The sequence below is a fragment of the Methanosarcina soligelidi genome (genome assembly GCF_000744315.1).
GTDB classification, from domain to species: Archaea; Halobacteriota; Methanosarcinia; order Methanosarcinales; family Methanosarcinaceae; genus Methanosarcina; species Methanosarcina mazei.
Genome location: NZ_JQLR01000001.1, coordinates 2,017,763 through 2,248,448, shown reverse-complemented (window position 1 = coordinate 2,248,448; position 230,686 = coordinate 2,017,763). Strand labels below are relative to the sequence as shown.

General features: G+C 40.9%; 196 protein-coding genes, 3 tRNA genes and 5 pseudogenes (2 of these 204 cut by a window edge). 80 read left to right on the top strand and 124 right to left on the bottom strand.

Features of this window, described 5'->3' with window-relative positions; all coding sequences use genetic code 11:
• Positions 1–69: the 3' portion of a PKD domain-containing protein gene (locus M886_RS09875; protein WP_048038213.1), read on the top strand. 4,953 nt of this gene lie to the left of the window's left edge; 69 of the gene's 5,022 nt are visible here — the last part of the coding sequence; its start codon lies off the left edge, out of view; the stop codon is at positions 67–69.
• A 236-nt stretch (positions 70–305) separates the two neighbouring features.
• Positions 306–1,790 (top strand): WD40 repeat domain-containing protein, encoded by a 1,485-nt coding sequence (locus tag M886_RS09870; RefSeq protein ID WP_048051099.1) that lies wholly within the window; start codon positions 306–308, stop codon positions 1,788–1,790.
• Positions 1,791–1,979: 189 nt separating this feature from the next.
• On the opposite strand, the gene M886_RS09860 is transcribed toward M886_RS09870, so the two are convergent.
• Positions 1,980–2,633, bottom strand: a complete 654-nt coding sequence (locus M886_RS09860) for a TatD family nuclease-associated radical SAM protein (RefSeq protein WP_011034386.1) — start codon at positions 2,631–2,633, stop codon at positions 1,980–1,982.
• A 310-nt stretch (positions 2,634–2,943) separates the two neighbouring features.
• On the opposite strand from M886_RS09860, the gene rpl7ae reads away from it, so the two are divergent.
• The 6 genes from rpl7ae to M886_RS09830 all read left to right on the top strand — a co-directional run bounded on the left by rpl7ae (position 2,944) and on the right by M886_RS09830 (position 6,748).
• The gene (gene rpl7ae, locus M886_RS09855; RefSeq protein ID WP_011034385.1) at positions 2,944–3,306 is read left to right on the top strand and encodes a 50S ribosomal protein L7Ae; all 363 of its coding nucleotides are present in this window, start codon (positions 2,944–2,946) and stop codon (positions 3,304–3,306) included.
• 24 nt (positions 3,307–3,330) lie between these two features.
• Positions 3,331–3,552: a 30S ribosomal protein S28e gene (locus M886_RS09850; RefSeq protein ID WP_011034384.1), complete on the top strand. Its 222-nt coding sequence runs from the start codon at positions 3,331–3,333 to the stop codon at positions 3,550–3,552.
• Positions 3,553–3,571: 19 nt separating this feature from the next.
• Entirely contained in the window at positions 3,572–3,760 is a 189-nt protein-coding gene (locus tag M886_RS09845; protein ID WP_011034383.1) for a 50S ribosomal protein L24e, read from the top strand.
• 33 nt (positions 3,761–3,793) lie between these two features.
• Positions 3,794–4,243 (top strand): nucleoside-diphosphate kinase, encoded by a 450-nt coding sequence (gene ndk / locus M886_RS09840; protein ID WP_200880720.1) that lies wholly within the window; start codon positions 3,794–3,796, stop codon positions 4,241–4,243.
• A 155-nt stretch (positions 4,244–4,398) separates the two neighbouring features.
• Positions 4,399–6,174 (top strand): translation initiation factor IF-2, encoded by a 1,776-nt coding sequence (gene infB, locus M886_RS09835; protein ID WP_048045020.1) that lies wholly within the window; start codon positions 4,399–4,401, stop codon positions 6,172–6,174.
• A gap of 163 nt (positions 6,175–6,337) precedes the next feature.
• Positions 6,338–6,748, top strand: a complete 411-nt coding sequence (locus M886_RS09830) for a 30S ribosomal protein S6e (protein ID WP_048045019.1) — start codon at positions 6,338–6,340, stop codon at positions 6,746–6,748.
• 262 nt (positions 6,749–7,010) lie between these two features.
• On the opposite strand, the gene M886_RS19580 is transcribed toward M886_RS09830, so the two are convergent.
• The 40 genes and pseudogenes from M886_RS19580 to M886_RS09615 all read right to left on the bottom strand — a co-directional run bounded on the left by M886_RS19580 (position 7,011) and on the right by M886_RS09615 (position 49,869).
• The gene (locus M886_RS19580; RefSeq protein WP_052727585.1) at positions 7,011–7,787 is read right to left on the bottom strand and encodes a LolA family protein; all 777 of its coding nucleotides are present in this window, start codon (positions 7,785–7,787) and stop codon (positions 7,011–7,013) included.
• Positions 7,788–7,879: 92 nt separating this feature from the next.
• Positions 7,880–8,203 carry a hypothetical protein gene (locus M886_RS09820; RefSeq protein ID WP_048038203.1) on the bottom strand — a complete coding sequence of 108 codons (324 nt, stop codon included), beginning with the start codon at positions 8,201–8,203 and terminating at the stop codon, positions 7,880–7,882.
• A 57-nt stretch (positions 8,204–8,260) separates the two neighbouring features.
• Entirely contained in the window at positions 8,261–8,920 is a 660-nt protein-coding gene (locus M886_RS09815; protein ID WP_048038200.1) for a YIP1 family protein, read from the bottom strand.
• A 113-nt stretch (positions 8,921–9,033) separates the two neighbouring features.
• Positions 9,034–9,897, bottom strand: a complete 864-nt coding sequence (locus M886_RS09810) for a cytochrome c biogenesis CcdA family protein (RefSeq protein ID WP_235203921.1) — start codon at positions 9,895–9,897, stop codon at positions 9,034–9,036.
• Between the two features lie 266 nt (positions 9,898–10,163).
• Positions 10,164–10,379, bottom strand: a complete 216-nt coding sequence (locus tag M886_RS19145; protein WP_048051706.1) for a hypothetical protein — start codon at positions 10,377–10,379, stop codon at positions 10,164–10,166.
• Between the two features lie 321 nt (positions 10,380–10,700).
• Positions 10,701–11,885, bottom strand: coding sequence for a hypothetical protein (locus M886_RS09800; RefSeq protein WP_152558017.1), 1,185 nt, complete (start codon positions 11,883–11,885; stop codon positions 10,701–10,703).
• A 367-nt stretch (positions 11,886–12,252) separates the two neighbouring features.
• Positions 12,253–12,852: a hypothetical protein gene (locus tag M886_RS09795; RefSeq protein ID WP_152558016.1), complete on the bottom strand. Its 600-nt coding sequence runs from the start codon at positions 12,850–12,852 to the stop codon at positions 12,253–12,255.
• Positions 12,853–13,675: 823 nt separating this feature from the next.
• Complete coding sequence (locus M886_RS19135) at positions 13,676–13,972, bottom strand: hypothetical protein (RefSeq protein WP_235203919.1); 297 nt, start codon at positions 13,970–13,972, stop codon at positions 13,676–13,678.
• Positions 13,973–14,077: 105 nt separating this feature from the next.
• Positions 14,078–14,728, bottom strand: coding sequence for a hypothetical protein (locus M886_RS09785; protein WP_048051095.1), 651 nt, complete (start codon positions 14,726–14,728; stop codon positions 14,078–14,080).
• 245 nt (positions 14,729–14,973) lie between these two features.
• The gene (locus tag M886_RS09780) at positions 14,974–15,972 is read right to left on the bottom strand and encodes an outer membrane lipoprotein-sorting protein (RefSeq protein ID WP_048051094.1); all 999 of its coding nucleotides are present in this window, start codon (positions 15,970–15,972) and stop codon (positions 14,974–14,976) included.
• 837 nt (positions 15,973–16,809) lie between these two features.
• Positions 16,810–17,019, bottom strand: coding sequence for a hypothetical protein (locus M886_RS09770; RefSeq protein WP_048051092.1), 210 nt, complete (start codon positions 17,017–17,019; stop codon positions 16,810–16,812).
• Positions 17,020–17,463: 444 nt separating this feature from the next.
• Complete coding sequence (locus tag M886_RS09765) at positions 17,464–18,948, bottom strand: IS1182 family transposase (protein WP_015411731.1); 1,485 nt, start codon at positions 18,946–18,948, stop codon at positions 17,464–17,466.
• 224 nt (positions 18,949–19,172) lie between these two features.
• Complete coding sequence (locus tag M886_RS09760; RefSeq protein WP_235203918.1) at positions 19,173–19,628, bottom strand: winged helix-turn-helix transcriptional regulator; 456 nt, start codon at positions 19,626–19,628, stop codon at positions 19,173–19,175.
• Between the two features lie 10 nt (positions 19,629–19,638).
• Positions 19,639–20,735 (bottom strand): annotated as a pseudogene (locus M886_RS17795) (IS630 family transposase).
• A gap of 35 nt (positions 20,736–20,770) precedes the next feature.
• Entirely contained in the window at positions 20,771–21,028 is a 258-nt protein-coding gene (locus tag M886_RS17500) for a hypothetical protein (protein ID WP_235203917.1), read from the bottom strand.
• A 46-nt stretch (positions 21,029–21,074) separates the two neighbouring features.
• A complete protein-coding gene (locus M886_RS09740; RefSeq protein ID WP_052716897.1) occupies positions 21,075–21,575 on the bottom strand; it encodes a pre-peptidase C-terminal domain-containing protein in 501 nt (166 codons plus the stop codon).
• 239 nt (positions 21,576–21,814) lie between these two features.
• A pseudogene (locus M886_RS09735) lies at positions 21,815–22,221 on the bottom strand (pyridoxamine 5'-phosphate oxidase family protein).
• Positions 22,222–22,717: 496 nt separating this feature from the next.
• Complete coding sequence (locus M886_RS09730; RefSeq protein ID WP_230625025.1) at positions 22,718–23,503, bottom strand: hypothetical protein; 786 nt, start codon at positions 23,501–23,503, stop codon at positions 22,718–22,720.
• 736 nt (positions 23,504–24,239) lie between these two features.
• Positions 24,240–24,899, bottom strand: coding sequence for a YIP1 family protein (locus tag M886_RS09725; RefSeq protein WP_011034371.1), 660 nt, complete (start codon positions 24,897–24,899; stop codon positions 24,240–24,242).
• A gap of 114 nt (positions 24,900–25,013) precedes the next feature.
• Positions 25,014–26,051 (bottom strand): cytochrome c biogenesis CcdA family protein, encoded by a 1,038-nt coding sequence (locus M886_RS09720; RefSeq protein WP_048051091.1) that lies wholly within the window; start codon positions 26,049–26,051, stop codon positions 25,014–25,016.
• A 282-nt stretch (positions 26,052–26,333) separates the two neighbouring features.
• Positions 26,334–26,888 (bottom strand): halocin C8-like domain-containing protein, encoded by a 555-nt coding sequence (locus tag M886_RS09715; protein ID WP_152558015.1) that lies wholly within the window; start codon positions 26,886–26,888, stop codon positions 26,334–26,336.
• 78 nt (positions 26,889–26,966) lie between these two features.
• Positions 26,967–27,410, bottom strand: a complete 444-nt coding sequence (locus M886_RS17790) for a transposase (RefSeq protein ID WP_235204024.1) — start codon at positions 27,408–27,410, stop codon at positions 26,967–26,969.
• 2 nt (positions 27,411–27,412) lie between these two features.
• The gene (locus M886_RS17785) at positions 27,413–27,781 is read right to left on the bottom strand and encodes a transposase (protein ID WP_048051089.1); all 369 of its coding nucleotides are present in this window, start codon (positions 27,779–27,781) and stop codon (positions 27,413–27,415) included.
• A gap of 93 nt (positions 27,782–27,874) precedes the next feature.
• A complete protein-coding gene (locus M886_RS18305) occupies positions 27,875–28,255 on the bottom strand; it encodes a hypothetical protein (protein ID WP_152558013.1) in 381 nt (126 codons plus the stop codon).
• A gap of 43 nt (positions 28,256–28,298) precedes the next feature.
• The gene (locus M886_RS09700; protein WP_235203916.1) at positions 28,299–28,913 is read right to left on the bottom strand and encodes a hypothetical protein; all 615 of its coding nucleotides are present in this window, start codon (positions 28,911–28,913) and stop codon (positions 28,299–28,301) included.
• A gap of 687 nt (positions 28,914–29,600) precedes the next feature.
• On the bottom strand, positions 29,601–30,158 hold the full coding sequence (locus tag M886_RS09695) for a winged helix-turn-helix transcriptional regulator (protein ID WP_230625023.1): 558 nt from the start codon (positions 30,156–30,158) through the stop codon (positions 29,601–29,603).
• Positions 30,159–30,717: 559 nt separating this feature from the next.
• Positions 30,718–31,581, bottom strand: a complete 864-nt coding sequence (locus M886_RS09690) for a cytochrome c biogenesis CcdA family protein (protein ID WP_011034364.1) — start codon at positions 31,579–31,581, stop codon at positions 30,718–30,720.
• A 234-nt stretch (positions 31,582–31,815) separates the two neighbouring features.
• The gene (locus M886_RS09685; protein WP_048041120.1) at positions 31,816–32,466 is read right to left on the bottom strand and encodes a hypothetical protein; all 651 of its coding nucleotides are present in this window, start codon (positions 32,464–32,466) and stop codon (positions 31,816–31,818) included.
• On the bottom strand, positions 32,463–33,131 hold the full coding sequence (locus M886_RS09680) for a LolA family protein (RefSeq protein ID WP_011034362.1): 669 nt from the start codon (positions 33,129–33,131) through the stop codon (positions 32,463–32,465). Before M886_RS09680 ends, M886_RS09685 begins: the two co-directional genes overlap by 4 nt.
• 368 nt (positions 33,132–33,499) lie before the next feature.
• Positions 33,500–34,276, bottom strand: a complete 777-nt coding sequence (locus M886_RS09675; RefSeq protein WP_152558012.1) for a hypothetical protein — start codon at positions 34,274–34,276, stop codon at positions 33,500–33,502.
• Positions 34,277–34,969: 693 nt separating this feature from the next.
• Positions 34,970–35,734, bottom strand: a complete 765-nt coding sequence (locus M886_RS09670; protein WP_011034360.1) for a winged helix-turn-helix transcriptional regulator — start codon at positions 35,732–35,734, stop codon at positions 34,970–34,972.
• Positions 35,694–36,158, bottom strand: a complete 465-nt coding sequence (locus M886_RS09665; protein ID WP_011034359.1) for a hypothetical protein — start codon at positions 36,156–36,158, stop codon at positions 35,694–35,696. The genes M886_RS09670 and M886_RS09665 overlap by 41 nt, the downstream gene beginning before the upstream one ends.
• Before the next feature lie 215 nt (positions 36,159–36,373).
• Positions 36,374–36,838 (bottom strand): IS200/IS605-like element ISMma21 family transposase, encoded by a 465-nt coding sequence (gene tnpA, locus M886_RS09660; protein ID WP_011032309.1) that lies wholly within the window; start codon positions 36,836–36,838, stop codon positions 36,374–36,376.
• A gap of 333 nt (positions 36,839–37,171) precedes the next feature.
• Positions 37,172–37,579, bottom strand: coding sequence for a pyridoxamine 5'-phosphate oxidase family protein (locus tag M886_RS09655; RefSeq protein ID WP_011034358.1), 408 nt, complete (start codon positions 37,577–37,579; stop codon positions 37,172–37,174).
• 1,400 nt (positions 37,580–38,979) lie between these two features.
• Entirely contained in the window at positions 38,980–41,778 is a 2,799-nt protein-coding gene (locus M886_RS09650; protein WP_052273705.1) for a PAS domain-containing sensor histidine kinase, read from the bottom strand.
• Positions 41,779–44,343: 2,565 nt separating this feature from the next.
• Positions 44,344–44,943 (bottom strand): pyridoxal 5'-phosphate synthase glutaminase subunit PdxT, encoded by a 600-nt coding sequence (gene pdxT / locus M886_RS09640; protein ID WP_011034355.1) that lies wholly within the window; start codon positions 44,941–44,943, stop codon positions 44,344–44,346.
• A gap of 313 nt (positions 44,944–45,256) precedes the next feature.
• A complete protein-coding gene (gene pdxS / locus M886_RS09635) occupies positions 45,257–46,153 on the bottom strand; it encodes a pyridoxal 5'-phosphate synthase lyase subunit PdxS (RefSeq protein WP_048038723.1) in 897 nt (298 codons plus the stop codon).
• Positions 46,154–46,551: 398 nt separating this feature from the next.
• Positions 46,552–47,580 carry a phosphatase PAP2 family protein gene (locus M886_RS09625; protein ID WP_235203915.1) on the bottom strand — a complete coding sequence of 343 codons (1,029 nt, stop codon included), beginning with the start codon at positions 47,578–47,580 and terminating at the stop codon, positions 46,552–46,554.
• A gap of 361 nt (positions 47,581–47,941) precedes the next feature.
• Positions 47,942–48,769, bottom strand: a complete 828-nt coding sequence (locus M886_RS09620; RefSeq protein WP_048041112.1) for a methylthiol--CoM methyltransferase — start codon at positions 48,767–48,769, stop codon at positions 47,942–47,944.
• Positions 48,766–49,869, bottom strand: a complete 1,104-nt coding sequence (locus M886_RS09615) for a methylcobamide--CoM methyltransferase (protein WP_048051086.1) — start codon at positions 49,867–49,869, stop codon at positions 48,766–48,768. Before M886_RS09615 ends, M886_RS09620 begins: the two co-directional genes overlap by 4 nt.
• An 808-nt stretch (positions 49,870–50,677) precedes the next feature.
• On the opposite strand from M886_RS09615, the gene M886_RS09610 reads away from it, so the two are divergent.
• From M886_RS09610 to M886_RS09600, 3 genes are all read left to right on the top strand, one after another.
• Entirely contained in the window at positions 50,678–51,598 is a 921-nt protein-coding gene (locus M886_RS09610) for a dienelactone hydrolase family protein (RefSeq protein ID WP_048051085.1), read from the top strand.
• 487 nt (positions 51,599–52,085) lie between these two features.
• Positions 52,086–53,138 (top strand): metal-dependent hydrolase, encoded by a 1,053-nt coding sequence (locus M886_RS09605; RefSeq protein ID WP_048051084.1) that lies wholly within the window; start codon positions 52,086–52,088, stop codon positions 53,136–53,138.
• Between the two features lie 313 nt (positions 53,139–53,451).
• The gene (locus M886_RS09600; RefSeq protein WP_048045296.1) at positions 53,452–54,609 is read left to right on the top strand and encodes a metal-dependent hydrolase; all 1,158 of its coding nucleotides are present in this window, start codon (positions 53,452–53,454) and stop codon (positions 54,607–54,609) included.
• A gap of 297 nt (positions 54,610–54,906) precedes the next feature.
• Here the strand turns inward: M886_RS09600 and M886_RS09595 are convergent, their stop codons facing one another.
• Positions 54,907–55,530, bottom strand: a complete 624-nt coding sequence (locus M886_RS09595) for a superoxide dismutase (protein WP_048051083.1) — start codon at positions 55,528–55,530, stop codon at positions 54,907–54,909.
• A gap of 15 nt (positions 55,531–55,545) precedes the next feature.
• The gene (locus M886_RS19330) at positions 55,546–55,671 is read right to left on the bottom strand and encodes a hypothetical protein (protein ID WP_259637153.1); all 126 of its coding nucleotides are present in this window, start codon (positions 55,669–55,671) and stop codon (positions 55,546–55,548) included.
• Between the two features lie 515 nt (positions 55,672–56,186).
• Between M886_RS19330 and M886_RS09590 the strand changes: the two genes are divergently transcribed.
• Both M886_RS09590 and M886_RS09585 read left to right on the top strand, forming a co-directional pair.
• Complete coding sequence (locus M886_RS09590) at positions 56,187–57,245, top strand: metal-dependent hydrolase (RefSeq protein WP_048045292.1); 1,059 nt, start codon at positions 56,187–56,189, stop codon at positions 57,243–57,245.
• Positions 57,246–57,382: 137 nt separating this feature from the next.
• Complete coding sequence (locus M886_RS09585; RefSeq protein ID WP_048051082.1) at positions 57,383–61,018, top strand: hypothetical protein; 3,636 nt, start codon at positions 57,383–57,385, stop codon at positions 61,016–61,018.
• 613 nt (positions 61,019–61,631) lie between these two features.
• On the opposite strand, the gene gyrA is transcribed toward M886_RS09585, so the two are convergent.
• The 5 genes from gyrA to M886_RS09560 form a co-directional block, all read right to left on the bottom strand.
• Positions 61,632–64,634: a DNA gyrase subunit A gene (gene gyrA, locus M886_RS09580; protein WP_053228883.1), complete on the bottom strand. Its 3,003-nt coding sequence runs from the start codon at positions 64,632–64,634 to the stop codon at positions 61,632–61,634.
• Positions 64,635–64,645: 11 nt separating this feature from the next.
• A complete protein-coding gene (gyrB, locus tag M886_RS09575) occupies positions 64,646–66,550 on the bottom strand; it encodes a DNA topoisomerase (ATP-hydrolyzing) subunit B (RefSeq protein WP_015412533.1) in 1,905 nt (634 codons plus the stop codon).
• A gap of 960 nt (positions 66,551–67,510) precedes the next feature.
• Positions 67,511–68,620, bottom strand: a complete 1,110-nt coding sequence (locus M886_RS09570; RefSeq protein ID WP_048038739.1) for a DNA topoisomerase IV subunit A — start codon at positions 68,618–68,620, stop codon at positions 67,511–67,513.
• 1 nt (position 68,621) lies between these two features.
• Positions 68,622–70,487 carry a DNA topoisomerase VI subunit B gene (locus tag M886_RS09565; RefSeq protein WP_048051081.1) on the bottom strand — a complete coding sequence of 622 codons (1,866 nt, stop codon included), beginning with the start codon at positions 70,485–70,487 and terminating at the stop codon, positions 68,622–68,624.
• A gap of 499 nt (positions 70,488–70,986) precedes the next feature.
• Positions 70,987–71,199 carry an Lrp/AsnC ligand binding domain-containing protein gene (locus M886_RS09560; RefSeq protein ID WP_011034340.1) on the bottom strand — a complete coding sequence of 71 codons (213 nt, stop codon included), beginning with the start codon at positions 71,197–71,199 and terminating at the stop codon, positions 70,987–70,989.
• Positions 71,200–71,511: 312 nt separating this feature from the next.
• Here M886_RS09560 and M886_RS09555 point away from each other — a divergent pair, with 312 nt between their 5' ends.
• Complete coding sequence (locus M886_RS09555; protein WP_048039798.1) at positions 71,512–71,757, top strand: hypothetical protein; 246 nt, start codon at positions 71,512–71,514, stop codon at positions 71,755–71,757.
• A gap of 1,215 nt (positions 71,758–72,972) precedes the next feature.
• On the opposite strand, the gene M886_RS09550 is transcribed toward M886_RS09555, so the two are convergent.
• From M886_RS09550 to M886_RS19115, 7 genes and pseudogenes are all read right to left on the bottom strand, one after another.
• Complete coding sequence (locus M886_RS09550; RefSeq protein ID WP_048039800.1) at positions 72,973–73,569, bottom strand: hypothetical protein; 597 nt, start codon at positions 73,567–73,569, stop codon at positions 72,973–72,975.
• Positions 73,570–73,586: 17 nt separating this feature from the next.
• A complete protein-coding gene (locus tag M886_RS19130; RefSeq protein ID WP_226987595.1) occupies positions 73,587–73,844 on the bottom strand; it encodes a hypothetical protein in 258 nt (85 codons plus the stop codon).
• A 193-nt stretch (positions 73,845–74,037) separates the two neighbouring features.
• Complete coding sequence (locus M886_RS19125) at positions 74,038–74,688, bottom strand: hypothetical protein (protein ID WP_052718775.1); 651 nt, start codon at positions 74,686–74,688, stop codon at positions 74,038–74,040.
• Between the two features lie 762 nt (positions 74,689–75,450).
• Positions 75,451–75,704 (bottom strand): annotated as a pseudogene (locus tag M886_RS17780) (IS1 family transposase); the annotation flags it as partial.
• A 248-nt stretch (positions 75,705–75,952) separates the two neighbouring features.
• The gene (locus M886_RS09535; protein ID WP_015412525.1) at positions 75,953–76,291 is read right to left on the bottom strand and encodes a DUF948 domain-containing protein; all 339 of its coding nucleotides are present in this window, start codon (positions 76,289–76,291) and stop codon (positions 75,953–75,955) included.
• A gap of 62 nt (positions 76,292–76,353) precedes the next feature.
• Positions 76,354–76,842 (bottom strand): zinc-dependent metalloprotease, encoded by a 489-nt coding sequence (locus M886_RS19120; RefSeq protein WP_235204021.1) that lies wholly within the window; start codon positions 76,840–76,842, stop codon positions 76,354–76,356.
• Positions 76,843–77,027: 185 nt separating this feature from the next.
• Positions 77,028–77,252 carry a hypothetical protein gene (locus M886_RS19115; protein ID WP_235203914.1) on the bottom strand — a complete coding sequence of 75 codons (225 nt, stop codon included), beginning with the start codon at positions 77,250–77,252 and terminating at the stop codon, positions 77,028–77,030.
• Between the two features lie 610 nt (positions 77,253–77,862).
• On the opposite strand from M886_RS19115, the gene M886_RS09525 reads away from it, so the two are divergent.
• From M886_RS09525 to M886_RS09450, 16 genes are all read left to right on the top strand, one after another.
• The gene (locus M886_RS09525) at positions 77,863–78,489 is read left to right on the top strand and encodes a magnesium transporter (RefSeq protein ID WP_048041102.1); all 627 of its coding nucleotides are present in this window, start codon (positions 77,863–77,865) and stop codon (positions 78,487–78,489) included.
• A gap of 62 nt (positions 78,490–78,551) precedes the next feature.
• On the top strand, positions 78,552–79,064 hold the full coding sequence (locus M886_RS09520) for a magnesium transporter (RefSeq protein WP_048041100.1): 513 nt from the start codon (positions 78,552–78,554) through the stop codon (positions 79,062–79,064).
• Positions 79,065–79,215: 151 nt separating this feature from the next.
• Positions 79,216–80,415: a potassium channel family protein gene (locus M886_RS09515; protein WP_048051080.1), complete on the top strand. Its 1,200-nt coding sequence runs from the start codon at positions 79,216–79,218 to the stop codon at positions 80,413–80,415.
• A gap of 517 nt (positions 80,416–80,932) precedes the next feature.
• A complete protein-coding gene (locus M886_RS09510; RefSeq protein WP_011034326.1) occupies positions 80,933–81,811 on the top strand; it encodes a DUF362 domain-containing protein in 879 nt (292 codons plus the stop codon).
• 136 nt (positions 81,812–81,947) lie between these two features.
• The gene (locus tag M886_RS09505; protein ID WP_011034325.1) at positions 81,948–82,154 is read left to right on the top strand and encodes a hypothetical protein; all 207 of its coding nucleotides are present in this window, start codon (positions 81,948–81,950) and stop codon (positions 82,152–82,154) included.
• A 374-nt stretch (positions 82,155–82,528) separates the two neighbouring features.
• On the top strand, positions 82,529–83,113 hold the full coding sequence (locus M886_RS09500; protein WP_048051079.1) for a YbhB/YbcL family Raf kinase inhibitor-like protein: 585 nt from the start codon (positions 82,529–82,531) through the stop codon (positions 83,111–83,113).
• A gap of 165 nt (positions 83,114–83,278) precedes the next feature.
• Positions 83,279–83,845 (top strand): peptide-methionine (S)-S-oxide reductase MsrA, encoded by a 567-nt coding sequence (gene msrA, locus M886_RS09495; protein WP_084685068.1) that lies wholly within the window; start codon positions 83,279–83,281, stop codon positions 83,843–83,845.
• Positions 83,846–84,014: 169 nt separating this feature from the next.
• Entirely contained in the window at positions 84,015–84,728 is a 714-nt protein-coding gene (locus tag M886_RS09490) for an ABC transporter ATP-binding protein (protein ID WP_048051078.1), read from the top strand.
• Between the two features lie 94 nt (positions 84,729–84,822).
• Positions 84,823–85,503, top strand: a complete 681-nt coding sequence (locus tag M886_RS09485) for a heme exporter protein CcmB (protein ID WP_048051077.1) — start codon at positions 84,823–84,825, stop codon at positions 85,501–85,503.
• 473 nt (positions 85,504–85,976) lie between these two features.
• Positions 85,977–86,690 (top strand): cytochrome c biogenesis protein, encoded by a 714-nt coding sequence (locus tag M886_RS09480; protein WP_048051700.1) that lies wholly within the window; start codon positions 85,977–85,979, stop codon positions 86,688–86,690.
• A 144-nt stretch (positions 86,691–86,834) separates the two neighbouring features.
• Entirely contained in the window at positions 86,835–87,932 is a 1,098-nt protein-coding gene (locus M886_RS09475) for an NADH:flavin oxidoreductase (protein WP_048051076.1), read from the top strand.
• A 385-nt stretch (positions 87,933–88,317) separates the two neighbouring features.
• Positions 88,318–88,896, top strand: coding sequence for a helix-turn-helix domain-containing protein (locus M886_RS09470; protein WP_011034318.1), 579 nt, complete (start codon positions 88,318–88,320; stop codon positions 88,894–88,896).
• 110 nt (positions 88,897–89,006) lie between these two features.
• Complete coding sequence (locus M886_RS09465; protein WP_011034317.1) at positions 89,007–89,462, top strand: acyl-CoA thioesterase; 456 nt, start codon at positions 89,007–89,009, stop codon at positions 89,460–89,462.
• A 96-nt stretch (positions 89,463–89,558) separates the two neighbouring features.
• Positions 89,559–91,196, top strand: a complete 1,638-nt coding sequence (locus M886_RS09460) for an AMP-binding protein (RefSeq protein WP_048046582.1) — start codon at positions 89,559–89,561, stop codon at positions 91,194–91,196.
• 1,072 nt (positions 91,197–92,268) lie between these two features.
• The gene (locus M886_RS09455) at positions 92,269–92,673 is read left to right on the top strand and encodes a DUF2769 domain-containing protein (RefSeq protein ID WP_048046583.1); all 405 of its coding nucleotides are present in this window, start codon (positions 92,269–92,271) and stop codon (positions 92,671–92,673) included.
• Positions 92,674–93,032: 359 nt separating this feature from the next.
• Positions 93,033–95,678, top strand: a complete 2,646-nt coding sequence (locus tag M886_RS09450; RefSeq protein ID WP_048051075.1) for a PGF-pre-PGF domain-containing protein — start codon at positions 93,033–93,035, stop codon at positions 95,676–95,678.
• A 162-nt stretch (positions 95,679–95,840) separates the two neighbouring features.
• Here M886_RS09450 and M886_RS09445 read toward each other — a convergent pair whose 3' ends face one another.
• Genes M886_RS09445 through M886_RS09435 form a run of 3 tightly spaced genes read right to left on the bottom strand, consistent with a single transcriptional unit; the run spans position 95,841 to position 98,650 of the window.
• Complete coding sequence (locus M886_RS09445; RefSeq protein WP_048051074.1) at positions 95,841–96,629, bottom strand: energy-coupling factor transporter transmembrane component T family protein; 789 nt, start codon at positions 96,627–96,629, stop codon at positions 95,841–95,843.
• Positions 96,626–98,122 (bottom strand): ABC transporter ATP-binding protein, encoded by a 1,497-nt coding sequence (locus M886_RS09440; protein WP_048051073.1) that lies wholly within the window; start codon positions 98,120–98,122, stop codon positions 96,626–96,628. Before M886_RS09440 ends, M886_RS09445 begins: the two co-directional genes overlap by 4 nt.
• Before the next feature lie 3 nt (positions 98,123–98,125).
• Positions 98,126–98,650 carry a tryptophan transporter gene (locus M886_RS09435; protein WP_011034310.1) on the bottom strand — a complete coding sequence of 175 codons (525 nt, stop codon included), beginning with the start codon at positions 98,648–98,650 and terminating at the stop codon, positions 98,126–98,128.
• 356 nt (positions 98,651–99,006) lie between these two features.
• Here M886_RS09435 and M886_RS09430 point away from each other — a divergent pair, with 356 nt between their 5' ends.
• Complete coding sequence (locus M886_RS09430; RefSeq protein ID WP_048051072.1) at positions 99,007–99,963, top strand: hypothetical protein; 957 nt, start codon at positions 99,007–99,009, stop codon at positions 99,961–99,963.
• A 224-nt stretch (positions 99,964–100,187) separates the two neighbouring features.
• Here the strand turns inward: M886_RS09430 and M886_RS09425 are convergent.
• From M886_RS09425 to M886_RS09385, 8 genes are all read right to left on the bottom strand, one after another.
• Positions 100,188–100,265: transfer RNA gene (locus M886_RS09425), tRNA-Glu, on the bottom strand.
• Between the two features lie 529 nt (positions 100,266–100,794).
• Positions 100,795–100,872: transfer RNA gene (locus M886_RS09420), tRNA-Glu, on the bottom strand.
• Between the two features lie 211 nt (positions 100,873–101,083).
• Complete coding sequence (locus M886_RS09415) at positions 101,084–101,497, bottom strand: helix-turn-helix transcriptional regulator (RefSeq protein ID WP_200880719.1); 414 nt, start codon at positions 101,495–101,497, stop codon at positions 101,084–101,086.
• Between the two features lie 41 nt (positions 101,498–101,538).
• Positions 101,539–101,763, bottom strand: a complete 225-nt coding sequence (locus M886_RS09410; RefSeq protein ID WP_011034307.1) for an LSM domain-containing protein — start codon at positions 101,761–101,763, stop codon at positions 101,539–101,541.
• Between the two features lie 473 nt (positions 101,764–102,236).
• Positions 102,237–102,638, bottom strand: coding sequence for a DUF3467 domain-containing protein (locus M886_RS09400; RefSeq protein ID WP_011034305.1), 402 nt, complete (start codon positions 102,636–102,638; stop codon positions 102,237–102,239).
• A gap of 176 nt (positions 102,639–102,814) precedes the next feature.
• A complete protein-coding gene (locus M886_RS09395; RefSeq protein WP_048051069.1) occupies positions 102,815–105,295 on the bottom strand; it encodes a DUF5814 domain-containing protein in 2,481 nt (826 codons plus the stop codon).
• A gap of 659 nt (positions 105,296–105,954) precedes the next feature.
• On the bottom strand, positions 105,955–106,731 hold the full coding sequence (mtnP, locus tag M886_RS09390; protein ID WP_048051068.1) for an S-methyl-5'-thioadenosine phosphorylase: 777 nt from the start codon (positions 106,729–106,731) through the stop codon (positions 105,955–105,957).
• 64 nt (positions 106,732–106,795) lie between these two features.
• Positions 106,796–107,932: a DUF373 family protein gene (locus M886_RS09385; RefSeq protein WP_048051067.1), complete on the bottom strand. Its 1,137-nt coding sequence runs from the start codon at positions 107,930–107,932 to the stop codon at positions 106,796–106,798.
• A gap of 947 nt (positions 107,933–108,879) precedes the next feature.
• Here M886_RS09385 and M886_RS09380 point away from each other — a divergent pair.
• Together M886_RS09380 and M886_RS09375 are read left to right on the top strand one after the other, a co-directional pair.
• Positions 108,880–109,272 carry an RDD family protein gene (locus M886_RS09380; protein WP_015412501.1) on the top strand — a complete coding sequence of 131 codons (393 nt, stop codon included), beginning with the start codon at positions 108,880–108,882 and terminating at the stop codon, positions 109,270–109,272.
• Between the two features lie 223 nt (positions 109,273–109,495).
• Positions 109,496–110,239 (top strand): hypothetical protein, encoded by a 744-nt coding sequence (locus M886_RS09375; protein ID WP_048051066.1) that lies wholly within the window; start codon positions 109,496–109,498, stop codon positions 110,237–110,239.
• A gap of 853 nt (positions 110,240–111,092) precedes the next feature.
• Here the strand turns inward: M886_RS09375 and M886_RS09370 are convergent.
• Positions 111,093–111,596: an ACT domain-containing protein gene (locus tag M886_RS09370; protein ID WP_011034299.1), complete on the bottom strand. Its 504-nt coding sequence runs from the start codon at positions 111,594–111,596 to the stop codon at positions 111,093–111,095.
• A gap of 217 nt (positions 111,597–111,813) precedes the next feature.
• Between M886_RS09370 and M886_RS09365 the strand changes: the two genes are divergently transcribed.
• From M886_RS09365 to hisE, 3 genes are all read left to right on the top strand, one after another.
• Positions 111,814–112,632 (top strand): YkgJ family cysteine cluster protein, encoded by an 819-nt coding sequence (locus M886_RS09365; RefSeq protein WP_048051065.1) that lies wholly within the window; start codon positions 111,814–111,816, stop codon positions 112,630–112,632.
• Positions 112,633–112,820: 188 nt separating this feature from the next.
• Positions 112,821–114,083, top strand: a complete 1,263-nt coding sequence (locus tag M886_RS09360; protein WP_048036678.1) for a 3-isopropylmalate dehydratase large subunit — start codon at positions 112,821–112,823, stop codon at positions 114,081–114,083.
• A gap of 80 nt (positions 114,084–114,163) precedes the next feature.
• A complete protein-coding gene (hisE, locus tag M886_RS09355; RefSeq protein WP_015412496.1) occupies positions 114,164–114,478 on the top strand; it encodes a phosphoribosyl-ATP diphosphatase in 315 nt (104 codons plus the stop codon).
• Between the two features lie 218 nt (positions 114,479–114,696).
• Here the strand turns inward: hisE and M886_RS09350 are convergent, their stop codons facing one another.
• The gene (locus M886_RS09350) at positions 114,697–115,572 is read right to left on the bottom strand and encodes a CBS domain-containing protein (RefSeq protein WP_011034295.1); all 876 of its coding nucleotides are present in this window, start codon (positions 115,570–115,572) and stop codon (positions 114,697–114,699) included.
• 500 nt (positions 115,573–116,072) lie between these two features.
• On the opposite strand from M886_RS09350, the gene M886_RS09345 reads away from it, so the two are divergent.
• On the top strand, positions 116,073–117,089 hold the full coding sequence (locus tag M886_RS09345; RefSeq protein ID WP_011034294.1) for an NOG1 family protein: 1,017 nt from the start codon (positions 116,073–116,075) through the stop codon (positions 117,087–117,089).
• A gap of 109 nt (positions 117,090–117,198) precedes the next feature.
• Here the strand turns inward: M886_RS09345 and M886_RS09340 are convergent, their stop codons facing one another.
• From M886_RS09340 to M886_RS09310, 8 genes are all read right to left on the bottom strand, one after another.
• On the bottom strand, positions 117,199–118,134 hold the full coding sequence (locus M886_RS09340; RefSeq protein WP_226987593.1) for a cytochrome c biogenesis CcdA family protein: 936 nt from the start codon (positions 118,132–118,134) through the stop codon (positions 117,199–117,201).
• Positions 118,135–118,480: 346 nt separating this feature from the next.
• Positions 118,481–119,593 (bottom strand): pyridoxal phosphate-dependent aminotransferase, encoded by a 1,113-nt coding sequence (locus M886_RS09335; protein ID WP_048038594.1) that lies wholly within the window; start codon positions 119,591–119,593, stop codon positions 118,481–118,483.
• Positions 119,594–119,732: 139 nt separating this feature from the next.
• Positions 119,733–120,356, bottom strand: coding sequence for a 6-phospho-3-hexuloisomerase (gene hxlB, locus M886_RS09330; RefSeq protein WP_015412494.1), 624 nt, complete (start codon positions 120,354–120,356; stop codon positions 119,733–119,735).
• A 286-nt stretch (positions 120,357–120,642) separates the two neighbouring features.
• Complete coding sequence (locus M886_RS09325; RefSeq protein WP_011034290.1) at positions 120,643–121,155, bottom strand: hypothetical protein; 513 nt, start codon at positions 121,153–121,155, stop codon at positions 120,643–120,645.
• A gap of 13 nt (positions 121,156–121,168) precedes the next feature.
• Positions 121,169–121,528 carry a DUF2073 domain-containing protein gene (locus M886_RS09320; protein ID WP_011034289.1) on the bottom strand — a complete coding sequence of 120 codons (360 nt, stop codon included), beginning with the start codon at positions 121,526–121,528 and terminating at the stop codon, positions 121,169–121,171.
• A 5-nt stretch (positions 121,529–121,533) separates the two neighbouring features.
• Positions 121,534–122,175 carry an Era-like GTP-binding protein gene (locus tag M886_RS09315; RefSeq protein WP_015412493.1) on the bottom strand — a complete coding sequence of 214 codons (642 nt, stop codon included), beginning with the start codon at positions 122,173–122,175 and terminating at the stop codon, positions 121,534–121,536.
• A gap of 411 nt (positions 122,176–122,586) precedes the next feature.
• Positions 122,587–122,733: a hypothetical protein gene (locus tag M886_RS18655; RefSeq protein WP_015412492.1), complete on the bottom strand. Its 147-nt coding sequence runs from the start codon at positions 122,731–122,733 to the stop codon at positions 122,587–122,589.
• Positions 122,734–123,181: 448 nt separating this feature from the next.
• The gene (locus M886_RS09310) at positions 123,182–124,177 is read right to left on the bottom strand and encodes a phosphate uptake regulator PhoU (RefSeq protein ID WP_084685066.1); all 996 of its coding nucleotides are present in this window, start codon (positions 124,175–124,177) and stop codon (positions 123,182–123,184) included.
• A 247-nt stretch (positions 124,178–124,424) separates the two neighbouring features.
• Here M886_RS09310 and M886_RS09305 point away from each other — a divergent pair, with 247 nt between their 5' ends.
• From M886_RS09305 to M886_RS09295, 3 genes are read left to right on the top strand one after another with little or no spacing between them, the layout of a single operon-like run.
• Positions 124,425–125,306 carry a shikimate kinase gene (locus tag M886_RS09305; protein ID WP_015412491.1) on the top strand — a complete coding sequence of 294 codons (882 nt, stop codon included), beginning with the start codon at positions 124,425–124,427 and terminating at the stop codon, positions 125,304–125,306.
• On the top strand, positions 125,303–125,590 hold the full coding sequence (locus M886_RS09300) for a chorismate mutase (protein WP_015412490.1): 288 nt from the start codon (positions 125,303–125,305) through the stop codon (positions 125,588–125,590). The genes M886_RS09305 and M886_RS09300 overlap by 4 nt, the downstream gene beginning before the upstream one ends.
• A 21-nt stretch (positions 125,591–125,611) precedes the next feature.
• A complete protein-coding gene (locus M886_RS09295; protein WP_011034284.1) occupies positions 125,612–126,007 on the top strand; it encodes a 5-(carboxyamino)imidazole ribonucleotide mutase in 396 nt (131 codons plus the stop codon).
• 467 nt (positions 126,008–126,474) lie between these two features.
• On the opposite strand, the gene M886_RS09290 is transcribed toward M886_RS09295, so the two are convergent.
• The 5 genes from M886_RS09290 to dph5 form a co-directional block, all read right to left on the bottom strand.
• Positions 126,475–127,146, bottom strand: coding sequence for a diphthine--ammonia ligase (locus tag M886_RS09290; RefSeq protein ID WP_015412489.1), 672 nt, complete (start codon positions 127,144–127,146; stop codon positions 126,475–126,477).
• Between the two features lie 132 nt (positions 127,147–127,278).
• Positions 127,279–128,178 carry a carbohydrate kinase family protein gene (locus M886_RS09285; RefSeq protein WP_011034282.1) on the bottom strand — a complete coding sequence of 300 codons (900 nt, stop codon included), beginning with the start codon at positions 128,176–128,178 and terminating at the stop codon, positions 127,279–127,281.
• 266 nt (positions 128,179–128,444) lie between these two features.
• Positions 128,445–128,834, bottom strand: coding sequence for a DUF555 domain-containing protein (locus M886_RS09275; protein WP_011034281.1), 390 nt, complete (start codon positions 128,832–128,834; stop codon positions 128,445–128,447).
• Between the two features lie 241 nt (positions 128,835–129,075).
• Positions 129,076–129,357, bottom strand: coding sequence for a DUF357 domain-containing protein (locus M886_RS09270; protein ID WP_011034280.1), 282 nt, complete (start codon positions 129,355–129,357; stop codon positions 129,076–129,078).
• Positions 129,358–129,421: 64 nt separating this feature from the next.
• Entirely contained in the window at positions 129,422–130,222 is an 801-nt protein-coding gene (gene dph5, locus M886_RS09265) for a diphthine synthase (RefSeq protein ID WP_011034279.1), read from the bottom strand.
• A 67-nt stretch (positions 130,223–130,289) separates the two neighbouring features.
• Between dph5 and M886_RS09260 the strand changes: the two genes are divergently transcribed.
• Positions 130,290–130,628 carry a glutaredoxin family protein gene (locus tag M886_RS09260; protein WP_011034278.1) on the top strand — a complete coding sequence of 113 codons (339 nt, stop codon included), beginning with the start codon at positions 130,290–130,292 and terminating at the stop codon, positions 130,626–130,628.
• 53 nt (positions 130,629–130,681) lie between these two features.
• A complete protein-coding gene (gene trxB, locus M886_RS09255) occupies positions 130,682–131,599 on the top strand; it encodes a thioredoxin-disulfide reductase (RefSeq protein ID WP_048051063.1) in 918 nt (305 codons plus the stop codon).
• A gap of 415 nt (positions 131,600–132,014) precedes the next feature.
• On the opposite strand, the gene M886_RS09250 is transcribed toward trxB, so the two are convergent.
• Positions 132,015–132,296 (bottom strand): MarR family transcriptional regulator, encoded by a 282-nt coding sequence (locus tag M886_RS09250; protein WP_011034276.1) that lies wholly within the window; start codon positions 132,294–132,296, stop codon positions 132,015–132,017.
• Positions 132,297–132,542: 246 nt separating this feature from the next.
• On the opposite strand from M886_RS09250, the gene M886_RS09245 reads away from it, so the two are divergent.
• The 3 genes from M886_RS09245 (at position 132,543) to M886_RS09240 (ending at position 134,903) form a co-directional block, all read left to right on the top strand.
• Positions 132,543–133,055 carry a response regulator gene (locus M886_RS09245; RefSeq protein WP_048051062.1) on the top strand — a complete coding sequence of 171 codons (513 nt, stop codon included), beginning with the start codon at positions 132,543–132,545 and terminating at the stop codon, positions 133,053–133,055.
• A 482-nt stretch (positions 133,056–133,537) separates the two neighbouring features.
• The gene (locus tag M886_RS18650; RefSeq protein WP_160173163.1) at positions 133,538–133,699 is read left to right on the top strand and encodes a hypothetical protein; all 162 of its coding nucleotides are present in this window, start codon (positions 133,538–133,540) and stop codon (positions 133,697–133,699) included.
• A 325-nt stretch (positions 133,700–134,024) separates the two neighbouring features.
• On the top strand, positions 134,025–134,903 hold the full coding sequence (locus M886_RS09240; protein WP_011034274.1) for a tetratricopeptide repeat protein: 879 nt from the start codon (positions 134,025–134,027) through the stop codon (positions 134,901–134,903).
• A gap of 317 nt (positions 134,904–135,220) precedes the next feature.
• Here the strand turns inward: M886_RS09240 and M886_RS09235 are convergent, their stop codons facing one another.
• Positions 135,221–136,027: an HAD family hydrolase gene (locus tag M886_RS09235; RefSeq protein WP_230670570.1), complete on the bottom strand. Its 807-nt coding sequence runs from the start codon at positions 136,025–136,027 to the stop codon at positions 135,221–135,223.
• A gap of 238 nt (positions 136,028–136,265) precedes the next feature.
• On the opposite strand from M886_RS09235, the gene M886_RS09230 reads away from it, so the two are divergent.
• On the top strand, positions 136,266–137,462 hold the full coding sequence (locus M886_RS09230) for a tetratricopeptide repeat protein (protein ID WP_015412484.1): 1,197 nt from the start codon (positions 136,266–136,268) through the stop codon (positions 137,460–137,462).
• A 362-nt stretch (positions 137,463–137,824) separates the two neighbouring features.
• The gene (locus M886_RS09225) at positions 137,825–138,730 is read left to right on the top strand and encodes an ATP-grasp domain-containing protein (RefSeq protein ID WP_011034271.1); all 906 of its coding nucleotides are present in this window, start codon (positions 137,825–137,827) and stop codon (positions 138,728–138,730) included.
• 124 nt (positions 138,731–138,854) lie between these two features.
• Here M886_RS09225 and M886_RS09220 read toward each other — a convergent pair whose 3' ends face one another.
• From M886_RS09220 to M886_RS09205, 4 genes are all read right to left on the bottom strand, one after another.
• Positions 138,855–139,694 (bottom strand): class I SAM-dependent methyltransferase, encoded by an 840-nt coding sequence (locus tag M886_RS09220; RefSeq protein ID WP_048051061.1) that lies wholly within the window; start codon positions 139,692–139,694, stop codon positions 138,855–138,857.
• A gap of 311 nt (positions 139,695–140,005) precedes the next feature.
• Complete coding sequence (locus M886_RS09215) at positions 140,006–140,509, bottom strand: cupredoxin domain-containing protein (protein WP_048051060.1); 504 nt, start codon at positions 140,507–140,509, stop codon at positions 140,006–140,008.
• Positions 140,510–140,645: 136 nt separating this feature from the next.
• Positions 140,646–141,101, bottom strand: a complete 456-nt coding sequence (locus tag M886_RS09210) for a cupredoxin domain-containing protein (RefSeq protein ID WP_048051059.1) — start codon at positions 141,099–141,101, stop codon at positions 140,646–140,648.
• A gap of 668 nt (positions 141,102–141,769) precedes the next feature.
• Positions 141,770–142,216: a hypothetical protein gene (locus M886_RS09205; protein WP_048051058.1), complete on the bottom strand. Its 447-nt coding sequence runs from the start codon at positions 142,214–142,216 to the stop codon at positions 141,770–141,772.
• A 251-nt stretch (positions 142,217–142,467) separates the two neighbouring features.
• Here M886_RS09205 and M886_RS09200 point away from each other — a divergent pair, with 251 nt between their 5' ends.
• Both M886_RS09200 and M886_RS09195 read left to right on the top strand, forming a co-directional pair.
• Positions 142,468–143,832, top strand: coding sequence for an NAD-dependent succinate-semialdehyde dehydrogenase (locus M886_RS09200; RefSeq protein WP_048051057.1), 1,365 nt, complete (start codon positions 142,468–142,470; stop codon positions 143,830–143,832).
• 170 nt (positions 143,833–144,002) lie between these two features.
• A complete protein-coding gene (locus M886_RS09195) occupies positions 144,003–145,637 on the top strand; it encodes an acetolactate synthase large subunit (protein WP_011034264.1) in 1,635 nt (544 codons plus the stop codon).
• A gap of 34 nt (positions 145,638–145,671) precedes the next feature.
• Here M886_RS09195 and eif1A (M886_RS17775) read toward each other — a convergent pair whose 3' ends face one another.
• From eif1A (M886_RS17775) to M886_RS09165, 6 genes are all read right to left on the bottom strand, one after another.
• Positions 145,672–146,022, bottom strand: a complete 351-nt coding sequence (eif1A, locus tag M886_RS17775) for a translation initiation factor eIF-1A (RefSeq protein WP_080503062.1) — start codon at positions 146,020–146,022, stop codon at positions 145,672–145,674.
• Between the two features lie 437 nt (positions 146,023–146,459).
• The gene (locus M886_RS09185) at positions 146,460–146,660 is read right to left on the bottom strand and encodes a CxxC-x17-CxxC domain-containing protein (protein ID WP_011034262.1); all 201 of its coding nucleotides are present in this window, start codon (positions 146,658–146,660) and stop codon (positions 146,460–146,462) included.
• Positions 146,661–147,044: 384 nt separating this feature from the next.
• Positions 147,045–147,248 (bottom strand): CxxC-x17-CxxC domain-containing protein, encoded by a 204-nt coding sequence (locus M886_RS09180; RefSeq protein WP_015412477.1) that lies wholly within the window; start codon positions 147,246–147,248, stop codon positions 147,045–147,047.
• Positions 147,249–147,668: 420 nt separating this feature from the next.
• Positions 147,669–147,989, bottom strand: coding sequence for a translation initiation factor eIF-1A (gene eif1A / locus M886_RS09175; protein ID WP_011034260.1), 321 nt, complete (start codon positions 147,987–147,989; stop codon positions 147,669–147,671).
• Between the two features lie 652 nt (positions 147,990–148,641).
• Positions 148,642–148,860: a CxxC-x17-CxxC domain-containing protein gene (locus M886_RS09170; RefSeq protein ID WP_015412475.1), complete on the bottom strand. Its 219-nt coding sequence runs from the start codon at positions 148,858–148,860 to the stop codon at positions 148,642–148,644.
• A gap of 319 nt (positions 148,861–149,179) precedes the next feature.
• Positions 149,180–149,422, bottom strand: coding sequence for a CxxC-x17-CxxC domain-containing protein (locus M886_RS09165; RefSeq protein WP_048036948.1), 243 nt, complete (start codon positions 149,420–149,422; stop codon positions 149,180–149,182).
• Positions 149,423–149,899: 477 nt separating this feature from the next.
• On the opposite strand from M886_RS09165, the gene M886_RS09160 reads away from it, so the two are divergent.
• A complete protein-coding gene (locus M886_RS09160) occupies positions 149,900–150,226 on the top strand; it encodes a DMT family transporter (RefSeq protein ID WP_048038214.1) in 327 nt (108 codons plus the stop codon).
• A gap of 145 nt (positions 150,227–150,371) precedes the next feature.
• Here the strand turns inward: M886_RS09160 and M886_RS09155 are convergent, their stop codons facing one another.
• Positions 150,372–151,055, bottom strand: a complete 684-nt coding sequence (locus M886_RS09155) for a class I SAM-dependent methyltransferase (RefSeq protein ID WP_048051056.1) — start codon at positions 151,053–151,055, stop codon at positions 150,372–150,374.
• Between the two features lie 493 nt (positions 151,056–151,548).
• On the opposite strand from M886_RS09155, the gene M886_RS09150 reads away from it, so the two are divergent.
• Together M886_RS09150 and M886_RS09145 are read left to right on the top strand one after the other, a co-directional pair.
• Complete coding sequence (locus M886_RS09150; RefSeq protein ID WP_054869418.1) at positions 151,549–151,779, top strand: hypothetical protein; 231 nt, start codon at positions 151,549–151,551, stop codon at positions 151,777–151,779.
• A gap of 486 nt (positions 151,780–152,265) precedes the next feature.
• Positions 152,266–153,612, top strand: a complete 1,347-nt coding sequence (locus tag M886_RS09145) for an MFS transporter (protein WP_048038210.1) — start codon at positions 152,266–152,268, stop codon at positions 153,610–153,612.
• 69 nt (positions 153,613–153,681) lie between these two features.
• Here M886_RS09145 and M886_RS09140 read toward each other — a convergent pair whose 3' ends face one another.
• From M886_RS09140 to M886_RS09065, 16 genes are all read right to left on the bottom strand, one after another.
• Positions 153,682–153,876 (bottom strand): YwbE family protein, encoded by a 195-nt coding sequence (locus M886_RS09140; protein ID WP_011034254.1) that lies wholly within the window; start codon positions 153,874–153,876, stop codon positions 153,682–153,684.
• Between the two features lie 80 nt (positions 153,877–153,956).
• Positions 153,957–154,217 carry a hypothetical protein gene (locus M886_RS09135; protein ID WP_048051055.1) on the bottom strand — a complete coding sequence of 87 codons (261 nt, stop codon included), beginning with the start codon at positions 154,215–154,217 and terminating at the stop codon, positions 153,957–153,959.
• Between the two features lie 44 nt (positions 154,218–154,261).
• Positions 154,262–157,150, bottom strand: coding sequence for a heavy metal translocating P-type ATPase (locus M886_RS09130; RefSeq protein ID WP_048051054.1), 2,889 nt, complete (start codon positions 157,148–157,150; stop codon positions 154,262–154,264).
• A gap of 41 nt (positions 157,151–157,191) precedes the next feature.
• Positions 157,192–157,398: a heavy-metal-associated domain-containing protein gene (locus M886_RS09125; protein ID WP_084685065.1), complete on the bottom strand. Its 207-nt coding sequence runs from the start codon at positions 157,396–157,398 to the stop codon at positions 157,192–157,194.
• Positions 157,399–157,567: 169 nt separating this feature from the next.
• Complete coding sequence (locus M886_RS09120) at positions 157,568–157,759, bottom strand: heavy-metal-associated domain-containing protein (RefSeq protein WP_327036900.1); 192 nt, start codon at positions 157,757–157,759, stop codon at positions 157,568–157,570.
• Positions 157,760–158,521: 762 nt separating this feature from the next.
• The gene (locus M886_RS09115; RefSeq protein ID WP_048036956.1) at positions 158,522–158,893 is read right to left on the bottom strand and encodes a 4Fe-4S dicluster domain-containing protein; all 372 of its coding nucleotides are present in this window, start codon (positions 158,891–158,893) and stop codon (positions 158,522–158,524) included.
• 18 nt (positions 158,894–158,911) lie between these two features.
• Complete coding sequence (locus M886_RS09110; RefSeq protein WP_015412464.1) at positions 158,912–159,988, bottom strand: hydrogenase large subunit; 1,077 nt, start codon at positions 159,986–159,988, stop codon at positions 158,912–158,914.
• 22 nt (positions 159,989–160,010) lie between these two features.
• Positions 160,011–160,361 (bottom strand): NADH-quinone oxidoreductase subunit C, encoded by a 351-nt coding sequence (locus tag M886_RS09105; protein WP_048036959.1) that lies wholly within the window; start codon positions 160,359–160,361, stop codon positions 160,011–160,013.
• Positions 160,354–160,824: an NADH-quinone oxidoreductase subunit B family protein gene (locus tag M886_RS09100; protein ID WP_011034246.1), complete on the bottom strand. Its 471-nt coding sequence runs from the start codon at positions 160,822–160,824 to the stop codon at positions 160,354–160,356. The genes M886_RS09105 and M886_RS09100 overlap by 8 nt, the downstream gene beginning before the upstream one ends.
• Before the next feature lie 13 nt (positions 160,825–160,837).
• Positions 160,838–161,710: a respiratory chain complex I subunit 1 family protein gene (locus M886_RS09095; protein WP_011034245.1), complete on the bottom strand. Its 873-nt coding sequence runs from the start codon at positions 161,708–161,710 to the stop codon at positions 160,838–160,840.
• Positions 161,710–163,626: an NADH-quinone oxidoreductase subunit 5 family protein gene (locus M886_RS09090; protein ID WP_048043890.1), complete on the bottom strand. Its 1,917-nt coding sequence runs from the start codon at positions 163,624–163,626 to the stop codon at positions 161,710–161,712. Before M886_RS09090 ends, M886_RS09095 begins: the two co-directional genes overlap by 1 nt.
• A 1,627-nt stretch (positions 163,627–165,253) precedes the next feature.
• On the bottom strand, positions 165,254–166,300 hold the full coding sequence (gene hypE, locus M886_RS09085) for a hydrogenase expression/formation protein HypE (protein ID WP_048051053.1): 1,047 nt from the start codon (positions 166,298–166,300) through the stop codon (positions 165,254–165,256).
• Positions 166,301–166,336: 36 nt separating this feature from the next.
• A complete protein-coding gene (gene hypB / locus M886_RS09080) occupies positions 166,337–166,996 on the bottom strand; it encodes a hydrogenase nickel incorporation protein HypB (RefSeq protein WP_048047666.1) in 660 nt (219 codons plus the stop codon).
• 34 nt (positions 166,997–167,030) lie between these two features.
• Positions 167,031–167,444: a hydrogenase maturation nickel metallochaperone HypA gene (gene hypA, locus M886_RS09075; protein ID WP_011034241.1), complete on the bottom strand. Its 414-nt coding sequence runs from the start codon at positions 167,442–167,444 to the stop codon at positions 167,031–167,033.
• Positions 167,437–168,573: a hydrogenase formation protein HypD gene (gene hypD / locus M886_RS09070; RefSeq protein WP_235203913.1), complete on the bottom strand. Its 1,137-nt coding sequence runs from the start codon at positions 168,571–168,573 to the stop codon at positions 167,437–167,439. Before hypD ends, hypA begins: the two co-directional genes overlap by 8 nt.
• A gap of 2 nt (positions 168,574–168,575) precedes the next feature.
• Positions 168,576–168,836, bottom strand: coding sequence for a HypC/HybG/HupF family hydrogenase formation chaperone (locus M886_RS09065; protein ID WP_048037570.1), 261 nt, complete (start codon positions 168,834–168,836; stop codon positions 168,576–168,578).
• A gap of 1,119 nt (positions 168,837–169,955) precedes the next feature.
• Here M886_RS09065 and M886_RS09060 point away from each other — a divergent pair.
• From M886_RS09060 to M886_RS09050, 3 genes are read left to right on the top strand one after another with little or no spacing between them, the layout of a single operon-like run.
• Positions 169,956–171,107 (top strand): hydrogenase small subunit, encoded by a 1,152-nt coding sequence (locus M886_RS09060; RefSeq protein WP_235203912.1) that lies wholly within the window; start codon positions 169,956–169,958, stop codon positions 171,105–171,107.
• Positions 171,108–171,114: 7 nt separating this feature from the next.
• The gene (locus tag M886_RS09055; RefSeq protein ID WP_015412353.1) at positions 171,115–172,890 is read left to right on the top strand and encodes a nickel-dependent hydrogenase large subunit; all 1,776 of its coding nucleotides are present in this window, start codon (positions 171,115–171,117) and stop codon (positions 172,888–172,890) included.
• A gap of 25 nt (positions 172,891–172,915) precedes the next feature.
• Positions 172,916–173,731: a cytochrome b gene (locus tag M886_RS09050; protein WP_048040740.1), complete on the top strand. Its 816-nt coding sequence runs from the start codon at positions 172,916–172,918 to the stop codon at positions 173,729–173,731.
• Between the two features lie 334 nt (positions 173,732–174,065).
• Here the strand turns inward: M886_RS09050 and M886_RS18295 are convergent, their stop codons facing one another.
• The 3 genes from M886_RS18295 to M886_RS09040 form a co-directional block, all read right to left on the bottom strand.
• Positions 174,066–174,260: a hypothetical protein gene (locus M886_RS18295; RefSeq protein ID WP_152558011.1), complete on the bottom strand. Its 195-nt coding sequence runs from the start codon at positions 174,258–174,260 to the stop codon at positions 174,066–174,068.
• A gap of 35 nt (positions 174,261–174,295) precedes the next feature.
• On the bottom strand, positions 174,296–174,526 hold the full coding sequence (locus M886_RS17485; RefSeq protein ID WP_052734143.1) for a heavy-metal-associated domain-containing protein: 231 nt from the start codon (positions 174,524–174,526) through the stop codon (positions 174,296–174,298).
• 148 nt (positions 174,527–174,674) lie between these two features.
• Positions 174,675–176,348: an ABC1 kinase family protein gene (locus M886_RS09040; RefSeq protein ID WP_230625017.1), complete on the bottom strand. Its 1,674-nt coding sequence runs from the start codon at positions 176,346–176,348 to the stop codon at positions 174,675–174,677.
• A 165-nt stretch (positions 176,349–176,513) separates the two neighbouring features.
• Here M886_RS09040 and M886_RS09035 point away from each other — a divergent pair, with 165 nt between their 5' ends.
• Positions 176,514–177,449 (top strand): nucleoside recognition domain-containing protein, encoded by a 936-nt coding sequence (locus M886_RS09035; RefSeq protein WP_011034233.1) that lies wholly within the window; start codon positions 176,514–176,516, stop codon positions 177,447–177,449.
• A 72-nt stretch (positions 177,450–177,521) separates the two neighbouring features.
• Here the strand turns inward: M886_RS09035 and M886_RS09030 are convergent, their stop codons facing one another.
• The gene (locus M886_RS09030; RefSeq protein WP_048040741.1) at positions 177,522–178,121 is read right to left on the bottom strand and encodes a class I SAM-dependent methyltransferase; all 600 of its coding nucleotides are present in this window, start codon (positions 178,119–178,121) and stop codon (positions 177,522–177,524) included.
• A gap of 225 nt (positions 178,122–178,346) precedes the next feature.
• Here M886_RS09030 and argH point away from each other — a divergent pair, with 225 nt between their 5' ends.
• The 4 genes from argH to M886_RS09015 all read left to right on the top strand — a co-directional run bounded on the left by argH (position 178,347) and on the right by M886_RS09015 (position 183,868).
• A complete protein-coding gene (gene argH, locus M886_RS09025) occupies positions 178,347–179,822 on the top strand; it encodes an argininosuccinate lyase (protein WP_048040743.1) in 1,476 nt (491 codons plus the stop codon).
• Between the two features lie 316 nt (positions 179,823–180,138).
• On the top strand, positions 180,139–181,416 hold the full coding sequence (gene gatD, locus M886_RS09020) for a Glu-tRNA(Gln) amidotransferase subunit GatD (RefSeq protein WP_011034230.1): 1,278 nt from the start codon (positions 180,139–180,141) through the stop codon (positions 181,414–181,416).
• 527 nt (positions 181,417–181,943) lie between these two features.
• Positions 181,944–182,105 (top strand): symporter small accessory protein, encoded by a 162-nt coding sequence (locus M886_RS18890; RefSeq protein WP_162829137.1) that lies wholly within the window; start codon positions 181,944–181,946, stop codon positions 182,103–182,105.
• A 107-nt stretch (positions 182,106–182,212) separates the two neighbouring features.
• Entirely contained in the window at positions 182,213–183,868 is a 1,656-nt protein-coding gene (locus M886_RS09015; RefSeq protein WP_048051051.1) for a sodium:solute symporter family protein, read from the top strand.
• Between the two features lie 342 nt (positions 183,869–184,210).
• Here the strand turns inward: M886_RS09015 and larA (M886_RS09010) are convergent, their stop codons facing one another.
• Both larA (M886_RS09010) and larA (M886_RS09005) read right to left on the bottom strand, forming a co-directional pair.
• On the bottom strand, positions 184,211–185,470 hold the full coding sequence (gene larA, locus M886_RS09010) for a nickel-dependent lactate racemase (protein WP_048051050.1): 1,260 nt from the start codon (positions 185,468–185,470) through the stop codon (positions 184,211–184,213).
• Positions 185,471–185,644: 174 nt separating this feature from the next.
• Positions 185,645–186,907 (bottom strand): nickel-dependent lactate racemase, encoded by a 1,263-nt coding sequence (gene larA, locus M886_RS09005; RefSeq protein ID WP_048051049.1) that lies wholly within the window; start codon positions 186,905–186,907, stop codon positions 185,645–185,647.
• A 533-nt stretch (positions 186,908–187,440) separates the two neighbouring features.
• Here larA (M886_RS09005) and cooS point away from each other — a divergent pair.
• Positions 187,441–189,345, top strand: coding sequence for an anaerobic carbon-monoxide dehydrogenase catalytic subunit (gene cooS / locus M886_RS09000; protein WP_011034226.1), 1,905 nt, complete (start codon positions 187,441–187,443; stop codon positions 189,343–189,345).
• 397 nt (positions 189,346–189,742) lie between these two features.
• Here cooS and M886_RS08995 read toward each other — a convergent pair whose 3' ends face one another.
• Entirely contained in the window at positions 189,743–190,435 is a 693-nt protein-coding gene (locus M886_RS08995; RefSeq protein ID WP_011034225.1) for a metal-dependent hydrolase, read from the bottom strand.
• A 203-nt stretch (positions 190,436–190,638) separates the two neighbouring features.
• Here M886_RS08995 and M886_RS08990 point away from each other — a divergent pair, with 203 nt between their 5' ends.
• The 3 genes from M886_RS08990 (at position 190,639) to M886_RS08980 (ending at position 196,921) form a co-directional block, all read left to right on the top strand.
• Positions 190,639–191,826: a DUF2117 family protein gene (locus M886_RS08990; protein WP_137726711.1), complete on the top strand. Its 1,188-nt coding sequence runs from the start codon at positions 190,639–190,641 to the stop codon at positions 191,824–191,826.
• A 297-nt stretch (positions 191,827–192,123) separates the two neighbouring features.
• Positions 192,124–194,970 (top strand): type II/IV secretion system ATPase subunit, encoded by a 2,847-nt coding sequence (locus M886_RS08985; RefSeq protein WP_048051048.1) that lies wholly within the window; start codon positions 192,124–192,126, stop codon positions 194,968–194,970.
• A gap of 13 nt (positions 194,971–194,983) precedes the next feature.
• Entirely contained in the window at positions 194,984–196,921 is a 1,938-nt protein-coding gene (locus tag M886_RS08980) for a hypothetical protein (protein ID WP_011034222.1), read from the top strand.
• Positions 196,922–197,324: 403 nt separating this feature from the next.
• Here M886_RS08980 and M886_RS19110 read toward each other — a convergent pair whose 3' ends face one another.
• Entirely contained in the window at positions 197,325–197,519 is a 195-nt protein-coding gene (locus tag M886_RS19110) for a hypothetical protein (RefSeq protein ID WP_048045913.1), read from the bottom strand.
• Between the two features lie 22 nt (positions 197,520–197,541).
• Here M886_RS19110 and M886_RS08975 point away from each other — a divergent pair, with 22 nt between their 5' ends.
• Positions 197,542–198,531, top strand: a complete 990-nt coding sequence (locus M886_RS08975) for a TolB family protein (protein ID WP_048045912.1) — start codon at positions 197,542–197,544, stop codon at positions 198,529–198,531.
• 400 nt (positions 198,532–198,931) lie between these two features.
• On the opposite strand, the gene M886_RS08970 is transcribed toward M886_RS08975, so the two are convergent.
• Positions 198,932–201,235, bottom strand: a complete 2,304-nt coding sequence (locus tag M886_RS08970) for a PGF-pre-PGF domain-containing protein (RefSeq protein WP_048051047.1) — start codon at positions 201,233–201,235, stop codon at positions 198,932–198,934.
• A gap of 390 nt (positions 201,236–201,625) precedes the next feature.
• On the opposite strand from M886_RS08970, the gene M886_RS18645 reads away from it, so the two are divergent.
• The gene (locus M886_RS18645) at positions 201,626–201,796 is read left to right on the top strand and encodes a hypothetical protein (protein ID WP_155395266.1); all 171 of its coding nucleotides are present in this window, start codon (positions 201,626–201,628) and stop codon (positions 201,794–201,796) included.
• 165 nt (positions 201,797–201,961) lie between these two features.
• Here the strand turns inward: M886_RS18645 and M886_RS08965 are convergent, their stop codons facing one another.
• The 4 genes from M886_RS08965 to M886_RS08950 all read right to left on the bottom strand — a co-directional run bounded on the left by M886_RS08965 (position 201,962) and on the right by M886_RS08950 (position 206,074).
• Entirely contained in the window at positions 201,962–202,609 is a 648-nt protein-coding gene (locus M886_RS08965) for a histidinol phosphate phosphatase domain-containing protein (protein ID WP_048036925.1), read from the bottom strand.
• A 153-nt stretch (positions 202,610–202,762) separates the two neighbouring features.
• Positions 202,763–203,569, bottom strand: a complete 807-nt coding sequence (locus M886_RS08960) for a 23S rRNA (uridine(2552)-2'-O)-methyltransferase (RefSeq protein WP_048036927.1) — start codon at positions 203,567–203,569, stop codon at positions 202,763–202,765.
• A gap of 57 nt (positions 203,570–203,626) precedes the next feature.
• Positions 203,627–204,484, bottom strand: coding sequence for a YoaK family protein (locus M886_RS08955; RefSeq protein ID WP_048036929.1), 858 nt, complete (start codon positions 204,482–204,484; stop codon positions 203,627–203,629).
• 546 nt (positions 204,485–205,030) lie between these two features.
• On the bottom strand, positions 205,031–206,074 hold the full coding sequence (locus M886_RS08950) for a Vms1/Ankzf1 family peptidyl-tRNA hydrolase (protein ID WP_048051696.1): 1,044 nt from the start codon (positions 206,072–206,074) through the stop codon (positions 205,031–205,033).
• A gap of 363 nt (positions 206,075–206,437) precedes the next feature.
• Between M886_RS08950 and M886_RS18290 the strand changes: the two genes are divergently transcribed.
• From M886_RS18290 to M886_RS08905, 9 genes are all read left to right on the top strand, one after another.
• A complete protein-coding gene (locus tag M886_RS18290; RefSeq protein WP_048043761.1) occupies positions 206,438–206,659 on the top strand; it encodes a hypothetical protein in 222 nt (73 codons plus the stop codon).
• Positions 206,660–207,249: 590 nt separating this feature from the next.
• Positions 207,250–208,563 (top strand): bifunctional phosphopantothenoylcysteine decarboxylase/phosphopantothenate--cysteine ligase CoaBC, encoded by a 1,314-nt coding sequence (coaBC, locus tag M886_RS08940; RefSeq protein WP_080927512.1) that lies wholly within the window; start codon positions 207,250–207,252, stop codon positions 208,561–208,563.
• A gap of 178 nt (positions 208,564–208,741) precedes the next feature.
• Positions 208,742–209,644 (top strand): pantoate kinase, encoded by a 903-nt coding sequence (locus M886_RS08935; RefSeq protein WP_048037228.1) that lies wholly within the window; start codon positions 208,742–208,744, stop codon positions 209,642–209,644.
• A 428-nt stretch (positions 209,645–210,072) separates the two neighbouring features.
• Positions 210,073–210,834: a 4-phosphopantoate--beta-alanine ligase gene (locus tag M886_RS08930; RefSeq protein ID WP_011034208.1), complete on the top strand. Its 762-nt coding sequence runs from the start codon at positions 210,073–210,075 to the stop codon at positions 210,832–210,834.
• Positions 210,835–210,864: 30 nt separating this feature from the next.
• Positions 210,865–211,518: an HD domain-containing protein gene (locus tag M886_RS08925; RefSeq protein ID WP_011034207.1), complete on the top strand. Its 654-nt coding sequence runs from the start codon at positions 210,865–210,867 to the stop codon at positions 211,516–211,518.
• A 561-nt stretch (positions 211,519–212,079) separates the two neighbouring features.
• The gene (locus tag M886_RS08920; protein WP_048037226.1) at positions 212,080–213,378 is read left to right on the top strand and encodes an amidohydrolase family protein; all 1,299 of its coding nucleotides are present in this window, start codon (positions 212,080–212,082) and stop codon (positions 213,376–213,378) included.
• A gap of 288 nt (positions 213,379–213,666) precedes the next feature.
• The gene (locus tag M886_RS08915) at positions 213,667–214,902 is read left to right on the top strand and encodes an adenosylhomocysteinase (protein WP_048051046.1); all 1,236 of its coding nucleotides are present in this window, start codon (positions 213,667–213,669) and stop codon (positions 214,900–214,902) included.
• Between the two features lie 708 nt (positions 214,903–215,610).
• Complete coding sequence (locus M886_RS17475; RefSeq protein ID WP_053228881.1) at positions 215,611–219,390, top strand: PAS domain S-box protein; 3,780 nt, start codon at positions 215,611–215,613, stop codon at positions 219,388–219,390.
• A gap of 536 nt (positions 219,391–219,926) precedes the next feature.
• The gene (locus M886_RS08905) at positions 219,927–222,362 is read left to right on the top strand and encodes a PAS domain S-box protein (protein ID WP_048051694.1); all 2,436 of its coding nucleotides are present in this window, start codon (positions 219,927–219,929) and stop codon (positions 222,360–222,362) included.
• A 7-nt stretch (positions 222,363–222,369) separates the two neighbouring features.
• Here M886_RS08905 and M886_RS08900 read toward each other — a convergent pair.
• A pseudogene (locus M886_RS08900) lies at positions 222,370–223,803 on the bottom strand (IS66-like element ISMma14 family transposase).
• Positions 223,804–223,890: 87 nt separating this feature from the next.
• Here M886_RS08900 and M886_RS08890 point away from each other — a divergent pair.
• The 5 genes and pseudogenes from M886_RS08890 to M886_RS08870 all read left to right on the top strand — a co-directional run.
• Positions 223,891–224,766, top strand: a pseudogene (locus tag M886_RS08890) (sensor histidine kinase); the annotation flags it as partial.
• A gap of 520 nt (positions 224,767–225,286) precedes the next feature.
• On the top strand, positions 225,287–228,802 hold the full coding sequence (locus M886_RS08885) for a PAS domain S-box protein (RefSeq protein ID WP_084685063.1): 3,516 nt from the start codon (positions 225,287–225,289) through the stop codon (positions 228,800–228,802).
• Positions 228,803–229,328: 526 nt separating this feature from the next.
• Positions 229,329–229,405 (top strand) — tRNA-Lys (locus M886_RS08880).
• 86 nt (positions 229,406–229,491) lie between these two features.
• Positions 229,492–229,728 carry a DNA-directed RNA polymerase subunit H gene (locus tag M886_RS08875; protein ID WP_048037333.1) on the top strand — a complete coding sequence of 79 codons (237 nt, stop codon included), beginning with the start codon at positions 229,492–229,494 and terminating at the stop codon, positions 229,726–229,728.
• Between the two features lie 219 nt (positions 229,729–229,947).
• Positions 229,948–230,686: the 5' end (the start) of a DNA-directed RNA polymerase subunit B'' gene (locus tag M886_RS08870; RefSeq protein ID WP_048041049.1), read on the top strand. 857 nt of this gene lie beyond the right edge of the window; the window shows 739 of its 1,596 coding nt (coding positions 1–739); the start codon lies at positions 229,948–229,950; its stop codon lies off the right edge, out of view.

Here is a 230,686-nt window from a genome sequence, read left to right as displayed (position 1 = left end):
TTAACAGTAAATAATTCGGAAAGCACCAGTTCTGAAACCAGGTCCAGATATATTATAGTCAGCAAGTGAATTCCGGATAGAAAAAAGGCTTTGTAGGAACCTATATACACAATATCAAAGGGGATAAAAAGATAAAAAGCCCTGATATCCAGTTAAATTAATTGAAACTGGCTTTTTTAGAGGTTTCTACAGGCATTTCTTTTTTTATTTTTTTTGGTTTAATCTCATTATATACCTAAATTTACATCTGGAAAACAACTGTATCAAAAAATTCATGTGTAATAAAGTACTTCATTATAAATTATATGAATCATTTATCGGGAATAAATTTAATTCTGGCACTGGGTCTGTTTTTTTGCTTTATTTCGAGTGCTGAAGCCGCAGACCCACTTGCTTTGGATGACGGAGATGTGAATCTTTCGGAACTCAGGGCTTTTGACCTGCTGGGCAGATGTGAAACAGGGTCTATAGTAAATACTGTATCACTTTCTTCTACAGGCAATTATCTTGCAGCCGGAGGGTTTGATCACAAAGTTTATTATTATGATTCCAGGGGGACGCAACTATGGAATTATACTACAGGAGATATTGTTTATACTGTATCGATTTCTTCAGATGGATCTCGAATTGCAGCAGGAAGCAATGATAGAAAAGTGTACTTCTTTAACCGGGAAGGAGAACTCCTGTGGAGCCGAAAAACCGGAGGCAATATTAATAGTGTAGCAGTCTCTTCTGAAGGGCTTTACATTGCAACAGGCGGCGAGGACGGAAAGGTATATTTCCTGGACAAAGATGGTAAACTTTTATGGAGCTTTAATTCAGGAGATGCTGTCCGCAGCGTAGCTATTTCCAGAGACGGGGATTACGTGGCAACAGGAAGCGCTAATAATTATGTTTACCTCCTTGACAGTGAGGGAAAAACCCTCTGGGGGAAAAAAACAGGAAGCCTGATCAACAGTGTAACCATGACCCCTAATGCTTACTATGTGGCTGCAGGAGGGTCCAATTATAACGTTTATCTTTTTGACCGTAAAGGGGAATTTTCATGGATGCATAATCCCGGTTACTGGGTCAGCAGTGTTTCTTTAAGCAGCAATGGATCCCATCTAGCTGCAGGAAGTTTCGACGACAGGATTTACCTCTTCAACCTTACAGGCGCAAAACTATGGGACTACCAGGTAAAAGATGACGTTTATGCTGTGGAGATAGCGCCGGATTCATCTTTCATTGCAGCCGGGAGCTGGGACGATAGCATCTATGCACTTAATATGAGCGGAAAAGAACTCTGGAACTGCAGCTGCGGAGGGAACATCAACAGCCTGGATGTTTCACGCGACAGTTCGACCATTGCTGCAGGGAGTGAAGCAGGAGCAGTATATATATTTAAACGGAACGCAACCGCTTTTGCACTGCTATCCGGGGATGCAAGTTTCCTGCCAGAAGAGCCTGTAAAGACACAAGATTCCTCTCTTGAAGAAAATATCCAGCCCGTAGAAGAAACCCCCGTAGATACAGGAGGTATTGAAAACCTGGTAGAAGATGCTGCAGCTTCATCAGGTGATAAGAAAGAAAACATAAAAACCGGGGGTAAGCTGGGAATGGAGGAGTTGCCTTCAGAAAAAAGTTCTTCAAGCATTTTTGGGATATTTGATTCAATAAAGTTTCCGCTTGCCCTTCTGATCGGGTCCATGGCAGGTACGGTTTTCTTCTTAAAAAGAAGGCTTACCAAACGTCAGGAGATGGATGAGAATACCGAGGACTTTGAAAACCTTGAAGAGAGTGATACATGAGGGAATGATTGAGAAACACATAGGGATAACTCCGGAAAGGAGTTTCCCAAAAACAGAACATTTTCTGCAATATTTAATTTTGAATGGAATGACGGACCCTGAAATGAACTGCAAAACATGCTGTAAACTTTATTATACTTTTTTATCTTTTCTTACACAGAAAGCCCTGATTTTTAGTTGAAATTTTAATTATTCCCTTATTTCTTGACTTGCAGCCTCCGAGAGTAACCTGATATGGAAATCCGAACCGAGTTCCTCTGAGACCTTTCTGCATTTTTCCACATCAATTTCGGGGATTTTAACAACCGTAACCCTTGTTGAGATTCCTGCTTCTTTTGCTCCTCTTACAAAATCGAGCATAGCTCTGTAAGCGTTTTTATGGACAGGCCTGCAGAGTTTGTTGTATTTTTCCTCGGACTCGGCATTAAGGCTAACTGAAACCGAATCCAGACCAGCTTTTTTCAATTCTGCAATGACGTCCAGTTTAGGGTTAATCAGGGCAGCATGCCCGTTGGTATCAAGTCTTACCCTTAATCCCTGGTTTTTAAGCCAGCGAGTAACTGCCAGCACAACATCTAACCTGAGGGTAGGCTCTCCAAGCCCTGTGAACACGATTTCCCTGTACTTTGAAAGGTCAAGCCCTTCAAGGGCTTCGATGATCTCTTCCGTTGACGGTTCTTTTGAAAGCCTCAGGTTGTACCCATAAACACCGTCTGCAAAGTTACGGATGCAGAAAATACAATCCGCACTGCAGCGGTTTGTGAGGTTCAGGTAAAGATTATTATGGGCTTCATAATAGATTGTGTTCATACAGATCAAAATCCTTACATTCCTTATAATCATGACGCATTTGTTAATTTTCGACTTATGGCGGAAGCTTTTCTTATATATTCCTATTTTTGCCGTCTCGCTCCCGGCATCTGTCTATTATCCTTTTTTTTCAAGCAGAAGGTTTATAGGTGAGTATGTATTTTTAAGGTTCATTCTGCAGCATTTAGCTAGCAGTATCTATGTTTCAACTCATTTACTCTCCGCATTGAAGCACTTCAGGTTCTTTTCTTAGAATTTGAATTTTCGATGTTGACAGATATGTGTTAAAAACCTATGATTGATGAAAAATTGCGAGATCCGCAATTTCGAAGGAGAAACTTAAATGGCACAATTAGCTAAATTCGATGTTCCTGAAGAACTTACAAACAAAGCACTTGAAGCTCTGGAACTTGCCAGAGACACAGGAAAGATTAAAAAGGGCACAAACGAAGCCACAAAAGCAATCGAAAGAGGCAATGCAAAGCTTGTCCTGATTGCCGAAGATATCGAGCCTGCAGAGATTGTCGCTCACATCGGCCCTCTTTCCGAAGAAAAGAAAGCTCCCTATATCTACATCAAGAACCAGAAAGACCTCGGCGCAGCCAGCGGACTTGGAGTCTCCTGTGCAACCGTGGCAATTGTAGATGCAGGCAAGGCAGCTGAAATGATTCAGGACATCGCTCAGAAGCTTGACGCTCTTAAATAACCCTGATAACAGAAGGTGCTGATTATGGCTGAAGAAAGCACAACAGGCGGCTTTGCTGCCGAAGTTATTGACGTTATCGGGAACACAGGTATGCATGGTGAAGCAAGCCAGATCCAGTGCAGGGTTCTGGAAGGCAGAGACAAAGGTCGAGTAATCACAAGAAACTGTGTTGGCCCTGTCCGCATCGGTGATATTCTGATGCTTCTGGAAACGTCAAGAGAAGCAAAGAAACTGACTACCAGGTAAAAATAGTAGGTGAAAATAAATGGAACAGAGGAAATGCTATTTTTGCGGACAGATGCTGGAGCCTGGTACCGGTAAACTCTACATCAAGAAAGACGGCTCCACTTATTTCATGTGCTCTTCCAAGTGCATGAGCAACTTCGCTCTTGGCAGGCTTCCGCGCCGCACCGAGTGGACTGAGAAAGGCAAAATCCAGCTGAAAAAAGCATAAATGCCTGTTAGTTCGAATACAGAAGGTGTGCATATGGAACAGACATACGTGATGGTAAAGCCTGACGGAGTCCAGCGCGGGCTGGTCGGAGAGGTAATTTCCAGGATCGAAAAGAGAGGCTTGAAGATTGTAGCCCTCAGAATGAATGTTATTGCCGAAGCTACTGCGAAAGAACACTATGGTGAACATGCAGCAAGGCCATTTTTCCCTTCCCTTATCGAATTCATTACCTCAGGTCCTTCAGTCTCAATGGTAGTTGCAGGAAAGGATGCAGTTAAGGTTATGAGAGCAATAAACGGGGCTACAAACCCTGTGGATGCCGCTCCCGGAACCATCCGCGGAGACTTTGCTCTGGATGTGGGAAGGAATGTGGTTCATGCCTCTGATTCTCCAGACGCTGCAGCAAGAGAAATTGCAATTCACTTTAAGGACTCCGAAATCGCGAAGTATTCCAGAGTCGATGAGGTCTGTCTGTACGAGTAATGCAGGTACAAGAGAGCCTTTTCGTGTTTTGAATACTTTCGGGCGCGATCCGGGCTTTCACTCATCCGTTACCTGTAAATGGGTCCTTCCGGGAAAAACCCGGACCCTTCTGGACCTGCAGCAAATAAGACGCGGGAATGAGAGAGGTTCTGTATATGGCTGACAAGAAAAATCTAAGGACTCCTATAGTCTGCGTGATGGGGCACGTTGACCACGGAAAAACCACTCTGCTTGACAAGATCAGGGGTACTGCAATTGTCAGTGGAGAAGCCGGGGCTATCACCCAGCATATCGGGGCAACCGAAGTCCCTATAGACGTGATTGTCAATAAACTCGGAGACCCCAGGCTCAGGGACCGCTTCATGGTACCAGGACTGCTTTTTATTGATACTCCGGGACACCACGCTTTTACAACCCTCAGAAGCAGAGGAGGTGCCCTTGCCGACCTTGCTATTGTGGTTGTTGACATAAATGAAGGCTTCAAACCCCAGACCTACGAGAGCCTGCAGATCCTGAAAAGGTTTAAAACTCCTTTTGTTGTTGTTGCCAATAAAATCGACAGGATCGGCGGCTGGGTTTCACAGAGAGATCTTCCTTTTGCTGCTACTTTCAAAAAACAGTCCAGTGATGTCCAGGCGCGGCTCGAAACAAAACTCTACGAGGTTATAGGTGAACTCTACAACCAGGGCTTTGCCGCAGAACGCTACGATCGGGTCACAAACTTCCAGAAAACCCTTGGTGTGGTCCCTGTAAGTGCTGTTACAGGAGAAGGCATCCCTGATGTCCTTATGGTGCTTTTGGGTCTTGCTCAGAAGTTCCTTGAGGCAAACCTGCAGTACAGTGCCAAAGGGCCGGGAGTCGGAACTGTCCTTGAAGTAAAGGAAGAAAAGGGTCTTGGAGCAACCCTTGACATTATCCTTTACGACGGAACATTGAAGAAAGGAGATACGGTTGTTATCGGAAGCCTTGGCGAGCCTATCCAGACAAAGGTAAGAGCTCTTTTAAAGCCCAGAGAGCTTTCCGAAATCCGTTACGAGAGCAAGTTCCAGCAGGTGAATAAGGTAACTGCTGCAGCTGGTGTGAAAATATCGGCTCCGGGACTTGAAAGTGCACTTGCAGGTTCTCCTATAAGGGTTGCAACAGAGGAAATCCTCGATGAGATTATAGCCCAGGTAAAGTCAGAGATCGATGAAGTCAGGATTGATACGGGCTCAGTCGGGATCATGATTAAAGCAGATACCCTCGGTTCCCTTGAAGCCCTTGTCCACGAGTTCAAGAAAGATAATGTCCCTATAAGGAAAGCTGAAGTAGGAGACATCTCTCACAGGGACGCGGTTGAGGCTTCGACAGTTGAAGACCCTCTTTACTCTGTGCTTATAGGTTTCAGTGTCAAAGTCCACCCTGATGCCAGAGACTTCCTGCAGGAAAGCAATGTAAAGGTATTCACAAGTGACGTGATCTACCGCCTGGTTGAAGATTACCAGAAGTACGTAAAGGAACAGCAGGAACAGGCTGAGAAGAAGATTTTCGAAACAATAATCCGCCCCGGCAAGTTTAAGATCCTTCCCGGATGTGTTTTCCGGCAGAGCAAACCCGCCGTCGTCGGGGTAAGGGTGCTTGGAGGAGTTGTCAGGACAAATGCAGACGTTATGCTTGAGAACGGAAACGTTGTGGGCAAAATCAAGGGTCTGCAGTCCGAAGGGGAAAATATTTCTTCTGCAAAGATAGGCAAAGAGGTTGCAATGGCAATCGAAGGTGCAACCGTAGGCAGGCAGATCAAAGAAGAAGACGTGCTCTATGTTAATGTACCTGAGAGGCATGCCAAAGTTCTTGAGCACGAAATCTATGATTCCCTTTCAACCGACGAAAAGGAAACTCTCGACATCTTCCTGACACTCAAAAGGAAAGGCAATCCTTTCTGGGCAAAGTAAAAGCTGATATGCAGATAGCAGCATAATGTCAGGCAAAAGCGGGAATTCGGAAAGAGTCAGGTAAAAGGTAAGATACTGATTCGGATAACACATTCAGGTAAAATTCAGATAAAAAAGTAAGGTAAGGCAATAATTACAGATAAAACTGATTGGAGGATTTCACATGGCAAATTTCAAAGTTGTAGTTTCTGACCCAAAACAAGCGCGTGCTTACCAGATCGATATTAAGGATGCTGAAGCAAACGCATTAATCGGAAAGTCAATAGGGGACGTTGTTGACGGTGCCATTTTCGGGCTTGCCGGTTACAAAGTCCAGATCACTGGCGGCTGTGACGGCAGCGGTTTCGTTATGAAGCCGGACCTCCCCGGTCCCAGGAGACAGAGGATCCTGACCGCAACAGGTGTCGGGTATACTCCAAAGCTCCCTGGACAGCGCAGGAGAAAGATGATGCGCGGCAAGGAAATCGCTCCTGATATCGTACAGGTCAATGCCAAAGTAGTAGAATACGGAAGCAAGTCCATAAAAGCCCTTCTCGGCCTCGAAACCGCAGAAGAAGCTCCGGCAGCAGAGTAATTCCAAGTAGAGTAACTTCAAGTTCCGCCTTCGGGCGGGATTTAATATACTCTTTGACTCATATTTGTTTTCATCTGTTTGATTCTTTTTTATGTTACTTTGCGCTGCTTTTTCTATTGTATTATCTTCGGTTCCACTGACTGACTCTCCATAGACTTTGAACTTTCAGCTTTCCGGTTTTATGTATCTTTGAGAGGAAGGATATATTGAGGCGTAACCTTCCATTTATGTTCATAAGAATTAGATCGCATATGATATCTATTCAGATAACAGCAACCATGGTTGTCTCTTTCCCTCCTTCATCAGGCACCTTTATTCGTTCCTCAGATCTATTTTTGTTAAGCAGATCTTCAAAATTCATTGTGACCACTTCTGCTCCTTCAGGTACGTCAAATATGAATTCGGAATCCGGTATTCCGGTATTTATCTTTAAATCTTGGATCTCGATTTCTATTCTCTGCGTGCCCTGGTAAATTTCATACTTCAGGGGCATCCAGCTTTCCCCATCAACCCAGATTTTGATCTCGTCGATTAAAATACTTTCCTCTATTCCTTCTTTCGGTTTTGCTTCAAGCAGATATGCAGTTCTCCCATCAATAGTATCATTTCCAGAAGCAGAAATATCATATTTATTTAAAATATCGTTAAAGAGCTTAATATAATCAATTTCGATTTGATATTCTTCAGGAACTTTTATTTTCTGGACAATATTTGTTTCGGGATCGTACAACCACTCAATTTTTCCATCGTAAATCATTACACTTTCATTCTCTGTCCCTTTTGTAATTGTTTTCTTCATATTCGGCTTTTTATACACAATATCAAATTCACTTTCCTGTGTTTTCTCTCCTTCAAAATACGTCGTCATATAAAGGGTATATGAAGAATCCCCGATGCTGTTTTCTTTTTCCTGCATCTTTGCTGCAATTTCTTCTGCAATAAGCTCAGTATCTTCTGTTTCCGGTTCATTCACGCAACCAGATGTAATAACGATATAACTTATCAAAATGAGCATAGAAACAATTTTCTTCTTTATCATACTCCTCATCCCAAATATTAATTAACAGATCCTGAAAAAATAATATGTTTTGTTTGATTTACAGATGCAGATATGGAGCAGAGCAAGGAAATTTAAGAGAGTTTGATTGTTCTGCCAGCAAAATACATTTTCTGAAATATTATACTTTCTCTATTTGAAATAAAATGAAAATAAAGTGAAAATAAAGTGAAGCTGAATTCTACAAGGTCTACCGGCCTTACAAAATTGATACTGGCGCCTTTTAACCAGATAAGCTGCTTTCGGCTTCTGCTCCAGATCTGCATATAAACTTCCATGATCTTCGTGACGGCAAGGACTTTTGCAGGAAATCTCTCTGCATGCTTCTGATTACTTGTAGTTATTCCCAAAAACTTGGAACTAAAAAGTGAAATATTGATTATATTGATTTCAGGCATGTATCCTACCAGCACACATCTTATCAGATATGATATATTCCTTTTATTTTGAGAGAGTTAAATGCTCCCTGTGGTAAACAGGAATATATATACCCGATAAACAGCATACAGGCCCACCGGAATACCGACAGCAAGGGTGGCATTTTTAATTGACATGTTTCGCGCATGTAAAAGTGCAAACACCCAGATATATGCAGACAGTAAGAGGCATAATATTACAACTATTTCTGAGGTATAGTACAGGGGATTATTTGAAAACATCTGCGCTGTACTTTCAGCTATAAGCTGCGGATCATGTGATGAAAAATCCACCGAAGACGTAAGTTTGTATGATACAAAAACGCCTATCAAACTGCTTAATATTTTTGGCACAAATCCATAACCTACAAACTCCAATGTCCTTTTGAAAGAACCCTTTGAATCAAACACATATGATATTGAATATAAGATTCCAGCTACTATAAACCAGGTTAAAAAGACCCAGATCAAACCCCAAACAGCCCCGAATATAATTGCTGTAGTCGATATGTATGAACTCATCTCAGAAGGAAGCAGTCCACGCATTTGATTAATAGCCAGAAAACTTGAAACCATTGCAATTACAGCAATTACAAGTATTATCAATACAGGATACTTAAAATCGACATTGTTTCTTGACTTTTCCCTGAAAAACGAATTCGGATCAAATAACAGATTATTAAGGTTTAGGTTATCCATATTTTTCACACCATTGTAAGTCTTATGTAATAAATTCCATACAATTTACGCAAGTTCCATGTGTTAATCAATTATTTAGATTTAACTTCTTATTTTGGTTTATATCTTAAAGCTTAAATCATAATCCATAATCCAAAAAATATAAGTGCAAATCCGCTGATTTTTTTCAGATACATTTTATATGAACGAATCTGTTTAGACAGGGTATAGCCCCCTATCATGCCAACTCCAATAAAAGGTGTCAATACCCCTCCGCTGAAAGCAAGCAATAGAGCCAGATCATTAACAGTCCCGTTTGTAATAGTCTTGTTGAGAAGTACAAGGAGCATTGGAGCAGTGCAGGGAACTTTTACAAAAGAAAACAATATCCCAAGAAAGAAAACTCCACCCAGAGTGCCTGCATATTTCCTGGCAGAACTCTGAAAATAATTATCCAGAACTACAGGAGATTTCAAGACCCCCAGAAGGTTTAATCCAATGAGAATTACAATGACGCCTGTAACAAAAGAAAAGCTTTCCAAATCTGGAATTGACTTTCGGAATGAGAGTAAACACAGGCCCAATACTAAGTAAGAACCTACCAGCCCCAATCCAAACACTGTTGCACGTACCATTCCGCTTTTCGCAGTATTGCTCGTCCCTGCAGTAAAGCTTAAAAGAAATCCAAGTATGGCCATCAGGCAGGGTGAAAAACCCGCAAAAAGGCCGAGAGAATAGGCAAATGGCAAATTCAGGTTTGTGTTTATATACTCGATTTCCTGTTCTTTTCTCGTTACCTCTTCTGTAGTATATTCAGTAATATTTTCCTCTTCCACAAGATATTCATCAATTAAAGTTTTCAGCTTTTCTTCAGTAATTTCTTCTTTGGGAATTTTTGTTTCATTGTTTATCACAATAGCCGGGACTTCAAGAAAACCATATTTATTCCATTGGTTGAAACCGTCAGCAGTACTGGTTTCAATTTTTGATATAACCATGCTCTCATATTGAGCTTCTATTCGATCGACAATTGGATCGGTTATTTCACAATCATGGCAACCTTTTTGATGGAAATACTCAATTGTGACCGAATCTGCACAGGCTAGCGGTATAAATGTAAGAAATAAACAAATGACAGCTAGTACAGTTATTGTGTGAGAAGTACTTTCCATGAGAATCCCTAAGGTGTATCATTTATTTCACAAACATGAAACATCTGAGATTTTTTCTTCAGAACTCTTTGACCTAAAAATGTAATTTATTATTAAAAAATAGAAGGATTATCAATTTGTTCTTTTTTTCTATACCAGACCATAAGCGAGAAATGCATAGCTATTACAAGGAACGCCAGAACAAATGTTTCTGACCTCCCTACTGATATGTACCCCTCCATATCCAAATATCCAATTATTAAAAAAGAAAAGAAGTATACTGGCAATGAACGCCATAATTCTTGTTTTACTATATCATCTATATTCATAATTAACCACTGTACCTTTGGAAGTTTAACTCAAACTCAGCTTTTTTCTAAACTTCAACTCATTAAAAACCGCAAAAATATTGTTTTGGCTCTGTAGAACCTCTTAAACAAATAATCATCATCCATTTGAACTGGAATCCATTTGAACTGGATGCCTGATATATTTTTTATTTTCAGCCAATGAAGCTGATTTAAATAGATATTCTACAAAGCTTAAAAAGAAAATTGGCAGTTCACAAATTTGCTTTAAATTTGAGGTCAAATTTTCACTTCTTTATGTGTAGTCCTCCGACATAATTTCAATCGATTACATTCCCCAGTTTAGAAAAAGTATTGAGTAAATTTTTTGCTTACAATTTTTAATAACTTCCCCCCACTATCCATTATTCCAGAAGACACTTTCTGTGTGTCTTCTGATATTGTTAGAGGGTCGGCCGGCTCGCTTATATTCGCTAAGAGTTCAGAAACTGCTCTTGTTTGTTCTCTTGCGATTATTGAATTCCGAATAGAATCAACTGCAAGAGGGTAAACGCTTGCAGAATCATTTTTATCTGCTTCTTCAAGATATACTCCTGCCATCTCCAAGTGGAGTTCAGTTATTGGCGAATCGATTCCTTGTGTAGCGGTAATATTCTCAAAAGAATTTTTTGAAACTGTTAGTTCTTCTTTTGCTTTCGTTATTATAACTGACTGATTTGTTATCTCCGTCTCGTTACTCAACTCAATTTTGACTAAAGCTATAGAGCTGGCAGCGTGCATAGTTGATAAGTAGTAATTTTCCTCAGAATAGTATTTCTTGGATATGTTTAAATAGTCTTGAGGAAGACCTCCATTAAATTCTCCAACTTCCGCCGTCTTTAATTCTTGTATTTTATTTTCTGCATCGCTTATCCACTTTTGCGCAATGCCTTTTTCGAGCGTCTTGAACTCTTCAGCGTCTATTTTCGATTGAGAGTAAGATTCCTCTTTTGCTACATTTAAATAAATCTTTGCTTTGTACAGGTCAAAACTTGATCCGACCAAACTGTCAACAGCATTGTCGGCATTCCCTCTTCCTAAATATTCCTGAGCTTCTCGTAATTTTTGGGCACTTTTGGACAATTCTTCCGATGAAAGGGATAGCCACTCATTAGCTGAAAAAGTCCTTTCACTATTATTTAATTGATATATCTCAGATCCTAGATCATTTATTTCTTTCCGGAGAGACTCGTTCAGATTTTTAATCGTTTGCTCTTTTCCTTCACGTTGAATCTGATTGAGTATATCTTTTTTGATTACTTGCCGGTGACATTTTAACGCTAGAGTGTAAGAAAAAAAAGGATAATCTTTTTGAATTTCGCATGATTGATTAAAAACATAAACGAATTCAGTATTATTTTGGTAAAAGTGTGAGAGAGTGTCAATTTCATTATTAGAGAGATTCTCATAGACTCCCGGCATTGCACTGGCAGGAATAACGCAAAAAGTAAAAATTGCCAGCAGAAGCATTGCTTTCATTTGTTTCATATTTAGCCTCATTTATTTATAAAATATATAGCAATAGCCCCACCTACATAGAAAAGGATAGATGCTCCAAAAGCGGAGAGTATACACTTAAAAAGAGATAACCCTTTATTGTGACTATAGAGAAAAATGCTAAGTCCAACTACTAATGTTCCAATGGTTTGACCCAGTTCAAGTCCATTCATATTTCCTCACATTTTTAATAGAATATAGCTGCTTCAGCTTTTGCGGTTATCCGTATTCGTTACCAAATAAATAAAAAAATTAAATAAGAAGATTTTTAATAAGCCTCCAGTTTTAATTTATTGGTTATACTCCTTAAAAACAACTGGCTAAAAACTATTATTTATTAAAATTCACTAAGAGTTGTTTATGAACACAAGTAATTACAAATTGAATCACAGCCAATTATAGTTCCTGCACCGCATATAAGTATACATCCTGCAATACAGCCAACTACACCAACTCCACTTGACACAAGATAAGCACACAGTTTAGGGCAACCGGTTCCACATGCTTGTCCAACAAGCGCTCCACACCCTCCCATGCATATATCTTTGCAACTGGCGCGAGTGATTGTGATTTTCTCATTGGATGAATCGTAAACGGTAAACGTGGCAGAATCTGAAGTTGGATCACCTATCAGCGTCGCAGATACTTCATTACCTTTGTCTGAAACAAAACTAGCTTTCTGGCCACCAGGAATAGCAGAAACTGTTCCATCCCAGACTTCCAATATTTCATACTTAGAGGAAATATCGATCAGCTTAGTAGATGTGCTAGATGGGCTAAATATCAAGAAATATCCATTCGTTTCGCTATTCTCAACTATTGTATAATCTTTAGGGACTGATATTTCTTTTGAAATCACCGTTACAATCTCTTTTTCAACTTTAGGATCGATGGGCTTGTTTGGAGGGCATGCCATTGCAGGCGTAACCAGTATCATACCTATAACGAGCATTATCATAGAAAGCCCGCTAATTCGTTTAACTTTGCTGTTTAATATCAATCTATTCCACCTCTTTACTTCTATTCAAGAGGCAAGAAGCAAACTTTAAAATAGTTATAAAGTTATATACTTCATGCCTTCGGGTATGCAGGGTTCAGCATTGCTCTCAAACTCTACTGAACCCTGTATAACATTCCCACTTAATCAGTTTTAGAGAATCCTTTATAAGTTTTCCGGCCAATCTCTCTAACTGTCAGAGATCAGAAAATCTTTACAACTCTAAAATGTGCTACAAAAAACAGTTAGAGAGATTGGCCGGAAGTTATATATAGAGCAGTTCAACGTCAATTATTTAAAATCTACAGCTAGTAACCAGATTTTTTGTTAAAAAAGTAGATTGAAGAAAAATATCTGCCCAATTAAAAAAGGATATAATGAGGTTGAAGCAGACTTTTTCAGGAACTTTTCGATAATCAGTATTTTTAAAGCCGGAATCAAGGTTATTTTATATAACGGATTTGTTTAGATAGAGTATAGCTTCCTATTAAGCCAATTCCAATAAAAGGTGTCATACTCCAGCACTGAAAGCAAGTAACAGGATCAGATTATTTGCTGTTCCATTTGTGATGGTTTTATTGAGTAACACAAGGAGCATCGGAACATTGCAGGGAACTTTTACAAACGAAAATAATATCCCAAGGAAAAAAATTCCACCCAGAGTACCCGCATATCTCCGAGCAGAGTTCTGAAAATAGTTATCCAGAGCAACAGGTGATTTTAAGATTTCCATAAGGTTTAATCCAATGAAAATTATAATTAAGCCTGTAATATAAGAAAAACCTTACAAACTGGGAATCGATTTTCTAAAAGAGAGCAAACAGATACCTAAAACTATATAAGAACTCACCAATTCCAATCCAAATATTATTGCACGTACCATACCGTTTTTTGTGCTACTACTTGTTCCTGCATTAAAGCTTAAAAGAAAACCGAGTATAGCCATCAGGCAGGGAGAAAAACCTGCAAAGAAGCCGAGTGAATAGGCAAATGGCAAATTAAAGTCTGTATCTATATACTCATTATACTGTTCTTTTTTTGGTATCTTTTCTGTGGAATTAGTATTCTTTTCCTCTTCCAAAAAATGATAGTCAGGAGAGCTATTATACGAGAAACGTTTTTCATGAAAATCCCTATAAGTACATCTTTTATTTTCACGAATTTGTGTATGTCTATAATAGGAAATTCAATTATCTGAATTCTGTTTTCGCTGCGACCATTTTATTCCTAAAATCAAGAATATCAGTAATATTCCAAGAATTATACTTCCTTTCAAAATCGGAAGAATAGGATAGCCAAGAACAAGGTAACGTACAAAAATGAAGACACAAGCGATTATATAGAAAATCAGCAATCTTATTGGATCATTTTGATTTGCTTTCCTTTCACCATATATGATCTTTGAGAGTGAGACTCCGATAAATAATAAAAGCAAAATCCAGTATATCTGATCCATATTATAAACTACAGAAGCATAAAGATAAGCGACATACAGAAGTATTGTAAAGAGTAAAAGACCTATATGTTCTCGAATTGATGAAGAAATTTTAGTTTTTTCATCTCTATAAGGCTCTGTGGTTTTTTCTTCATTAGACTTTGAGCTAAAAATATGGTTAATTATAAAGGATATACTATTGTTATCAATTTGTTCCTTTTTTCTATACCAGACCATAAACGAGAAGTGTATAGCTGTAAGACAGAGAGCCAGAATAAGTACTCCTGATATCCCTATCGAGAGATATCCTTCCCTATTTAGGAGCCCGATTATTAAAAAACTAAAAAAAAGTACAGGGAATGAACGTAATAACTCTTCTTTTACAATAGGATCTATATTCATATATTGACCACCTCAGTACCTTCTGGAGGTTTAAGTTTAAATTCAGCATCTTTTATGCCTGAATTTATAGAATAATTCTCATATTCTAGTGTCATCAGAAGTTTGTCGCCGTTATAACTTTGGATCTTTAGCGGCATCCAGATTTTGGGATCAATCCATAGAATATGATGACTATATGTTTCATTTTATTTATTAGAAATGACTTCATGTTTGTAAGTTTGAACTCTATTGTTCGAAATGTGATATTATTCCAAAGACTCCGCTATTTTTATAAGTTCTTGTTCACTTACTGGACCTGTAATTATAATATATGTATTCCTATAGTTATATTTGATAATTTTATTGTCAAACTTTTCGATTGTCTTCCCTTTTAAATTTTCGATTGTAATATTTCCTGAATTTGATACTGAACTCTTAGACGGAGTTTGAAAAATAGTTAACACGTTTCCTTCTTTAGAATAGGTTAAATAAACACTATTTCCATATCCAAGTACTGTCACCCCTGCGAATTGATACCCAGCACAATAAGAAGGTTTCAATATTGTAAAATTTACGCTCTTCTGAGCTTCTTCTATACCGACTTGGTTGGGAAGTGTTGTGCTCGGTTCTATAACTCTTGCGCCTTTTGGTAGAGTAAACTCAAATTCATTGTCGTTAACATCAGTGTTTACGAATATATTTGTGTATTCTACCCTTGATTTATAATCTCCAAAATTTATATCGATTCTAACTGGAATCAAGCTTTCTTTATCTATCCACATGTTTTGAGATACTACAGAAGTTTTATTTTTTGGTATAGCTTCAATTATATAACATGATTTTCCAAACAATTCCTTTTCTCCAATTAATTTCACATTATTAGTTATAAGTAAGTCTTTAAGAAGAGTGCCATAATCAAAATCTGATGTTCCTTTATAGCCTTCTAAATGTTTTACTGTTACTTCACCTTTAGTTAAATCGTATATCCAGCTAACTGTTCCATTAGAAACTATAGTTAAGTTCTTTGGTTGATAAATGCACTTATACTTGTTTGGCTTCTTAAACAAAAAATCTATTTTTTGAGTTACTTCTTCTCCTTGAAACTCTGTTGTGGAAATTACTGTATACTTAAATACGTCAATAGATCCGTATCTTTCCTGAGAATTATTTATTATTTTTTCAGCGTTTAATAAATTGTTTGTCTCTTCTAAACATCCACCTACAACTATAAAGAAGAAAAGAATAATTATGATTCTTTTTAACATTTTAGAATCTCCTACGTAATTGATTATATTTTTGGCATATTTCCAAAATAGGATCCTAAAAATGATGATATAAAAACCAAAATAGTAAACCCAATTTGGATCCTTTTCTTCGTCTTTGGGCTATAATTAGGGGGAAGTGAGAGATATTTCATAAATATGAAGGGGATTGAAAATGCAAAACCTATAGCAATCAAAAACGAAGAAAGTACGTGCGCAAAATAGGTATATTGTGGATAATAAGACATTATTGTGATACGAATAACTGATGACATTATTAAAAAAAGAAAAAAAGTAATAATAGAAGTAATGATAGGTTTCACTAGCACAACCCCACTTCTTGACAAACTGTAGTTGCGCTCCAACTGCATGCATAATTTTCTAGAACGAAGTCACATATTACCCAGCAAAAAGCCGCTGAAACAGCCATCCAAGCTGGATGCGGAATCTTTGTAGCTAGTTGCGCACATGCATAAGCGCATCCTCCCTCTGCGAGGTAACCACATATTTTATCAACAGCCCACATACAGAAGTCACAATCCACCGAACTTACTTGGAAGGTACCCTTAACAGAATCGTACTCTAGTAATGTGACCTCACTGTTATTTCGCATAGCTGCTATGGCAGCACTTCCATGTTCATTAGAAGTAAATACTGCGACAGCAGATTCATTTTTACGCCCGTTGTCAAATGGCATTATTACAATCGAACTTGTGACCGTTTCGTTTGTAGTTGTTGTAGTTAGCATCGATGCCTTGAATTCACTAGTAGAAGGAGTGTAGCCTAGTTTTTTAAGCTCACTGTTTAACTTTGAGATTCTTTCATCAGATAATGCTTCTGCTATAATTTTTTTTCTTTTTCTTTTGATATCTCTATCATGTTCACTTCAGCATCTGATTTTGGAGCACTTAAATATCCACACGCTGGGCAGTTTTGAGATACATTAGAGCAATCTTTTCCAGCCGGACACGCCATCGCAGGCGTAACAAGTATCATACCTACAACGAGCATTATCATGAAAAGCCCGCTGATTTTTTCTAACTTTGTCATTTAACCTCAATCTATTCCACCTCTTTACTTCTATTCAAGAGGCAAGAAGCATACATTAAAATAGTTATAAAGTTATATACTTCATGCCTTCGGGTATGCAGGGTTCAGGATCGGTCTCAAACTTTACTGAACTCTGTGAAACATTCCACTTACTCAGTTTTAGAGAATTATTTATAAGTTTTCCGGCAAATCTCTCTAACTATCAGAGATCAGAGAATCTTTACAGATCTAAAATGAGCTACAAAAAACAGTTAGAGAGATTTGCCGGAAGTTATATATAGAGCAGTCTAATGCTAATTATCTAAAGCCTTATGCTAGTGACCAAATTTTTCGCTAAAAAAGAAATCCCATCAGGTAGTCTCAAAACCATTTTTAATTCTACAATTGGGTAATGCCCTTTCAATTTTTATTTCATTTCAACAAGAAAAAGTAAATTTTCATAGCTCAACATAGCGTATTTGCCATTCTCGCTTGAATTCTCCCCTTATTCCATCCTTTACTTTCTCCTCCAACTATCATTTTCAGCATTTCTTTCAGGTTTTTCCCTTGTCTTTTTATGAAATCTGCTATTTTCTTTATATTGTGTACAGTGCACATCATAACAAATTCAATTCCTGTTTTCCTTTTCCCCCTCAGCAGAAATTCCCTAAACCCTCTATCCTGTTTCATCTGTCCAAACACAGGTTCTACGGTAGACATTCTTTTCTGATACTTTTCCGTACCCTCTTCTGTGTTCAGTTTAGCCCTCATATCCTTCATTAAATGTTCTCGAGGATCTCTTGTTATTGTTCTTTTTCCACTCTCAGTACATGCATTTTTCAACACACACTGAGAACAATAGCTACAGACATAATACCTTAAATCAGGCTCACCTTTCCTCTTTTGTATTCTTGAAAAGGGAATTTCAAAAGCAGCAGGACAATAATAGCAGTCTTTTTCTTCGTCGTATTTAAAAAGAGATTTCCTGAACTTCCTGGTTTTTCCTTCTTTTTCAGCTTTATAGTAGTTGTCAGGAATGTAAGCATCAATGCCTTCTTCCTGTAAAAATTCCAGATTCTCATATGAAAAATAACCTGCATCTGCAAGCACGATTGTTGGTTTATATCCCAGTGTATTTTTTACGTTCTGTATGATTGGTTCTACTTGATGCAGGTCGTTTTCTTCGTTGACAACGTCTGCTGCAACGATAATTTGTTCCTTTTCATCAACAGCAACCTGACAGTTGTATGAAGGTTTCTTGCTCCCATCTTTATGTTTCATAATTCGAGCATCGTTGTCTGTGATGTTTACTTTTTTCAGCTTTTCTTCATCAAGCTTCTTCTTAGCGTTTTTAATCTTCTCTAATCTTTTCTTCTTGTCAACTAGCTCTTCTGGAATCTGATATGGTGTTGAGTCACCATAAATTTCATCTTCATACTTATCTGTCTCAATACTCTCTTTTAGTATCCGATCTATTTCTTTTTCGAGAGAATCCGAACTCTTGCTTTGTCTTGATGAAGCATTTGCCTTGATCTTTGTTCCGTCAATCGAGATACTGGAACCAATCATATCCATTTCTTTACAAAAAGTGACAACCTGGGAAAATATCTCTTTAATAGGACCAAGGTGAGTTGAACGGAATCGACAAATAGTATGAAAATCAGGTTTTTGCATGGCTGCCAGATACATAAATGCAGTATCAGTTTGAGTCATTTGTTGCAGTTTACGTGAACTTCTAATGCCTATAAGATAACCATAAAGTAATATTTTTAAAAGAATTATTGGATGATAGGCTGGGCAGCCTTCCTTAGAATAAGTGGATTCAATAGCAGTGATATCAACGACATCTACGATGTCGTTTAGTACTCGGGCGAGATGATTTTCAGGAACAAAATCTTCCAGGTTTAATGGAAGTAAAAACTGCTGCTTTTGATCGTATTTTCTAAACATGGGAAACACTGGAATTTAGTTTTGTAAAAAAGATAAAGATTACGGGTTTCTGACCCAAATGTGCGATCAGGTATAGTTTTGAGACAACCTGCCATGATTTGTATTCTTCTACGGTAAAGTTGGCCTTTAATTTTGCTCAATTAAAAAAGGATGTAGAGATTGAAGCAGACTTTTTCAGAAATTTTTTGATAATCAGTATTTTTGAAACCGGATTCAAGGTTGTTTTATCTATATTTTTCGATCAAGTTTTCATAAGTAGGGTTTACTCTATAAATAATGTTTTTTCCTTTTCTTTCTTCATTTATAAGTCCCATTTCTTTAAGAGTTCTCATATACCAGCTAATTGTAGCTCTGGAAACTCCAATTTCATATGCAAGAGCTGAGTTTGTATCACAATTCCCATTTTGTATTTCTGAAATTATTCTTTGACTTGTTATGTTTTGAAGGGCAGAAATAATTTTTCTTTCTTCTTCATCATAAGTAGAATTATTTTCGAAATACCTAATCTTTCTGCCGTCTTTATGGACTTCAATTTTGTTCTGAACTTCTAGAATGGTTATATGATGCCTTACTCTTCCTCTGCCGAAGCCTGTTTTTTCTACAATTTCATCGATGAATGCTCCCGGTTTAGTTTTAATATATGTATAAATAATAGACCGATCAGGATTATCTAGTGTCATGACCATTTAATTATTTCACATAATACTTTGACATTTTCTCATCTGCATTCTTCCTTGTAAACTTCCATTCAATTTTCCTTTTGTGTTCATTCCTTCTCTTTGTCCATGAATCCACTTCATTTTTAAGCGTCTCGATGTCCCCGATCCTTCTTCCTGTACATTCGATATCCATGACATTGATCTCGATTTCAGCAGCATTGAGCCAGCTTGCATGTTTTGGCGTGTAATGGAACTCTATCTTGTCCAGAATCTTCTTTGCTTCCTCTTCTGAGAATGCTTCGTAGAATGACTTCTCTTTATGGATATTGAGATTATCCGTAACCAGTCTGATGACTTCTGCTTCAGAATATTCTTCTGTGACAAGAATCTTCATGAATTGTGCAAAATCCTTCATTGTTCTTCTTTTGGTTACCTGAGTTACCCTTTTTCCTGCTTTGAACTCTACCGCCATGAATATGTTTGCTGTTCCGTTTCTGACATACTCATAATCATATTTTTCTGAACTTCCAAGCTTCATAGGAATGCTCATTCTTTTATCCCTGAGCAGTTGCTTAGGCTTCTCGTCAAGACAGATAAGAGGTTTTTTAGGATCATAATCCTCTTCATACAGACTAAGAATGTCATACATCCTGTCTCTATATTCAGTATCGATAGTCTGAATACACCACATCCGTCTTAACCAAGGTTTAGTTTTGCTTTTTTCAAAATAAGCCTGACACTCTCTTTACCTATAGTTTCAAATCCTTCTTTTTTCCTAAGTTCTTCAGTAAGCAGGGAAAGAGACCATCTTTTGCTTCCATCAGGGGAACTGCTGCAGGCTAAAGCGATTACTTCTGCAACATGTTTTTCAGTGTATTTTATAGGTTGACCAGATCTCGATTTGTCAAAAAGAGCATTGGGGAGACCTTCATCAAGGTATCTTTTCCGTATATTCAAAGTGGTACTCCTGGAAATACCTAATATTTTCACGATTTCAGTGATTTCTGTTTGCTGGTTTGATAGAAGGAGAATACGGGCTCGAGTTAGTTCTCTTGCGCTTTTACGTCCTTTTCTCACAAAATCCTGAAGGAAATTTACTTCATTATCTGCAAGTTGAATCTGTAGCATGAAGGTATAAAAGTATTCAACGTTTATAATGATGACTAATAATTAAATGGTTGAGACACTAGTACGTTTTCTTTATTAACAATTTTAAATCCCAGTATTACAAAAATAAGCTTTATAAAGTAAAGAACGACGTCTATTATTGATAAAATTTGCATTGCAGCCAGCCAGAGCAAAAACTGCCAGTAAGGCGTTATAGTATCTTCTACTATCTGTATATCCTCTCCAGCTACAGACACCCCAAATTGATCATTTGGGGCAGGAGTCACGATATATTCTGCAGCTTCGGCTGCCAATATTGAAAATGAAAAGAAAAAACAAAGGAGACAGAGTCTCCTGTAATTAATGCAGTGCGACACCAAGTGTATAGCTCTGTGTTCCACTGACTGATTCTCCATAAACCTTAAATTTCCAGGTTCCCTGCTCGACGTATCCCTGAGAGGGATCTATGTTGAGATGTATCCTGCCATTTGTACTTCCGTCAGAACTATCACGGTAAGTTCCGAGTTTGCTTCCAGAGGGGGTGTAAATGGTAAGAGTAAGTGAATCGCTTGTATCTCCCCAGTTTAAATCCACTTCAAGGTAATTCACTCCTGAACCTACATTTACATTGTGAGTTATGGTCTGTCCCTGAGTTATATACTGGGTTGACCGTAGAAGAGAAATAAAATTCTCTGTATCAGAAGAATTTTCTGTCCAGGGACTAATAATGTAATCTTTTTCGGCAGAAGCTAATGTATCTCCCATGTCGAAATTTGTCGCATATTCCTCTTCGGCTGAAACTGCAGGTACAGCCATCAATCCTATTATTACACATAACACAAATATCATCCAGGATTTCAAATAATCACCCAAAAAAGAGCTTTGAAGTCCGGATATATATAACTTCTGTGTAAATTATCAAATAATAATCATACTACCTTTATGAAAGAATATTACTAAATTAAAAAAATAGTCTAAAAAAGACAGCATAAGACCTTTTATCTGGCATATTTCGTCAAAAAAGAAATAGGACGAGGATAAAAAAGCATCCTCTAAATCAGAATAAAATAGTAAATTTTATAAACGATTCCGGTAAAGTCTTAAAGAAGCTGCTTTCCAGCAGCGTCGCCGGATTTGCACTCGTAAACTTCAGTGATTTTCATGACGGCAAGGGCTTTTGCAGGGAACCTATCTCCCATCTTTTTGACAGTCTTGTACATATTCTCGTAATCTTCTCCATCGGTTTTAATCACAAAATCCCCTTTTATCTGGTAGCAACCCTTAATCTCGGGACCCCAGACATAAATTGCACCCGCGGGTTTTCTTCAAGGTTATGACGGGTCTTGTAAAAATAGTTGTCTGCAATCCAGATGGTTTCTCTGTCTTCCTGAAGCTTACAAAATCCGATTGGTATTACGTTTGGCTCTCCATTTTTGGAGGCGGTTGCGAAAGGAAAAATTCTCATTTTTGCAAAATCTTCTACCATTTCATTGCTTAATTTTACCATTTACTTCACCCCTTTGTTAGATCTTTTTTTGTTTGAATAAATCCTCATACTTAACCCTGTGTAATATTTAGTAAGTTAGGGAACTGTGGATATTCAGGATTATAAACAACTAAAGAGCGACAAATATATTAGGACTTACGCGGTTGAAGCACTTTTTCATAAGTTACATTAAAATACTTTTTTTAATATATTGGTATAAATATAACCCAAATTTGACAGAAGCATATATCATCTAATGTCAAAATGGGCCTGATGCTCCTGTTTTCTTTATACAATTCAAGGTTTTGTCTTACATCTTATGATTTTTTTGGCATTATTAATTTTACCAAAATGTAATGTGTCAATGCGATATGTTTTGTATACAAAAATACTGTATTAATTAGCAGAATCTGTCAAATTAGGGGTCTAATATGAAATTTTGGCAGTTTTTGGATCCGGTGACGTAGCTGAGAGATTTGGAACTGGCAAAGTGATTGTAAAAAAATTACTTTTACGTTCATGCTGCTCGCTCTTCTTCTAAATTACCATAAAAATCTAAAACATATTGACTATCCCATAACCAATTGGAGTTATTTCCCCATGGAATTTCCTGTCCAAGAATAGCCTTGACTTTTACATACCCTGTGCCATTAACTTTTGCCAATAGTAAGTTTTTGTAGCAACCACGATATTCTCTAGGCCACTCACTTGGATCATTGTTTGCATCCAACTGAATATTGAAAGATATAATATTTTCTGCTCCTTTTAGATTATCGCTTATATAGACATAGCTATCATAAGTCGGATTTGAGGAATACTTAGTGTAATCTTTATAAAGAATCGAAGAATTATTAGAAACACTTTCAATAGGATACAGTATAGGGCTTCCATTGTTTATAGGGTCAAAAATATCGAAATAGTCCGCAACAAATTCTCTATCAAAAGAAATATCTTCGAGCTTTGTTTCATTTGTCCTAAATCCATACATATAACCTTTATCAGTTTCTGCAATGAATGTTGTCCAGTTTCCTCTCTCTTTGTTATCGAAAGCTTCAGTCGCATTTTCAAAATAAGGTCCTTTGCGGTATTGTTCAGGCTGGTTGAGGATTTCGTGCATCAGATCCTGGGTAAAATAGGGATCTTTTTGAATAGGAGGATTAAAGAATTTACCTTCCTTAGATGCTGGAATAGGAACCATTATCACAGTCGTTCCACTCACTTCGTTTCCGGAAAGGCCACTCACACCTATATTATATATACAATGATATCTTTGAGCTTGACTTCTCCAATCCTTCGCATCCATATAAATAGCATGAGCAAATATACTTCCTATTAGAAAAATAAAAAAACAGCAATAAGCAGCAGATTTCTATTTTTCATTTTATTCACCAATCTTATGTTTTAAAAAATAGAGAGGAGTTACCCTCTAACATACTTTACGAGTCCCATGTTAGTATTCCATCTGAACCAATTATTAAACATGTGGAAAAATTTCCCAATCAATTCTTCGGCTGAAACCGCAGGCAAAGCAATCAATCCTATTATAAAAAAAATACAAATATCATCCAAGATTTCAAATAAACACTAATAAAAGAGTTTAAAAGTTTGTGTATATATAACTTCTGTGTAAATTATCAAATAATAATCATATCTGCCTTTGTAAGAAATGTTACTAAATTAAAAAATAATCTAAAAAACATTATAAGATCTTTTATCTGTAATATTTTGTCAAAAAAGAGATATCATGAGGATAAAAATAATATCCTCAGAATTAAAATAAAACAGTAAATTTTTTATATGACCTCTGAGAAAATTTTAGAGAAGCTGTTTTCCAGCTGCGTCGCCGGATCTGCATTCATAAACTTCCGTGATCTTCATGACGGCAAGGGCTTTTGCAGAGAATTTGTCTACATGCTCCAAATCATTTTTAGCAATTTTCTAAAAATTTGGAACTAAAAATGAAAATATTAGCCCAAGTAAATTTGAAGTATACACCCTATCAGACATGATAATACTCCTTTTGTTTTGTTGTTACAGAATTAAATGCTTCCTGAAGTAAACAGGAATAAATATAATAGGTAAACAACGTACAGGCCTACTGGAATACCGACAGCAAGGGTGGCATTTTTAATTGACATATTTCGCGCGTGTAAAAGTGCAAATACCCATATGTATGCAGACAGTAAGAGGCATAAAATTCCAACTATTTGTGAGGTATAATACAGGGGATTATTTGAGAACATCTGTGTTGTACTTTCAGCTATAAGCTGCGGGTCCTGTAATGAAAAATCTATCGAAGGTGTAAGTTTGTATGTTACAAAAACATTTATTAAACTGCTAAATATTTTTGGCACAAATCCATAACCTACAAACTCTAACGTCCTTTTGAAAGAACCTTTTGATTCAAACACATATGATATTGAATATAAAATTCCAGCTACTATAACCCAGATTAGAAAGACCCAGATCAAACCCCAAATGACACCGAAAAGAATTGCTGTAGTCGATATATATGAACTCATCTCAGAAGGAAGCAGTCCACGCAATTGATTCATAGCCAGAAAACTTGAAACCATTGCAATTACAGCAACTACAAGTAATATCAATACAGGATACTTAAGATCGACATCATTTCTCGACTTTTCCTCGAAAAATGAATTTGGATCAAATAACAGATTATTCAGGTTTAAATTATCCATATTTTTCACATTATTGCATATTATATGTAATGGTTGTCACATGATTAATAAATATTATTATATGTTAATCAGTTTTTTAGATTTTACTTCTTATTTTGTCTTTTATCTTACGACTTAAATCATAATCCATAATCCAAAAAATATGAGCACAAGTCCACTGATTTTTTTCAGATATATTTTATATGAACGGACCTGTTTAGGTAAAGTATAACCCCCTATCAAACCAACCCCAATAAAAGGAGTTAATACTCCGCCACTGAAAGCAAGCAATAGAGCCAGATCATTAACAGTCCCGTTTGTAATAGTCTTGTTGAGAAGTACAAGGAGCATTGGAGCAGTGCAGGGAACTTTTACAAAAGAAAACAATATCCCAAGAAAGAAAACTCCACCCAGAGTGCCTGCATATTTCCTGGCAGAACTCTGAAAATAATTATCCAGAACTACAGGAGATTTCAAGACCCCCAGAAGGTTTAATCCAATGAGAATTACAATGACGCCTGTAATAAAAGAAAAGCTTTCCAAATCTGGAATTGACTTTCGGAATGAAAGCAAACACAAGCCCAATATTAAGTAAGAACCTACCAGCCCTAATCCAAACACTGTTGCACGTACCATTCCACTTTTCGCACTATTGCTCGTCCCTGCAGTAAAGCTTAAAAGAAATCCAAGTATGGCCATCAGGCAGGGTGAAAAACCTGCAAAAAGTCCGAGAGAATAGGCAAATGGCAAATTCAGGTCTGTGTTTATATACTCGATTTCCTGTTCTTTTCTCGTTACCTCTTCTGTAGTATATTCAGTAATATTTTCCTCTTCCACAAGATATTCATCAATTAAAGTTTTTAGCTTTTCTTCAGTAATTTCTTCTTTGGGAATTTTTGTTTCATTGTTTATCACAATAGCCGGGACTTCAAGAAAACCATATTTATTCCATTGGTTGAAACCGTCAGCAGTACTGGTTTCAATTTTTGATATAACAATAGTATTATATTGAGTTTCTATTCGATCGACAATTGGATCGGTTATTTCGCAGTCATGGCAGCCTTTTTGATGAAAATACTGGATTGTGACCGGATCTGCATGAGCTACCGGAATAAGAATAAGAAATAAATATATGACAGCCAGGGTAGCTATTGTACGAGAAATCCTTTTCATGAGAATCCCTAAAGTGTATCGTTTCTCTCACAAACTTACATATGTTGATGATGTAAGAAAAAGGATATAGAGTCAATCGTAATTTACAGAACTTTCGCTACGTTGCCTACAGAACCTATTCTTTGATGACATAAGTAGCAAATATTGCAAATATTATGCCTAGAATAATCCCATTGGTAACTCCTCTCATTAAATTATGAGTCAAGTATCCCAATAATATGCTGGTGATCAAAGGCACTAAAAAAAATAAAATTTGTTTTTTCATAAAAAACTCCTCCATTATCAACAGTATTCAGCTTCACGACATAAATCGAGTGCAGTGGGCTCACAACCAAACTCGCCTACAACAATACACGCGGCTGTTGCAATTGCAGCGCATGTTAGCCCACCAATGATAGCCGGTATTCCTAATACTGCGCAGAAAATTGCCATTTCCAGTCCACATCCAATATTACATGCACCATCGACTAAAAGTTTGCATGCAGTACATGCGTCCATTGCTCGTGGAGTTATGGGAGCTAGGGTAGCCGAGGAAATCAAACTCGCTTTAGTTTTACCATTCAATATGTCACTTACCTCACCACTCTCAGAAACTATAGTGTTTCCGTTCACGGTTAATAGTTCAATGGATAAGGGATATCCAGTCTCATCTCTTTCGACAATCTGTGCCCGAACTTTAACAATTTTATCATTTTCAAATACAGCAATAAGCGCACCCGTAGAATTATGTTTACTGTCAAGTGTTAATCCTACTGCTTCATAATAGGTCTCATTATTTAGAGTTGCACCCATCCCAGCTATCTCTGTTTGATTTAATTTATATCCTTTTGAGTCCAATTTTTTTATTAATCTTTTTACATCGTCGGATTCTAAAGCAGTTTGTACACCGTCTTCAACTTTATTAGAGAGCTCGTTTCATAATTTCTCCTGTAGCTTTTCCCAGTAAATGAAGAATGTTGCTATTATCACTAATGCCCTGAATATTCTGTCCAATCTTTCATATCTTAGGATTATTCTTCTAAATCCTGTTTTTATCCTTGAGAAAAACCTTTCTACTGCTGATCTTTTCTTATACGATTCTTTATTAAATCTTCTAGGTCTTCCTCTTTTTCTCTTTTTTCTGTTTCTTTTGTTTTCAGGAATAGAAGCTTTGATTCTTCTCCTGCGCAGGTACTCTCGTACCTGCGCATCATCATAAATTGAATCTGCTACTATTTCTTCTGGTCTTGTTATTGGTCTATATCCAGTCCTAACCTTTATTGCTCCAATAGTCTCTTCAAACCTATAAGGATCATATTCTGCTCCAGAGCCAATAACGATGCTTAATGGAAGGTCTTCTGAGGTTACAGCTGCATGAATTTTTATTCCTTTTCTTTTTTTGAATCCATTATATTCGACACTTTCTCCCCTTTTTTTGCTTCTATAAAACTGCTATCTATTGCAACAATTTCAAGGGAGAAGTGTCCATTCTGATAAGAATCATCTATGAGAGAATTAAGGATCTTATCCCAAACACCTTCTTCAGACCATCTTTTTAGTCGTCTCCAGGCGGTGACGTAAAATCCGTATTGTTTGGGCATATCTCGCCATTGACAACCTGTAACAAGAACATAAAGAATTCCGTTAATGATCTGACGATCATTTGCTCGCCTCCTCCCAACCGAAGGCTGGGGAGGAAGGTGCGAGTGAATATGAGTCCATTGAGCATCACTAAATTCTTCGAAATGTATTATAATCCCCTATCTAATATAAAATCAAATAATATATAATTTTGAAACAGGCTCAACAATATGAGTAGTACTTCAAATCTCTTTTTTGGATTTTTATTCATGCTGCTTTCCCCTCCTTAAGGTCGAAATGATCGAATATAATGTCAACAAAATAACAAATGTCCCACATAAAGCAACTATCTTTGCAGTTATGATATGACCAGATCTGAATGAAATCAAACTCCCACAAAGAAGTGCAATACCATAAAAAATACCACTATATATGGCCCAAGTTCTAACTGACTTTTGGTCTTTTGTAGAAATAGAAAGTACAAGAAAAAAAAGTCCAATTCCAGCCAATATTAAGTATAATCCGCTTACAGATAAATTCATTGGAGTTTTTATGGTTGTTATAATACCTCCTATAATGGCAAAAATGGAAGAAAAAAACAAAAGAAGAAATATTTTAGAATTCCTTTTTAAAACTATTCTCATTTAATCTATCTCCTCATAACCGTAATGCTTATAGTCCGCTACGTCACTCATCTCCAAAGTAGTAATCGTAACATGCATTATAGGCAAGTCCGCAGGATCCAAAAGCAATTGGTATGCATGACAAACAAAGTTCTGCCTCAATTGGCTCAGCTGGATCTGGTACCAAAAGTGGGCCACAAACTATTGCACAACCAGAAAAACTCCCTAAACAAATTGCTAAGTTATATATACAATCGCTAAGCCCCCCTTCTACTAATACAACTGCGCTTTCTTCGGTCTGGGGATTGTAAGTGTATATTATATTTTTGAGTTCTTGAGATTCTTTATGTTGGAAGGGTATTGCAACAAATGATATTTCCTTTGTTGAACCATCTTTTTCATTTTTCACTGGTATAATTAATGCTTCAGAGTCCTTTTGTATGAATCCTTCTTTTGTCAATTGCTCTTGAAATTCTTTGACTTTAGTATCTTTTAAAGCCATATTAACTAGTTTCTCTTTGCCTTCTCCTTTTAACTGTATTGAATCTCCAGAGATTGAATTATTTTCACAATTTGTTCCAGCCGGACACGCCATAGCAGGCGTAACCAGTATCATACCTACAACGAGCATTATCATGAAAAGCCCGCTGATTTTTCTAACTTTACTATTTAATTTCACTCTGTTTCACCTCTTCACTTTTGTTTAAGAGGCAAGAAACAAACTTTAAAATAGTTATAAATTAAAATATTTCTTGCCTTCGGGTATGCAGGATTCAGGGGAGGGCTCAAACTCTACTGAATCCTGCAGAACATTCCCACATTCAAAAAACTCATAATCCTTTAAAAGTTTTATGTGTAAACTCTCAAACAATCAGGCATAAGAGAAGAATACAAATCTGAAATAAATTAACAGAAAAATAATTTGAGAGCTTACACAGAAGCTATAAATAATGTTACTTACAGCCTGTCGATTTGTGTCTGCGTCTTCGATGTTTGTTCCTTTTAGGAAAAAATAGCAATATTTTTTAAGACATTACATTTCTCTATAGTGAGAATTAAGTAAGACTGAATTCTACAAGATTTTCTAGCCTTGCAATATTGCTACTAACTACTTTTTAGTTATAAAGTAAGAAAAACCGGCTCCAATAGAGAAAGTCGTAAAACAAAAGTGTGATCGGTACAAAGGGAATCTCACTTTATTATTGAAGCTGCAATCAATATTTAATTCCTTATTCCAAAATAAGGCAGGTTAGAAGTTCAAGAAATTAGGAATTGAAAAAACAAAAGTATTCTGATACAAAATGAAATTCTAGTAAACTTTTCTAAAAGCTTTTTAGTACACAATACCGTGAAGTGGATCAGATGCTTACTTGTATCTTTCTATCAAGTGTTTGTACGAAATGTTTATTTTATAGATTATATTTTTTCCTCTTTTTGTTTCCTTTATAAAACCAATTTCCTTAAGATTTTTCATATACCAGCTAACTGTGCCCTTGGAAATTCCAATCTCACGCGCAAGAGCTACGTTTGTATTACACTTACCATTTAATATTTCTGAAATTATCCTTTTATTCGTTATGTTTTGAGAGGTAACAAGAATTTTCTTTTCCTTTTCACTATATGTTGAGTTTTGGAAACACCTTATTCTTCCGCCCTCCTTGTAAACTTCAATTTTATATTGAGTTTCCAGAACTTGTATGTGATACTGGACTGTCCTCCTGTTCAAGCCAGTATTTTTTGCAATGTCACTAAAACAAACTCCAGGGTTGGCTTCAATATAGGTATAAACGCTATCTCGGTTAGGATTATTAAGTACATTTGTTTTCCCTACAATTGTTGTTAAAAGGAAAAATAGCAAACAGACGATAAGCTTCTTTTGAAGCTTAATGCTGGTAAAGACTAAATGTCTAGTTTTCGGTTTCACTGACCGATTCTCCTCAAACCTTTTTCTATCCAGGGACTGACATGTATTCTTTTTCGGCAGAAACAGGAGAATCTTCCTTATCAGAGCTTTCCGAGTATTCACCTCGGTTGAAACTTCAGGAATGTCTATCAGTCCTATGAATATGAATAATACAAACATCTTCCGGGTTTTTGTTATGTTAGTCAGTAATTTAAAAAGTCAAAGAATATAAGCTTTCCGACCAGAACCCCTAACAATCAGTACCTTCTATCTTAATCTGTATTATTGATTTTTATGAGAGTTATTCATTGGTCATCGGTTAAGGAATTTTCTTGCCCGAAAGCTATCGATTTTGCACCAGAAGCCTGCCTTAAGTTTTGGCCTATTTACATGAAATCGATACCTTTCCCAGCCTATAATAGGATTAAAGATTTGACAACTGTTATGAAAGTGGAGGCAATTTATCATGATTCTTCACTTAACCGAAGACGCATGAATAGATTATATATAAATTACACAAGTTTCATATGTTAATCAATTATTTAGATTTAACTTCGATGTTTTGTCTTCATTAGTTAATTCAGGCCATAATCCATAAACCCAGTAAAATAAGCACAAATCCACTAATTTTTTTTAGATACATTTTATATGAACGAATCTGCTTGGACAGAGTATAGCCCCCTATCATACCAACTCCAATAAAAGGTGTCAACACCCCTCCGCTGAAAGCAAGCAATAGAGCCAGATCATTAACAGTCCCGTTTGTAATAGTCTTGTTGAGCAGTACAAGGAGCATTGGAGCAGTGCAGGGAACTTTTACAAACGAAAACAATATCCCAAGAAAGAAAACTCCACCCAGAGTACCTGCATATTTCCTGGCAGAACTCTGAAAATAATTATCCAGAACTACAGGAGATTTTAAGATCCCCAGAAGGTTTAACCCGATGAGAATTACAATGATGCCTGTAACAAAAGAAAAGCTTTCCAAATCTGGAATTGACTTTCGGAATGAGAGTAAACACAGGCCCAATAATAAGTAAGAACCCACCAGCCCTAATCCAAACACTGTTGCACGTACCATTCCACTTTTCGCACTATTGCTCGTCCCTGCAGTAAAGCTTAAAAGAAATCCAAGTATAGCCATCAGGCAGGGTGAAAAACCTGCAAAAAGTCCGAGAGAATAGGCAAATGGCAAATTCAGGTCTGTGTTTATATACTCGATTTCCTGTTCTTTTCTCGTTACCTCTTCTGTAGTATATTCAGTAATATTTTCCTCTTCCACAAGATATTCATCAATTAAAGTTTTTAGCTTTTCTTCAGTAATTTCTTCTTTGGGAATTTTTGTTTCATTGTTTATCACAATAGCCGGGACTTCAAGAAAACCATATTTATTCCATTGGTTGAAACCGTCAGCAGTACTGGTTTCAATTTTTGATATAACCATGTTCTCATATTGAGCTTCTATTCGATCGACAATAGGATCAGTTATTTCACAATCATGACAACCTTTTTGATGGAAATACTGGATTGTGACAGGTTCTGCACAGGCCACCGGTATAAAAATAAGAGATAAATAAATTACGGCTAGTAAACTAATTGTATGAGAACTACTTTTCATAAAATCCCCAACAAGTATTCTTTTTATTTCACAAACCTGTGTATGCTAATGACAGGAAACCTAATTATCTGAGTTCTGTTTGCGTTGTGACCATTTTATTCCTAAAACCAAAAGTACTAGTAGTATTCCAAAAATTATACTTCCTTTCAAAATAGGAAGGATGGGATAATCAAGTACAAGGTAGCGTACAAAAATGAAGACACATGCGATTACGTAGAAAACCAGCAATCTCACAGGATCTTTTTGATCTTCTTTCCTTTCGCCGTATATAATTTTTGACAATGCGCCCCCAGTAAATAATATAATCAAAATCCAGAATACTTGATCTATATTATAAACTAAAGAAGCATAGAGGTAAATAATATACAGCAGTATTGTAAGAATTAGAAGGCGCATATTTTTTCGAATTGATGAGGAAATTTTAGTTTTTTCATCTTTGTTGATCTCTGTGATTTTTTCATCATGAGATTTTGAGCTCAAAATATGATCAATTATATTGAAAAAATTATTGTCATCAATCTGTTCCTTTTTTCTATACCAGACCATAAAAAAGAAATGGACAGCTGTAACAAAGAGGGCAAGAATAAACACCCTTGACATCTCTAACGGAATATATCCTTCCCTAATCAGTAGCCCGATTATTAAAAAACTAACAAATAGTACTGGAAATGAACGTAATAATTCTTCTTTAACGATATGGTCTATATTCATATATTAATCACCTCAGTACCTTCTATAGGTTTAAATTTAAATTCAGTATCTTTTATGCCTGAATTTATAGAATAATTCTCATATTCTAGTGTCATCAGAAGTTTGTCACCGTTATAACTTTGGATCTTTAACGGCATCCAGATTTTGGGATCAATCCATAATAGACGACTCCAGCTTTCAGGCTCGTTTAGTTTACTCGAAATTACTTCTAGTTTATAAGTTTTGACTTCTCCTAAATATTCAATACCTTTGTAGTTTATAGTACAATTATCTGATATAGAATTAATAAATTCACTATATGTTGGAGTGGTCTGTATAGAATTCTGTGAAGTGTCATTGATTAACCATGTTTTGTTTGTAATTGGATCATACTCCCATGTTAGTATCCCATCTGAGCCAATTGTTAAACATGTGGAAGAATTTACCCGATCGACTCTTTTATACATATTGGGATTTTTGATAAGAAAACTAGATTCAGTGATTATAGATTCATTTCCTATAAACATAGTCAATTTTTCATCATAAGATATATCATATATATCTTGTTGTTTATTTATTAAGTTCTTAGAGATCGATTCTGAGTTTGCTCTTTCCTCAAAACCACAATAAATAATTGCAAAAATAATTATTGTAAAAGCAAGGAATAAACTCTTTTTTGATGCCATATTCTCTCCTCATAAAAAATGAGAGGTGAAAACCTCTCATAAACATTAAGTATTTTTCAGTTCAGACACACAATTATCTGAAGCGCATGAAAAATATTAAGTTATATGTGTTTTTTCCGGAACTTGATTGTTAATAGATATCCATATGTTCCTAAATATTCGCAACTATTAATTCCAACAAGTAACCCTAATGATTCAACTTTGCCCACTAAATAAAACCAAGATAGAATTTATCTACATATTGAAAAGGACTAACAGTAGTAGTTCGAGGGTTTATTGAAGTGAACAGTTACTAATATTCATTTATTATGTGCATCAATTAGCAATTAGTTCTAATGTTATTGGATTTGAACCTTTTATGTGTTATGTTAATAACACATTGCCATCACATATATTATTTCAACACCCATGCAAACTGCAGCTGGTGAACAAGTTAGAAGCGAAGGCATATAGAAACAAGGCGAAAGCACTGTTAAACAAACATCACATATTGATGGCGTTCCAGGAGGACAAACAATACCTAAAACTGAGCAAAGACAATCATCGATAAGCTCATTCGCAACACAGGTCCAGTAACCATCTTCTGTATTAGTGGTAAAGAAGTCTGCATTGGTATCTCCAATTATAGCCCCGTTGTCCACAACTTGTGTATTGAGAATTTCTCCATCGTCACCTACTCTATTTAAAGTTAATTCTTTTAATGTTTTATCTTCAAAAATTTGTGTAGCACTCATTACTTGTGCAGGTTTTTCACCACTCCATATTACAAAAACATTGGATATTTGGACAGAGATATTATCTTCAGCAATAACTTCTACTGGCAATATAACTCCTGTCACATAATCTGCAGACCCATCTTCCAGTGTTTTTTCTATGGAATAAACTTTAGCACCATCTTCAATTTGTTTCAAGTCTGTGGCAGAAGGACTTCCGGAAAGTTTTTGAACATCTTTAAGATTTAGGGCAAAAGCAATTTTTTCGTACTTTTCCATTCCTGTTATTTCTTTCTTTTCAACTCCACTTGCAGTGGAACCGCAAGGTGTTCCAGCCGGACACGCCATCGCAGGCGTAACCAGTATCATACCTATAACGAGCATTATCATGAAAAGCCCGCTGATTTTTCTAACTTTGCTGTTTAGTTTCAATTTATTCCACCTCTTTATTTTTGTTTAAGAGGCAAGGAACAAACCTTAAAATAGCTTTAAAGTAATTTGTTTCTTGCCTTTGGGCACGCAGGATTCAGGGGAGGGCTCAAACTTTGCTGAATCCTGCAGAACATTCCCACATTTGAAAACCCCATAATCCTTTAAAAGTTTTATGTGTAAACTCTCAAACAATCAGGCATAAGAGAAGAATACAAATCTGAAATAAATTAACAGAAAAATAGTTTGAGAGCTTACACAGAAGCTATAAATAATGTTACTTACAGCCTGTCGATTTGTGTCTGCGTCTTCGATGTTTGGACATTCCTTTTAGAAAAAAATAGCAATATTTTTTAAGACATTACATTTCTCTATAGTGAGAATTAAGTAAGACTGAATTCTACAAGATTTTCTAGCCTTGAAATATTGCTACTAACTACTTTTTTAGTTATAAAATAGGAAAAATTAACTTCAAAGGTAAAGTCATAAAACACTGATCAGTTAAAGGGAATGTCATTCTATTACTGAAATCATAACAAGATTCAATTTCCTATTCCAAAAAGAAGGTAGTTTTGGGGTTTAAAAGATGATGAATTGAAAAACAAAAGTATTCTGACATAAAAAAAGATGGCAGTAAATTGCGGTTAACTTTTCTAGATCCTTTTTGTATGTAACATATGCAGAGCAATTAAATATTTACTTGTATCTTTCTATCAGGTTTTTGTACGAAATGTTTATTTTATAGATTATACTTCTTCCTCTTTTTGTTTCCTTTATAAGGCCTATTTCCTTAAGGTTTTTCATATACCAGCTAATCGTACCCCTTGAGACTCCAATTTCACGCGCAAGCTCCACGTTTGTATTGCATTTACCATTTAATATTTCTGAGATTATCCTTTGATTCGTTATGCTTTGAGAAGCCACAAGAACTTTCTTTTCTCTTTCACCATACATGGAGTTATTCTGGAAATACCTTATTTTTCCACTGTCTTTATAAACATCAATTTTTTTTTGAGTTTCCAGAATTTGTATGTGATACTTAACCGTTCCCCTGTTCAAGCCCATACTTTTCGCAATATCACTAAAACAGACTCCAGGATTAGCTTTAATATAGGCATAAATGCTATCCCGGGCAGGATTGTCAAGTACGTTTACTCCATCTACAATTCGGAACCCGAGTATTGCGAAAATAAGCTTTGCAGGGTTCAGCAGTATATCTATTATCGATAATACGTGCATCAGGGCCAGCCACAGGAGGAACTGCCAGTAAACTGTAAAGTCCTTAAGTTCTATTACTTCTTCTCCATTAATTGAAGCTCCAGATTGATCGCTCGGAAAAGGACTTACAGTATATTCGGTAGCCTCGGCTGTTGTTGCTAGAATAAAAAATAGTAAACAGATGATAAGCTTTTTTTCAAGCTTAGTGCTGGTAAAGATTAAATGTGTAGTCCTCGGTTCCACTAACCGATTCCCCATAAACCTTGAACTCCCAGCTTCCCTGTTCTACATACCCCTGGGAAGGGTCGATACTGAAATGTATCCTGCCATTTACGCTTCCATCAGAATTATCACGGTAGGGTCCCAAGTTACTTCCCGATGGGGTAGAGATCCTAAGCGTAAGAGAATCACTCGTATCTCCCCAGTTCAAGTCCACTTCAAGATAATTTATTCCTGAACCTACACTTACATAGTGAGTTTTAGTCTGTCCTTGAGTTATGTACTGGGTTGACAGCACAGAGAAAATGGGGTTTTCTGCATCAGATGAATTTTCTACCCAAGGGCTAATAATATAATCTTTTCCGGCAGAAGTAAAAGTATCTTCTGTGTCAGAATTTACCGTGTATTCCTCTTCGGCTGAAACTGCAGGAATAAAAATCAGTCCCATAATTATACATATTATTAATATTTTCCATCTTTTCATATTACTACCCAAAAAAAGGTTAAAAGCCCGACTATATATAACTTCTGTGCAAATTCTCAAACAATCAGCATGCCTGCTTTTATGAAAGAATATTACAAAATCAAAATCAAATTGCGGGCGGCCACCCCACCCTAAAGGATGGGGTATGCTTCGGGCCGCCCGCCCGGTTGTTTTGGTAGTTAGAAATCATCAAGTTTTCTTTGCTCGGATCTCATGAATCTATACAATTGAGACTCTTCACTCGGTTTTCCTTGCGATTCTTTAATGTAATGCTTAATTGTATCAGCAGTTACGTTTCCAACGGATCGATAGAACTTTCCATTTGACCATAGACTTCCACCCCAATACTGTTTTTTAAGATCAGGATGGAGCTTGAACAGTCTGTAAGAACTGCCTCCTTTCAAATATTGAATTACCTCTGACAGAGAATTACTTGGATGGAATTCCAGAAACAAGTGAACATGATTGTCTACTACTTCCATTGCATGTATTTTGTAGCCATTTTTAGTGCAAATGTTACTGAAAATTAACTCGCAATCTTTTTTAATTCGCTTATTGTAGAATATACTGTATCGATACTTAGGCACCAACACGATGTGGTAGGTAATCTGACCATAGCCATGGCTAAAACTGTGTAATTCCAACTGATATCACATCCTAGCCATAGATGGATGGCACCATCGGTGGCTATGGTGCCAAAAACAAGCTTATTTTACAAAAAAAGCAAGGATTAAGATATTTAAAGTGAAAAACGAAGAGGCGAGGGTTCACTTCATCCCCACCCTAAAGGATGGGGTATTCGTGACCCTCTGCGCTCCCTTAGTAATAATTGTCTGAAGAAAGACATCAGATAACATTTATTCGGTGTACTATGTCGAATCTCATCGAAAAAAGAGATGATATGAGGACGAAAATAACATCCTCATAATCAGAATAAAATCAGAAATTTTATTACCTATTAAGAGAAACGAAAGGACTTAGAGAAGCTGCTTTCCAGCTCCATCGCCGGATTTGCACTCGTAAACTTCCGTGATCTTCATGATGGCAAGGGCTTTTGCAGGGAACCTCTCTCCCATTTTCTTGACAGTCTTATACATATTCTCATATTCTTCCCCGTCAGTTTTAATCTCGAAATCCCCTTTTATCTGATAGCAGCCCTTGATCTCGGGACCCCATACATAGATTGCTCCCCTTGGATTTTCTTCAAGGTTGTGGCGAGTCTTATGGAAGTAGTTATCCGCAATCCATATTGTCTCTCGATCTTCCTGAAGCTTACAAAAGCCAATTGGTATGACATTCGGATCTCCATTTCTGGAAGCAGTTGCAAAGGGAAAGATCTTCATTTTTGCAAAGTCTTCTACCATTTCGTTGCTTAATTTTACCATTTAATTCACCCCTTCATTAGATCTATATTTACCAGAATAAATTTTTACACATTACACTATCACACTATCACCCTATCACTTATTTAATAATTTAGAGGGTTGATGGTGTTTTGAATTATAACTAACTAAAGAGCGACAAATATATAAAAAATTGGTTATCAGGGATTGGAGCAAAGAAGAATACTGTTCTAAAATTCGTAAAATTAAAGTCAATTGAAGCATCTTGAAAAAAATCCATCTTAAAGGTCTAAAGTCACTGAACTTACTGCCCCCCAGGAGCCTCTTTAAATCTTATGCTCACACAAGCATTTAATTTTAAGAAATATCAGTGACTTCAGACCTTTTATAATGGTAGTACTTGCTTTTGTGGGTTTACTGTACTGGTTTGTTACAAGTTTGGGTATGTTTGTGGTAGAGTTAAGTGGTCTTACTTCTTAACCCGAAATATAATGGATAATCATTATATATCAACTTATTTATATAAAATTTTTCAGTGTATTAAAAGTTATGTTTGAGTAAAAAGTTTCAAAGTAAAGAAAAAAACTTCAAACACATATTAAGGTTGATAACACCATTTTTGTTAAACAGCATTAGTTCAAAAAGAAAATAATGTTTATCACTCTTTCGTCACCACCATTAACTCCATTAAACAGACTTTCTTTAATAGTTCAGACCAGGACAGATTTAGCTCAGGTTTAAGGGAGTTTATCCTGTCAGTCTGAGGCCCTTTTGAACTCCTATTGCTGAAAACCATTTGAATTTTATCCAGTAGCTCTTTCCATGAAAGCTTTAAATCCGATCTGAGAGCATTTATTTTTCAAGTTCGTGGTCGGAAAGCCCTACTGTCATATCCATTGCATATAGTCCCGCACCATGTTTAACCGGTTCTTCAGTCATCCCTATTCCTCCTGTTCCCTTTCTATGTCTTCCAGTTCTTCCTTAATATAAAATGTATTTACTCTTCTTAAAAACACCTGATAATTAGATAATTCGTAGGATAGTTACTAATTAATAATTATCAATACCTTTTTATACAATTATACTTATGGTAATCCCCGACAGGTCGATTGTTCCATTCAGACACAAAAACTTCCTCCTTAATCATTTGTTGTCACAAGACCCCTACTAAACTCCCGGTTATCGACCTGTCATTTCCTCTGTTTTTAGAAAAAGTTTATTCTGTAAAAAGTTCGAATACTACAACTTGCACCAAATTATGGGGATATATAATAACAAAAAAGTATAGGCTGTATTGTAGAGATTGTGCACAAAAGTTTTTTCAAAAATTATCCTGATAAATGTATAATGCTCTCTTTTTAAGAATCATTCAAATTAATATAAGGAAATCAGTTTTCTAATTGTTCGGATATCTAAGTAAATCTATTTTTATTTATTTTTCTTTAATCTCCGTTATTGCATGTATTAAAACAGATATTAAATTCTGTCCCTTGATCTCTTCCAATTTTTATTTTACCGTCTAACTGATCGACAAGGGTACTTACAAGTTGCAGACCGAGTGTGTCTGTGTTTTCTAAATTAATATTGTCTGGGATGCCAATTCCGTTATCTGAGACTGTAAGGGTGTATTTTGTGTTTTTTCTTTTAAGCTCGTCTTTACTATTCGACTCATTTATAACCCCTTCACTGAAGAGCTTAATTCTAATTGTACCTTTATCCCGCCCCTGGAATGCATATTTGAGGGAGTTTGAAATAAGTTCGTTAACAATCATTCCTAAAGGAACTGCAATATCTGTATCAAAGAACACATTATCCTCAAGATCCAGATCTAAACTAATACCGGAATGTCCAACACTATAAGTCTGGAAAAGGTTTTCAGCAAGCTTCTCAAGATATAACGAGAAATTCAGCTTTTCAAGCCCTTCACCTTCATGCAGTTCCTTATGGATATACGCGATAGACATTACTCTGTTCTGGCTTTCCCTGAAGGCTTCAAGAACTTCGTAGCTATCTAAATGGTTTTTATTTCTGAATTTTTCAGCTGCAAGGTCCAGAAGAGAGGAGATAACCTGTAGATTATTCTTAATCCTGTGATGAATTTCCTTATTACGGGCAGTCTCAATTTTTGCAAGGGCTTCTTGAGCCACTTTTTTCTCAGTAATATCCCTGAATGTTACTGCAAATTGACCTTTTTCAATCCTATCGATTTGAATAGTAAACCATTTGCCTGGCATGTTGCCAAAATTCTCAAACTGAATAGATTCGCCTGTCTGGTCAACTTTTTGATAAGCTTCAAACCAGTAATCTTCAACATCAGGCCATATTTCACGCATGGTTTTACCAATTTGTGCTTCCCGCTCACAACCTGAAAGTCTTGCTCCAGCAGGGTTTATATCCAAAATTAATAAGTCACAGAGTGTACCATGCTCATTATAGATTGCTTTGCAATTTGCAAAGCCTTCACTGATAGAATTGAATAAAGTTTGATACTGTTCTTTACTCTTGCGTAGGGCTTCCTCTGCTTTTTTACTTCTGGTTATGTCTTTGACAATAGCCGAGATAGCAGTCAGTTTTCCAGTGACATCGAAAACTGGGGAAAGAGAGAGTGAGACATTTATTATTATACCATCTTTTCTTAATCGCAAAGTCTCATAATGCTCAACTTTTTCTCCCTTTTTAATTCTCTCAATTAATGCTTCCATTTCGTGATCTGATGGGAATGGCACCAGAGTAGTCATATTCTTTCCGAGAATTTCTTCGGCTGTATAGCCGTATATCTGCTCTGCTCCTTTGTTCCAGCTTGTGATAATACCATCAAGGGACTTAGTTATGATAGCATCATTTGATGATTCTACGATATTCGCTAGATACCGAATTTTTTCTTCTGCCTGCTTGCGTTCGGTGATATCTGTAGTGATGCCCATTAGTTGACGGATTCCTGAATGCAGTTCGATTACCGAACCTTTTGAGCTCAGCCAGTGGATACTGCCATCCGGCAAGAATATGCGGTACTCCTGATCGTAGAAGTCTTTACATTCAATCGCTTTATTCCAGGCTTGTGCAACCCGCTCCTGATCCTCGGGATGGATCATAGAAATAAATTCCTCGTACTTTATGGGTGAGCTTTCGGATCTACCAAGCAGAGCATTCATTTGAGGCGTTATTTTCCAGTTCGCCCGAAGATCCCACATCCACATTCCAGCTTTTGAACCCTCCAATGTTAACCGCAGATGCTCTTCGCTTTCCTTTAAAGAATCATAAGCCTTCTCAAGCTCTTCTGTACGTTGTTTAACGAGCTCTTCTAAATTGTCGAGGGTTTCTTTTAGTTTAGCTTCTGCTTTTTTTCTTTGAGTGATATCCATAAATGCGGCAACACCGCCACGCACATTACCTTCGGCATCATGTAATGGACTGGCTGATCCCAGAAGGGCCCTCCATTCCCCACCTGGCAGCAGTACATCTATCTCTTCGTTGCGCACGTCGATGCCTTTAAAAGCAGCTTTTTGCATGGGTAATTCGTCTGTAGCCAATTCATGGCTTTTATGGAAGTAACGCCGTACAGGTACGATATTAGCTGATACGTTTTCTCCAGTTTTAACTCCATAGAACTCGTTTGCCATCTTGTTGCCGGTTATATTATCGCATTGAGGGTCGTGACTAATCAAGATGGCAATAGGCGCAACTTCCATAACTGTCTCTATTTCTTCGGCCCGCTGATGAGTTTTCTCTTCAATCTGCTTTCGTTCGGTAATATCTATAAAAATTATAGCAATCTTTCCTTTCTCAGGACTGAATACGTAAACATCAAGGTATTTACACATTTTCTGGCTAAAAACTTCAAAATGCTTTGCTTTGTCTGTGAACGCTATTTCTAAATACTTTTCAACTCGCTTGCGGTCTACATGAGGGAACACTTCCAGTACAGTTCTGCCTAATATTTGTTCCCTCTTCATCCCTGTATGGAGTTCAAAAGCAGGATTTACCTCAAGGTAACGATAGTCATAGGGCTTACCTTCTTTGTTACAGATAATTTCTGCAAGGAGGAAACCATCTGTCATATTCATAAAGAGTGTGCGATATCGCTCCTCACTTTTTCGCAACTCCTCTTCTGCATGCCTGAGTTCTTCATCTTCCGTTAAGCGCGTTCTCAGGCTATTTAATTCTTTTTTCAAGGAATTATTCTCATATAAGAGTGCCTGATATGATATAGGCTCTTGGCTATCTGTTCTTTTAAAAACCATATATAGCCTCAAATTTAGATTTCCTGATTATTTAGCATCAGACTCAAAGATACAGGTTTACCTTTGAATGATTTTAAATTCAAAGTTTGTTAATTTTCCAGTCTTTCTTAGAGAACAATACATCCATCAAATTACCTGTATCTAACCCAAATTTGACAGAAGCACATATTTTGTAATGTCTAAATAGGCTTCATGCTTCTGTTTTCTTTATACAATTCAATGTTTTGTCTTGCATCTTATGATTTTTGACATTTTTCATTTTGTCAAAATATAATGTGTCAATGCAATGTGTTTTGTGTAATAAAATACTATATTAATTAGTAGATTCTGTCAAATTAGGGATCTAACAGAATAGCAGAATCTATTATTTATCCCCCAACTTTATATATAAAATCACTTATATATAATTTCTACAAATCTAATCGTTTATTATTCAGAGTCTGTAGTATATATTTTTTTGTTTCAAAAAAGATTTTTAACTTAATAGAAGTGTATCGTCTTAAAAAATTAATTGATTATCCTGACTCCCCTGAATAAGTTATCCCGATCCTTAACCCTCTTCAATTCTGAACCATTTAACTGAATTTTACTAAACTATGTAACTAATTTTTCAATCCTTTTACTGCTTCTTCTTAGGCTATTTTTACTATTTTTCTGTATAATTTACATATTTACATATTGTACGTGAATACATACGCATTTTCATATTTCACAGTAAAAACTATACATACGTTCACTGTTAATCTGAAACCAATGCTCCCATTTATTTTCCGTAAACAGCCAAAAAAATACCTGGATTTTTTACCTCTAATATCTTTATGGTACTTATCTCTAGGTGTTTTTCCCTTTAGATATCCCATAATGCAATTACAGGGAAAGAAATAATACGATAGTTGAATATTTAAGAGTCATCAACTATCGTTTTGCTTCTTGTTCAAGACCCTTCGGGTTCGGACAGAATGTCCAAGTTCTGTCATGGAGGTTATTATTTTTAATTATTGGGGTTCGATAACATTTTTTACCGTTTTTTCGGGTCTATCTTAGGACATCTTTTAGGCTAAATGAATTCTTGCCATTTTTGAATCAATCCGTTTTTAGAATGTGCCGTTTTTAGATTGTTCCGTTTTTAGGGTGTGCCATTTTAAATTGCGCCATTTTTAATGTTTTCTACATATCCTACTTATTAACTCCCTGACTCTCTAGAATCTGCCTTCCAGTATCTAGAGAACTTTGGTGGTGTGTTTAAACTACTCTATTTTATGGTATGACTGCCATATGTGCCGAAATAAAGTCTCCCTCTTTTAGCCTAAAATTATGTTAGAAGTATTTTTCTCCTGACATCGCCCTCTTGTATATATCTGATAATATATAGCCTAAACCATGATGTTTCTTCAGTTAACTATGGATGGAGAAAGGGACTCTGGATATTACCATTTTTATGAGTTTTTCCAATAAATTGAAAACAATGAAATTAAAATTTTCTCAGGCTTTAAAATTTCAGATATAGATTCAAAAGAAGATATAAATTCATAGAACCGACCTTCCGCAGATGTCTTCAAAAAAATAACATTTTTACTGTTATCGTTTTTGAAGAATTATTCTAAAATCTGCAGTTAATTTCTCGAATGAAGTTTCGAAAAATAGGTGCCGGAAGTATTCAATGAAGGCAAAAAATCGAAAATAATGGGATATTTCAAAAACACATATTGAGCAGCCAAGAAATTTTTTATAAAAAAACGACAGCAGCAAAAATTGTAAAAATTGAAGGGACATCTGCGGAAAGTGGGATAGAATAGACGACTCAGTTCCAAAATCTAGTGATTTTTGCATTTTTTGATTGAAACGTTGAATTTCCAAAAAGAATTCAGTCTTCAATCTAATTCAATATTCGAGCTCTACCGGCATCAATTAAAAGGTAATATTCAAAAGTTGCGACAATTTTCAAAATCTAGTGATTTTTAATATTAAGTTCATCACTAGATTTTAGCATTGTGTCGAATAGACCAAAAATAATAAAACTAAATACATTTTAAAGTAAAATCTATAACATTTTATTTTTGGCTTGAAACTAACGCGTCCCACTGATTCACTCATTCCAAAAAATGGCTTTTAAGGGTAAAAGGTTTATCAGACTTGGTATTTTGTTTCGTATAATACAAAGTCCTTTTAGAAAACCTTAGCATCTTCCAACCAACATAAAAAATATTGAGAATCTTTTGCCTTATGTCATAAGAATCAATTTTCTCAATTTCATATTCAGGTCGTGTCCACAAGTTATTGATCAATTCAAAAAAAGCAAGTATATCCTCTCTATTTGAGAGAAATTTAAAGATATTCATATGGATGTGATTTTCAATAACTCATGCCCATTACAGGAGATTGTTGAAACGAAAATATTCTCAGTTGACGAGCGTATAACAATAATTAGTAGAATTATCACAATTATTGGAAAAAAAGAAGGAGAGAGTACGTGATGAGTTTTCTCATCACGTATTTTCATGCCAAACGCAAATAAATTGGGTAGGTTTCGGAAAAAAACCCATGAACCTGATCCATACTGTAATTCTAGCAGTTCAAAACTTTATCCAGGAAATACTGGTGAATTCTAAGGTCATCGGTTAATTCCGGATGGAATGCAAGTGCCAGCACATTTCCCTGCTCTGCAGCAACGATCATGCCTTCAAGCCTGGAAAGCACCTTCACGCCCGGCCCGCAGCTCACGATTCCCGGAGCCCGGATAAACACGCCCGTAAATGGAGAGTCAAGGATAAACACCTCAAGTTCTGCCTCAAAAGAATCCCTCTGCCTCCCAAAGGCGTTCCTGTTGACCCTGGTATCCATAATCCCGAGCAGTTCCTGACCTGTCTTTTCTACCTGCCGGTCTCCTTCCTTTGCAATGACAATCAGCCCTGCACAGGTCCCGAGGATAGGAACTCCCTTTGCAGCCGCTTCTTTTATCTCCTCTGCAATTCCCTCGCGGGCAAGCAGCCTGCAAAGCGTTGTACTCTCCCCGCCAGGAATCACAATTCCGCTGCACTCCGGCACAATTCCTTTGTGCTTTATCTCAACTACCTCAGCCTCAACCCCTCTCTCTTTAAGGGCTCTCCTTAAAGCATCAACATGCTCAGAAACCGCTCCCTGAATAGCGATTACACCTATTTTCATTAAAAACACCATTTTCCAGAATTAATCCGGCTTATAGAATCGAAAAATATAAAGATTAAACTGGTTTATTCTTACAAACCTGCAAGAATAAATCTGTTTTTAAAAATTGAATTTTAGCCTCTTGAAAGAGACTCGTTTTATATCTGGTAATTAGTCCGTTTCAGCTAAGCTCAGTAGAACCCGTAAATTAGTCCCCTTGAGTTTATCTCACCGAAATAACTTATAAATTAGTCCTCTTGAGCGAAGCGAAGCGAGCGAAAAGGACACCGTCCTCCCGAGACGGGACTCGGGCGAGACGGAAATCGGGTTGGTTTTACCAGCCGCGTTCCTGAAGGGCTTCCTGCACAGGGATCATGTCTGCGCTGATGCCTTTCATTCCTGCACCCACGCCTTTTGAGATTTCTGCAAGTTTTGCAGGGTTATCGTAGTTATTGACGGCTTCAACAACTGCTTTTGCCATCTTTTCCGGATTTTCGGCTTTGAAAATACCTGAACCGACAAAGACTCCGTCTGCACCAAGGCGCATCATGAGAGCTGCGTCGGCAGGGGTTGCAACTCCACCGGCTGCAAAGTTCACCACAGGCAGGCGCTGCATTTTTGCGGTTTCGACCACGAGTTCGATAGGAGCTTCAATCTCTCTTGCGACCATTATAAGCTCTTCTTTGGTCTTGCCTGCAAGGGCGCGGATTTCTCCCTGGATCTGCTTCATGTGCTTTACTGCCTGGCTGACGTCGCCTGTTCCGGCTTCTCCTTTGGTCCGGATCATGGCTGCACCTTCGTTAATCCTGCGGAGGGCTTCTCCAAGGTTTCTTGCCCCGCAGACAAAAGGCACTGTAAACTGTGTTTTGTCTATGTGGTAGAAGGGGTCGGCAGGAGTAAGGACTTCGGACTCATCTACCATGTCAACGCCAAGTGCCTCTAAAATTTCGGCTTCTACAAAGTGCCCGATCCTTGCCTTTGCCATAACAGGAATGGTAACCGTATCAATAATCTGCTGGACAATTTCGGGGTCTGCCATACGTGCAACCCCTCCTGCTTTTCTGAGATCTGCAGGGACGGCCTGAAGGGCCATAACAGCAACTGCTCCGGCTTCTTCTGCGATCCTGGCCTGTTCGGGGGTTGTAACGTCCATGATCACACCCCCTTTCTGCATCCGTGCAAAGCCCCGCTTGATAAGTTCGGTCCCATGTCTCAATTTTTCAAATTCCATGAATGTCATCCTCGTTGTTTTGATCAGGTATATATGATATATAAGTTATACTGCCGTGGGAAATATGTTCCACAGGTGAAACGGCCGTCATGTCCTTTCCACCAGTTACAACCAGCAGGTTGCGATTTTCAGTTTGCTGTTTCTCAAGTGAAATGTGAATACGCTCAATAGTAAAAAGCATTATTTAAGCTATTCCTTAATTGCAGATCACAGGTTAAATTAACTTACAATGATTTAAAATTTGTTGTTTTTTATACTGAAAGTTAACATTAAACTGTCTTTTGTATCAACAGGGTCTGGTTATCTACGAAATAATATTATTTTAACCTTCTCAATATAATAGTGTGCATTTAACACCGGGTAATGGGCTTTATCCTCGACCCCCTTATATCTTTTCTTTACTCAATCTGCTCCGTGGAGGCTATATTATACAGGCCCAGCTTTATACAGATACTGACAGAAATCCAGATGGTAAATGCAGGGATAAAAGATTTTAAAAATTCAATAAGTGTACCATCAGTGTAACCTGCAATGCCGATAATACTAAACCCCGTGTCAAGAACGAGAGCTGAGAACCCGAACATCATCAGTGTAATAAATACCCTGAGAGCTCTCTGCCACGTACTTCCTTCATCTTCCGGGAGCCCCTTTCTGATTATAAGAAGATATGCCGTGTTTGTCCCAAGGAAAAAACCCGCTACTTCCCCGCTTATAAGCGACAGAGATACGAAAACTACAGGGACGGCAAACATAGCCGAATAAAAAAAGAGGTTCTTTTGCCTGAAAGCGAGTTTAAAATTCTCTTTTTCAAAAAAGTCGTCCTTGAGTGGGCTTTTTAAGAAGTACGTGAAGACAACCAGAAGAATTAAACCCAGGGCAGCCCCGCCAATCACGTCCCCTAAAAAATGCCTTCCCAGGTACATCCTTGAAAAAGCCATGAGCAGCACCACCATGGGAGCCAGTCTTCCAGCTGTCCTGCTATTGAAGACACGGGAAGCTCCTCCCCAGAGGGCAGTGGTAAGTGCAACATGCCCTGAAGGAAAACCGAAAGGAGAATCAGGAAATACTTTCTGGAGGCGAAATGACTCCAGAATCTCCCTGTCCGGAAGATTAAAAAAGCCTGATTCGCCGTTTCCATTAAAAGGAGATGTATTTTCTATCCCATCTTCCAGGTTAAGTACCCGGCTGTCCACAAAATCCGGCCTCGGGAAGGCAATCAGTGCTTTAATGGTCTCAGTTAAAAGAGCAGACCAGAGCAGCAGCTGAAACAGAAGAAAACCCTTTTTAAAATCAATCCCGAGGGTGCCGATGATTATTATGCCTGCAAAAAAAGCGGAAGACCCCATTGAAGTTATTATAATCATGAGAAAAGTGAACCATTCGGTCCCAAGGGACTGGAGGTAAAGTATAGGCTCGGTCTGGAACAAGAAAATAACTCCTGATTTAATATTTCTCGGAAGAAATCTATCCGACTTTACCAAAAAGCCGGGAACCTGTAAAAAGTTTGTGCTGACAATATAATATTTAGCATATAAAAAGATTGGACTGATCAATCTTCCGATTGAAAAAGTGGATAAATCGAAAAAATAAAGAACTGAAAAAAGAAAAAAGGAAAGGAAAGAAAATCAAAAAACGCACATGATATTCTTCGAATAACATGCCCAAAAAATGAAAGTATCTGGAAGTACTTTCATGCCAAAATAAAAATGAAGGAGTAAAAATAAGGATAGGAAAAGGAAAAAAGAAAAAGGAAAAAAGAAAAAACAAGTGAAGGAAAAGGAAAGAAAATCAGTGAAGGTCATTGCGGACTTCTTTCCAGCTCTTTCCTGCACAGATATTTTTTGCGATTTTCACTGCGTCAAGCGGGGTTTTTCCATACACGGAGTTACAGAAGGTCTCAACAAAGCGTCTGTCTACGGCAGCCCCTCCACAGGCTACAGGGACATCTTCGGATTCCAGAACCTCTGCAAGAACTTTGAGTCCCTCTTTTGTTGTACTCATGAGGGTTGTTCCCACAACAAGGTCAGCGTTTGCTGCTTTTACGGCTTTGACGGCTGCTTCCACTGTTATGTCGTTTCCGAGGTCAACCACTTCGAAACCGTTTGCCCTGAGGATAGCTGCTACAATGTTCTTGCCTATATCGTGAAGGTCTCCTTCAATAACAAGGGATACCACTTTTCCCTCGTAACGGATCTCTCCGATCCTTTCCTGACAGAGTTTTACCCCTCCTATGAGAGCCTCATTTGCCAGCAGGATCTCAGGCATATAACTCTCTCCGACATCGTAAAGCTCACAAACGGTCTGAATTCCGGGCATAAGGGCATTTAAGACAAGGTCCGTAGGGTCTTTTCCTTTTTCAAGCAGGGCAACTGTGAGTCTCACAGTTTCCTCGCTGTCTCCTTCAATCACTGCCTCTGTTATGGCTGCATAATCGGGGTCTTTCGGCCTGCTCTGCTCCTTAATGTGCCCTGCAGTGTACTCTTCCCGGCTCCTGTCTCCAAGGTCCACTCCGAGGCCGATCATGATCCCTTCATCAATAAGTTTTTTGAATTTCGCAGGTTCTTTTTCTTTCATCTCGAAAATCTTCTGGACTGCGATGTCAATATGCCTGATCATTCCTGCATTCCTCCCAGAACGTTTTCTTTCATGTTTCGCCCGATGCCGATTCCAATCTGCCTGATGAGATCTTCAACGTCATCATATCTCGGGATTGGAGTCTCTTTGCAGGCCCTTACATATGCTCTGAGGTTTTCTAGAGGGGTCCCGTATGAGACACCACATGCAGTCCCTACAATATCTGTCCCCTGCAGGATGCATTCCCGGGTCCTGTTATAGACCTGTTCTGGGGTTCCGTTTGGCATCAGGTCTATGACGTCCAGGCTTCCGAGTATGGACATATCGTTGCCAATTACCTGACGGCAGTACCAGACCGGGACGGTATCAAAGGAGAAGCAGTCGATTCCGCTCTGCTTGATATAAGGCAGCAGTTTACTGGAATCTCCGCAGATATGCAGGATCTGGGGGCAGCTTATTTCCTTTGCCAGTCTTCTGTGGGCAGGGAGTACAAATTCCCGGTATGTTTCCGCAGAAATCAGGCTGCTGGAAGCCGAAGGATCTGCAAGGAAGAGGATATGCGCCCCGTAAGCAGCCTGCAGCTTTCCGTAAGCTACAACAAAATCTGTTGCCGCATCAATGAAGGCATGGGCTTTTTCAGGATCGGTTTTTGTCCACCGGGCCATATTTTCAACGCCTGCTATGTGACCTGCTACCGTAAAGGGGGCAGTCAGTAAGGGGATGATAGGGAGCATCCCGTCGTAACGTTTCCTCAGTTCATCAATTGCTCCAAGAACTACCGGAATCCTTCCGGTTTCTTCCAGTTTGTCGGGCCAGGTCACATCTTCAGGGTTCGTATAAGCTGGTCCTGTTACCGGAGGCCTGTCTGGCTTATCCCAGTCAAGTTTACACCCCAGAACTTCAGCTTCAAGAGAGATGTCAAACTGGGGTCGCGCAGCCTCAATGCCACAAACTTCGTAAGAAGCGGCTGCAAGATCTGCCATCATTTTGCTGTCAAAATGGGCTTTTGGCCAGGAAGCATTGCAGATTGCCATTAATTCTGTTGTGGTCTGAGCCAGGGGGTTTGCAGGGGGTACATAATCGACCCTGCCTCCGAGCACTGCTGCCAGAGCTCGGCGGGTTGGAGTCATCTCGCTTACCATATTTTGGGTCTCCTTTTTTAATTCACACTTTTACATAAGATAGAATATTTAATAATATATTAAAGAGAATATATTTTACATTCAGATTACAGATTGGGGGTTTTGTTCTTTGAATGAAAATCGGGCTAAAGGAGTACTGGCCTGCTGCCAGGCAGGAGCCTGAAAAGCTCCGTTTTTGCTAACCCCTTTACCATCTCCTTTTCTATATTATGCAAGAAAATGCAAAATAAAATCGCGATTTTATAAAAGTCCACAGTTTTACTGTTTACTATTATTAGTATGTTTATCAAAATATTTAAACCGGATATATTTTGATAAAGTAGAAAAAATCATATAGATCTAAAATTTACGTTGAAAATTAATCAGTTTGGGAAGTTAAGTTTCAAATCGGCAGGCTTCAAGAGCCCTTTTCCTTATCCCTCCATAATAACATACAACAAACAATTTTACTTGATATCTTCATGTAAGACCTTAAAATGGTTTATCTAATTTTATGCTGAATCAGTTAGACAATGACAGGGATTTCGGTTTTTATCTTTCGGGAATATTTCTCTTTAAAAATTATAACTATTGAGGTATAAATCGTGCATACTTATATTATGACCAATAAAATTGAATGTAATTGCAGAATGGGAAGTGCTGTGTTCCAGGTTCAAAGTAGTTCGGAGCATCATGAGAGCGTGACACTTATGACCAATAAAATTGAATGTAATTGCAGAATGGGAAGTGCTGTGTTCCAGGTTCAAAGTAGTTCGGAGCATCATGAGAGCGTGACACTTTCCGGTAAAAGATTACATGAGGGGGTTATATGAGTCGAACCAGATTACTAATCGTGATTATGCTTCTGTTGAGTTTTTTAAGCGCTTCAGGCTGTACCGGGACTTCTGATACTGATGATGCACCCGGACAACCTGATTCGCCGGAACCTATCCCGGAGGGGCCGGAAGCTAAAGAGGAAGTGGAAAAAGGAACCGGAGGCAATGCCCTTGCTTCTGAGCCTGAGACAGTGAATTATGAAACTGCAGGCCAGATCCAGACCCTAACGGTTAATATCACAGCTGAAGATCAGGAATATCCTGCATATATTTCTGCTCCGGCTGAAGATGGAGAGTATCCGGCTGTAGTGCTGATACATTCATTTAACGGCCTTGAGCAGGGTTATCAGGATATGGCAGACAGGCTGGCAGCAGACGGGTTTGTCGTGGTCGCTCCGCAATGGCAGACCTATTCCCGTTCTCCTTCGGATTCCGGGGTTGAAGCTCTTGTCAGGAGCAGCATCAATTATCTGCAAAGCAGGGATGATGTTGACCCGGAAAAGCTGGGCTTAACAGGTTTTTGTGCAGGCGGCAGGTATACCATGCTTTTTCTGCCCCAGGTGGAGGAATTTAAATCAGGGGTTGCCTGGTACGGTTTTCCTTACTCGGGCGGAACTGAAGTACAGCCTGACGAGCCTGCAAGCATGATTGACCAGCTTGAAGACCCGATGCTTATCATACACGGGACAAGAGACGAGCCAAGTAATATCTCAGAAATTTACAGGTATGCAGGCGAACTGGATGCAGCTGACAAATATTTTGAGCTGAAAGTCTACCAGGGCGAACCTCACGGTTTCATGATTGAAGAAGGAGAACTTTCGGAAAGTTTTGTGGCACAGGACGCGTACGATGAGATGGTTGATTTCTTTAACAGGACGCTGAGCAACCCGGCACCGGGGAATTACTCCCGGTGAGATTTGCCTTTCAGAAGTCTTCCAGAAAGCATAACCCTGAATATGAGGATTGTCTCTGAAACCAGGCAGGAAGATATATCTGAAACCGGGAATGCGGCCATTTTATCAGTAAATTTTATTTTTTTAAAATTTTAATCCGTTCAGTTCTGCAACATTTTACTTTGGCATGAAAGTACTTCCAGATACTTTCATTTGGCATGAAAGTGCTCTCAAGTACTTTCATTTTTTGGGCATGTTATTCGAAGAATATCATGTGTGTTTTTTGGGCATGTTATTCGAAGAATATCATGTGCGTTTTTTTCAGGGAAAACAGAGATATATTTATCACTTTCAAGAAGATTTTTCTTAAAAAATTAATTTTTATCATATAATTATTATAGATTGTTAAATACAACTTTGCAACTCCCAAACACGATTTTTCAAAAAGCAAATATAGCTTTAATTAATATAATTAAATAAAAACGTTTTTTTTCCAGGAACACAGTCCATGGTAAACTCAATATCTCACCTGGGAGTGGGTATTCTTATTGGCCTGGCTCTGGGCCTGAGAGGGAAGAAGCTGAAAATAGTAGCTTTTCTGTCCGTTCTCCCTGATCTGGATGTTATTCCATACTCGGTATTTATTTCTGTTAGCAATAGCCTTACCCATGACATAAGAACCCAGTTTTTTTATCTTTTTGGCCACAGGGAGTTCATGCATTCAATTCTTTTTATCGCCCTGGTTACATTTTTAATCTGGATTAAGACAAGAGACCCGATATTTACCTTTGGAGGGTTTCAGTCCATTTCATCCCATGTTTACCTGGATTATATAACGACCTGGAAAATGAGACCCTTCTATCCGTTCAGTACAGACGCATCCATAATTGGAGCTGTCTATTTTTATGACCCATTCATAAATCTTCTTCCGGTACTGCCCCTCTTAATCATGGTTGTGATAGGTTTAAAGCAAAGAGGAATGCTGAATGGCAGGTCAAATAACTTTTATAATTTTATTAATAAGATTGATGACAAACTTTATGCCTCCCTGATTCTCGTTTTCCTGCTCTGGCTTGTTTTTATGCCGGTTTCAAAAGCCTTTCTTATCAACCATATATCAGGGACAGAAGAAGCTCAGATAAGTTACCAGAATACCTACCCCGAATCCACAAATAAATTCCTGACTGCATACTCTTATAATTCAACCCATTACAAAATTATGAAGATCAGCTACCTTTCAGGAATCGAAAAGTGCGAGTACATTGAAAAAGTCTCGATAAACGGAAATATCCCTGATGCTCCGACCTATATTGAAAGAGCCAGTAACCTCTACAGTTCCGCTGTCCCCCAGGAAATTGACTATCCGGTTTATGAAGTCTCCAAAGACGGCGGCTTTGTAACCGTGACTCTGAGTGATGCAAGAAACCCTTATGTCGAAAACTGGGCTTATTTTAAATCTGTTTACAGATTTATTTTTAATGAAGAAAATGGAGAATACCAGGTTTATGCGAGTGTCCAGGGGGGAAGTGAAGAAAAACTGGGTGAAAACTGGTTCAGGTAAAACTTTTGGAATAATAATTTAACAGGCAAAACATAATTTAACAGGTCAAATATAATTTAAAAGGTCAAATATAAATTAAAAGGTCAAACTTTTCCTTTCATAATATTTTAGATATTTTCACACTGAGATAGGAATTATCCATTTATTTATATAATATAAAGTAAATACAAGCGGAGAGTTATATGTAAGAATTAAAGGTATCAGACCTTCTCTGCTTGCATTAATTTCCATTAAAATTTTAATACTGGATTCACCAGAATGACAACTATTAAGCGCGTTATAATAGCACGGAATATAAATTCATGGTAGATATATGGTAAACACGTTATCCCATATTGGAATTGGTCTGCTTCTTGCCCACGCCCTCGGTCTTAAGGGGAGGAAAAGGCTTGGCCTTGTCCTTCTCTCCATAGTCCCTGACATCGATTATTTTAGCTATTCGTTATTTACGCTTATCAGCGGCAGCGTAAGCCACGAAGCGAGAAACCAGCTATTTTACCTGCTCGGGCACAGGGAGTTGACACATTCTGTTTTTTTTGCAGTTATTCTTGCAGTTCTTATCTGGATAAAAACCAGAGACAGGACTTATACATTCGGAGGTTTTCTGGCTGTCTTCCTTCACAGCTTCCTGGACTATACAACAAGCGCAAAAATGCGCCCATTTTACCCTTTCAGCTTAAACGAGTCCGCTCTCAGAGCAATCTATCCTTTCGACCCCGTGGTAAATGTCATTCCCCTTCTGCCTCTCTTTATTGTAGCTGCGGAATACATTAAGAGCCGTGGCGTAAGAAAATATAAAAAGAAGCATGCCTGGAATATCAAAGATTTGTATCCGTGGGATTTGAAAATCAGGGGAAAATGGAGTGTTCGGGACAGAGATGTCTGGGACCGGAGATTAAAAAGGCTGAATATTTTCCACAGCTTTGTGAACAGAAACGAAGGCAAATTCTATGCATCTTTCATCATAGTCCTGCTGATATGGACCACAATGTTTCCGGTGGCAAAAATCTTCCTTATAGACCGCATCTCAAGGACCGAAGGTACAGAAATAAGTTACAATGATACCTACCCTATATCTACCGGAAAATTCCTGGCAGCGTATCCCGCCGATGATTCCCGCTATAAACTCCTTGAAATAAGCTACTGGGCAGGAGTAGAAAAGAGCTTTTATGTAGACAGGGTTACCGTTGAAGGAGATGTCCCGGACGCTTCCAGATATGCAGAAAGAGCCGGTAATTTATACAGTAACTCAGTGCCTCAGGCTATCGATTACCCTGTATATTCAGTATCCGAAAAGGACGGCGCGGTAACCGTAATTTTGAGCGATGCAAGAAATCCTTATGTTAAAAAGTGGCCTTATTTCGACACGGTTTACAGGTTTGTGTTTGACAGGGAAAGTAGAGATTACGAGGTGTACGAAAGCCACTACGGTAGACCGGAAAAAAAGCTTGATAAAAATTATTTTGAGTGATTTCGGAAGCTCATGGGCATTACAGGGAATTTTTATTAATAATTTACAGAGAATTTTTATTAATAATTTACAGAGAATTTTTATTAATAATTTACAGAGAATTTTTATTAATAAAAATCAATTCATGTTGTAGTTTCCGGAAAAATAAGAGAAAAATAAAAAGACTGAAACCGAAAATAAAAAAACTGCAACCGGGATCAACGCCTCGCTGGCAATGAAATAAAAAATATTTCCCTGGTTAACCTGTCAGGGAAGTTCCCGGTACTGCAGCCGTACTATTTTATTGAGGATATGGAATTATTCCATTTTCATGCTTTGAAGTTTCTTGAAATACCTGTCGATTTCTTCCCAGTTAATTATATTCCAGAACCCTTCTATGAATTTGCCCCTATCATTCTTGTAGTCAATATAGTAAGCATGTTCCCATACGTCCAGAACCATAAGGATCGGATAATCAGGGACTACGTTCACGTTGTGCTTTTCTATCTGCATTATCCCGAGCCTTTTGGTGTCGTTGCAGTATGTTACTGCTGCCCAGCCCGAACCTTCCACGCCTGACGCAATCTGGGTAAATTCTTTTTTAAACCTTTCAAAGCTTCCGAAATCCTCTTTGATAACGTCAGCCAGGTCGCCGACAGGCTCTTTGCTGGCATTGCTTGCAGGAGTCATCTCCCACCAGAAATAGTCATGAAGGACATGCCCTCCCAGATTAAAAGCCAGAGCTTTTGCAGTTGCCTTATAATCAAAGTCTGTTCCGTCTTTCCTGGCTTTGTCCATCATTTCCATCAGTGAGTTGGTGTTGTTCACATAACCCTGATGGTGCTTGTCATGGTGTATGCGCAGCTGTTCTTCGGAAATGTAAGGTTCGAGGTCTGCATATTCGTATTTTAACGGTGGTAATTTGTATAACTCTTTAGCCATGTTATTCAACCCTCTTTAAAATATCAACTGGCTTGCAAAATGTGATAGGGAACCTCTGCAGGGCTGTATCCGTACTCCAGGCGTATATGCATTGTTGCCTTTATTTCCACGCCTGTGTACGTCCGGCTCCAGAAATCCCATTCTCAAACTCTGCTAACCAATCTTCCCCTTAACTGCTTAACAGAAATCCGTCTTTCAAACCTGTCTGCACGTATCTCCTCAAATACACGTCAAATCGCCGCCAGGCAATTTTATGTGTTAAATACAGATGCGGAGCTTAAATTAAACCAGATGCACGTTTAATGCAGAATATAATTATACATCGAACCTATTTAAAGGTAAAAGATAAAACTTATGTTATATTTTTGTAAAAGCAAACCTGAGAATCCGGCAAACGCTTATAATGCAAAGTATTTGAAAGTAGCATAAATGAAACAAATTGAATAGGAAATAAATTTAACAAGAAGCAGATTGAATAAGAAGCTAATTTAACAAGAAACAAATTGAGTAAGAAACAAATTGAGTAAGAAGCTAATTTAACAAGAAACTAATTTAACAGAAAACGAATTTGCCCGGGAATATAAAAAGTAAAAATAATAGGAAAAATAAAGTAAAGAGTAAGAATAAAAGCAAAAGAAAACTCGGGATAAAAATAAATGGTAAATACACTCTCCCATCTTGGAGTCGGTCTCCTGATCGCTCTTGCTCTAGGATTCAAAGGAAAAAAACGAAATGTTGTAGCATTCCTGTCAATCCTCCCTGACCTCGATTTTATCCCATACACCCTTTTTTTCCTTCTCAGCAGCAGCGTGAGCCACGAGACAAGAACCCATCTCTTTTACCTCCTGGGCCACAGGGAGTTCATGCATTCCATCCTGTTTATCTTTCTTATCACGCTTTTCATCTGGCTCAGGACTAAAGACCGCCTGTTCACAGCCGCGGGGTTTGCAGCCATTCTGTCCCACAGCTACCTTGATTATGCCACAAGCTGGAAAATGCGCCCCCTTTTCCCGTTCAGCACAGAATCATCTATCATGGGAGCAGTCTATTTTTTCGACCCCATTGCAAACTTACTTCCCCTGCTGCCTGTTTTTATTGTGCTTGTGGGATATCAGAAAAACCGTGGCAGATGGAACGGCAAATTCAACAGATTCTGTAATTTCGTAACTAATAACCGGCGCAGCCTTTACAGGACGCTTGCAGTTGTGCTTCTGGTCTGGATTACAGTCCTTCCGGTAGCCAAGTTTTTCCTTGTCAACCAGATTTCCGAAGCCGAAGGAACGAGAATAAGCTACCAGGGGACCTACCCGGTTTCACCCGGAAAATTCCTGGCTGCATACGAATATAACGATACGCATTTCAAGATTATGGAAATCAGCTACCTTTCAGGCATCGAAAGAAGTGATTTTATCGAAAAAATTAACTCAACCGGCAGCGTTCCCGATGCTTCCGCCTATGTCGAAAAAGCAGGAAAGCTCTACAGCACAGCCGTTCCTCAGGAAATCGATTATCCTGTTTATTCGGTTTCCGAAAATGAAGATAATGGTTCGGTAACCGTCCTGCTGAGCGATGCAAGGAATTCTTACGTTGAAAGGTGGGCGTATTTCAGGATGGTTTACAGGTTTGTTTTTGATAAGGAAAGCGGGGAGTATGAAGCTTATGCGAGTGAGCAGGAAGGGAGAGAAAGGAAGCTGGAGGGGAATTATTTTGGATGAGATTGTAAACATTTAAATCGTTATTCAGAATAAGTAATTGTTTTTAAGTCTGTTGCGTAAAATTCTCGGTTTTAGGTTCTTCCAATCTGTCAAATAATTTAACAAAATTTAAAACGAGTTAGTAAATATCGCATTATATGAATAAAGAAGCCTTCCTGCATCAACTGGAATCCTCTGCTGTAAACAAGGACAAAAAATTGTTTGCTAAATCTATTTACGAACTTCCTGCTGATGTAATAGTAGGCTTTACTAAAGAAGAATTTTCACGAATTATTTACATATCTCATCAGTTTAGCTCACAGAAAATGGACAAATTGTCTAATTTTCTTGAAATTAAGGGATTATTCTTTCTGAAAAATGCTTTAAAAGGAATCAATGAGCTCAATAATTGCCTTCTCAGTAAATTCTATTACAGTCTATATGTTTCTATTTCAGAAAATAATATAGAAGATGTCAAACGCGTATTAGTTAAAAATGCCGTTGCTTGCGGCAAACTTGCAGAGATGGGAATTGATAGCAGGGAAAATATTGAAACTGCTATCAGTCTTTGCGGCGATGCTAGGAAAATATTCTCTGAAACAAGCGTAGATTACGCTCTTGCATTGATGAACGAGAGTAATGCAAGAAAAATACTTGCAGAGATGGACATTGATAATAGGGAAAATCTTGAAACTGCTATCAGTCTTTGTGGCGATGCTAAGAAAATATTCTCTAAAACAAGCGTAGATTATGCTTATGCATTGGGGAAAGAGGCTAACGCTAGACAAAGACTTGCTGAAATAGGCATTAACAGCAGGGAAAATTTTGAAACTGCCGTCAGTCTTTATGGAAATTCTCGGCAAATTTTATTCAAAGCAAACGTACCTTACGCTCTTACATTAATGAACGAAGGTAATGCTAGACAAAGACTTGCTGAAATGGGCATTAACAGCAGGGAAAATTTTGAAACTGCTGTCAGTCTTTGCGACAATGCCAAGAAAATTTTGTCCAAAAAAAGTGCAGATTATGCTTTTGTGCTGATAAATGAAGGTAATGCTAGACAAAGACTTGCTGAAATGGGCATTAACAGCAGGGAAAATTTTGAAACTGCTGTCAGTCTTTGCGACAATGCCAAGAAAATTTTGTCCAAAAAAAGTGCAGATTATGCTTTTGTGCTGATAAATGAAGGTAATGCTAGACAAAGACTTGCTGAAATGGGCATTAACAGCAGGGAAAATCTTGAAACTGCTGTAACTCTTTACGGCGATGCCAGAGATATTTTATCCAAAAAAAGCGCAGATTACGCTCTTGCACTGGTAAACGAGAGTAATGCTAGACAAACACTTGCTAAAACGGGCATTGACAGCAGGAAAAATCTTGAAACTGCTGTAACTCTTTGCAGCAATGCTCGGCAAATTTTATCCAAAACAAGCGTAGATTACGCTCGTGCGTTGGTAAACGAGGGTAATACTAGACAAACACTTGCTGAAATGGGAATTGATAGCGAAGAAAATCTCAAAACTGCTGTCAGCCTTTACAGTAATGCTCGGCAAATTTTGTCCAAGAAAAGTGCAGATTATGCTGGTATGTTGATAAATGAAGGTAATGCAAGACGAACACTTGCTGAAATGGGCATTAACATCAAGGAAAATCTTGAAACTGCCATTATTCTTTACAATGATGCTAAAGACATTTTATCCAAAAAAAGTGAATTTTACGCTCGTGCTTTGATAAACGAGGGTAATGCAAGACAAACACTTGCTGAAATGGGCATTGACAGCAGGAAAAATCTTGAAACTGCTATCAGGCTTTGTGTCAATGCTCGGCAAAATTTATCCAAAACAAGCGCAGATTACGCTCTTGCATTGATAAATGAAGGTAATGCTAGACAAACACTTGCTGAAATAGGCATTGACAGCAGGAAAAATCTTGAAACTGCTATCAGGCTTTGTGTCAATGCTCGGCAAAATTTATCCAAAACAAGCGCAGATTACGCTCTTGCATTGATGAACGAGGGTAATGCAAGACAAAAACTTGCAGAAATGGGCATAAACAGCAGAGTAAATATTGGAACTGTTGTCAGTCTTTACAGAAATGCTCGGCAAATATTGTCCAAAACAAGCGCAGATCACGCTCGTGCGTTAGGAAACGAGGGTACTGCTAGACAAAAAATTGCTGAAATGGGAATTGACAGTGAAGAAAATCTCGAAACTGCTGTCCGGCTTTATAGGGATGCACAGGAAATCTTACCAAAAACAAGCGCAGATTACGCTCGCATGTTAATGAATGAGGGTTCTGGAAGACAAATACTTGCGGAAATGAACATAAATAGCAATGATAACTTTGAAAATTCAAAAAAATTATACTTGAAAAGTATTTCAATTCTTGAAGAATTAAGAGATGGCTGGTCATATTCTCTTGCCTTATTGAATTTGAACAGTCTGTTGAAAAACCATTTTTATAAAACAGGAGATAAGAAGCATCTTGAAGAATGGGAGAAAAATCTTGGTGATATTGAAGAAAAGATCAATAATCGAGATATCAGATACAGAGAAATTGTAGTGGCAAGAATTCATGAAATACGTGCCAGTTTACTTGAGTTTGAAGGCAAGTCTGGAATAAATAAGGCATCTCGAGAATATGATAAAGCCTATGAGTTTTCAAGATATCCATTTCATAAATTCATGGATGAATTCTGCCAAGCAAGAAATGGCATCAAGTCTTTTTGTGAACTTGTATCTGATTGGAAAGAAATAGAGAAAGAATACATTTTTCTTGATTATTACGATTACGCTATCTTCGAGTGCCATCTTGAAAATGCCTTGAAAAGTACTGTTAATGAAGAAGATGAGCTGAAACTTGCAGTGGAAAAACTCAAAGAAATCAGAGATAGGACACAAATTAAGATAATTAAAGATAGAGTTTCAGCTTATATCCATCTCTTGCAGGCTCTTGTTGATTGCTTTAATAATGACTCCTATAAAGAAGCGGCAGAAAACGTTAAAGAAGGCTGCAAAATCTTCAGTAAACATGGAGACAAACAGGGGCAGCAAATGTGTGAGATTTTTCACAATGCAGTTGTGAAAAAAAGAGATCCAGATGCATGGCAAGAAATAATTCGAAACAGGGAGTTTTCGTCTAATTTCTATAATTTGCTCTGTGAATACTCAGATCGTAAAAGAGCAGATATGGAATCATATAAGTTGAGCCAAATTTATCAGACTGTCAATCGAACCGAGAAGATAGTGGATCAACTTCAAGAGACTTTGAATCAGGAGTTTGCTGAAATTAAAGATCAAATTATAATTGGATTTAAAGGATCAGATTCGGAATTCAGAGAAATAAAGAAAATGATAATCTCTATTCAGCAAGATTTTGAATATCTAACACAAGTTTCGAGCAAGTTCAGTAACGAGGAAGAAGAAGCCATTAAGATATTCATGGTCAAGATGCTTGAAATGATAAAAAACGGAGACCCAGAAAAACTGAGTCTTTTCCTTGAAGATATTATCAAAAACGAGCATTCCCTTGAAGAAATTATCGAGAAAAGCAAAGCCTCTGAAAGAGAAAAAGCAAACGCAAAGTCTAAACTAGCGGATTTAAAAAAGATGCCAGGGATCTTAAAAGAAAAAATGAAATCCTTCAGTGTAGATGTCACAAAAGAAGTAATAGTGAATTTGACTGCTGGAGAAATTATTACACTGCTTACTCCGGTATTATCAACAGCAACGTTCGGTGTGCCTATACCTTCCAAGGTTGTTGAAATGCTGCTCGAAGTCATGAAAGATTCATGAATTCTAAAAATATCTGCTCTGTGTTTAGTTTTAAAATATTCTGTTTTGTATTTTTCCTAAACTTCGCAGCCTGCTTCGCAGTCGTATGGCTGCCCTGTTTTAAGAAACATCGAAACTCAAACCGGCGACCAAGCCTGTTCAAAAATTTATTAAAAACTCTCCGAAAAAAAGCAGGTCACAGAATAGCAATTACTGAAAAAGAGTAAGCAGCAGTATTCAGTGAATTTAGTTAAAAAGTAAATCAAATGATTAGTATTAAGTAAAATATATTCCAGGTAGTATATATAATTAGAAGCAATATACTAATTATATTCATTGAAGTTGAGATACGGGCATCCGATCTCAACATGAAAATGAGTATGCTAAATAGGAAAACCAGGGGAAGGTAGCTTATAATGAATTATAAGCGGTAACAGAAGTGTCGTTTAATTGGATTTAAACATTAACTATCTTCGCTGCTGCAAAATTGAAAATAATCTGCCTTCCACCTCCCTTCAATACTGAGACAAGAGCCGGGAACCAATCCCCAATAGGTTAATTCCGGCAAAATGGAAGTCGAGTGAAGGAGATAATCCTTCACTCATTTCTGTAATTTAATACTTTTATTCCTCTCTTAATACTCTTCTTCCTTTTCTTCCTCTTCTTCCTCTTCTTCCTCTTCAGCTTCATCCTCTTCTTCGGATTCTGGGTCTTCGGATTCTGAGTCTTCGGATTCTGAGTCTTCGGATTCTGAGTCTTCGAATTCTTCCTCTTCCGGTTCTTCCCCGAACTCGTCTGAGCCTTCGAATTCATCGAGGTCTTCGGATTCGTCTTCTTCGGATTCTGATCCAGGTACCTTTTCTTTTGCTGCTTTTTTAGCAAGGGCGGTCAGTTTCAGCTTTTCGTCTTCTTTTCCGTTTTTGATCCTTGCCATGCCGCCGACTTTGTCTCCGGACTTAATGTTCATAACCCGTACACCCTGGGTGTTTCTGCCCTGGATGGAGATGTCTTTTGCGGGGATCCGGATAATGATTCCTTCTGCACTCGTAAACATGAGTTCATCGTCTTCAGCAACTGATTTGACGTTGGAGACAAATCCGTTCCTGAGGTTTGTGACGATCGTGATCACGCCTTTTCCACCGCGGCGGTGCACAGGGTACTGCGAGTATTCCGTCCTTTTCCCGAAGCCGTTATCGGTGACTGTAAGGAGAGTTGTGGTCTCGTCCACCAGGTCAAGGCTGACCACCTCGTCATCCGATCCTTCAAGGGTCATACCCCGGACTCCTCTTGCAGTCCTGCCCATCGGGCGGACATCTTCTTCTGAGAAGCGGATGGCTTTGCCTTTTTTCGAGACCATCATGATTTCCTGCTTACCGTCGGTAAGGAGGACTTTAACAAGCTCGTCACCTTCGTCCAGGCTGACCGCAATAATGCCTGCTCTTCTCGGGTTCCTGAACTCGGACAGTGGAGTCTTCTTGACCGTCCCTGCCCTTGTTGCCATAAAGAGGTATTTGTCTTCGGCAAATTCTTCAACGGAAATCATGGCATTGACCATTTCGCCTTCCTGAAGCTCAAGCAGGTTGACTATGGCTTTGCCTCTCGACTGGCGGGAGCCCTCGGGGATCTCATAGACCTTCTGCCAGTAGAGCCTGCCCCTGTTTGTGAAGAAAAGGATATAGTTATGGGTTGACGAAATGAAGAGATTTTCAACAAAGTCTTCCTCCTTCATTTCCATGCCGATAATCCCTCTGCCTCCGCGGCGCTGCATGGTATAGGTGTCAAGAGGAATGCGCTTTATGTAGCCGCTGTTTGTGATCGTAACCACAACATCTTCTTCAGGGATAAGGTCTTCATCAGTCACATTTTCCGTATTATGCACAATCCTTGTCCTGCGGATGTCCCCGTATTTATCTTTGAGCTCAAAAAGTTCCGTCCTGATAATTTCGTACTTCAGCTCATCACTTGCCAGGATCTTCTTCAGTTCTTCAATCTGTTTTACGAGAGCCTCAAGTTCATCAAGGATCTTCTGGGTCTCAAGGCCGGTAAGCCTCTGGAGGCGCATCTCAAGGATAGCTTTTGCCTGGACCTCGTCAAGAGCAAAGTTGTCTATTAAGCCCTGCTTTGCCTGATCAGCGTTTGCAGAACCCTTGATAAGGGCAACTACTGCATCTATATTGTCAAGGGCGATCGTTAACCCTTCCAGGATGTGAGCCCTTTCTTCGCTCTTCCTCAGATCATAGAGTGTCCTCTTCTGGATAATTTCCATCCTGTATTCCAGGTAGATCTCGAGAAGCTGTTTCAGGTTCAGCTCTTTGGGCTTTCCGTCAACAAGGGCGAGGTTGATAACACCGAAAGTGGTTGCCATCTGAGTGTGTTTATAAAGCTGGTTCAGGACGACGTTGGGGTTTACACCTCTTGAAAGCTCGACTACAACTCTGATCCCTTCCCTGTCAGACTCATCACGCAGGTCGGAAATTCCGTTAATCACCTTTTCCCTTACAAGCTGGGCGATGTTTTCAATCAACTTTGCCTTGTTTACCTGGTAAGGGAGTTCGGTTACGATAATCTGCTGCCTGTCTTTTTTAAGCTCCTGAATTTCGGCAACTGCCCTCATCCTTATAGGGCCTCTGCCTGTCATGTATGCAGACCTTATACCTGCTGTCCCGAGTATGTGTGCGCCTGTGGGGAAGTCAGGACCCTTGATAACGGTCATCAGTTCCGAAATCTGTGTTTCGGGGTTTTCGATAAGCATCAGAATTCCGTCGATAACCTCGCTGATATTGTGAGGAGGCATGTTTGTTGCCATTCCGACGGCAATGCCGGTTGAACCATTTATAAGAAGGTTTGGAAGCCTCGCTGGAAGGACTTCCGGCTCTTTCAGGGACCCGTCATAGTTAGGAGTGAAAGGAACGGTTTCTTTCTCAATATCAACCAGCATCTCCTCCGCGATCCTATCCATACGGACCTCGGTGTAACGCATTGCAGCAGCCGAGTCTCCGTCAATTGACCCGAAGTTACCCTGTCCGTCGATCAGAGGGTACCTGAGAGAGAAGTCCTGGACCATGCGCACAATAGTGTCATAAACTGCAGAATCCCCATGAGGGTGGTACTTACCAAGAACGTCTCCCACAATACGTGCGGATTTTTTGTAAGGCTTGTCGTGAGTGATCCCTGACTCATTCATTGAGAAAAGGATCCTGCGGTGAACAGGCTTTAAGCCGTCACGAGCATCCGGGAGAGCCCTTCCGACAATTACGCTCATCGCATAATTGATGTAAGAGCGTTTCATCTCGTCGTCAATAAGGATGGGAGTAACTCCTGCTCTTACGGGCTCCTCATCTTCAGGCTCTTCAGGACCGGTGTCCATTTCGGTTTCATCTTCTAATTCAGAATCTTCAGTGGTATTCTCTACTGGATCTTCAGTGGTATTCTCAACTGGACCTTCAGTGGTATTCTCTACTGGATCTTCAGTGGTATTCTCAACTGGACCTTCAGTGGTATTCTCTACTGGATCTTCAGTGGTATTCTCTACTGGATCTTCAGTGGTATTCTCTACTGGACTTTCAGGAATAAGAGTTGCCTGGTATGATTTCTTCATTTCTGCTTCTGATTTGTTTTTGTCTTCATTTTCTGCCATTTTTCACCACCTCAGATATCCAGGTCCACAACCTCTTTTGCATGTGTTTCGATGAAATTTCTGCGAGGTTCGACCTCATCTCCCATAAGTATGCGGAAGATTTCGTCAGCTCGGATTGCATCTTCAAGAGTAACCTGCAAAAGGGTCCGGCTCTCAGGGTCCATGGTGGTCTCCCAGAGCTGACCAGGGTTCATTTCTCCAAGACCTTTGTAACGCTGGATGGCAACACCTTTCTCCCCGAGTTCTTTTACCTTATCTGCCAGCTCTTTATCCGAATACGCATAGTAATCCATTTTTCCTTTCTTTATCTTGTAAAGAGGCGGCTGGGCAATGTATACGTACCCTGCATCTATCAGATGCCTCATATAACGGAAGAACAGGGTCAGAAGAAGGGTTCGGATATGAGCGCCGTCCACATCGGCATCGGTCATAATAATGATTTTGTGGTAGCGTGCGTTTTCAAGATCAAAGTCTTCACTTACTCCTGTCCCTATGGCTGTAATGAGTGAAATGACCTCGTTGTTTTTCAGGATCTTTGCAAGCCTGGACTTTTCCACATTAAGGATCTTGCCCCTGAGAGGCAGAATTGCCTGGAAGCTTCGGTCTCTGCCCTGCTTTGCAGAACCGCCTGCAGAGTCTCCTTCAACAATATAGATCTCACATTCTGCAGGGTTCTTATTAGAACAGTCTGCAAGTTTTCCCGGCAGGGTGCTGACCTCAAGTACGCTCTTTCTCCGCGTAAGTTCCCTTGCCTTCTTTGCAGCCTCTCTAGCTCTCTGGGCAAGAAGGGCTTTGTCAAGGATAATATTGGCAACTTTGGGGTTTTCTTCAAAGTACTCTGCAAGCCCGTCAGTTACAAGGGAGTCAACTATCCCTTTGACCTCACTGTTTCCGAGCTTTGTCTTGGTCTGCCCTTCAAACTGGGGCTCCATTAGCTTGACACTGATAATCGCAGTCAGACCTTCCCTTACATCGTCTCCTGTCAGCTTTTCGTCTTCCTTGGAGAGCTTATTGGCCTTTATGTAATCGTTGGCTACCCTTGTAAGGGCAGTCTTAAAACCGATAATATGGGTCCCGCCTTCGTGGGTGTTAATGTTGTTTGCAAAAGAGTACACGTTTTCAGTGTAACCGTTTGTGTACTGCATTGCAATTTCCACTACCATATCATCTCTCTGTCTTTCGAAATAGATCGGTTTTTCATGGAGGGGCTGTTTTTTCTTATTAAGATATTCCACAAACTCAATTATCCCTCCGCTATAGTTGAAAGTCTCTGCCTGACCTTCGGGGCTTCTTAAATCCTTCAGATTGATTATAAGGCCGCGGTTCAGAAAAGCAAGTTCCCTGAGCCTGTTTAACAGGATATCATACTGGAAGTCAGTTGTCTCAAAGATTTTTGTGTCCGGTTTGAAAGTGGTTTTTGTGCCTGTGGTATCCGAAGTTCCTATTTCCCGGACATCGGATTCAGGTTTTCCGCGGATATAACGCTGGAAGTACTTCTTTCCATCTCTGCTTACTTCCACTTCGGTCCATTCCGAAAGGGCATTTACTACCGAGACCCCCACCCCGTGCAGGCCCCCGGAGACCTTGTAAGTATTCTTGTCAAATTTTCCTCCCGCGTGCAAAATCGTCATCACGACCTCAAGTGCCGATTTCTTATGCACCGGGTGCGGATCGATAGGGATACCCCTTCCATTGTCAATTACAGTCACGCTTCCATTGGGATTGATCGTGACATCGATCTCTGAACAGAAGCCTGCAAGAGCTTCATCAATACTGTTGTCTACAACCTCATAGACTAGGTGGTGGAGCCCGCGCCCATCTGTGCTCCCTATATACATGCTCGGGCGTTTTCGGACAGCCTCCAGGCCTTCAAGAACCTGGATGTGCGAAGCGTCATAAACCTGTTTATCACTCATCGTGGTTTATTCTCCATAAAAATCTGGTAAAGTTATTTATTTTAAATATCGTAACATATTATACATTTTTTAAAACTCGCAGGGAAACTCGGTTCGAAATCGAACTTTAGAAATCGTATCAATTCTCGGAGTCTTCACTTTTTATTAGGTTATTTTTATATATAATATTTATCATTCTGCTGTAAACCAGATTCAATATGCGCTCATACATTTTAAGCCTTTAGATCAGCCTTATATTTAGCCTGATTTTTCTGTCCTTAATCCCTCGAAAAAGGTGATTTTCAGTATAATTTTACGCCCAAAAATGCCCTTTTCAAACTAATTCTTCAATATGTTTTTAGTTAAAATAAATATTTGCTGTTTCACAGAGAAAATTTTGCTTATCTTAGAGCAGTCAGGGCATGACTCGCGGCATTTTGGGAGTTACTGGAAGTCTTTTATAGGACAGGTTCAGGATTATTTTCTCTGGACATGTCGATATCTAATAAACTGCTTTCAGGAAAAATAGCCATTAAAATATATACAACGCAGGAAATAAGGAAATGAGCAACTCATGAATACCTTCGCAGATTACCTGCGTAAATAACCTGTGTAAATTACCTGCGCAAATTACCTGTGTAAATTACCTGAATAAATAACACCAATTTACTGGCATGGAGATACCACATTCAGTTATCCGTTTAAACAGGCTGCCTGAAAAGTAGACTGCTGGCAGAGATTCAAAATTTCAACTTACATTTACTGCCAGCAATTTTTAGTTTTAACCGGATTATCAGGGGACCGGTCTTTTATCCATCAGATATCCATCTGTATCCATCAGATATCCATCTGTATCTATCAGATATCCATCTGTATCTATCAGTTATCCGTCAGGTATCTACAGTTACCCTTCAGGTATTCATCGGGTATCCATCAGTTTTGTCATTACTGGTTTACCGTAATTTATTTCAGTATGAGACATCAAATCATGCCCATTTCTTTCAGCCGATTCGGAAGATAAACCTCGGTTACGAAGTCCAGACCTTTTCCTGCAAAAGCCTGCTGTTCAGCCTTCTTACCGATATCGAGCTGGAGCTTAATCTGCTCTTTCCAGTAATCAGACTCAAAGCGGGGGTCGGAAAGTTCACTCCGGAGTGCGTTTACATCCTGCTCCGTGAGCTTGTCGGTTGAAAGTTCGTATTCCACAATATCCGAAGGCTGAAGCCCAAGGAATTTGGCTGCCGGAGTAGCCATGAATTCCGAAAGGTGAGCACTCTTTATGGCTCCGTAAGCAACAGAGGCATAGATCCTGTAAGACCAGGGGTCGCCGTCAGTAAAAACCGCAACAGGTATTCCGAGTTCTTCGTTCATGCGCTTGATTATCCTGCGGGTTGACCGTGCAGGCTGACCTTTCAGGTGGACAAGGATTGCGTTATAAGCCTCATCAAACCCGTTTTCCATTAAACGCGCATACATACCACCGGTTTCTATGGCAATAATCATGCTCGCATCGTGCTTTTGAAACTCTATGTTTTCCACATTGAAAGGGATCTGGTACCCACCTTCTCCCACATCCTTCTGGCAGTGGATATTCCGCTCTCCGCGCTTTGTCTGTTCCGTAATCTCAATCGGCCCGAACATCGTGGCTCCGTCTTCTTCAGGGCGCATATGGAAATACTCTCTCTGGAGGCTGGTCAGGATTTCCAGGTCCTCTATCAGGCGGTCGCTTTCACCCTGTTCTTTGAATTTGGCATAGTCCCAGCCTTCGGAAATATAATAAAGTTCTCGAAGTGTTGAGCCACGGTTACGGGCAAGATGCTCGTTTATAAGAAAATCAGTTGCATATGTAGTCTTCAGGAGCTGGAATGCACCTTTTACGGTTTTTGCGCTTCTTTCGCTTTCCCTGTCTCCGTAGACCCAGACATCGCTCTCGTCGGAATATTCCAGGTTTGCTTTTGTCCGGCTTGGAAGGCTGACACTCGGGACAACCTCCTCTTCAAACTGGTTATAGATCTTTTCTGCAATCTCAAGGAGTTTTTCCCTGGCAAGGGCGTCTCCCTTTCTTGTTTTGCTGCCTTTTTCTCCTTCCATTTCAAACACCCTTGAAAGCTTTTGCCCCGGTTACCAGTTCTTCTTCAATCCCTTCTACAATCAATTGAGGAAGCTTCTGGAGTTCTTCTTCGCTTGCAGATTCTATTTTATAGCTCAGTACTTTGGAAGACCCTGCAGCCGCTGAGATGTCCCAGACATAATCGTAATCATTACCCATGGTCACAACCTTTGGTTCTGGCTTTGCCCCGCTAACTTTACAGGGGAGCATTTCGTGTACCCTGAAAGAATAAGCAGAAGTCCCGAAGTTCTTGACCTTAATTGCCACATCTGCAGTCCCGTCTCCGTTGTTTTTAATTGCCCTGTGCACAAGCAGGTTTCCCATGATCTTTGCAACAACGGGATTTATGTCAGGGACGTCTTTTTCCAGAACATGTGCAACCTTTGCTGCTAATTTCGGAAGAACCTTTGTAATGATGATCTCTTTTTCCCGGCGCTTCTTGAGGTTGCTCTGCTTGCTCAGGTAGTGCTTGAGTTTCCTTGCAACTTCTTTGATTGCAAGGTCGATTTCCTCTTTAATCACAGGAATATCTGCAATCGCGTCCTTTGATTCCGAAGTAAAGGGCACGTTAATGGAAGCAACGTGGATAAGGAGGATAACAGGACCAACAGGAATTCCCCCTCCTGGCTGGTTTAAGCCGTACTGCTTCCACTTAATGTCCTCCACAGCATGCGTGGTCACACAGCCACCCTGCTGGTAAAGTAGAGGCACACGGTTTGCAAAACGCATGATGCTTATTTTTTCTTCTTTCGGAAGGTTGCCCCCGTAAGCCATCCCGACTTCCACCACAAAGGGATTTCCCGAATACACAGCCGGTTTCCTTGTGCTTGTAGCAATGAAATCAACAGTAGTCTCTTTCTCAAGCCCCCGATAAATAAGGTCTTCACCGATAGGAGAAAGACAGTCCGTCGGAGGAGCCATGATCTTTACCTTCTCAAAAGCCTCGATCAGCTTTCTTGCCTCATGGCGGCCCAGTGCATGAGGGTCGATTTCCGGGTCAAGCCCTGCGGCTTTACAGATTTCCTCCGCAGTAAGCAGCCCTATTTTACAAAAAGAGTAACGCAGGAACGGAGCAAGTTTCTGGCGCTCAGTGTAGTGGAGCATTTTCATGAGGGTTCCGAGCTCAATGCCTTCAGGATGGGGCAGGATTTCTTCCGCAGGCTCAGGCATTTTATCCGTAGCCCTTTCAAAAACTTCTTCGTTGCCATCAGGGTCGATAAGAGTTATCCTGGCATGGGGGTTTACAATTGCAGTTGCTTTAAGGTATTCGTAAATGGACTGCCTTCTCCCTTTTACATATGCAGCCCTCATCTCAAGCTCAATCTGCGTCCCATGCGGGCGGAACCAGTCCCTGACCTCGTCTACAAGGATATCAGGTTCATTTGTGCTGGTGTTGATCATGAGCTCATAATAATGTGCAGGAGCAGTCGGGCTGGTTTTTGAGAGAATTTTAGTGTGCCTGCCTGCTGTCATCTGGGCATAGAGGACAGCTGCCGAGATTCCTATCCCCTGCTGCCCCCTGCTCTGTTTGAGGGCATGGAACCTTGAGCCGTAGAGCAGTTTTGCAAAGACTTTGGGGATCTGCTCTCTTACAATTCCCGGACCGTTGTCTTCGATAATAACAGTTACATAGTCCGGTCCTGTCCTCTCGACCTGGACAAGGATATCAGGCAGAATTCCTGCTTCCTCACAGGCATCGAGAGCATTGTCCACTGCTTCTTTTACGGTTGTTATAAGGCTTCGAGGCGCAGAATCAAAACCCAGGATCTGCCTGTTCTTTTCAAAAAATTCTGCTACACTTATCGATTTTTGTTTTTTGGCGAGTTCTTCTGCAATGGGGGTTTCCATGAACTTTTACCTCAGGGCTGAAAAATTGATCCGATGTTTAGAATGAATTTGATATAAAAATAAATCTAATGTTTGAAACAAGTCTAATGTTTGAAACAGGTCTAATGTTTGAAACAAGTCTAATGTTTGAAACAGATGCGGTACTGAATGGATGATAATACTTTTGTGGAGACTATTTTATATCTGGAATATCCGGAATACTTAGAATATTCGGAATACTTAGAATATTCGAAATATATGGAATGTATAGAACTATATAGAACGGTCCTATCCGGAGAGATTTTATATTAATGTTTAAAGCGAAATTTACTGATAAAGCAAGTTAGCAGGCTAAAGCGAAATTTGCTGCCTGAAGCAGGCATTCTTCCTTAATAAAAGTGTGAGGTAATAAATATTTATGCCTGCTAAAAAAGATATCGATTCTTCCAGATCTTTTCCCTTCCAGATCTTTTCCGGAGTAATATTGTACTTTCAATCGTGTTTTCAGACATTGAAAAATTCAGAGTTCCGCACCAATAATTGTCTGGGTTGCGGTTACAGTCTCGCTTTCCCTTATTCTGTCTACCACGGCATTGAGGATGCTCAGGTCTTTAACGTCTATGATGACGACAAAGTCATATTCACCGAAAACATGGTAGACGTCCTTGATTCCTTCAATAGTCTTCAATTCCCTGTATGCTGCTTTTTCATATCCGGGTAGCACGTTTATCATTGATATACCGAAAATGGCATCACAACCTATATTTTATTATGATATTAATGAGTTAGAATGATGGGACAAAAAGAGGTATTATTTTGAAAAGCTTATATGATAAATAGCTCGGAGCAGTTGCAAAGTCAGATAACACAAAAAGAAATTATTCGCATGCTATTAAAGCATTTTGAGAATTTGCAGGTAAAGATCCTGATCAACTCATTATTGAAGCTGAAAAAGAGATTAAACAAGATTTGCTAATGCGTCAAAGATATGTAAAAGATCTTGTGAAATTGGAAGGCACCGAAGAAGAGAAGGAGGAATAAAAGCATGAAAATGTCAATAATTCAAGCACTTGAAAAAATGGCAGAGCTCAACAATTACGAAGAAATTTTAGTGAAAATCAAAGATGATGACGAACCTACACCAATTGATTTAGAAATTGACGATATCCGAAAGTTCGCGGAAGATCCGGATCAGACTTTTGATTTGATGGTCACAGAGTACACGATTCGAGAGCTAGATGAAAATGGAAAAGAAAAGTTAGGAGAACCACTTTATACAGTGGTTAAATAATCCATTCCCTTTTCATTCCTTTTTGTGTTAACGATTCAGGCCTGGTAGCGCAAAGAATGCCTTCTTTTTTGGCATAATCAAGAAGTAAAGACTTTTCCTTAAAGTATAACGTTTTCAAAAAAGAAGTAATAAACGTTTTTAAAGGCGCTAACATACCTTTTTACATACTTTCTTATTTTGAATTTTGTTATTTAATTCTTCTGTAAATTGTAGAGACATTCCCAAACATCGACTTAAAAGGGCTTGTATGTCCTTCTTCAACCTGTAATTATATTATCAAGGACATCGTAGGGCTGGAAGACACGGCGGAGGAAGAATAAGGCTGTGATTCATTATAAGATAAAAATTTGTAACTGAAAAACACACAAAAGAAACAACAGCAGCCGAGTTTAAAGTTACCGTACATCAGGATATGAAATTCCCCAGAGAGGTTAGAAAGCTAAAAGGAGTCAGATAAATGGCTAAAATCGAAGAAACTAACATGAAAGGCGAAATAATCATACATTAGATATGGAAAGAGCATACCGGTGGATATGAGGACGAAGAGCTTACCGGGGAGAAAATTGAGATTTCTTCCGATGGTCAAATAATACTAACTCAATATGATGAATATCTCGTGTTTTCCCCTGGTGGGCATAGTAACATAAAACGAACAACGTATAAAGTAACAGTGGATGAATTGAGAGCTTTCTTCATGTCAAAAGGCATCAAAGGAAGTGATAGAGGAATTCCTTGGAAACCTACAAAAAAATGAATACGATGTTAAATTAATTTCCGTCAATGACGATCTTTTATCTTTTTTCCTTTTTGTATTCGTTCTCTTGTTTCGTTTTTCTCTTTTGTTGGTCCGGATTCCCTCCGGATCCGTGAGGGCATGCAGCAAAATTATATCCTTTTTATGTTTGTAACTCCTATAACCATGGTTATCAATAAGGAGTATCGGCTGCAAGTTATTTATTATTATCCGAGAGCGCGGAGAAAAAGCTGCTAAATCAAATTGCGTGCGGCCACCCCACACTAAACCGACGGCCCGACAATTACCTCCAGTAATAGAGGAATTTCTTCTTTTTTGATTTAAAGGTCTTATTTACTTTCTTTTTTGAACTTCTTATTACTACCAATAATTGTCGGACAACCTCTAAAGGTTGGGATATTCATGACCCTCAGTGCTCCCGTTGTAATAAAAGTGAACCTTTTGATTCAATTTGATTATAGTTAGGTAGTATAATTTTTGAATTGGATATTTGACATAATCTCCCAGATATACAATCCCCCCAATAAAGGTCCTATTAATAACAAGAAAGAAAACAATAACACATAATTAGCCATGCCATAGTAGCTAATCCCTAATATCTCAGTAATAACTATTATGAAAAAAGCTACTACAGGAAATATTTTAAGAGCTTTCATGTTTCGTGTGTCCTTGCATCCAACTGAGCAAGCAAATACATAGTAACTTAATGGTACAGCTACCAATAATAATATCAACATGACTGTTTCTTGAATCGGACCAGAAAAAAACTCGTAATCATGTCCTAAATTCATTTTCATGTGCAAGAGAATTGCCCAAACTCCGACTATTCCAGAACAAATAAACAAAGGCAGACCAGTGATATTCCTGTTCTTTACAATCTTAAATCCAATAACTATCATTGGAAACAGATAGATCACACCTACAACAAAGTGATATAAATTCAGCTTAGGTACAAAAATGTTAACTAAAGTCATTCCAAACATTGACAAACCGAGCCAAATCCAACCAATAAAGAAAAGAGATGCCTCCCATGGCACCTCCTTAAATCTAAACTTCATTTAAAGTTACCCCTTCTTCACATTATATAATCATATAATCCATGGGCATATTTTGCGCACTCTTGGACACACTGGGCAGTATAGTAAGCTACGTAGATGTCTGAGCCAAAATTTTGAGGGTCATTGTACATCTCGGTCCAGATATAGTCAAAATACTGGCTACTATGCTCAGCGTTGTCTTCAACCGCTTCTTCAGGATCAGTTACAGTTATTGATTGAGTATTATACTGCACATAATCCTTAAACTCATATCCTGAAGTCCACTGGCCGTTCACATAATTCTCATAGATGCTATGGTATGTGGTTTCATAAGAGTTCCAAATGTACTGACCACCCTGTTGGATTACTCCATCACTATGGAACGGGATACCCGGATCAATTAGATAATGACTTGAGTAACCAAATCTTTGATGTGCAGTAGACCAATATCCATTATTCACTGCAGAAATGGCTGAATCTGCAAACACATTACCTATCAGGTGCTCCTCCAATATGCAGTGACCCATCTTCATAGTGATTATAATATCTATAGAATGGTTCCGGGTCCATCACACCATTATCTGGGTCGTCAGCTGCATCTTTAGCATAATTCCTATAGGAAGACCCATCACAAGCATAGTAAGCATAGTCCTTATGTGGGGTAGAAAGCCACTTCACGGAGACAGGCTCATAACTTTTCAAAGACTCATTGACTAGCATAGGACCAATCTCACTCATAAATTCATAATCATCTTTGGTGATCTCATCTGGATACCTATCCCAGAGATCTTTGATACCAACTTTATATCTGTCTTTCTCCTTCTCAGAAACATTAAAACCATCAATGTACTTGAAGGTGACAGACCTACTTTCCCCCTGAGTGCCAGCGAAAGCAAGCGCTCTATAAGGCATTGCCTTAACGACGTCCGGTAAAGAAGCCTGTAGCTCCAAGTAATCTACAACTTCCTTCAGTCCTTCTTCACCGAGCTCAGCTTCCAAGGCCTCAATCTTTAACTGAGCAGCATCTTTAGTTAGGTTGGTTTGTTGTTCTTCGACGGAAGCCATTGCTGATGGTATCAACGCCATGCCAACCAGCATTGTCAAAAGAATTAGCCCTATTGTTATTTTGTTCTTAACCATATTTTTTCTCCTGTTTAGCACCCAGGAGGCAGAATAAGGCAAGCTTAAATACACGCAAAGCTAACATAATCACTGCCTCTTAGGGCGCGTTTATGGAGTTCGGGTGACATTGGGAAACTATATTTGAACTCCATAAATTCCTCTTACCTAACTCCTTATAAGTTTTCTGTGTAAACTTCCAAACTATTTCTTTTTCATACGTGTTATGAATCTAAAATTAGTTCGTAATATTTGATTGTTTGATGGTCTGGAGAGAAACTATATATGAGCATATTGACCCAACCCATATTCCAAAGTTTATATAATAGCTCAAGTGTAATAACAAGAAAAAAACCTAATTCGATTGTTATGTTAGGTATTATTAAGTTTAGACCTGATTATTGTAAAAAACACTTAACAAAGCACAATTAATGCTTAACAAAGCACTGCTGAATGAAGAGCTCAAAAAGTTATTAAGAGAAAAGTATCCTGCCCTTTTTGAAGAACTTAGCCAAGATGAACCTTGATTATCCATGTAAGAAATCCTCTCCTACATAACAAATAAATTTCCACAGATTTACTCTTTTGGTACAACCCATTATTTTAATAATTAGGACTTACGCGGTTGAACTGAAAAACAACAGCTCTAAACCTTCAACTGTCTAAATCTGCGATTTAACTGCAAGGTCTATTGATCATGATCTCAATCCTCAAGTGCGTAAGTCCTAATAATATCATTGTTATAATGCAAGCGCATGTCCTCCGAGTCGCAAAGGGATGAATTTCCGTTCCTCTAATGCCAAAAGAGCAGTTGATAAACTTTTTCCCAACTCTATCAACAGCAATCCAGATCCAGCAATATTTTTTTGTTACCGATGTAAGTGTGCATCTCATCCATTTCAACAATAGGCATTTCATTTTCGCTTTTTAGATCTTCTAGCTCCTGACAAAACTTCTATCCATTTTTGGACAGAAACATGACTTACTCCTAAAAATCACCCTATTGAGCGAAATCCTAATCCTTCAAGATAGAGTCGCCAATCAACGCTGTTAGTTAAATAATTCGGGATAAAACAATACACACGCTTGTGTTATGTATTTATATACAACCAGTAAAAAGCAGAACATGGGAAATCTTTCCTGATCATGTTCCTGACTTAACAAGTATCCAGTAGACAAAAACCTTGTAGAGCCTGTAATTGTTCAAAAAGAGAAAAAGGAGTTAAAGATTACACATATCATTTAATTATGCTCAATTTATGCTCAATTACTTCTCACCACTTTATTAATCAGCAGAGTAATAACTTATATGATAATACTCATTATTCAGTTTTATATATTCAGTCTTGTTGTCGCGCATGATGTTAGCAAACTCCGTCATATTCCCATTATGGTCAAAAGGGAGCTTAATATCTTTTCCAGGATTACTTATTGCTTCTTTGACATAGGGGTATTTCTCGATATCTGCTAAACTGAATTCTACATATTTCTCTGGAGTATCTTGAAGTTTATCCGCGCGAACATACGTGCCTGCGCCAGGCTGATAAATCATCAAAAAGAAAATAAGGCATATTACTAGAACCGCAAAAGAAATAGCTGCTAAAATTTTTGTCCTTGCTTTCATTTAATAAACTCTCCAAGCACACTATAAAAATAAATGTAGGATTAAATCCTGCATGAAACGATTTAAAAAATATTTCTATTAGTTTCGATAATTTGATCGCAATTACTGCACCAATTATCTGTTGACATCATAAACGTGTATGTCATTATGCATGTTGGACCAGCATATCCATGATCTCGACAATCATAGCTGTGTGACGCTTCATGCTGTGCAACATGCCAATCCCAACCTGAAGTTATTTGATGTTGCATTATCCATGCACCAGTTAGATACTCAGAATAACCTCTATTACTTAATCCCTGATCACTGAAAACGGCAAGCATATCCATGCCTTGATGATTAGAATTCCATCCAGTTTCACTTTTTGCTTCATTGAGAAGTAAAACGACATCATCTGTATTGTCATTACTATCCCATATTGAATATTTGCCTACAACAAAATCTATATTATGGTCGTTGTAGAATGCGTTGTCAGCATTTTCGATGGTGTTGTATGCTTGAGTCTGCCAGTTATTTCCGAAAGTACTCCGGTACTCTTTATCTGCAACTATCCAAACATTAACTGTATTTGTTGTCGTTGTTGCTTTGGTTGAGGTTTGTTGACTAATATTTCTTGATGTAAAATTTTCTATTACTGCCTTTTTATATCTTCAGGATAATTAGTAGGGAGATTTTCCAAATCCTTAAGGCTTTCAATCTGTACAGGTTTAACTTTTAGATCTTCCTCAATCATTTTTCATACTGTTTCATTTTGTTCAGCAAGGGCGCGACGTTCATCCCCGCTAAGCCGATTTAACTCGTCACCTTTTTCAAACCAAGGATCAGGGACAGATATATTATCTTGATTCTCTTTTTCCGTAATATTCTGTTGCACCTCTACTGCACTCACTGGTGGTATCAATGCCATGCCAACCAGCATTGTCAAAAGAATTACTCCTATTGTTATTTTGTTCTTAACCATATTTTTTCTCCTGTTTAGCACCCAGGAGGCAGAATAAGGCAAGCTTAAATACACGCAAAGCTAACATAATCACTGCCTCTTAGGGCGTATTTTATGGAGTTCGGGTGACATTGGGAAACTACATTTGAACTCCATAAATTCCTCTTACCTAACTCCTTATAAGTTTTCTGTCCATTCCATCAAACTATCTTGTTTTCATACTCGTTTTGAATCTGAAATTATTCCCTGAACTTTGATTGTTTGATGGTCTGGAGAGAAATTATATATATGAGCATATTGACCTAACTCATATTCAAATGTTTATATAATAGCTCAAGTGTGACGACAAAGAGAGATCTAAGTAGATTCTTATGTAAGCTATTATTAAGTTTAGACTTGAGTATTGAAAAAAACACTTAATAAAGCACAATTAACGCTTAACAAAGCATTATTGAATGAAGGACTTAAAAAACCATTAAGAGAAATATTATACTCTTTTTGAAGAACTTAGTCAAGATGAACCTTGATTATCTATGCAAGAAAACCTTTATAATAACAAAGAAATTTTCCACCGACTCTTTTTTTGAATGTTACCTATTATTTTAATAATATCAGCGTATAATACAACCGCATGTCCTCCGAGTCGCAAAGGGATGAGGATATCTTCGAATCCCAGTATATAGACATGTACCTCAGCGAGTACGCGAGTATTTCTTCAATCGTACGCGAGGCGCTGCCTTTTGAACTTCTTGCGACTGTTGGAGGAGTTATTGCAGGGATTATCCTTTCAAAGATGACAAACGAACTTGAGATGATTCCAGGACTACTTGTAATTTATCCGGGTGTGCTTGGGCTGCGCGGAAATATTTCCTCTACTCTGGGCTCAAGGCTCGGCAGTGCGATCCACATGGGTCTTATCACGGATATTGACAGGAATAACCCTGAACTTGTAAACAACATTTCAGGATCTCTTCTCCTTGGCTTTATTATGGCTATCCTGCTCGGAGTTTTAGGGCATTTTGTCACCCTTGCCCTGGGATTTGAAAGTGCCGGCATCTTTAAGCTTATACTCATCTGTGCAATTTCGGCACTTACTTCCGGAGTGATCCTCTCTTTTGTTGCCGTCCTGCTTGCCATAGGCACTTTCAGGTTCGGTTTTGACCCGGATAATGTTGTAACCCCTTCAATTGCAACCATCGGGGATATTGTCTCCATGCTCATGCTCTTCCTGTCTGCAAAACTGGTGGTGATGCTCTGAAAAAATCCAGGAAACAGACCAGCTACTACACCGTAGAAGGCATCATCCGGCGCGGGCTTCCCGTGCTTACCATAACATGCGTAATGGGCATTATTGTAGGGCAGATCCTCAATACAAGAGAAAACAGCCTGCTTTCTATGCCTGCTATTCTTATTCTTATCCCTTCTCTGGTCAAAATCGGTGGGGACACCGGAAGCATGCTTGGTGCAAGGCTTTCCTCTGCCTTTCACATGGGGCTTGGAGACAGGATCTACAGAAACCCTGTGGTGCACAACAGTGTTATTGCAGCTGCGATTGTGGGTTTCGTTTCTTCAATTTTTGTCAGTATGCTGGTTTTCCTTGCAAGCAAGCTTATGGGTTTCGGAATGCCTTTCATTACCCTTCTGGGAATCAGCCTTATAGCAGTCGTAATAGAACTCACCGTCGTATATTCAGCAACAGTTGCCATTGCCTTTGCTTCCCACCGTTTCGGGATGGACCCTGACGATACTGTAATACCTTTCATAGCAAGTCTCGGAGACCTCGTAGGTGTCATCGGGATCTTCATAGCCCTGCATTTACTGAACATTTTATAAACCAGATATGACTTTAATAGTTCCATTTTTATTGAGCACATTATTATTCAAATTATCAGGCTTCCCGACAGGGAATAATTCGAAAATTAATAATTACTATGAGGTATATACCCATAAATACCAACAATAAGGTAGAGTTGATACATAGACCATGTTCCCTAAAGAATTCAGATACAGTCCAAGGAATCTGATAGACCTTTTGACTGAGATGAAGGATACTTCCGAACTCATGGTAGACCTGGCGTACTCCGCAATGGTCTATGATGATGAGGATATTGCAGAAGAAGTGCTTAACCTTGAAGATAAAATGGATACTCTCGACTATCATATGAAAATGGCTGCAATGTTAAGCACACGCAGGGTAGATGAAGCTGAAGAACTCCTGGGAGTCCTCAAGGTAGCCGCTTCCTCCGAGAATATAGCAAATGCTGCAGGTGATATTGCCAAAATTGTCCTTATGAATATGGGCATTCCCATGGAATTGAAGGTAGCCCTCAGAGAGGCAGAAGAAACCATAGTCAGGGCAACCGTTGCTGCAGAATCCGTAATGGTCGGGCGTACTCTTGGAGACCTCGAACTTGACATAGAGACCGGGATGTGGATAATTGCAATCCGCAGAAGTGAAGACTGGATCTATGACCCTGATACTGAGACCCGGATTCGCCAGGGAGACGTGTTATTTGCAAGAGGGCACGATGAGGGTGTCCCTCTATTCTTCCAGATGGCAACTACAAAAAAGTTCATCCCGAGGGAAATCGAGCACGATAAGGTCATAAAAGACCTCGAGCATGCCGTGGACATAATCGTGGACATGAAAAATATGTCTGAACTTTCTGTAGGGCTTGCATACTCTGCCATCCTTTTTGATAACGAAGACATTGCATACGAAGTAAGTGCACTGGAATCAGAAATGGATTCCATGAAGTACGAACTCCAGCACTGGGTACTTGAAACCGCAAAGCATGTTGATGATGTAAACATCCTAAGGGGAATACTGCACCTTGCCAGTGCCTCGGAAGCGATTTCAGACGCCGCCTACGGGATAGCAGATACTGTGCTCAGGGACATAGAGCTCCACCCGATCATCACCCTTGCAGTCCGCAACTCGGAAGAGGTGATCACACGGCTCCAGGTCGAAAAATGCTCCCCAATTGTAGGCAAAACCTTCTCTGAACTGAGACTGGAAACCGAAACGGGACTGCATGTGATGGCGATAAAAAGAGCTGAACGCTGGGTCTATGCCCCCAAAAGCAACACCGTTGTCCAGGCAGGGGACATGCTCATTGCCCGTGGCTCACGAATAGGAGAAGGTGCTCTGATAGAGATGTGCGAGTGCAAGTTACGCCAGTAAAAACCAGACTGTGATTCGGGACCGCACGGAATTGAAGATTTTCCGGGGATTGCAATATAATCGCAACAGTACGCCGTTCTTTTCGGCAGAGTTGCGGCTCTGCAGTACGCTGTCCTTTTCGCTTCGCTCAAGAGGTCTAACTTCTGGTTTTCGAAACGAGCTTCAGTCGAAAGGACCACCTTATAAGCATAAAGCGAATATCTAGCTCAGGTGAACTGATTCGAGTGTTGGTTAAACAAATTCTCAACAGGCTGCAGTCAAGAGGCTAAATTATATTTTCTCTTGGGCTTACAACTTTTTTACCGTTTTTCAAATAGCTTGAAAGCACTTATTTTAACCGTGGATTAAAAAGTAATTTCTGGAAGAACAAATTATTAATTATTTAGTGTTTTTTATAAAATGAGATTACTCAAACCGGTGTCACTGGCAGATTATTTTTAATCGGACTTCAAAGCGGCTATAGAAATTATACGATGTTTTTATACCTCGGGTTACAATTACTTTATAGGAATTCGATATGGTAACAATTGGGCTTTCGAGAGACAAGGATGTCCTGAAGTCAGTAAGGACAGCAGTGGAGCTTGCAGGAGGACTTGGAATCAAAGAAGGGGATACAGTATTGATCCGACCCAATGCAAATACTGCGGATCCTGCTCCTGGATCGACAAGTCCTGAGGTTTTGAGGGGCGCGATAAGGGAGGTAAAAAGATACAATCCGGGAAAAATAATTGTGGCTGAGAAGTCGATGACGACCCTGGATACTGAAAAAGTGCTTAAAAAACTGGGGTTATGGCAGGTAGCAGAGGGGGAAGGGGTTGATGAGATCCTGACATTCGACCACCTGAAACGTGAACATGTCGAGCCAGAGAAGGCTTATTCCTGGCCTTTTGGATTTGATGTGCCTGAATTTCTGGGATCTGTGGATTACACAATCGCTCTTCCGGTAATCAAGACCCACTGGACTGCTATATTTACAATGGGACTCAAATCCCAGATAAGCATAACCGCAGACAGAGACAGGAGGCAACTCCCTCACGGGCAGGGTATGGATATGCTTTTCGGAAATATGATTGCCGAGTCCAACCTTGTTTATAAGCCTGATTTCTATATATCGGATGCTACAAAGTGCTTTGTGACCGAAGGTCCGAATACAGGTACTTTGCGGGAACCGGGGATTGTCCTTGCAAGCCCGGATGTGATTGCAAATGATGTTACAGGGCTTGCCCTCCTTAAAACACTGGGCACGGTTCCGAAAATCCAGAGAAATTCAGTCTGGGCTCAGCCCCAGATAAAAAGGGCTGTAGAACTGGGGCTGGGAGTGAAAAACAGGGAAGAAATCACGGTAAAGGGCTTGGGAATTGAAGAGATAAATAAAATTATCGCCAGTCTTGCCTGATCCATCTTTCATTGCAGGGTCTGATTGCCTTGGGAGTCCGAAAGATAATCTGAATATTCAATGCCATTCAAATATGCTGATATATCACCATAATTTATTTATTTTCGACGATACCATAGATAATAGGGGTGATTCTATGAAATGTGAAGCATGTGGAAGAGAAAGCGATACTAAATACTGCAACGACTGCGGCAAAGTTATGGACGAAGTTGTAAGGCGTGTAGGAGAAGCTCGATGGGCGGCAATAGATGATTGTTCGTTTATTTATCCGCTTGTACAGCGTGTGGGCAGAGGAGAGGCAACTGTCAACGATATTATCCAGGCTCTTGACGTCGAGGACTGATTTATCCCGCCGGCAGGAACAGGCTTTACATGAAAAGGCTTAAAAACTGATCCTGAACCACATTTTATTTTTAAAACCTTTTAGGTTACCGGAGGTGTTCAGGGTAGCTGGAGCCTGAGAATTCCGTAGAATGATTTAACTGAGAATTCTGGAAATGGTTTAAACTTCAGAGAGACAGAAAATAAATCCGGTTAATCAGGCTAAATCACTTTTCGAAACACCAGAGTTAAGGTCAATATAAAAATAGTCCGGGCTCTGGACTTTTATTTCAATTTCAAGCTGGGCATAGGATAAAATCCTTAAAGTTATATCTCTTCAGCCTTAATATTATAATGTCAGGCAATTTTCTCTGAGCGCAGGGACTGGTGCTGTACATGAACAGAAAAGCCGGAGCAGTTGTTTTAATATGCCTGTTTGCAGGAGTGATCCTGGTTCCGGGGTGTATTAACAAACAGCATGTAGAACAGCCTGTAAATAATGAGTCTTCCGATGCCGGCAAAGGGGATGAGAGTGTGGACATCCAGGTAATAAAGGTTTTTAGCAGCGTGTTTGAATCAAACAGTACTATCCCCAGGAAATATACATGCAATGGGGAAAACATAAATCCGCCTCTGGAATTTGCAGATATTCCCGAGGAAACTGAAAGTCTGGTACTGATCATGGACGATCCTGATTCCCCCATGAATCCATTTACTCACTGGATCGTCTGGAATATTGAACCGGTGGCGAAAATAGAAGAGGACAGCATCCCTGGGATTGAAGGGATGAATAACTTCAGAAAGATTGGTTACGGCGGCCCCTGCCCTTCATCAGGCACTCACAGATACTTTTTCAAAGTTTATGCTCTGGACAGGAAGCTTGAGCTAAAAGCAGGGTCCGGAAGAAAAGAACTTGAAAGCGAGATGATAGGGCATATTATTGCCGAAGGGGAACTGATGGGAAAATACGGAAAGACCTGATCAGAGAAAAAGTCGATTTTCAAGTAAAATAGATTATAAACTATATTATTGGCGGTATATCCTGATCAAAAGATTATACTCAATGTTTTGATCACATGATATACCTGAAATATAATTGTCCTTTAACATATCTGATTTTATTGAAGCTTCAAGGGGGGGAAGACGGTGGAAGAAAAGACAGACGCCGAACAGAGAAACGCAACATCTGAAGAGGATACTGAGATATTTGAAAATCCTAGAGAAGGTTTGGAAAAAGCGACCTTTGCAGCAGGCTGCTTCTGGGGAATTGAAGAGGCATTCCGGCAGATTAAAGGTGTGGTTGCAACTGCAGTTGGCTATAGCGGAGGGCATTTTAAAAGACCTACCTATGAGCAGGTCTGTACCCTTAATACCGGACATGCAGAAGCCGTAAGGGTTATTTTCGATCCTGAAATAGTCTCATATAAGACCCTTCTGGACGTTTTCTGGAAGATCCATGACCCGACGACAAAAGACAGGCAGGGACCTGATGTAGGAAAACAGTACCGTTCCGTGATCTTTTACCACAGCGACGAGCAAAAGGCTGCTGCCCTTGCTTCAAAAGAAGAACTGGAAAAGTCAGGGGCTTTCAAAAATCCAGTAATAACCGAGATAGTGCCGGTTTCCGAATTTTATATGGCAGAAGACTATCACCAGCAGTATTTTGAAAAAAAAGGATTTTTACAGAATATATTCAGGAGCTTTAAAAAATAATTCTGAAAACAGGTTACAGGGACGAAAAAAGCTGGATAAGAGCTTTACATAACCATAACCTGGTGAAAAGCCAGTCCAGAAGAGATGCATGAAAACGTAACACAGACTACACAAAGTAACACAGGCTACACAAAAAGATTAATTTAGAGGGATCTTTAAAGTAATTCAGGTGGAAAACGCAGTTTCGATAAGGAAGCTATCAAAGGTTTTCGGGAAAAATCCTGTCCTGAAATCCCTTGACCTCGACCTCGAAAAAGGTGAATTTGCGGTTATTTTCGGCCCTAACGGGGCTGGGAAAACTACCCTTTTAAAGCTGATTTCAACCCTGATAACACCTACCGAAGGTTCTGTTTTCGTTTCAGGTTTTAATGTAGTAGAAGAGCCTGAAAAAGCCCGCAGAGAAATAGGTCTGCTTTCTCACGAATCTTACCTTTATGGAGAATTAAGCGCAAAAGAAAACCTGCGTTTTTTTGGCCAGATGTATGGAATCAAAGCCCAGGAACTCGAAGAGAGGATATCAAGCCTCCTGGAAGATACAGGGCTTGTGGCAAAAAAAGACGAACGGGTCAGTACTTTTTCAAGAGGAATGAAACAGAGGCTTTCAATTGCAAGGGCTCTGCTTCACAGGCCTTCAATCCTCCTTCTGGACGAACCCTATACCGGCCTGGACCCGGGAGCTTCTCTAGTTTTCGAAAATCTTATTAAAAGCCTGGAGTTCCAGAAAAGTACAAAATTAATGGTTTCTCACGACCTTGAAAGAGGGTTTGCACTCTCCAGCAGACTCCTTATCCTGAACAAAGGAAAATTTGTGTACGACGGGATTAAAAAAGACTTCTCAAGGTATGAAGACTTCAAAGAAAAATGCAGCTCCATGCTGACCTGAAGCAGGAAGATGCTAAAAAAGGGATGAATGAAAATAGAAGAAGTGAATAAAAGAAGTGGAAAAAGGACAGAAGAAGTGAAAAAAGGAGATAAAAATGATCCGGAGCTTTTATATCGCTGCAAAAGATCTTAAAGCCGAGTTTCGGACAAAACAGATGCTTAACTCAATGTTTATTTTTTCTCTTCTTGTGCTTGTGGTCTTCAGCATCTCTTTTGGAGATTTTCTGGGAGACGGTGAGAAAGTAGAGAAACTGGCTCCAGGAGTCCTCTGGATCGCTTTCACCTTTGCGGGAATGCTCGGACTTTCAAGAACCTTTGCCATGGAAACAGAAAACGGCTGCCTTGAAGCCCTTATGCTCTGCCCCACTGACAGAAGTGCGATCTATACAGGAAAAATCCTCTCCAGCCTTGTGATAGTGTTTATCATGGAAGCGGTGACCCTTCCTTTCTTTATCATACTCTTCAATTACAGCCTGGATAGTCAGACCACATTACTTCTCCTGATTATTCTTTTTCTCGGGACTTCAGGGTTTATTGCTGTCGGAACTCTGCTCTCTGCCCTTACCCTGGGAACCCGCACCAGAGAACTTCTCCTGCCTGTCCTTCTCCTGCCTTTAATCCTGCCAGTTATCATCCCTGCTGTGGAGGCAACCGCCGGAGTTCTTGCCGGAAACGGCATTGAAAATTTAATTCCAGAAATAAGATTACTTGCTGTTTACGACCTGGTATTCTTTGCAGTTTCGAACCTGGTCTTTGAATATGTGATTTCTGACTGAGATATTTCAACAGGAAAAAGAGGAAAAATAGAAGACTAAGAGAAAAAAGGAAATAAAAAACTGAGAGAAAAAAAAGTAAATAGAAGACTGAGAGGAAAAAAGAAAATAGAAGATAATTCAAGACAATGAGTAAAACCGAATCAACAACAGAATCAATATGAATCAATAACAGAAACAACATAGAATCAATAACAGAAACAACATAGAATCAATAACAGAAACAACATAGAATCAATAACAGAAACAACATAGAATCAATAACAGAAACAACATAGAATCAATAACAGAAACAACATAGAATCAATAACAGAAACAACATAGAATCAATAACAGAAGCAATATAAAATCAATAATAGTGCAGTAAACCGGTATATTCTCCATTTGCTATAGATACAGATGCTTTCTTTGCGTCCGTTGATGAACTGTGCTCAGAATTAACTTCATCAGTATTTAATTTAATAAATGTGAACAAAATGGCCTTAAATTCCAGAAAAACCGGAGTGCTGGCAGGTGCAACTGCCTGCATAATGCTTCTTTCGATGTACATGCTCTTTTTTTACCTGCCCCCTATCAGGGACGAATCCGGGGAGGTTCTGAGCGGCAGCTTCAGGATCTTTTTCTTCCACATGCCAGTAGCAGTCATTGCCTATCTGGCTTTTGGAGCCGTATTTGTTGCAAGTATTTTCTACCTGATGAAAAGATCTTTTAAATGGGATATTTATGCCCGCTCGGCTGCAGAGGTGGGAGTTCTGTTTTCTTTCCTTGTGCTGGTCACCGGGTCTATATGGGCAAAAGACGCCTGGGGCTGGTACTGGATCTGGGATGTCAGACTGACCACATCTCTTGTCCTTTTTCTTGTTTACCTTGCCTATAACATGCTAAGAAAAGCCCTTGAAGAGCCTGAAAAAAGAGCAAGGCTTTCAGCAGTCTTCGGGATTTTAGCTTTCCTTTCCGTGCCCCTGAGTTTTTTTTCAATAAGGCTCTGGCGCTCGGCTCATCCCCTCATGTTTGGAGGAAGTATGGGAGAAAACGGAGGAGGACTTGAAGGGACATCGCTCCAGCTGACTTTGATTGTAAATTTCATAGCTTATTTCCTGCTTTTCCTTACCCTTTTCTATGTAAAAGTGCAGAATGAGAAGGCAAAAGAGGAGATTGACGCACGCATATCTGTCGGATTAGAAACCTGATTTCTAATGGTCTGTTTTTTCTTTTTTCAAAAAAAGTCGCATAAGGCCAGGTTTTGCAGCTAATCCGGGCCGTTCAGAGAAATTGCATCTTACTATCCGGGAATCCGGGATAATTATTTACCTTTCCCTCGCCTATTTTTTCTCATGATTTTTGACCCTATCACAGTCTGTAACATGGAACTTCAAAACCGCTTTGTAAGGTCCGCAACGCACGAGTTTATGGCAGAAAAAGATGGGACTCCAACTTCCAGGCTCGGAGATCTCTATGAGGAACTTGCAAGAAGTGAAGTCGGGTTGATAGTAACCGGCTATTCCTGTATCCATCCGTGCGGGTGGAGTGATGCCAACCAGCAGGGAATTTATGATGACCGTTTCATCGAGCCTTACAGGAGAATTACTGAGAGGGTACATAAATACAGGAGCAGGATAGTGCTCCAGATAGTGCATGGAGGGAGGCAGGCAGACGTTTCCCAGAAAAATCCTGTCCCCATAGCTCCCTCGGCGGTCAAAGACGGGCATTCTGCAACTGTCCCGAAAGAAATGACAGAAGAAGAAATCCTGATAGTAATAGAGGCATTCACACAGGCAGCTGTGCGGGCAAAAAAGGCAGGCTTTGACGGGGTTCAGCTTCACTGTGCCCATGGCTTCCTGTTAAGCAACTTCATTTCTCCTTACACAAACAGGCGGACTGACAGGTGGGGAGGGTCCGTAGAAAACCGGGCAAGAATAGTAACAGAGATTGTCAGGCGCATAAAAGAGGAGACATGCAGCAACTTTCCCATCTTTGTCAAAATGAATGCAACAGACGGTTTCCAGCCCGGAACGGCAAAAGCAGAACTTGGGCTTACCATATCTCAGGCTATGGAAACTGCAAAACTTCTGGAAAAGGCAGGCGTATGTGCAATCGAGGTAAGTGGTGGGATAAGCGAAGCAGGCGGGGTGACTATAAAGACTGCGATCAATTCCCCTTCTAAAGAGGCTTACTTTAAAGAATATTCAAAAAATATAAAGAGCGCAGTGAGTATTCCTGTTATCCTCGTTGGAGGGATCAGGTCTCTTTCCGTGATGGAGGAGCTTCTTAAGAATGGATTTTCAGACCTTATATCTATGAGCAGGGCATTCATCAGCGAACCGGATCTTATTTTAAAACTTAAATCTGGAGAGGCTGAAAAGGCAAGATGCGTATCCTGCAACCTGTGTTTTGACCCGGAAGGAATAAGGTGCAATTTCGAGTTTGATTGATCCTGAAATCTAGCTATTTTCACTTTACAGGTTTTCTTTTCCTTTTTCTGACCAGATCCTCTTTTGTTTTTCTCTTTCCTTTTTGTATTTTCCCGTCTCGAAAAAGAAATTATTATTAAAGTTCAGGGCTAATTTTAAGATTAGGGGGCAGATTTATCGAAAATTATAGTCTGATGATTTTTTCTTTTTACCGATATCTTTTAAATATTTTTTAATTTTGAGTTTACAATAATCTTCGGATTATTACCCGGAAAAGTGAGCCTGAACGTATATTTTTTATAATAGGTCTGTGCAAAAGAGATAAGCTTTACAGGCTGTTTACAGGGACTCTGGTTTACATTTTTCTGCCAGGTCCCCCAAGAGAAAAATGTTGAGGTAGAAAATTATGTCAGAAGAGAACCGTGTCGGCAGTAAGATACGCCAGCTTAGAGAAGCCCGGGATATGACTGTTGAAGAACTGGCTGAAGCCAGTCAGAGCAGCTCTGAGTTAATCCAGCAGCTAGAAAACGGAGCCCTTGTTCCGTCTTTGACCCCTCTTTTAAAGATTGCCAGGGCTTTAGGCGTCCGCCTCGGCACTTTTCTGGACGACATGCCCCAGAGCGGACCTGTACTGGTGAGGTCAGGGCTATCTGAAAACGTGGTCCGTTTTTCCGGAAAGACTGAGAGGCCAAAGAAAAGCGCCCTTGAGTTTTACTCCCTTGCTTCGGATAAAGCAGACCGTCATATGGAGCCTTTCATTATTGATATCCACCCTTCCCCTGAAGAAAGCCATACGCTCTCATCTCATGAAGGAGAGGAGTTCATCTATGTACTTTCCGGGGAAATTGAAATTTTTTACGGGAAAGACGTTCACAGGCTGAGTGAAGGGGACAGCATTTATTACGATTCCATTGTCCCGCACGATGTTCACGCAGCAGGAAAAGAGGATGCCCGCATAATGGCTGTAGTCTATGCTCCTCTCTGACATTTAGAGTTGTGAGAGAACAGGCTATGACTTAATTGATGACTGGAAAAGCAAATTTAGATTAAAAACTGGATAATCAAGTAAAGACATTAAGAGCTAGGGAATCCAAAATGTTCAGTATAAACGTAAGTCCGCGCTTTGGAGATATTGACGGTCTCGGGCACGTAAATAACACAGTCCTTCCGGTCTGGTTCGAAATAGGAAGAAACCCAATTTTCAGGCTTTTCTCCCCGGACCTTGACCTCAGCCCTGATGTGTGGCATCTGATACTTGTCAGAATTGAGTTTGATTTTCTGAGCCAGATGTATTTCAGATCCGATGTTGAAATCAGGACTTACATTACAAAAATCGGGAACAGTTCCTTTACTGTCGGTCACGAGGCATGGCAGGAAGGGGAACTCAAGGTAAGAGGTCAGGCGGTACTGGTTTACTATGACTTCAAACTCCAGAAATCAATCCCGCTTCCGGAATCAATCCGCGAAATTTTGAAAGCACATATGTTTCCTTCAATGGACTCCTCCTCATCTGACGCGGAAACTGGTACGGATTCTCCCTGCTCAATATAAACGTATTTCAGAAACCTTTGACCGGAATGGACGTTAAAAATCCGGACATGGCCCGGAGGTGTCTGAAAGTATAGTCCAGAAGGAGAGGCTGAAATTATGGATCTTATAGAAGATTCCCTGGGAAAGTATTTTGAAAAACAGATAGCTGTAGACCCTAACCATGAGTTTATCATTTATCCTGACCGGAACCTGCGCTTCACTTACGGTCAGTTCAACGAGAGAGTTAACAACCTTGCAAAAGGTCTTCTTGCAATCGGAATAAAGAAAGGAGACCACGTAGGGATCTGGGCAAAAAATGTCCCTGACTGGCTTACATTTATGTTTGCCACAGCTAAAATAGGGGCAGTGCTGGTCACCGTAAACACTGCTTACAGGAGCCATGAAGTTGAGTATGTGCTTAAACAATCGGATATGAAGGCTCTGGCTCTTATAGACAGTTTCAGGGAGGTTGATTATCTTGAAATTATCAATGGGCTCGTCCCGGAGCTGAAAAGCTCGGAAAGGGGACGCCTGAAAAGCAAGAAATTCCCCCATCTTAAAAGCATAATCTATGTAGGACAGGAAAAGCACAGGGGAATGTATAACACCGCCGAGCTGATACTCCTTGGCAGCCATTACCCGGATGATGAGCTTAAAGAGATCATGGAAGGTGTAAGCGGGGACGATGTGGTCAATATGCAGTACACCTCAGGAACTACCGGTTTTCCCAAGGGGGTTATGCTGACCAGCAAAAACATCCTGAATAACGGGCTGTCCATAGGTGACCGCCAGAAATTTACCCATGAAGACCGCCTCTGTCTGCCCGTGCCCCTTTTCCACTGCTTCGGGATAGTGCTCGGGGTTATGGCTATCCTGACCCACAGAGGAACCCTTGTCATGCTTGAGGTTTTTGACCCTCTCCTTGTACTTGCTGCGGTCCAGAAAGAGAAGTGTACTGCCCTCTACGGCGTGCCTACAATGTTCATTGCAGAGTACACCCACCCAATGTTTGATATGTTCGACCTCTCTTCTCTGAGGACAGGTATCATGGCCGGTTCTACCTGCCCTGTGGAAGCCATGAAAAAAGTAGTAAAAGATATGCACTGCCACCAGATCACAAGCGTTTACGGGCTTACGGAAGCCTCTCCTGGCATGACCCAGACCACTGTGGACGACCCTGTGGAACTCAGGGTAGAAACCGTGGGTAAATGCTTCCCGGGTGTAGAAGTCAGAGTGGTTGACCCTGCTACCAATAAACCAGTACCTCCGGATACTGTAGGGGAGATTTGCTGCCGTGGGTACAATATTATGAAAGGCTACTACAAAATGCCGGAAGAAACGAAAAATGTGATTGACGAAGAAGGCTGGCTGCATAGCGGAGACCTTGGAACCTGTGACGAAAACGGCTACTACAGGATAACAGGCAGAATAAAGGACATGATCATCCGGGGAGGAGAAAACATATATCCCAGGGAAATCGAGGAGTTCCTGCATGCCATGCCTGGAGTCAAAGATGCTCAGGTCGTCGGCATACCCGACAAAAAATATGGAGAAATCGTTGGAGCCTTTGTTATACTTGAGAAAGATGAAGACCTTACTGAAGCCGATATAAGAGACTATGCGATAAGCAAAATCGCCCGGTATAAGGTTCCCAAACACATCTTCATTGTGGATGAGTACCCTCTGACAGCAAGCGGAAAGATCCAGAAATACAAGCTCAGAGAAATGGCTGTAGAAATGATGAAGAATAGATAAAAAACAGCAACTGATTAAATATCATCGGCCTTCGGGTCGATATCTTTTTTTAAATTTAGGAACAATTCCAGAAAATTTCATATTTTATATATCTTTGTTCCCGGAATGTTATTTTTTGCGAATATTTTGTTCCTCAGGTACTTTTATGCTCCGTTTAATTCCCCAGCTCTTTTCCAGAATATGTAATAGCTTAAGCTTCGAATGGTGTACGGTTTAGAATTCAGTTCAGCCCCGATTGTGCCATATTGTAATTAGCTTGAAATTTTCAAGCGAATTAAAAAACGTGAAGATTCCTTGAATTTGGAGATTGACTATAATTTTCAAGTTGTTATAAAATAATGCCATAACCAAATATCGATGAGAAAACAAAATTAATAAAACATTGAATATTTAACGGAATATATTATATATAGAATTTCAGCATTAGAAGAATTGTAATTGTAAGAGAAGCTAATTAGACATGTTTGTAAAGGGAATATTTGGGGAAATATTCATCAAGGGGTTTCATCTGATTGAGGGCTCAGGGGATAAAGAGCTCTCAATCAATCACACCAGTTAGACAGCAAATCTTTATTGCCTTCTCTTACAATTGTGCAAAGAATATGGGGAGTATTCTTTAAAGGGGGTTTCATCTGGTTGAGAGCCCGGGGATCATTAAGGGCTCTCAATCAATCACCAACATTCAGTACTTAAATAGCTTTTTTAAACAATAATTAGCTGAGAAATACAGCTTGATATTGATAAAACTTTAAGTCTCAGAATTTCCCCGATATAAAATTTCCCCTGATTGATGACGTCAAACATGGTAAATCTTTTAAGCAATAATCTTACGATTTTATAATATATAAGTTCTTTGATACCTTTATAAAGATATAAATTACCTATCTTAAACTCAAAATATTTACCCTGTAATTAATATAGTGTTCATATATAACGACATAACAATGGCATAAAATTTCAAAACTTAAAAGAACATTTCAAAACTTAAAAGAACAGATCTTGTTTGAACATTTTTATACTCTTTAACAGAATCGGCATACCAGAATACTTAAACTCCTTTAAAGGAGAGCTTATGGTCCCGGGTAACAGATCCAGAAAATCATTATGTTTTCAGGAAGAAGACAGAAATACGGCAGACAAAAAGGATGAATGCCATAAGTCCGGGTCTCTGGAGACTTCTCATTTCACTGAAACTCCAGAATATTTCCAGCAGGCACAAACAGGACAGGTGGTGGATGATACTCCTGAAAACCTCCTTATCTGTATGGAATACTGTGGAACCTGCCCGAGTCTGCCTTTCCCTCCTGAGCCATTACTTTTCTGTGCACGGGGATGTTCTCAGGAAACAGTTTCGAAAAAAAGCTGCAACTGCCCTTCATGTCCTATTTACAAAAAATACAGGCTGCAAAACCTTTACTTCTGTGAAACCGGAAAAGCTGCAGAAAAGAAAGAACATAAACAGAAAGCTAAGGTCTAACAAAATAAGAATTCTGAGACTTTTCATTTAAAGAAATTATAGTTCAAATATTATTGTTTTTAGATTATTTTTTAAACTTTTATTTTTCAGATCTTTTTAAATGATTTTTTAATACCTGTTAATCTAAAACACAGGTTTCAATACCCTAATTAGGTGAGACATTAAAAAAAGACCATTCTCGAATTTGGAGTAACTTATTCACAATCTAACAGTTAGCTGACATTAGTTTCATATTATTTATTAGGAAGAATATTTCTGTTAGATATATAATTTTCTTAGACATTATTTCAGATAACTGTAGTAAATCTTCTTAATTCACCATAGTTGTTTCACTATAGTTTTATTCTCGGGGGTAGGTTATGAGAATATTTCTAAAACTATTAAGTTCTTTTATGGTGCTTTCCCTGTTATTTGTGTCTCCTTATCCGGTATCTTCCGGACCGGATGACGGGACTGGACTTATTGGACTGGCAGAGAACGCATCAATTCCTGTCTGGTCTCCGAACGGAGGCGAAATTCTTTTCATCCGTAACAATCCCGTAATACAGGACGATACTGATTACGGACTGGATATTTACAAAATTGACCTTAATGATTCATTAGAAATCCGGCTAACTGACTTTTATTACGATGAAGGAAACCATGTATGGTCACCTGACGGCATGAAAATTTTATACAGCTATGAGGCAGCTGACGATTTTTATCTCTATATCATGAATTCCGACGGTTCAGACAATTTTGAACTGGTAAAAAAGAGCTATGGAAGAAACTTTTCGGGAATCTCCGGCTGTGCCTGGTCTCCTGACGGCTCCAGAATTGCTTACATTTCCAGTGATCATAACGGATTTGACAGACTGGTAACTTTAAACCCTGATGGGTCAAATGAACAGATAGTTGCAAGTTTTGCTGAAATCTCAGCTTTAGCATGGGCTCCGGATTCGTCCGGAATGGCATTCAATGCCGCGTACTCTGAAGATGGGCAAACCGGGATATATCTGGCTGACCTGGAGAGTTCTGAACCTGTATTCCTTGTCAGAGGAGAAATAAGGCAGCAAATCCAGTCATGGCAGTCAGAAGTATGGTCTCCTGACGGCTCGAGAATACTTTATTCTTCAAACGAGAATGGGAACTCTGATATATACTCCGTAAATACTGACGGAAGCGAGAAAATACAGCTCACTGATGATAACTCAAAAGATTACTCTCCCTGTTTTTCACCGGATGGAAGTAAAATAATATTCATATCCGACAGGACAGGGCATAGCAGCATTTGGATCATGAGTTCTAACGGGGATAAAGAAGAGGAACTAACAGAAGGCTTTGAGGGCATTCATGATTTTTCATGGAACCCGAACGGTCAGAAGATTGCCTTCTCTTCCGATTCTAATTCTTATATTCAGGAAATAGATTATTCCGAAAGCGGTGATGAAGATTCTCAGGATGATTCATCTTCAGATGACTCTGATAATGATACAGAAGTGAATCCGGAATATCTCCACATGGAGATACTCTCCCCGGATCTGAATTTTGCTGCAAGCCAGGGAACTCCAGAACTGATAACTGTCCGTATCACGAATAATTCCGGAAGCCCGGTTCAGAGTTCTGGATTCAAATTTATTAAAGCTAATTTCAGCAACGGAGATCCCGAACTTCAGTTATTTGATGACGGGACACATGAGGACATCACAGCCAGTGACGGAATATTCTCAAACCAGTGGATACCTGTCAATACTACAGGATTACCACTTACTCTCTGCATCCTCTGGGCTTCTGCAGACCATGAGAGTCTCGGTGATGCCGAACAGATCATCAGCGGGACTATCTCCAGAAAGCCTATACCTTCAGACCTGGTAATAGAAAATATATCATGGTCTCCTGCAGACCCCTATGTGAATGATAACATAACCTTCAGTATTACATCTGCAAACCGGGGTTCCGGGCCTTCTGAAGCATGTGAGGTGAAATGCTACATCAATGGAAACGAGGCATACTCTTATTCTCTTCCGGAACTTGAAGCCGGCTCCAGCACTTCAATTATATTTAGCTGGATCCCGACTGCCCCCGGGAATATAGATGTAAAAGCAGTTGTGGATGAGGAGAATCAGGTTTCGGAATCAGTTGAAGAAAATAACGAAAAATCAGTATCATTCAGCGTAAAGAGTGTAGCCCCGTCAACCTCCTCAGGCAAAAGCGGAGGTAAATCATCTTCCAGTGGTGGCGGAGGCGGAGGTGGAGGTTCTCCTGAGCCTGCAAGCAATGTCAGAATAAAGGAACTTTCACAGCAATATATTACAAGCGGTAAATATGTGAAATTCGCCTTCCCGAGAAATGCAACCTGTGTAACTCACGTAGCTTTTAACTCCAGGCGTACCGCAGGAAAGACCATAACCATTGTTGAGATGTTGAAGAACAAATCCACACGTGTGCCTGACCTTCCTGCAGGAAAAGTCTATGAAAATATGAATATCTGGGTAGGAAATAAAGGTACTGCAGATCCTGAAAATATTGAAAACGCTGTTGTGGGTTTCAGGGTTGAAAAGAGCTGGATTACTTTGAATGACGTAGATCCGGCTTCGGTCAGGCTCTGGAGGCTAAGCAGTGGAGAATGGGAAGAACTTTCTATCCGCCAGTCGGGGGAAGATGACAGATACAGCTATTTCGAAGCTCAAACTGAAGGATTCTCGTATTTCGTCATAACTGCCCCTTCCGGGGAGAATGAAACTATAGAAAATGCTCTGAAGTCCTCTATAATCCCGCCTGTCAGGAGTTCGGCTGAAGTAATGGAAGAGTTATTCGGAAAACTATCGGGTAAACAAAACGCTGATTTCCCTGTGATTTCAGCAATGTCTGTGAATGAAAGCGGTTCGGAACCGGAAGCCCCCTCAACAGCAGGACATGCTGCTGACAGAATAACAGGCAGAGGAATTATTAAAGTACTTGTGGTGATAGCACTGCTTTCAGTAACAGGTTTTCTGGGATCTCTTATTTTAAGAAAACAGAACTGAAAGACTTTCATTCGGTTCTTTTTTCTTTATTCCGGTGCCTGTTCTTTCTTTTTTCCTTTCTTTTTTCATGCTGTTTGTAAAAATTTCAGGTTTGATTGATATTGACCTGGTCAGGTTTGATTAATATTGACCTGTTAACCGAAAGTCCTCCATTTCACGAAATTACATGATTCCTGTTACAAGAACTCCTATTCCCATAAGAGCCACAAATCCGACTGCTGCCACGTCTGTTCTGTTCCAGGAAAGCCTTTTGTGTTTTTCAGTACTCTGCCGGCTTCTATATCCTCTCATATCCATTGTCAGTCCAAGAACCTGAGTCCTTCCAAGGGAGTTTGCCACAAGAGGAATAAGAACTGGCTTTAGGCTCCTGATCTTTCCACGTACTCCTTTTCCAGGATTGTAGCCTCTGGCAAGCTGGGCTTCGTGAATTCGCTTGCCTTCGACCTGGAGGCTTGGAATAAAACGGAGAGCTATAACGAACATGAGCACATAGTCCACGGGGACGTGGATCTCCATGAGGGCTTTCATGAGGTCGCTTGGTTTTGTCGTAACCACAAGGAGCTGGAAAGCAAAGAGCATTGCAAAGAAGCGCAGGGACAGCACAGTCCCGAAGTCCAGAGCTCCTGTTGTAACAGGAACCATCCCTGCGGCAGAAAGAGTACCGGCTGGAATCAGGTATCCGATGGAATCCCCACTTTTAAGAGTAAAAATTGTGAGCAGTATAAGAGTCAGGCTTAAAAACACAAGAAGTTTGAGCTGCCTCAAAAGTTCCTGGTGGAGCCCGGCTTTCAGGGAAGCAAGAAAAATCCCAAGAACCAGAAGTCCAAGGACAGAAGAGTCTGTGGTAAAGACGCTGAGGACTATTATCCCTGTAACGGCAGCAATTTTTGAAAGCGGATTCATTCTGTGCAAAAAGCTGTCACTGTTAATATATTGCATAATTTCTTTCATACTATTGCTCCCCCTTCGGCGCACATTTCTTCAACGCATTTGATATCTCTTTTAAAAGAATTGCAGGCTCCATTCGCCGAGTCTTCCACTATCTTTCCGGAAGCCATGCGAATGACTCTTTCAGCATGGTCTTTTACTATCTGCATGTTGTGAGTTACCATCACTATTGTGTGGCCTTCAAGATGGAGCCTTTTCATAAGCTGCATCATCCTGTCCGACTCTTCCGCATCCAGTCCTGTTGTGGGCTCATCAAGGATAATCAGTTCAGGTCTCATTGCAATTACACAGGCAACAGCAAGCCTTTGCCTCTCTCCACGGCTCAGGTGGCGTGGAAACACTTTCTCTTTGCCTTTCAGGTTCACAAGTTCAAGGGAACGGGCAATAGCATCGCCTGCCTCAGAGCCGGTTATTCCGATATTGTTTAGCCCGAAAGCCACTTCAGCTTCAACCGTATCTTCAAAAAGCATATTGTCAGGGTTCTGGAAGACCAGGCCCGTGTGTTTTACAAGCTCATTAACAGGAGTAAGGGAAGTGTTGAGCCCTTTTACTGACACGTTTCCGGAGTAAGGGCGCAGGAGGCCATTAAGGTGTTTGACAAGAGTGGTCTTTCCTGAACCGTTTTCCCCGAGGATTGCAACGAGTTCTCCTGACCTGATCTCAAGGTCAAGGTTATCAAGAGCATTGAATTCTCCATAGCGTTGTGTCAGGTTTTTTATAGAAATAACAGGCTGCCTCTCTTTTTGAGAGCAGGAATACTCCTTCTTGCTGCTTTTGGAAGTTAGATCAGTATCTTCAGAAACGGCTGCAAAATCCGCAGGACTTTTTATGGCTTTTATTTCCCCTTTTTCAAGGAGCACAACCCTGTCCCCAATTTCAAGGAAATCCTCTATATTGTGGTCCACGATTATAATTGTCTTTCCTGTTTCTTTGAGCCTTTTAAGGACAGAAAACACTTTTCTTACTGCTTCTGTGTCCAGTTCGGCAGTAGCTTCATCAAGGATCAGGACTTCGGTATCCAGGGCAAGAGTTGCAGCAAGGGCTACTTTCTGCTTCTGCCCGCCGGACAGCGTATGAGGAGCCCTCTGTTTCAGGTGATCGATTTCACAGAGCTCCATTACCTCATTTAACCTGTGCTGAATCTCTTTTCTAGAGTATCCCCGGTTTTCGAGCCCTGAAAGGATCTCTTCTTCAACGGTTGTAAAGATCAGCTGGGACTCTGCATCATCAAAAACCATCCCTGTATACCGGCTTAACTCTTTTATTCCGTCAAACTCTTTTATGTCCCTGTTTTTGAAGCTGATATTTCCGTCAATTTTGCCTCCGATCTCATGGTGGAGGATTCCTGCCATTGCAAGGGCAAGGGTGGTTTTTCCGGCTGCACTGTGCCCTGTAACAAGGAGCAGTTCTCCTTTTTTAACTTCCAGATTTATATTTTTCAGGGAAGGGTTTTCTGCTGTCCCGTAGGTATAAGAGAAGTTCCTGAGTTCGATCATGTTTTATGCTTTCCCCCTGGAAAGTACCTTTGAAGCAGGAACATAGAGAATCTGGACAATAATTGCGTTCGCAATTGCGGTCAAGCCTACAATAGGAACAATAGCTATTACAAAAGCCCCCATAGTGTCGTATTTGGTCAGAATTGCAGGAGCGACCATGAACATTGCAATAGCTACGAAACTTATCCCGCTGGCAAGGGTCCCGAGAAGGGTTGAAATTGCAGGGGCGACTGAGAGCCTTCCCATAAGAGTTTTGTATATTGCCAGGCAGGTTACTGCACCAATCGGTTCACTGATAAGGTTTGCAGGCGGAAAGATAGAATGGCTCAGGAGGGCACAGACTATTCCTGCTACAATTCCTATACCTATTACTTCAGTGAACGCTGGTATGACAAGTATAATGGCAAGACAGTAAAATGCTATTACGAGATTTGAGACAATTGGTCCAGGGATTACAAGGGATAAATATCGAACTATCGCACCGACTGCGAGTAAAATTCCAACAACAGCAATATCCTGAGATTTCATAAAAACCATCTACCTATTTTATTATCAGGAGAACTTTCCTGAATCCATAAACACCACATATCAGTTGAAAGATCAGTTGAATATCGTAAATCCTTTGAGGAGTTCAATCAGCTAAATTCAGCGAACTTTTAGACCTGACAAGTCGATCCCACAGTATAGTACAATAGAGGATAATAATGTACATTAGTATATGTACTTTACGCTTTATTGCCTATTTTTGCACTTTTTCCCCACGTTTCTGACTCCCGAAATTTGCGGGTTTTGATACCGTTCAGAAGAGATTCCGGCTCCAGTAGCCCTGATCCTGTAACCTTGAAGGATTTTAAGGAGAAAAAACAGGATAGGAAAAACTAATCATGAGACAGGACATAACTAACACTGACTATTCTCCGGGGTGTTGCATGTCTTTTGCAGATGAACGTGAACTGGCTGAAGTCAGGATGATTGAAGAGGGGTTAAGAAGTGCCTATGACGGGGATACTGAAGGGGTAATAAAAGCTTTTAGCAGCCTGAGGGACTTTGCAGTATATCTGGTACATCTGGACATTACTGCGGAACACGAACTTGACGCAAAAGCTCTCATAATTGCAATGGGAGACATAGGCAGGGAGGCTGCACAAAAAAGAATGGAAGAAGCGTCAATATCCTCAGTTAGCTCTCTTGGAGAAGTTGCTGTTGAGGCTGTGTATGAGGAAAGGGAGTCTCTTGCATTAAAAGCGCTGTCTGTTCTCGGAAGCCTTGCACTCGAGTTTGGAGGAAAGGGCATGGATGCAGCCGCAAAAAGCGCAGCAGAATCTCTGGCAAATGTCGGGAAAGCTTCTTCAAAGAAAAAAATGGAGGTCCTTACAGGACTTTCAGAGGTCTATCTTATGCAGCTGTCCATGAAAGCAATGGAAGAAAAACTCTCCGTCACATGGAACATTTCTCTGAATCTTCTAGGAGAGATAGGAGTTTTATCAGCCGAAAAAGCAATGGAGAACAATGCTGTAGGGGCTGCAATCCTCTTTGAGACACTTGGCACTGCTGCCGCAAGTAAAAAGGATGAACTCAGGGTAAAAGACGTGATTCAGGCAATCGGAAAAACGGGGAGGGCATTTTCTCAGAAAGGCTCAAAAAATGCGCTTGTCCAGGCTGTGTGGGCTCTTGAAACTCTTCGGGTACTTGCGCTGGAATATTTGATGGAAAGTGCCGGAGCTGAAGGAAAAAAGGAACTGGAACTTCTGAGTACAGCAGGGATTCTTGATGAGGAACAGAACCTGGAAAAAATCCAGGAAATAAAAGAATTCCACCGGCGCATCGTTGGAAGAACCTGAATGATGAAGGTTTGACCAGTTGGCACTTCATACATGCAAAGAATAAAAGGAAAAGATTGGTGGGCGATTATATTTGTGTAAAAACAGTGATGTGCGGTTATACTTGTGTAAAAGTTCAGGACTGAGGAGGCTAAAGTAAAATTATAAAGAATCCTACAGTAAAAATATCCAAAAAATCTGCTTTTCACATTGCAAAAAAACGTATTGGAAAAGAGAAAATAATTTGGTGCTCCGGCCGGGATTCGAACCCGAGTCTTCGGCTCGAAAGGCCGGAATGATTGGCCGGACTACACTACCGGAGCACATCGCATCTCACAGCGAGACCAACAATATACCTGGTAATATATAAATCTGTCCCTTCTCCGTAATCTTCTGGTGCAGTCTGCCAGCTAAAACAAGATGTCAGATACAATTTTCAGGGCAATGGCTCAAGTTTTTTACCAGGTTAAACATAAAAGAATAAAAATGTTTAGTCAGAGCCGCCTGTTTATGGCTCAGAAATCTGGAGATGCGCGGTAACATCGGGATGTAACAAAATTAAATCAAAATCGGGGTTAAACAAAATTGAGATTAAACAGAATCAAGGTTAAACAAAATCAGAGCTAAAATTAAAACCAGATATTGAAAATAAGATTAGAACTAAAATCAAAACCAGATATTGAAAATAAGATTAGAACTAAAATCAAAACCAGATAATGAAAACGAAAATAAAATTGAATCAAGGTAAAATAAGGAGAATTGAGTCAAAGCACAATAAGGAGAATTGAATCAAAGTAAAATAAAGAGTTTTCAAAACATTTAACTAACAGTTAAAAAGGAACTGAAAAAGTATGGTGCTCCGGCCGGGATTCGAACCCGAGTCTTCGGCTCGAAAGGCCGGAATGATTGGCCGGACTACACTACCGGAGCATTTGAGTGTTTTTTAAGCGGACTTTATTCCCCTTATTGAAGGGGGTTCTTCAATAAGGGTTTCTCGTATAAATAGTTATCGAGTGAAGAGAGTTCTGAGGATGTGTTATCCAGGATCTGTCCAGATCTGTCCAGATTTTTTCAGACCTTTCAGGCCTCCTAGAAATTATAAGTTCACACATTATCAGTTTTGCTTATTGCCAGATTTTGTTTAGATCTCTTCTTTAAATATGTCCTCATCTTCAGCTTCTACATCCATATCTTCGGCTTCTTCGACTTCTCCGGCTTCCTCAGCTTCTTCCACCATAAGGTTTCCGATCCATTCGCTGAGTCTTCCGCAGTACTCGGGCTCGCAGTCCCCTGTACAGCCTGTGCAGGCTGAAAACATATCCCCGGAGAGCAGAAGATCGTATTTTTCCTTAACCTCCTCTTTTGCTTTAAGGAGGTATGTCCTTGCTCCGTTTGAGACTCCCACTTCACGGATAATAAGGTCTTTGTCCAGAAGCTTTTTTATGATTCTGGAGCATTTCCTGCTGTCGATATCCAGCTCTTTCCAGATAACGTTCTGGAAAACGCCGTCTTTATGTCTTCGTATTATGTTATATGCTTCTTCTTCAAGATCCATGCCTGCTTCCACACACTAATGAGGTTCCTTCTTCAGACGTTTCAGTCTTCGACAGGAGTGATCAGTATGATATTATTTCCCCGAAGCACTACAGAACCAAGGGAGCGGACTTTTTCCCCTTTAACTATCTCCATCGTATCAACAAGATGAAGATTCATGTAGTCGTCCACACTCTTCAGAGTGCCTTCAAGCAAATTAAGGTCGCCTTTCATTTCTACCTGGATCCTTGATCCAACAATTTTCTGAACTTTTTTATTTGGGAACAAATTTAAACCCTCGCTGATTTGTTCTGAATTTTCGGTTCCCCGTACTCCCGGGTAATGCTTCTCTTTTTCCAAAGCCGGGCAGGGCAAATTGTGTCAGGGCACTATACAGATTTACAATAAGCCTGCTGCCTTTATCAGCTGCTTCCTGCCAGCAACTGAAAAAACATTCCGAACTATCACTCCACCGGCTCTTAAGAAAACTGAAATTACATATCCTTTTCAGAGATATATAACCATCGATGCCGGGAGTGTGTAAAGAGAACATTTGAGCCTCTCAAACATTAGATCAAATATGACTGATTAAAACTGAGATGAACCTGTACCGAAAAGGAGGTAAGTTAAAAATAGGAAAAGCACTGCATTCCTATTTTTAGATAGTACATAGGAGATAATTAATTCCTGACACTTAAAACCCAGCTTTTCGGCAGGGACTCTCACATCATTAACCACGGTATTTATTAAAATAATTTTGCTTATATATAACCCTGAATATTGGTGCTTTCGTCAACAGATTTTGCTGGCTCTTTTCTGGGAGTTCTTGGAATTGCTCTTGCGATAGGCCCGAAAACGGATTCGTATTCGTTGATGTGCTGCGTCAGCCAGCGGTTCAGTTCAAGGGCTGCAACCGGAGAGAGTATAACTTCTGCCTCAACGCGCCTTTCAATAACTCTGGACTCTGAAGAGTCCCCGAACATCTTGGGCGTATCATTGTAAAAACCGATCCTGAAATCGTAAGGGCTGTGCCCGCCAGCAGCTCCTATCGCATATATTTGCTTGAAATCATCAGGCTTTATAAACTCAATTGTAATACTCTTTTTTCCTTTTTTAGAAGCTGCGCTTTCAATATTTTCTCTGGATTCAACATCTTCGGCCATAAAAATCTCCTCTGTGCTTCTCTGTAGTCTATTCGTATCAGAACCCCGCGTCCGGGCTCCGGTATTTGCCACGATGCCGGCATTTTATCCTTGTAAGCTATTTTTCCCGGTATAAACAGGAATATTTATCTTCATCACTTATAAATCACTGGTCTGCAAATGCTGTTGCAAATATTTCAGCCCTGAACTTTCTTTTTAAGTTTCTTTGCATTTTCTGCAACTTCCCTTTTCGAATGAACCCTTGCAATCAGCTCAATGGCGTCAAGGTTACGCACTGCATTGTCCAGGTATCCGAAAACATCTCCCTGATATGCCGATATTCCGTACTTATCTTCAAGGGTCTTGATGATCTGGGAGGGATCATTTCCTTCCATACGCAGCCGGATAATCTTCTCTGAAAATTTCTGCTCTGCGCATCCGCAATAAGGGGAATCCCTGCATCCGCATGTTAAAAAGTCAGAGGCAAAGTTCAGCATAAGTTCCCTTATTTTTATGTCGAGCTGGGACAGGGATTCACCATCAAAGACAATATCAAGAGCTGCCCCCTGAAAGACCCTTGATGGCATATTAACATGCAGGGAACTTCCGATCTGGTTTGAGTACTTGAAGTATGCAGCATCGAAAAATTCCAGGTTGGTTGCAATTTTTATCGGGTTGTTGTCCTCAAGTACGGCATCCCGGATAAGGAAAGCTTTGGAAACCGGAAGGAAATGAGCTGAAATAATTTTTCCGAACCTGGTCAGTGAGATTTTGGCTCCCTTTTTCTCAATGAACCTGTAGCTCTGAAGGCGAGAAACCAGCCTGTCGAGGTCAAAGCTTCCAAACATAAGAGAATGGATACCCCTTAAATCCTGGACCGAAGAAGTAACTGCAACTGAAGCAAGCACCTCTTCAAGCTGTTCGGCTTCCCCGTATTCAACCCCTGCAGAAAGCATCTCTCCCTGCAATAACTTGATTGCAACCTCTTCTTCAGTATCGGACTGTGCGCTTGAATATGATTTCCCCGGAACCGGCATGAGGACTACAACTCCCCGATCGTGATAATCAGGTCTGCCTGCTCTTCCGCTCATCTGCAGGAAGTCCTGGACCGAAATCCAGTCTATGCCCATTGCAAGGGATTCGAAAATAACCTGAGAAGCCGGGAAATCCACTCCAGCTGCAAGGGCGGCAGTGGTCACGATTACAGGAAGTTCTCCTTTTGCAAAAAGGGTTTCTACCTTTTTCCTTTCATACTGAGAAAGCCCTGCGTGATAGGGAGAAGCCCGGATAGAAAGTGCTCCTGCCAGTTTATGGCAGTTTCTCCTGGAATTCGTAAAAACTATTGTCTGTCCCCTGTGATTTTTCGAAGAGAACATTGAATACTCTTCTTTTGCAAGCTGGGAGATCAGTTTTGCCTTTTCACTGTCCTGACAGAAAAGGAGATGACGGTCTATAGGAACAGGCCTGTGATCATAGCGAATAAGCTGTGCTCCGAGCTTCTTTGCATATCCTGAAGGATTTGCAACGGTTGCCGAGAGATAGATAAACTGGGCTTCAGGAGCCACATAACGAAGCCTACCTATAAGCCCGTCAAGCCTGTGCCCTCTTTCCTGGTCTTCAAGGGTGTGTACCTCGTCTATAACAACAGTCCCAATTTTACCGAGAAAATCAGCATTTCCCGAACGGAGCATGTGGTCCACGCCTTCATAGGTCCCCACAATGATATCGGCATTCGGGCTTGTACGCATTTTCACGCGCTGGGAAGTCTTTATGAGAATTGCGCCAATTTTGATGGAAGTTGTAAGCCCGAGCTTTGAATAACGCTCTGTGAACTGGTCATACTTCTGGTTTGCCAGGGCTACAAGAGGGACAAGGTAGAGCATTTTCCCTTTTTTATTCAAAAGGTTCTGGACTCCTGCCATTTCCCCTATAAGAGTTTTCCCGGTTGCGGTTGCAGAAACCACAAACTGGTTTTTCCTTTCCAGAAGCCCGGCTTCTATGGACAGTCCCTGCACAGGAAGCAGGGTTTCGGATTTTTCAAGAAGCATTTCTTTGAATTTTTTTGCAAGGGGCAGGTCCCTTATCCTGACTCTAACTTCTGAAGGTGTTGTCCTGATAGTATCATACCTTGTAAACTCAGGGTCCAGCCTCTCAGGGCTCAGCATACGGATTGTCCGGTCAAGGTCCCGGGTCTTATGGAGAACCTGTTCAAGAAAATCTACAGATTTTTCTCCATACTGTGCGCCTGCTGAACGGACTGCACGCAGGAGTTCTTCTTTTGCGCAGTCTTCACAGATAAGTTCATCATGGTACCTGATTGACTTGCTGTTTACGAAATTGAAACGCTTATTGATCCAGCAGTGTTTGCAAATCTTTACCCTATCTGCACTGATCTGAAATCCTTTAAGCATTTCAAGGAATGCTTCTTCATTTGAAGGGTCCCCTCCTTCTGCCAGCATGATCCTGTTTGCACTTCTTAAAAGCTCTATGAACTGCTGGGGAGGAATAAATTCCTCATTCTTTTTGCCGGAAAGAACCCTTATTTTATGAGGACGTGGACCTTTGTAACTTTCCTTTATATGGAGCTCGGCCACGGAAAGAGGCTGCTTCAACCGGTCTTTTATTGTCATTACTATAACTTTTGATTTTTCGGCGTAACCGAGGACCCATAGTGTCATTGTTTATCCTGATATATGAATGGTATAAGTAAGCTTCCTTTCGGAATTCAAAGATAACATTTCTCTGCCGACCTGACGTCTTAATTTTGACATCCGGAACCTTAAAAGCACGTGTAAAAATTGAGATATACTATATAGTTACATGGATGCTGCAGACTTAGAGAAAAAGATGCAGCAGCTCTTAATAGTTTGCGGAAAACACATTTTTCAGAGAATACAACATGATTTTCCCGCTGTGTATTTTCTCCTGCTGTGCATTAATTATGCTATGTATTTTTATGCTGTGTATTTTTTCCTGCTGTGTGTTAATTATGCATTTACTAACACCTTTCAGGCAACTCCATCGCATCTCCATATATTACATCTATTATATTTATAATTTATTACTTAATTATTATATAATAGTCGTTGTATTTATTTCGAAACATTAAAAATCTTAATTTTTTGAGCGCAGCAGATTGGGCAGAACCGGAGAATCGGTTAAGATGAACAGGAAAATGATTTCGAACAGAAACTCCGGTTTAATGAATTCAGACGGAAAGTAGCCAGGCCGGAGAAAGAATGAAGTTAAGAATAAGTTTGAGATTTCAGGCTGAGACTTTCAATCAGATTCTGGTTAGTTTCATGCCGGTGCATATATCAACTTATTCTCAAAAATATTAAAGGCAGGCTCCTTCCTTTGCAAATCTGCACATGCATTTCCTTGTCTCAGGAATATTTCTGATTGTTTCAGAGATGATTTCGGAGATCGAGTCCTGAGCTTTTCCGACAACTTCTGTCACTTCGTCTGCTGTTAATTTTTGTGTTGTCATCCCACATGCCTGGTTTGTAACAATGGCAAGGGAAGCGTAGCAAAGGCCGAGTTCTTTTGCAAGGACCACCTCGGGTATACCGGTCATACCAACAACGTCTGCGAACTGGCTCATCATGCGTATTTCAGCCCTGGTTTCAAAACGAGGGCCTTCCGTGCAGGCGTAGATCCCTTCGGTGTAAGAAAAACCGTGTTTATTCAGGGAATATTTGAGGGCTTCCTTAATTTCAGGGCAGTAAGGTTCAGCGACATCAACATGCACGGTATTATCATCATAAAAAGTAGAAGGCCTGCTGCGGGTAAAATCTATGAAATCGTCAAGCACGACAAAACTGCCTGCAGGATGCCCGCGCATTGACCCAACCGAATTTGTGGAAATTACACGTTTTACTCCGAGGGAACGCACAGCCCAGACATTTGCCCTGTAGTTGACCCTGTGGGGAGGAATATGAACTTCTTTAGCGTGTCTGGGAATTATTGCAATATCTTTTCCATTTATACGGGTAATATATGCAGTAACACTCCCATAGGGAGTCTTTACAGGATAATTTTCGCAGTCCCTGTGTGAGTTAAAACCCACACCTCCGAGAACTGCAATTTCTGCAATCTCATCTATCTTATCCATTTTTGGGTCTCCGTTCCTGCGTTTTTAATGAAAATTCATAATTTCCGGCTGATGGGACACAGGTTCATGCGATCTTTTTACTTTTTCTTCCTCTCACACTCTTCTCGTTTTCCGGGGTCTGGTTTGAAAGGGAATATTTTATCCCTGCAAGGGCAATGAGAATGGAAACAGCGATCGAATAAACGAAGTACTGCAGTGCAAGGGTAGGATCGCCTAACACTCCATCAGATATGGAAGCCGCTGCCAGGATATATGTGCTGGCTCCCCAGAAGAGCAGACCTGTTGCAATCACGAAGAGAGAAATTGAAATATTTCTATAAATGGGCCTGCCATCTGTTTTAAGATCGAAGATCTTTCCCATGTTAGCTAGCAGCAAAGCTACTGCATACCACCAGATGGAGACATTGACGAAAACTGAGATAAGAGTGAGGGTACCGTGATACCAGACCCCTTCTGCAGAATATAACTTCCAGACTTCCATAGCTCCATATACTGTTGCTACAAGACTGACAAGCAGGGCAGCAGTGTAGCTGATGAAAACCATCCTCTGCTCAAGGAAAGCATCCCAGAGCTTTTCTTTTTCAAGGGCAACAATATCATCAAGCCCGAAGCCCCTGTAAAGCATGTACAGCCCTACAGCCGCGAGAATTCCCACAATTGCCCCTTCGGGATAGCGGGCAAGCAGGAAGATGGCGTATATAAGAAAAGCAAGCCCAAGGGGCACAAAGAAAGTCTGGGAGATTTTTGGGTCGCTGAAAGCGTGTTTGAGGATATAATAAGTGCTTTCCAGGTTTGCACTCTGCATAACGACAATCCGCTTCACGGAATCGATTTTCATTCTGGACTGCACTATAGGTACAAGAGTCTCGTCCTCAGCCCCGTCAGAAACAAAGACCGCTCTCTGCACCTCGTTCATCTGGAGATAGAGCTCGAGCTGTTCGGCAATTTTCTGGTCAGAGATTACTCCAACATTCTTGTCCCCTGCAAAAGAGACGATCTCAGCATCAACTCCTTTTGCCCGAAGCTCACCAAGGATACGGATCCCTCCGAAAATAGTATTTGTATCCGAATCCTCGGGATCGGCAATTCCGAGTGCAACAGCTGCCTGGATATTTGCCTCCCTCCCTACAATAGGAGTTACCATTTTTGCTTTTTCGCCGAGATCATTATCCCTGTCTATGCATATAACCAGAGTCTGCATGTTTCCTCAATCATTTTTATGAAAGCGTCCTGCCCGGGGAGCTGATCTTTATTATGAATTATACCGCTTCGTTTTTATTATATTCCTGTCTGAGCTTTCGAAAGAAACTCTTTTAATTAGTTAAGTTGCCTTACTCTTTACAAGCATACTATTTTAGTTTTTACATTATAAGCCTGTACCGTAATAATATTTATTTTTAAAATTAGTTTTCGCCATGATGGTTTTACAGAGCCTGTTTGAAACACGCTGGAAAATGCAAAAACAGTAGTTAATGTTAGCCATATATGTATAAAATTGTTTTGGGTGTTTATATAAATACCCAATGCAAACTAACCTTTTTGAGCACTGCCCTATTCACTCAGATAAAAATAGGATGAAGTAGATAGAGTGAACGGATAAAGTGAACCGGATAAAGTGAATCAGATAGAGTGAATCAGATAGAGTGAATCAGATAGAGTGAATCAGATAGAGTGAATCAGATAGAGTGAATCGGATAGAGTGAATCAGATAAAATAAACTACACCTTAAATTTTAAAGATCACGTTTGTCGAAAAGATATAAAAAACATTGAACACGGATTCTCCCATGAAAACTCCAGGTAAGCATTGAAAACTGGAACTTTCAGACTGATCCAACATATACTATAAGATCCGTAGTAACAGAAGGAAAAAACTCCAGCCCACAATTACCATGAGTTCTTTGTCGGCTATTCTTTTCTTTATTTTTCTGACATATTTGCCATATCCTGTTTCAAAATAAGTGTCAAGCCAGGAAATCTGGAAAAATAATATGCTATAGTAGAAGAACCCAGGATTCCTGCTATATTTATAATATAGAGTTGCAGGGGATCTATATCGTAATGAAATCATTTTTACTACAACAGATAGATTTTTTAACAGAAACCTGCTTAGAATATAAAATATATTAGAAGGAGAACAGGGAAAAATATGCAGTCATACGCAGGTTTTTTCAGAAGGCTGGTAGCTTCGATAATTGACATATTTATAATCATTCTTCTGATGGCATTTATTCAGTTTGTAACAGGAATAAGGGAAGAAATATTTTACTACGTCCTGATAATTCTGTTTTCCTGGAGTTATTTTGCCTATCAGGAGAGTTCAGTCTATCAGGGGACGGTTGGAAAACAGGCAATGAATATCATCATAACCGATCTTGACGGGAGAAGAATCTCTTTTGCCTGTGCGACAAAAAGATTTATGGTGAAGGTTCTGGCATCTCTGCCTTTCTTTGCAGGTTTTTTGCCAGTATTTATCAATAAAAACAGGCAGGGAATCCACGATAAAATTGCAAAAACTCTTGTCATAGTCCGGGAAGACTGAATTTTGAGAAGGAGTTTTCTTTTTATATTAAGCCTTTATGTCTGATTTCCAGCCCTGTACTCCGCGCAGCCTTATTTTGAGGCAATTATGATGATTTTTACACTTAAACAATTAATTGATCAGATAAGTTAATTATATTATTTAGAGAGAGTAAATATTTTAATTATCTTTCATATAATAAAAGGAAATTATTTTCCGCCACACAGACTAAGGAAAGGTTGCCATGTCCATTTACGTCGATCAGCGCAGGTTTACAGATAAAAATTCTATCAGGACCAACCCGGTTTCATATGACTTTGACCAGAGAAACCAGGCCCGGAGGAGTCCAGTTCAGGGTGATCCCTCTCAGGACTACCCTGCCCGGAACACTCAGATTCGGGGCAACCCCCTGAGTATCCAGAAATCCATTCTAGCAGATTATCCAGACTTAACCTGCTCAGGGCAGGGCTCGGATTTGAAAGTATTCCTGGACATGGATGGAGTGCTTACTGATTTTACGGGCGCATGCGAGAAATTAAACGAACGTATGATGCTCTGGTATGCTGCAGACAGAGAGCGTTTCTGGAAACAGATTACTGCTGCTGGGACCGTTTTCTGGTCGGATATGTCATGGATGGCTGGCGGGAGAGAGCTTCACGGATTCCTTAAAAGTTCAGGCCTGCACCCCACAATTCTTTCCGCGCTTCCGAGTCCGGACAGAAAAATTGCAATGATCAACGCCAGAAAAGGAAAAATGGAGTGGTTGAAAAAAGAACTCGGGACTCCATACGCAAATGATGCAATTCTCTGTTTCCGCCCGGAAAAAGCTCTTCAATCAGGAAATTCCAGAATCCTCATAGATGATAACTCAAATAATACCAGTGAATGGGAAGAAGCGGGCGGGACAGCTATACTGCACAGGAACGCGGATCGTACCATCAGGTGTCTTGGCAAGATCGTAAAAGAAGGACAGGAAACCCGAATCTAATTTATGTTCTTTACGTTCCTGAGAACCAGCTCAAAAGCTAATAATCATTAGCTGGATCATTCAGGATAAATAGCTAATTTTCGTTTTTATTATTGTTTTTGCTCCTGCTGCCTTCTGACACCTTGATCACACAGAGTTCTTTTCACCCGGCAGGAGCACTTAACTCTTATCTTACTCCCTGCTCACTGGTTGTTTTCCTGATTTCATCATTATCCTGAGAAGGTTTTTATTACGCATCTTGAAATGGAATAGAAATCAAAAGAATTGGTAAGGAAAGAAAAAAGAAAAAAGAAAGACTGCCGTATAACATTTCCTCAAAATTTGCCATAAAAGCGCGTTATATTCCTTTCGGAATGAGAATTAAGAAAGCCTGCTTCCGCCTGAAAACGAGATATTTGGAGACACCCATTTGCGGAAAATTCTGGTTGGCGGAAGCACCATAAACAAAAACACATTTTTATTATTTATGACCATTTATCCGGATAAGAGACCTTAGCTTTAAGCTAACAAAAAACAAGCTCCCTGTTTTTCCAATAAATAGAATTATTTTATTTGATCATTTTTGTGTAAGCGATCATTTTGTATAACGGCTCATTTTGTGTAAGTGATCATTTTGTGTAACGGCTTTTTTTGTATAACTATTCATATTATTATATACAATTCATTCCATGAGTTCTTTGCCGGTAAACTTGGTTGTCGAATTTCATCTCATCTGGCAGACTGTCAACCTGAAAAGAAATTACTCTAAAAAGACACTATCAATAGATTACTGCATTAGACTGGCTCTTCAGACCCGGTTTAAGAAATCCTGTTTCAGAAATCTTAAATCTCTGGATTATTGAGTTAAGATCTGTCAGTAAATACTCACTCCCTTTACCGAAGGCAGCTTGAGAATTTCGTCCACAAGGTCTCCAGGGACTTTATTGTCCGTAATAATGGTAAGCATGGGATTATCAGTCAGGTACGGGTCGTCCGAGACCGCCTGGCGTATGCTTACATTATGTTTTGAGATCAAACCCGCAACTTCTGCAAGGATTCCAACATGAGCTGCGTCTTCAGGAATGATGATAATCACTCCCAGCCCAAGAGAAGGAGCGACATCCCTGAGGAAGGGTATGGAATGAACATTTTTAAAAATAGTACTCAGAAGTTCGTCAGAAATGATGGTCTTTGTGGTTGCATCGACCACTCTCCGGTCAACGCCTACTTCCTTTGCAAGCTGTGTGTGTGCGATCTCTATTGATCCGGAAGTTACTTTTCCTTCCTCGTTTACCTGGAAGCCGCGTTCAAAGAGAAGTTTAAGCACTTTTGCCTGCGCAGGATATTTTTCAAATTTTTTGAGTAATGTCTGCCACATATAAACTAAAGTTTAAAAAGAGTTCCCTGATATATAGTTTACTGATTGCTGTTAATCCCGGGCCAAAATGAAGCAATCTCGAGTCGAATTGAACATTCTCAGGTCGAAATGAAACTCAGGAAATGATTTTCACCCTGTTTTTTAAATTTTCCGGGCCTTACTGAATTTGACTGTTATCTGCGTTAATTTGATGTACCTGCAGGACAGGAGTTCATACATGGAAAATTCAGGTTCAAGCAATGACAGGAATTCAGGAAAAACAGAATACCAGCTTACTCTTATTGACGCACTTAAAAAAGAAATTGAAATAGCTCGCAGGCTTGACCCTGAAAAACTCGCAGCCGAAATTAAAAAAACTGGTTTTTCCTGCCAGAACTGTGGAAAGTGCTGCAAAAGGGCTTTTGGGGATAACAGGGTAGTTTTAACACCTCAGGAAATCGAAAAAATCCAGAAGTATACGGATCTTTCAAAACTTGAGGTTGCAGGTCCCCTTATCCCTGACCTCAGTTGTCCTGAAGAAGCCGAAGCAGTAGAAAAAGAAGACAGGGTTGCAGAAAACTCTTCCATAATGCCGGAAATAGATGAAAAAAAGACTTCAGAGCCTTTCAGGACGCCTGAGCTTCTGAAAGAAGACATCGATCCTGATGGAAATATCCATGCTTATGGCTGGATGCTCAGGCGAAAAAAGAATGGCGACTGTGTTTTTCTTGAAAAGGATACAAACCGGTGCAGGATATACCCAGTGCGTCCAGTGCTCTGCAGCACCTATCCTTTTTACATTGAGGGACTTAAACTTTATACCTGCGAGTGTGAAGGGCTCGGAGTCCATATTTCTGCGGAAGAGAGCAGAAAACTCGCAGGCTCCCTGCTTTCCAGATATATCTCGGAACTAGAAGATACACTTGCCATGTATGAAAAATACGAGGATTTCGAAAGGACAGAAAAAGGCCACGAAATTGCAAAAAATAACCTGGAAAAAGGGACCTGCATATATATCGTCCACGACAGCAGAGGAATTACAAAAATTATTGATTAATCCTCAGATTATTTGAGTTTCCGGCTGATTCGTCCAGTTGCGAATTTTTAATCTAATGAAACTTCTTTAAAAATTTATTTATATTATCTATGAACTTCATTTCTTTTTGGGATCATCAATTAAATTTATTTATTAGAAAGCGCCAGTTATTTCCCATGACTGGAATGTCTGGTAGTGACAATCGCCCGATGACCGTTTCGGAGAAGATCTTTTCGAAAGCCTCCGGAACTCCCGTGAAAGCCGGGGATTTCGTACTGGCAAATATAGACCTGGCAATGACCCACGACATCACAGGTCCGCTGGCAGTCCAGGGCTTCTACGAAATCATGAAAGATGAAGAAGACAAGAAAGTATGGGACCCGAGCAAAATTGTAATTATATTCGACCACCAGGTCCCTGCAGACTCAATTAATGCCGCTCAAAACCATATCATGCTCAGAAGGTTTGCAAAAGAGCAGGGCATTTTAAATTATGATGTTTATGAGGGAGTCTGCCACCAGGTCCTTCCAGAAAAAGGGCATGTTAAACCCGGAGACCTGATTGTTGGTTCTGACTCCCATACCTGTGCATACGGATCTTTAGGGGCATTTTCTACCGGCATAGGCTCTACCGACATGGCAGCAGTTTTTGCCACAGGCAAGCTCTGGTTCCGGGTTCCCGAGACCTTCCGCTTTGAAGTGGAAGGAAAACTACCAGAGCGCGTATATTCCAAAGACCTTATACTGCACCTTATAGGAGATGTAGGCGTGGAAGGGGTCAGATACATGGCAGCCGAGTACGCAGGTTCTACAATCCGTTCCCTTTCCATCCCCGAGCGCATGACCATGTCCAACATGGCAATTGAAATGGGAGGAAAAGCAGGGATAATTGAAGCCGATGAAGTTACCGAGGCATACCTTAAAGAGCGCATTCCGGGTTTCAAGCTTGATCCGTACTGGAAATCCGATGAAGGTGCCAAATATCTGGATATCAGGTATTATGATGTTTCTGACCTTGAGCCCCAGGTAGCCTGCCCGCATAATGTTGACAACGTAAAGCCGGTAAGCGAAGTTGAAGGCACAAAACTCGACCAGATCTTTATGGGATCCTGCACAAACGGCAGGTTTGAAGATATCAAGATAATGGCTGACATCATGGGAGATGAACCTGTTGCGAAAGATTTGCGCCTCCTTGTTGTTCCCGCTTCAAAAACTGAATATATGAAGCTGTTAAAAGCCGGATATATTGAAAAACTCGTGAACGCGGGCGCAATCGTGGAAGCTCCCTGCTGCGGGCCATGCATGGGCGGCTCTTTTGGTCTTCTCGGACCTGGAGAGGTCGGACTTGCCACCTCAAACCGCAATTTCAAGGGCAGAGAAGGAAGTGCAGAGTCTTTTGTTTACCTTTCTTCCCCGGCAACTGCAGGAGCATCCGCCCTCACTGGAGAAATCACGGATCCCAGGAAGGTTTAAAGACCCTCCTGTTTACTTCTTCCTAATTTTTTCTACTTATTATTTAATGATGTATTATTTATCTTGAACAGGTGTTAAAAATGCCGGAGGCTGACTTATCCATTTTAAACAGGGTGTATGATATCATCCTGGACAGGAAAGAGAACTATGACGAAAATTCATATGTCTGTAAACTTTTGAACCACCGAAAGGGAATGAACAAAATCCTTGAGAAAGTGGGAGAGGAATCCATTGAAACCATACTTGCAGTCAGGAACGAAGACCATAGAGAGATCGTCTCTGAGAGCTCGGACCTGATCTTCCACCTGCTGGTGCTGCTTGCCGCAAACAACATTACTCTTGAGGAAATAGCAGATGAGTTAAGTACCAGGCACGAAAAAATGAGAAGAGATTGAATAAGAAACGCTCATGATATTCTTGGAATAACATGCCCAAAAAATGAAAGTATCTGGAAGTACTTTCATGCCAAAGAAAAAACGACTAATGCTGAAGAGTCTTATACAGGATTTCAAGAAATTAAGACAGAATTTAAAAAAAGAGGGGAATTTTAAAGCCTGGGACATAAAGTCTTCAGGTCTGTTCCCTTTATGATTTAACACACTGCAATTAGGTTTCAATAAACCGCAAGCTCATTAAGCACATCTGTTTTAGACAGAGTTCCTTTGGGCACTCCGTTGATTGTTACAATAAGCCTTCCTACATTATATTTATGGAAGAGTTTTACCACATCATAAAGCTGCATGTCCCCGTCGACGGTTATCAGCTCTTTTGTCATTATGTCCTTAACCTTTACGTTGGGTTTCCCCTGCGCGATTGCATGTGCAATATCGGTATAGGTAATTATTCCTACTATTTTCCCTTTATCTTCCACAGGGGCTCCGTGTACATTATTTCGGATGAAGAGCCTTGTTGCTTCCTGGATGCTGGCGTTAAGGTTCACAAGTAACGGAGGATACTTCATATAATGTTTGACATGTTTTTTGGGCAGGGAGATCATTTCTGTAATGTTAAAAAGGATCGAATTATTGGTGTCATCCCTTCCCGTAACCTCACCGCGGACTATGAGGCGGTTTACAGGTGTTGGACCTACCTGAAGCTTGTCATCCATTACGAAGTCCTTGATATTTCCTATCACCCTTACTACCCCGTTGCAGGCATCCGGGTTCCTGACTGTAGTAAAGCTGATTTCAGCAGCTGTCGCTCCGTTAACTACCACGTTATTCCTGTAGAGAGGAACTACGGACTCGTTTTTCAACTGCTGGATTCGTAAAGCGTCATATGCTGCCCCTGTAGGTTTATATCCCCCTTTTGGTCCGGGAACCCCCTCAACCAGGGCGAGGGCTTTTAACAGCTGCATCTGGTTGCGCACAGTCCCGGGGTTTCTCTGGATAACTTCGGCAATTTCTTCCCCTTTAATTGCCCTATCTTTTTGCCTCTGAAGATTGATTAATGCAATGATAATGTCTTTTTGAATCGGAGTAAGTTCCATAATATCACCATCAATTTCATATACCTTGTATCAGGATGAGTATAATATCCATACGTTGAAAATAGCGCATCTCTTAATTTGCCATAATTAATGATTACAAATACCCAATACAAATTACAATTACAAATATAAATAAAGTCCGGTTCTTTCAGAGAATAAAACTGATTTTACACACGTATTCAATTATTATGATAAATTGTAATCGAAACTCCTGAAGGTTTATAATTAGAATTATAATTATAATTATAAATTGCTTATTAAGAATTCGATCGATAAAAACAAAATTAAACAGTAATTTTACATTACAAAGTATTGCTTCGAATTAGAATATAGACAGAAGCTGCCAGAGAATCAGGATAAAAAGCAAGGAAATTCCGTTCAGAAACTTTTGCAAAATACTTCTTGCAGAACTTTTGCCTGCGGACTTTAGATTTTTCTGATAAACTTCTTCGCTCAGAAAACCTTTATATAGATTAAATGAGCCCCCAGAGGGTTAGAAAATGATGATTTTTGAGAAAATTCACACAGTTCCCACTTCCGAGGAGTTAACCAATAAAGCATTTAAACGGGCAGCCAGGGCAATGTCCGGGAAAACTATTGATGGGAGAGACAGCCGTTTCAAGGCCAATGAATCCATGCTTCTTACGGCTGCAAATATTTTCACGGATAACCTTGCAAATATAGTCAGAAGATTCCCGAGCTTCGAACAGCTTCCCAGATTCTATTATGAACTTACAGACATCCTTGTAGGAGTGGAAAAACTCAAGATGTCCCTTGCGTCCGTGGACTGGGCTAGCAGGAAAATTCATGAGGTTGCAAGGAGTTACGTGGGAAAAATCCGTGAATCGGATATTCCAGAGCCTGTAAGAAAAGAAGCTTTCGGCAGGCTTGCATCAATAATTAATTCAATAAATAAGGACCTCCTCTTCCTGAACGAAGCCAGAAACATCCTGAGAAAACTCCCTGATGTCCAGGACGAGCCAACGATTGTAATAGCTGGATATCCCAATGTAGGGAAATCAAGCTTTGTTTCAAAGATTACCGGTGCGACCCCAGAAATTGCTCCATACCCATTCACAACAAAAGGAGTAACCATAGGTCACTTTACACGGGACGGAGTCCGTTATCAGGTGATGGACACTCCAGGGCTCCTTGACCGCCCAATGGCCGAAAGAAACGACATTGAACGGCAGGCGATCACTGCAATTCACTACCTGGATGCAGTTGTAATGGTCGTTATTGACCCCAGTGAAAGCTGCGGGTATGAACTTCAAGATCAGAGGCGCCTGCTTGCTGAAATCAGAGAGAATTTTAACCTTCCCCTGCTTGTGGTCGCTAATAAAGCTGACAGGCCTGAGTTCATGAAAATGGATGAGGTTGAGCTGAACATGTCCACAATAACAGGAGAAGGAATTGAACAGGTAATGGACAGGCTCCTGGAAATGATAGAAGAAAAACGCCTCAGGTCTCTCGAAGAGGCACCTTCAGAAGAGTCGGATGACGAATCCGCTCTCTAATTCTTTTTCCCCTGCGTTCAGAGCATCATGTTATTCAGATATCATGAGATGTTCAGAGTATCCTGAAATGTTCAGAATATCCTGAAATGTTCAGAATATCCTGAAATGTTCAGAGTATCCTGAACTGCATCATCAGGGCGAGAGAGATGAGTATCGACCCTGTTATCAGCCTTATCCCCACTCTTTTTCGCTCTCTGAACTCGGTAACTGTTTTCGGACTCAGTCCGAAGGCCAGCAAAAGTCCGAGCAACACTACTGGCAGCAGGAGTCCGAGATTAAAAATCCATATATACTCTATCCCTCTCACAATATCAGTTTTCATTGCGAGCAGGCTCAGGAGAGAGAGATAAACTGCTCCGACACACGGAGCTTTGACCAGGGAGAACATGCCTCCTGCAAGGAATGACAGAAGCAGCAGATTTTTTTCGTCCATCCGGCTCATGAAGTCCTTCAGAGGCTGCGGAGTCCTGAAGGTCGTTTTTGCATGTTTTCTCAACCAGTAAGCATCATAAATATGCCAGAACCCGAGAAGGGCAGTCATAACGACTGCAATTTCTGAAAAATAACTCCGGAGTTCAGGCAGGAAATTGACAGTCCCCAGAATGCTCAAGCCTGCAAGCATATGCATGGTGAAAATTCCTGTGGAAAACCCCAGGGTGATTTTGAGCATCTCTTTTCTCCTTCCTTTCTGGGTAAGGTTAACTGAAGCCAGAAAAGCCATTACTGCAAGCAGGCAGGGATTAAAGCCTGAAAGAATTCCTGCAGTAAGTAGAAGGTAAGGACTTATTTTTTCAATGTGTCTGGATCTATCTTCTCTGATATCTGTGAGAAGATTTGATGTCTCCGTGGTAAAAAGCAAAGCCGGAGTTTCAAAACTATTCAGCAAAAGAGCTTCTACTGTGTTTGAGCTCCCATAAAAATAGTCATCCAATACTTTTGCACATGAGATAACCGAACCGGAAGCAGGGCTCAATAATAAAAAAATAGATATGAGTATAAGAACTCCTTTAGTTACAGGCGGCGGGCATAAAGATCGCTTTTTCATTCAGTTCTTCCGGAGCTATTTTCAGGGATAGTATCAGGGTATCTGGGTACCTTAATATAAGTTTTCCCAAAGTATAACATAACTATTTCAGAAATTGGTTAATTGAATAAAAAGTAATCAAATAAAAAGTAATCGAATAAAAAATAAATGAATGATAAATAATCAAATAAAAATAATCTAACAGGATTAATCAAATAGAACTAATCGAACAGAATTAATCAGATAAAGACTAATCGAACAGGATCAATCAGAAAAAACAAAATGTAAAAGAAAGAAAAGATAACAAAAAAGAAAAAAGGTAAAATAAAGGTGAAAAAGGGAGAGAAAAACTCTCTTTTAAACAGACTCAGAGCACTTTTTCCATGATGCTCAGAGATTTTTCAATATCTTTCATTGAAGCCGCGTAAGAAATTCTTATGTAGCCGTCTCCTTCACTCCCGAAAGCTGTTCCCGGGACCACGACAACGCCGTTTGAGATCATTTTTGAGGCGACCTCAGCGGAATTTGAGACTCTGGGGAAGGCGTAAAAAGCTCCTTTTGGAAGAGCACATTCCATACCCAGGTCATTAAGCCCTTTAACAAGCACATCCCTGCGTTTTCTGAACTCTTCACGCATGGCACTGACAGAGTCTTTTGGCCCGGTTACTGCGGCATAAGCTGCTTTCTGGGCAATAGAGTTTGCACACGCCTGAATATACTGGTGAACTTTAAGCATCTGGGATATGTATTCATTCCTGGCTGCCAGATATCCGAGTCTCCAGCCTGTCATAGCATAGCTTTTTGAAGTAGCATTTACGGTGACCACATTGTCCGAATAGCTGGCAGGACTTACGTGTTCACCTTCATAAATGAAATACTCGTAGACCTCGTCAGAAATTATGGTTATCCTGTGGTCGTCTGCGATCTCGGCAAGGGCTTTGATATCTGCCCTGCTTGAAACAGCGCCTGTGGGATTGGATGGGGAGTTAAGAATGATAGCTTTTGTTTTCGGTGTGATTCTTTCAAGCACGTCTTCAGGCTTCATTGTAAGGTCTTCCCCGAGAGGGACATTTACGACCTTTCCGTATAGCATTTCAGTCAGGGCATTATAGGATACAAAGCCGGGATTTGAAATAAGGACTTCATCTCCCCGGTTAAGAAGGGCTGTGAGGGCAATTGTAAGGGCTTCAGATGCTCCTGATGTTACTATTATTTCCTGAGGAGAGACCGAAAAGCAGTTTTCTTCCTTGAATTTCTGGCTCAGGGCTTCCCTCAGTTCAGGGATTCCGGGACCTGCGGTATAACCGGTAAAACCTTCATTTATGGCTTTAATTGCTGCGGCTTTTATATGGTCTGGAGTATCAAAATCAGGCTGCCCCAGCCCGAGATTGATCGCGTTTGAACCTGCAGCTTCGAAAATCTTTCTGATCCCGGATGTATCTATCCGGGATACGTTTTCTGAAAATTTGATTTCCTTCAAATTGTGCCCTCCTAAGGTCCCGTAAATAATATCCTCTGAATTCTGCTTACTCTGAATTCTGCTTACTCTGAATTCTGCTTTCTCCAAACTTGGCAGCCTGCTTTGCGGAAATTTAAAACCTGTATTTGATTCTGGCCAGTTATTCGATATTTGTGTGCCTCAACTTGAGTTCTGCTTCCGAAACACCTTTGAGCTTTATCAACTGGGCAATTACAGAGTCCAGGAAAACAAGGGAAATTATTTCAAAAGCAGTGCCAAGGGGAGGCAAATTCTTATAATCTCCCCTCATATTCTTTTCAAGGGAGCCGCCTGCATCGTGATCATTTTTGGTCTTGCTCGGAAGGACCATGGTTATATCAGATGTTCTGCCGAGTGTTGACTCTTTTTTGGAGGTGACAGTAATAAGTGTTGAGCCGATATCTTTGACTATTTTTCCCAGGTCTGCTATGGAGCGGGTTTCCCCGGAGCCTGAGATAGCAATAACAACGTCCTTTTGCCCGACAGCAGGAGTCGTGGTTTCTCCTACAACATATACTGTAAATCCAAGGTGCATCAGCCTCATAGCAAAAGCTTTGGCAACAAGTCCGGACCGCCCTGCCCCCATAACAAAAATTCTATCTCCTTCAAGAATTTTCTGAAGCATGCTTTTAATATCTTCGCGGTCCAGTAGCTTAATCACCTCATTTATGTTTTCCACGATAAATTTCATAGATTTTATTACATCTTCGCAGTCTATTACCTGATCTACCTGATCTGTTTTCATATGAGTTCTCCAAAAAGCATTGAGTTGGGTTCTCAATAATTAATAATTATTAACTTTTTATTTACTTCTACCGGATAAATGAGAATATAATCTCAAAATACCTGAATCTCGGAAAACTGGCGGAGCTTCTGAGACTGATAACTTTACAGGATTACCTAACTGTTATGATTATAAATCCTGAAATCCCTGCGAGATAACCTGTTTTCATTTTCTTAAACTTATTGGTAGGAATTTCAGGACAAATTTCCGGAAGCTTCTATTTTTATCCTGCTGTTGTGTCTGCCCATTATCGGCTTGTTTGCGACTCAGTCTTATAATTGATAGCTTTTAATTCCCAGCTCTCGATGTTGTTTCTGAATTCATGGTAAAGCCTCTGGATATCGCAGTCATTCCCATTCCAATAAAAATCCTTTCGTACGTCCCCCTTTTGCAGTTCTTCAAGTACGAACTTGGACAAATGGAAAAGAGCTTTCTTGTTGGAAAAAGGAATGCTGTAGTTTACACGATACCCGCCGGATGTTTTGCCATAGGAAACAAGAATATAACCTTTACTTTCATACTCCGTTATTTCATCAAAGTCGCAGATCATTTCAAATTCATGAACAGCAGAGGGATCTACCTTTGAGATCCCGATAAGTACCTGCGCTATGATGTAATCAGGGACCTTTCGTCCGAACCATACCGCAATTTTCCCGTAGGTACAGACTACGTCAACATCGTTCCTGCCCATCTCAAAGGAGCCTAGGGACTGGGGAGGGGATAATTTTGCTTCCAGGTCTTGGGTCTTCTGGGCACACATTGTTTCCACTTCGTTACTTACTTGCAGAGACAAGTGCACTGATTAGATTCCTATCTTTTTTAAGGGTTTTGAGCTGGTTTGCGGGCCCTATAACCGTAAGTCTTTTGCTGCTCTGTTTTTTGAAAAATTTCCCCAGCAAAGAAGAGTCCGCATTTGCAGGATAGCTCTGCATCTCGATACCTGAAAATACATCCGGCTGGATTGCTGACATTGTCATTTCAATGAGTTTAGCCTCTTCCATAGGGTTGAGACCTTTTTCGAGCACAAGGATTTTGCCCTTTCTCACCTCATCGATTATATACCGGACTTTTTCCATGGAAGCCATCTGAGAAATTTTGGCTTCGGATATAAGGTCAAGTTGGATTCCCTGCATCTGGATCACCCGAACTGTTTGCTCAGAGCTTCATAGAATGAGTCCATACCCACTCCTTCAAGCGCTGAGACAGGTACCATAGGGTGCTGAGGGAAGGCTTCCTTTATAACTCCTGGGTCGGCGTTAGGAAGGTCTACCTTATTTGCTACAATGAGAAGCGGAAGGTTTCTAGCTTCCATATTTCCTATAACAGTTACATTAACCTGAGTATAGGGGTTCTCTGTGGAATCCATAACCAGTATGACTCCGTCAAGGTCATCAAGCCATTTTACAGCTTCAATTACACCCTCTGTTGCTTCTTTGGACCTTTTCTTTGATTCTACATCGCTCATTCCCTGTTCCATGAAGTCATGGAAATCGATCTTTGTTGCAAGCCCGGGAGTGTCAACAATATCAAGGCTGATAGTATGCCCGTTAGTTTCGATAGTAACACCGTTTTTCCTTTTTGCGTGCCTGGTTTCGTGGGCGATGTGTGAAACCGATCCCATTGTTTCATCACTTCCTACCCAGTCTTTAAGGATACGGTTACTGAGGGTTGTCTTGCCGGCATTCGGGGGGCCGTATATACCGATACATGCTCCTTTTTTCTTGAACAGTTTATTGAACATTTTTGAAAAGCTTACCTTAAATCGTTTTATCATATTCATGGCTTCCCTCCCTTGGGAAAAGCATAACACCAAAGGATTTCTCGGATTGCTTTCCTGTATGGGTTACTGGTGTTTTCGTGATATTTTTATCTAATCAATCCTGGCATATAAATAATTTCCACTTGTTAAGCTGTGGGAATCGGGAAATTAAAGATACTGAGTTCTCTTTTTTAGCATATCTGGAATAAATAGCAAACCTAGGTTTTTCCTATATAAAAAATAGGAAGTGCCTGCGTGAAAGAACACCAGAATATAAATATATTACTTCTTATCGCCTGATCCCCGGAACATATTTAGCAAAAATTTTTTGTAAAGAGAGTATTCAGTCTATCTGAAACTCGTTTACTATTAAATTTTTATGTTTTACTGATTTTCTGTACTTTCCTTTATATCTTTTCCTATTTTTATTCATCATACCTTAAAAATATAAATCATCATTATCCTGTTAAGGATTTTAAAATCTTCATTAATCTGGTCCTCCTGTATTTCTCCCGTTCCCATTATCCTGAAAACGCTATACTCAGAACCTTTTGCTTTAATCCAGCTCACCGCATTCATGCGTTAATTTGTCCTGTTCTCCGCGCAGTTTCTCATAAATAATCCTGAGAATTGTTTTAGCAGAGTCCCTCCAGACAGTTTGAACAAGAATGAAAACTGGATGGAACCGTCCACTTTTTTTTAGTGCTTTAATTTTATATCTACTTTGATAACTAAATGAGAAAGAACGCGGCAGAGGTAGAATCTTCCTTACTCGCATTATTTAAAAAAGAGAATTATTCATATAATTTCTTTGGAGGTAAAGGATTCTTATAGAGAAAGAAAATTCTCTATATACCGATCATAAAAGAGAGCTGAGGCATAACATAAGTTTATTAAAATAATTTTCAGGATGGCGAAAGAACTTATATTTTGAAAACGTTTCTGTTACGCACATCAGTTTATTTTGAGAAAGTATACGAGTTTTTTGCGGAAATATTATTAATTATTACGAATTTGTACAAGAATATTATTTATCCCTGATTGCAGAATTTATAGCTATTTCAGCTATATTGGCTCCAAGGTCTCCTATTCTTGAAAGGCTATCTACTATAGTCCCGAGGGCTATCATGGCTTCATGGGACTCCAGTTTAAGAATGGAGGAACGCAGTTCTCTTACACGTGAATGAATGTCATCTATACTGTCTATTACCTGGTTAGCAAGTGTGGTGTCAGAGTTATACAGGGCGTCCACTGCCTGCCCTACCAGCTTCATATACGTGCTGCTGAGGTCTTCTATGACTTCCATCACGTCTTCTCTTACCGGCTCCTTCATTTTTGACGCAACGGTTGCCATCCTCTGGGAGTGGTCCGCTATCCTTTCGATAGGACCTGCCGCCATCCTGAAATCATGGTATTCCTCTATGCTCGTTTCCGCAGAATCAGGCATCCTTCCTCCGCAGAGGATGGAACGAAATTGTTTGGAAATAAGGAGGCATAACCTGTCAACCTCGTCGTCCCTCTGGCTTACATCAAGAGCAAGGTCGTGATCGCCAGTCTTGAGGGCTCTTATGGCATCTTTTTGCATGGAGCCTGTGATCAGGAACATCCTGTGTATGCCTTTTTTTATATGGAGCTCATTTGGGTTGAGAAGGTCCTGGATGACAACACAGTTTGAGCTTTCCTCAATGATTTCAGGCCCTATTAACTTGTAACAGACCTTCCTGATGACCTGTTTTTGCTCGGAGAGTATTCTTTTTGAGGTAAACTCTATCCTGTCATAGCCGTAAAGGTACGCAGCAATAATATCCCTTTCGAGAGCCTTTGCTTCATAGCCCGTTACGTCAATCCTTTTTGTTTTTATTGTTCGCCCTTCAAGAATAGGGTCAATTAGCAGTTTACCGTCTGGCTGAGCCTGAATGGAGACTCTTGTCCCTGTTTCAATTCCCATTTTTTCGGCCCACTGTTTAGGGAGAGAAATGATATAAGTGGATCCGCCTGTTTGCTGTACTTTTCTTGTCTCTATATGGATTCCCCGTTTTTACTTGCTTAGAATTGTCCTGGAAGTGATTGAGAACTGAATGATGCTTACTTAATATGTAGAATATTTATAGTGTTTAGATAAGAACATAATGTATATACTATTCGGATTTACTATTTATATTCTGAGGAGTCTTTCATTATGAGGAATAAATCCGGAGCCCTGTATTTAAACCTCACTTTTCCTCCTAACGGAGGTAAAAAATATTAAAGAGCAGAGCATTCTGGACGTAATGACACTTGAAGGGCACGCCTGCGCTTTCGGAGCTGGAACGATAATAAATGCGATAGCTACATGGAAAGGCGCAGCATTTGGAATAGATCTAAAAACCTTTGCAGATGTGGAACTTTCTGAAAGCGAATCTGTGATTACCGGCTCAATCAAAGAGGTGCCTGAAGGAGATACTCGCCTTATAGAACGCTGCGTGGAACTTGTCCTTGGGAGATTCGGGCTGGAACTTGGAGGCACGATAAGGACATGGGGTGAAATCCCCCTTGCAGGAGGGCTTAAGAGCAGCAGTGCAGCAGCAAACGCTTCAGTCCTTGCGACCCTTCATGCGGTGGGGGAAACAATGCCCTCTCTTGAGATCATAAAACTGGGTGTAAGGGCTGCAAGGGAAGTGGGAGTTACTGTCACTGGAGCATTTGACGATGCCTGCGCTTCTTTTCTGGGTGGTATTGTAATTACCGATAACCGGAATATGAAACTCATCAAACGTGAAGAAGCCGATTCAAGAGTCCTTATATTCGCCCCATCAAAAAAGGCTTTCAGCGCGGACACGAATGTAAAACGTTCACGGCTGATCGCACCATATGTGGAAATGGCATACGAGCTTGCTCTCGCAGGAGATTATGAACGCGCAATGACGCTTAACGGCTTTCTTTACTGCGGAGCTCTCGGGTTTGATACGGAGTATATGCTCAGGGCTCTGGAATGCGGAGTAAAAGGGGTCAGCCTTTCAGGGACAGGCCCTTCTTATGCAGCCCTGGTAAAAGCTGACCAGGTAAAAGAACTTAAGTCTGCGTGGGAAAGCTGCGGCATGGAGGGAAGAGTCATAGAAACCAGTATAAATAACAGTGGCGCAATATCCTTTAAAAGGGAGGGGTCCTCTTGAGTGAACTTGAAGCTGTCCGCAAAGAAATAGAGGAGATTGACAGGGAAATCCTTTCCCTTATTGATAAAAGGGTTAACCTTGCTGAAAAAGTGCTTGAATCAAAAAGAATAAATGGAACTTCCATAAATGACCGTAAGCAAAATGAGGTTGTAATCAACAGGGCATTAAATACTGCAACCGAGCTCAACCTCGATGTAGGGTCGGTAAAGGAAATTTTTGAAATCCTTATCAGGATGAGCATCGAACGCCAGAATGAACTGAGTGGAAAGGGAAGCCTGCCCTGACCTTTCTCAAAGGAGTAAAAAATGGTTGATATTTCACTGATTATGGGTTCTGAGTCCGACAGGGCAATCGCCAACCGTGCGGTTTCAGTAATTGAAAAAACCAGGTACACTTACGAAGTAATGGTCATTTCTGCCCACAGAAACCCTGACGAGCTTGATATCTATATATCAAATACGGACGCAAAAGTCTTTATTACCATAGCGGGTTTGTCAGCAGCTCTTCCCGGAGTCGTGGCCTCCAAGACTAAAAAACCTGTCATAGGCGTGCCTGTAAGTGCAAAACTCGGCGGGCTTGACGCCCTTCTTTCCATAGCCCAGATGCCTCCGGGAGTGCCTGTCGGAAGTGTAGGAATTGACAACGGGGCAAATGGGGCGTACCTTGCCCTTAGGATCCTGGATTTAATTGAAAATCCCTGATAACACCGGGAATTACTGCTTTCAATTTTTTCTCGGAAATTGAAATGCCTTTTTTTGCTGGCTTGATAGTCTCCAAGGAAGGAGACTTCCCGCCATGGAGTTAAATTCCCAAACTATTTTTAATATTTACCAGATTCCAAAATATTTTTCAATGTTTTTAAAATTCTCAAACTATTTTTTAATATTTAGTTTCTTTTTTACAGAGTGAATCTAAAATGTACTTAATGGGGAGTCCATCCCAAAACCCAGTTTTAATCTAATTCCCAGAATAGTCAAGGATTGTTTTCACAATGAGAAGCTCGATTTATTACTTAAGTACAAGACCCAGAGGCAAATTATGAGTTTTGGGATCAACTAAATGATAATAAAAGAGATTGATTTAAAATTCCTGGATACACTCAGATTTATGAGTTCAGGCTAAAAAAGTAAATTTTCCTGTTTTCACAGGATTGTTGACTGCCTGGAAATCAGTTTTTATCGACGAGTCGTGCGTCCAGAATCTTTAAAGTGCCGGTGTCGCCTTCCCATTCAATTTCGCTTTTTACTATTTCTATGCGCTTTTTAAAGAAAGGAGCATCAAGGACAACAGTTTCATATTCTCCTCCTTCCCCTGCCATATGGACCATACGCCTGCGGTTGAGAGCTTTGAGGCTTTCGATGGAATTAACATTAATAGGGCGCCCAAGCCAGGACTTATCAAGACCGTCGGCTGCGACCCTTACAATCCTGATATCAAGAACTTTTGACATCTCATTAAGGAGCTCTTCGGGATCCCTGTGCCAGAGTGGGGCATAGACCTTGAGCCCCAGGGAATCGCAGATCTTCTGAACCCTGCTTGCCTGGTACTGAGACTCTATAGCACCTACAGACACCCCATCGACATTCACTTTCCTGAGGGCAAGGGTAAGGTCGTCCAGTTCGAGTTCTTTGATTCCGCTGGACTGCTGCTGTATCAGCGGGATTTCACTGGCGGCAGAAATCAGTTCTACCATGTGAAGGTTAATTGAGTGGTACATGTATGAGTCGTCCCTTGCCGGGATAATATTTATGAGGTGGGTGACCTCATGCCCTTCATCAAGGGCTTTTTGGATAGCAAAGATCGAGTCCTTGCCGCCAGAGACCAGTGCTGCGAGTTTCATCTGCATCCTCTTCCGTGGTTTTATTCTCTTTGTACTTCCAGGTTATAATCCGCGAGTTATAATGTGTGGATCATTATAATATTTTATATGTCTTTCCTTTCTCAGCAGCCCGCTCCAATTATTTTTGCGAACTTAAATTTCTGCTCCCAGATTTCCAAAACTGGCTTCGTAGCGGGACTTCATTTCTTCCCATGTCGGAAGACTGGTCTGGCAACCCCTTGACTGTACGGCAAAAGAAGCCACTGTTGACCCGATTTTTCCACAGGTTGGAAGGGAATACTCTCTTGTGTATGCAAGCAGAAAACCTGCCCTGTAGGCGTCTCCTGCTCCTGTAGGGTCCAAAGCCTTTACAGAAACTACAGGGATTGACCACTGGTCACCGCCCCTGTAGATTATGCTGCCTTCGGCATCATAAGTGACAACAATGACATCAATCATATCCCTGAGTTCGGAAAAACTCTTTCCGGTCATCTCTGAGACCCTTTTGATTTCATGCTTGTTTGCAAAAAGAATGTCAGTGTGGGCGAGAATTGTCTCAAGATTTTCTTTTGAATAAGTGACAAGGTCCTGTCCCGGGTCGAAGGATACAAAACCTGCAATCTGCGCTATTTTTGCATTATAGACACAGTCCGCTGTTGCAAGATGAACAAAATCCACAGGTTCAGGTTCCAGCTCTTTGAATTTTGAGGAAGCTCCCCAGTAAAAATATGTGGTCTGGTTATCTTCCCTGTCCGTAAAAATGAAAGCCTTGGAGATTTTTCTGTCTTCAATAGTATAAAGGCGGGAAAGATCAACATATGCCTCTTTAAGAAGCTTTTCATACCCCGAGCTTGAAAAGTCCGTACCTACAGGAGATATCAGCTGGCTTTTTCCTCCCAGCTTTGCAATCGCAACTGCGATATTTGCAGCCCCTCCCCCGGGGTATTCTTCATAGTCAATTACAGGGGAAGACTCATTTTTTCCTGCGATATTTTCGACATCTACGATATAATCAAGAGCAGTATGCCCCACAACGGAGATAATTCTGTCCATGCAGTTTCCTCTTTTTCAGGTCTGGGAGAAGCCCGGAAATTTTTTAGGATTGGGATATATTCTAAAAAGACAAATAAAGTAAAAACTCAGAAAAAGATAAAATTACTGATTTTATCCTTTTCTGCCGTGGCAGATATCAGGACAGATTTTATTCAGCCAGAGGTTTAATTGATCCCTGGCTACGCAAAGCTGCCTGCATAATAAGAAGTCGTACAGGTACACCTTCCTCTGCCGCGGCACATCACACATAAAGGAAGGAAGCCTGTTTATTTGTTTGCCTTGCCTTTTTGCTGCTGTTCACCTTTTTCGACTGACCGTTCAAATTCCGTAACTTCGACAACTGTCAACGGAACATCGCGGAGAGACTTCCCTATGACGGATTTTGCAATCCTTTCTGCATGTTCTGCAGATTCGGCATCAAAAACCTTCATTTCGAAAATAAGCCCTACAAGTGCTGTGTTTGCTGCTATAAAAACACTGCTAAAAGGCTCACCGCATACCGGGCAGGATGTGGTTCCCACATCTACCTCTACAAAATCGAGTTTGGGGTTCAGGCGCTTTCCAGCCTCGGAAATTGCAACCCCTATCGCATCATCAGCCGTTTTTACATCTCTAACCAACCAAGCTGCTTCAAGTACCACATGAAAGTTCTTCATAATTGTCCACCGTAATTATAGTATACGTTTTTAACTATCCCGGAATAGGGAAAAATATTGAAATCTAAAGAATAGAGTAAAGTATGTTAATTATTCTGGCTTCGAATACGTGTTTGTATTTATAAGTTTTACGTATTATATGGTTTTTCAGTTTAATCTTTTGGATTTTTAATTTGAATTATAGTTTTAATTTTCTGTAATTTATAGTTTTAATTTTCTGTAATAAGTCTCAGTGCCTTATTTATATTGTAAAAAGGGTTTCATCATCCACCGCGAAAACCCCGAGTTTTGCTCCTGCATCGAGCCAGGCATGCCCGTAACTGAAGGAAGCGAGGGCATTTACAGGATCCCCGTTTTCAAGAAAGTAGATTCCATCTTTATAGTAAGCTTCTGCCATTGTATAGTAATCCTTTGCTACCTCATGCATATGGGAGTTCGGGATCGGAGCATACTTTGCTTTTTGCAGTGCTCTTTTTAACATATCTTCGTACCGGTTAACCTTTTCATTCAAATCGGCAGGCATTTTGACCACCAGAAAGTGTATACAGTAATTCAGCTATTCTTTGCTCAACAGATTTTTTTCAGTTTCATTCAATGTTTTCCATGATTTCTTCAGGCCCATCCGCAAGTTTCACAAGGGCTTCAGCTTCCAGAAAATGCAGTTTTCCCGGAACCACAAGGATGTGAAGAGGCTTTCCAAAATCAAAACCTTTCAGGTCCTCTGCGTAACCAGCTTTTACTACAGGCTTTTCCGAGCCTGCCCTTGCTATTCCCACAGCAACAGCCCTATCCATCACTCCTTCCCCCCTTTTACTTTCAACTTCAAGGAGAAGCTTAAGGGCGATGTTAACGGACATAAATCCCTTATCTTTATCGATATCCAGAAAAACAAGAGTATGAAGCCCGAATGAAGAATTTTGCTTTATGGTATCATAAGGGGTTTCAGAAATTACTTTCGTCCCTCGCCTGCTTTCATAAGGATAGGGAATGCTTGCAGACTTCCCAAACCGGTAGTTCTGTAGCCCTGTTAGCCCTGAAACAGCTGATGTGATGGACGCCCCGTGGATCAGACGGGTCTCTATCCCGAGCTTTTCAGCTCTGAGGCGCAGGTCAACATGTGTTGTGGAGACCATTGTATCTCCACCGGTGAGGAAAGCTACTTTTTTGTCTCTGGCATTATCAAGCCAGTCAGGGTGCTGTTCCACATCTTCCCTTGAGAGTAAATGAACCTTCTTTCCGTAGAGCTTTTCCATTTTCTCAGGGTTTGTCCCCATGAGACAGGATGTGTAAAACTCAGCGTATACCAGGTCAGCTTCCTTAACAGCTTCAAGTCCTTTTAAGGAGATATCGTATTCATCAAAAAGGCCCAGCCCTATAAATGTGAGCATAACCCGCTTTAGGAGCTTATTGGTTTAAAGCTTTTGGCGCCACGGCTTATCCGGGGAGTCTTCAGCTTTGTTTTTAGAATTACAGATTCGCTCAACGTATTTATATCTAGAAATTAATAATAGAAATGGGAATTACAATCTTAGTTTTTGGAGGTATCTTTCTACGGTAAAGGTTACACTTATTCATGCCACCTGGTGTACTGCCTGCCCAGCGACGCGTCGGTTCTGGAACGACCTTAAATCAAAATATGATTTTGAGTATGAGGAAATTGATGTAGAAAGCCAGGAAGGACAGGCCCTAATTGATAAATACGGCATAGTTGGCGTTCCTACAACTCTTATAGACGGGGAACCTGCTTTTACAGGGCTTCCTAAAAAAGCCGAGGCAATAGCCCGTATTACATGAAAGCAGATTAAAATTTACTTTTTGAACACATTTCTATTTTCTGGAGGTTATATATGTACGACCTGATTATTATAGGAGGGGGACCTGCGGGACTTACTGCAGGGATTTACGCTGTGCGTTATGGACTTGATACCCTTATTCTGGAGAGAAATGAGATCAGCGGCCAGATCTCAATGGCGGATATTGTGGAGAACTACCCCGGTTTTCCATCGATTTCGGGGCTTGAACTCATGGAAAGATTTAGAACACATGCTCAGGAGGTAGGGGTAAAAACCACAATTACAGAGGTTCTTTCAGTCAGGTCTGAAGGAACAAAGAAAATTATTACAACGGACAGTGGGGACCTCGAGGCAAAAGCCGTAATAATTGCCACAGGCGCAAATCCAAAACACCTTGGCGTTCCGGGAGAGAAAGAGCTGATCAGTAAGGGAGTCTCCTACTGTGCGATATGTGACGGGCCTTTTTTCAGAAACAAAATTGTAGCCGTCGTAGGAGGTGGCAACTCCGCTGTTACAGATGCTCTTTTCCTGTCAAAAGTTGCCCAGAAGGTATATCTTGTCCACAGGCGGGACCATTTGAAAGCTGTCAGGGTCCTTCAGGACAGGGTTGACGGAACTCCAAATATCGAGTTAATACTCAATTCGCACGTCCTGGAAATAGTTGGGACCAGGGAAGGAATTAAAAAAGTCGAAAAAATTATCCTGGAAGATGTTAACAGTAGAGAAACCCGTGAGCTTTCTACCAATGGCGTTTTTATCTATGTAGGAATCCACCCGAATACCGAATTCGTGGATGTTGAAAAAGATGAAGGAGGCTTCATCAAAACAGACCGCTGGATGGAAACCTCAGAGAAAGGGATTTATGCAGCAGGAGATTGTCGTGATACTCCCATCTGGCAACTTGTAACAGCGGTAAGAGATGGGGCAATTGCAGCCACAGCCGCATATGAATACATTGAGAAAATTAGATGAAAAACGCTCATGATATTCTTGAAATAACATGCCCAAAAAATGAAAGTATCTGGAAGCACTTTCATGCCAAATGTAGAAGAATAAGAAAAGTATTGTAAAAAATGACCAGGGCAGGAGGACGATAAAGAAAGCTCGCCTCAAAAGTAAATCCAGAACGAACACTAATCCGAATGAACACTATACAAAGTGAACACTATACAAAAGTGAACACTAATCCGAATGAACACTATCTAAAGTAAGCACTATCCAAAGTAAGGTAAGCACTATCCAAAGTAAGCACTATACAAAGTGAACACTATACAAAGTGAACACTATACAAAGTGAACACTATACAAAGTGAACACTATTTTTGCAAACTAGAAAAGGACAGAAAATCTTGCTGTCCTGGTTCAGACGTCAGGGATCTATTTCAGGTTTATTCCAGCATCTGATTGATTTTATTGTAAAAATCTATAATCAATTTTGTCGCGTCGCTTTCCATGTTCAGCTGGAAGGTCCGGATCTGCTTGCCGAGAGGTTTTTCTATTACGATACCCGACTCTATTAGAGGGGTAATTACTCTTGACACGCTGGAGTGCGACAGGCCTGTTTCTTCTGCTATTCCAGATAAATACGTTGATTCATTCTGGTGCTCGATGAGGTTTTTAAGGACGGTCATCTGTGCAGTCTTTCCAAAAATCTTTTCAAGTGGATCCATTGTTATCATCTCAGAGGTGGCTGTTCTCCGTAAGTGATTCTTATTTCCAATATTAACTTGCTATTTATGGCTATAAACTTATCTCCCAATTGGGTGATCAGGCGATTCATATGAAATCCTCTAAATATTTGGATAACTCCGCTTCCCCTCGAATTACTGTGTATATTTTTAGATACGCTCTTCGTTTTAAAATTTGAGAAATGTTTAATAACTAAGAAAATATATACTGTATGAGGTGGAGGGAAAATGTATAACAATACTCTTAACCATGAAATATTAAAACTTATAAAAGAACAGCCAGAAATAAGCGAGAAGAATATTGCACGTACGCTTTCAATTACGGAAGATGCGGTAAAAGCCCGGCTTGCAGACCTGAGGGACGTCAGGGATAAAATCCTGATAATGGGTAATGGGCACAATAACTACCATAACCTCAGAAACGAGCTGGAAGCTGAAAATTACAATGTCGTTAATGTCTCAGATGCCTTATTAGCCCTTGAAACCGTAAAAGAAGAGAGACCTGACATTGTACTTCTTGATACAGCTTCCCTTAATGCAGACGGTTTTGAGATTTGCAGGCAGCTTAAGGCTAATCCGAAATGCTGGTGGATTCCTGTTATGGTCCTGAGTGAAAGAAATAAAGCAGAAGACAGCATTAAAGCCTTCAAGTCCGGAGCCGATGACTTTATTTCCACACCGTTCAATACTCTGGAACTGAGAGCCAGAGTTGGAATGGTTTTGAGACGTAGCCGTATTTAAATCCTGAAAATGGTTTATTATCGAGAATCGGTGATAATCCTGCAAACTATCTAGATTGAAAAAGGCGAAATCTCCTTTCTTTCCCTTTTCAGACCTGATAGAGTTAATAAAAAATTAAGATTGGGATATTGGATTTCATATGGACATCTTAAGAATATAATTTATTCACTTCTTAAGATGCCTCTCAAATAAATACCCGATGAATAAGTCTTTACATCCATATTATCAATTAAGATAAATATATGCTTGAGTAGATCAGATAAATTTTAATTAGACAGATTATTGAATATACAGCACATAGTTTACAATTATTTTAATGAAGATTACTTTTTGCAAATTCTATATTATGAATTTTTAAGCCTATCTGTGTTTTAAAATCATAGAATTATTAAAATCGGGATTTTCCGGCCAGAGCCAGACTAGCTGTTAAAAATGTATTTATGCCGCCAAAATTAAATAGGGAATTAAGTTTTCCTGGAGATATGCCGCAACCTCAGGATATGGTGAAGGCAATAACAGCTTTTGAAGCCAGGAGTAAAAATTGTCTGTTTTTCAGAGAAATCTGCGCAACCTTAACAGGGATTTCAGAAAAAGCTTTCTGGGAAAAAATAGGGCTTGCTTTTGCACAAAAAAAAGGAATATAGAGAGCCAACTGGAAATTTATATTAATAAGAGAATATAACATTTATTAAGTTAATGATTAAATATTACAATTTTGCTAAAAATAGACTAGACACGAAATCAGGACTGGGGAACTCTATTTTTAAAATGAAACTGTATATGAATAATTCAAAATGTTTAAAAAAGGATACATCATAAGCTATTATGGATTACTATTAATTTATCCTTATTTTAGGTAAGGAATTGAAGTACAAAATGCATTTAACGCTCTGAAAGCATATAATATTGTTGTTCAAAGTGATGTGTGGTAAACGGTGGAAAATGTAGTCAAAAAAGGTGTGGTGAGTTATGACTTCGAACGAATGGTATAATAAAGGCATTGCACTCCAAGAATTAAAAAGGTACGGTGAAGCTCTGGATGCATTCGATAAGGCTCTGGAAATAAGCCCTGACAACGCAAAAATTTTGTTCAGCAAAGGAATTGCTCTTAAGAACCTGATGAAATACGAAGAAGCTCTTCAAACTTTTGACAGGTCTCTTGAGATCAACCCTGCTGATGCCAGAGTCTGGTGTTTCAAAGCTGAAATTCTTCTTGGCCTTATGCAGTATGAAGAGTCTCTTGACTCATTTTATAAGGCCGCAACTCTTGCTCCGGAAGACCCTGAGGTATGGTATAGAAGAGGGATGGCACTCAGGGAGATGAGAGCATATGAAGACGCGATGGATGACCTCGAAAAATCCATCCAGATCTATTCAAAGAAATATGACATTAACTCAATGAGTGCAAGCGAGTGGTGTAAAAAAGGCATGGGGCTTTGCAAAATAAAGAGCTACAATGAAGCCCTTGATGCGTTTAACAGGGCACTTGAGTTAAACCCGAGTAATGGGAAAGCTCTGTACAACAAAGGAATAGTTTTGCGCTGGCTCGGAAAAACCGATGAAGCGAAATTGTATATAGAAAAAGCAGTCGAGATTTTTGATAACAAAATTAAAGCAAATCCTGAAAATTCAAGGTTCTGGTATAACAAAGGAATTGCCCTGAGAGACCTGGAAAAATATAAAGAAGCACTTGATGCTTTTGAAAGAGCAATAGAAATCAACCCGAGCTTTACGAAAGCCTGGATTGGTAAAGGAATAGTATATGACAGGGTTAAAAAACACCAGAAAGCGATGGAAGCATACGAAAGGGCAGTAGACATAAATCCAATATATTCAGACCTTATTTAAGCAGCCTTGCCAGTGGAGAGTCCTCCCAGAGAAACTGTGGGAGAGACAGAAAGCCGTTGACCGAAAAACAAATTCAAGTAACAGGTATAACGGCTAAAATCATCTTTTATTTAATTGCCTTTCTGCTTATTTAATTGCCTTTCTGCGAAAGTATCTTTTTTAGAATATCATTCTCAGAAATATGTTCTAAATATTTCTGAGAAATTCTTGAAACTCCCTTCAAGAAGTTTTTAAAATATTATTCTAAGAAATGCTTTTCCTTTCAAAACCATTTTATTTGGTTTCTGCTTTACTTTTACTGTTTATCCTTCGATATTTTAATGCCTGTTAAGTCCGTTTTTGCCTGGAGGATCTGTTTCAACCTGAGACCTATTAAATATATAGATACATTTCATCAGGTCCTGAAATACATTTAGCTGGAAGTCAAAACACCTTTCCGTTTCTTCTGCTTGCCTCCAGTCTCCGTATGAAGCATAAGCAGTTTTCAGGCCCAATCTGCGAGCAGGAGCCATGTCCCTTTTTATGCTATCGCCAACTACGAGACTTTCTTCAGGCTTTATCCCGAGAGCATCAAGAGCAAAGAGAAAATGGGCAGGGTCCGGTTTCTTTGTGCCTGTCATATCTGCAGATACGAGAAGGTCAAAACAATCAAGAAGGTCTACTTTTGCAAGCCTTGCACGAGCGTGGGGCCTGTCGGCATCTGTTATAATTACAAGCCTGAAACCAAGTTTCTTCAATTCCTCAAGTGTGTCCCTTACTCCTGGATACAGTTCGAGGTTTTCCAGTTTTTCTCTTTCATAAATCTCACAGCAATCCCTATACCCCTGATCTGTGAAAAGATTTCTCTCCTGCATGTAGTCCCTTATGTTTTCATAATCTTCAAACCCGTACGCCCCCCTGAGAAAATAACTGAAAAGTTCCCCGGGATCTGCCTTAAAATCCCTGTCCTCGCCCCCAAGGTAGGAAAGAATCTCCCTGCAAGCGATAAGTTTCACGGCTACGAAATCAAAAAGAGTATTATCCATATCAAAGAGAATAGCTTTCAGAGCTTTCTGATGGGTCTGGTGCACATTCATTCGAATGATTTCTTGACTTTCACATATCTGTTTCATTTTTCGTGGCATATTTCTTCGAATTAAATATTTTTAAAATGTATTTTATGTTTTCCGGATTTTTCAGATCTTTTTCTCATTCCTTTTTCCTTTTACGTACATTTCAGACTACTTTTTAGGGAGAGGCTATAAAAGCCATAAAGGACAGATGTATAGATCATAAAGAACAATAGACTTAAGTAGGTAACGAACACGAATAGCCAGAAAATTGTGGGTTTTAATTTTAAAGGGTATTAAAGGAAATTTTGATATGAATCCTGAAGAACCAAAAGACAAACCCTTCTCAGAAGAAGGAAAAGAAGAAAAAGCTGACACCGTAGAGGGATCGGCTTCCGGGGATATGTATGTTCTGGACGACTCGGGGAGTGTGACAAACGAGGAAGTCAGCAATGAAATTCTTGCAGCCGAGCTTAATGAGTGCGGGCTTGACCTTCTCAGGCTTGGAAAGTATAACGAAGCAATAATTGCATTTGAAAAAGCAATTGACAAAGACCCGGGGAATATTTATCTATTAAATAATAAGGCAGCAGCTCTTGAAAGTCTGGGAAGGTTTGAGGAAGCACTTAAACTATACCAGGAAGCTGTTAAGATCAATTCCGAAGATGCGGATCTCTGGAATAATATGGCTTTTTCTTACTCCCAGATAGGAGAATACGAGAAAGCAGTTGAAGCTTACGGAAAAGCCCTTGATCTGAAGCCTGACTATCCAAACGCATGGTATGGAAAAGCCCTTAATCTCAGCCAGGCAGGAAGATATGAAGAAGCTGTTGATGCCTATGATATAGTCCTGAAAGAAAACTCTAATTATAAGGAAGCATGGGCAGGAAAGGGCATAGCTCTCGGACAGATGGGAAACTACGATGAAGCTATAATTGCATACGATAAAGCCCTTGAAATCGACCCTGAATTCCTTGAAGCCTGGTATTACAAGGGAGTGGATCTTGACAGCCTTGGCAGTTTCAAGCAGGCTCTAAAAGCCTATGAAAAAGCCGTGGAAATCGACCCTGAAAATGACGACGCCTGGAACAATATGGGCATTGACCTGGAAAACCTGGAAAGGTATGACGAAGCAATTAACGCTTTCGAAAAAGCAATCGAAATAAATTCCGAAAATTCGGATGTCTGGTATAATAAAGGTTTTACTCTCAGCCAGGTACAGAGATTCGATGAAGCTGTCGAAGCCTACAGGAAAGCTGTACAGCTTGATCCCGAATACCTGGAAGCCTACTCCAGTCTGGGTTTTGTCCTGGCTCAGCTCAAACGCTTTGAAGAAGCCCTGGATATCTATGAAAAAGCTCTTAAACTTGACCCTGAAGCTGCAGACTCCTGGTTTGGAAAAGCTGTCTGCCTGAGTTACCTGGGGAGAGAAGAAGAAGCTGAAGATGCGTACAGAAAAGCCGTTGAAATTGACCCCAGATATGCTGAAATCGGAGGGGACATACAGTAAGCCGGAGAGATATTCTCTTTCCGGACCTTATTTTCGGACCTTGCAAGTAATTTTCCTTTATTATTTCTTATCCTTTACTCCTTCATTTTTCTTACTCTTTTTCCTCTTATTGTTCTTTCACTCTAATTTCTATGTATTCCCAAAACATTTAACAAACTGGAAAAACAGAGATATAGGCTAAAAAAATTAGAAGAATAAGCTAAAAAAATTAGAGAAATAGGCTAAAAAATTAGAAGAATAGAAAGGCAGGAAATCAGTAATTCAAAAGAAAAGAACAGCTCTATATGCTGGAAACGTTTTTTAGATAATCGAATGTCTTTTTTTAAATTTAAAGACACTTTTGGGAAAGAGCGGATGAAAGGATGAAAGGATGGATTCTTTATAAGAGCACGGCTGCCGAACTCAAAAATGACCTGTACGAAATTAACCGCTTCATTAAGGTTGCGGATGAAAAAAGAATAGAGCTCCGGGTTGTAAAACCTGACCAGTTCGACCTGATAGTAACAAGGGATGACAGGAAAAGCATACTCCTCGACGGAGAAATTGTCCCCCTTCCTGACTTCCTCCTCCCGAGAATGGGAGCAGGTACAACCTACTTTGCGCTTGCGGTCATCCGCCATCTCGAACGCCTGGGGGTCTGTGTCATTAATTCATCGCAGAGCATTGACACAGTCAGGGACAAGCTTTATTCCCAGCAGATCCTTGCAGAAAGAGGAATTTCCTACCCCAATACAATGTTTGCCAAAAACCCTGTAAATATAAGCCTGGTTGAAAAATACCTTGGATTTCCTCTCATAGTAAAAGCTCTCTCAGGCTCTATGGGAAAAGGAATCTTCCTTTCAGAAAACCACGATAATTTCCGTGACCTGATGGAACTGATCCACATAACCAACCCCAGTGCAAACATAATCCTCCAGGAATTCATTAAATCCAGCCTGGGAAGGGACCTCCGTGTCCTCGTAATTGGGGGAAGGGCAGTTGCCTGCATGGAACGCATAGCTCCTGCTGGCAGTTTCAAGTCCAACTACTCCAGAGGCGGAACAGTACGAAAATTCGACATGACGCCTGAAGTAGAGGAGCTGGCAACCGAGACTGCACGCACCTTCGGGCTGGACATAGCCGGCATCGACCTCTTATTCGACGGCGACCATTTCAAGGTTTGTGAGGCTAATTCTTCCCCGGGCTTTGAAGGGCTTGAAAAATGCTGTGGAATTAATGTTGCAGGGATGATTTACGATTTTATCAGGAAAAAGGTGGATGAGAGATAAAATATGGATGAAAATTTTTTATTCATCTTTTCCCATTTCTTCAAAATAAAGTGATGATTAAGCCATTTGCTTAGAAGCTGTACCAAGAAAAAATGCCTCCATTTTTACTGGACAATCTTTAAGTTTATATTTCCCACCACATCTTTACCCTAGTGGACCATCCCCTTTGTATAAGGTTTCCGTTATCTGGTTCAAGTATTCCTTCAAGGTAGTCCCTGAGAACGGTTTCCTGGGAATCTGAGGTAACGTTGTAGTATGATTTAAAATCCTCAACAGCTTCCTCAAAGTTTGCATACCTGTGAATGTGTTCGAAGGGAAAAACACTCACATTCGGGTAGATTTCCATGTCATACAGCACATTATAGAGAACATCGCACTTCGGAGCCGGTTGATATTCACATCCGTGAAGAGATGGCCAGAGTTTTCGTGAGTGCATATCCCAGGAGGTTTCCCCTGCGAACCAGTATAGATAAATATACTTCGAAGAGGCATCCATCATTTTCCGTATCGAAGCCCTTATGTCTTTCATGCCCAGGGAATAAGAAGCAAAAACCACGTCATAAGGAGCGGAAAGATCTGACCCTACATCGACTGCTTCCCAATCTTTGTGTACGGTATCGATGTTTTCGATTCCATATTCGTTGATATTTTCCTGCATGACATTCATCATGCCGTCCGAGGGTTCAACCGCGGTTACATGAGCCACCTGCCTCGCAATCGGAATTGCAAGTGTTCCGGGCCCGGACCCTATATCAAGAACTCTTGAATCAGGAGAGAGTTTCAGATCCTTTATTCTCTTCTCTGTTACTGTCCTTGCCTTCTCATCCTGAAACATCTTCCAGAACTGCCTGGCATTTTTCTCGCCGTGCCATATACTCGAGCAATCGACATTTCTATTTAATGCCAGTTGCTTTTCCAGAGTATCTTTCCAAACTTTGTTCCAGTCAATCCCTTGTGAGTCCATATTACAACCTCAACAGACTTTATCTTGAAATACCCAGTATTATCTTGGAATGCTAAGTAATACAAAAATAACAATAAATATTAACATACACGCATTACTAAAATATAAAGTAATATCCTACGATAGATGTTCAGTTCGATATCGGTTCTCTATTGCCTCCGCGAACAGCCTTTAAAAAGAGTTCCTGTTAAAAACAGATATTGGGCTTAATTTTTTCAAAAATGAAGAATCCATACTGCCAGAGAGCCTTTAAGAAGCTACTCATTACCTTTTCTGCGTCACTCAGAAGCAACCTCATCTTTTTGATATTTTCATCCCTCAACAGTTACCACGCCTTCCATAGAGGGATGAATTGAGCAATAATACCTGTAAACACCTTTTTTTGTAAAAGAAAGCTCAAATGAATCTCCGTCTCTCAGTGCGCCGGATGTGAAATCAGGACCAGTCACTGTGTGGGTGATAGGATCAAGATTTGTCCACCTGACTGTATCATTGGTAGATATCGTAACCGATTCCGGATTGAAGGTAAAGTTTTCTATTTTCACCTCGACCACTCTGGCTTCGGCTTGAGTATCAGGCATTCCAACCGGGGTTTCGGAAAGGTTTTCAGGTTCTGTACGGGTCAGGTTTTCACTGGGAATCTGGTCAGATGTATTTTCAGGAGTTTCGACGGTTCCAGCTGGAAGTACCGGAGTCTCAACAGGTGTTTCAACCGGAGAAACAGATGGCTCAGGTTCTACAGCACCGTTTTCTGCACAGCCTGCGGGCAAAAGTGCCCCAAGTAGAATAATAAAAATAACATATTCTTTTCTCACTGGCTTCCCTCCAAAGGAAATGAATACTACATTATAAAAAAGTTAAAAGTTTTTATAAAAGGATCTCCTTGATGAAGTTATTGGAAAACAGGAGATTTACATCTTGCATCTTTGCAGATCATCAGCTCTAAAACTCTCACTCGTTCTCTTCTACTATTACGGTTCCCTCCATAGAAGGATGAATTTCACAGTAATACTCGTAAGTACCCGGGTCGGTAAAAAGGAACTCATATGAAGCCCCAGGATTTAGATTATTAATCCCAAAAGTGGCCCCTGTTACGGTATGAGGAGTTGAATCAAGGTTAGTCCATCTTACAGTATCACCTGTAAATATATTCACTGTAGCCGGGTCAAAGGCGTTATCCTCTATCATAACTTCAACAGTCTCTCCACTGACTGGAAGCGCGGGTGTTTCTCCCGTAGCTGCTTCATCTCTTACCGGCGTCACAACTGGTTCCGAAGTATCTTCTTCAACCGGAGTTACAGTTTCAACCGGAGTTACAGTTTCAGCTGGCTCAGTACCATCCTCTGCACATCCCACAACCAGGAGTACACTACACAAAATTAGCAAAATAACCAGTTCTTGTTTCATATTTTCCCCCATTCAAAATCAGTGCTTTCATTCAAAGTCAGTGCTATATAATTAATCATTAGATTTTATAAAAATTCCTGCGAAATTCTGAATACAGTTCCCTTTCTTACATTTTAGTACTCGATCAGGGATCTACCTGAATATAACACTGGACCAAGTTTATTTACCCAATAATCGCTTTTCAGCAATATACATAAAGAACACTTCAAAATACGGCTTTCTGGAAATGACAGAGCTTTCTGGGATCTGGGATAGAGATCGATTGAATTAACCAGGCAGAGATTTGACCAGATTGTCAGGTAGAAATATGACCAGATAATGTATGATATTTATAACAGATGGAGGTTGATCTAAAAAAGTAAAACGTTTTTAAAGGCCCTCTCGCTGAAATTAAATTCCGGACAATACCGAAATTTCAGGAGATTGCCGTTTAACTTTTTATCGGGTTAACTCCCTCACTGTTATACCTCTATTATCGCAGAAGCGGGTGAAACCTGCATGGACAATGGAGATCCTTTTTCGGCAAATCCAAACTCTTGTTTTCGTTATCTGATATTGAGACAGAGTATGATACTATCGCTATATATCTGGGAGTTCGTATATAATACCGAAGTACAGTGCAGAGGATTACGGATTAGACAGAGTCCCGGTTATTTCTTGAAGGCTGGTTACCTGTTAGGGGTTACTCTGATTACTCCTGTTCTCTCTTCTGTCACATTCTCTTCTGTAGCTTCTTCTTCAGCTGGAGTCTCGTCCTCAACCGGAGTCTCATCCTCAACCGGAGTTGCATCTTCAATTGGTTCTTCAACTGAAGTTACTGCCACAACTGGAGTTTCTTCCACAATTGCAGTCTCTTCCACAACTGGAGTTTCTTCCACAACAGGAGTTACTTCCTGAACAGCTTCAACTGGAGTTACAACTTCTTCTCCAGTTACAACTTCAACCGGAGTTTCAGCTTCAACACCTGTTACAACCTCAACTGGCGTGACCAGTTCGGTTACTCCTTCTTCAGCGGGCTCTTCTCCGGCTGGTTCTTCTTCAGTACCTTGCTCTGCGCATCCTATTGCAAGGAATACGCCTAAAAGAATTATTAAAATAAGCAATGCTTTTCTCATATTTTCCCCCCATGTAAAATTGAGTGCTTTATAATTAATATTACCGTTTTATAATTATTACTGCCTGTTTCTGAACACAGTTTCGTTATTCAGTTCAGTTTTTGCCTTCCGGATGAAATCTGAACTTATTTTAAGAACGAATATCTTGAGACAATTCAGAGTATCTTTTCCATTTTAGGACTTTATCGGTCCTTAAATTATAATACCTGAAACTCCAATATTACTAAAGGACTCTTTTTTGGGGGGAGTTTATGAAAATCAAATCCATAGATCCTTATACTGAAGAAGTAAACTGGACTTACGATGCATTATCTTTCGGGGACTGTGAGGATCAGATAGAAAAGTCCAGAGCTGCTTTCTTGAAATGGGGTTCTCTTTCGGTAAAGGAAAGAACAGCTTACATTTCACGGGTAGCTGAGATACTCAGGCAGAACAGACAAACATATGCAGGGATAATTACAAAAGAAATGGGAAAACCTGTAAGACAGTCACTTGCAGAGATAGAAAAATGCGCATGGCTGTGTGACTATTACGCAGAAAATGCAGCCGGGTTTCTGGAAGACGAGCTTGTAGAAACAGAAGCAGAAAAAAGCTATGTCACTTTTGAGCCCCTGGGAGTTATTCTCGGAATAATGCCATGGAATTTTCCTTTCTGGCAGACATTCAGATTTGCAGTGCCTACATTGATTGCAGGAAACGTGTGCCTGCTGAAGCACGCATCCAATGTGCCCAGATCGGCTCTTGAGATAGAAAAGGTTTTTACAGGCGCTGGACTTCCTCAAGATGTATTTAAGAGCCTGCTTATAGACTCCAGAACCGCCATGGAAATTATTGACGAAGATCTTGTTGACGGGGTTTCCCTTACCGGAAGTGTGCGAGCCGGGTCTGAAATTGGAGAACTTGCCGGAAGGACGATTAAACCCTGCGTTCTGGAACTTGGAGGATCTGACCCTTTTATAGTGCTTGAAGACGCAGATATAGACCGGGCTGCTGAGGTTGGAGTAAGAGCCCGTTTCATCAATACAGGGCAAAGCTGCATTGCTGCCAAAAGGTTCATTGTAGTTGAAGATGTAGTCGTGGATTTCATTGAGGCGTTCGAACTGCACATGCAGGAGTTAAAGGTCGGAGATCCCATGGACGAAGAGACCGACGTAGGGCCTGTGGCAAAAAAAGAATTTATTGACAGCCTTGAGAGAGTCCTGAAGGATGCAAAAAAGAAAGGAGCAGAACCCCGCGTCTACGGCGAAGAGCACAAAAAAGGCTTTTTCTTCAGGCCGACCATTGTGCCTGCAGCCAGCACAGACATGAAAGTCCTGAATATGGAAGTCTTCGGGCCTATTGCGCCTGTGGTTATGGCAAAGGACGAAGACGAGGCAGTAAAAATTGCAAACTCAACAGATTTCGGGCTCGGAGCCGAGATCTGGTCTGCAGACCTGAAAAGAGCCGAGCATCTGGCAAAAAGGATAAAGTCGGGTTTTGTAACCATAAATGGAAGAGTCAAGTCTGACCCAAGGCTGCCTTTCGGAGGCGTCAAAAAATCCGGAATCGGAAGGGAGCTTTCACATTACGGGCTGAAAGAATTTGTAAACATAAAAACCGTGGTTATTAATAAGTAAGAACAGGCAGTCAGGGTTTGCCGGATACGGCTGAACGAACCTGCTAAAAGCTATGAAAAAACCTGCTTGAAGAAAAGCATTAAAAGAATAAACACTGAAAAAATAACATCGAAAGCAAAACCAGATATATCGTATAAAGTTTCAGGATCAGGTAAAATAGAGGTTTTTTCATGAAAGCTTCGGATCTCTTTGTTGCCCAGCTTAAAGAGGAAGGTGTGGAATACGTATTCGGACTCCCCGGAGAAGAAAACCTTGACCTTCTTGAGTCTCTGCGGAATTCGGATATCAAACTGATAATAACAAGGCATGAACAGGCTGCGGCTTTCATGGCTGCAGCTTATGGAAGGCTGACAGGGAAGGCAGGTGTCTGCTTTTCAACTCTCGGTCCAGGAGCAACAAATCTTGTTACAGGCGTTGCTCAGGCGCAGCTTACAGGTGCTCCTCTGATATCTATATCAGGACAGAAAGCCCTGATTGACAACTGGCAGGCGCGTTTCCAGCTCGTAGATGTTGTCAGGATGATGGAGCCTCTCTGCAAGAAAGCCGTAACGATTTCGGATCCCGGGATGATACCTACCGTGCTCCGAAACGCTTTCAAGCATGCAGAGGCTGAAAGGCCCGGAGCGGTACACATTGAACTTCCGGAGGACGTAGCTGGAGAAGATACGGACGCAGTTGTGCAGAAGAGGAGTGAGACCAGTATTCCCTCTCCTGACCCCAAAGCCATCGAAACAGCAGCGGGCATGATTCGCGAGGCTAAAAACCCCCTTATCATAGTCTCTTCAGGAGCTAACCGGAAGGCTGTAACCGAAGAACTGGAAGATTTTGCAAACAGGACAGGCATTTATGTTGTGCACACACAGATGGGAAAAGGGGTTGTCCCTGACGACTGCCCTTACAGCCTTTTTGCAACAGGAATCCATGCAAGGGACTATGTAAACTGTGGAATTGACGGGGCAGACCTGATAATAACAGTAGGCTATGATATTGTGGAATATCCACCCTACCTCTGGAATGGAAAGCTGGACAAGAAAATAGTAAATATTGATTTTGTGGAATCTGTTCCTGACAGGTACTTTAACCCTGCAGTTGAGGTGATAGGAGATATTTCTTCTTCTGTCCGGCAGCTTGCCGCAAAAGTTCCCGAAAAGAGGGAGTTTCCCGTATTTGAAAACACAAGAACCTTTATCGAAGAAAAAATAAATTCACCCGTAAAGAAAAGCTATCCTCCCATCCCCCAGGAAGTTGTAAAGAGTGTGAGAGAGGTTCTGGGGCGTGAAGACATCATCTCTCTTGACAACGGCATATATAAACTGTGGTTTTCCAGGCTTTATAGGGCTTATGCTCCCAATACGGTGCTGCTGGATAATGCCCTTGCAACAATGGGCGCAGGCTTTTCTGCAGGGCTTGTTGCAAAACTTCTCCACCCGGAGCGCCGGATACTTGCTGTCTGCGGAGACGGTGGTTTTATAATGAACTGCCAGGAGCTTGAGACTGCAGTTCGCTACGGAATCCCACTGGTCGTCCTTATCCTGAACGACAATGCCTTTGGTTTTATTAAATGGAAACAGAAAAAGATGCGCTTTGAAGATTTTGCTCTGGACTACGGAAACCCTGATTTTGCCCTCCTTGCCGAAAGTTTCGGGGCAACGGGCATAAAAGTAAAAGAAAACGATGATCTTAAAGAGGTTCTTGAAAAAGCTTTTTCCCTTAACAAGCTGGTAGTTATCGAATGTCCCATTGATTATTCCGTAAACTATGAGACTTTTTCAATAGAACTCGGAAACCTTGTGTGTAAATTTTGATTATATAAAAGTAAAAGGTTTTTGAGAAGAGTCCTTAATTAAGGTACCCTTTGCGTTCAAGCCATTCTATCTGGGGCCTTGTATATTTCCAGATGACATCAGCTTTTGAATCCTGAATTTCCCAGGGGTTTGCTATTACAATATCGCCTTCACGGATCCACATTTTTTTGTTTTTGGAGCCCGGAATCCTCCCCATGCGGACAACCCCATCCATGCACTGCAGAGTGACTCTTTTTGAGCCAAGTAAACTTGCTACCGTTGCCAGAACTTCGTTTCGGTCTTTACGTGGAGTGCGTACCCTTGTTACCTCAGGATTATCTCCGGGGTTTACGGGCCTGTTTGCTCCGGATTGTCTTTTTCTGACAGCACTTCTATAATTAGCCAGGTTAATTCCTCCTTTTGATAATATTCTGAATTTTATTTTTAATTTTTATTCAGAGTTTGTATTTTATTTTTAATTTTTATTCAGAGTTTGTATTTTATTTTTAATTTTTATTCAGAGTTTGTATTTTATTTTTAATTTTTATTTAGAGTTTGTTATTAATCATACGCCAGTTTGTTTCTTTATTATTTCAACCCTGATCCATATTCTATCCCGATTTTTGTTTCCCCTGTGTTTTCTTTCAATATCAGCTGCGTATTTACTCGGTAATTATGGCAAAAATAGTTACCATTAACACAGACCTGATTTATTTATACACCGGAACCGAACAGGCTCGCATAAAACGAAGCGAAGACAAAGGGCTAAAAAATAAAAAGTGAAAAATGAATTGAGTATTATGCAAATAAATTGCAATTATTAATACTCAATGCACATTATCATCAGAACTTCCTGTGGTTAGGAAGGCACTCTCTGCAGTAAACCGGCCTGCCTTCTGTTGGCTTGAAAGGAACCTCGGTCTCAACACCGCAGTCAGAACAGGTAACTTTAGTCATTTCTCTGGGGCCGCTGTTGCCGCCTCTGAAACCCCCACGGTTGCTGTCTCTGCCCCTGAAGGAGTTTCCTCTGTCATTAAAACCCATTTTTGTTTCACCTCCGCATATAACGGATATTTATTAGTTAAAAATAAGATTGTATAGAGCTCTTTGATTAAAAACAAAAGCGAGTTTTTAATAACAGGATATACGTCTCTTTATTTTCAACTCTGAGTTGACATTCAAATTATATAAACATTTCTATGAAAAAAATAATTTCTAGAAATGAAATTCCAGGAGATTTAAGACTAAAATTCCTCTGATTCAAATTCATACTTTAAGCAAAATTAAAGATAGTCTGAAGGATTAAAGTTTAAAAAGAATCTCCATAGAAAAAGATATCCATAGAAAAAGATTCGATCCGTCTGCTTTTCAAATAAGCAGAACGGATTGCACTCTATAAAAGTAAGAATCCCGAAGCGGAGTTCGGATTTAATAGCGGTTCTCTCTGGGCTTCCTGTGGTTAGGAAGGCAGTCCCTGCAGTAGACCGGTCTGTCGGGATCTGGTTTGAAAGGAACCTGAGTCTCAGCACCACAGTCAGAACATGTTGCGTTGTGCATTTCTCTTGGGGCTCCGCCAAAACCTCCCCGGTTGTTGTCTCTTCCCCGGAAGGAATTTCTGTCATTAAAAGCCATTTTCTTTTCACCTCCGCTTACAACGGATAGTCATTTGCTTAAAAATAAGATTGTATAGAGCTCTTTGATTAAAAACAGAAATTAGTTTTTAATAACAGATTATACGTCTCTTTATTTTTAATGATCCTACTATACAGTCAAATTATATAAATTTAACCCATAAAAATTAAAAATAATCATAAAAATATTTAAAATTTAAAGCCGCCTGTTTCCAGATCCAGTAATACAGACTCCTGCAAAACCTGTCAAGTTTAAGTTTAAATTGAAATTTAATGAGTCTGGAAAGGGAACGCTAAAAAGATAAGAACTCCAGGATCTCTTACGCTAAAAGAGTTATCAAAAGAAGAATAAGAGGTTTAACCAGCACGGGTTAAAACCAGTTTTACAGCATTTTTGAGTAATAAAATTGCCATCAGGGCATTATTTCAGGTAGCCTTTGCGTTCAAGCCATTCTATCTGGGGCCTTGTGTACTTCCAGATAACATCAGCTTTCGAGTCCTGAATTTCCCACGGAGTCGCAATTACAATATCACCTTCACGGATCCACATTTTCTTGTTTTTGGACCCCGGTATCCTCCCCATCCTGACAACTCCGTCCATACACTGTAAATTGACCCTTTTTGAGCCAAGAAGACTTCCTACCGTTGCCAGCACTTCGTGGTTCTCCTTTCTTGGAGTACGCACCCTTGTCACTTCCGGAGTGGGTGAATTATTTGCTGTTCCTTCTCTTCTCTTTCTCATGTTGCTTCGATAATTAGCCAGGTTGATTCCTCGTTTGTTTATTTGATATTTGAATTTTGGTTTTAAATTTTTGATTTTAAATTCGAATTCAGGTTCAGGATATTAGCTACATCCGCCTGCTCAAACTTCCCCCAAATTTCGTGCATCAGGCAAGGACAATTTCAATGATTGCCGGTTCTATACAGGTACTTTGGTCTGAAGGTTCATAAATGGATAGGAGATCAAAAATCTTTAATAAATATAAAATATGTGATTATTGATTAAATTCCCAGAAAACCGGGAAAGTTTTCAGGTCCCTATCCACCCAACCTGCGATCCTAATAAAAGCGGCCAAAAAGAATCCTGACCGAGCTCCACCACAAATTTACTGGAGCGTGATTTTTTATTAGTATCGATCAGTAATATTGTATAATTGTATATCAGTAATATTGTATAATTGTATATCAGTAATATTGTATAATTGTATATCAGTAATATTGTATAATTGTATATCAGTAATATTTATAATTGTATAATTCAGTGCTCAACATGTTCACACTACCTCAGAATTCCATGCTTTTCACCTGAGCACAGGGAGAAAAACAAAGACTAAAAAGTGAGCAGTGTTGCTGTATAGCCTTACAGAACAACACCCATAAGAGAATATTCAGATTTAGAATTTCCTGTGGTTAGGAAGGCATTCCCTGCAGTAAACCGGCCGTCCTTCTGTTGGCTTGAAAGGAACTTCGGTCTCAACACCGCAGTCAGAACAGATAACCTTGTGCATTTCTCTGGGGCCGCTGCTGCCGCCTCTGAAACCACCGCGGTTGCCGTCTCTACCACCCCGATTGCTGTCTCTGCCCCTGAAGGAGTTTCTGTCATTAAAACCCATTTTTGTTTCACCTCCGCGTCCAGCGGATAAGCATGCTCATAAAAATATGATTGGATATAATTTATATTAAAAACAAAAATGAGTTTTTAATAACAGATTATACTTCTCATTATTTTTACTAGTTCTAGAATCTTTTTATCGTATATAAAGTTAATCTACCAAACATAAAAAAACAAAGAGGTGGTTCTCAGAAAAAAGTAAGGAAAAGGCTGTATTGAACAGGAGATCTGAATTGAAAATAAATAGACAGGATTTGAAAACTTATACTCAAGGTTTCCATGTATAAATTTAAAATAGTAAATATATAAAATTTCCAGGCTTAGAACTTTCGGTGTTTTGGAAGGCAGTCCCTGCAGTAAACAAGTCTTCCTTCAATAGGTTTGAATGGAACCTGGGTCTCAACACCGCAGTCAGAACACACTGCAGGATACATTTCTCTGGGACCACTGTTGCCACCTCTGAAACCCCCGCGGTTGCCGTCTCTGCCACCCCGGTTGCCGTCTCTGCCACCCCGGTTGTTATCTCTCCCCCGGAAGGAATTTCCTCTGTCATTAAAACTCACTCTTGTTTCACCTCCGCTTATAGCGGATAACCTCTAGCGTGCTACAAAAATAAGATCCTATACACTCTTTAATTAAAAACAGAAATGAAGTTTTTAATAACAGATTATATGATTCTTTATTTTTACTGCCAATATTTTCGTAGCCGGCATAGTATATAAATTTATCTCAAATGATCGTCGTGTATGGAAAGCTCTTTCAGGCAGGCTGAAACTTTATTTGTCGGAATCAAACCGTATATTGAGGACAAAAAAGTTCCAGAGTTTTCCGGCAAATACATGGTTTTTAAGGTATTTTCATATTCATGTATTTATCAGAAGTTCTCCAGGTATAACAAAATAAAGAAATAAAGTAGATCAATAAATTACAGGCTATAAACCTGTCAGCACTAACAGACTGCTTAGCAGATCAGGAATATATAAAGAAAGTATAAGGGGCTAACAGCTAATAATTAATAATAGAAATAACATTATCTATTAATGAATTATTATTATCTTCTGTTACTTGCAATACTGTTTGAAGTTTGCGGAACAACCTGCATGAAATTATCTGATGGCTTTTCAAAACTGATCCCATCGATTTTGATTTTCGTATTTTATGCAGTCAGTTTCTTTTTCTTTACCCTTGCCCTTAAAGGACTGGATGTGAGCATTGCATACGCAATATGGGCAGGGTTAGGGACCGCTTTTATAACAGTTATAGGAATATTCTGGTTCAGAGAACCTTCCTCGGCCTTCAGGCTAATTTCTCTTGCCTTTGTAGTTATGGGAGTGATCGGGCTTCATCTGAGCGATAGAGTAACATAAACCATTCTGACAGCATTCTGACAGGGCAGGTTGATCAGATTGAAGAGTTCCGTACTGAGTAAAATCTTAAAAGATAAGATCGAGCTTCAAAAATATCAGGTTTGAAGCCCTTCAGCTCCTGACAAAATTGTCTGCTGCCTGAAATTTAAAGTTTCTGAGCAATAATTACAAACCCCAGAATTTTGTTCCCTGTCCTCGTTTCCAGTTCTTCGACCCTGAAATAATCAAATTCAAACCTGCAATCTGTGAGCAGGAACACAAGCTCTTTTTCAGTAAAATGGTGTGCAATAAACTCAGTCTCCCCTGTTTCAGGGTCACGGGCAAGGAAAGACCCTTCTTCTTTTGTAATTGGGAAGTCGTGGAGGTATCGTTTCCTGTAGAGCTTCAGGTGCCAGTTCTGGCCGAATTCCACAAGGTACAGATAAGCTCCGGGTTTCAGGACTCGAAAAACTTCTTTAATTATCCTGGATCTTTCCTTAGGGTCCGGCACAGAGGTCAAAAATGCCTGCATGACTGCAAAATCAAAACTTGAGTCATGGAAAGAAAGAGAAGAAGCATTTTCAACCTTAAACTCAGCCCTCCCTCCAGTCCTTTGATTCAGACCAGGGCTTCTTGCAGCAGTTTCTGCAAGGCTGATCGCTTCAGAATTTATATCAATTCCTGTTACCGAATACCCCAGGGAAGCAAGCTCAAGACTGATTTTTCCAGACCCACGTCCGATATCAAGAATTTCATCATCTTCCTGCAGGTAGTTGTGAATTATAGGGTAAAGATCAAGGCTTGAAGGTATGTTCTTCCCGGATACCTTTTCCCAGTATGATTCAGGCATAAAGAACCAGATGCAGGTGAAGAATAAAGAACATTTCGCAATTCCGGACTTCACGAGTTTTCGAGTAAAATAGAAAATAGAAGCTAAAAGAACTGCAGGAAAGTGGAACACAGAGTGTAAACAAAAGATGTGAAAAAATAGAAAGCAGTAGATAAATATGTGAAAAAAATAGAAAGTAGTAGATAAATATGTGAAAAAAATAGAAAGGGGTAGATAAATAATTGAAAATCAATAAAGATATTTCAGGCAACTCCTGAATCCGCCCTGCAGGTGTTGCCTGAAAAATGCTTATTGTTAAGGTCAATCCTTTTAACGCGAACTTTGGCACCGCCAGAGTAGCGTTTAACTGAGGGTCTATTCCCGCAGTGGATCCGGACAACCTGCCCGGATCACATAATGTAATCTTTGCGGGATAACTCAGCAGTCTCTGCTACAGGTTTCCGAAAGAAATCGGACGTTGACATCAATGAGTGTGCAACAGAGCTGCTGTTTCGTGATGGAAATGCCCTTAACATTCAGGTTTTTTTTCAATGCTTTTGGAGTACTTTTTGGAGATTTAGCTTCTCCTTTTTTGAGACCTTTATTCTTTGTTTTTAAAGACCTTTATTTCCTTCACATTCTTAAAGATCTTTTAATTCCCGCAGATTTATTCAAAGCTTTTAGTTTAGCTTTGTCTGAAAAATCATTTGGGATTAGAATTTCATATTGTAAAATTAGAATATAAGTATACTTTTTGCAATAGTTCTGTTTCCTGACAGGGCCAATACTTTTAAAGCTTGATAATGCTTTATTTTCCTTGATAAAAGATCTGCATAATTTATAACGAATAGAAAGTGCACATATTATCTCTTATTAACAGAAGCACACCTTACAAAAAAAATAAACAAACCCTGAACCTTCACTACCCTCCGATCTGCCGTAGAATATATAAAATAATCATTGAGGGGTGCTGAAAGCGGTTTAATATACTGAAATCCTTTAACCTTCTCATACAGTCTTTAAAAGCTGAAAAACCTGCCAAATCGCCTGCACTCAAAGAAAATTCAGGGTAACCTGGATGAACTTGTCCAGAGCTTGCAGAAAGGAGAAATAATTCGCAATTAATTAAGCCAGCCGTATCTGTAAAGGTTAAAATGAAACGGCATCACGGGACCTCTTTAAATTCTGGAAGAGAAATAGTATAAGGGGCAGAAACACATATATTCCTTCGATGGAACAGAACTCGGGAACTTCCTCTGCAAGCGGCAGAGCACTTTTTCCATTATATGCCATAACATTTATAGGAACCCTCGGGTTTGGCATCATACTTACTTTTCTCGTATTCCTTGTAACAGACTATGGAGGCAATGCCCTTGTCTACGGCATACTCGCTTCAACTTACCCTGCCTTCCAGCTTATCGGAGCTCCTGTACTGGGCAGGTGGTCTGACCTTTATGGGAGAAAAAAGATTCTATTATTGAGTCAGATTGGGACCCTGCTTGCCTGGATCATTTTTTTTGCCGCCCTGTTTTTTCCAGTAATCCCGCTGATAGAGGTCAGGTCTGGTCTTCTTGGAACATTTACAGTTACTCTCCCTTTGCTTATACTCTTTTTAGCGAGGGCTCTTGACGGTGCTACAGGGGGAAACGTTTCAGTTGCCAATGCTTATCTTGCCGACCTCACTTCAGAAGAAGAAAGAAATAAAAACTACGGACGAATGTCTGTAGCCTCCAATCTGGGATATGTCTTTGGTCCTGCGATTGCCGGAGTTCTCGGGACAACAGCCTATGGCGAAATTCTGCCAGTATCCGCCGCACTGGTGATTTCAATCATAGGAACTCTTATAGTACTTTTTCTTCTCCCAGATTCCCGGCCCTGCGCCATTGAAGAATACCCCGAATCCACCGGGATTAGAAAAATACTCGGGCAGGAACAAAAAGAGTGCTATCAGGTTGAGGCAGGAAGTAAAATAACATTTCGTGAAGTCTTCAAGCTTGAGTACATCCCTTTTATGCTGGTTGTTTACTTCCTTATCTTTCTGGGCTTCAATATATATTATACCGCATTCCCTATCTTTGCCGTTGTTGCCCTTGAATGGAGCCCTGCAGAGCTGGGTATTTATTTTTCCGTAATCAGTGCGCTTATGGCATTTGTACAGGGCCCGGTCCTTGCAAAGCTTGCCAGAAGATATAGGGAGTCTATAATGGTTGTTGGCGGCGGTTTTATTCTGGGACTTCAGTTTATCCTTATAGTACCCGGAGACTATCTTCTTCTGTACCTTGCAGCCGTGTTTTTTGCTTTTGGGAATGGGATTATGTGGCCTTCTATTCTCTCCATCCTCTCCAAATTTGCGGGTAAAAAATACCAGGGATCGGTTCAGGGCTTTGCAATGAGCGCGAGCAGCCTTGCAAGCATAATCGGCCTTCTTGCAGGAGGCTTCCTGTATACGCAGTTTGGAGTTATAGCCTTCCTTATCGCAGCCGCAATAATATATCTTGTAGTTTTCCTCTCTTTCAGGCTTCTAAGAATTGAGAAAGAGAAACTGATAGAAACTGAGGCTGCGAAAACTCCAGTTTAATCCTTAAAAAAGTGACTGGTTTTTGGGATATTGAAAAATGACTGGCTGGTTTTAATGGATCTCAGAATTTTAATAGATTTCCTTAACCCTGCCTACCTGCCCATCGGACAGCTGGACTTTGATCCCATGAGGGTGGGTCGAAGAATTGGTTAAAATTCTCTTCACAACTCCACGAGTTATTTTCCCAGTCTTCTGGTCCTGTTTTAAAACGATTCCCACGTTTAATCCTTCTTTAATGTTTGATCTCATGCTTCCGTTATTCATGGCATAAGGTCAATTCCGTGGTATATAAACCATTACGTTCAGAAAACTTTTTTATAAATAAATCACCTGCCTGTAAAATATTATAATTCTGACTTTTTCACCTGTTCTCTGTTTTCAAGCCAGTCCAACACCCTGGGCCAGAGGGACAGTGAGATAATTATGGTAATAATAAAAACGAAAATGCAACCCATAACAACGTCTACCAGAGTATAGGATGCTTCTCCTGAGTAAATATTAGCTAACAGGGTCCCGAGCAGGAAAAGGCTCATCAGCACCACGGAAGTGGCAACACTTAATAGAAACACGGCCCGGTTCTTGTCTTTGGATTCGAAATTTACCATATTATCACCGACATTGAGCGGAAGTCATAACATCAGTCCTGAACTTACTTAATCCTGCTTCTTTTCATCAGAAGGGAATTGGTTGTCACCGAAACCGAACTTAATGCCATAAAAGCAGCAGCCAGTTCAGGCGTAATAAGAACTCTGTGAAAAAAGGGATAAAGAATTCCGGCTGCAATAGGGATGCCTATTGTATTGTACCCGAAAGCCCAGAGAAGGTTCTGCTTGATCTTACGAATGGTAAGCCTGCTCAGGCGAAGGGCTGCTACCACGTCTATGGGGTCATTTTTAATAAGCACAATTTTTGCGGATTCCATTGCCACATCCGTGCCTGCTCCCATTGCGACCCCCACGTCCGACTGTATAAGGGCAGGAGCATCATTTATCCCGTCGCCTACCATTCCAACAAGCCTGCCTCCACTCTGGAGCTTCTTGATTTCGTTTGCTTTGTCTTCTGGCAGAACCTCGGCAAGCACTCTTGAGATTCCAACCTCCGATGCAATTGCCCCGGCTGTAATGGAGTTGTCACCGGTTATCATAACCACTTCAATGCCCATATTCTTCAGGGTCTCCACTGCCTCTTTAGAATTCTCTTTCAGAGTATCTGCAACTGCAACCAGCCCCATAGCTTCATCCCCTAGAGCTACAAGCATTGCAGTTTTCCCGTTTTCTTCAAACCTGCGCATCTCGGCTTCAAGACCGTTAAAAGAAATTGAATTTTCTTCCATAAGCTTGCGGGTGCCCAGCAGAACCCTCCTGTCCTCGAGATAGGCCTCTATTCCTTTTCCCGGAATAGAACGGAAACTTTTTGCCCCTGCAAGGCTGATTCCCTGTTCTTCCGCCCCTCTTACAATAGCTTCTCCGAGAGGATGTTCAGACCCTTTTTCAGCCGATGCAGCAGTAAAAAGTACCTCCTTTTCCTCACGTCCGGAAACTGCAAATATATCTGTCAGTTTAGGGGTGCCTTCAGTAAGAGTCCCCGTTTTGTCAAAAACAATGGTATCAAGTTTATGTGCTCTTTCAAGGGCTTCTCCTCCTTTAATAAGAATTCCGTTTTCCGCCCCTTTGCCTGTGCCGACCATTATGGCTGCAGGGGTTGCAAGCCCGACTGCACACGGGCAGGAGATAACAAGAACAGTGATAGCTATAAGCAGGGAAAAGAGGAAAGGGCTGGTGCCCCTGAGAGCTTCGGACTCTCCTACCCCATAGAACCAGTAACCAAAGAAAAACCAGAAGAAAAAAGCCAGAAGAGCAATTATATGTACGATTACGATGAAGTTTCCGGCAAAGACATCTGCAATCCTCTGGATAGGAGCCTTGGTTGTCTGAGCTGCTTCTACAAGTCTGATGATCTGGGCAAGGGCGGTATCAGCCCCCACTTTGGTAGCCCTGAACCTGAAAGATCCCATTCTGTTAATGGTAGCCCCAATAACAGTATCTCCTTCGCCTTTTTCAACCGGGATGCTCTCTCCTGTGATCATGGACTCGTCAACTGCAGAGCTTCCTTCAACCACAATTCCGTCAACAGGTATTTTTTCACCCGGACGGACAATAACAATATCTCCGACTACTACCTCTTCAACAGGGACCTCTTTTTCCACACCGTCTACAAGGATCCTTGAGGTTTTAGCCCTTAACCCCATCAGCTTTCGGATAGCTTCTGAGGTTCTGCCCCGGGCTCGTGTTTCGAGATACCTGCCAAAGACAATGAAAATAATCAGAAAAGCCACGGTATCGTAGTAGAGAACGTCATATCCTGGACCCAGGTCAAGGAAAGTTGCTGCTACACTGATAAGATAAGCCGACCCTGTCCCCGCGGCAATCAGCAGGTTCATGTCGGTTACGCCGTGCCTGAAGCCTTTAACAGTGCCTGCAAAAAACTGCCTGCCCGGAAAGAGGAGAATAAGAGTGGACATGATGAAAAGCACGGTGTGATTGGAAAAGATGTCTGGAACAAAAGAGAGAAACGGGAACATCATGCTCATATTTCCGAGAGATACGGGGATCCCCAGGAGGAGGGCAATGATCAGGTTATTTCTCTGCTTGAGGATCTCAGCGTCCCTTGAGATCTGTTCTCTATCTTCATATTCTACAGTCTCAGCCTGCACTGATGCCCCATAACCTATTCCCTGGACTGCAGCAATAATCTCCCTGACAGATATGCGGCTTGAATCGAATTCCACAACGGCTTTTTCGAGGGGAAAATTTACGGAAGTCGAGATTACACCCTCGGTTTTATTGAGAATCCTCTCAATGTTTGCAGCACAGGATGCGCAGCTCATCCCCTGGAGGTTAAGGGTTACCCTGTCTTTCTCAACTTTATACCCGATGGACTCGATAGCTTCTTCAATCTGCCCGGGGGAAATAAGAGAAGGATCAAAGCTAACATTTGCCCTGCCAAGTTCCAGATTAACGGTTGCGGAATCCACTCCGTTTTCTTTCTTCAGGACTTTCTCGATATTCAGGGCGCATGCCGAACATGTCATCCCGGAAACACCGAGAGTGATTTCTTTAAGCCCTTCTTTCTGACCTGAAATTCGGGAGACTTTTTCTTCTGCCGTTTTGCAGGCTTCTGTGAGGGGACATGCCTGAGAACTTCCCTGCGCCTTATCCTCATATTCCAGACCCTTATCAGCAGAGTCTAAAACCTTTCCTGCTTTCTTTTCTTCCATGGCAGGCTCTGAGCTTTCCGTCAGGGCTTTTTCTTTATCTTCTTCAGTCTCCCCTTCGCGTTCTGTAGAATAGCCAGCCTTTCGGACGGCTTCCATAATATCTTCAGGGCTTAATTTTTTAGGATCAAAATTAACATATGCACGTTCAGCTTCGAGATTGACATCTACAGATTCTACACCATCAAGTGAAGCAATAGCATCCGCTACTCTTTTCTGGCAGTGACCACAGGTCATGCCGTAAACTCCTATCGCAAGTTCCATCGGATTGCCGCCTATCCAGTTTTTTCAGACTTCCCTGGCGCTTAAAAAGCGTTCATGGACTCTCTTACATTTTTATAACCCGCTTCGAGCAGGGTCATCCTGATGACGTGTGCATCAGTTATCCGGCTGTCATAAGTCACGTTTACCGTCCTTTCCGGTACATTCACATTTACACATGAAACCCCGCTAATAGAGGTAATAAGTCTGGTAACCGTGTCTTTACAGTACTTGCAAATCATATCATCCACTACAAATGTTGTCTCCCCCGTGTCTTCACCCCCGGATCATCAGCTGCTTTTTAAACAGGCGCTTCACCCATATTATAAAAATCTGTGCCTTTTACTATATAATGGAATTCCTCGAGCCGGATAAATAAAATGCCTCAGGATCAATAAAACTCAGACACATAATTCCAGTTCAAGCTGGTTCATACCCGCTTTCTCGGACTGCAGCCTTTATTTTCTCAACATCTGTTTTCCCTTCATCAAATTCGACAACAGCCTGTTTGTTCTCAAGGCTGACGTCTACTTTCTTTACACCCTGTACATCTTCCATTGCTTTTTTAACCCTCATAACACAATGCCCACAGGACATACCTTCGACTTTTATAGTTTCCTGAGTAATCGTTTCAACCTCCAGTATACTTATCTGAAAGAATTTGGCTTACCATCTTTATAAAAGTGTTCTCAGTGGAAATGGATAAAAAATCTGTTAAATAATTTGTAGTTTTTTTACATTATGAGAGTATCTTCTATTTCATATATTACAATAGTTTCTCATAGTCTGAGAGAAGAATACGGGCAAAAAGAATATAGAAGTAACCCTTATTTGAAAAAATAACATACATCTACCTTATTTCATGTTGCCGCTCTGGATTGCATTTCACTTAGTTCAAGAACTGTTTTTGTATAAATAATTCCCTTGTTTAATAGCTGGCGTCTCCATCAAGTTGATATCTGCAATCAGACATCCAGCGAAGCTAGCAATTCTGTTTTCATCCGTATGCGAGTGACTTCAAAAGGAGAGCGGCACTGGATAGAAAGAATTCGAGTGCAATTCAGGCCATTCAGAAATAATGCCAGCAAATTACCACAGGCACCTGAAGCTGAAAAATGATCTTATTTATGGAGAACATAAAAAGGAAACAAAAAAGCCTAAATGTTCTGAAATCATGAGAAAAGATATTGTGTAAAAAAATACAAAATATGAATTTTATCTTTTCCTATCCAGATAGTTTTCAGGGGAATTTATCAGAATAAAATTCCCCTGTTAAACTATTTTTTAGACTTGGGAACTTAAAATTGTTTTTAACCGGAAAACTGAAAAAATAACGTTGATTCCAGTAGAAAAATAAAAATTTAAATGAAATTTTTATTTTGGAGACGCTGCTTTTGATGCCGCTTTTGGTTTCTCTACTATCGGAACCACTACTTTAACAGTTTCTTTCGCACCGGTTTTTGGCCTTTCATTGGATATTGATAGGCAGTCTTTCGGGCAACCAGTAACGCACTCTGTGCACATAATACACCGGAACAGGTTGATTTCCCACGTTTTGTCTGCTTTGGTAACTGTAATCGCATCCGGTGGACATTTCTTTTGACATAGCCCGCAGAGGATACAGTTTTCCGGATTGATAACAATCCTTCCTTTAAACTCTTTATAAGTTTCCCTTATCTCGAAGGGATAAAGTCTGGTAGCCGGTTTATGAGAAATGTTTGATAATACAAGGTTTAGCATACCCATTTTAATCACCCTTCCACTTCATCTTTCAGTGCAGCTAATGCAGGGGTCTATAGTGAGTACAATTATAGGAACATCAGCGAGTTTTACGCCTGGGAGCATTACTAGCAGTGAAGGTATGTTTGCAAAGGTAGGAGTCCTTATTTTAAGCCTTTCCAGGTTTTTAGTACCGTTACCTTTCACGTAATATACAACTTCACCTCTGGGCTGCTCTGTTCTCATAATCGCTTCACCTGTAGGGAAGCCCTTTACAGGTGTTGTAATATCACCATTAGGCAGCCTGGAGATTGCGTTCCTCATAATTTCAATAGAATTATACAATTCTTTAATCCTTACTACAGTTCTTGAGTAACAATCTCCATCTTTCTCTACAGCTGTCTTAAAGCCGAGATCCTTATAAATTGCCCAGTCTTCTGTATTTCTTACGTCAATAGCGTTATCGCTTCCTCTCAATGTAGGACCGGCAGTTCCCAACTCATATGCTACCTGCTTTGACATTACAGCTAATCCCTTAGTTCTTTTCTTAACGGTGTAATTGTTTACGAACACTTTTTCAATGTTTTTAATTTGATCTTCCAGTGTATCGCACATTTTCAGAAGCATATCAGTATGTTCTTTTGATAGATCTCTGGTAACTCCTCCGACTTTTGAGATTGAGTGTATAACTCTGTTCCCACAGATTCTCTCAGCTGCGTCCTGTACTGCTTCTCTATACTTCCAGCATTCATAAAAGAGGCTTTCAAATCCAAAACCATCTGCAAACAGGCCAAGCCAGAGAAGATGACTGTGAAGTCTATTGAGTTCACCAACAATTACCCTGATAAGTTGCGCTCTTTCAGGGATTTCTAAATCGAATAATTTCTCAACTGCCCGTGTATAAGTTATACCATGGAGAGCACTGCATATTCCGCAGATCCTTTCACAAATGTATGTTGTTTGAACATAGTCCTTTGTATCTATGAATTTCTCAAGCCCTCTGTGCACATACCCTATTGAAGGAAGTGCCCCAACAACAACATCGTTGTCAAGCTCAAGTTTCAACGCTACCGGCTCGGGTAAAACGGGGTGCTGAGGACCAAAAGGTATTACAGTTGTCATATGATTCTCCTCTCAAATTGCTTTAGGCTAAAGGAGCTTTCGGACTGTTTGGCGTTAAATAAAGGTGGCCTTTATAGTCTATCGCTAAACCTTCGAAAGTCAATCCGAAGAGATCCTGGTACTCATTTTCGATCAAGAGTGCACCTAGATAAATGCCTGATATACTCTTGGCTTTCTCACCTGGTTTCAAAAAGTACTTCAGGTTTTTCAGTTTGTTGTCTTTTTCAAAGACATATATCAAATCATGACCATCGTTAGCTTTCAGGCATATCATAGTAGCATTTCGATAGCCATCCTTTTTTAACTGCTCTACGGTTTTTAGCAGTTCTCCACTGCTTTTTATTTCTACCGCATCTATCACGTTATCAAGCATTTGATGGCACCTCTTTTCCTTTCAATGGCACTTCTTTTCCTTTGATGTTCCCTTTCTTCTTATTTTCAAGTATTGAGAGTGCTGCTACTACGCCGTCAAGTATGGCTTCAGGCCTTGGACAGCACCCGGGAACATATGCATCTACGGGTATTATCTGGTCCACTCCGCCTATAACATTATAGCAGTTATGGAATATCCCACCAGTAGATGCACAAGCACCGACAGCTAAAACAACCTTCGGGTCCGGGATCTGGTTGTAAAGATTTTTGAGTACATTGACATTTTTATAATTTACAGAGCCTGTAACTACCATTATATCAGCTTGCTTGGGAGTACCGATATTTAAAACGCCAAATCTTTCAGCATCATATAAAGGGGTAAGACAGGCTACTACCTCAATGTCACAGCCATTGCAGCTGTTACAATTCACATGTATGATCCATGGTGATTTTGCTAAACTCATAAATAGCCCTCTTTCACACTAATTTTACTCCACTTACGTACAGGTACACTATGTTCACAAGTGAAATTGCTAACAGGAATGTCCAGCTCAATTTGAGCATCCATTGCCAGTAAACTCTTGCAGTAATATTGTCTATTACGATTACCAGCAAGAAAGCAATGATACCCAGAAGCAAACCTATTATTGGAGTTGATGCCCAGAATAAGAATATTAGTCCGGTTAAGAACACGTATTCATAGAAGTGAGCAATCTCAATTGTGGCAAATCCTGGCCCTGAATATTCGGTTGTCATACCTTTAACCAGTTCCTGGTGACCGTGGTGAGAGGTTGAATAATCAAAGGGCGATTTTTTCAATTTTATATTCAGAACAACTATCATTGCTATGAATAAAAGAGGCGTATATATCAGCAGAGGAGTGGATGCTTCTAACAGCGCGGATACTTTGAAAGTGCCGGTGACCAGGTAGATTGCAAGGGCATATAAAATCAAAACCGGCTCATAAGAAAGTATAGCCATGATCTCCCTTGAACTTCCTACTCTGGCATATGGAGAACCGGTGCTCATACCTCCTACAATAAGAGCCAGAGAAGCTACTGTATATACGAATATTATCATCAGCATGTCTGCCCTGAATATTAACATCAAGAGGCTCAGAATGATAAAGACCAGGTACACGACTACGTAAAAGTTCTGAGAGCCGTTTACGATCATGTTTTCTTTACTCATAAGCTTCCTGACATCATAGTACGGCTGTAAAAGAGGCGGACCGACTCTACCCTGCAGTCTTGCAGTGATTTTCCTGTCAATCCCCGAAGCTAAACAGCCTATGATAGGAGCACCAATCAGAACAAGAATAGCTAGCAAAACATCGTTCATAGCTACCATTATAGTACCCCTCCTGCCAATGCAATTACAATAAGAATTATGGAAATTGCATATCCGAGCGTTGTAAGTTTATTTTCTCCAAAAGTGTTTTGGAGATATATATTGGAGACATTACTTTTATCGTAGGTGCAAAGCCCATTTCTGAACATTAATTTGTCCCTTTCCATGTTGTTTTCTCCACACATGTAATATCCAGCCATACGTGGAGTGAACATGCTTCTTGTAGCGAGATAGAGGATAATAGCCAGAGCAAGCACTGCGAATATTGCTGCATAAGCAAATGCCCCTATTTCAGATGTGAATTGTCCGGCTTCTCCCGAAATAGTAGGAGCAATATTGAGCAGTATTTCAACCTGAGGTTTGATGAAGTAGTCATATATTGAAAACACAAGAACGCTTGAAACTACAATTGAAAACCCGAGGACTGAAAGTGGGAAATATGTTTCCGCTCTCTTGTTGTGAACTGCATATTTATCCATGGTTGAGGACAGGATTGTTCCGAGCCATTTAGCATAATACACTGTTGTGAGTGCACTTCCGAGTATGAGGAAGACTATCACAATAGGGTTGTTAGAAGCAGCTTCCATCGACACCCATTTTGTGAGCAGCACACCAAAAGGAGGCAATAGCATGGATACCATTCCCAGCGCTGCAAGGGTTGTGAGATATGGAGCCTTTTTAATTAACCCTGCCATGTCTTCAATATCTCTGCTTCCTATGGTGTGCTCAATTTCACCTGTGCAGAGGAAGAGAAGAGCTTTGGATATTGCGTGGAACAGGATAAGCATAATTGCAGCAGCTACAGCCAGAGGTGTACCAATTCCTGCACTTGCGATAATTAATCCCAGGTTTGCAATTGTAGAATAAGCGAGAACTCTTTTTGCGTTTCTCTGGGATAAGGCTAAAGCCGAGCACATGACGAAGGTAAAGCTTCCGTAAACTGCAATAGCTGTACCGAGACTTGAGCCCGCAAAAGCTGGTACAAGTTTGACGACTAAAAACACACCGGCATTAACCATTGTGCTTGAGTGCAGTAAGGCAGAAACCGGAGTTGGAGCTACCATTGCACCCAGGAGCCAGCTCTGGAAGGGCATCTGAGCGGATTTCGCAAAGCCTCCGATACAGAGTAAGGCAACGGGAAGGGCTACAGCGGCCATCGCTGTTGCATCAGTTCCAGCGTAAATTCCAATTCCGGAAAGGGTACCTATATCATAATTTAGAGCTAGAATAATTATGCCTACAGATAAAGCAATTCCACCAACCAGGTTTAAAGCCAGAGCTCTGAAACCATTGTCTATTCCTTCCTGATCCATGTTGTATGAGATCAAAACGAATGAACAAAGAGTTGTCAGTTCCCAGAAGAGAAACAGCCATCCGAGAGTGTCAGCCATGACAAGACCGTTCATGGATGCCAGGAAGAAACTCATTGTGAAATAAAATGTTCTCTGTCTGTTTAGATGCCTGTGTTCTTCATATTCATCCATATAACCGGTTGCGAATAGTATGATCGCAGTACCGACTATATTGACAATTAATATCATTACCTGAGAAAATTGATCAATATTAAAAACAGCGCTTTCAGCATGCGGAGCATTAGTAAAAGTGTAAGCAAATACAGCTGCTGAAATTATTCCGAGTACAAGTGTAGGCCAGTTTTTGTATTTTGCTGACACAGCAAGAATGAATAGTATAACCAGTACTTCGAGTACAAGGACAACATTTTCTAACATTGCAAAATCTGGTCCAGTTATTTCATAAACTCCAACACCATCCCGAACTAACTGAACTGAAGCAATTACCCCAAATACAAAGAAAGCCCAGGCAAGAACTTTGTACATACTTTTGCCAAGACCCAGGAATAAAAACGAAAAAAGTAGGGGTACTGCGATTAATAGCATTACTGTTGTTTCTATCATACAACGTATCCTCCGACCTATTTCCTCCTATCGATTTACCTTTGACCTATACTGTTGGGACTTACACACTTGAAGAATAAAATCAAACTCAATAAGCTTTGTTAGGAGTGTACGTTTTTAACAGTTCAAGGCTTACGATATTGATTTTTGATCCAACCGAGTAGTTTCCGGAACATGTAAGGACATACAAAATATTTAGGACAAAAAATGCCCAGAATAATTATAAGCCCTTAAATTAAAATTATAACAAGATAATAATGCCCAAACAACGTAGAAATATATAATATCTACGCTTCCAACTGTTAATCTATCATAGCCATATTTAAACATGGTGATTTTTTTCCCACTTTTATATTACTAATATGAATAATTGCCTGAATCGTCAAAAAAAAACAATCTCAGGTGTCGCTGGAGAAAAAAGGACAAAAAATCCAGAGGTTGGGAAGAACATGCAGGACGACATAAAATTTATCTTTAAATATATTGTGGTACATTTAAATAAAATAAAGAAATGCCTTTATTATAGGAGCTAAAATAAAGCTACTTTTTTAAAATTAATAAAATATTCAGTCCAGTACGTCCAGAACAATGTGGCTTTGAAAATTTACTGTAAAAGCTGCAGTATATCCTTCAGGAAAGATTTTCTAAGTTTTGATACATTATAAAGATAAAACATATCCTGTTATATATTAGAAAGAAAATGATTTTGGTTTTAGAGAAATTTGAAAATATGATTAAAAAGAAATGAATATTTCATACTTTTATCCGTGTAATGAAAAAGTGTGAAATTTGAAGAAAATATTACTTCCATATAGTTTATAAGATAAATATTTTCAATATAAATATCCCGGTTTAAATTACAATAGGGAATAAAAACTCTTAATAGTAGAAATCTCCGGAGTGAAGGAACAGTAGATTGTACGGATAAAATATTATATGAGGCAAATTCCTGCGATAGTTTCAGTTACAATATAATATTACTATTTTATACACTCAATCTGTACTTATTCTCATTCAATCTATGCTTATTCTCATTCGATCTGTGCTTACTCTCATAATTTGATCTCCTGTACTCTTATTCGGTCTCTTATTCTCTACTCAATCTGTACTATTCAATCATACTCTATTCGCTGATTCACTCTATACTATTCAATTTACACCTGTTCGCTGATTCAATCTTACTTATTCAACCTCTATTCATGTTCTTTGTAAAACTTACTTTCAGCATAAATACTGAAATTCGAATAGATAATAAATGCATGACCAAAGAGGTGAATAGATGAATTGGCCAAAGAGGTGAATAGATAAATAATACATATAAGAGTCTGATTACAGAATTTCTCAGAACTGAAAAAATGAAACCAAACCGCCTGAGTTAATAAAGTTAGTCAAAAAACCCAGTCTAGATGAATCTATATTAGAGAGATCTAGATAATTAGAGAGATCTAGATAATTAGAGAGATCTAGATAATTAGAGAGATCTAGATTTATACATATATTGAAACTTAAAGGAAAAACCTGTGATTTTAGGGTCCCGGGTAGAAGTTTGAATAAATCAACCCGGGAGAAATAGAAGTTGGAAGAAATAAAATCTGTCAGTATATTCTCATTGTGTCTTCTCATTATGTTAACAGACTCTCGGGATCGGGTCTCCCGCAGGCACGTCCACATAACGCATCCCACCGAAACGGTTCCTCAGGATTACCTCTCCTTTGTTTTCAGCAGTGACCTCTCCTATAAGGGCTGCATCCTTTCCGTAGGGGTGCTGCCTGAGAATTGAAAGTACGTCTTCTTCAAAGCCGGCTTTGACCCCGATAATTGCTTTTCCTTCATTTGCAACTTCGAGGGGATCAAGACCCAGCATCTCACAGGCTGCAGTCACTGCAGGCTTGTAAGGGATGAGGCTTTCTTCAAGCAGGATTCCTGCTCCGGATTTTTCTGCCATTTCATTAAGAGCGTTTGCAAGCCCCCCGCGGGTAGGGTCTTTCATAGCCGTTATTACAGGCTCTCCCTGAGGAGTCCGGAGTTTAAGGACCGGTTCTATTAACTTCCACAGGGGAGCGGAATCAGAAACAAGATCAGTATCAAAATCAAAACCTTCCCTGTGGGCCATAAGAGAGATCCCATGATCCCCTATGGTGCCTGTAACGATGATCCCGTCTCCTGGCTTAAGACCTGAGTCTCTTACAGGGCTGTCCGTAATCCCGAGACCTGCGGTGTTAAGGATGATTGAATCAAGTGCGGTCTTTTCCACGGTTTTCGTATCGCCTGTGATTATGGGCACTCCAGCCTCCGCAGCAGTCTGGTCCATTGTTTTTATAATCTCTTCAAAATCATGGACTGGAAAACCTTCAGGCATTATGACTGCACAGGTGAGTGCAAGCGGTTTTGCTCCCATGACTGTCAGATCATTGATTGTACCTGCAACAGCAAGCCTGCCTATATTCGTATCCGGAAAAAAAGCAGGAGTTATCACATGGCTGTCCGTTGTCAGCACGAGTTCGGAAGAAGAGTTAAAGTTCTCAAGTCTGACTGTGGACCCGTCATCAAGGCTGTCAAGGCCTATAGAACCTGCACTTTTATTACGGAAGTTTTTGAGAATAATATCTCCTATAAGCGCCTGCATTACCTCTCCGCCGGCGCCGTGTTCGAGAGAAATTGTATTGGATTTCATCTAAAGCTCCTTTATCCTCGTAAGACTCTATTAAGTTTATTTAGTGCGTTTTTCAAGTCCGCTCTCGATGAAACCTATCCATGTTTCAAGGCTTTCCCAGTCGTGTTTTGATGTAAGGATCACCGGCACTTCAGGGTTTAAGGAAAGGATGTCGTCCCTCATCTTTTCGGAATCAACATCAACTGCATGTGCAATATCAACCTTGTTTATGACAGCAAGCTCTGAAGTCTTGAAAATCATGGGGTGCTTGAGGATAATGTCGTCTCCTTCCGTGACACTCACAATCACAACCCGCAGGTGTTCTCCCAGCTTGAAGTCCACAGGGCAGATCAGGTTGCCTACATTCTCAATAATCAGGAGATCCGTGTTATCAAGGTCTATCTCACCCAGAGCCTTTTCTACAAGCTTCGCATCCAGGTGGCACTCTTTTCCGGTATTTACAGGGATTGTCGGAACATCCAGCTTTCTAAAACGGGAAGCGTCCATCTCTGCAATAACATCGCCTGCAACAACGGCTATTCTGTATTTATCCTTAAGGTGCCTTATTGCCTCTTCGATCAAAGTGGTCTTTCCTGAACCTATTGCTCCCATAACATTTACTGAGAAGACACCGTGTTTGTCAAGAGTTTTCCTGTTCTTTTCGGCAATTTTATCATTTGCCTTGTAAACATCATGTCCCATATGGATTACATGCATTAACATAAACATCACCAGGGTTGCTTATTATTTTTTACCGCTGCGATTCATTTTCGTTTTCAGTTTCAATCTCTATGCTCTTTATGATCAATTCCCTGCCGCCTGCAATATGGGCCTGTTTTCCACACACAGGGCAGTCCATAGCTGCGATATAAGCAAGGAGTTCACTTGTCAGTTCGTTGCTTTCCCGTATCCTTTCCTGGTCTATAGTTCCTGTGTATCCGCATTCGCATTCAAGGGTTGGAGGCACCATTTCTACGATGAGATCCGCATTTTCAGCAATACTCCCTTCTGCAAGAGTCTTAAAACAGAAACTCAGCTGTTCAGGATTCGTATGGGACAGCCTTCCCATTTGAAGAGTCACATGTTTGACTTCTGTGGCTCCGTGAGCTTCGGCAGTAACCTTAACCTGCTCAAAGATTTCACAGGCAATGGAAAGTTCATGCATGTTTGCTACCTCCTTCTCGAGAATATTTATACCAGTTATAGCACATACCTTCCTGACTTACCATGCAGGGACCCGCTGGTTTTTTTGGAGTGCATTCTTTCCCGAAGTTAGGACACTGGGAAGGTTTTGCTTTTCCTGTCAGGATAGCTGCACAGATGCAGCGTTTTTTATCTTTTCCTTCAGCTTTCGATTTTATCTCTGCAAGAGAAGCAGAATAAAGATCTTCATGTATTTTCGCAGCGTCTTTTTCTTCAAACTCTTTCCTTAGGACGAGTCCCGAATCTTCTATATTTCCTATACCTCTCCACTCAGAGTCAGAAGTTTTGAATACCTCATCCATCATTTTCAGGGCTATTGTATTTCCTTCTGGCTTTACGACCCTGGGATATCCGTTGTCCACCCTTGAGATTCCTTTCTCTACCTGCATCTGTAAGATGTTTATTCCAAGAAGTATATCTGCTGCTTCAAATCCACTAACAACAACAGGAAAGCCCTTTTTTGCAAGCGGTTCGAAAGGTTCTGTGCCTATTATGGTTGCCACATGCCCTGGTGCTATAAAAGCATCAACATTGGTATCACTGGCAAGAAGATTGACTGCAGGAGGAGTCTGCTTCTGAGAAGCAAGGAGGCTGAAGTTGTCAGGTAGATCCGTCCTCAGAAGGGCTGCCGCGTTTGCAGGGACTGTGGTCTCAAAACCTATCCCGAAAAAGACTACTTTCAGATCTGGCTTTTTTTCTGCAAGGGCAACTGCATCATCTATACTGTAAACCATCCTTACATCCGCCCCTTCAGACTTTGCGTTCAGGAGGCTGTCTGAAGAGCCAGGTACTCGCATCATATCCCCGAAAGTGACCACGGTTGCTCCGCTCTTTGCGAGAGCAATTGCAATGTCAATATCTCTTTCAGGAGTGACACAGACAGGGCAGCCGGGACCACTTATTACTTCAATATACTGAGGAAGCACACTTCTTAGCCCGTATTTTGCTATGGTTCTTTCGTGCGTTCCACAGACATGCATTATACGAAGTGATACCTCAGAACCTTTAATCCTTTCAAGGAGTTTCTTTTCTATGTCTGAAACCGCTGTTTTTGAAAGAGATTTTCCGTTTTCCATATTATCAGCGTCCACTTTCACTGAGATTCACTTTCAAGGGAGTCAATTTCTTCGAGACCGGCCATAATCTTGAGAAGGCGCATGGTTTCTTCACTTTCCTCTTCCGAAATCTCAGATATCGCATATCCAACATGTACAAGGAAATGCTTTCCAATCATAGACTCCTTTGCACCTCCCATGAGTGCCATATTTACATCTCTGCAGATCCCGCCCATGTCAATAGTTGCTGTATTTTCATCCACAATAGCCGTCATTTTACCAGGAATTGCTATACACATGTTACCTCTTCCGTTTTCTTTTAGAATATAGTCGTTTTTAGTATCAATGATTATAAGATTAGTTTTTGTGTAAGAGCTATTTTAAATAAGCTGTTTTCATCAGAAATTTGAAAAAGATTTATTCGAAGCCCCAGACGAACTTGTATATATAGATAACAGAAGAAAGAGTCTTTATCCCAATGCCCCATTCTCCGCCTGCTCATCATGTTTTACTGCTCTTCTTCCTCCAGTTGCAAATAAAAGAAAAGCACAGATTCATAATGAATAATTATGAATAAAACCGGGTTCTGAATTCTCGAATTAAATTTATTGATAAAAATTGTTTTTCGCAATTCTTGAATTCTATTTTATAACTTTTTTGCTTTGCTATTTCATATACAGAATTTGAAGATGTCCTTTCGGAGTATATAAACTGTATAAATTATAGATTGAAATATACATATAAACCTCTTTCGATCAAATTTGAAGCATATAATGACTCCAAAAAGTATTAATAAATAATACTTAAATTTGAGTAAAGACGATTTAACCGAAAAATAGGTTCTTTTTGTATTTCTTTTTTCCTAAAGGCTTTTGAAAAAGCTCTCATGCAACCACTACAAATGAAGTTAGCAGTAAAGAAATTCTTTAAATTGTTTTTATTTTTGCAATAACATTTGCATGCGCCTCAGGTTCCTGTATTCGTCTGTGAATAACTCCCTGCTTTCCTCGAAAAGATTCTATATTTTTTTAATTTTTATGCATTATTTCATAATAAAAACAAATTTTTGCATATAAACTCACACTTTATAGCAGGTATCTAACCTCGAATCAGCCCGATTGCCGTATTATTTACTTCTTTTTTGAACTTTCTGAATATCTCACTACGAATGATTAATTGAAACATTATGGTGAAACAGACATAATTATTATTTTAATTATAATTATATTGTTTTTAATATAAAAGGACTCCCTCCCCCGACTAATATATTTATCGATCAAAGTAAAAATCCTTAAATACTATTCCCTCATTCAAAACATTAGTGAGGAATTTATAGTTGTATTTATATAATTCTGGAGAGTTTTTAACTAATATATTCTTTAGTGTATAAAATTGGGTAAAATCAAGATGTGGTAGAGATGAGTACTGGAACGACAAATCTTGTCCGTACACTTGACAGTATGGACTTCTTAAAAATGGACCGCCGCACCTTCATGAAGGCGGTAAGCGCTCTGGGTGCAACTGCATTTCTTGGCACCTATCAAACAGAGATTGTAAATGCGCTTGAGTTTGCAGAGACAAAACTGATCTGGATACACGGTTCAGAATGCACCGGATGTTCAGAATCTCTTTTAAACGGAGGCAATCCTGATGTTGCACAGGCTCTGACAAAACTCAATGTAAACCTTGCTTACCATGAGACACTCTGTATGCAGCAGGGAATATGGAATGATGGTGAGCTTGTAAACACCTCAGAGCTTAACTCAGAGATTTTACTTGAAGACCTTTACAAAGAAGGTAATTACATCCTGGTTGTTGAAGGGTCAATCCCCAACGGTCCGGACGGATCAGGACGATACCTGGTTATAGGGAACAAAACGTTCAAGGAGACACTCGGAGAGGCTGCAGAGAACGCAAATGCAATAGTTGCAGTCGGTGCATGTGCATGCTGGGGAGGAATTACCTCTGCGGACAGCGATATTGAAAAGGAGACAGACTACAGAGGAGTTGCTTTCAAAAAGACCGATGCATCAAAAGGCATGCTCAAGGAACTTGGAATTGACAAGCCGGTAATTAACATACCGGGCTGCCCTGCTCACCCTGACTGGATTCTTCTTACCCTGGGTGCGGTAATACTTGGAAAAATAAAGATACCGGACGACCTGCCAGCAGCTCTTGACCAATACGGAAGGCCAAAGGTGTTCTTCCCACCGGACCATACAGTACATGAAAACTGCCCACGCCGCGGATACTATGACAGGGGAGAGTTTGATACGGAGGTTGGCGGAGAAAAATGCCTCTGGAAACTGGGATGCAAAGCTCCGTATGCACATGCAGACTGTGGAATTAGAAGATGGAATGGCTCAGTAAGCATGTGTACACAGGCAGGAGGACCGTGCATTAACTGTGTAGACCCGGGTTTCCCGGATGCGTCAAGACCTCTGTATGTTGAAGCGGAAGACAAGGGAATTGTAGGGGCAAATATTGACACAGTAGCAAAGGTAGCTGTAGGGGCAGCCGCAGTTGCTGCAGGTGTGCATGCAGTAAGGAGAATGGGAAAAGGAGAGTGAGTGAAAAATGGTAAACGTTACAGTTGATCCCTTAACCAGAATTGAAGGACACCAGAGAATTTCAACAGAAGTAGATGCAAACGGTGTTATTACAGATGCACAGTCATCGTCCCTTATATTCAGGGGATTTGAACGCATACTGCAGCACCAGGACCCGAGAGACGCAGCTTTTCTTACACAGAGGATTTGTGGAGTATGTCCGCTTTCTCATGGGTTAACAGCAACAAACGCACTTGACGAACTGTACGGCGTGGCTGAACATGTCCCAAAAGATGCTCTTGTTATGAGGAACATTTTCCAGGGACTTAACATGGTGGCAAGCCATGCAACTCATATATATGTCCTGTTTGGACCTGACCTTGCAAACCCGGCATACAAAAAGGTCCTTACACCACTCGGAGACACGGGAAGCGCAGTCTGGGATGAAATGCTTGGAAGGTTTGCACCTATAAGCTACAAGATGGATGGTGCGGCTATACCTGCAGGAAGTTCATACATGGCAGCAATTCCTGAAAAGAAACGCCTTCAGGAAATGATTGCACTTATTGCAGGAAGGATGCCAGGCCCATCATCCCTGTATCCTGGAGGATACACATACCCGGCAACTGTTGCAGATATTACAAAACTGTCAACATACTATTTGCAGGTAATGGACTTCGTATCTGCACATACTCTGAAAGTTGATTTCAATACATGGATCGAAAATACATACAAGGCAAGCTCCCCTACGAAAGCGGTAAACTTCGTCACCGAACACCTGACTGACCTTATCAACAAGTCAACATCTTCCAACGACTTCTCAAAAGAAGCAGGATGGGGAGATGTAGAGTTCTATGCAGCCTTTGGTTCGGAACTGGTAGGAGAAAAACTTCTTGGCCTTCCGGCAAGCCTGAAACATGATACTATCGGAGGGTACAAGGACCCTTCAAAGATATGCTTCGTTGCATACGGAGGATATTACAAGCCAACAGACGGATATGACCCGAGGAGCCCGGCAGGAGACAGGATTTTCACATCAGGTGTGGTATCAGGAAACCTGGAATACCTGAAATTTGATCCGGACAAGATCACAGAGAGTACGGCACACTCATTCTACCAGAACAGTGTAAACGACCTCCCACCAGTAAAAGGTGAAACAGTTCCATTCACAGATCCTGAGAAAATTGTATACACAGGAGGCTCGGACAGCCAGTACAGCTGGGACAAGGCTCCGAGATATGACGGAATTGCAGGTGAAGTCGGGCCTCTTGCACGCATGCTGAACATAAAAGAGCCGCTTGTAACAGGACTTGCTCTGGCACTGGCTGAAAATGGATATTCGCCAGCCAATGTTTATACAAGGATGCTGGCTCGCATGCAGGAAACCGCAATTCTCGCATATGAGCTTCTCAACTGGGTTACTGTTGACTACGAACCCGGGGGAAAGATTTCCGTGCCTCTTGACTTCAATGCAGCTAAAGACAGTCAGGGAATGGGCCTGTGGGAAGCACCACGTGGGGCTCTTGGCCACTGGATTTCTACAAACGGAAGTGGCAAGGTTGCAAACTACCAGTGCATAGTTCCGGGTTCATGGTTGATGTCTCCAAGGGACAGCAATGGAATACCTGGACCGCTTGAACAGTCTCTTATCGGCTCAAAAATTAACCCGGTTGGAGAGGTAGATTACACCAATCCAGTTGGAATATTCCACATGGGCAGGTCATACGACCCGTGCATTTCATGCGCAGTCCACACAATAGACCTTACAGGGAAATGCGCTCCAAATACTCTAAGGATACTCTAAGTACAGTACAGGGAGATGACCCACGATGAAATCTAACAACAACCCGAAGGCGATGGTTGTTGAGCGCTATACTATAACGGACAGGATAGCTCATACGGTACATGCTATCGCGATGATAGTGCTCATCATCACCGGGTTAAAGATATACGCTGGATGGGAGTTTATGAGCTTCCATACAGCACGTACACTGCACATGATTGCGGTCCCGTTCCTGCTTGCAGTAAACTGGATACTTATCCCATACAATATCTTTTCCGAAGGGCATGGATTACTGGGAAAAATATCGCATTTTACGGACCATTACATCTTTGGTCCTAAAGATGCGGTTCGTCTGGGAGGAATAATTAAAAACTTCTTCAGGAAGGGCAGATATCCTGCATATTCCATCTATGATGAAGAGAAAGGACACTACGAGACCAAACTTCACCCCGTAATGAAGGTCCTGATTGTGCTTGAAGGTACAGCACTCTTCTTAATTACGGTGTCAGGAATCGTCCTGTACAAGCTTGACTGGTCGCTTTTTGGTCTTCCAGTAGCACAGTGGATCATTTCAATATCCGGTATGATTGCACCCACATTCGGAATGACTCCTGTAGGGTTCCTGAGACTTCTCCACCTGCTGATGACATACTGGTTTATCTTTGAACTGGTGGTGCATGTGGGAATTCTCGGATTCGACCCCCACGTCTGGAAGTACTACAAAGCCATATTCTGGTCAGGAAAAGAAGACTTCTCAGACCCTTACTATTCAGAGTATGTAGAAAAATATTCAAGGTTTGATGCCAAGAAGGAACACAAGCAAGTGAATGCTAACAAAGAACACGGGCACCAGAAACATTAAAAAAGCTGTTAAAATGGAACCTTAATCGGAAAAGATAATACAGGTATATTCGAAAAACCTTTACACTTATTATCAGGTGAGACTATGCCTGTATTATATTCTCCGGTCCATATCAATAAATGTAAAAATTACAGTTTCTGTCTCAAAATCATTGAGACTGCCAGAAGGGCATTACATTTGATGCTGCCTGGCACAGTCCCCAGTTGCATACACTTTAATAAGGCAGAGATCCACTGAATAATGCTGAACTCCATCCCTCATATCATAAATAGCCTGGCCATAAAAGGCATATAAATAATCGAAAAACAGGTTCAGGCTCTACCGGAAATTGTGGTTATGGGAATGAAATATAAACCAAAGCCGCTGAAATTACCCAGGAAATAAGTCCAGGCATTTTTGAGGGTGCGGATAAAGCCGTAAAACGTAATAAGGGAAGAAAACTTCTCCCCTTCTTTGATCTTTTTATTAATTCATTTAATCTCTGTCTTTTTTTCATCAATTTACTGATCTCAATCTTTTTTCTGCTCATATTGCATAAGATATAAAAAATTATAAAACATCAAATTATAAGGGTTCGTACCCTGCTTCGCGAATTGCAGTCCTTATTTTTCCCATGTTTGTTCTGGTTTCTTCAAAATCCACTACTGCTTCTCTCTTTTCGAGATTAACATCAACTTCCATTACTCCCTGCACGGAAGCAATAGCCCTTCCAACTCTAACAACACAATGATTGCATTCCAGACCTTCAATTCTTATAATTTCCTGTACCAGAAAATACCCCCCCTTCCCGGTCAATAGATACGAGTATTGATTTGCCGGTTTTACCAGTGCATACCAGGCAGAATGAATATTGTAATTACTACTGGATACCTGGTATTATCAGGCACATTATTATCTTAATTTCCGGTTATCAGAACTTTTTATTGGGATCTGATTTCATTCTTCACTTCCCTTTCAGTGAAGCAATAACTGCTATGAGGATTGCTCCACCAAATCCTGCAAGTCCAACCCAGTAAAATACCTCCCCGTATAGCAATATATAGGCAGAGACTACAAGCAGAACAGCAAGGAAAAACTCCTTTGAAAAAACTTCACGTTTTTTATCTTTCTGCCTTACCTCAATGAACCTGTCCCCCACGCCTTCCATTTTGTCGGCAACCTCCCTGATCGCAGCCCTCATCTCGGCTTTTTCATTCACTGGCTCGGAGGAAAATTCGATATGAAGTGCAGCTCCCTTTGGAGTATTGAGTTTTTTGTAAGCATCCATAAGGACAGGAATTGCGATGCTTTTAATATTGTACCTGGGGTCAAGTTCAAGGCAAACTCCTTCTATAAGCAGGATCGCTCTCTGAAGGGTGGAAAATTCCCCCGGGAGCCGGATATCATATTTCAGGCCCAGCTTTGCGTAATTGTCGCTCTGCCTGCCTTCAAGCCCGTAGTTCTGGTTTGCGATCAGCTCATCCATATCCTTCCTGAGCCTGCGAACATCCACATCTCTTGAGTCTGCTCCCCCGATTTTAAGAAAACCCTGCGTTGCCCCTTCAACATCCCTGTTATTGATAGCGTAATAGAACTCCAGCATATTCCTTTTGAGTTCGTCATCTATGCTGCCAACTGCCCCAAAATCGATGAAAGAAACAGTATCGTTCTCTTCAACCAGCATATTGCCGCCGTGGGGATCTGCATGATAAAAACCATCTATATAAACCTGCTTCAGGTAACTCTTTGTAATTGTACGCGTATATTCCGACTTTTTACTCTGGGGCAGAGGCGTATCAATTATGTCTTTAACCTGCGTCCCCTGAATAAATTCCATTGTAAGGACATTTGCAGAGCAGTAATCCGGATAAATTTTAGGCACAGAAACATTTTTCACATTCTTGAAATTATCTTCAAAACGCCTCATGTTGACAGCTTCAATCCTGAGGTCAACTTCCCGGGTAAGCATTTCCCGAATTTCCAGAAGAAAAGCATCGATGTCAAAATTCTTTCCCACGCCCATAACCTTTTTCATAACAGGTTTAAAGTCGTCCAGTATGGAAAGGTCGATATTTATGATGTCAATCAGGTGCGGTCGAAGTATCTTAACGGCTACGGGCTTGCCTTCGAGAACACCTTTATAGACCTGAGCAATAGAGCCGCAGGCGATCGGCTCAGGGTCAAAGCTGTCAAAAATATCAATAAAAGCTTTTGCTTTTCTCTCCCTTGCAGCCTTGAGCTCCTCCTCGCTTTTCTTCCTTTTCCTTTCCTCACGAGTCTGATATTCACATACACATGCAAGGTCAAGAGACTCAGCCATCTCTTCAAAAGGCACAGGTTTGACTCTGTCCTGCAAATTTGCCATTTCAACAACATATGGCTGGGGCACAAGATCAGGCCTTTTACTCATTGTCTGCCCCATCTTGATAAAAGTGGGACCCAGCTCTTCGAAAGCCTGCCTGAGTTTTGCAGCTGTCTCCCGATTTTCGAGATCAAAAGTGCAGGTGCAGTCAGGATTGGATATATATTCAGTCCGCAGGTCATGGTAGAGTTCCGGGATGAGATTATATTTGAAAAGAACTCGTGTGACCTCAAGATAGCGCTTTGTCTTCCCCAGCATCCATAATGAATTGGTCATTATTGTTTAATAGAGTTTCTAAGGATACCAGTTTCTGGAGGATTAAGCAAATTTACTGGAGAATTAAACAATTTTACTGGAGAATTAAACAATTTTACTGGAGAATTAAATAATTACAATTTAATTTAGAAAAATTAATAAACATTAATACTGCAATCAAATTGAATGTTACTTACCGCTTTTACGCATTCGGCTGAGTATCTTTTAAAAACAGGTCCCGCAATAGTACTTGGGGTTATCCTTGCCGAACTCCTTGTGAGCCTGGGGTGGTTCTACAAATTTGATTTTCTGGTAAAACCGGTTACAAACTACGCCAATCTCAGAAAAGAATGTGGAGTGGGTTTCCTTACGGCTTTTGCGTCAACATCTTCAGCCAATGCTTCACTTAAAAGCATGTATGATGAAGGAATCATAAAGGAAGAAGAACTGATCATAGCTTCGGTTTTGAATTCATTTCCTGCAATTGTCATGCACTGGAGATCCCTGCTTCCGATACTTGTGCCCCTGCTCGGGACAACAGGGATCGTTTATGTCGGGCTGATAACTCTCGTAGGCTTTGTAAAAACCCTTATAGTTCTTATTGCCGGGCATTTCCTGCTTGAAAAAAAAGAAGTAAATTTTGAAGACCTTGAAAAGGAAAAGCCTCCGGAATTAAAAACAGCATTTAAAGAAAGCCTGGTGACTTCGAGAAAAACGATAATCAGGATCTTTAAAGTGATGATCCCGGTAACCATCCTTGTTTTTATTCTCACTGACCTTGGTATATTTGATTCCCTTGGCTCATATCTCAAGCCTATTTCGGACTACCTGCCTGTACCTGTAGAAGGGCTCCCTGTAATTGCAGCTCTTTTTGCAAGCCATCTTGCAGCCTATACTCTTGCAGCAAACCTCATGGAACAGGGAATTTTAACCGGCATAGAAGTCATAATCGTCCTCCTGGTAGGCAATATAGTAACAAGCCTCGGCTCACTGAGAATTTATGTCCCTCATTACGTCGGGATCTTCGGCCCCAGAATAGGGATGAAAACCATTTTGATTTCCCAGACCCTCAGGGTATTTGTTATGATAGGAATTACAGGGTTCATTTTAATAGTGTTTTAAAGTGAAAAAAGGACATGCTAAAAGCAGATAAAAGTAAACATTATAAAAATATAACGTAAAAAGAAAAGCCTTTTACGGTTTTGCCCTGATTTTTCGGAAAATATCCTTAAAAGCCAGTTTTTTTGCCTCCAGAATGGTAAAGCCCGCCTTCTGTATATTTTTAACCGTCTGCCGTGTGGTATGGTCCCCAAGCAGGAAAAACAGAAAAGGATCGATCATGTGCTCAAAAAGAGAAATAATTGAGTTACTGCTGTGCATGTGCTCAAGGGCTATAAGTTCACCTGAAGGTTTAAGGACACGCCTCATTTCTTTAAGAGCTATTACAGGATCAGGGATTGTGCAGAGGACAAAAGTCGCAATTACATAATCAAAGCTCTTGTCCGGAAATTCAAGATGTTCTGCGTCCATCAGAAGAAGATTGACGTTTTTCACTCCCCCGGTTTTCTGCCTGGCTTTTTCGAGCATACCCTCACTGGCATCGATTCCCGTTACAGAACAGCCTGCTGGATAGTATTTCAGGTTCCTTCCGCTTCCTACCCCGATTTCCAGAACTTTTCCGCTAAGGCCTGAAAGTGCTTCTTTTCTCCATTTCCGGAAAAAGAAAAATTCAAGTGGCAGGTCTAGCAGTTCATAAACGGGCGCTATCCGGTTGTATTTTGAGGCTGCGGACATTGTGAACATCTTTAAGGGTGTGGATATTATAACAAAGTGCTCAGAATTAAACCTTTTACGGTTTTACCCGGAAAACTCCCGAAAACCGATTCATATTTAAGTATTTGAAATAATACCACGCTTCATATTTAAGCCGTTATTACACATTTAAAATAGATATTCTCACAACATATAATATTCACAATTAGATAGAGGACATATTTAAAATTATACAGAGGACACCCGATGAGCAATATTTTAAGGAGAGGCAGGCTTGAAGCTGCCCAGGATGAGGAAATTTTACGCTACACCTCCTCTATGGAGGCCGACCGATGGATATTTAATGCCGACATAGTGGTTGACCTTGCCCATACGGTAATGCTGAGAGAGCAGGGCATTATAAAAGAAGAAGATTGCAGCAAAATCCTCAGCGGGCTTTTAAAGATAAGGGAAGAAGGCATGGAAAAGCTCGACTTCAGCTATGAAGACATACACATCTCGCTTGAATCCAGGCTCATCGACATGGTAGGAGAGGATGTGGGAGGCAGGATGCACTCCGGGCGTTCAAGAAACGATGAGGTTGCAACCTGCATCAGGCTGACTCTCAGGGAAGAACTTCTCGGGCTGCTTGAAGAAATATTTGCATTAAGAAAAACTCTTGTCAGCCTCGCAGAAAAACACAGTGAAACCCTTATGCCTGGCTTTACCCATCTCCAGCACGCCCAGCCGACCACTCTGGCTCACCACCTCTGTGCACACGAATCTGCTCTAGGCAGGGATTTTGACAGGGTGCAGGACGCTTTTTCACGGGTCAACCTCTGCCCGCTTGGGGCTGCTGCATTTGCATCTACCGGCTTTAACCTCAACAGGAAAAGGACTCAGGAACTCCTGGGCTTTGAAGGGCTTCTGGAGAATTCTATGGATGCAGTCAGCAGCAGGGATTTCCTTATCGAATGCGCCTCTGTGTTTTCGAATCTCATGATAAACCTCAGCAGAATAGCTGAAGAACTTGTAATCTGGTCTTCATCAGAGTTCAATTTCATTGAGCTTGACGATATGTATGCTTCCACTTCTTCGATTATGCCCCAGAAGAAAAACCCGGATACTGCGGAATTAATGCGCGGAAAAACAGGAGTTTCTGTGGGCGCCCTTATGTCCCTGCTCACGATCTGTAAAGGCCTGCCCCTGAGTTACAATCGCGACCTGCAGGAAGCAACACCCAATATCTGGCGCTCGGTTGAAACTGTAAGGGCTTCTGTCAGGGTAATGGAAGGAATGGTCAAAACCATGAAAGTCCATCCCGACGTGCTCGCAGCCGAATCAATAACGGGTTTTACAACAGCTACCGAACTTGCGGATACCTTTGTCAGGGAAACAGGAATCCCCTTCAGGACTGCCCACCAGATAGTAGGAATGCTTGCAAAGGAAAGGGAAAAGCCAACAATGGAAAAGATAGACTCTGCAGCTGAGGTTGTTCTCGGGGAGTCGCTTTCAAGCAAAGGATTAACAGAAAATATGGTAAAGGAAGCTCTCAATCCTGAATCCAATATAAAAAGAAGAAAAATTCCTGGAGGCCCTGCTCCTGAGGAAATGAAAAATTATCTATCAAAAAGGAAGACTGAGCTTGAACTGAACGCACAGGAAATTGCAACCCTGAAAGATATAATAGACTCGGCTTTTGAAAATCTGCTTTCAGTGGTTGAAGAATACAGAAAAATCTGAGTGCGGTGGTTTTAAGCGCAGAAAACACGTTTAATTTTAATATTATTTCAGACCTTTTAGTATTGCACAGATTATACAGAATAAAACTGCATCATCGGAACGGCACTAAAACGCTCTTACAGCTTGAAACTCACTATTATAGATAACAGCTTGAAACATACTATTATAGATACCAGCTTAAAAAGCACTATTATAGATTATATACTAATTACAATGACTAAAACTAAACTTTCAGATTATATACTTATTACAATTACCAAACTTACAGATTGTAACTCATTACTATGCTAAATGATCATAAGAAAAGGGATTATTCATGGAATTCAAACAGGGCGATCGGGTACGCATTGAAAAGAACGGCACTGTCTATGAAGGCAAAGTAATGCCTTCCATGGAGGGATATATCACAATAAAAATGAAAAGCGGTTACAACGCCGGTTTTTCCATAGATAAGGTCAGTATAACTCCCCTGGAAAATAACGGGGAAGCTGCAAACGGAGGAAATGGGGGAAAAAACGGGCAAAAAGAGCCTGAGCCGGCAAAAGAAAAAGTTTCTAAACCTGGGCTCCCGAAAGTTTCTATCCTTTCCACAGGAGGGACAATTGCCAGCAAAATAGACTACAGGACAGGTGCGGTTACATCCCAGTTTACTGCGGACGATATCCTCGCTGCAATTCCTGAATTGAAAGAAATTGCAGACTTTAAAGGGAGGGCAATCTCAAGCATCCTTTCCGAAAACATGGACCCTGATTCCTGGCAAAACCTCGCCAGAGCAGTCGTTGAAGAAATCGAAGCCGGAGCTGATGGAATAATTGTCACTCACGGGACGGACACCATGATGTATTCTGCTGCAGCCCTTTCTTTTATGATAGAAACTCCTGTGCCTATCGTTTTTGTAGGTTCCCAGAGAAGCGCAGACCGCCCCAGCAGCGACAATGCCATGAATGCCATCTGTGCAGCAAGGGTTGCCATAAGCGATATTGCCGAAGTTGTGGTGGTTATGCACGGCACAAGCTCGGATGACTACTGTGAAATCCATAGAGGGACAAAGGTCAGGAAAATGCATACCTCCCGCAGGGACGCTTTCAAGTCAGTGAATTCTCTTCCGATAGGGACAGTGGATTACGATACAGGAGAAATAAAGACATTTATCGAATACACCGGACGCGGAGAAAAGTCCCTGAAATTCAAACCCGGAATGGAACCGAAGTGCGCCATTGTGAAGTTTACTCCCGGAGCGGACCCCTCAGTCCTTGACTGTTATGTTGACGGCGGCTATAAGGGGCTTGTCCTTGAAGGTACCGGCCTGGGGCACGTTTCCACAAAATGGATTCCTTTTATCCGGAGAGCTGTGGACGCAAAAATGCCTGTAATAGTCACATCCCAGTGCCTTAACGGCAGGGTTTGTGACCGTGTTTACGATACAGGCCGTGACATGCTGAAAGCCGGTGCAATCGAAGGAGAAGACACTCTTCCCGAAACAGCCCTTGTAAAGCTTATGTGGGTACTCGGTCAGACAGATGAGTTTGAAAAAGCTGTCAGTATGCTCGGAGAGAATCTCAGCGGGGAAATCAATGAGTGCACTCTGAGATAAAATTCCCGAAAACTCTAAAAATCATACAAAGAACCCTGAATCGGGTTCATCTTTAAGTTTTTTCATCTTTAAGCTCTTTCATCTTTAAGCTTTTTCATCTTTAAGTTTTTTATAATATTTTTTCTAGCTAATTTTATATTTTTTTAGCAGGTAGTCAGATAAACTGATAGATTTATTTTACGAGCAGATAATCGAGGATAGAAAGCTGTTCAGAGGTCAGCAGAGCTTTTTCTGGACCTGTTAAAACACTTTATTTAACAACTACTCTACTACCCCGATTATATTATTTTTAGTTACAGAGAGGGAAACGACAATACTGCATATGTGCGAGAAAAGAGTGGGACTTAAATCTGGCTGCGTAAAGAGATCCGGATTAGAGAGCTATGAAAAATATTTGAATTCAGAGAGTTCACTTCAATGTAAAATTCATTCCGCTCAACATATTTAAATAACAAAAAGCTATAATGTACTGTGCTAACAGGTGTCATGTTAGCTGATAGCAGGAAATTATAGACAGGTGGTAGTACATGTTAGTTTTAGGAATTGAGGATCCACAGATCTGGCTTGCATATTTGTTTTGTGTATTGAGCGCACTCGGATGCATGATTTACGGGGCATTGAACTGGAAAAGCGAAGAAGAAAAGGCAGTCAGAAGTGGAGCTCAGAAACCAGCAGCTCAGGATCAATAACTCAGGATCAAAATATCGATCCCGGGCTAAACTTAACTCTCGAGTTCAGGCGATCTTTTTAATATGCCTGTGAAAAACAGCAGTTAATCTATTCTGGAATGGTCTTTATGGCAATCAGTACTTCAACTCTTATCCTGTTTGTAATTATTTATCTTGCAGCCACTTTCTATGTCGCTTACCTGGGATACAGGAAGAACTCCCAGACAGACGGGTATATGCTTGCAGGTAGAGGAGTTCACCCTGCGATCATGGCACTCTCGTATGGAGCTGCGTTTATCAGTACTTCCGCAATAATCGGGTTTGGAGGAGTAGCCGCTTCGTTAGGGATGGGGCTCCTATGGCTTGTGTTTATGAATATCTTTTTTGGAATCTTCATTGCTTTCGTAGTTTTTGGTCCCCCAACACGCCGCATGGGACTGAACCTGGGAGCCATAACGTATCCCGAATTTATAGGAAAGCGCTTCCAGTCAAAGTTTATTCAGGCATTTTCCGGGATTTTGATAGGCATTTTCATGCCTCTTTACGCTGCAAGCGTTATAATAGGAGCCGGAAGATTTCTTGAGACCAGTCTTGGAATCAATTACAATATTGCCCTCATAATTTTCACCATTATAATCGCTTCTTATGTGATTAAGGGCGGTCTTCTCTCGGTAATGTATGTGGATGCCATGCAGGCTATTCTTATGTTGCTTGGAATGGGTTTCCTGCTTGTCTTTACTTACGTTAAGCTTGGAGGAGTTGTTGAAGCCCACCAGGCCCTCACAAGTATGTCAAACCTTGTCCCTCAGGCACTTATAGATCAGGGGCATAGAGGATGGACTTCAATGCCTGAAGCTGGCTCCCCTATATGGTGGAACATGATTTCCACAATCATAATGGGAGTCGGAATAGGTGTTCTTGCACAGCCCCAGCTCGCAGTCAGGTTCATGACTGTAAAGGATGACCGTTCCCTGAAAAGAGCGGTTGCTGTTGGAGGTCCTTTTATCCTGATGATGGCAGGAGTCGCTTATGTTATAGGGGCTCTTTCGAATGTGTATTTCTACAGGACTATGGGCATGATTTCCCTTCAGGTTGTGCCGGATGGGAACACTGACCTTATAATGCCCACTTTCCTGAACCATGCCATGCCTGAAATGTTTGTAACGCTCTTCATGCTCAGCCTGCTTTCAGCTGCAATGTCCACAGCAGCTGCCCAGTTCCATACAATGGGCACAGCCATAGGATATGACGTCTACCAGCAGAGCATTATGAAGGGCAAGTCTACAGCAACTGTCCATGTTACAAGATTGGGAATTACCTTTACCATCCTGGTTGCAGTCGTTCTTGCGTATATCCTGCCCGGAAGCATTATTGCCAGGGCTACTGCCATGTTTATGGGCCTTTGCACTTCTGCCTTCCTGCCCCTGTTCATCGGAGCACTTTTCTGGAAGCGCACAACAAAAGCCGGAGCAACTGTAAGCCTTGTAATAGGGTCTTTAAGCAGCCTATTCTGGTTGACATTTGTCCATGCAAAAGAAGCAGTGCCCCTCGGGATCTGCCAGGCAATTTTCGGAAAAGAAACACTACTTGCAGGCACCTGGACTGTTGTAGACCCGATCCTGATCGCAACCCCTCTCTCTCTCCTTGCGCTGGTCGCAGTAAGCCTTATGACACCCCAGTTTTCACCTGAATTCCTGAAGAAAGCTTTCAGTAGAAGGTTTGAAGACGAAGAGGAAAAGTCAGAAGCAGCATCACAAAAGAAGGTTGAATCTACAGGCGTTTAAACCTGTATCTTAAGAAGCAGGCGTATTTTTATACGTCTATTCTTTTTCAATTTCATGCTATTTTAGTCTGGCTTTTATTCTAATTTTAATCTGGCTTTTATTCTAATTTTAATCTAGCTTTTATTCTAATTTTAATCTAGCTTTTATTCTAATTTTAGTCTGGTTTTTATTATTAATCCCAAATTAGAGATTTAGAGAAATAGTTTTGAGTTTTGGGATTGGATTATAAATAACTGCCAGTTCAGAAAAGATAAATCAGACAAAGATAAAATAAGAATAAAGAAAAAGATCTTTTTGAGAGATCTTTTTGAGAGATCTTTTTGATGCAAGGCTTGGAAATTTTTAATTTTCTTTTCTCACAGGCAGGGTTTGCCCGCCATGAGGCATAACGTGGATCTTTGCTTCAGGGTTGTCCGAAAGGACTGCAGACAGGGCTTCCTGAACGCTCCCCATCGGAATAAAGAATGCATCTCTGGCTTTTTCTTCCGGAAGCTTCGAGACAAGGTAAAGCCTGAACTTTTTTGCAGCGATTGCAACGATTGCACTCTTGTGCCCTCCGAACTCAAAGCAGTGCTTGAAGCGCTCTATTGCATCATCAGGATTTTTGCACTGCATGTTCCAGCACTCATAGACCTGGTTTCCTATTCCTTCATCACATTCCGCTACAAGGATGATAGAGCCTCCTTCCTTTACAGCCTGAGTTGCATTATCAAGGGCTTTGTTTGCCTGGTAGAGGTTGATGTCTTTGGGATAGCCGCCGCAGGAAACGACAACAGCGTCTGCAGGCTCTACAGGCGCTTTATACATGGCATCCACAAACTCAACCCCTTTCCTGTGGGCAGCAATGAAATCGCCTGCAACTGCGGCAACGATTCCTTTCTTGCTGTCAAGTATGACATTAAGAATGAATTTAAGACCAAAGGCCTCTGCAGCTTCCTCCATATCCCGCCTGACAGGGCTGTCCACCCTTCCGGAAACTGCATTTTCTTCGATCATCATTTTATGGTTTGTAAGCACGGATTCCTCGGAACTTACTCCCGGGAGTATGGACTTTGCCCCTCCGCTGTACCCTGCATAATAATGGAATTCAATTCCACCGGTACCAATGACAAAATCAGCATCGAGAACTTCCTCAAAGACCTCAATAGGAGTACCACGGCTGGTTACCCCTATCCTCCTGCACCTGGAAGTGTCGTGCTGGATGCAACGGATTTTTTTGTAAATATCTTCCCCGACCAGCTTCTTAGATTCCTCTTCAGCCTGCTGGCGGTGAAGCCCGAGAGCAAATACAATGGTAATGTTCTCATCTTTTGCCCCGCAGAGGTAAAGCTCTTCGAGCAGGGGAGGAAGAATCTTTGCTGTAGGAGTGGGCCTTGTGACATCACTCACAATAATTGAAATTTTCGAATCCGAATTTACAATCTCGGATAATCTCCTGCTTTTTACGGGATTTTCGAGAGCCTTTTTGATTAAGAGGGCTCCATCCTCCTTTTCTTCAGGTTCAGAAGGAAGGATTATACTGGAGAAGTTTTTCTCGGGGATACTCAGCTCAGAAAAACCATTTCCGAAAGCAAGTGAAATCTTTTTTATATTTGTCATCATGTTCGTGCCGGTGATTTCGTATTGATTATATAAAACCATATAGGTAAACAATAACCGAGATTAAAATTACGCTTCAAACTTCAGTTGAATAAACAGTTCAGTTTTTACCAGGACATTAACAGTTTTCAATTTTTACCAGTATGTTTAATTATTGCGGCTTCCCTTACTATTTCCTTATTTACGTACTGGAAGAGTCCACCCTCCATCGGGTATTATGTGAACTTTTGCTTCAGGGTTTTCGGCAAGAATGGTTTCAAGGGCTTCCTGCACACTTTTTGCAGGAATGAAAAAAGCTTTTATGCTTTCATCCTCGGAAAGTTTTGAAACAATATAAAGCTTGAACTGTTTTGCAGCTTTTGCAACTATCGCGCTCTTGTGCCCTCCAAACTCAAAGAAGTTCTTGAAGCGTTCTATGGCGTCATCAGGGCTCCTGCACTCCCTATTCCAGCACTCGTATACCTGGTTTCCGATTCCTTCCGCACATTCGGCTACGAGTACTATTGACCCTCCTGCTTTTACAGCTGGGACGGCATTTTCCAGAGCCTTTGTTGCCTGGTAAAGGTTGATGTCTTTAGGGAAGCCTCCGCAGGAAACAATGACCGCATCTGCAGGTTCAACCTTTACTTTGTACATGGAATCTACATATCCTGCCGCTTCCCTATGAGCCTGGATGAAGTCTCCGGTAACGGCAGCAACGATTTCTTTTTTGCTGTTGACCACTACATTCAGGATAAAGCGAAGGCCTGCAATCCCTGCGGCTTCTTCGATATCCTTCCTTGCGGGGCTGTCAGCTCTCCCCAGAAGAGGGTCACCTTCGAAGAGTTTGCTATAATGGCTATGGAATGAAAGTACCGATTTTTCCGAACTTACTCCCGGAAGGATAGACTTTCCTCCACCTCCATAGCCTGCGTAATAATGAAATTCCACGGTCCCGATACTGATTATCAGGTCTGTATTCAGAATATCTTCGAAAACCTCGACAGGTGTGCCAAAACTAGTCTCTCCTATATGAACACACCTATTCCTGTCGTGCTGCACAAACCGGATATTTCGAGAAACATCATTCCCCAGAAGCTTTCTGCACTCTTCTTCAGTCTGCTGGCGGTGTAGCCCGAGAGCAAATACAATGGTAATATTCTCGTCTTTTGCCCCGCCGAGGTAAAGCTCTTCGAGCAGGGGAGGAAGAATCTTTGCCGTCGGAGTGGGTCTTGTGACATCACTCACAATAATTGAAATTTTTGAATCCGGATTTACAATCTCGGATAATCTCCTGCTTTTTACGGGATTTTCGAGAGCTTTTTTGATTAAGAGAGCTTCATAATCCTTTTCTTCAGGTTCAGAAGGAAGGATTATACTGGAGAGGTTTTTCTCGGGAATATTCAGCTCAGAAACGCCGTTTCCGAAAGCAAGCAGAATCTTTTTTAAGTTTGTCGTCATGTTCGTGCCGGTGATTTCGTATTAATTGTATAAAATCATATAGGTAAACGATAGTAAAAGTATGTATGAAATCAATAGTAAAAGTATGTATGAAATGAAATTTAAATTTGCTTATTTAAACCGGTGTTCGGCCCCTTTCTGAACTTCTGGAAAGTATTGGATTGGCTTTACCAATTCTCATAATATTATAAGTCCTTTACTTTTTGATCCAGGCAAAAATATGTAGAAGGAAAAACCAGCGAGCTTCATCCGGCAATACGAGATCAAGATACTGAAAAATCGTGTATGTTACATCCTGTAACCCTCTTTTTTCAACTAACTTTCAATCATGGGATCCTTACTTTCATCCTGACACCTGCTGTTCTTTTAATTAATTGTAAATATTTCCTGCGCTTATATACTGATAACTGCAAACAGGTCTGGAACGAACATCTGCTTCACAGGAAAATGTTCAGACATTTCACAATATGAAGGGAACTTCTGACCTGTTAGGAAAGAAAAAGGAGTAGCAGTTATCCGGGGAGTGTTATAGCATGGATAAAGAGAGGATTTCCTATCACGAATCCGTTCAAAAGATGTATGAGCGGATAAAGGCAGACAATATGACAAATGTCTGGGACCGTTATGAGGCTCAGGGAATAGGAGGGGTCCCTGACAGAAGATGCACTTTCTGTATGGCAGGAGCCCGCTGTGACCTGTGTTCGAATGGTCCCTGCCGTTCGGACGCTTCAAAAGACAAAAGAGGGGTTTGCGGGATCACTGCCGACGGAATGGCAATGAGGATGATGCTGCTCAGAAACGTAATGGGGGCTTCGACCTACCACTACCACACAGATCAGACCATCCGGACTTTGAGAGAAACTGCAAGGAATAAAACTCCCTACAGCATCAGGGAGCCTGAGAAACTAAAAACATTCGCCAACAGGTTGGGAATAGATATTTCAGGAAGTGATGCTGAAATTGCCCTTAACCTGTGCGAATTTGTTGAAAAAGACTTTAACCGGCCCGCGTATGAGCCAAGCAGAATAGTTGAGATCCTTGCCCCTCCTGAAAGAAAGAAGAGGTGGGAAGAACTGGGGATATTTCCGGGAGGAATCTACGGGGAAATGATGCTTTCCACAAGCTCCTGCCTCACAAACGTAGACGGGTATTATGTAAGCCTTGCCCTGAAAGCAATGCGCCTTGGAATTGCAATGGCATACCAGAGCCAGATAGTAAACGAATACTGCCAGGACGTCCTTTTCGGGATTCCAAGACCCCACACTATGAGGGTGGACCTCGGGGTTCTGGACCCTGAATATGTAAATGTGCTGCCTAACGGGCACGAGCCTTTCCTGGGATTTGCCATGGTACAGCTTGCGAGAAAACCTGAGTGGCAGGAAAAAGCAAAGGCGGCGGGGGCAAAAGGTCTCAGGGTCATTGCCAGTATAGAAACCGGGCAGGAAATGATCCAGAGGTGGGAGGAAGACGATGTATTTTACGGTTTTACAGGGAACTGGATTTCCCAGGAAGCGGTGCTTGCGAGCAGGTGTGTTGACCTTTTTGCCGCAGACATGAACTGTTCACTTCCAGTTGCTCCGCTTTACGCCGAGAAGTACAATTTTAAACTTATGCCTGTGAGCGACCTTGTGGCCTTCGAGGGGATAGAAGAGCGCCTTAATTATGACCCTGTAGAAGCTGAAGAGCAGGCAGCAAAGCTTCTGGATATGGCAGTTGAAAATTTCAAGAATAGAAACAGCTCAGGAGAAGCGGCACTGAATTTTCCAGCAGGAGAAGCTGTTGTCGGATTCTCAACTGAAAGTATCCTTGATGCCCTTGGAGGCACCCTTGACCCGCTACTGGATGCCATAAAAAGCGGCGCAATCAAAGGAGTTGTCGGGATGGTATCCTGCACCACATTACGTGACTACGGGCAGGACGTGCACAGTGTTGCCGTGGTAAAAGAACTGATCAAAAGGAATATCCTTGTCCTTTCCATGGGTTGCGGGAACGCAGCCATGCAGGTGGCAGGCCTCTGCAGCCCCGAAGCCAGAGAATATGCTGGAGACAGCCTTAAGGCTGTTTGTGAAGCACTTGGAGTCCCGCCAGTGCTAAGTTACGGGACATGCACCGACACCGGTCGGCTTGCTGATCTCCTTGGAGCTATATCCGGAGCCCTTGGAGGAGTGCCCGTTCCTGACCTACCTGTTGCTGCCGCAGCTCCCGAGTACATGGAGCAGAAAGCTACAATAGATGCTATCTTTGCCCTTGCACTGGGGCTCTATACATATGTAAACCCCGTACCTACCGTTACCGGGGCACCGAACCTTGTCAAATTGCTTACAGAAGACTGCCGGGAAGTCACAGGAGGCCTCCTGAATGTAGAAACGGATGCAGTAAAAGCAGTTGATGGGATAGAACAGCATATAATGGAAAAAAGAAAAAAGCTTGGGATCTGAAGATCCCGACTTCTATTTTTGTTATTTATTTATTTATTTATTTATTTATTTATTTATTTATTTATCTATTTATTTATCTATTTATTTATCTATTTATTTATCTATTTATCTACCTATTTATCTATCTATTTATTTATTTAGTTATTTATTTATTTATTTATTTATTTAGTTATTTATTTATTTATTTATTTATTTATTTATTTATTTATTTATTTATTTATTTATTTATTTATTTATTTATTTATTTATTTATTTATTTATTTATTTAGTTAGTTAGTTAGTTAGTTAGTTAGTTAGTTAGTTAGTTAGTTAGTTAGTTAGTTAGTTAGTTAGTTAGTTAGTTAGTTAGTTAGTTAGTTAGTTAGTTAGTTAGTTAGTTAGTTAGTTGTTCTGGAAATTAAAGCTGTATTGACTCTCCGGGACTCATGATAATTACTTTCGTATCAACCTTTGCTTCCACGGCTTTTCTGAACTCTTCAGGGTCCTGCCTGATGACATCAAACGTATTATAGTGCATCGGCACAACGATCCGGGGCTCGATAAGTTCAACAGCTTTTACAGCTTCCTTTATGCCCATGGTAAATCTGCTCCCTATAGGCAGCAGGGCAATTTCGGGTTTGTAAAGCTCTCCAATGAGTTGCATATCTCCAAAAACTCCAGTATCCCCAGAATGATAAACAGAATACCCTCCGATATTTATTACAAAACCTGCAGGGCTTCCTCCATCGAAGCTGAAACCGGAGGCATCAATTGAAGAAGAATGAAGTGCATGCGTCATGGTAAGGGCTATGCCTTCCACTTCTACTGTGCCTCCCTTGTTCATGCCTTCGGCAAAGACACCTTTTGATTTTATATAATTTGCAACTTCATGAATAGAAATAATTCTGCAGCCTGTACGGGCTCCGATCTCGATAGTGTCTCCAAGGTGATCCCGGTGACCGTGGGTTACGGCTATTATGTCCGGGTTAAGGTCCTCAGGGCTGCAAGGAGATTTAGGGTTTTCTGAAATAAAAGGGTCTATCAGGAGTTTCTTTTCAGATTCGAGCAGAAAAGCAGCATGCCCGAGCCAGGTAATTTTTAAATCAGCCATTTCTCTTCCTCAAAGTCAGTCGTTTTTCGTCAAAATGTAACAATGTGTAATGTAATTTTCGATAATGACCGGAGAATTAGTATGAAATTACCGGATGAGGGACATACAGGAAACAGGTTATGTTTGAAGAAAAACATAAGAAGAATACCAGCTGTAATAAAGGGTCATAATAATATGTTCCTCTCAGTTAAAATCAAATGAAAATGAAGATGAAAATGAAAATCAGCCTTGTAATCCACGGACCCGAAGTAATCGATTCGGGAGAAACGAAAATAGTTCTGGAAAAACTTTCCTGCCTCGGCGAAGTAAAAGCGGAGCTTGGCGGAACCATGGGAAAAACAGCCGTAATTGACGCCGGGCTTGAAGGAATCATAGATACAGGCAGGCACTTAAAGCCAAGCGTCTGCATAGAATCTTTTTTTGAAACAGCCGACCTTATTTGCCTTCTGAACCGGGGAAAAACTCTGGAAACAGGCAAAATCTTCGGAGCAAAAGTCGCTGCCCGCCTGAAAGATCCCGAAAAGAAGCCCCTGGTTCAGATCGAAAGCCCTGGCTGTTCCTGTGGAAAGCTTATTCCCCTGAATAAAAAAGCTGAAAGCTTTATTGAAAAACTCTCCGAAACCCTCGGGGTCCCTGCAGAAAGCCCTCTGATTTTCCACAACCCGATTTCCACAGAAACTTGCGCAAAAACCGGAATAACCAGAATAATCCGCGAAATCTCAGGGGTTCTTCCGGGAGAAAATATCTTTGTAAATGGGATTGTTATCGGAAAAGCATCATCTTCAAAAATAAGGATAATCTCCGAAAACGGCTTCATCACTGCAATCGAAGGCGGAGAAATAAAAGATCACGGTCTAGAAAAGTTACACAATTACAAAAAAAGAGACCCTGTAGACCTTGCAGGATCCTGGATAAAAAGCGGAGACATCAGAAGAAGCATTCCCTCACTTCCGGAGGTCCGGGAACAAAACTCCAGCACCATCAAATCATATTTTATTTCCGAAGACAGGGCGGGGAGTATCATACCTGGAAAAGTTGTGCTTATTGACCATGAAGCTGAGAAATCCTACGAACTTTCTGCAGGGGCTGAGCTTGTGGTTACGGTCGGGGATGACACTACAGCCATAGCAGGAGATGTCCTCTACAGGCTTGGCATCCCTATCATCGGGATCACAGACGGAGACTGCGACAATGTTACCTGCGAGCCAAAAACCTTTTCCGGATCGATTATCCTCAGGCTGGAGCCTGGAAACGATGATATTGTGGGCATGAGGATAAAGAAGGAGCTTTTAAAAGGACAAAATTCGGCTGTTTTTGAGGATCTGTCAGCCTTTAAAGAGGAGGTATTAAAACTGGCAGAGTCGACTATTGAGGCTGTTTTTAAATATTGAAAAACCCTGACCTGCACAGCAATATTTGATATATCGGATCATTCCTGTCCTACTCAACGAGGAAGAGTGACCAGTCAGGTAGAGTGGTTGAGCACTCACTTTGAATTTTTAGCTATATGAATGAGATAGTAGTAACTATCAGAGTCAACTGAAAATATTTCCTGAATGTATTCCCCGAATATTATAATGAATCCAAACATAGAAAGACGATAACGTTCATTAATAGAAAATCTTTAATACATTTGAACATAAGTTATGAAGTAATCAGGGGAAAAGGGGGTTTGAATTCTGGATATAATGCTAAAACTTCATGACGCCGCCAGCAGCCTGCAGGAAACTGTTAAAAGCCTGACTCAGAGAGTGGTTCAGGACAAAAAGAAAGAGGAAGAGAAAACCTGTCCTCACAGGATAAAACAGACGAAAAACAGGAAGACAATAATTATTAACTGCCGTGAATGTGAAGCCGGGTCTTCACTTAACGACCCGCACTGCAGGAAGAACATCTTCGGAATCCTGCAAAAAGAGATTCATGCCGACTGCCTTGTGCTCTCAAGGCTTTATGAACGGGACTACGAAGGAGAATCCCTGTCCCTGCTTTATGCTCTGGCAGGCTTTAAGGGAACTATTGCAGCATACAGGAGTATTGAAACTGTCCCTGAACCCTGTACTAGGCAGGAAAAGAGAAAATGTGAGCTGGAAAGAAAAGAAATAATTGATTTTCTTTCCGAAACCGTGGAAACAGATCCTTTAAAAGCCAGGTTCGAGCTCAGGGAGATAATTCGTGAAAAGAAGAGGGCAAAAGTTCCAGATACTACTCCGGATACTATCCGAGATGGCACGTCAGATACCATTTCAGATACCATATCAGCCTGTCTTATGTGCTCCGAATCCTTCTACCGGACCCTGAATGAAATAGAAGAAAAAATATCCTGTTTTCCTGAAATTTCTGAATTTCCTGTTATCAAAAAAGCCGGTTATGAATCCGGTTTTTTCCCGGCATCAGGCAGGTCAGAAGGTCATGAAGATGAAAACAAAAAGATAAATTTCCAGGAAGAAAAAACAGGAAAAAGCCCAAAGGTCAATTTAAAAGGGAGAAAAGCTGGGAACAGTGTTGGAAGCCTGATTGAAAACACCTCTGGAAAAGCATCTCCTGCCTCTTTATCGGGGATCTCCCTATCCAGGCATTTCCTGGATTCGGTTAAAGGGAAAGGTAAGAAAAAGGAGAAAACAGAGGAAAGCAAAAAGGACAAATTTGTAAATAATTCCGCAATCTCTACAGATTTCACAGACACTTTTTTTGACTATGAAAGCAGGATCAAATCTCACGTCAGACCGCCTTTTTCCAGTTCGAGGATTTATACCGAGGCTCCGGAAAATACCGAATTTCTCGAATGTTACGACATAAATGACAGGGAAGGGAGAAACCTTGAAGTCTCCATTTACCGCTACACAGACAGGCCGGAAAAGCTGTACATGATCCGGCCTCCGGAATACAACCTCAGGCAGGAAGAACTCAGGCTTCTTGAAAAAGTCAGGAGGAAGATGATCAGGCACAGGCCAAAAGACCTTGCTTTTGCAGACCCGACAGGAGCAAGGGAATACTTTAAGCGCATGGCAAAATCCCTCCTGGGAGAAGAATTGCTTGAAAGCGGGAAATCCTGCAGTCCGAATGAACTTGAAAGTTATGCCGACCTCCTTGCAAGGTATACAAACGGGCTCGGGATCGTAGAAGACCTCCTTTCAGATCAGAGAATAACGGACGTATACATCAATGCCCCTGCTGATACCAACCCGGTGCATGTTGTAATGGAAGGGGAGGAATGTACAAGCAATGTTTTCCTCTCGCAGGACGACCTGGACGCTCTTGTCTCAAGGTTCAGGACAATAAGCGGAAGGCCCTTTGGGGAAGCGATTCCCGTGCTTGAGCTTAACCTAGAGGCTTTCGGGGTAAGGGTATCAGTAATAGGGGACCCCCTCAGTGCAAACGGGCTTGCCTACGCTTTCCGAAAACATTCCCTTACACCCTGGACTCTGCCAAAACTGATCAATACAGGCTCGATTTCTCCTTTTGCAGCCGGGCTTTTAAGCTTCCTTATGGATGGGCAGGCTTCTGTCCTTGTTGCAGGAGAGGTGGGAGCCGGAAAAACATCGCTTCTATCGGCAATGCTGCTTGAAATCCCGCAAAAATACAGGATTTTGACAATAGAAGATACTCACGAACTCCCTACAGAAGAACTCCAGGAACTGGGCTGGAAAGTGCAGGGCATGAGTTCTCAGTCTTCGGTCCTGAAGTCCGGCGCGGAGATGAGTCCTGAAACTGCACTTCGGGCTGCTTTGAGGCTTGGGAGCTCATCTCTTGTGCTCGGAGAGGTAAGGGGACCTGAAGTTAAAGTGCTTTATGAAGCCATGCAGGTGGGAAATGCCGGGAACTCAGTTATAGGCACAATCCACGGCTCATCCGTTGAGAACGTTTATGAAAGAGTCGTACACACCCTTGGTGTCCCTCCTGCATCTTTTAAAGCTACGGACGCCGTAATAATCTGTTCAGGCATCAGGCCGGGTGGAAGCATGAGAAAAGTAAAAAGGGTCAGCAGGATTGCAGAAGTTACCTGTGCCTGTATAGAAGAACTTGAACCCTCTGAAATCTTTACCGACATCATGTATTATGATCCTTCTCAGGACTGCCTGCTTGCAGGAGAGGCTCTCGAACAGGGACAGTCCGAACTTATAGGAAAAATTGCCCGGAAATGGGGAGTTACCATTGATACTGCCATAAAAAATATTGAACTCAGGGCCAGGATAAAAGAAAAAATTGCAGTTGAAGGAGTTAAAATGCCATTCCTGCTCGAAGCAGAAGCTGTAAGTGAAGCAAATAATATGTTCTGGCTGCTTTCGGATTCGACCAAAAAAAATAGCAGGACCGGGACAGAAAACAGGACATCGCGCAGAGCTGGTTTTGAAAACAGCCCGGATTCCGGTTCAGAAGCCTACGTTGAAGAGCTGTACACGCTGTGGGAATTATGGTTTGAGGATTTTATTAGAGAGCTGAGCGGAAAAGGAAAGCAGAGATTGGGAGTTCACCTGTCTGGAGAAAAAGCACAATCAGAGGAAAAACAGAGTCCAGAAACAAAAATAATTGCCTGAGGGGTCATGAAAGATGGAAGAAAGCGGCTGGTATGTAAGAGCCTGTAAATCCACAGCAAAACAATGGGAATGGGCTATCCCTAACCCTCAGGCCTTCAGCAGGAAATGTGAAAAAAGCGTGAGCCCTGAATACAGGGATGCCCTCAGGTTTACAGGTTTTGATCTGGAAGCCTTTGAGACCGTACTGTTTTCTTACGCCGGGACATTTGTGGCTTTAATCCTGCTGCTCGGGATAGATTTTTTCCTGCTCCTTTCCAGAAGTTTTGATTCTAAATCTCTTTTCATAATGGGGACCCTGACTTTTATTATTCCGCTGATAGTTCTCTACTACCTTAGCGAATATGTGAAGATAAAAGCCGGATTGATGAAAATATCCTCTCTTGGAGATATTCCGGAAATACTGAGCTATATTATCATGTCAATGAAGCTGGTCCCAAACCTTGAACACGCCGTCCTTTTTGCAGCCCGGAACTCCGGGAGACCTCTTGCCACGGACTTAAAAAAACTTACCTGGGACCTGAATTTAAGAATCTACAGCAGCATGGACGATGCCCTTCTATCTTTTGCCGACCTGTGGGGCAGAAACAGCGAATACTTCAAGCGTTCCCTGCACCTTATCAAGAGCTCAACAGCCGAACCCGACGAAGCCCAGAGGGTCATTACCCTGAACCGCGCCCTCGATATTAGCCTTGAAGGGACTGAAAACCTGATGGAAGCTTTTGCCGAAAAGCTGAAGACTCCAAGTTACATCCTCTACTCAATTTTTATCCTGATCCCGCTCGCCCTTGTTGCACTCCTGCCTGCAGTAACGGTTGTAGGGATGAAACCAAAAACCTCTGACCTTGTCCTTCTCTACGACTTTATTTTTCCACTCCTTGCAGCGGTCTATTCAGAGTATATCCTGATGCAGAGACCTGTCGCATTTGCCCCGAGAAAAATTCCAGACACCCATCCCGATCTTGCAGATATAAAGCAGAAGAAGCGAACTGCCATACTCACAGGAGCCCTGGTCTGTGCATTGACGGCTCCTCTGGGCTATATTCTTCTGGCTTCGGGAAACCCCGGTGGAATAGTTTCCACAAACCCTCTAGAGGGATACCTTCTTCCAGCCCTTCCTTTAGTTATTGGAGGAACTGCGGGACTTTCAATCTACCTGTACTTTTCATCTCTTCCGTACAAGAAAATAAGAGACAGAATAAAACAGATGGAGCAGGAGTTTGCAGACTCCCTTTTTGTGCTCGGCAGAAGGATTTCGGAAGGGAAAGCACCTGAAGAAGCCTTTGCCCATACTGCAAGGACGATGGAAGGCTCAAAAATAGGGGAAGCCTATGAGGGAATTTCCATGAACCTGCTCAGTATGAGGACAAACCTCAAAGACGCCGTTTTTGACGAAGAATTTGGGGCTTTCAGGCACGTATATTCCGAGAGGATAAGGAACACCATGCTCCTCTTTACGGAAAGCGTCCACAAAAACCACGAGGCTGCAGGTGCTTCGATTATCAAGCTTGCAGACCATTTAAAAGAACTCAGCGACGTAGAAGAGCGAATCAGGCGTTCCCTTTATGACGTCACCTCAACAATGCGTACCACCGCTGCGATTTTTGCGCCCCTTATTGCAGGAATTACCCTTGCCCTTTCCGAAGTTATTACAAAAATCCTGAACCAGGTAGCAGAAAGGGTGAGCAGGGTCCCGGCAGACCTTTCCGGAATGCCCGTAGAAATCAGCCCTGAAACTTTCTCTCAGTCAATTCCTCCGGACCAGTTCCTGCTTACGATAGGTGTCTACATTGTCCTTATCAGTGCAATCCTTACCCGCTTTGCAGGAGCCATAGAATATGGAGGAGAACGTGCGCAGTTGAAATACGACCTCGCCTGTATGCTTCCGGTAACTGTGGTCATCTTTGCGGTTTCAGCTGCTGCTTCAAGGGTTATTTTCGAAGGGCTGGTATGAAAAGAGAAAAATAAGTCGGAAATAAATAGCAGCAGCTTCCTGAACTATTATAAATTCGAACCAAGTTTCTATACATGATATATTAAATCGGTCAATTTAGGTCGGATTTTCGATTCGAGAACTTCTTAAATACTCCTAAATTCGTAATTTTATGGAAAAAATTTACCTGCTACCCTAAATTACGAATTCAATCAAAAGTATTTGGCGAATTATAAATTAGAGAATTTGCGCGAAGCTTGAAAGGAGACTTTACATCTGATACTAAATTTTTGGTTTGAATACCTTTGTTTTAATCAGTTTCGCTGGTATACTATTATTGCCGATATAAATCCATTTTTCGTTACAAATTTTATAAATTTAGAATATAAATAAAAAAATTTAAATTAGTTGTAAAGTTTTAGCATTAAATTACAAAATAATAAAGAGGTATTATGAAAACTAATGAAACCTCATATTCAATATTGCTGACATTAACAGTATTGATATTATTTTTAATTCTTGTATCATCTACGGCATCAGCAGCTGCCGGACAAAGAGTTTCACCTGAGCTCAATGAAACTAAGCTCACTACAAGCGGATCAGCGGGTTTTCCTGACATCTACGGCGACAGGATAGTGTATATGGATTGGCGCAATAAAGCCGAGATCTCTGATATCTATGTGTACGATCTTTCTACAGGAAAGGAAATTAAGATTACTACCAGCGAATTAGCACTCAATCCCAAAATCTATGGTGATAGGGTAGTGTATTGTAATATGAGTGGTGAAATGAGTGGTATTTACCTGTATAATCTCTCCACTAATAATGAAACTCGAGTTTCTACCAGCGGAATGGGAATATACACCTCTATCTATGGAGATAGGATAGTTTATTTGAATGAACTAGCTGGAAATGATATCTACACCTATGATCTTTCTACAAAAAAGGAAACCCGAATAACTACCAATGGGTCAGCAGCAATTCCTTCCATTTACGGTGATAAAATAGTATACCACGATTGGCGCAATGGATTCCTCAAATACTCTGATATCTACATGTATGATCTCTCCACTTCCACGGAAACTCGAATCACCAGCAGTGGATCAGCATTACTTCCTGCTATCTACGATGACAGGATAGTGTATTATGACCAGAGTAATGGAAAATACGATATTTACATGTACGATCTCTCTACAAATAAAGAAACTAAAATTACCAACAATGAAACTGCAAATGGAACTCATCCCCTGTATGGTACTCTTGCCATGTATGGTGACAGGATAATATGGCTGGAGCGGTCATCAGTTGAGGATTTGCAGCCCGGTGAAGACCTGTATTTTAATATCCATATTTACGATCTCTCGACTTCCAGTGGAGTCCGGATCTCCACCAGTAGAGATCTTATTAATTATCTTGATATCTACGATAACAGGATAGTATGGAGTAGCGATAATCGGACTGACATTAGCAATTCAACAGTTGATATCTATATGTGCACCATTTCAGAAGAGGATAAGGGATCGAATGACAAACGGCAATCCCGGATGGAAAAAAATAAAAGTATGCCTGGGTTTGACATTGTTGGTTGTATTACCTGTCTCTTTGGAGTATTCATGTACAGGAGAAAATAGAGATAAAGTAAATTATAGGCAGGTAGCGAGATTGTTAAGTCTATCAAAAAAGGCTTTAATTTTGAGAACCAAGTAAAAAACAGAAAACGACTTCTCATCTTACTACTACCTATTTTATCTGCATATCTTAAACAGAGAATAGAAGGCAAAGTTCATTATTGGAAAAGACGTTGTACAATGATACCCCTCTTTTCAGGTTCACAAACATTTGGTTCACAAACATTTACTATTCGCCTGCATGTTCCCGATTATTGTAATCATCCTTTGGGGTCTCAGCTGCGGCTTCAAGTGTAATTTTCGGCGGGCTGGTGTGAGATAGAACAGCCTGCTGAAAATAAAAAAGATAAGGGAATTAATTCCCTGTCTGTTTTTTATATCAAACCTATATTCAGACTTCTTTTTACTTTCTTCTATACAGGAACACTGCGAGCAGACCGGCTAACCCATAAATAGCTACAAATCCGGGGGTGTTCACACTTTCTTTCTGGACAGTTCCCGATTCTGGTTCATCCTCTATATTCTCAGCATCAGCTAACGCTGCCTCGGATCCAAAATTTGATCCTGTTTCAGTTCCCTTATCAATGTCTGCTGCTTTCGCCGTAATAGCAAATGAAGAAAATCCAGGAGTTTCGGCGGTGAAATACAGGAACTCATCATCCTCTTCAGATAGAGACACTGGCAGCTGTTCCCATTTTTTATCCCTGTATGTGTTAAGGGTGATGGAAGCCTGATCCATATCTTTCTCCTGTACCCAGGACTTTTCAACTTTAAAGCAGACTTCAGAGTTTTCGATATTCTTTGGAGTTGCATATCCGCTGTTGCCTACCCAGACATTGAAAGACTTATAGACTTCTCCTTCAGGAAGTTCGGAAACAAGTGCAGATCTTCCCTTTAATTCCTCGGCAATAGTTGTGGTCTTACCTGCAGTCTTTTTTGCGTCAAAGCTCGCGTAAACAACACATGTTGCCTTCTTTGTAAAGTCAAACTTAACTTCTTTTCCGTTTGTGATAAAGACCTGGCAAAGTTCTTTCACTTTAACGTTCTTTGCAGGTTCCGGGGAACCTCCTCCACCACCGCTGCTGCCGCTGCTGCCTCTCTTACTGCTTCCTCCACTGCCTGAGCTGCTATCGTCTCTGGAACCGTCCAGTACGGTTATCGTATCAATTTTATAGGAGATCCCTTTTGCATTGGTTATGGTCAGGTTAACAAAATACGTACCTGGAGCTTTATAAACGTAAACAGGGGCCAGGCCATCAGAATCAATCACCCCGTCGTTATTGAAGTCCCATGTTCTTGATGCCGCATTCTGGGAAGAGTCATTAAACTGTACCGCAAGAGGTGCATAACCCTCAGTTACATTGCAGCTGAAGTCTGCGATGGGAACTCCAGGAACCACAACATCCGAATCTGTAACGACTATGTAATTTGTTTTTACCACTGTACTGTTGCCTGCACTATTTTCTACAATCAGACCGACCGTATAAGTGCCAGGATCCGTAAATGTGTGCGTTGCGTTCATTGCATGTTTTGAATTTATGCCGTCGCCAAAGTCCCAGAGCCAGGAAGCTGAAGATCCTCCGGTACCACTTGCAGTAAATAACACAACCAGAGGTGCAGTTCCGGAAGTTACGTTGGCTGTGAAGTCGAAAACAGGCAATACCGGGTTGTACACGGCTGTGAGTGGCAGGTAGTCGTAGTTCTTTTTAGAGATTGCATAAGCCGAATCTGCAATACCATCTCTATTTGCATCAACAGCAGTCTGAGAGAACCCTGTTCCATCCGGTTTTGCCCAGTAATTGCCTCCAATATATGGGCCACCAATTATGTTTGTACCCTCAGTGCGTGAACTGTTCCAGACATATGTCTCTTCAAACTCTCCAAACTTCACATTCACTGTGTTGTTGAAATAATTGTTATAGGCTCCTTTTGATTCTATAGAACCGGTAACTTTAAGCCCACAGTCTGAACAGTAGGTGATTTTATTTCCAGTTAAATTTGCACCACCGGTTTCCCCAGCCAATACCCCTACACCACAATTTGTGATTTCGTTGTTTTCGAGATCATAAGATAAGCCAGAAACATGTATTCCGACATCACAGTTTCTTATTTTGTTACCACTAATAGGCGGTACATTTCTTTCATCGTAAACATAGATTCCTGTTGAGCAATTAGAAACTTCATTATTTGTTATTTCATTGTAATCCCCACAACAGGCTACATCTATACCATATCCTGAAATTATGTTTCCAGATATAGTAACAGCAGAACTTTCAGATTGTACAACAACACCACCATCTTCAATAATGTTGTTTGTTATGTGAGTAGGATTGTTAATTTGGTACTCAGAACTTCTATCAGAAGCCCAAATATTTGCAATCACATTTCCGCGTATATTAAAGCCAGTTAGTGTTGTACCAACATTGCTTAGAATGATAGTTGCCACAGTGCTGTCTTTTGGCCCAATAAACACGTTATTTGTTTCTGGTTTAATTGTTAGCCTTTCTTTTGAAACGTTTATGTTTTCAACATACGTTCCGGGTTTTATTAAAATTACATCTCCAGCTTCTGCAACATCTACAGCTTCCTGTATCGTAGAAATTTGTCCACTTCCACTGCCCACTATAATATCTCTTGCCGATACTGTGGACGGTACTCCTATCAGGAATACTAAAGTAAAAACTATAAGTAGAGTTTTACCCTTCACTTTATCTCCCCCACATAGATTTTATTTTTCAAAGCTAAAATTAAAATAGTACATCCCGTACTATCGACGCTATTAGACCCACAATATTAAATTATTTTGAGTTAATATATTTACATTTCTTTAAATGTAAATTATATATGATTAATTACACATTCTATAAATAACTAGACTATCCCCTCAATATATAATTCTACAAGCAAAATTTCTTCTGAATTTTGCTACTTACTCGTTTTGATTCAAAACTAAAATAGTTGAAAAAAAGACTATTTATGGTATTCGAGTGGTGCAGCAGGAACCGGCTTATAAACAAAAATCAAAGATTTTTAAAAATTCTGTTGAAATTTAAATGCTATACAAATTTAAGGCGATAAATCAAAATGGAATTTACTCTTGTCCTATAAGAGAGTCTGGTTTGCAGGGGTTACCCTGCATCTCGCAGTAAAAGGGCAGTTTCCAGCCCATGGACATGTATTTGCTGCGATATTCCTGAGCTTTATCATAGGAGACCTGATAGCCATACCCTTCGGCTACTTATCTGGAAAAAATGCGGCGAATAATTGAAAGTTTCGGCTTTTGTAAAGAGATTTTTGAATTGTAACATCTTATATTTTTTCAACCTGACATAGACGGATCAGTAGTTATTATTTCTACCCATAACGCTTTAATTTTTAAGTCCATCACAGCTTAAACTATCTTTGCTATATAGCTTAAACTATCTCTGCTATCTCAAACTATCTCCGCTACCTTCTTTTTCGAAGCCTTAAAAGCTTCCTTTGCCCTTGACTCAGTAAGGCCGGCCCCCATTGCAATTTTCAGAGCTGTTTCGTCAGTTATCAGGTTCTCAGGGGCATGAGTATCCGTATTCACGACAAGCGTTGCCCCGAATTCGACAGCAAGCCTTGCAACATGCCCGTTTGTCCTGTTGTGACCGTTCCTTGCAGTGATTTCAAGAAATACATTATTTTCTGCCGCAGTCCTGACATCTTCCTCAGAGATCAGGCCCGGGTGAGCCAGAATGTCCACATATTCACAGGCGACTGATGCCGCATTTGTACCTTGAGCTACAGGCTCTGAAATTGTTTCCCCGTGCACGACCACGATTTCTGCTCCCAGCTCTTTTGCCTTCTTTGCCATGGGAGCAATCTTTCTTGGAGGGACGTGCGTCAGCTCAACTCCGGAAAGGACGCGGATATCCCATTCTTCCTCCAGGTATTTTGCTTTTTTTGCAGCATCAAGAAGCTGTTCAAGGTTTGTATAGTCTGCGTGGTCCGTAAGTGCGATAGCCTCGTAACCGTGAATAACAGCCCGCCTGACGAGTTCGCTGGGGAGCAGTTCCCCATCACTGAAAATAGTGTGAGTGTGAAGGTCAATCACCTGAGATCACCGTGTTTGAAAAAAACTTAAACTTTTTTCACTGCCATATAGATTTTCCCTTACAGATATATACTTTCCTCATGAGGTATGGTTCTGGCACAATAATACTTACTAAAACCATAAGAGCCTGTCCCATATCCTTACATCCTGAGGTTAGTCAGATTTTTCACGGTTTTCGGTTTCAGAGCTTTCAAGCCTTTCTTCTACATCGGCAAATGCAAAGTTAGGTTTTACGTCCGAGATTTTTATGCGTACCTTTTCTCCGACTTCAACTTCCTTTACAAAGACCACAAAGCCCTCAATAAGTACAGCCCCGTCTCCACTTGAGCCAAGCTTCTCGATATCCACCACGAATTTGTCTCCTTTCCTGAGGGGAGCTGTAAGGAATTTCTTTCCGATAATATAAATCTCCGCACTCTGAGACCTTGACGCCTGAGGGGAGTAAGCCTTGACGCGGACAAAATTGTTTCTTACTTCGTCAAGGTAATCGTTGAACATATCTCCCTGGAAGACCTTAACAGCAAAGTTTCCTTTTGGTTTCAGGATCTTCTTTGCACATTCAAGAGCTGAAGTTGCAAGCTCAATTGACCGTGCATGGTCATATGACCAGTTACCTGACAGGTTCGGGGCTGCATCACAGAGCACCACATCTGCCCCTTTTTCTCCCACGATTTTAATGATTTTCTTTATTGTGGATTCTGCATTTATGTCGCCCTGGATGGTCTCGACTCCTTCGATAGGGTCTATCCTCTGCAGGTCAACACCGAGGACCTTCCCTCCGGAAAGCTGTTTTGCGACCTGAAGCCACCCTCCCGGAGCTGCACCTAAATCCACAACCGAGTCCCCCCGCTTGATAACATTATGTTTCTCATTGATCTGCTTGAGCTTGAAGGAAGCCCTGGACCGGTAACCTTCCTCTTTTGCCTGATGATAATAATAATCTCTTCTATCTCTTGCCATTGCTTACCTTCCCTGCACTGAAAGCTCATATAGCTTGCGCAGAAATCGTTTTGTCAATTATTCACTTAATCTTTTATTAATAATACCTGAATCTTTTTTGTTAATAATACCTGAATCTTTTTTGTTAATAGTACCGGAATCCTTTTTGTTAATAGTATCGGAATCCTTTTTGTCAATGATCCCTGAATCTTTATACTCAAATAACAGGTTCTTATTCTCATTTTCGTCCGCACTGAACAAAATTACAGAGCAAATTAGCACAATTACAGCAATCCACACTGCTTTAACGCCAATAACCGATGTAAGTAACCCTCCCGAGATAGCTCCTGCCAGGAACGAGAGGTTAATCGTAGAGAACCGGAAGGCTTGCAAAGCCGATTCACTGTCTTTTTTTGTGACAGCAGTATAAACTTCCTGTGTAGCTGACCTTAAGTTTCCGGTAATCATAGTTGTGTTATACGTGGAACCGGCAAGTTTACGGAATGAAGAAACCTGGACTGCTGAGACAAATGAGATTGCAACAGTCACAATGATGTTCGGGCTTGTATAGGGTATAAAACCTATGATAAAGAGGACTGCAATTTCAAGAATTAAAACTGCCTTTCCGGCATCCTGTACGAACAGGCGCATTGAAGGTTTTTTAATTATCTCGGCAGTTATTACTCCGAGAATGAATGCCAGAACAGGAACTGCATGAAGCATTGCTCTTCCCCATTCTCCTGTTGCAGCTTCTATGCCCATAAGCACGACGTTTCCGGTCTGGGCATTGGCGAAAACACCGCCTCTCCCCACAAATGTATAAGCGTCCAGGAATCCTCCCACAATTGCAAGGAGTATTCCAAGCTCTACAGATTCTGGGGTAAAACTATGTAAACGTGTTTTTCTTTCATTTTTTAATGTTTGAATTTTTTTCATTATGAATTCAAAATTCCTGTATAATACCTCCCTAAAAACCACATTAATATAACTCTATATTATAAAAAGATACCTGATGAATTCTTTTTCGATGAGGGAGCTTTTCTCTGGCGTTTTTGGGAACTTTAGAGTAGTTACAGCTTCGCAGGGAAAAAACGTAAGCATACGCAAGTTAAATGCGTGTATGTACGAACATATGCAAGTATAATGAGTTCGAAAACAGAGTCAAAAAGAGAAACAAAACAAGATTCATCCTCTGTAATTAAGGAGGTTTTTTAAATATTATTGTCAGGTGTGGAGCAGAATAAGTCCCTTATTGGTTTACAGGATTGCCGTAATTATAATTGGCGAAAGTGTAATTGGCGAAAGTGTAATTGGCGAAAGTGTAATTGGCGAAAGTGTAATTGGCGAAAGTGTAATTGGCGTAATTATAATATTCAATAATAGATGTGAACTTCTCTGCTTCCATATTTTTCAGCTTTTTACATATGTTTATCAGAATCTACAGCAAATTTTTCAGTATTTTACAGTAAATATCTCCCAGTTTCATAGCAGATACCTTCTGGAGCTCAAAACCGTTCTGAGAATCTCCTCTCCACCCGTTTTTTCAACCTTAATATCAGCCGGCTTCTCAATAATCTCAGGGCTCAGAGGCAGGCGCTTCTCAGCTTCCCTTATAAGTGGAGTATCCCCGTTCAAAACAACGAAATCTACAGGGGAATTTTCTTCGAGTACTTTGTCCAGAGCCTCAAAGACTTTGTCCATGTGGTGGGCAATATCTTCTTCCCTGAGGCGTTCGAAACGGCGCTGGGAGAAACCCCCTTTGCTGTGTTTTTCTTTGACGCTGCTTTTGATGAATTCCTCCGTATCAAAAACACGGGCATCAGGAGCAAAGCCTATGAAAGACTCGCCTGCATGCAGGACAAGTACAAGCATGCGGCAGGAGGTATCCAGGTTTTCCTCAAGCGGAGCGGTCTCAAAGCTGTCCTTGATGTACCAGACAGCAGAGGAGACAGGGAAAGGAGGGACTATGGCTTCCGAGATCATGCTGTGCAGGTCGTAAAAAAAGACCATGCCTGTCTCAGTGTTGAGCCTGTCAAGAAGAGAGCAGGTTTCTTCTTCGACCAGCTCAAGAGTTTTTTCAGGAACTATAGCTAAAAGGCGAGTTCCGGCGGGCAGATATACAGTTAATAGATCCTCAGAAGGGGAACGGAAAGAACTGAGTTTTGAAAGGTAAGCCTGAACGGCAGAAGGGCTCAGGTTTTCAACCCCGCGGAACTCGAGCCTGTTCTGTGATTCGGTACGCATTTTTTCAAGTTCATGCGAAAGGGTCTGAGTCCTTACACGTTCCTGGTTCAAGCGGGATTCAGCTTCCTGTCTATCCGCAACTGCCTGTCTTGCAAGTGCTTCTTTTCTTTCAAGCTGGTTTTTTGTATTCTGCAAGCCCAGTTCGAGTTCGGCTACTCTTGAAGAAAGCCTCTCAACCTCCGTTTCCAGCCTGCCCTTTCCGGAGATTTTTCCTATAATGGTGCCCAGACCTTTTTTCCCGTCTGCGGCAACTTCTGTTTTTGAAGCCTTTTTGTCGGTCATCTGCCTACCTGCCTTATTCATAAAGTCTCATACTAACCTGAAAATTCCAGAAAGTAATTTGACTGTATAATATTAGCAATACCTTATTAAACATGCGAACCACAACCGCGAGATAAGACAGTTATGGATTTCAGAAAATGATTTCCAGTTTTGGGATCGGTTCAATATTTGTTGAGGCAGCTCTATCGGCAACTCTATCAGGTCATAAATGACAAAAATTTATTAAGATACTATCGAACTCATGAAATTGTCCGTCCAAATAACTATACCCGAAACCTGGCATCCCTTTACTTTGTCGCACGAAGCAAGAAACTTAGTCCTACAATTGGCATCACAGCAAACCAGTAAAGGAAATAAATCGCTATGAGACCGTTACTAAAAGATGCTTCGTGCGGGGACCTTGATGAAAGTTCCCAGATTGCAAAGAAAAGGGAAAATATAGAGATAATACTCGCTATAGATGAAACTGCAAGATATGCTTTCATCGAGTACGGATGTCCATGCAAAGATAAAAAGACCAGTAAAGAGAACGGGGACAGTAACGCCAGAAGTGTTATCACGACGGGAGTTACAAGATACCTGTAGCCATTCAGAAATTCTTCACCGCTAACTTTCCAAAAACTTATTATAACCAGTAAAAATAGAGAAATACAAAACGGGATTGCCAGATACCATCCGGGAAGTACTTTCCTTCCTTCTAATAAGAAAAGTACAGAACCAAAAAAAGAGATGAAGCTCATTAATTCTAAAAGGACATCTTCATCGGTACCGGGAAGCAAGTAAAATCCATTTGATAGAATTCCAACCACAAACATAAAGATAACAGACATCAATGTCATCGCAATTTTTATCCTGATAAAATCAACTCCTATAAGATAAAAAATCGGATGAAAAGTTATAGTGACTGTTCCCCCAATATAGAATACCAATATGAATATAAAACTATTAATTACTTATAATTATTACAAGTTCAATTATACAAAATAGGAAAGTACGAATACTAATAAAATCAGACGCAAAATAATCACTCATACAAGAACCCGTCATTCAATTCATATCTTTATATTTCGAAAGTTTTAAGAATATCATATTTAATGTCACTGTGATTTCAGGATTTTTTCAAAAAAGCGAGATCATTTCCATAATTAATTCTTATTGATTATTTCGGTGCCTGAATGAAAAAACCATTGAAAGAGTCTAAAAATGAGAAGGATCAAACGAATCCTGACCAGCAAAACCCTTCCCGGAGTAAAGCTGAAAAAATCCATCCTACCCTCTGGATTCAGGGGCACAGGAGTTCCTCTCTTGCCGGAAAAACCATAGTCCTTGGCGTTACAGGAAGCATAGGAGCGATCAGGGTAGTTGAACTTTCAAGGGAACTGATCCGGAACGAGGCAGAAGTCCATGCAGTCATGACAGAGGCTGCAAAGCATATCCTGCACCCTGATGCCCTGCATTATGCCACGGGAAACCCTGTAATTACCGAACTGGGCGGCAGGGTTGAGCATGTGGAGTTCTGCGGGTTCAAGGGCAGGGCAGACCTTCTTTTAATAGCGCCGGCAACCGCGAATACCATAGGGAAAATCGCATACGGCATAGATGATACCACAGTCACCTCTTTTGCGACAACGGCTCTCGGTTCAGATGTCCCTGTCATGATTGTCCCTGCAATGCACGAGTCCATGTACAGGCACCCTGCCGTAACTGAAAATATAGCGAGGCTGAAGAGCTGGGGGATCTCCATGGTGGGCCCCAGGTTCGAGGAAGGCGTTGCAAAAATCGCTTCAAACGAAGAAATAGTCCTCGAGGTAGAAAGGGCTCTTGGTGACCGTAGCCTGGAAAACCTGAAGGTAATTATTACAGGCGGCTCAACTGCAGAAAGCCTTGACCCGATAAGGGTCCTTACAAACAGGGCTTCGGGAAAGACCGGCAGGGAGCTCGCCCTTGAAGCTTACCGCAGAGGCGCTGATGTAACCCTTGTGCATAGGGACAGGCTGGGGTTTGCTGGCATCAGGGAGATTTTTGCAGAAAGTGCTGCTGAAATGACAGAAGCTGTGCTTTCGGAACTGGAAAAAGGGTATGATGTCCTGATAAGTTCTGCAGCGATTGCAGACTACACAGCAGAACCTTCTCCTGAGAAAATCAAATCCGGAGGGGAGTTTATTCTGAAGCTGAAGCCCACCCGGAAATTGATAAAGGAATGCAGGGAAAAATATCCCGAACTCGTGATAATAGGTTTTAAAGCCGAAACAGGCATCGAAAAAGAAGAGCTTCTAAGAAGGGCAGCTGCAACCCTTGAAGGGACAGAACTCGACATGATCGCAGCAAACGATGTAGGAAAAGGCGGAATGGGTACTGAAGAAAATGAACTTTACCTGCTTGGGAAGGGAAAATCCGGGCCCAGGCACGTAAGTGGAAACAAGCGTAAACTTGCAGCCAGTATCCTTGAGGAGGTTTCCGAAATTTTAAATTCACGGCAGGTTCTCTGAGAGCCTTGTCGCCCTCTGGAAATAAAGACAAAATGAAACCGGAGCCGGTAGAGTGGTCAATCTGCTATATCGGCTAGTTATGCAAACAGACCTGCGCAATATTTTACAAAACAGGAACTTCAATAAAGCAAAAATTGACTTTGAAAAATAGCTTAAACAATAAAAAAAGGCGTTTTCTATGTATACATACGAGAGTGAAGGGGCAGACTTTTTCGCAAAAGCATATGCTCCAGGGCATATCACAGGTTTTTTTCAGATCCATGAGCATAACGACCCCCACCGCAAAGGATCTACAGGCTGCGGAATTGTCCTCAACGGAGGAGTTACGACCGAAGTAAAGGTCGGGAAATCCGTGGAAAATACCGAGATATTCCTCAATGGAAAAAAAGTTGAAGGCAAAACCACCCGCACGGTTGTGGAAATGATGACAGATGAGCCTGTAAGGGTGAAAAGCTGGGCAGAAATCCCTGTAGGGTGCGGGTTCGGAGCATCCGGGGCAGGAGCTCTCGGGGCAGCTTACGCTCTTAACAGGGCACTTTCCTTGAACAGGACTGTAAACGGCCTGACAGAATACTCTCACGTAGCTGAAGTTGTCAACCGCAGCGGACTTGGGGATGTTGCTGCCCAGTCCAGCGGCGGAGTGGTAATCAGGCTGCATCCCGGAGGACCACAGTTTGGAAGCGTGGACAGGATTCCTGCCCCTGAAGCAAGGGTTTTCTGTATTGTACTTGGAGAGATTTCTACGGATTCTGTTCTGGCAGACGAGACTGCTGCAGGAAAAATCAATGCCGCAGGCAAAGCTGCAATGCTCGAGCTGCTTAAAACCCCGACTCTTGAAAACTTTATGCATCAAGCGAAAAATTTTGCCAGCAGCACAGGACTTATGAGCAGCACGGCACAGGACGTTATTGAGGCTGCATATGCAAATGGGGGGCTGGCTTCTCAGGCAATGCTCGGGGATACTGTCTTTGCAGTCGCCCCTTACAGCCAGGAGTTTCCCCTTTACGAAGCCCTTCAGGAGTTTGGCCAGGTTCTGGAATACGGCATCAGCACCTGTATACCCAGATTACTCTATGACTGAGTTTCAGATAGAGATTCAGACCTTAACTCCTTATAAATTATATATGCTGTATCCGGAATATATGCTGTATCCGGAATATATGCTGTATCCGGAATATATGCTGTATCCGGACAGAGCCTTTCAGGGAACAAAAAAGACATAAAAGATACAAAAATAGACATCAAAAATGGAAAAATTACGGAGAATAAAAATCCGATTTTTGGAAATAACGTGTCTGGAAAACTGAAACCTGTAAGAGGTTCCGGAGAATGCTTTTGAGGCAAAAAAATTAACGGAAAGGTCTTTGCTGAAGAAAACACCCAGAACTTAAATATTATTGAAATTAAAGAGTACTGAACCGCATAAAATGCCCTTAGATCAGGGCAAAGCCCTTAAAATTCCAGATAGCAGGAATGAAAGTAACACAAGTATAAAGGTAAGCGACCTACATGACAGATATACCGCACGACCACCCGAGGTACGAATCCCTGCTCGCCCGTGAAAAAGTTGCAGCAGGGGTAAAAATGGGAATTACAAGTATCCAGGGACTTATTGCCCAGGGTAGAGGCGAGAGTTTTGATTACCTTATTGGTGAAAGAAGCACAGAGTCCGCCCTGTATGCAGAGAGGGCTGCAGTTGCTGCGCTTCTCCTCGCTGAGAATCCGGTAATTTCAGTAAATGGTAATGTTGCAGCCCTGGCACCTGATAAAGTAGTTACCCTTGCAGATATCACCGGAGCCAGGATTGAAGTAAACCTTTTCCACAGGACTGACACACGGGTACATCTCATAATAGAACAGCTGAAAGCAAGCGGGGCTGCTGAGGTGCTTGGAAAGAACCCGGATGCGAGCCTTGAACTCTCACACGACAGAAGGCTTGTGAGCAGCAAAGGGATCTATACCGCAGATGTCGTGCTCGTCCCCCTGGAAGACGGAGACCGCTGCGAGAAGCTTGTAGAGATGGGAAAGACTGTGATAACAATCGACCTGAACCCTCTTTCACGGACCTCGAAAACAGCCACGATATCTATTGTTGACAACCTTACGCGAGCCCTTGGAAATATGGCAAAATTCGCGCAGGAAATGAAAAAGGAAAGGAAAGAAGAGCTTGTGAAGCTGATAACCACCTATGATAATAAAAGGACCCTTTCCGAAGCGATTTCCGAAATCCAGGAACACCTCAAGACCATGGCCGCAGAAACAGGGTACTGAAAGCCAATAATTATCCAGAAAAGGCAACATATGAACCTTATAGAAAAAACGAGGGAATTTGCAGCTACTTTTCATGAAGGAGAGCCCAGTTCCCACGATATGTCCCACATAAACCGCGTAGAAGCCCTCTGCATGGAAATCCAGAAAGAAGAGGGAGGAGACCTTCTCATTTTAAGTCTCGCCGCCCTTCTGCATGACGTTGGGGTTATCAAAGAACATGAAGAGGGGGGAGACCATGCTCTCTACAGTTCTGAGATAGCCATCGAGTTCCTGTCGAGGGCAGGCGTTGAAATGAAAACTATTGAAGCTGTGGCATACTGTATCCAGACTCACAGATTCAGCGGGGGGAAACGCCCGGAAACAGTAGAAGCCAGGATCCTGCAGGATGCAGACAGGCTTGATGCCCTCGGCGCGATTGGGATTTTCAGGTCTATCCTGTCAATGGGAGCTCTCAGGATGCTGAAGCACACAACAGGGCTTGACAAAGGGAGTTCAAAAAAGACTGTATATATAGAGGATCCTGTTGAAGGTTTTAATGAATACATGCGCTACAAGCCTTTTACAATCCCCGAAAGGTTGAATACAGTCACGGCAAAGAGGATTGCAGGAGAAAGGCTGAAGATAATGCACATTTATCTTGAAGCTCTGAACCTTGAAGCTGGAAACGGCAAACATAAACCTTAAAAATAACCTTTTAAGCCCAAGAATTTAAATCCAAATTTTTGAACCCAAGCATTTGAATCAAACTTTTGAATCCAGGCATTTAAATCCAAACTTTTGAATATGAAAGTCTAAATCAGAAACCTCGCTGAAGTAAAGAGCCTGTGGAAACGAGTTTAAAAACATTAAATATGGTTTTTTTTGGAAATAATGATGGCTTTTCACTTTCCAGACTATTTCAGGTCGAGAGCTCAGGCAAAAATGTTTTATAAAGACTCGGCACTTTATAATGAAAATTCTAAGAAAATTTTCGGGTATTCTAAAAAGTGCATGAGGATTTTCAGGACAACTTTTTTTATGATAACCTCATAAACTCGTGTTCATCATCTGACAGGTTCAGTTTACAGTTCAGTTTAGTAGATAAAGTTCAATTAAAGGCGGTTCAACAAAAGCGAAGTTAGCAAAATTTCAGTTCAATTAAAGGCGGTCTAATAAAAGCGAAGTTAACAAAGTTGCAATTCAAAAAGGCAGTTCAATAAAGGCGCAGTCAACAGAGTTGAAATTCAAACCTCAGGATATGATGATATGGCTGACATAATAATAAAAAATGCTTATGTTTTAACAATGGACCCGGACGCAGGAGATATAAAAAAAGGGACTGTTGTTATTGAAGATGGAAAAATCACGGAAATAGGAGTGAAAACAAAAGAAAGTGCCGATACCGTGATTGACGCAAAAGGCTCTGTAGTGATGCCGGGGCTTGTAAATACGCATACCCATGCAGCAATGACCCTCTTCCGGGGTTATGCCGACGACCTTCAGCTTGCAGAATGGCTCGAGAAGCATATCTGGCCTGCAGAAGCCCAGCTTACGGCAGAAGATGTTTACAGAGGAAGCCTGCTCGCGTGCCTTGAAATGATCAGATCCGGGACGACCTCATTTGCAGATATGTACTTCTTTATGGACGAGACTGCAAAGGCTGTAGAGGCATCCGGACTCAGGGCTTCGCTTTCTCACGGTCTAATCGAACTCTGGAACGAAGAAAAAGGGGAAAATGACCTGAAAGAAGGAAAACGCTTTGTACGCGCCTGGCAGGGAGCAGCGAAAGGCAGGATAAAAACAATGTACGGCCCTCATGCTCCGAATACCTGTTCTGATGAGTTTCTTGCAAAGGTGAAGGAGGCAGCCAGACAGGACGGAGCGGGGCTTCACATTCATGTCCTGGAAACCGAAGCCGAACTCCTGGCAATGAAAGAAAGGTACGGGAAATGCTCGGTACATATGCTCGATGATATCGGGTTTTTCGGTCCAGACGTGCTTGCCGCCCACTGTGTGTGGCTTTCTGACGGGGATATAGAGGTCTTAAGGGAAAAAGGGGTAAATGTGTCCCATAATCCCATAAGCAATATGAAACTGGCTTCCGGAACCGCTCCCGTGTATAAGATGCTCGAAAGAGGAGTAAATGTCAGCCTCGGGACTGACGGCTGTGCCTCAAACAACAACCTTGACCTGTTTGAAGAAATGAAAACTGCTGCCCTTCTCCACAAACTGAGCACATGCAACCCCACTGCCCTTCCTGCCCGCCAGGTGCTGCAGATGGCAACCGTTAATGGAGCAAAGGCTCTTGGAACGGAAACCGGCATGTTGAAGACCGGAATGAAGGCAGACATGATCATAGTTGACATGAAAAAACCGCACCTCACTCCCTGTTTTGACGTGCCATCCCATCTTGTGTACTCTGCAGGAGGAAGCGATGTCAGGACAACAATCGTGGACGGAAAAATCCTTATGCAGGACTACAGAGTTATGGTGCTGGACGAGCAGAAAGTCATCGAAGAAGCCCAAAAAGCCGCAGAAGAGCTGGTAGCAAGGGTAAATTCCTGAAAACAATCCGGCATGAAAATCGTCCGGGGTATAATGCATAATGCATGATACATAATAATACAGGAAAAGTGAATATTGACAGAATTACAGAAAAAGTAAGTATTGACGGAAATACGGGAAAAGTAAATATTGACGGCAGGATTTAATTACCGGTCTACATAAAGTTTCAGCAGCCTGAGTTACAGGTGTAATTGCAGAGTAACCGATATAAGCCATATTCGGTCATTTCATTCAAAAATTCTATCTACTTCATTCTATCAATCATTTATCCAGTATAACGGGATCACCATGACAGAAAAAGAACTCATAGAATCCGGAAACATGAAAATGGAATGGGCAAGAAACCACATGCCCGTTCTTGCAATCATCAGAGAAAAGTTTGAGAAAGAAAAACCCCTCAAAGGGCTCAAAGTAGGAATGGCACTGCACGTGGAGGCGAAAACCGCAGTCCTTGTCGAGACTCTCGCTGCTGGAGGTGCACAGGTAGCAATTTCAGGTTGCAACCCCCTGAGCACACAGGATGATGTGGCAGCTGCTTTAGATACTCGAGAAAACATAAACTGTTTTGCTAAGTACGGGTGCTGCACGGGAGAATATTACGAAGCAATTGACAGAGTCCTTGATATTGAGCCTGACATCACAATCGACGATGGTGCAGACCTGATTTTTAAGCTTCACAAAGAAAGGCAGGAAATGCTTCCGAAAATTCTCGGAGGCTGCGAAGAGACCACCACAGGGGTACACAGGCTTCATGCCATGGAAAAAGACGGCGCACTCAAGATGCCGGTAATAGCAGTAAACGATGCCATGACCAAGTACCTTTTTGACAACCGCTACGGGACAGGCCAGTCAGCATGGGACGGTATAAACCGTACTACAAACCTGCTTGTTGCAGGCAAGAATGTTGTTGTTGCAGGCTACGGCTGGTGCGGGCGCGGGGTTGCAATGCGGGCTACAGGTCTTGGAGCAAGCGTAATCGTCACTGAAATAGACCCCATAAGAGCCCTTGAAGCCAGAATGGACGGGCACAGGGTTATGAAAATGTCAGAGGCTGCAAAAATCGGAGACCTCTTTGTCACTGCAACAGGAAACCGCGATATCCTCACAGCCGACCACTTTAAGGTAATGAAAGACGGGGCAATTTTAGCAAACTCAGGCCACTTCAATGTGGAAATCGACATGGAAGCCCTTGAATCTCTTGCAAAATCCACCAGGACTGCTAGGCACAATATCAAGGAATACGACATTGGCAACAGGCGCATTAATGTGATTGCAGAAGGAAGACTCGTAAACCTGGCTGCGGGCGACGGGCACCCTGCCGAGGTTATGGATATGAGTTTTGCAAACCAGGCTCTCTGTGTTCGTTATATTGCAGAAAATAAGCTTTCGAACGGAGTCCATGGGGTCCCAAGGGAACTTGATACCTATGTGGCAAAATTGAAGCTTGAGTCTATGGGCATAACCACCGATGAGCTCACTTCCAAACAGGAATGCTACATGAGCGGCTGGGAGTGCGGGACGTAATTTGAAATAAGCCACAGAAGATTATTTCAGTAATTTTAAAATATTGATTCACAGGTGCAATGAATGCAGGCAGTTCTCCATCTTCAGAAATGCAGTACATTCATTGCATTTGATTCTGTGCCCATTAGATAAAAATATTGAGAGTTTTTATTATTTATACGGAAAAGGACTCGGGTTTCCCGAGTTTAGAGTATATATTTACTGAGTTTAAAGGGTATATTTACTGAGTTTAAAGGGTATATTTACTGAGTTTAGAGGATATATTTACTGAAGTTAGACGGACATATTATCAAAACTGTACTCATTCGGGGTCTGCTGCGTTTAATTTTAGAACCTTGATTTCTTCAAAACATCCATTAACTATTTTAGGATTAAAATACGGGCTTCTTTTAAGGGAATAACTGGACTTTACGTAAAAGTCACTGCATAAAGTCACTGCATAATAAGATAGCTGACCAGGGTGCTACCAGATATTTATTTTTTTAAACTAATAAAATATATATAACCATACTGAGTTTTTTTATATCTTGAAAATATCTTATAAATAGAACTATGTTGCTTTAAAAATCAACCCTCGGGATGAAGAAACTTAACGGGGAACAGGTTCGTTATAACTTTTTTAAATGGGGAAGGAAAAACACGAAAAACTGAAAGCCTGCTAGAAAACAGGATGAAATTAATTCTGACAACCGGAGAAAGGGGTAGGAAATGGATGAAAAACTAAGGACTTCTGGAGTTCAGGTTATCGGAGATATTGCCTGGGGCACACATTTCTGCCAGTTCTACCGGACGCAGGAAGAACTGGTGAATGTAGTATGTCCTTATTTGAAAGCCGGACTGGAAGGTAACGAACTTTGCATATGGGCTTTGCCGCGAGATTTTGAAACGAAAAAAGAAGCAGAAGAACCTCTAAGAAGAACTATTCCCAAACTTGATATTTATCTGGAAAAAGGACAGATGGAAATAATTTCTTACAAAGACCGGTATGCAGAAAAAGAGATTCCTGACTCAAAAAAAGCCCTGGAAAACTTGATTAAAAAAGCAGATTATGCTTTGCTTAATGGCTATAGTGGTCTGAGACTGGTTCAGGACACTTCATGGCTGAAAAATGACTGGAAGAACCTCACCGGTTATGAAGAAGAACTGGACATTGCCATTGAAAACCGACGCATAACAGCTCTTTGTACTTATTCCTCCGGCAAATTTGACACCGATGAAGCTATATACGCGGCTTTGAGCCATCGATTTGTTCTGGTTAAAAAGGAAGGGAACTGGGAAAAAGTTGAAAACCCCAGGCTTAAAAAGGCGGAAGAGAGAGTTATCCAGCCCTCAGAGGAAGTAGAAACCAAAACAGAGGAAGAAAACGAGAACCTGAAGAAATTACTTGAAGAAAGGACAGTAGAGCTTACAGAAGCTTACAAGTCACTGAAAGTAAATGAAAAGCAATTTCTTCAAATCCGGAAAATGACTCATATCGGAAACTGGAAATGGGATATTTTGACCGGGGAATTACACTGGTCTGATGAAGTTTACAGGATTTTCGGACGTGACCCTGAGAGGTTCAAAGCAACCTGTGATGCCTTTTTAGGCTCCGTGCACCCTGATGACCGGGAATATTTGATTAATTCCATTAAGAAGGATTTTGATGAGCAGATCCGGAATATTGATTATCGGATAGTCCTGCCTGACGGAGAAGAACGCCCAGTCCGTACACGGGTAGAAATCACTTTTGATGAGGAAAACCAGCCTGTACGAGCCGAAGGGATAGTTCAGGATATTACGGAACTTAAAAGAATAGAAAAAGCTCTGCAAGAACGGGAAGAGCAGTACAGGGCTTTCTTCGAGAACAGCATGGATGCCGTTCTTTTCGCATCACCAGACGGGACTATCCATGCAGCCAATAAAGCCGCCTGTAAGACATTCGGAATGACCGAGGAAGAGATAATCAGGGCTGGAAGAAATGGAATAGTGGATCAATCTGATCCAAGGCTCAAACCTTCCCTTGAAGAGAGAGACAGAAAAGGCAGGTTTAAAGGTGAAATCAATCACAAACGGAAAGATGGCACGATTTTTCCAGGGGAAGTATCTACTGCGCTCTTCAAAGACAAAAACGGTCTTATGAAAATAGTTATAATTATCAGGGACATTACCGAACGCAAGAAGGTAGAAGAGGTTCTTCGGAAGAGTGAAGAACATTACCGAATGCTATTTACAAATATGACAGAAGCTTTCTTCCTTGGAGAAATTATCCTTGACAGGGATGGTAAGCCCTATGATTATCGCTTCCTTGAGGTAAATCCAGCCTTTGAATTCCATGCAGGAGTAAAGGGAGAAAAGGTCCTGGGCAGGTCTCATCTGGAAGTATTCCAAAAAGCGGACCCGACAGTTATCGAAAAATACGGACAGGTGGCTTCTTCAGGCAAACCAGCTCATTTTGAATTTTTTACACATTTAACTAACAGGTTTCTCGATATTTATGCTTTCAGCCCTGAGAAAGGAAAGTTCGCAGCGATCTTCAGGGATATTACAGGGAGGAAGAAGATAGAAGAGAAAACTCGCCAGCGGGCAGAAGAGATGGAGACATTGATGGAAGTCGCGCCTGTTGCCATCTGGATTGGCCATGACCCGCAATGCAATAACATAACAGGCAACAGGATGGCAAATGAGTTATATGAATCTGAAGTCGGAGAAAATGTCTCTGTGAATTCCAATCCTGTGCGGCGTTTCTTCAAGAATGGCCATGAACTGACTGTAGATGAGTTGCCAATCCAGAAAGCCGCCCTTAAAGATATCAATGTGCGTGACGAAGAGATAGATGTACTGCTGCCGAGCGGAGAATTGAGGACTCTTCTGGGATCAGCCAGCCCGTTACATGATGCAGAAGGCAATGTGCGCGGAAGTATTTCCGCATCTATAGATATTACTCAGAGAAAAAAAGTAGAAACCGAACTGACAAAAACCCTTGACAATTTAGAAAGCCTGATTAAAGGCCGCACAGCAGAACTTGAGAAAGCTTACAGTTCTCTGAAGGAGAGCGAAAAAAAACTTGCCGAAGCTCAGAAGATGGCCCATATTGGGAACTGGGACTGGGATCTTGTAACTAACAAAATTTACGCATCTGATGAGATGTGTCGAATTTTTGGACTTGACCCCCAGGAATTCGATGCAAGTTACGAGGCATTCTTAAATTACGTGCATCCGGCCGACCGAGACCATATAAATGCAATCTATAGGGCTGTATTAGACGGAAAAGAACTTGTTGGTATGGATTATAGAATAGTCTCAGCTAATGGGCAGGAGCGCGTGGTCCACGGTCAGGGTGAAGTTACATTTGACAGGGAAAATATTCCGGTCAGAATTAGAGGGACAGTCCAGGATATCACTGAACGTAAAAGAACAGAAAAAGCGCTTGAGTTAAGCGAAGAAAGATATCGCATAATAGCCGAACAGACAGGGCAGCTTGTGTACGACTACAATGTTGAGGAAGACACCGCTGACTGGGCAGGAAATATAGAAGAAATTACAGGATATACACCAGATAAGTTCAGAAACATGAACCTGCAGTCCTTAATATCCCTTATTCATCCCGAAGACGAGAAAAAATTTCTGGAAAAATATGAAAGATTTCGGACTTATGGAGGTACTTACAGGTCAGAGTATCGCTTTAAAATAGAAAATGGGGAGTATATTTATGTTGAAGATCAGGGAGTCGGCCTGAAAGATGCAAAAGGTGAGATAAAAAGAATTCTTGGTACAATTAAGGACATTACTGAAAGAAAAAAGGCAGAAAAATCCTTTGCAAATATCGAGGCCGCACGCAAAAGGGAAATTCATCACCGCATTAAAAATAATCTTCAGGTCATCTCGTCTTTGCTTGACCTTCAGGCTGAAAAATTCAAAAACAAAAAAAATACTGGAGATGCTGACGTTCTCGCAGCCTTAAAGGAAAGCCAGAATAGAGTAATGTCTATTGCTTTGATCCATGAAAAATTGCACGAGAGTAAAGGAACCGATAAACTGGATTTTTCTCCCTACCTTATGAAACTTGTTGAGAGCCTTTTCCAGACTTATAAAATTGGAAATAAAGATCTCAGCCTGGACATGGATCTTGAAGAGAATATTTTCTTTAATATTGATATTGCAGTTCCTCTAGGGCTAATAGTCAACGAAATTGTTTCGAACTCTCTAAAATATGCATTCAGGGATAGAGATAGAGGAACGATCAGGATTAAACTCTGCAGGGAAGAGAATGAGAAACCTGAACACCAAAAACATGAAAACAGTAAAGGAGACCGTATCAGCAGCATCAATAATTTTATTTTAGCAATCTCGGACAATGGTTCAGGCCTGCCTGAGGAGTTAAACGTGGAAAATGCAAGTACACTTGGGCTTCAAATCATAAATATCCTGGTAGAGCAGCTGGACGGAAAAATCGAGTTAAGCAGGAGTTCTGGAACTGAATTTACTATAAGGTTCCCGGTAGCATAAAGAGGATATTGAGGATAAGAAAAACGGACTTATTTTCAAAAATGTGATACGAAAAGCTGGAAACTCAGGGCCTGGTTTTGAGAAAAAGCAAAAGAGACAGCTCCAAATAATTTTAAACTTCTGAACAAATAAGGTGGTAAGAGGCATGAAGAGGTAAATAGGACTCTATTTCCATTCATAGAAAAGTGAGAATATTTACCCGCTTTAATTACAAAACAAGATAAAAAAATAATTAGTTACTAATACCCGAATAGCATTTTTTATAAACTGGAGTTTTCATTAAGAAAAACATAAGCCTGTGATTCATATTGGGAGAGCATTTACAATTCTGTTTTCTTTCGCAAATATCCAGATCAAGCATGAAGGTCAAATTACCTTATTTTGAGGAAATCTAAAACTTCTAAATCTAAGACTTCTTTTACTGAAAAGGGATTTACATAAAATTATAAAACCGGGTAAAATCTGAGAACTGGCCAGACTCTTATAAAAAGAGTGTTGCAAAGGTGGTGCAGGGATGAGCCAGGAGAAGGTATGGGATGAAAGGACAATTGAGAAAATCTGGAATTGATGCAATTGGGGATATCCCATGGGGGACTCACTTCTGCCAGTTTTACCAGACAAAAGAAGATTTGATAGAGATAGTTGTTCCTTATTTGAAAGCAGGTCTGGAAAACAACGAGCTTTGCCTGTGGGTTACTTCAGACATTCCGGGTGTGGAAGATGCGAAGGAAGCCCTGAAAAAGAGTGTTCCTCATATTGATACATATCTGAACAGGGAACAGGTTGAGATCATTCCGGAAACTCTTTTTTATCTGGAAAAGGGTGCTTTCGACCAGAAGAAAGCACTGAATATCGGGACTGAAAAGTTTCTCCGCGCCGCAGAAGAAGGATACTGTGGCTTGAGAACTATTGGAAACCTTTCCTGGCTGAAAAAAACAGATTGGGATAATTTCGCTGATTACGAAGAAAAAGTAGATAGTGCTATTGGTAACTGCAGGATAATATCGATGTGTGCTTATTCTCTTGATAAATGCAATGCAACCGATATTATCGATGTTGTTGCCAACCACCAATTTACCCTGATTAAAAGGGAAGGAAACTGGGAGCGGATAGAAAGTCCCAGACGCAGGAAAGCAGAAGAAACAGCTGTTCAGGCCACAAAGAACTGGGAGTATACATTTGATGCTGTCCCTGACCTTATAGCCATACTTGACACGGAATACAGGATTGTCCGTGCTAACAGGGCAATGGCTGCAAGACTGGGCATAACACCGGAAGAGTGTGTGGGTTTAACCTGTTACCGTGTTATCCACGGGACGGACGAGCCTCCTTCTTTTTGTCCTTACAGGCAACTGCTTAAGGACGGAATTGAGCACACAGAAGAAGTCCGTGAAGATTCCCTAGGTGGCGATTTTATATTGAGCGTCCTGCCTCTTCACGATTCAAAAGGAAAAATTATAGGGTGCACTCATTTTGCCCGTGACATAAACGAAAGAAAGAGATTGGAAGAGCAAACCCGTCAGCGGGCAGAAGAGATGGAAACAGTAATGGAAATCGCGCCTGTTGCAATCTGGATAGGCCACGACCCGCAGTGCCATAACATAACAGGCAACAGGATGGCAAATGAGTATTTTGAGTCCCGATCAGGAGAGAACGTCTCACCGAAAGTAACATCATTAAGGCGTATTTTCTGTAAGGGCAGCGAACTGGCTGTAGACGAATTGCCCATGCAAAAAGCTGCCTTAAAAGGTACCGAAGTGCGCAACGAAGAGATAGACGTGTTATTGCCCAGCAGGGAATGGAGAGTATTACTTGGATCAGCAAGTCCTCTGCACGATGCCAGAGGTAATGTGCGCGGCAGTGTAAGCGCTTTCATTGACATAACCGAGCGCAAGAAGGCAGAAGAGGCGCTTCGCAGGAGCGAAGAAAAGTACCGCAACCTCATAGAGACAGCAAATGAAGGGATATGGATACTTGAATGGGTACCTGATACTGGAGCCAGGACCATTTATGTTAATAAAAAAATGGCAGAGATGTTAGGTTGCAGCCGGGAAGAAATGATTGGAAAATCTGTGAGGGATTTTACCGACGAAGAGGGTAAAGCTATTTTCGAGCTAAATATGAAAAGGAGGGAGCAGGGAATCAATGAGAGCCACGAATTCAAACTGCTGCGTAAAGACGGCTCACCTTTATGGGCCCTTGTAAATTCCAAATCCCTTTTTGATGAAACTGGCAAATTCACGGGTTCCATAAGCATGCTCACCGACATTACCGGGCGGAGAGAAGCGGAAACTAAACTCAAAGAAACACTGGAGAACCTGGAAAAGCTGGTTGAAGATCGTACATTAGAGCTGGAAAAGGCTTATAAATCGTTAAAAGAAAGCGAAACACGGCTTTCCGAAGCTCAAAGAATAGCTCATATAGGAAACTGGGACTGGGACCTTCTAACCTGTGAAATTTACTGGTCCGAGGAAATGAGCCGTATTTTCGGGCGTGATCCTCAGAAATCAGGCGCAAGTTATAGCGAATTTTTGGATTACATACATCCTGATGACCGGGACTATGTGAAAAATGCCATGAAAAGAGCGATAAAAGGAGAGCTTCTTGCGATAGACTACAGCATCCTTCTGGAAGATGGGGAAGAGAGCACAGTACATATGCGGGCACAGGCTGTTTTTAATGAGAAAAATATCCCCATTAAAATAAAAGGAACGGTTCAGGACATTACTGAGCGCAAAAAAGCTGAAAAAGCTCTTGAGTTAAGTGAGGAGAGGTACCGGATAATAACCGAGCAGACAGGGCAGTTAGTATATGATTATAACATTGAGAAAGATATTGCTGATGTAGCGGGAAATATTGAAGAGCTTACAGGATTCACTTCTGAAGAACTGGGAAATATTAACCTGAAATTGTGGACTTCCCGCATCCACCCAGAAGATCTGAACAGGTTCCTGGAAAATCATAAAAAATAGTAACTGCTCAGAGTATAGTTAACGGCGCTCCTATGAGCGCCGCACGAATACCCTCTAAAACAGGTAAACCGTTCTTTTTTCCTGTAGAAATGTACGCCCTAATTCTGCAGAAAGCTTGCGCTCCCATTGCTTTTCTGAAAGTTCCCGATATTTTCTGCTGTAGTTTCATCATCCTGATATCTCTTTCTGCCTGATTATTATCAAATGGAACTTTCAAATCTGTCAGGAATCTCAGAATCTTTTCTTTGTGTTCTATAAACCTATCCAGCAGATTCCTTGATTTTGTTTTTGGATTTTTACCGCGTTTTCCCTGTTTTTCAGGATTTAGAGAATGCGGATTTTCTTCAAGCGCTCTAATGATAATTGCATCAAACCTTTCTTCCAATGCTTTAATTTGCTCAAAATCAGGTTCTCTTAATTGCTCTTTACACTCATCAGTGTATTTCTTCATCTCAGTGAGCAGTTCATTCATCTCTTTAGCCCATGTCTGTTTATAGTTCTCTTCAATTCCTGTAAGTTCTCTCTGTAAATGAGCGTTACACAGAGCATGATCACAATCATAAACGTTGTAAGGTTTCCATCCATCATGAACTGCTACTCCCTTAAACTTCGGAAGAATTCCCATAGCATCTATTGCTTCTGCTCCTCTTTTTGTATGAGCAAAATAACATGTGTATTTTTCATTAGAAGCTACATGAAGCCAGTGTCTTTTTCCTTCAATCTTCATACCAGTTTCATCAAAATTGATTACAGGCGAGGCTAATAACTTCTCTCTAATAACGTTTTCAAATTCCTCTAAATTCTGGAAACATTCTCTTTCTGCTCTAATTATCGTAGCAGGACAGATTTTTATTCCCATAATGTCTTCAAATAACTCAGAAATTCTATCATAAGGAACAAACTGGTAATTTTTACAGTAAATAGCTGAAGCTAAAATATTAGGGCCATACTGAACCGGATATTTCACTGATTCGGGAAAAACGGCTTTATTCAACTTTCCACAACAAGGACAGGTTTTAATCTGACTTTTATGTTCTGTAACAATTAGATTTACGGGAGGAATGTCAAAGACCTGTCTTCTCTCATAAGCTTCAACTTCAACATTCTCAAGGGTAGATCCGCATTCTTTGCAGCAGGTCAAAGAATGTTCTATTACCTACTCAGGATGATCAACCATATCAAGAGTCGTGCCTGGATGACCTTCCTGACCTCCAGGTTTCTTCCCGCTTGGTTTACGCAGACTCTTGGGATTAGGTTTCTCTTTGACAAAATAATCAGTAGAAGGAGGTCGACTGCTGTTACGACTGTTTTGATTTAAACGAGATTCTAAGGCTACAAGTCTTTCAGTGAGTTCTTTAACTTGAGATTCTAAACTCTCAATGTAAGCTACAATAATTTCAGGATTTGAAGCACAGTAAGAAAGAATCTCATCACGTTTCATAAAGCTAAAAAGGAATCATTTTATATCCAATTTTTCCTCGGAACGAGGAAAAATGTGTAGCCTCGTTAAGGCTACCTGAATAGTTACAAAAAATATTTAGAACTGGATAGAAAATCTTACAGAATAGAATACCGTTTCAGAAAAAAGAACGGAGAATATATTTACCTTGAAGAGAACTGGGTCTCTCAGGGTGATAGTAAAAGCAGTGTGAACAGAGTACTTGGGGTAATTAAAAATATTACTGAAAGAAAACAGGCAGAGAAAATCCTTGCAAACATAGAAACCGCACGCAAAAAAGAGATCCATCACAGGATAAAGAATAACCTTCAGGTGATTTCTTCCCTTCTTGACCTCCAGGCTGAAAAGTTCAGAGCCAGAGAACATTTTAAGGATCTGGAAGTCCTTAACGCTTTTCGGGAAAGCCAGGACAGAGTGATATCCATTGCCCTGATTCACGAAGAGCTTCACGAAGGCAAGGGAAAAGATACATTGAATTTTTCCCCGTACCTCCACAGACTTGTTGAAAACCTTTTCCAGACCTATACCCTTGGAAATGCGGATATCAGTTTAAACATGGATCTTGAAGAAAATATTTTCTTTGATATGGATACCGCAGTCCCGCTGGGACTTATTGTGAACGAACTTGTTTCAAACTCCCTCAAATATGCATTCCAGGGACGGGATAAAGGAATAATCAAGATCAGGCTGAACAGGGGAGAAAATGGAAAAACTGTAAGCAGCAAGCATGAAAACAGGAAAGAAGGATACGGGAGTACAAATTTTATTTTAACGGTTTCGGACAATGGAGTTGGCATTTCCGAAGGCTTCAGTATGGAAGACTCTGATACGCTTGGCACACAGCTCGTAACAGCTCTTGTGGACCAGCTTGACGGCAAAATCGATTTGAAGAAGGATTCCGGAACCGAATTCATCATAAGGTTCTCAATACCAGAGAAAAAATGAGAAGTCCTCTGAGCTAGGAGATCCTTTCAGAATGATTATTTTATATATATCTCCATGTGCCGAACCGGTGAAGGAAAAAGAACTTCAGAATTACACCTTAACAGGAATGCTGTATGGGATGATGAAGTTCGGGACAGGACATGGAGAGGAAACGAAAGAGTTTGTCCCCATATATTTTAAACTCTTGAATTTATTGCTGTAGGAAAAATGATTCCATTTTCACTATGGAAAAGTGAGGATATTTAACTGCTTTAATTACAAGACAAAATAAAAAAATAATTAATTACTAATACCTATAATAACATTTTTACAATCGGGGAATTTGTATTAGAGGGCACTTAAAACGAGAATTCATAATGGGATGACATTTTAATTCTTATTTCTTTCACGAAATATTAAAATCACAGATAGCACTACATTATTTTTGGAGATATAACTCTTGGAGATATAACTCTTGGAGATATAACTCTTGGAAATATAACTCTTGTAATGATGGAACAGGCCCGGAGAAGGGGATGGGATGAAAGGACAAAACAGGGAGTCTGGAATTGATGCAATTGGGGATATCCCATGGGGGACTCATTTCTGCCAGTTTTACCAGACAAAAGAAGATTTGATAGAGATATTTATTCCTTATTTTAAAGCGGGACTCGAAAACAATGAATTATGCCTCTGGATTACTTCAGAACCTCTGGGCATAGAAGAAGCAAAAAAATTCCTGAAAAAAGCGGTTCCTGATATTGAGATTTATCTTGAGAAAGGACAGATAGAGATTATTCCGGAAACCTTTTTTTATCTGGAAAATGGTGCTTTTGACTCTTCCAGGGCTTTAAATAAAGGGACTGAAGGGTTCAATCGTGCCATAAATAATGGATATTGCGGTTTGAGGTCAGGCGGAAATATTTCCTGGCTGAAAAAAACAGATTGGGACAATTTCACTGGTTACGAAGAAAAAATAGATAGTGCCATTGGTAACTGCAGGATAATATCGATGTGTGCTTATTCTCTCGATAATTGCAATGCAACCGATATTATCGATGTTGTTGCTAACCACCAGTTTACGTTAATTAAAAAAGGAAGAAGATGGGAGAAGATAGAGAGTCCAAAACGCAAAAAAGCAGAAGAAGCAGTTATTCAGGCCACAAAGAACTGGGAGTATACATTTGATTCTGTCCCGGACCTTATAGCCATAATTGATACCGAGTACAGGATTATCCGGGCAAACAGGGCAATGGCAGCAAGGCTCGGCATGGAAGCGAAAGAATGTACAGGCCTGACCTGTTATCGCGCTATCCATGGGACAGACGGACCTCCCTCTTTTTGCCCTCACAGGCAACTGATTAAAGATGGACTTGAACATACCGCAGAGGTTTTTGAAGACTTTTTAAAAGGTTATTTTTTAGTAAGTGTGTCTCCACTCCATGATTTAGGAGGAAAACTCATTGGGAGCGTTCATGTTGCCCGTGATATAAATGAACGCAAAAAGGCTGAGGATGCACTTCGCCGGAGTGAGCAACACGCCAGGCTAAAGCTTGAGAAAATTCTCTCGCCTGTAAATGACACATACGACTTTGAGCTTTCTGAGATTATAGACGTCCCGGTAATTCAATCGCTTATGGATGATTTTTATAAGCTTACTTCCTTCCCTGCAGGTCTGAACGATCTCAAAGGCAATGTTCTGGCATGTGTCGGATGGCAGGAGATCTGCACCAGATTCCACAGGGTTCACCCCGAAACATGCAGGCACTGCATAGAAAGCGACATGGAGCTGTCCAGGGGCCCTACTCCGGGAAAATACAGGATGTACAAATGCAAGAACAACCTGTGGGATGTGGTAACTCCTATCATGGTGGCAGGTCAGCAGGTCGGCAGTATCTTTTCAGGGCAATTTTTCTTTGAAGATGAGTCTCTGGACTACGAGTTCTTCCGATCTCAAGCCCGGAAATACGGCTTCGATGAGGATGAATACATATCAGCGCTTGAAAAAGTTCCGAGGTTAAGCAGGGAGACTGTTGACGCAGGTATGGCTTTTTTGATGGGGTTCGCCAATATACTCTCACAGTTGAGCTACGGCAATCTCAAACTGGCACAGTCCCTTGCGGAGCGCGATTCTCTGGTTGCTGCTCTGCAGGAAAGCGATGAGCGGTTTCGCTCAGTTCTAGAGAACTCTCTCGATTCTGCATATCGCATGGATTTCCAGAATAACCACTTCGATTATATGAGCCCTGTGATAGAGCAGATTACAGGCTTCTCTGTCAGGGAAATAAATGCAATGACCATCAATAATGGTCTTATGAACCGAATTCACTCCGATGATCGTCCTCTTGTCGATCAGGAAAGTGCTCAATCGTTAGTTGAGGGTTTTGGGGCACAAGAGTACCGTTTCAAATGCAAGGACGGAAAATACCGCTGGTTAGCCGATCATTTCTCGATCATTAAGGATAAAACCGGCACGACTCGTTTTAGAGCAGGTATTGTCCGCGATATCACCGAAAAAAAGCAGGCTGAAGAAGCCCTTATAAGAAGTGAGAACAACTTCCGTACACTGGCGGAAAATTCCCCGGACATAATTTCCCGCTTTGATAGACAGAACCGCCACATCTATGTTAACCCTGCTGCTGAGGAACCTTATGGGCGCCCTCCGGAAGAAATCATCGGGAAAACTCACAGTGAGCTTGGCATGGATCCTGAAAAGGTAAAGTTCTGGGAAAGCCACCACGAAAAAGTTTTTGCCACTGGAAAGCCCGAATCAATGGAATTCGGGTATATATCATCTCAGGGAAAGGAATACTACTTTAATACACAGGTAGTACCAGAGTTTATTGATGGCAAAGTAACCTCTATCCTTGTAATTTCCCATAACATTACGGATATAAAAGAAGCAGAATCCCGGTTGAAAAATACCCTGGGGAATCTGGAAAATCTGGTAAAAGAGCGCACAGTAGAACTTGAAAAAGCATATGTATTATTGAAAGAAAGAGGAGAGAGTCTTGCTGAAGCTCAAAATATGGCTCACATAGGTAACTGGGAATGGGACATTGTGGCTGATAAAGCGTACTGGTCCGAAGAGATGTATCGAATTTTCAAACGTGATCCTCAAAAATTAGCACCATCTCTAGATGAATATTTAAACTATATTCATCCCGACGACCTTGACTACTACTGTAAAGTCAATGATTATACAAGAAATATACGTACTTCTGGACTTGATTTTAGAATTGTTTTAGCTAATGGGGAAGAACGTACACTCCACATAAAATCAGATTTTATATATAAGGATGAAAATCTCCCTGTTCGAGTAAAAGGAATAGTTCAGGATATTACCGAGCGTAAAAAGGCTGAAAAAGCCTTTGTAAACCTTGAGATTGCCCGCAAAAAAGAAATTCACCACAGGATCAAGAATAACCTGCAGGTAATTTCTTCCTTGCTCGACCTCCAGGCTGAAAAGTTCAGAGACAGGAAATACGTTGAGAATACGGAAGTTCTGAACGCTTTTCGGGAAAGCCAGGACAGAGTGATATCTATTGCCCTTATTCACGAAGAGCTTCATGAAGGCAGGGGAAAAGATACATTGAATTTTTCCCCGTACCTCCAGAGACTCGTTAAGAATCTATTTCATACTTACACCCTTGGAAATGCGGATATCAGTTTAAACATGGATCTGGAAGAAGATACGTTCTTTGACATGGATACTGCCATCCCTCTGGGGTTGATTATCAATGAGCTTATTTCTAACGCTCTCAAACACGCATTTCCAGAGAGAAAAGGAGAAATTAAAATTAAACTTTACAGGGAATTAAATGGGAAATATAATACAGGAGCTGAAAGCAAAAACGAAGATCGTAAAGGCACCATCTTCATTTTGAAAGTTTCAGATAACGGAACAGGCCTTCCTGAAAACCTTGATCTGGAAAATCCTGAAACTCTTGGTATGCAGCTGATTACTGCCCTTGTAGACCAGATGGACGGGGAACTTGGAGTAAACGGGGATTGTGGAACGGAGTTCCGCATAAAATTTGCAATAAAAGAAAAGTAAGAAGACCGATCAGTTAAAGTCCTTAAGTTAAAATTCCCTTAACAGGTATGAACAACTACTTAAGTGTGGAGACTTTCAGTTTAATTCTCACAGATGGTGTCTCTTTTTTAGAAAGCGATGCTTTGTTAATTGATGCTTCATTTTAGAGGGTGACTATCGGGAAAGCGGGAGGTTATTTAAAATAAGGGCAAAAGTTTCAGTTTACCCAAAAATATGGAGGAATTATTCAGTTTATTCAGTTTTTGGCCTTACTTTTAAAAAAGTGAAAATAATCGTACATATATTTTACTGGAAAAATCAGAAAAATATTTGTATAAAATCCCCACATTACAAATAAATTTACGAAAGATTTTCAAAAATTTAGGGACAAAAAAGGAACTCACCATAAGTTATAAATAGTATAGCTATAATTAGAGGGTTGCACCGGTGAAAGAGGTGCTCCCTGATGCAGCGGGGCAGCAGGGTTGCATGCTGAGAAATTGGCATTCAGTGGTGCAAAACATAGAGGTGGAGAGATAAACAAACTGGGCCCGTAGCTCAGTCAGGCAGAGCGACTGGCTTTTAACCAGTCGGCCTAGGGTTCAAATCCCTACGGGCCCGCCATGTTCTTTATTATGACTGGCGGAAAGGCCATCCGCTGGAGAAATCTAATCAAGTTTTTTGAATGCTTTATTTTTGGAGGAAAGGATTTGACAAAGTTCAGCCTGCTCGACCATGAGGCGGTCCCCAAGCATGAAATCATGTCTGAGGGCGAGTTAAAGTCTGTTTTAAGCAAATATTTTATCGAAAAGGAACAACTTCCGAAAATCAAAGTGCAGGATCCTGTTTGTAAAGAAATAGGAGCTGTCGTCGGAGATGTCGTGAAAATAACAAGAAAAAGTCAGACTGCAGGGGAGGCAGATTATTACAGACTCGTGATTGAGTAAGCGGAGGGGAGTTAAAACCGCTTTCAAAATCATATTTTTTTCACTGAATATCTTTTTGAATCCCATGCACCATCATACGGAAAGATTCAACGACTGCATAAGATCCAGACCTGAAGGATCACCATTTATTGATTTTCATTTTACCAAAGCAAAGAGGGTGCTATCATCGCGTTAGAAAGCAGTATACTGTCGCAGGCCTATTTTACACGGGACAAGATAGTGCAGCACCATATAGACTCATTTAATAAGTTTATAGACTATGGGCTGCAAAAGATCATTGATGAACAGAGAATAATAGAAACCGACATTGAGGACACTTATCTCAAGCTCGGCAAGATCCGGGTAGAGCATCCGGTGGTGAAGGAGGCAGACGGAGCGATTGAAAAGCTTTACCCGAATGAAGGGAGGCTCAGAAACCTTTCGTACTCAGGCCCCCTCTACCTTGAAATGAGTGTCGTAAAAGACGGGATAGAGTCAGAGGCAATGGAAGCAAAAATTGGGCAGCTTCCTGTTATGGTCAAGTCCAAAATCTGTAATCTCCTCGGACTCAGCGAGGTAGAGAAAGTCCGCTATGGAGAAGACCCTCTCGACCCCGGGGGATATTTCATCATCGGCGGTACGGAAAGGGTAGTTATGACCCTTGAGGACCTTGCTCCCAACAAAATCCTTGTTGAATTCGGAGAGCGCTACGGTGACGAAATAGAGGTTGCAAAAGTATTCTCACAGAAGAGAGGATACAGGGCACTCGTAATTGTGGAGAGAGGTAGGAAGTCCCTGCTTGAGGTTTCTTTCCCATCGATATCCGGCAGAGTGTACTTTATTACACTTATGAGGGCTCTCGGGATAGTAACTGACGAAGATATCGTAAATGCAGTTTCGAGCGATCCCGAAATTATCAAGTTCATGCTGGAAAACCTTGAAGAAGCCGAAGTCGAAACCCAGGAAGAGGCAATCGAGA

Coding starts and splice junctions, on each gene's coding strand:
- M886_RS09810 (WP_235203921.1), bottom strand. CDS start 9,897: ATGGTTATATCAAAAATTGAAACCAGTACTGCTGACGGTTTCAACCAA.
- M886_RS09870 (WP_048051099.1), top strand. CDS start 306: ATGAATCATTTATCGGGAATAAATTTAATTCTGGCACTGGGTCTGTTT.
- M886_RS09400 (WP_011034305.1), bottom strand. CDS start 102,638: ATGGCCGAAGATGTTGAATCCAGAGAAAATATTGAAAGCGCAGCTTCT.
- M886_RS18890 (WP_162829137.1), top strand. CDS start 181,944: ATGTTAGTTTTAGGAATTGAGGATCCACAGATCTGGCTTGCATATTTG.
- argH (WP_048040743.1), top strand. CDS start 178,347: ATGAGCAATATTTTAAGGAGAGGCAGGCTTGAAGCTGCCCAGGATGAG.
- M886_RS09765 (WP_015411731.1), bottom strand. CDS start 18,948: ATGTTTAGAAAATACGATCAAAAGCAGCAGTTTTTACTTCCATTAAAC.
- M886_RS09130 (WP_048051054.1), bottom strand. CDS start 157,150: ATGGAACTTGCGATAGGAGTTTACGGCATGACCTGTGGTCACTGCCAG.
- M886_RS09160 (WP_048038214.1), top strand. CDS start 149,900: ATGAATTATTATTATCTTCTGTTACTTGCAATACTGTTTGAAGTTTGC.
- M886_RS09030 (WP_048040741.1), bottom strand. CDS start 178,121: ATGTCCGCAGCCTCAAAATACAACCGGATAGCGCCCGTTTATGAACTG.
- M886_RS09155 (WP_048051056.1), bottom strand. CDS start 151,055: ATGCCTGAATCATACTGGGAAAAGGTATCCGGGAAGAACATACCTTCA.
- M886_RS08975 (WP_048045912.1), top strand. CDS start 197,542: ATGGATTGGCGCAATAAAGCCGAGATCTCTGATATCTATGTGTACGAT.
- M886_RS09600 (WP_048045296.1), top strand. CDS start 53,452: ATGGTAAACACGTTATCCCATATTGGAATTGGTCTGCTTCTTGCCCAC.
- M886_RS08980 (WP_011034222.1), top strand. CDS start 194,984: ATGGAAGAAAGCGGCTGGTATGTAAGAGCCTGTAAATCCACAGCAAAA.
- M886_RS09235 (WP_230670570.1), bottom strand. CDS start 136,027: ATGCCACGAAAAATGAAACAGATATGTGAAAGTCAAGAAATCATTCGA.
- M886_RS09015 (WP_048051051.1), top strand. CDS start 182,213: ATGGCAATCAGTACTTCAACTCTTATCCTGTTTGTAATTATTTATCTT.
- M886_RS09385 (WP_048051067.1), bottom strand. CDS start 107,932: ATGCAGACTCTGGTTATATGCATAGACAGGGATAATGATCTCGGCGAA.
- M886_RS09475 (WP_048051076.1), top strand. CDS start 86,835: ATGATTTTTGACCCTATCACAGTCTGTAACATGGAACTTCAAAACCGC.
- M886_RS08905 (WP_048051694.1), top strand. CDS start 219,927: ATGAAAGGACAATTGAGAAAATCTGGAATTGATGCAATTGGGGATATC.
- M886_RS09610 (WP_048051085.1), top strand. CDS start 50,678: ATGAGTCGAACCAGATTACTAATCGTGATTATGCTTCTGTTGAGTTTT.
- M886_RS08995 (WP_011034225.1), bottom strand. CDS start 190,435: ATGGCTGATTTAAAAATTACCTGGCTCGGGCATGCTGCTTTTCTGCTC.
- M886_RS09465 (WP_011034317.1), top strand. CDS start 89,007: ATGTTCAGTATAAACGTAAGTCCGCGCTTTGGAGATATTGACGGTCTC.
- coaBC (WP_080927512.1), top strand. CDS start 207,250: ATGAAAAAACCATTGAAAGAGTCTAAAAATGAGAAGGATCAAACGAAT.
- M886_RS09655 (WP_011034358.1), bottom strand. CDS start 37,579: ATGGTAAAATTAAGCAACGAAATGGTAGAAGACTTTGCAAAAATGAAG.
- M886_RS17475 (WP_053228881.1), top strand. CDS start 215,611: ATGGATGAAAAACTAAGGACTTCTGGAGTTCAGGTTATCGGAGATATT.
- pdxS (WP_048038723.1), bottom strand. CDS start 46,153: ATGGAATTTGAAAAATTGAGACATGGGACCGAACTTATCAAGCGGGGC.
- M886_RS09210 (WP_048051059.1), bottom strand. CDS start 141,101: ATGAAACAAGAACTGGTTATTTTGCTAATTTTGTGTAGTGTACTCCTG.
- gyrA (WP_053228883.1), bottom strand. CDS start 64,634: ATGGCAGAAAATGAAGACAAAAACAAATCAGAAGCAGAAATGAAGAAA.
- hypA (WP_011034241.1), bottom strand. CDS start 167,444: ATGCATGAACTTTCCATTGCCTGTGAAATCTTTGAGCAGGTTAAGGTT.
- M886_RS09195 (WP_011034264.1), top strand. CDS start 144,003: ATGAAAGCTTCGGATCTCTTTGTTGCCCAGCTTAAAGAGGAAGGTGTG.
- M886_RS08930 (WP_011034208.1), top strand. CDS start 210,073: ATGACAGATATACCGCACGACCACCCGAGGTACGAATCCCTGCTCGCC.
- M886_RS09485 (WP_048051077.1), top strand. CDS start 84,823: ATGATCCGGAGCTTTTATATCGCTGCAAAAGATCTTAAAGCCGAGTTT.
- M886_RS09145 (WP_048038210.1), top strand. CDS start 152,266: ATGGAACAGAACTCGGGAACTTCCTCTGCAAGCGGCAGAGCACTTTTT.
- gyrB (WP_015412533.1), bottom strand. CDS start 66,550: ATGAGTGATAAACAGGTTTATGACGCTTCGCACATCCAGGTTCTTGAA.
- dph5 (WP_011034279.1), bottom strand. CDS start 130,222: ATGCTCACATTTATAGGGCTGGGCCTTTTTGATGAATACGATATCTCC.
- M886_RS09535 (WP_015412525.1), bottom strand. CDS start 76,291: ATGAAAGCAAGGACAAAAATTTTAGCAGCTATTTCTTTTGCGGTTCTA.
- hxlB (WP_015412494.1), bottom strand. CDS start 120,356: ATGAAAACAGATCAGGTAGATCAGGTAATAGACTGCGAAGATGTAATA.
- M886_RS09525 (WP_048041102.1), top strand. CDS start 77,863: ATGTCCTCCGAGTCGCAAAGGGATGAGGATATCTTCGAATCCCAGTAT.
- pdxT (WP_011034355.1), bottom strand. CDS start 44,943: ATGAAAATAGGTGTAATCGCTATTCAGGGAGCGGTTTCTGAGCATGTT.
- M886_RS09090 (WP_048043890.1), bottom strand. CDS start 163,626: ATGATAGAAACAACAGTAATGCTATTAATCGCAGTACCCCTACTTTTT.
- hypE (WP_048051053.1), bottom strand. CDS start 166,300: ATGAAATCCAATACAATTTCTCTCGAACACGGCGCCGGCGGAGAGGTA.
- M886_RS09240 (WP_011034274.1), top strand. CDS start 134,025: ATGACTTCGAACGAATGGTATAATAAAGGCATTGCACTCCAAGAATTA.
- M886_RS09200 (WP_048051057.1), top strand. CDS start 142,468: ATGAAAATCAAATCCATAGATCCTTATACTGAAGAAGTAAACTGGACT.
- hisE (WP_015412496.1), top strand. CDS start 114,164: ATGCCGGAGGCTGACTTATCCATTTTAAACAGGGTGTATGATATCATC.
- M886_RS09830 (WP_048045019.1), top strand. CDS start 6,338: ATGGCAAATTTCAAAGTTGTAGTTTCTGACCCAAAACAAGCGCGTGCT.
- M886_RS09115 (WP_048036956.1), bottom strand. CDS start 158,893: ATGGGTATGCTAAACCTTGTATTATCAAACATTTCTCATAAACCGGCT.
- eif1A (WP_011034260.1), bottom strand. CDS start 147,989: ATGAGAAAGAGAAGAGAAGGAACAGCAAATAATTCACCCACTCCGGAA.
- mtnP (WP_048051068.1), bottom strand. CDS start 106,731: ATGGATAAGATAGATGAGATTGCAGAAATTGCAGTTCTCGGAGGTGTG.
- M886_RS18655 (WP_015412492.1), bottom strand. CDS start 122,733: ATGAATGCGGTGAGCTGGATTAAAGCAAAAGGTTCTGAGTATAGCGTT.
- M886_RS09245 (WP_048051062.1), top strand. CDS start 132,543: ATGTATAACAATACTCTTAACCATGAAATATTAAAACTTATAAAAGAA.
- M886_RS18650 (WP_160173163.1), top strand. CDS start 133,538: ATGCCGCAACCTCAGGATATGGTGAAGGCAATAACAGCTTTTGAAGCC.
- M886_RS09345 (WP_011034294.1), top strand. CDS start 116,073: ATGATGATTTTTGAGAAAATTCACACAGTTCCCACTTCCGAGGAGTTA.
- M886_RS09375 (WP_048051066.1), top strand. CDS start 109,496: ATGTCCATTTACGTCGATCAGCGCAGGTTTACAGATAAAAATTCTATC.
- M886_RS09605 (WP_048051084.1), top strand. CDS start 52,086: ATGGTAAACTCAATATCTCACCTGGGAGTGGGTATTCTTATTGGCCTG.
- M886_RS08925 (WP_011034207.1), top strand. CDS start 210,865: ATGAACCTTATAGAAAAAACGAGGGAATTTGCAGCTACTTTTCATGAA.
- M886_RS09205 (WP_048051058.1), bottom strand. CDS start 142,216: ATGAGAAAAGCATTGCTTATTTTAATAATTCTTTTAGGCGTATTCCTT.
- M886_RS09220 (WP_048051061.1), bottom strand. CDS start 139,694: ATGGACTCACAAGGGATTGACTGGAACAAAGTTTGGAAAGATACTCTG.
- M886_RS09435 (WP_011034310.1), bottom strand. CDS start 98,650: ATGAAATCTCAGGATATTGCTGTTGTTGGAATTTTACTCGCAGTCGGT.
- M886_RS09620 (WP_048041112.1), bottom strand. CDS start 48,769: ATGATCAGGCATATTGACATCGCAGTCCAGAAGATTTTCGAGATGAAA.
- M886_RS09460 (WP_048046582.1), top strand. CDS start 89,559: ATGGATCTTATAGAAGATTCCCTGGGAAAGTATTTTGAAAAACAGATA.
- M886_RS09730 (WP_230625025.1), bottom strand. CDS start 23,503: ATGGATGCGAAGGATTGGAGAAGTCAAGCTCAAAGATATCATTGTATA.
- M886_RS09815 (WP_048038200.1), bottom strand. CDS start 8,920: ATGGATAACCTAAACCTTAATAATCTGTTATTTGATCCGAATTCGTTT.
- M886_RS08935 (WP_048037228.1), top strand. CDS start 208,742: ATGTATACATACGAGAGTGAAGGGGCAGACTTTTTCGCAAAAGCATAT.
- M886_RS08885 (WP_084685063.1), top strand. CDS start 225,287: ATGAAAGGACAAAACAGGGAGTCTGGAATTGATGCAATTGGGGATATC.
- M886_RS09050 (WP_048040740.1), top strand. CDS start 172,916: ATGAAATCTAACAACAACCCGAAGGCGATGGTTGTTGAGCGCTATACT.
- M886_RS09230 (WP_015412484.1), top strand. CDS start 136,266: ATGAATCCTGAAGAACCAAAAGACAAACCCTTCTCAGAAGAAGGAAAA.
- M886_RS18295 (WP_152558011.1), bottom strand. CDS start 174,260: ATGAGCAGAAAAAAGATTGAGATCAGTAAATTGATGAAAAAAAGACAG.
- M886_RS09095 (WP_011034245.1), bottom strand. CDS start 161,710: ATGGTAGCTATGAACGATGTTTTGCTAGCTATTCTTGTTCTGATTGGT.
- M886_RS09470 (WP_011034318.1), top strand. CDS start 88,318: ATGTCAGAAGAGAACCGTGTCGGCAGTAAGATACGCCAGCTTAGAGAA.
- gatD (WP_011034230.1), top strand. CDS start 180,139: ATGGAATTCAAACAGGGCGATCGGGTACGCATTGAAAAGAACGGCACT.
- M886_RS09860 (WP_011034386.1), bottom strand. CDS start 2,633: ATGATTATAAGGAATGTAAGGATTTTGATCTGTATGAACACAATCTAT.
- M886_RS09845 (WP_011034383.1), top strand. CDS start 3,572: ATGGAACAGAGGAAATGCTATTTTTGCGGACAGATGCTGGAGCCTGGT.
- infB (WP_048045020.1), top strand. CDS start 4,399: ATGGCTGACAAGAAAAATCTAAGGACTCCTATAGTCTGCGTGATGGGG.
- M886_RS19145 (WP_048051706.1), bottom strand. CDS start 10,379: ATGAATATAGATGATATAGTAAAACAAGAATTATGGCGTTCATTGCCA.
- M886_RS09615 (WP_048051086.1), bottom strand. CDS start 49,869: ATGGTAAGCGAGATGACTCCAACCCGCCGAGCTCTGGCAGCAGTGCTC.
- M886_RS18305 (WP_152558013.1), bottom strand. CDS start 28,255: ATGAGAATAGTTTTAAAAAGGAATTCTAAAATATTTCTTCTTTTGTTT.
- M886_RS09445 (WP_048051074.1), bottom strand. CDS start 96,629: ATGAAAGAAATTATGCAATATATTAACAGTGACAGCTTTTTGCACAGA.
- larA (WP_048051050.1), bottom strand. CDS start 185,470: ATGATGACAAATATAAAAAAGATTTCACTTGCTTTCGGAAATGGTTTT.
- trxB (WP_048051063.1), top strand. CDS start 130,682: ATGTACGACCTGATTATTATAGGAGGGGGACCTGCGGGACTTACTGCA.
- M886_RS09315 (WP_015412493.1), bottom strand. CDS start 122,175: ATGAATATGATAAAACGATTTAAGGTAAGCTTTTCAAAAATGTTCAAT.
- M886_RS09770 (WP_048051092.1), bottom strand. CDS start 17,019: ATGACAAAGTTAGAAAAAATCAGCGGGCTTTTCATGATAATGCTCGTT.
- M886_RS09500 (WP_048051079.1), top strand. CDS start 82,529: ATGAACAGAAAAGCCGGAGCAGTTGTTTTAATATGCCTGTTTGCAGGA.
- M886_RS09795 (WP_152558016.1), bottom strand. CDS start 12,852: ATGATAATGCTCGTTATAGGTATGATACTGGTTACGCCTGCAATGGCA.
- M886_RS09060 (WP_235203912.1), top strand. CDS start 169,956: ATGAGTACTGGAACGACAAATCTTGTCCGTACACTTGACAGTATGGAC.
- M886_RS08960 (WP_048036927.1), bottom strand. CDS start 203,569: ATGGCAAGAGATAGAAGAGATTATTATTATCATCAGGCAAAAGAGGAA.
- M886_RS09270 (WP_011034280.1), bottom strand. CDS start 129,357: ATGCCTGCCGATTTGAATGAAAAGGTTAACCGGTACGAAGATATGTTA.
- M886_RS09140 (WP_011034254.1), bottom strand. CDS start 153,876: ATGAATAACGGAAGCATGAGATCAAACATTAAAGAAGGATTAAACGTG.
- M886_RS09370 (WP_011034299.1), bottom strand. CDS start 111,596: ATGTGGCAGACATTACTCAAAAAATTTGAAAAATATCCTGCGCAGGCA.
- M886_RS09760 (WP_235203918.1), bottom strand. CDS start 19,628: ATGACACTAGATAATCCTGATCGGTCTATTATTTATACATATATTAAA.
- M886_RS09275 (WP_011034281.1), bottom strand. CDS start 128,834: ATGAAGAACTTTCATGTGGTACTTGAAGCAGCTTGGTTGGTTAGAGAT.
- M886_RS09785 (WP_048051095.1), bottom strand. CDS start 14,728: ATGAATATAGATCCTATTGTAAAAGAAGAGTTATTACGTTCATTCCCT.
- M886_RS09440 (WP_048051073.1), bottom strand. CDS start 98,122: ATGATCGAACTCAGGAACTTCTCTTATACCTACGGGACAGCAGAAAAC.
- M886_RS09110 (WP_015412464.1), bottom strand. CDS start 159,988: ATGACAACTGTAATACCTTTTGGTCCTCAGCACCCCGTTTTACCCGAG.
- M886_RS09185 (WP_011034262.1), bottom strand. CDS start 146,660: ATGGGTTTTAATGACAGAGGAAACTCCTTCAGGGGCAGAGACAGCAAC.
- M886_RS09320 (WP_011034289.1), bottom strand. CDS start 121,528: ATGCAGGGAATCCAACTTGACCTTATATCCGAAGCCAAAATTTCTCAG.
- M886_RS09780 (WP_048051094.1), bottom strand. CDS start 15,972: ATGTTAAAAAGAATCATAATTATTCTTTTCTTCTTTATAGTTGTAGGT.
- M886_RS09360 (WP_048036678.1), top strand. CDS start 112,821: ATGACCGTTTCGGAGAAGATCTTTTCGAAAGCCTCCGGAACTCCCGTG.
- M886_RS08985 (WP_048051048.1), top strand. CDS start 192,124: ATGCTAAAACTTCATGACGCCGCCAGCAGCCTGCAGGAAACTGTTAAA.
- larA (WP_048051049.1), bottom strand. CDS start 186,907: ATGACGACAAACTTAAAAAAGATTCTGCTTGCTTTCGGAAACGGCGTT.
- M886_RS09135 (WP_048051055.1), bottom strand. CDS start 154,217: ATGGTAAATTTCGAATCCAAAGACAAGAACCGGGCCGTGTTTCTATTA.
- M886_RS09800 (WP_152558017.1), bottom strand. CDS start 11,885: ATGAAACAAATGAAAGCAATGCTTCTGCTGGCAATTTTTACTTTTTGC.
- M886_RS19115 (WP_235203914.1), bottom strand. CDS start 77,252: ATGGTTAAGAACAAAATAACAATAGGAGTAATTCTTTTGACAATGCTG.
- M886_RS19125 (WP_052718775.1), bottom strand. CDS start 74,688: ATGGTTAAGAACAAAATAACAATAGGGCTAATTCTTTTGACAATGCTG.
- M886_RS09585 (WP_048051082.1), top strand. CDS start 57,383: ATGAATAAAGAAGCCTTCCTGCATCAACTGGAATCCTCTGCTGTAAAC.
- M886_RS09225 (WP_011034271.1), top strand. CDS start 137,825: ATGAAAGGATGGATTCTTTATAAGAGCACGGCTGCCGAACTCAAAAAT.
- M886_RS18290 (WP_048043761.1), top strand. CDS start 206,438: ATGAGACCGTTACTAAAAGATGCTTCGTGCGGGGACCTTGATGAAAGT.
- M886_RS09380 (WP_015412501.1), top strand. CDS start 108,880: ATGCAGTCATACGCAGGTTTTTTCAGAAGGCTGGTAGCTTCGATAATT.
- M886_RS09820 (WP_048038203.1), bottom strand. CDS start 8,203: ATGCCTGAAATCAATATAATCAATATTTCACTTTTTAGTTCCAAGTTT.
- M886_RS09040 (WP_230625017.1), bottom strand. CDS start 176,348: ATGACCAATTCATTATGGATGCTGGGGAAGACAAAGCGCTATCTTGAG.
- M886_RS09365 (WP_048051065.1), top strand. CDS start 111,814: ATGGAAAATTCAGGTTCAAGCAATGACAGGAATTCAGGAAAAACAGAA.
- M886_RS09720 (WP_048051091.1), bottom strand. CDS start 26,051: ATGAAAAGGATTTCTCGTACAATAGCTACCCTGGCTGTCATATATTTA.
- M886_RS08955 (WP_048036929.1), bottom strand. CDS start 204,484: ATGAAAAAAATTCAAACATTAAAAAATGAAAGAAAAACACGTTTACAT.
- M886_RS09650 (WP_052273705.1), bottom strand. CDS start 41,778: ATGGTTTTTAAAAGAACAGATAGCCAAGAGCCTATATCATATCAGGCA.
- M886_RS09415 (WP_200880719.1), bottom strand. CDS start 101,497: ATGGATCTTGAAGAAGAAGCATATAACATAATACGAAGACATAAAGAC.
- M886_RS09510 (WP_011034326.1), top strand. CDS start 80,933: ATGGTAACAATTGGGCTTTCGAGAGACAAGGATGTCCTGAAGTCAGTA.
- ndk (WP_200880720.1), top strand. CDS start 3,794: ATGGAACAGACATACGTGATGGTAAAGCCTGACGGAGTCCAGCGCGGG.
- M886_RS09550 (WP_048039800.1), bottom strand. CDS start 73,569: ATGAAGTTTAGATTTAAGGAGGTGCCATGGGAGGCATCTCTTTTCTTT.
- M886_RS19330 (WP_259637153.1), bottom strand. CDS start 55,671: ATGGGATTTCTGGAGCCGGACGTACACAGGCGTGGAAATAAAGGCAAC.
- M886_RS19580 (WP_052727585.1), bottom strand. CDS start 7,787: ATGATAAAGAAGAAAATTGTTTCTATGCTCATTTTGATAAGTTATATC.
- M886_RS09305 (WP_015412491.1), top strand. CDS start 124,425: ATGACACTTGAAGGGCACGCCTGCGCTTTCGGAGCTGGAACGATAATA.
- M886_RS09570 (WP_048038739.1), bottom strand. CDS start 68,620: ATGGAAGGAGAAAAAGGCAGCAAAACAAGAAAGGGAGACGCCCTTGCC.
- M886_RS09430 (WP_048051072.1), top strand. CDS start 99,007: ATGAGACAGGACATAACTAACACTGACTATTCTCCGGGGTGTTGCATG.
- M886_RS09565 (WP_048051081.1), bottom strand. CDS start 70,487: ATGGAAACCCCCATTGCAGAAGAACTCGCCAAAAAACAAAAATCGATA.
- M886_RS09590 (WP_048045292.1), top strand. CDS start 56,187: ATGGTAAATACACTCTCCCATCTTGGAGTCGGTCTCCTGATCGCTCTT.
- M886_RS09065 (WP_048037570.1), bottom strand. CDS start 168,836: ATGTGTATAGCAATTCCTGGTAAAATGACGGCTATTGTGGATGAAAAT.
- M886_RS09055 (WP_015412353.1), top strand. CDS start 171,115: ATGGTAAACGTTACAGTTGATCCCTTAACCAGAATTGAAGGACACCAG.
- M886_RS08950 (WP_048051696.1), bottom strand. CDS start 206,074: ATGACCGACAAAAAGGCTTCAAAAACAGAAGTTGCCGCAGACGGGAAA.
- M886_RS09105 (WP_048036959.1), bottom strand. CDS start 160,361: ATGCTTGATAACGTGATAGATGCGGTAGAAATAAAAAGCAGTGGAGAA.
- M886_RS09035 (WP_011034233.1), top strand. CDS start 176,514: ATGTTACTTACCGCTTTTACGCATTCGGCTGAGTATCTTTTAAAAACA.
- M886_RS09480 (WP_048051700.1), top strand. CDS start 85,977: ATGGCCTTAAATTCCAGAAAAACCGGAGTGCTGGCAGGTGCAACTGCC.
- M886_RS09505 (WP_011034325.1), top strand. CDS start 81,948: ATGAAATGTGAAGCATGTGGAAGAGAAAGCGATACTAAATACTGCAAC.
- M886_RS09295 (WP_011034284.1), top strand. CDS start 125,612: ATGGTTGATATTTCACTGATTATGGGTTCTGAGTCCGACAGGGCAATC.
- M886_RS09180 (WP_015412477.1), bottom strand. CDS start 147,248: ATGGCTTTTAATGACAGAAATTCCTTCCGGGGAAGAGACAACAACCGG.
- M886_RS09100 (WP_011034246.1), bottom strand. CDS start 160,824: ATGAGTTTAGCAAAATCACCATGGATCATACATGTGAATTGTAACAGC.
- M886_RS09555 (WP_048039798.1), top strand. CDS start 71,512: ATGAAAATGTCAATAATTCAAGCACTTGAAAAAATGGCAGAGCTCAAC.
- cooS (WP_011034226.1), top strand. CDS start 187,441: ATGGATAAAGAGAGGATTTCCTATCACGAATCCGTTCAAAAGATGTAT.
- M886_RS09450 (WP_048051075.1), top strand. CDS start 93,033: ATGAGAATATTTCTAAAACTATTAAGTTCTTTTATGGTGCTTTCCCTG.
- hypB (WP_048047666.1), bottom strand. CDS start 166,996: ATGCATGTAATCCATATGGGACATGATGTTTACAAGGCAAATGATAAA.
- M886_RS09350 (WP_011034295.1), bottom strand. CDS start 115,572: ATGGAACTTACTCCGATTCAAAAAGACATTATCATTGCATTAATCAAT.
- M886_RS09725 (WP_011034371.1), bottom strand. CDS start 24,899: ATGGATAATTTAAACCTGAATAATCTGTTATTTGATCCAAATTCATTT.
- M886_RS09395 (WP_048051069.1), bottom strand. CDS start 105,295: ATGACACTATGGGTCCTCGGTTACGCCGAAAAATCAAAAGTTATAGTA.
- M886_RS09560 (WP_011034340.1), bottom strand. CDS start 71,199: ATGATAAACGTGCTACCCGGATATGAAAAAGCAGCATACAGGGAATTG.
- M886_RS09850 (WP_011034384.1), top strand. CDS start 3,331: ATGGCTGAAGAAAGCACAACAGGCGGCTTTGCTGCCGAAGTTATTGAC.
- M886_RS09325 (WP_011034290.1), bottom strand. CDS start 121,155: ATGTGTGCCCAGAAGACCCAAGACCTGGAAGCAAAATTATCCCCTCCC.
- M886_RS09455 (WP_048046583.1), top strand. CDS start 92,269: ATGGTCCCGGGTAACAGATCCAGAAAATCATTATGTTTTCAGGAAGAA.
- M886_RS08990 (WP_137726711.1), top strand. CDS start 190,639: ATGAAGATGAAAATGAAAATCAGCCTTGTAATCCACGGACCCGAAGTA.
- M886_RS09690 (WP_011034364.1), bottom strand. CDS start 31,581: ATGGTTATATCAAAAATTGAAACCAGTACTGCTGACGGTTTCAACCAA.
- M886_RS09290 (WP_015412489.1), bottom strand. CDS start 127,146: ATGAAACTCGCAGCACTGGTCTCTGGCGGCAAGGACTCGATCTTTGCT.
- M886_RS09340 (WP_226987593.1), bottom strand. CDS start 118,134: ATGAAAAAGCGATCTTTATGCCCGCCGCCTGTAACTAAAGGAGTTCTT.
- M886_RS09680 (WP_011034362.1), bottom strand. CDS start 33,131: ATGGCATCAAAAAAGAGTTTATTCCTTGCTTTTACAATAATTATTTTT.
- M886_RS09595 (WP_048051083.1), bottom strand. CDS start 55,530: ATGGCTAAAGAGTTATACAAATTACCACCGTTAAAATACGAATATGCA.
- M886_RS09685 (WP_048041120.1), bottom strand. CDS start 32,466: ATGAATATAGACCATATCGTTAAAGAAGAATTATTACGTTCATTTCCA.
- M886_RS09250 (WP_011034276.1), bottom strand. CDS start 132,296: ATGGATCCACTTGAAAAGATTTTTGGAAAGACTGCACAGATGACCGTC.
- M886_RS19110 (WP_048045913.1), bottom strand. CDS start 197,519: ATGTCAGGAAAACCCGCTGATCCGCTTGTAGTGAGCTTAGTTTCATTG.
- M886_RS09285 (WP_011034282.1), bottom strand. CDS start 128,178: ATGGACAGAATTATCTCCGTTGTGGGGCATACTGCTCTTGATTATATC.
- rpl7ae (WP_011034385.1), top strand. CDS start 2,944: ATGGCACAATTAGCTAAATTCGATGTTCCTGAAGAACTTACAAACAAA.
- M886_RS09515 (WP_048051080.1), top strand. CDS start 79,216: ATGTTCCCTAAAGAATTCAGATACAGTCCAAGGAATCTGATAGACCTT.
- M886_RS08920 (WP_048037226.1), top strand. CDS start 212,080: ATGGCTGACATAATAATAAAAAATGCTTATGTTTTAACAATGGACCCG.
- M886_RS09170 (WP_015412475.1), bottom strand. CDS start 148,860: ATGGGTTTTAATGACAGAAACTCCTTCAGGGGCAGAGACAGCAATCGG.
- M886_RS09665 (WP_011034359.1), bottom strand. CDS start 36,158: ATGGGACTGATTTTTATTCCTGCAGTTTCAGCCGAAGAGGAATACACG.
- M886_RS08915 (WP_048051046.1), top strand. CDS start 213,667: ATGACAGAAAAAGAACTCATAGAATCCGGAAACATGAAAATGGAATGG.